152 protein-coding genes, 2 tRNA genes and 6 pseudogenes are annotated in these 183,007 nt (G+C 70.5%); 67 read left to right on the forward strand and 93 right to left on the reverse strand.

Going from position 1 to position 183,007, the window contains the following annotated elements:
• Positions 1-88: 88 nt before the first annotated feature.
• Positions 89-1,813, forward strand: a complete 1,725-nt coding sequence (locus OF819_RS14755) for a dolichyl-phosphate-mannose--protein mannosyltransferase (protein WP_267243970.1) — start codon at positions 89-91, stop codon at positions 1,811-1,813.
• Between the two features lie 143 nt (positions 1,814-1,956).
• The gene (locus OF819_RS14760; RefSeq protein WP_267243971.1) at positions 1,957-3,603 is read left to right on the forward strand and encodes a penicillin-binding transpeptidase domain-containing protein; all 1,647 of its coding nucleotides are present in this window, start codon (positions 1,957-1,959) and stop codon (positions 3,601-3,603) included.
• A 34-nt stretch (positions 3,604-3,637) separates the two neighbouring features.
• Here OF819_RS14760 and OF819_RS14765 read toward each other — a convergent pair whose 3' ends face one another.
• Both OF819_RS14765 and OF819_RS14770 read right to left on the reverse strand, forming a co-directional pair.
• Positions 3,638-4,024, reverse strand: coding sequence for a hypothetical protein (locus OF819_RS14765; RefSeq protein WP_267243972.1), 387 nt, complete (start codon positions 4,022-4,024; stop codon positions 3,638-3,640).
• Positions 4,021-4,608, reverse strand: a complete 588-nt coding sequence (locus OF819_RS14770; RefSeq protein WP_267243973.1) for a TetR/AcrR family transcriptional regulator — start codon at positions 4,606-4,608, stop codon at positions 4,021-4,023. The genes OF819_RS14765 and OF819_RS14770 overlap by 4 nt, the downstream gene beginning before the upstream one ends.
• 103 nt (positions 4,609-4,711) lie before the next feature.
• Between OF819_RS14770 and OF819_RS14775 the strand changes: the two genes are divergently transcribed.
• Together OF819_RS14775 and OF819_RS14780 are read left to right on the forward strand one after the other, a co-directional pair.
• Complete coding sequence (locus OF819_RS14775; protein ID WP_267243974.1) at positions 4,712-5,206, forward strand: YbaK/EbsC family protein; 495 nt, start codon at positions 4,712-4,714, stop codon at positions 5,204-5,206.
• Positions 5,203-6,060: a DMT family transporter gene (locus OF819_RS14780; protein ID WP_267243975.1), complete on the forward strand. Its 858-nt coding sequence runs from the start codon at positions 5,203-5,205 to the stop codon at positions 6,058-6,060. Before OF819_RS14775 ends, OF819_RS14780 begins: the two co-directional genes overlap by 4 nt.
• Positions 6,061-6,067: 7 nt before the next feature.
• Here the strand turns inward: OF819_RS14780 and OF819_RS14785 are convergent, their stop codons facing one another.
• Positions 6,068-7,174, reverse strand: coding sequence for a GDSL-type esterase/lipase family protein (locus OF819_RS14785; RefSeq protein WP_267243976.1), 1,107 nt, complete (start codon positions 7,172-7,174; stop codon positions 6,068-6,070).
• 331 nt (positions 7,175-7,505) lie between these two features.
• Here OF819_RS14785 and OF819_RS14790 point away from each other — a divergent pair, with 331 nt between their 5' ends.
• The 3 genes and pseudogenes from OF819_RS14790 to OF819_RS14800 all read left to right on the forward strand — a co-directional run bounded on the left by OF819_RS14790 (position 7,506) and on the right by OF819_RS14800 (position 9,035).
• Positions 7,506-7,739, forward strand: coding sequence for a hypothetical protein (locus OF819_RS14790; RefSeq protein WP_267243977.1), 234 nt, complete (start codon positions 7,506-7,508; stop codon positions 7,737-7,739).
• Between the two features lie 176 nt (positions 7,740-7,915).
• A pseudogene (locus OF819_RS14795) lies at positions 7,916-8,164 on the forward strand (esterase-like activity of phytase family protein); the annotation flags it as partial.
• 88 nt (positions 8,165-8,252) lie between these two features.
• Positions 8,253-9,035 (forward strand): DUF817 domain-containing protein, encoded by a 783-nt coding sequence (locus OF819_RS14800; protein WP_267243978.1) that lies wholly within the window; start codon positions 8,253-8,255, stop codon positions 9,033-9,035.
• 48 nt (positions 9,036-9,083) lie between these two features.
• Here OF819_RS14800 and OF819_RS14805 read toward each other — a convergent pair whose 3' ends face one another.
• The 4 genes from OF819_RS14805 to OF819_RS14820 are packed head-to-tail and all read right to left on the reverse strand — an operon-like array spanning position 9,084 to position 13,068.
• Entirely contained in the window at positions 9,084-10,286 is a 1,203-nt protein-coding gene (locus tag OF819_RS14805; protein WP_267243979.1) for a serine hydrolase domain-containing protein, read from the reverse strand.
• 56 nt (positions 10,287-10,342) lie between these two features.
• Entirely contained in the window at positions 10,343-11,113 is a 771-nt protein-coding gene (locus tag OF819_RS14810; RefSeq protein ID WP_267243980.1) for an energy-coupling factor ABC transporter ATP-binding protein, read from the reverse strand.
• Positions 11,110-11,874: a cobalt ECF transporter T component CbiQ gene (gene cbiQ, locus OF819_RS14815; protein ID WP_267243981.1), complete on the reverse strand. Its 765-nt coding sequence runs from the start codon at positions 11,872-11,874 to the stop codon at positions 11,110-11,112. The genes OF819_RS14810 and cbiQ overlap by 4 nt, the downstream gene beginning before the upstream one ends.
• 9 nt (positions 11,875-11,883) lie before the next feature.
• Positions 11,884-13,068 (reverse strand): energy-coupling factor ABC transporter permease, encoded by a 1,185-nt coding sequence (locus OF819_RS14820; RefSeq protein WP_267243982.1) that lies wholly within the window; start codon positions 13,066-13,068, stop codon positions 11,884-11,886.
• Between the two features lie 247 nt (positions 13,069-13,315).
• Here OF819_RS14820 and OF819_RS14825 point away from each other — a divergent pair, with 247 nt between their 5' ends.
• Positions 13,316-13,663, forward strand: a complete 348-nt coding sequence (locus OF819_RS14825; RefSeq protein ID WP_267243983.1) for an SsgA family sporulation/cell division regulator — start codon at positions 13,316-13,318, stop codon at positions 13,661-13,663.
• 33 nt (positions 13,664-13,696) lie between these two features.
• Here OF819_RS14825 and OF819_RS14830 read toward each other — a convergent pair whose 3' ends face one another.
• Positions 13,697-15,928, reverse strand: a complete 2,232-nt coding sequence (locus tag OF819_RS14830; protein ID WP_267243984.1) for an MMPL family transporter — start codon at positions 15,926-15,928, stop codon at positions 13,697-13,699.
• 121 nt (positions 15,929-16,049) lie between these two features.
• Positions 16,050-16,625: a TetR/AcrR family transcriptional regulator gene (locus tag OF819_RS14835; protein ID WP_267243985.1), complete on the reverse strand. Its 576-nt coding sequence runs from the start codon at positions 16,623-16,625 to the stop codon at positions 16,050-16,052.
• A gap of 204 nt (positions 16,626-16,829) precedes the next feature.
• Between OF819_RS14835 and OF819_RS14840 the strand changes: the two genes are divergently transcribed.
• Positions 16,830-20,195, forward strand: coding sequence for a S41 family peptidase (locus OF819_RS14840; protein ID WP_267243986.1), 3,366 nt, complete (start codon positions 16,830-16,832; stop codon positions 20,193-20,195).
• Positions 20,196-20,315: 120 nt separating this feature from the next.
• Here the strand turns inward: OF819_RS14840 and OF819_RS14845 are convergent, their stop codons facing one another.
• From OF819_RS14845 to OF819_RS14860, 4 genes are all read right to left on the reverse strand, one after another.
• Complete coding sequence (locus OF819_RS14845; protein ID WP_267243987.1) at positions 20,316-20,534, reverse strand: hypothetical protein; 219 nt, start codon at positions 20,532-20,534, stop codon at positions 20,316-20,318.
• A gap of 96 nt (positions 20,535-20,630) precedes the next feature.
• Positions 20,631-21,533 (reverse strand): SDR family oxidoreductase, encoded by a 903-nt coding sequence (locus OF819_RS14850; protein ID WP_267243988.1) that lies wholly within the window; start codon positions 21,531-21,533, stop codon positions 20,631-20,633.
• A complete protein-coding gene (locus OF819_RS14855; RefSeq protein WP_267243989.1) occupies positions 21,530-22,480 on the reverse strand; it encodes an alpha/beta fold hydrolase in 951 nt (316 codons plus the stop codon). Before OF819_RS14855 ends, OF819_RS14850 begins: the two co-directional genes overlap by 4 nt.
• Positions 22,477-24,027, reverse strand: a complete 1,551-nt coding sequence (locus OF819_RS14860) for a flavin-containing monooxygenase (RefSeq protein ID WP_267243990.1) — start codon at positions 24,025-24,027, stop codon at positions 22,477-22,479. The genes OF819_RS14855 and OF819_RS14860 overlap by 4 nt, the downstream gene beginning before the upstream one ends.
• A 211-nt stretch (positions 24,028-24,238) precedes the next feature.
• Here OF819_RS14860 and OF819_RS14865 point away from each other — a divergent pair, with 211 nt between their 5' ends.
• Positions 24,239-24,865 (forward strand): MerR family transcriptional regulator, encoded by a 627-nt coding sequence (locus OF819_RS14865; protein WP_267244109.1) that lies wholly within the window; start codon positions 24,239-24,241, stop codon positions 24,863-24,865.
• Positions 24,866-24,908: 43 nt separating this feature from the next.
• On the opposite strand, the gene OF819_RS14870 is transcribed toward OF819_RS14865, so the two are convergent.
• From OF819_RS14870 to OF819_RS14890, 5 genes and pseudogenes are all read right to left on the reverse strand, one after another.
• Positions 24,909-25,475 (reverse strand): DUF4291 domain-containing protein, encoded by a 567-nt coding sequence (locus OF819_RS14870; RefSeq protein WP_267243991.1) that lies wholly within the window; start codon positions 25,473-25,475, stop codon positions 24,909-24,911.
• 58 nt (positions 25,476-25,533) lie between these two features.
• Positions 25,534-26,397, reverse strand: a complete 864-nt coding sequence (locus OF819_RS14875) for an alpha/beta fold hydrolase (RefSeq protein ID WP_267243992.1) — start codon at positions 26,395-26,397, stop codon at positions 25,534-25,536.
• Positions 26,398-26,481: 84 nt separating this feature from the next.
• Entirely contained in the window at positions 26,482-26,946 is a 465-nt protein-coding gene (locus tag OF819_RS14880) for a hypothetical protein (RefSeq protein ID WP_267243993.1), read from the reverse strand.
• 111 nt (positions 26,947-27,057) lie between these two features.
• A pseudogene (locus OF819_RS14885) lies at positions 27,058-27,294 on the reverse strand (XRE family transcriptional regulator); the annotation flags it as partial.
• A 441-nt stretch (positions 27,295-27,735) separates the two neighbouring features.
• Positions 27,736-28,533, reverse strand: a complete 798-nt coding sequence (locus OF819_RS14890; RefSeq protein WP_267243994.1) for an exodeoxyribonuclease III — start codon at positions 28,531-28,533, stop codon at positions 27,736-27,738.
• 63 nt (positions 28,534-28,596) lie between these two features.
• On the opposite strand from OF819_RS14890, the gene OF819_RS14895 reads away from it, so the two are divergent.
• Both OF819_RS14895 and OF819_RS14900 read left to right on the forward strand, forming a co-directional pair.
• Positions 28,597-29,082 carry a GNAT family N-acetyltransferase gene (locus OF819_RS14895; RefSeq protein WP_267243995.1) on the forward strand — a complete coding sequence of 162 codons (486 nt, stop codon included), beginning with the start codon at positions 28,597-28,599 and terminating at the stop codon, positions 29,080-29,082.
• A gap of 142 nt (positions 29,083-29,224) precedes the next feature.
• A complete protein-coding gene (locus OF819_RS14900) occupies positions 29,225-30,247 on the forward strand; it encodes a trypsin-like serine peptidase (RefSeq protein ID WP_267243996.1) in 1,023 nt (340 codons plus the stop codon).
• A gap of 66 nt (positions 30,248-30,313) precedes the next feature.
• Here the strand turns inward: OF819_RS14900 and OF819_RS14905 are convergent, their stop codons facing one another.
• Positions 30,314-30,502 carry a hypothetical protein gene (locus OF819_RS14905; protein ID WP_267243997.1) on the reverse strand — a complete coding sequence of 63 codons (189 nt, stop codon included), beginning with the start codon at positions 30,500-30,502 and terminating at the stop codon, positions 30,314-30,316.
• 49 nt (positions 30,503-30,551) lie between these two features.
• On the opposite strand from OF819_RS14905, the gene OF819_RS14910 reads away from it, so the two are divergent.
• The gene (locus tag OF819_RS14910; protein ID WP_267243998.1) at positions 30,552-31,700 is read left to right on the forward strand and encodes an FAD-dependent monooxygenase; all 1,149 of its coding nucleotides are present in this window, start codon (positions 30,552-30,554) and stop codon (positions 31,698-31,700) included.
• 532 nt (positions 31,701-32,232) lie between these two features.
• Positions 32,233-33,600 (forward strand): hypothetical protein, encoded by a 1,368-nt coding sequence (locus OF819_RS14915; protein ID WP_323748928.1) that lies wholly within the window; start codon positions 32,233-32,235, stop codon positions 33,598-33,600.
• 163 nt (positions 33,601-33,763) lie between these two features.
• Here OF819_RS14915 and OF819_RS14920 read toward each other — a convergent pair whose 3' ends face one another.
• Positions 33,764-36,199: an ATP-binding protein gene (locus OF819_RS14920; RefSeq protein WP_267243999.1), complete on the reverse strand. Its 2,436-nt coding sequence runs from the start codon at positions 36,197-36,199 to the stop codon at positions 33,764-33,766.
• Between the two features lie 45 nt (positions 36,200-36,244).
• A complete protein-coding gene (locus OF819_RS14925) occupies positions 36,245-38,476 on the reverse strand; it encodes an MMPL family transporter (RefSeq protein WP_267244000.1) in 2,232 nt (743 codons plus the stop codon).
• A 202-nt stretch (positions 38,477-38,678) separates the two neighbouring features.
• Here OF819_RS14925 and OF819_RS14930 point away from each other — a divergent pair, with 202 nt between their 5' ends.
• A complete protein-coding gene (locus tag OF819_RS14930) occupies positions 38,679-41,300 on the forward strand; it encodes a heavy metal translocating P-type ATPase (RefSeq protein WP_267244001.1) in 2,622 nt (873 codons plus the stop codon).
• 203 nt (positions 41,301-41,503) lie between these two features.
• Here the strand turns inward: OF819_RS14930 and OF819_RS14935 are convergent.
• Together OF819_RS14935 and OF819_RS14940 are read right to left on the reverse strand one after the other, a co-directional pair.
• Positions 41,504-42,341 (reverse strand): annotated as a pseudogene (locus OF819_RS14935) (HipA domain-containing protein).
• A gap of 176 nt (positions 42,342-42,517) precedes the next feature.
• On the reverse strand, positions 42,518-43,126 hold the full coding sequence (locus OF819_RS14940; protein WP_267244002.1) for a DUF2867 domain-containing protein: 609 nt from the start codon (positions 43,124-43,126) through the stop codon (positions 42,518-42,520).
• Positions 43,127-43,224: 98 nt separating this feature from the next.
• Between OF819_RS14940 and OF819_RS14945 the strand changes: the two genes are divergently transcribed.
• Entirely contained in the window at positions 43,225-43,782 is a 558-nt protein-coding gene (locus OF819_RS14945; RefSeq protein WP_267244003.1) for a TetR/AcrR family transcriptional regulator, read from the forward strand.
• A gap of 365 nt (positions 43,783-44,147) precedes the next feature.
• On the opposite strand, the gene OF819_RS14950 is transcribed toward OF819_RS14945, so the two are convergent.
• From OF819_RS14950 to galU, 7 genes are all read right to left on the reverse strand, one after another.
• Positions 44,148-44,221, reverse strand: a tRNA-Ala gene (locus tag OF819_RS14950).
• A 99-nt stretch (positions 44,222-44,320) separates the two neighbouring features.
• A complete protein-coding gene (glpR, locus tag OF819_RS14955) occupies positions 44,321-45,394 on the reverse strand; it encodes a gephyrin-like molybdotransferase receptor GlpR (RefSeq protein WP_267244004.1) in 1,074 nt (357 codons plus the stop codon).
• A gap of 136 nt (positions 45,395-45,530) precedes the next feature.
• A complete protein-coding gene (locus OF819_RS14960) occupies positions 45,531-46,163 on the reverse strand; it encodes a GNAT family N-acetyltransferase (protein ID WP_267244110.1) in 633 nt (210 codons plus the stop codon).
• Positions 46,160-46,843 (reverse strand): MogA/MoaB family molybdenum cofactor biosynthesis protein, encoded by a 684-nt coding sequence (locus OF819_RS14965; RefSeq protein WP_267244005.1) that lies wholly within the window; start codon positions 46,841-46,843, stop codon positions 46,160-46,162. The genes OF819_RS14960 and OF819_RS14965 overlap by 4 nt, the downstream gene beginning before the upstream one ends.
• Positions 46,840-47,319: a cyclic pyranopterin monophosphate synthase MoaC gene (gene moaC / locus OF819_RS14970; RefSeq protein WP_267244006.1), complete on the reverse strand. Its 480-nt coding sequence runs from the start codon at positions 47,317-47,319 to the stop codon at positions 46,840-46,842. The genes OF819_RS14965 and moaC overlap by 4 nt, the downstream gene beginning before the upstream one ends.
• Before the next feature lie 329 nt (positions 47,320-47,648).
• A complete protein-coding gene (glp, locus tag OF819_RS14975; RefSeq protein WP_267244007.1) occupies positions 47,649-48,953 on the reverse strand; it encodes a gephyrin-like molybdotransferase Glp in 1,305 nt (434 codons plus the stop codon).
• Entirely contained in the window at positions 48,950-49,957 is a 1,008-nt protein-coding gene (galU, locus tag OF819_RS14980) for a UTP--glucose-1-phosphate uridylyltransferase GalU (protein ID WP_267244008.1), read from the reverse strand. Before galU ends, glp begins: the two co-directional genes overlap by 4 nt.
• A 134-nt stretch (positions 49,958-50,091) precedes the next feature.
• On the opposite strand from galU, the gene OF819_RS14985 reads away from it, so the two are divergent.
• Positions 50,092-50,694: a 5-formyltetrahydrofolate cyclo-ligase gene (locus OF819_RS14985; RefSeq protein WP_267244009.1), complete on the forward strand. Its 603-nt coding sequence runs from the start codon at positions 50,092-50,094 to the stop codon at positions 50,692-50,694.
• Positions 50,695-50,755: 61 nt separating this feature from the next.
• Here the strand turns inward: OF819_RS14985 and OF819_RS14990 are convergent, their stop codons facing one another.
• Positions 50,756-53,620 (reverse strand): penicillin acylase family protein, encoded by a 2,865-nt coding sequence (locus OF819_RS14990; protein ID WP_267244010.1) that lies wholly within the window; start codon positions 53,618-53,620, stop codon positions 50,756-50,758.
• Positions 53,621-53,890: 270 nt separating this feature from the next.
• Here OF819_RS14990 and OF819_RS14995 point away from each other — a divergent pair, with 270 nt between their 5' ends.
• The 6 genes from OF819_RS14995 to mscL all read left to right on the forward strand — a co-directional run bounded on the left by OF819_RS14995 (position 53,891) and on the right by mscL (position 59,887).
• Positions 53,891-55,351 (forward strand): potassium/proton antiporter, encoded by a 1,461-nt coding sequence (locus OF819_RS14995; RefSeq protein ID WP_267244111.1) that lies wholly within the window; start codon positions 53,891-53,893, stop codon positions 55,349-55,351.
• Positions 55,352-55,684: 333 nt separating this feature from the next.
• Positions 55,685-56,953 carry an MFS transporter gene (locus OF819_RS15000; RefSeq protein ID WP_267244011.1) on the forward strand — a complete coding sequence of 423 codons (1,269 nt, stop codon included), beginning with the start codon at positions 55,685-55,687 and terminating at the stop codon, positions 56,951-56,953.
• 68 nt (positions 56,954-57,021) lie between these two features.
• Positions 57,022-57,345: an FmdB family zinc ribbon protein gene (locus tag OF819_RS15005; protein WP_267244012.1), complete on the forward strand. Its 324-nt coding sequence runs from the start codon at positions 57,022-57,024 to the stop codon at positions 57,343-57,345.
• A 122-nt stretch (positions 57,346-57,467) separates the two neighbouring features.
• Positions 57,468-58,391, forward strand: a complete 924-nt coding sequence (locus OF819_RS15010) for an S-methyl-5'-thioadenosine phosphorylase (RefSeq protein WP_267244013.1) — start codon at positions 57,468-57,470, stop codon at positions 58,389-58,391.
• A 308-nt stretch (positions 58,392-58,699) separates the two neighbouring features.
• Positions 58,700-59,242, forward strand: a complete 543-nt coding sequence (locus tag OF819_RS15015; protein ID WP_323748929.1) for an RcpC/CpaB family pilus assembly protein — start codon at positions 58,700-58,702, stop codon at positions 59,240-59,242.
• A gap of 147 nt (positions 59,243-59,389) precedes the next feature.
• Positions 59,390-59,887 carry a large conductance mechanosensitive channel protein MscL gene (gene mscL / locus OF819_RS15020; protein WP_267244014.1) on the forward strand — a complete coding sequence of 166 codons (498 nt, stop codon included), beginning with the start codon at positions 59,390-59,392 and terminating at the stop codon, positions 59,885-59,887.
• A 4-nt stretch (positions 59,888-59,891) separates the two neighbouring features.
• Here the strand turns inward: mscL and OF819_RS15025 are convergent, their stop codons facing one another.
• Positions 59,892-60,113 (reverse strand): hypothetical protein, encoded by a 222-nt coding sequence (locus OF819_RS15025; RefSeq protein WP_267244015.1) that lies wholly within the window; start codon positions 60,111-60,113, stop codon positions 59,892-59,894.
• A 194-nt stretch (positions 60,114-60,307) separates the two neighbouring features.
• Between OF819_RS15025 and OF819_RS15030 the strand changes: the two genes are divergently transcribed.
• The 3 genes from OF819_RS15030 (at position 60,308) to OF819_RS15040 (ending at position 63,579) form a co-directional block, all read left to right on the forward strand.
• Positions 60,308-61,462, forward strand: coding sequence for a low temperature requirement protein A (locus OF819_RS15030; protein ID WP_267244016.1), 1,155 nt, complete (start codon positions 60,308-60,310; stop codon positions 61,460-61,462).
• Between the two features lie 150 nt (positions 61,463-61,612).
• Positions 61,613-62,677: a P1 family peptidase gene (locus tag OF819_RS15035; protein ID WP_267244113.1), complete on the forward strand. Its 1,065-nt coding sequence runs from the start codon at positions 61,613-61,615 to the stop codon at positions 62,675-62,677.
• Between the two features lie 146 nt (positions 62,678-62,823).
• A complete protein-coding gene (locus tag OF819_RS15040; RefSeq protein ID WP_267244017.1) occupies positions 62,824-63,579 on the forward strand; it encodes a DUF6227 family protein in 756 nt (251 codons plus the stop codon).
• A gap of 201 nt (positions 63,580-63,780) precedes the next feature.
• Here OF819_RS15040 and OF819_RS15045 read toward each other — a convergent pair whose 3' ends face one another.
• Complete coding sequence (locus OF819_RS15045) at positions 63,781-65,244, reverse strand: MFS transporter (RefSeq protein WP_416370544.1); 1,464 nt, start codon at positions 65,242-65,244, stop codon at positions 63,781-63,783.
• Between the two features lie 237 nt (positions 65,245-65,481).
• On the opposite strand from OF819_RS15045, the gene OF819_RS15050 reads away from it, so the two are divergent.
• A complete protein-coding gene (locus tag OF819_RS15050; RefSeq protein WP_267244019.1) occupies positions 65,482-66,477 on the forward strand; it encodes a helix-turn-helix transcriptional regulator in 996 nt (331 codons plus the stop codon).
• Positions 66,478-66,594: 117 nt separating this feature from the next.
• On the opposite strand, the gene OF819_RS15055 is transcribed toward OF819_RS15050, so the two are convergent.
• Entirely contained in the window at positions 66,595-67,599 is a 1,005-nt protein-coding gene (locus OF819_RS15055; protein ID WP_267244020.1) for a sigma-70 family RNA polymerase sigma factor, read from the reverse strand.
• A gap of 147 nt (positions 67,600-67,746) precedes the next feature.
• Here OF819_RS15055 and OF819_RS15060 point away from each other — a divergent pair, with 147 nt between their 5' ends.
• Complete coding sequence (locus tag OF819_RS15060; protein ID WP_267244021.1) at positions 67,747-68,325, forward strand: GNAT family N-acetyltransferase; 579 nt, start codon at positions 67,747-67,749, stop codon at positions 68,323-68,325.
• 84 nt (positions 68,326-68,409) lie between these two features.
• Positions 68,410-68,901 (forward strand): MarR family winged helix-turn-helix transcriptional regulator, encoded by a 492-nt coding sequence (locus OF819_RS15065; protein ID WP_267244022.1) that lies wholly within the window; start codon positions 68,410-68,412, stop codon positions 68,899-68,901.
• 115 nt (positions 68,902-69,016) lie between these two features.
• On the opposite strand, the gene OF819_RS15070 is transcribed toward OF819_RS15065, so the two are convergent.
• Both OF819_RS15070 and OF819_RS15075 read right to left on the reverse strand, forming a co-directional pair.
• Positions 69,017-70,561: an MFS transporter gene (locus tag OF819_RS15070; protein ID WP_267244023.1), complete on the reverse strand. Its 1,545-nt coding sequence runs from the start codon at positions 70,559-70,561 to the stop codon at positions 69,017-69,019.
• A gap of 160 nt (positions 70,562-70,721) precedes the next feature.
• Positions 70,722-71,399 carry a TetR/AcrR family transcriptional regulator gene (locus OF819_RS15075; protein WP_267244114.1) on the reverse strand — a complete coding sequence of 226 codons (678 nt, stop codon included), beginning with the start codon at positions 71,397-71,399 and terminating at the stop codon, positions 70,722-70,724.
• A gap of 393 nt (positions 71,400-71,792) precedes the next feature.
• Here OF819_RS15075 and OF819_RS15080 point away from each other — a divergent pair, with 393 nt between their 5' ends.
• Positions 71,793-73,166, forward strand: coding sequence for a M6 family metalloprotease domain-containing protein (locus OF819_RS15080; RefSeq protein ID WP_267244024.1), 1,374 nt, complete (start codon positions 71,793-71,795; stop codon positions 73,164-73,166).
• Here OF819_RS15080 and OF819_RS15085 read toward each other — a convergent pair.
• Positions 73,153-74,871, reverse strand: coding sequence for a class I adenylate-forming enzyme family protein (locus OF819_RS15085; protein ID WP_416370540.1), 1,719 nt, complete (start codon positions 74,869-74,871; stop codon positions 73,153-73,155). The two genes, OF819_RS15080 and OF819_RS15085, sit on opposite strands and share 14 nt — an antisense overlap.
• Before the next feature lie 169 nt (positions 74,872-75,040).
• On the opposite strand from OF819_RS15085, the gene OF819_RS15090 reads away from it, so the two are divergent.
• Positions 75,041-75,116: transfer RNA gene (locus OF819_RS15090), tRNA-Arg, on the forward strand.
• A 94-nt stretch (positions 75,117-75,210) separates the two neighbouring features.
• Positions 75,211-75,741, forward strand: a complete 531-nt coding sequence (locus tag OF819_RS15095; RefSeq protein ID WP_267244025.1) for a hypothetical protein — start codon at positions 75,211-75,213, stop codon at positions 75,739-75,741.
• 33 nt (positions 75,742-75,774) lie between these two features.
• Here the strand turns inward: OF819_RS15095 and OF819_RS29250 are convergent.
• From OF819_RS29250 to OF819_RS15155, 12 genes and pseudogenes are all read right to left on the reverse strand, one after another.
• A pseudogene (locus OF819_RS29250) lies at positions 75,775-76,845 on the reverse strand (recombinase family protein); the annotation flags it as partial.
• Between the two features lie 51 nt (positions 76,846-76,896).
• The gene (locus OF819_RS15105; protein WP_267244027.1) at positions 76,897-77,247 is read right to left on the reverse strand and encodes a helix-turn-helix domain-containing protein; all 351 of its coding nucleotides are present in this window, start codon (positions 77,245-77,247) and stop codon (positions 76,897-76,899) included.
• 141 nt (positions 77,248-77,388) lie between these two features.
• Positions 77,389-78,231, reverse strand: a complete 843-nt coding sequence (locus tag OF819_RS15110) for a replication-relaxation family protein (RefSeq protein ID WP_267244028.1) — start codon at positions 78,229-78,231, stop codon at positions 77,389-77,391.
• A gap of 195 nt (positions 78,232-78,426) precedes the next feature.
• A complete protein-coding gene (locus OF819_RS15115) occupies positions 78,427-80,598 on the reverse strand; it encodes a type IV secretory system conjugative DNA transfer family protein (protein ID WP_267244029.1) in 2,172 nt (723 codons plus the stop codon).
• Complete coding sequence (locus OF819_RS15120) at positions 80,579-80,878, reverse strand: hypothetical protein (RefSeq protein WP_267244030.1); 300 nt, start codon at positions 80,876-80,878, stop codon at positions 80,579-80,581. Before OF819_RS15120 ends, OF819_RS15115 begins: the two co-directional genes overlap by 20 nt.
• A gap of 96 nt (positions 80,879-80,974) precedes the next feature.
• Positions 80,975-81,181 (reverse strand): hypothetical protein, encoded by a 207-nt coding sequence (locus tag OF819_RS15125; RefSeq protein ID WP_267244031.1) that lies wholly within the window; start codon positions 81,179-81,181, stop codon positions 80,975-80,977.
• A 6-nt stretch (positions 81,182-81,187) separates the two neighbouring features.
• The gene (locus tag OF819_RS15130; protein ID WP_267244032.1) at positions 81,188-81,781 is read right to left on the reverse strand and encodes an MT-A70 family methyltransferase; all 594 of its coding nucleotides are present in this window, start codon (positions 81,779-81,781) and stop codon (positions 81,188-81,190) included.
• A 223-nt stretch (positions 81,782-82,004) separates the two neighbouring features.
• Complete coding sequence (locus OF819_RS15135) at positions 82,005-82,709, reverse strand: hypothetical protein (RefSeq protein ID WP_267244033.1); 705 nt, start codon at positions 82,707-82,709, stop codon at positions 82,005-82,007.
• On the reverse strand, positions 82,706-83,800 hold the full coding sequence (locus tag OF819_RS15140; RefSeq protein ID WP_267244034.1) for a hypothetical protein: 1,095 nt from the start codon (positions 83,798-83,800) through the stop codon (positions 82,706-82,708). The genes OF819_RS15135 and OF819_RS15140 overlap by 4 nt, the downstream gene beginning before the upstream one ends.
• Positions 83,801-83,802: 2 nt before the next feature.
• On the reverse strand, positions 83,803-84,624 hold the full coding sequence (locus tag OF819_RS15145; RefSeq protein ID WP_267244035.1) for a hypothetical protein: 822 nt from the start codon (positions 84,622-84,624) through the stop codon (positions 83,803-83,805).
• Positions 84,625-84,698: 74 nt separating this feature from the next.
• Positions 84,699-84,878, reverse strand: a complete 180-nt coding sequence (locus OF819_RS15150; protein WP_267244036.1) for a hypothetical protein — start codon at positions 84,876-84,878, stop codon at positions 84,699-84,701.
• Positions 84,878-85,036 carry a hypothetical protein gene (locus OF819_RS15155; protein WP_267244037.1) on the reverse strand — a complete coding sequence of 53 codons (159 nt, stop codon included), beginning with the start codon at positions 85,034-85,036 and terminating at the stop codon, positions 84,878-84,880. Before OF819_RS15155 ends, OF819_RS15150 begins: the two co-directional genes overlap by 1 nt.
• 264 nt (positions 85,037-85,300) lie before the next feature.
• Between OF819_RS15155 and OF819_RS15160 the strand changes: the two genes are divergently transcribed.
• Entirely contained in the window at positions 85,301-85,891 is a 591-nt protein-coding gene (locus OF819_RS15160) for a hypothetical protein (RefSeq protein WP_267244038.1), read from the forward strand.
• A 33-nt stretch (positions 85,892-85,924) separates the two neighbouring features.
• A complete protein-coding gene (locus OF819_RS15165; RefSeq protein WP_267244039.1) occupies positions 85,925-87,406 on the forward strand; it encodes a hypothetical protein in 1,482 nt (493 codons plus the stop codon).
• 25 nt (positions 87,407-87,431) lie between these two features.
• On the opposite strand, the gene OF819_RS15170 is transcribed toward OF819_RS15165, so the two are convergent.
• Positions 87,432-88,058, reverse strand: coding sequence for an ATP-binding protein (locus tag OF819_RS15170; RefSeq protein ID WP_267244040.1), 627 nt, complete (start codon positions 88,056-88,058; stop codon positions 87,432-87,434).
• Positions 88,051-88,416, reverse strand: coding sequence for a hypothetical protein (locus OF819_RS15175; RefSeq protein WP_267244041.1), 366 nt, complete (start codon positions 88,414-88,416; stop codon positions 88,051-88,053). The genes OF819_RS15170 and OF819_RS15175 overlap by 8 nt, the downstream gene beginning before the upstream one ends.
• Before the next feature lie 349 nt (positions 88,417-88,765).
• Here OF819_RS15175 and OF819_RS15180 point away from each other — a divergent pair, with 349 nt between their 5' ends.
• Positions 88,766-90,217, forward strand: coding sequence for a helix-turn-helix domain-containing protein (locus OF819_RS15180; protein WP_267244042.1), 1,452 nt, complete (start codon positions 88,766-88,768; stop codon positions 90,215-90,217).
• A gap of 17 nt (positions 90,218-90,234) precedes the next feature.
• On the opposite strand, the gene OF819_RS15185 is transcribed toward OF819_RS15180, so the two are convergent.
• Together OF819_RS15185 and OF819_RS15190 are read right to left on the reverse strand one after the other, a co-directional pair.
• Positions 90,235-90,930 carry a hypothetical protein gene (locus OF819_RS15185; RefSeq protein WP_267244043.1) on the reverse strand — a complete coding sequence of 232 codons (696 nt, stop codon included), beginning with the start codon at positions 90,928-90,930 and terminating at the stop codon, positions 90,235-90,237.
• A 46-nt stretch (positions 90,931-90,976) separates the two neighbouring features.
• Entirely contained in the window at positions 90,977-91,789 is an 813-nt protein-coding gene (locus tag OF819_RS15190) for an alpha/beta hydrolase (RefSeq protein ID WP_267244044.1), read from the reverse strand.
• Positions 91,790-91,937: 148 nt separating this feature from the next.
• On the opposite strand from OF819_RS15190, the gene OF819_RS15195 reads away from it, so the two are divergent.
• Positions 91,938-93,617: a HEPN domain-containing protein gene (locus OF819_RS15195; RefSeq protein WP_267244045.1), complete on the forward strand. Its 1,680-nt coding sequence runs from the start codon at positions 91,938-91,940 to the stop codon at positions 93,615-93,617.
• Positions 93,618-93,686: 69 nt separating this feature from the next.
• On the opposite strand, the gene OF819_RS15200 is transcribed toward OF819_RS15195, so the two are convergent.
• Positions 93,687-93,929 (reverse strand): helix-turn-helix domain-containing protein, encoded by a 243-nt coding sequence (locus OF819_RS15200; RefSeq protein ID WP_267244046.1) that lies wholly within the window; start codon positions 93,927-93,929, stop codon positions 93,687-93,689.
• A gap of 284 nt (positions 93,930-94,213) precedes the next feature.
• Here OF819_RS15200 and OF819_RS15205 point away from each other — a divergent pair, with 284 nt between their 5' ends.
• A complete protein-coding gene (locus OF819_RS15205) occupies positions 94,214-95,368 on the forward strand; it encodes a hypothetical protein (protein ID WP_267244047.1) in 1,155 nt (384 codons plus the stop codon).
• 878 nt (positions 95,369-96,246) lie between these two features.
• On the opposite strand, the gene OF819_RS15210 is transcribed toward OF819_RS15205, so the two are convergent.
• From OF819_RS15210 to OF819_RS15220, 3 genes are all read right to left on the reverse strand, one after another.
• Positions 96,247-96,615 carry a hypothetical protein gene (locus OF819_RS15210; RefSeq protein ID WP_267244048.1) on the reverse strand — a complete coding sequence of 123 codons (369 nt, stop codon included), beginning with the start codon at positions 96,613-96,615 and terminating at the stop codon, positions 96,247-96,249.
• A gap of 80 nt (positions 96,616-96,695) precedes the next feature.
• Positions 96,696-97,661, reverse strand: coding sequence for a hypothetical protein (locus OF819_RS15215; protein ID WP_267244049.1), 966 nt, complete (start codon positions 97,659-97,661; stop codon positions 96,696-96,698).
• Between the two features lie 229 nt (positions 97,662-97,890).
• Positions 97,891-98,346 (reverse strand): helix-turn-helix domain-containing protein, encoded by a 456-nt coding sequence (locus OF819_RS15220; protein ID WP_267244050.1) that lies wholly within the window; start codon positions 98,344-98,346, stop codon positions 97,891-97,893.
• Positions 98,347-98,420: 74 nt separating this feature from the next.
• Between OF819_RS15220 and OF819_RS15225 the strand changes: the two genes are divergently transcribed.
• Positions 98,421-98,891 carry a hypothetical protein gene (locus OF819_RS15225; protein ID WP_267244051.1) on the forward strand — a complete coding sequence of 157 codons (471 nt, stop codon included), beginning with the start codon at positions 98,421-98,423 and terminating at the stop codon, positions 98,889-98,891.
• 132 nt (positions 98,892-99,023) lie between these two features.
• On the opposite strand, the gene OF819_RS15230 is transcribed toward OF819_RS15225, so the two are convergent.
• Positions 99,024-101,954 carry an AAA family ATPase gene (locus OF819_RS15230; RefSeq protein ID WP_267244052.1) on the reverse strand — a complete coding sequence of 977 codons (2,931 nt, stop codon included), beginning with the start codon at positions 101,952-101,954 and terminating at the stop codon, positions 99,024-99,026.
• A 58-nt stretch (positions 101,955-102,012) separates the two neighbouring features.
• Positions 102,013-102,666, reverse strand: coding sequence for a TetR/AcrR family transcriptional regulator (locus OF819_RS15235; protein ID WP_267244053.1), 654 nt, complete (start codon positions 102,664-102,666; stop codon positions 102,013-102,015).
• A 68-nt stretch (positions 102,667-102,734) separates the two neighbouring features.
• Here OF819_RS15235 and OF819_RS15240 point away from each other — a divergent pair, with 68 nt between their 5' ends.
• Both OF819_RS15240 and OF819_RS15245 read left to right on the forward strand, forming a co-directional pair.
• Positions 102,735-104,216 (forward strand): MFS transporter, encoded by a 1,482-nt coding sequence (locus OF819_RS15240; RefSeq protein ID WP_267244054.1) that lies wholly within the window; start codon positions 102,735-102,737, stop codon positions 104,214-104,216.
• Between the two features lie 60 nt (positions 104,217-104,276).
• The gene (locus OF819_RS15245) at positions 104,277-104,879 is read left to right on the forward strand and encodes an NAD(P)H-dependent oxidoreductase (protein WP_267244055.1); all 603 of its coding nucleotides are present in this window, start codon (positions 104,277-104,279) and stop codon (positions 104,877-104,879) included.
• Positions 104,880-105,134: 255 nt separating this feature from the next.
• Here OF819_RS15245 and OF819_RS15250 read toward each other — a convergent pair whose 3' ends face one another.
• The 11 genes from OF819_RS15250 to OF819_RS15300 form a co-directional block, all read right to left on the reverse strand.
• Positions 105,135-105,875, reverse strand: a complete 741-nt coding sequence (locus OF819_RS15250) for a class I SAM-dependent methyltransferase (RefSeq protein ID WP_267244056.1) — start codon at positions 105,873-105,875, stop codon at positions 105,135-105,137.
• On the reverse strand, positions 105,856-107,175 hold the full coding sequence (locus OF819_RS15255; RefSeq protein WP_267244057.1) for a flavodoxin family protein: 1,320 nt from the start codon (positions 107,173-107,175) through the stop codon (positions 105,856-105,858). The genes OF819_RS15250 and OF819_RS15255 overlap by 20 nt, the downstream gene beginning before the upstream one ends.
• Positions 107,172-108,326 (reverse strand): bifunctional diaminohydroxyphosphoribosylaminopyrimidine deaminase/5-amino-6-(5-phosphoribosylamino)uracil reductase RibD, encoded by a 1,155-nt coding sequence (gene ribD, locus OF819_RS15260; protein ID WP_267244058.1) that lies wholly within the window; start codon positions 108,324-108,326, stop codon positions 107,172-107,174. The genes OF819_RS15255 and ribD overlap by 4 nt, the downstream gene beginning before the upstream one ends.
• Positions 108,323-109,288 carry a formylglycine-generating enzyme family protein gene (locus OF819_RS15265; RefSeq protein ID WP_267244116.1) on the reverse strand — a complete coding sequence of 322 codons (966 nt, stop codon included), beginning with the start codon at positions 109,286-109,288 and terminating at the stop codon, positions 108,323-108,325. Before OF819_RS15265 ends, ribD begins: the two co-directional genes overlap by 4 nt.
• A 101-nt stretch (positions 109,289-109,389) precedes the next feature.
• Positions 109,390-110,766 carry an SGNH/GDSL hydrolase family protein gene (locus tag OF819_RS15270; protein ID WP_267244059.1) on the reverse strand — a complete coding sequence of 459 codons (1,377 nt, stop codon included), beginning with the start codon at positions 110,764-110,766 and terminating at the stop codon, positions 109,390-109,392.
• The gene (locus tag OF819_RS15275; protein WP_267244060.1) at positions 110,763-111,479 is read right to left on the reverse strand and encodes an SAM-dependent methyltransferase; all 717 of its coding nucleotides are present in this window, start codon (positions 111,477-111,479) and stop codon (positions 110,763-110,765) included. Before OF819_RS15275 ends, OF819_RS15270 begins: the two co-directional genes overlap by 4 nt.
• A 169-nt stretch (positions 111,480-111,648) precedes the next feature.
• A complete protein-coding gene (locus OF819_RS15280) occupies positions 111,649-113,334 on the reverse strand; it encodes a WD40 repeat domain-containing protein (RefSeq protein ID WP_267244061.1) in 1,686 nt (561 codons plus the stop codon).
• Positions 113,331-113,996, reverse strand: coding sequence for a GTP cyclohydrolase II (locus OF819_RS15285; RefSeq protein ID WP_267244062.1), 666 nt, complete (start codon positions 113,994-113,996; stop codon positions 113,331-113,333). The genes OF819_RS15280 and OF819_RS15285 overlap by 4 nt, the downstream gene beginning before the upstream one ends.
• 256 nt (positions 113,997-114,252) lie before the next feature.
• Entirely contained in the window at positions 114,253-115,242 is a 990-nt protein-coding gene (locus OF819_RS15290) for an adhesin (protein WP_267244063.1), read from the reverse strand.
• Between the two features lie 152 nt (positions 115,243-115,394).
• Positions 115,395-117,200 (reverse strand): MFS transporter, encoded by a 1,806-nt coding sequence (locus OF819_RS15295; protein WP_416370541.1) that lies wholly within the window; start codon positions 117,198-117,200, stop codon positions 115,395-115,397.
• A 167-nt stretch (positions 117,201-117,367) separates the two neighbouring features.
• A complete protein-coding gene (locus OF819_RS15300; protein ID WP_267244064.1) occupies positions 117,368-119,506 on the reverse strand; it encodes a D-alanyl-D-alanine carboxypeptidase in 2,139 nt (712 codons plus the stop codon).
• A 221-nt stretch (positions 119,507-119,727) separates the two neighbouring features.
• Here OF819_RS15300 and OF819_RS15305 point away from each other — a divergent pair, with 221 nt between their 5' ends.
• The 3 genes from OF819_RS15305 (at position 119,728) to OF819_RS15315 (ending at position 122,083) form a co-directional block, all read left to right on the forward strand.
• The gene (locus tag OF819_RS15305) at positions 119,728-120,444 is read left to right on the forward strand and encodes a GOLPH3/VPS74 family protein (RefSeq protein WP_267244065.1); all 717 of its coding nucleotides are present in this window, start codon (positions 119,728-119,730) and stop codon (positions 120,442-120,444) included.
• A 343-nt stretch (positions 120,445-120,787) separates the two neighbouring features.
• On the forward strand, positions 120,788-121,645 hold the full coding sequence (locus tag OF819_RS15310) for a helix-turn-helix domain-containing protein (protein WP_267244066.1): 858 nt from the start codon (positions 120,788-120,790) through the stop codon (positions 121,643-121,645).
• Between the two features lie 228 nt (positions 121,646-121,873).
• On the forward strand, positions 121,874-122,083 hold the full coding sequence (locus OF819_RS15315) for a DUF397 domain-containing protein (protein ID WP_267244067.1): 210 nt from the start codon (positions 121,874-121,876) through the stop codon (positions 122,081-122,083).
• Between the two features lie 136 nt (positions 122,084-122,219).
• On the opposite strand, the gene OF819_RS15320 is transcribed toward OF819_RS15315, so the two are convergent.
• A complete protein-coding gene (locus OF819_RS15320; protein ID WP_267244068.1) occupies positions 122,220-123,068 on the reverse strand; it encodes a hypothetical protein in 849 nt (282 codons plus the stop codon).
• Positions 123,069-123,153: 85 nt separating this feature from the next.
• Between OF819_RS15320 and OF819_RS15325 the strand changes: the two genes are divergently transcribed.
• On the forward strand, positions 123,154-123,948 hold the full coding sequence (locus tag OF819_RS15325) for an SDR family oxidoreductase (protein WP_267244069.1): 795 nt from the start codon (positions 123,154-123,156) through the stop codon (positions 123,946-123,948).
• Positions 123,949-124,026: 78 nt separating this feature from the next.
• Positions 124,027-125,706 (forward strand): serine/threonine-protein kinase, encoded by a 1,680-nt coding sequence (locus OF819_RS15330; RefSeq protein ID WP_267244070.1) that lies wholly within the window; start codon positions 124,027-124,029, stop codon positions 125,704-125,706.
• Position 125,707: 1 nt separating this feature from the next.
• Here the strand turns inward: OF819_RS15330 and OF819_RS15335 are convergent, their stop codons facing one another.
• From OF819_RS15335 to OF819_RS15345, 3 genes are all read right to left on the reverse strand, one after another.
• Positions 125,708-126,823, reverse strand: coding sequence for an ADP-ribosylglycohydrolase family protein (locus OF819_RS15335; RefSeq protein ID WP_267244071.1), 1,116 nt, complete (start codon positions 126,821-126,823; stop codon positions 125,708-125,710).
• Positions 126,824-127,162: 339 nt separating this feature from the next.
• Positions 127,163-129,778, reverse strand: a complete 2,616-nt coding sequence (locus OF819_RS15340; protein ID WP_267244072.1) for a bifunctional FO biosynthesis protein CofGH — start codon at positions 129,776-129,778, stop codon at positions 127,163-127,165.
• Between the two features lie 129 nt (positions 129,779-129,907).
• Positions 129,908-130,735, reverse strand: coding sequence for an LLM class F420-dependent oxidoreductase (locus tag OF819_RS15345; protein WP_267244073.1), 828 nt, complete (start codon positions 130,733-130,735; stop codon positions 129,908-129,910).
• 223 nt (positions 130,736-130,958) lie between these two features.
• On the opposite strand from OF819_RS15345, the gene OF819_RS15350 reads away from it, so the two are divergent.
• From OF819_RS15350 to OF819_RS15375, 6 genes are all read left to right on the forward strand, one after another.
• A complete protein-coding gene (locus OF819_RS15350; protein WP_323748930.1) occupies positions 130,959-131,297 on the forward strand; it encodes a helix-turn-helix domain-containing protein in 339 nt (112 codons plus the stop codon).
• Between the two features lie 66 nt (positions 131,298-131,363).
• On the forward strand, positions 131,364-131,834 hold the full coding sequence (locus tag OF819_RS15355) for a hypothetical protein (protein WP_267244074.1): 471 nt from the start codon (positions 131,364-131,366) through the stop codon (positions 131,832-131,834).
• Positions 131,835-131,975: 141 nt separating this feature from the next.
• A complete protein-coding gene (locus OF819_RS15360) occupies positions 131,976-132,737 on the forward strand; it encodes a hypothetical protein (RefSeq protein WP_267244075.1) in 762 nt (253 codons plus the stop codon).
• Complete coding sequence (locus tag OF819_RS15365) at positions 132,698-133,375, forward strand: ABC transporter ATP-binding protein (RefSeq protein ID WP_267244076.1); 678 nt, start codon at positions 132,698-132,700, stop codon at positions 133,373-133,375. The genes OF819_RS15360 and OF819_RS15365 overlap by 40 nt, the downstream gene beginning before the upstream one ends.
• The gene (locus tag OF819_RS15370; RefSeq protein ID WP_267244077.1) at positions 133,372-134,586 is read left to right on the forward strand and encodes an ABC transporter permease; all 1,215 of its coding nucleotides are present in this window, start codon (positions 133,372-133,374) and stop codon (positions 134,584-134,586) included. Before OF819_RS15365 ends, OF819_RS15370 begins: the two co-directional genes overlap by 4 nt.
• Before the next feature lie 95 nt (positions 134,587-134,681).
• Positions 134,682-136,199 (forward strand): CehA/McbA family metallohydrolase, encoded by a 1,518-nt coding sequence (locus OF819_RS15375; RefSeq protein WP_267244078.1) that lies wholly within the window; start codon positions 134,682-134,684, stop codon positions 136,197-136,199.
• A 43-nt stretch (positions 136,200-136,242) separates the two neighbouring features.
• Here OF819_RS15375 and OF819_RS15380 read toward each other — a convergent pair whose 3' ends face one another.
• Together OF819_RS15380 and OF819_RS15385 are read right to left on the reverse strand one after the other, a co-directional pair.
• Positions 136,243-136,629 carry a hypothetical protein gene (locus OF819_RS15380; protein WP_267244079.1) on the reverse strand — a complete coding sequence of 129 codons (387 nt, stop codon included), beginning with the start codon at positions 136,627-136,629 and terminating at the stop codon, positions 136,243-136,245.
• Positions 136,630-136,723: 94 nt separating this feature from the next.
• On the reverse strand, positions 136,724-136,891 hold the full coding sequence (locus tag OF819_RS15385; protein ID WP_267244080.1) for a hypothetical protein: 168 nt from the start codon (positions 136,889-136,891) through the stop codon (positions 136,724-136,726).
• A 145-nt stretch (positions 136,892-137,036) separates the two neighbouring features.
• On the opposite strand from OF819_RS15385, the gene OF819_RS15390 reads away from it, so the two are divergent.
• The gene (locus OF819_RS15390) at positions 137,037-137,462 is read left to right on the forward strand and encodes a PadR family transcriptional regulator (RefSeq protein WP_267244081.1); all 426 of its coding nucleotides are present in this window, start codon (positions 137,037-137,039) and stop codon (positions 137,460-137,462) included.
• Positions 137,446-138,024 (forward strand): hypothetical protein, encoded by a 579-nt coding sequence (locus tag OF819_RS15395; RefSeq protein ID WP_267244082.1) that lies wholly within the window; start codon positions 137,446-137,448, stop codon positions 138,022-138,024. The genes OF819_RS15390 and OF819_RS15395 overlap by 17 nt, the downstream gene beginning before the upstream one ends.
• Here the strand turns inward: OF819_RS15395 and OF819_RS15400 are convergent.
• A complete protein-coding gene (locus tag OF819_RS15400; RefSeq protein ID WP_267244083.1) occupies positions 137,999-138,778 on the reverse strand; it encodes a hypothetical protein in 780 nt (259 codons plus the stop codon). The two genes, OF819_RS15395 and OF819_RS15400, sit on opposite strands and share 26 nt — an antisense overlap.
• A gap of 192 nt (positions 138,779-138,970) precedes the next feature.
• Here OF819_RS15400 and OF819_RS15405 point away from each other — a divergent pair.
• Together OF819_RS15405 and OF819_RS15410 are read left to right on the forward strand one after the other, a co-directional pair.
• Positions 138,971-140,049: pseudogene (locus OF819_RS15405) on the forward strand (glycosyltransferase family 39 protein).
• 118 nt (positions 140,050-140,167) lie between these two features.
• On the forward strand, positions 140,168-140,794 hold the full coding sequence (locus OF819_RS15410; protein WP_267244084.1) for an excalibur calcium-binding domain-containing protein: 627 nt from the start codon (positions 140,168-140,170) through the stop codon (positions 140,792-140,794).
• 92 nt (positions 140,795-140,886) lie between these two features.
• Here OF819_RS15410 and OF819_RS15415 read toward each other — a convergent pair whose 3' ends face one another.
• Both OF819_RS15415 and OF819_RS15420 read right to left on the reverse strand, forming a co-directional pair.
• Positions 140,887-141,375, reverse strand: coding sequence for an MmpS family transport accessory protein (locus OF819_RS15415; RefSeq protein ID WP_267244085.1), 489 nt, complete (start codon positions 141,373-141,375; stop codon positions 140,887-140,889).
• 91 nt (positions 141,376-141,466) lie between these two features.
• Positions 141,467-142,081 carry a TetR/AcrR family transcriptional regulator gene (locus tag OF819_RS15420; RefSeq protein WP_267244086.1) on the reverse strand — a complete coding sequence of 205 codons (615 nt, stop codon included), beginning with the start codon at positions 142,079-142,081 and terminating at the stop codon, positions 141,467-141,469.
• Between the two features lie 148 nt (positions 142,082-142,229).
• Here OF819_RS15420 and OF819_RS15425 point away from each other — a divergent pair, with 148 nt between their 5' ends.
• On the forward strand, positions 142,230-143,195 hold the full coding sequence (locus tag OF819_RS15425; RefSeq protein WP_267244087.1) for an alpha/beta hydrolase family protein: 966 nt from the start codon (positions 142,230-142,232) through the stop codon (positions 143,193-143,195).
• Between the two features lie 10 nt (positions 143,196-143,205).
• Here the strand turns inward: OF819_RS15425 and OF819_RS15430 are convergent, their stop codons facing one another.
• The 8 genes and pseudogenes from OF819_RS15430 to OF819_RS15465 form a co-directional block, all read right to left on the reverse strand.
• Entirely contained in the window at positions 143,206-143,397 is a 192-nt protein-coding gene (locus OF819_RS15430) for a DUF397 domain-containing protein (protein WP_267244088.1), read from the reverse strand.
• On the reverse strand, positions 143,394-144,257 hold the full coding sequence (locus OF819_RS15435) for a helix-turn-helix domain-containing protein (protein ID WP_267244089.1): 864 nt from the start codon (positions 144,255-144,257) through the stop codon (positions 143,394-143,396). The genes OF819_RS15430 and OF819_RS15435 overlap by 4 nt, the downstream gene beginning before the upstream one ends.
• A 100-nt stretch (positions 144,258-144,357) precedes the next feature.
• Positions 144,358-144,961 (reverse strand): annotated as a pseudogene (locus tag OF819_RS15440) (hypothetical protein); the annotation flags it as partial.
• A gap of 124 nt (positions 144,962-145,085) precedes the next feature.
• On the reverse strand, positions 145,086-146,723 hold the full coding sequence (locus OF819_RS15445; protein WP_267244090.1) for an AMP-binding protein: 1,638 nt from the start codon (positions 146,721-146,723) through the stop codon (positions 145,086-145,088).
• A gap of 366 nt (positions 146,724-147,089) precedes the next feature.
• Positions 147,090-148,700, reverse strand: a complete 1,611-nt coding sequence (locus OF819_RS15450) for an APC family permease (RefSeq protein WP_267244091.1) — start codon at positions 148,698-148,700, stop codon at positions 147,090-147,092.
• A gap of 240 nt (positions 148,701-148,940) precedes the next feature.
• Positions 148,941-150,404: an aldehyde dehydrogenase family protein gene (locus OF819_RS15455; RefSeq protein ID WP_267244092.1), complete on the reverse strand. Its 1,464-nt coding sequence runs from the start codon at positions 150,402-150,404 to the stop codon at positions 148,941-148,943.
• On the reverse strand, positions 150,401-152,146 hold the full coding sequence (locus OF819_RS15460) for an N-acyl-D-amino-acid deacylase family protein (protein WP_267244093.1): 1,746 nt from the start codon (positions 152,144-152,146) through the stop codon (positions 150,401-150,403). The genes OF819_RS15455 and OF819_RS15460 overlap by 4 nt, the downstream gene beginning before the upstream one ends.
• Positions 152,147-152,598: 452 nt before the next feature.
• A complete protein-coding gene (locus tag OF819_RS15465) occupies positions 152,599-153,726 on the reverse strand; it encodes an LLM class flavin-dependent oxidoreductase (protein WP_267244094.1) in 1,128 nt (375 codons plus the stop codon).
• 237 nt (positions 153,727-153,963) lie between these two features.
• Between OF819_RS15465 and OF819_RS15470 the strand changes: the two genes are divergently transcribed.
• The 3 genes from OF819_RS15470 to OF819_RS15480 all read left to right on the forward strand — a co-directional run bounded on the left by OF819_RS15470 (position 153,964) and on the right by OF819_RS15480 (position 166,264).
• Complete coding sequence (locus OF819_RS15470; protein WP_267244095.1) at positions 153,964-154,584, forward strand: BMP family ABC transporter substrate-binding protein; 621 nt, start codon at positions 153,964-153,966, stop codon at positions 154,582-154,584.
• Between the two features lie 201 nt (positions 154,585-154,785).
• On the forward strand, positions 154,786-165,519 hold the full coding sequence (locus OF819_RS15475) for a LamG-like jellyroll fold domain-containing protein (protein ID WP_267244096.1): 10,734 nt from the start codon (positions 154,786-154,788) through the stop codon (positions 165,517-165,519).
• A gap of 22 nt (positions 165,520-165,541) precedes the next feature.
• A complete protein-coding gene (locus tag OF819_RS15480) occupies positions 165,542-166,264 on the forward strand; it encodes a hypothetical protein (protein ID WP_267244097.1) in 723 nt (240 codons plus the stop codon).
• 615 nt (positions 166,265-166,879) lie between these two features.
• Here the strand turns inward: OF819_RS15480 and OF819_RS15485 are convergent.
• From OF819_RS15485 to OF819_RS15500, 4 genes are all read right to left on the reverse strand, one after another.
• Positions 166,880-167,641 (reverse strand): SDR family NAD(P)-dependent oxidoreductase, encoded by a 762-nt coding sequence (locus OF819_RS15485; RefSeq protein WP_267244098.1) that lies wholly within the window; start codon positions 167,639-167,641, stop codon positions 166,880-166,882.
• Between the two features lie 50 nt (positions 167,642-167,691).
• The gene (locus tag OF819_RS15490) at positions 167,692-168,615 is read right to left on the reverse strand and encodes a TIGR03619 family F420-dependent LLM class oxidoreductase (RefSeq protein ID WP_267244099.1); all 924 of its coding nucleotides are present in this window, start codon (positions 168,613-168,615) and stop codon (positions 167,692-167,694) included.
• 160 nt (positions 168,616-168,775) lie between these two features.
• Positions 168,776-169,264 carry a PaaI family thioesterase gene (locus tag OF819_RS15495; protein ID WP_267244100.1) on the reverse strand — a complete coding sequence of 163 codons (489 nt, stop codon included), beginning with the start codon at positions 169,262-169,264 and terminating at the stop codon, positions 168,776-168,778.
• 480 nt (positions 169,265-169,744) lie between these two features.
• Entirely contained in the window at positions 169,745-170,977 is a 1,233-nt protein-coding gene (locus OF819_RS15500; protein WP_267244119.1) for an amidohydrolase family protein, read from the reverse strand.
• Positions 170,978-171,118: 141 nt separating this feature from the next.
• On the opposite strand from OF819_RS15500, the gene OF819_RS15505 reads away from it, so the two are divergent.
• The 3 genes from OF819_RS15505 to OF819_RS15515 all read left to right on the forward strand — a co-directional run bounded on the left by OF819_RS15505 (position 171,119) and on the right by OF819_RS15515 (position 175,737).
• Positions 171,119-171,925 carry a polysaccharide deacetylase family protein gene (locus OF819_RS15505; protein ID WP_416370542.1) on the forward strand — a complete coding sequence of 269 codons (807 nt, stop codon included), beginning with the start codon at positions 171,119-171,121 and terminating at the stop codon, positions 171,923-171,925.
• Between the two features lie 255 nt (positions 171,926-172,180).
• Positions 172,181-175,150 carry an AfsR/SARP family transcriptional regulator gene (locus tag OF819_RS15510; protein ID WP_267244101.1) on the forward strand — a complete coding sequence of 990 codons (2,970 nt, stop codon included), beginning with the start codon at positions 172,181-172,183 and terminating at the stop codon, positions 175,148-175,150.
• Between the two features lie 311 nt (positions 175,151-175,461).
• Positions 175,462-175,737, forward strand: coding sequence for a hypothetical protein (locus tag OF819_RS15515; RefSeq protein ID WP_267244102.1), 276 nt, complete (start codon positions 175,462-175,464; stop codon positions 175,735-175,737).
• A gap of 184 nt (positions 175,738-175,921) precedes the next feature.
• On the opposite strand, the gene OF819_RS15520 is transcribed toward OF819_RS15515, so the two are convergent.
• Positions 175,922-177,484, reverse strand: coding sequence for a FadD3 family acyl-CoA ligase (locus OF819_RS15520; RefSeq protein WP_267244103.1), 1,563 nt, complete (start codon positions 177,482-177,484; stop codon positions 175,922-175,924).
• 280 nt (positions 177,485-177,764) lie between these two features.
• On the opposite strand from OF819_RS15520, the gene OF819_RS15525 reads away from it, so the two are divergent.
• The 5 genes from OF819_RS15525 (at position 177,765) to OF819_RS15545 (ending at position 181,363) form a co-directional block, all read left to right on the forward strand.
• The gene (locus OF819_RS15525; protein WP_267244104.1) at positions 177,765-178,916 is read left to right on the forward strand and encodes a lipid-transfer protein; all 1,152 of its coding nucleotides are present in this window, start codon (positions 177,765-177,767) and stop codon (positions 178,914-178,916) included.
• Between the two features lie 6 nt (positions 178,917-178,922).
• Positions 178,923-179,372, forward strand: a complete 450-nt coding sequence (locus OF819_RS15530) for a Zn-ribbon domain-containing OB-fold protein (RefSeq protein WP_267244105.1) — start codon at positions 178,923-178,925, stop codon at positions 179,370-179,372.
• Complete coding sequence (locus tag OF819_RS15535) at positions 179,369-180,157, forward strand: enoyl-CoA hydratase/isomerase family protein (protein ID WP_267244106.1); 789 nt, start codon at positions 179,369-179,371, stop codon at positions 180,155-180,157. Before OF819_RS15530 ends, OF819_RS15535 begins: the two co-directional genes overlap by 4 nt.
• Positions 180,158-180,219: 62 nt before the next feature.
• Complete coding sequence (locus OF819_RS15540; RefSeq protein WP_267244107.1) at positions 180,220-181,011, forward strand: DUF2785 domain-containing protein; 792 nt, start codon at positions 180,220-180,222, stop codon at positions 181,009-181,011.
• A 139-nt stretch (positions 181,012-181,150) separates the two neighbouring features.
• Positions 181,151-181,363, forward strand: coding sequence for a GNAT family N-acetyltransferase (locus tag OF819_RS15545; RefSeq protein WP_416370543.1), 213 nt, complete (start codon positions 181,151-181,153; stop codon positions 181,361-181,363).
• A 167-nt stretch (positions 181,364-181,530) separates the two neighbouring features.
• Here OF819_RS15545 and OF819_RS15550 read toward each other — a convergent pair.
• A partial coding sequence (locus OF819_RS15550) for a PQQ-binding-like beta-propeller repeat protein (RefSeq protein ID WP_267244108.1) occupies positions 181,531-183,007 on the reverse strand: 1,477 nt, incomplete at its 5' end.

Genomic DNA, 183,007 nt, shown 5'->3' on the forward strand with positions numbered 1-183,007 from the left:
CCCGCCGCAGCGCGGCCGCGGCGACCGCGGGGCGGCTGCGCCACCGCCGCGGCGCTCCTCACACAGCCGCGTTCCCTACGATGGCGCGGTGACCAGTACCGCGCCACCGACCCTCAAGGGCATGGACGCCGGGCCCCCGCCGCCCGGCTGGCAGCAGCGGCTGCGCCGATTCGGCTACGCGCCCCGGCCCGTGATCGGCCTCAGGGAACGGCTGACGCCCCCGTACGCCCGCCCGTCCGAGCGGCTGTGGCCGGTGTTCGGCATCCCCCCGGCGGTCGCGGACCGGCTGGTGCGGGCGTCCGCGTGGGGCGGGCCGCTGCTGGTGGCGCTGGTCGCGGGGCTGCTGCGGTTCTGGAACCTGGGCAGCCCCAAGGCGGTGATATTCGACGAGACGTACTACGCCAAGGACGCCTGGGCCCTGATCAACCAGGGGTACGAGGGCAGCTGGCCGAAGGACGTCGACAAGGCGATCCTCGGCGATCCCTCAAGCGTGGAGATCCCGGCCGACCCCGGCTATGTGGTGCATCCGCCGGTCGGCAAATGGGTCATTGGCATCGGGGAGCAGCTCTTCGGCTTCACGCCGTTCGGCTGGCGTTTCATGGTCGCGCTGCTCGGCACCCTGTCGGTGCTGATGCTGTGCCGCATCGGCCGCCGGCTGTTCCGCTCCACCTTCCTCGGCTGTCTGGCGGGCGCGCTGCTGGCGGTGGACGGGCTGCACTTTGTGATGAGCCGCACGGCGCTGCTCGACCTGGTGCTGATGTTCTTCGTGCTGGCGGCGTTCGGCGCGCTGCTGATCGACCGCGACCGGGCCCGCGCCCGGCTGGCGGCGGCGCTGCCGGCGGACGCGGAGGGGGTGCTGCGCCCCGACGCCTCGGTGGCGCAGGGCCTGCGCCTGGGCTGGCGGCCGTGGCGGCTGGCCGCGGGCGTGCTGCTGGGCCTGGCGGCGGGCACCAAGTGGAACGGCCTCTACATCATGGCCGCGTTCTGTGTGATGTCCGTCCTGTGGGACGTCGGCGCGCGCCGCACGGCGGGTGCGGTGCGGCCGTACAAAGCGGTGCTGGTCAAGGACCTCACCCCCGCGTTCCTCGCCACGGTGCCGGTCGCGATCGCCACGTATGTCGCCTCCTGGACCGGCTGGATCGTCACCGACAGGGGGTACTACCGCGACTGGGCGGCCACGGAAGGCAGGGACAGCAGCTGGAGCTGGCTGTTCCCGGACTGGTGGCGCAGCCTGTGGCACTACGAGGTCAAGGTCTTCGACTTCCATGTCGGGCTCACCTCGGGCCATACGTACGAGTCGAACCCGTGGAGCTGGCTGGTGCTCGGCCGCCCCGTCTCCTACTTCTACGAGGACCCGGTCGCGGGCACGGACGGCTGCCCTGCGGACGTTGCCGACAAGTGCGCCCGCGAGGTGCTGGCGCTGGGCACCCCGCTGCTGTGGTGGACGGCGTGCTTCGCGATCTGCTTCGTCCTGTGGCGCTGGCTGTTCCGCCGCGACTGGCGCGCGGGCGCGATCGCCTGCGCCATCGCGGCGGGCTGGGCGCCCTGGCTGCACTACCAGGAACGCACCATCTTCCTCTTCTACGCCGTGGTGTTCGTGCCCTTCCTGTGTCTGGCGGTCGCGATGCTGATCGGCGCCCTGCTGGGCCCGGCGGGCTCCGACGACCGCCGCCGGGCGATCGGGGCGATCGGCTCGGGTGTGCTGGTGCTGCTGATCATCTGGAACTTCATTTACTTCTGGCCGCTGTATACGGGGACGCCGATTCCGATAGAGGAATGGCGCAACCGGATGTGGCTCGATACGTGGGTGTGATGCCTCACTCGCCGGTCCCGGTCCGGTAACACCCGTCTCATTCCTTCCTGCTGTCCCGTAGAGTTCCCGGGGTTCATTTGCTTGAACGTGTTCAAGTTATGCAACGGGGTTGAGAAAAGCTCAAGCGGAGGGGGAACTGCGCGATGCGTGACGGAGCGAAAATCGCCATCATCGGGGGCGTGTTCGCGGTCGCGACCGTGGGGGTCGGATACGGCGCGTACGCCACACTCCTGGACGGCGGTTCGAACGACGGCGGGAGCGACGGGGCGAGGACCACGTCCCAGTCAGGTCCCAGAGCGTCCGGGCCGCCCACGGCCGACGAGATCGAGAAGACCGCCGCGGACTTCCTTGCGGCCTGGGCGGACGGCGAGGCGGCGAAGGCCGCGCAGCTGACTGACAACGCGGCGGACGCCCAGCCGCTGCTGGCCGGCTACCAGAACCGGGCGCATGTCTCCAAGGCCGTGATCACACCGGGGAAGCCGAGCGGGGCGAAGGTGCCGTTCACGGTCGAGGCGACCGTTTCGTACGACGGCAAGAGCAAGCCCTGGTCGTACGCGTCCGAACTGACCGTGGTGCGCGGGGTGACGACCGGCAGGCCGCTGGTCGACTGGCAGCCGACGGTGATCCACCCGAAGCTCGCCAAGGGCGCGCAGCTGACGACGTCGGAGGCCAAGGCCCCGCCGATCAGGGCCGTGGACCACGCGGGCGTGGAGCTGACGAAGGAGCAGTACCCCTCGCTGGGCCCGGTCCTGGACCAGCTCCGCAAGAAGTACGGGGAGCAGGCGGGCGGCACGCCGGGCGTCGAGCTGGCCGTCACGTCGTCCGATCCGAACTCCGCCGACCAGACGCTGCTGACGCTGACGGAGGGCAGGGCGGGCACGCTCCAGACGACGCTGGACGCGGGGGTGCAGGCGGCTGCGGAGCAGGCGGTGAAGCGGTACGGCGGGGCGTCGGTCGTGGCCGTCAAACCGAGCACCGGTGAGATACGGGCCGTCGCCAACAGCAGTCCGGACGGCTTCAACACGGCGCTGCAGGGCGGACAGGCCCCCGGCTCGACGATGAAGATCGTGACCGCGGCGATGATGATGGACCGGGGGCTGGTGAACGGTCCGGGGTCGACGGTGGAGTGCCCGGCGACGGTGTCCTGGGAAGGCGTCGTCTTTCATAACCTGAACGACTTCGCGTACCCGACGACGTCCTTTCGGAACGCCTTCGCCCAGTCCTGCAACAGCACCTTCATCAAGCCGATCAAGCCGCTCGGAGCGAGCGCCCACAGCGCACTGGGCGAGACCGCGCGCAAGTACTTCGGCATCGGCGAGGTCTGGAACACCGGAGTCGTCACCTTCGACGGCGACGTCCCGGTCTCCGCGGGCGCCGAGACAGCCGCCTCGTACATCGGCCAGGGCAAGATCCGGATGAACGCCCTCAATGTGGCGTCCATCGCGGCGACCGCGAAGAGCGGCTGGTTCAAGCAGCCGGTCATCGTGCCGAAGTCGCTCGACAACCGCGACATCGCCACCGCTCAGCCGCTGCCGGGCTCGATCGCGCAGTCGCTGCGGACGATGATGAAGGCCACGGCCGTCTCCGGGACGGGCAAGGGAGCGATGAGCGGCGTGTCCGGCGACAAGGGCGCGAAGACCGGCTCCGCGGAGATTGACGGACAGGGCTCGTCCAACAGCTGGTTTGCCGCGTACGCCGGCGACCTCGCCGCCGCCGCGGTCGTCCAGGCCGGCGGGCACGGCGGGGACGCGGCGGGCCCGGTGGTGGCCTCCGTGCTCAACGCCCGCTGAGGCGCCGGGGGACGGCGGGACGCGGCCCGGGCATTCAGGCCGCGCCCGCCGCCGTCAGCCCTGCCACCGGCAGCAGCAGCATCCACTGCGGCAGCCGCAGCAGCGGCTTCGACCAGCCGGCCGCCAGCGTCACCGCCAGGAAGGCGGCCGCGTAGACGGCGAAGTGAGCGGCTATCAGCCAGGCCATGGCGTCGCCGCCGGGCCGGTCCGACAGTGCCAGCCAGATCAGCGCGGCGGCGGCCAGCGCCAGGTCGGCGCTGACCATATGCCAAACGGCGTGCAGGGTCCGGCGCGGCTCGGCGCTGATCGCGCCGGCCAGGAGCGGCCGGACCACGTCACGTCCGCCTGCGACGATGTGCACCGCCGCGACTCCCGCGGCGATGACGCCCGCGGTCAGATACCAGCCGTTCGTCACCATCATCGTGCCTCGATTCCCCGGCCGACGAGGGCGGCCAGTCGGTCGGCGAGCTGCGGGCCGGCGGGTTCGCCGACGAGCCCGGTGTGGAAGAAGACGGCCCCCGCGAGCGTGTCGAGCACCAGGTCGACCGGGAGGTCGGGGGCTGCCTCTCCGCGCTGCGCCGCCCGCTCGAACACCTCGACCAGGCGCTCCTTGGCAGGGGCCAGGAAGTGCGAGCGGATACGGGCCCGCAGCTCGGGTCGGGCGGCGAAGTCGGCCAGCAGGCCGGGCAGGGCGGCTGCCGCGGCCGGAGCGGTGAACTCCTGGACCAGGGCGTCCACAAGCACGGTGAGGTCACCCCTCAGCGTGCCGGTGTCCGGCACGGGGACGGTCTCCGTCTGGGTGAACACCGCCTCGTACACCAGCTCCGCTTTGCCGGACCACCGGCGGTAGACGGTGTCCTTGCCGACGCCGGCCCGGGCCGCCACCGCGCCGATGGAGGTCGCGGCATAGCCTGCCTCGGCCAGCAGATCGGCCGTGGCGGTCAGGATCGCTTGATGGGCGCGGCTGTCGCGCGGGCGTCCGCGCGGTGCGTCAGGGGTTGCCATGGGCATAACCATACAGGTCGACCCGTATGGCTACCAGCCCCGGGCCCCCGGGCGGCGGGAAAGCGGGTCGCGTGCCCACTGCAACGACCGCTAGCGTGCGCCCATGAGCGACGCGGAGCCCCTGCCCCATGCCCACCCCCGGTTCGCCGCCGCCCTGCGCGAGCTGAACCTGGTCGTCGAGGTACGGCGTTTCCCGGACGCCACCCGGACCGCCGCACAGGCCGCGGCGGCCATCGGCTGCACGGTCGGCGAGATCGTCAAGTCGCTGATCTTCGAGGCGGACGGCGCACCGGTGCTGGTGCTGATGGACGGGGCGTCACGGGTGGACGTCGAGCTGGTGCGGCGGGAGCTCGGCGCGGACTCGGTGCGGCGGGCGGGCGCGGAGCTCGTGCGGGAGGCCACGGGGTACGCGATCGGGGGCGTGCCGCCCTTCGGGCACCGCACCAGGACCCGGGTGCTGGCCGACCGCCGTCTGCTGGACCACGAGGTGGTGTGGGCGGCGGCCGGAACGCCGCACACCGTGTTCCCCCTCGACCCCAAGACGCTGATCGCCCACGCGGGCGGGACTCTCGTGGACGTGCGCGAGCGTACGGCGTGACGCCCCTCGTCGCGGCTGCGGTGCTGCTCGCGGCGTTCACACACGCCGCGTGGAACGCCGTCGCCCACCACATCAAGGACCAACTGGTCGCCTTCACGCTGATATCCGGCGGCGCGGCGGCGCTGGGGCTGGTGCTCGCGTGCTTCACCCCGCTGCCGGCCGCCGCCTCCTGGCCGTATCTGGTCGCGTCGGCGCTGCTGCACGTCGGCTATCAGTCGCTGCTGATGCGGTCGTTCAGCCTCGGCGACTTCGGGCAGATGTATCCGATCGCCCGCGGCACCGCCCCGCTGGTCGTCACCGTCCTCGCGGCGGTCTTCGTCGGCGAGACGCTGCACGGCTGGCAGCTGGCGGGCGTCGCGGTCGCCTCGGCCGGTCTGGTGGGCCTCGCGCTGTGGGGCATCCGGGGCCGTGCGGGCGCGGCCCGCCCGCACGGCCCCGCCGTACTCGCCGCGCTGGCGACCGGCCTGATGATCGCCGCGTGCACGGTCGTCGACGGCGTGGGGGTGCGCGCCTCCGGCACCCCGCTGGGGTTCATCGCCTGGCTGATGGTCCTGCAGGGCCCGCTGATCCCGGGGTACGCCGTGTTCGTCCACCGCGGCGCGCTCCCGCGCCTGCTGCGCCCGCACGCGGGCCGCGGCCTTCTCTGCGCGGCCCTGGCGATCGCCGCGTACGGGCTGGTGCTGTGGGCCCAGACGCGCGCCCCGCTGGCCCCGATCGCGGCCCTGCGCGAGTGCTCCATCATCGTCGGCGCGGCGATCGGGGCGGTGTTCTTCAAGGAGCGGTTCGGGGTCCACCGGATCGCGGCGGCGGGCGTGATGGCGGCGGGCATCGGCCTGATGCTGCGCTCCGGCTGACGCCAGCTCAGTACAGCCCGGTGAGATACATCCCGGAGGCTCCGTAACCCGTCGTGTTGTGACAGGCGTAGTCCCCGTTCGCCTGGCCGTGGATGAGCGCCAGGCACCGCTGCTGGGCGAGCTGGCCGTAGTGGTTGGGGTGCATGGACTCCTGGATGGGCCCCTGGGTCTCGTCGCTGTCGATCCACCGGGCCCATTCACTGGTGACGGACGACGGCGGCTGGCTCGCGCTCACCAGACGGCTGGCCCCGGCGCACACCTCACGCCCCTGGAGCATGTCCCGCAGATCCAGGAACTGCGCGCCCTTGGCCGCGGCCACCGCCTTCAGCCGGTCGGCGAGCTGCGGAACGAGCCCGTCGCGCGCCCAGTCGGCGTCCTTGTCCCAGAACGGGCAGCCGCCGCTGTGGACTCTGGACCAGCCGCTCTCCGAGTAGCGGTTCTCCGCGCCGCGCGGGATCGGGGACGGGTACGACTGGAGGACGATCCGGTACGCGGAGGAGCTGTAGCCCGCGCCCGACATCACCGCCCGGATCTCGTCGACGGCCTTGCCGACGTCCGCCATCACCGCGTCGATCTTCGAGTCGACCACGGCCTGCTGGTCGTCGTGGCAGTACGAGTACCAGATGATGTAGTCCTTGGCGCACTTCTCGATGATCGAGGCGAAGCCCAGGTCATTGCCGCCGATGGACAGCGCGATCGTCCTGACGTCGTACGAGGCGGCGATGCCCGCGAGCTGATCGGCCTGCGGGGCCTCGCCCTTGTACCACTGGCCGCCGTTCGACGCCCGGAAGACATTGCGCGTGGCCGCGCCCGAGCAGGCGATGTTGACGACCGTGTCCGCCGCGCCCGCGACGCCGTGCACCTCGGCGGAGTCGGAGCGGTGGCATCCGTTGGCCGCGGTCTCGCCGTACACCAGACTCGGGTCGTATCCGCTCCCGGTCCACGCCCGGTCTGTGCCGTCCCGGCTGCCGCTGTTGGTCAGGCTGTTGCCCTGCCAGCGGCCCGCCTCGCCGGAGACATAGCTGTCCCCCATCGACACGACGGCGGTGGGCCCATAGCCGGGGCTGGCCGCGGCCGCCCCCACCAGACCCTGACCGAGGGCCGCGAGCCCCACCCCGGCCGCGAGAACCGCCCGGACCCAGGCCCGTCTCCGGCGCGAAACCGATCTGCTGACAGTGCGAAATCCGGACACGGCAGAACCCCATCGTTCGACCACGCCAGAGGTCGCGAACAGGACACCTCTGACGTCAGGCATACGGATATGACGAGGCCGCCGGCCGGTGGCATGCGGGAATCTCGCACGCCATGGCTTGTTACCGCTAGGTACGGTCAGGTCTCTTTTCGGTCACGCGGACCGTCGTACCCTGGCCGATGGACGCGTCCTACCGTGCGCAAACGCGCATGTGAAAGGGTTTCGACAAGGCTCGACTGCAAGGAGGCCACAGGTGGCAGGTTTTTTGGACCGGGCTAAGGAACAAGCCCAACAAGCCCTGAACCAGGGCAAACAGAAAGTCGACGAAGTCCAGGCGCAGCGGGCCGGAAACGACCTGCTGAAGAAGCTCGGGGCCGCCTACTACGCGGAGCGCAGGGGCAGCGGCTCCACGGACGCCACACAGCAGGCGCTGAGCGCCCTTGAGGCCCACATCTCCGCCCACGGGGACGGCTTCCTGCGCGGCTGACCCGCCCCACACCCGCCCGGCCGGCGAAGCAACCGCCGCCCGGCATGGGCAGGCCCTCACAGCCTCATGGCCGTGAGGGCCTGCCTGCCGGCTGCCTCAAAGGCGAACAGACCGGGCCATGGCAACCAGCGGCGGCGATCCCGGAGAAGGGGTTTGCCGGTTGAACGGTCCGCCTCTTCGAGGCCACCACCCGCGGCGCGACCCGGGTGCAGGACATGGAGTCGCTGGCCGGGCGGGACGTCGTGCCGATGAGCAAGAGACTGGTCGTGGACTTCGACGACCTGGGCCTGTCCACCGTCGACAACACGGAGGGCATGACCTGGGGACCGGTCCTGCCGGACGGTGAACGCACCCTGCTCCTGGTCAGCGACGACAACTTCGCCGAGGAGGAGGTCACCCAGCTCGTCGCGCTGGGCATCCGCTGACCACCCCGCGACGGCACGGCCCCGCACCCGCGCCCCCCGGCAGACGGGGAGTGAACCGCGGACCGGCCGTCGCGCGTCCCTGCACAGCATGGGGACGGTCTGGTACGGGATGCGGCAGCTGTTGCGCTTCGGGTGGACGCAGGCGCGGTGCTGTGCGTTTGCCGTGGCGCTGGTCGGGGGGATCGCCGTGTCCGGGATGCTGCCCGAGATGCCGGTGGCGCGCTACGACCTTGTCCTGGTGTACGGGATCGGGCTGAGCGTGCTGGCGTGGAAGGTCGGGTGGGATGAGGCGCGCGATCTCGCCGTCATCGGCGGGTGCCATCTGATCGGACTGCTCTTTGAGCTGGTCAAGGTGCAGATGGGGTCGTGGAGTTATCCCGAGGAGGCGTGGACCAAGGTCGCCGGGGTGCCGCTGTACGGCGGGTTTCTGTATGCGGCCGTGGGGAGTTACGTCTGCCGGGCGTGGCGGCTGTTCGGGCTGCGGGTCGACGGGTACCGGCCGCGGGTGATGACGGTGCTGGCCGCCGCCGTGTATCTGAACTTCTTCACGCATCACTGGCTGCCGGACGTCCGCTGGGCGCTCGCCGTGCTGCTGCTGGCCGCGGCCGCCGGGACGTGGGTGCGGTTCACGGTGGGGGCGCGGGAGTACCGGATGCCGCTGGCGCTGTCGTTCGTGCTGATCGGGTTCTTCCTGTGGGTGGCGGAGAACGCCGCGACGTTCGTGGGCGCGTGGAGCTATCCGCACCAGCTCGGCGGCTGGCAGCCGGTGTCGGCGGCGAAGTTCGGGGCGTGGGCGCTGCTGATCAGTGTGACGTTTGTGCTGGCGGCGGGGTCGGGGGCGCGGCGGCTGCCTCGGCGGAGCCCGTGCTGACGGCGGGCGGGCCGCCGTCAACGCGGAGCGTGGCGCGGCCGAAACGTCTCACAGGGCCGACCGTACCGCCCTGATCAGCGCCTGCGCACGGGGATCGGCCGTGACCGACGTGCGCATGCCGTTGGTTGTGTAGCCGAAGGCGATGCCGGACTCGGGGTCGGCGAAGCCGAGGGGGCCGCCGCGGCCGGGGTGGCCGAAGGAACCGGGGCCGAGCAGCGGGGAGGCCGGGCTGTGGAGCATATAGCCGAGGCCGAAGCGGGTGGGGACGACCAGCACCCGGTCCGGTCCCGCGGATTCCTCCGCGCGGGCGAGGGCGAGGGTCGCCGGGGCGAACAGCCGGGGTCCGCCGTCCGCCTCGCCGATCGTGGCGGCGTAGAAGTGGGCGAGGGCGCGGGCGGTGGAGATGCCGTTGGAGGCGGGGAGTTCGGCGGCGCGGTAGGCGGGGGTGTTCTCGTCGGGGAGCGGTTCGACGGCGGCGAAGGCGCGCCGGGTGAGGGAGCCGGGGTCGCGGTAGGCGTCGGCGACGGAGCGCTTGGGGCGCAGCCGCAGTCCGCCGCCGTCCGCGGCGGCGGGCTCGGCGACGGGGCCGATGCGGCCGACGCGGTGCGCCTCGGCGTCCGGCAGGCCGATCCAGAAATCGAGGCCGAGGGGGTCGGCGATCTCCTCGGCGACCCAGGCGCCCAGGGTGCGTCCGGTGATCCGCCGCACGAGTTCCCCGAGCAGCCAGCTGAAGGTGTGGGCGTGGTAGCCGTGTGCCGTGCCGGGCTCCCAGGCGGGCGGCTGTGCGGCGAGCGCGGCCGGGCCGCTCTCTCCGTCGAGCGCCTCGGCCACGGTGAGCGGGCGGTCCAGGGCGGGCAGTCCGGCGCGGTGGGTGAGCAGATGCCGGACGAGGACCCGTTCCTTGCCCGCGGCCTTGAATTCCGGCCAGTACGTGCCCACCGGCGCGTCCAGGTCGATCTGGCCGCGCTGGTGGAGCAGGAGGAGCACGGCGGCGGCGACGCCCTTGGTGGCGGAGTGGACGATATGAGCGGTGTCGGCGGTCCACGGCTCGGCGCCGTCGGCGTCGCGTGTGCCGGCCCACAGGTCGACGACCTTGCGGCCGTGCCGGTAGACGGCGACGGCCGCGCCGCGTTCGCCGCGCTGGAGGAAGTTGCGGAGGAATGCCTCGCGGACGGCCTCGTAGCCGTCCGCGACGCTGCCGCGTATGTCCGATATATCCGTGATGTCCGTAGCTGCTGCCGTACCGCTCATCAGACCATGGTGCATGCCGCCGCCGACCGCCCCTCGCGGGGGGCTCAGCGGAGGGCTCAGCGTACGGCCGTCCTCGGGTCGAAGCCGAACGGCAGCTCCAGCCGGTGCGCGCGCATCAGCTCCTCGTCGGCGAGCAGCTCCCCGGTCCGGCCGTCCGCCGCGATCACGCCGTCGCTGAGGATCGCCGCGCGCGGGCACAGCTCAAGCGCGTACGGCAGATCGTGGGTGACCATCAGCACGGTGACGTCCAGAGACCGCAGGATCTCGGCGAGTTCGCGGCGCGAGGCGGGGTCGAGATTGGAGGAGGGCTCGTCGAGTACGAGGATCTCCGGCTCCATGGCGAGCACAGTCGCCACCGCGACCCGGCGGCGCTGTCCGAACGACAGATGGTGCGGGGGCCGGTCCGCGTACGCGTCCATGCCGACCCGGCGCAGCGCGGTCGTCACGCGCTCGTCCAGCGCCGCGCCGCGCAGTCCGGCGGTCGCGGGCCCGAAGGCCACGTCCTCCCGGACGGTCGGCATGAAGAGCTGGTCGTCCGGGTCCTGGAAGACGATCCCGACGCGCCGGCGGATCTCGGCGAGATGGGCCTTGGCGACGGGCAGCCCTGCGACGGTGACCGTGCCGACGCCTCCGCCCAGGATGCCGTTGAGGTGCAGGACGAGGGTGGTCTTGCCCGCGCCGTTGGGGCCGAGCAGGGCGACCCGCTCCCCGCGCCCGATGGTCAGATCCACGCCGAACAGCGCCTGATGGCCGTCGGGGTAGGCGTAGGCGAGCCCCTTGACCTCAAGGGACGGCGGGGTCGGTGAGTCGGCGGCGGCGGTTGTCATAGTGTCGTCCAGCCCAGCAGACAGACCGCGAGCGCGGTCAGCGGAAGCGCCGCGGCCCCGGCCCACTGGGCCCGGCTCACGGCGGTGTCGTCGGTCAGCGGCATGGTCCCGGTGTAGCCCCGGCTGACCATCGCCAGATGCACCCGCTCGCCGCGTTCGTAGGAGCGGATGAAGAGCGCGCCGGCCGTCTTGGCGAGCACGCCCCAGTGCCGTACGCCGCGCGCCTCGAACCCGCGCGAGCGGCGGGCGATCGACATCCGGCGCAGCTCGTCGGCGATCACATCGCCGTAGCGGACCATGAAGGAGGCGATCTGTACGAGCGCCGGCGGCAGCCGCAGCCGCTGCAGGCCGAGCAGCAGCTCGCGCAGTTCGGTCGTGGAGGCGAGGACGACGGACGCGGCGACGCCGAGGGTGCCCTTGGCGAGGATGTTCCACGCGCCCCACAGGCCGGGCACGCTGAGCGAGGTCCCCAGAGTCTGCGTCTGTTCGCCCGGCACGACGAACGGCATCAGCAGCGCGAAGGCGACGAACGGGATTTCGATCAGCATCCGGCGCAGCAGAAAGCCGGGCGGGATGCGGGCCGCGGCCGCGACCGCGCCGAGCAGCGCCGCGTACGCCCCGAACGCCCACACCGCCTCGCGCGGCGTGGAGACGACGACCAGGACGAAGCAGAGGACGGCGACGAGCTTGCAGTGCGCGGGCAGCCGGTGCACGGGCGAGTGCCCGTGCCGGTAGAGCTTGTGGGCGTGGCCCGCGCCCATGTCAGGACGTCACCGCGCTTCCGGTACGCGGACGTCGGCGGGCCCGGCCTCGGCCGAGCGGCGACGGCGCACAGCCCAGAAGATCCCGGTGCCGGCGGCGACGGTCAGGCCGACGCCGACGGTTCCGGCGAGCGCGCCGGAGAGCCGGGCGTCGTCGATGTCCTTGACGCCGTAGTCGGCGAGCGGGGAGTCCGCAGCGGCATGCTCCTCGACCGAGGCGTCGAAGCCCTTGTCGGAGGCGACCTTCTCCAGGCCGTCGGGGTCGCCGGAGGCGTAGAAGGAGACGACCCCGGCGAGGACGAGCGAGGCGGCGAGGCCCGACAGCCAGAACGTACGGGTACGGGCGCGGGTCCGTGCGGGGGCGGGCGCCGCCGTCCCGGCCCCATGGGCCGTGCCCGCGGCGGCGTCTGCGCCGTCCGCGGCTGAGCCGGGGCGGACACCAGGCCCGGCCGGGGCGGCCGGGTCGCCGGACGCCGGGCGCGCGCGGTCCGCGTCCGCGTCGATCAGCTCGCCGCCCACGCGCAGCTTCAGCGGGGCCGCCAGATCCCGTGCCCCGTACACCAGGTCGGGCCGCACCGCGAGCACCGCGCCGACCGTGGCCATGGTGATCAGGGCTTCGCCGATGCCGATCAGCACATGGACCCCGACCATCGCGGTCAGCACGGAGCCGATCGGCACCTCGGTGACCCCGCCGATCGCGTACAGCAGGGTGAACGCCGCGGCGGAGGCCGGTACGGACACCAGGGCGGCGGCGAAGGAGGCGGCGGTCACCGAGCGGCGGGTGCGCGGCAGGACCCTGACCAGCGCGCGGAAGAGCCCGTACGCCACGACGACCGTGACCACGCCCATGACGGTGATGTTCACGCCGAGGGCGGTCAGCCCGCCGTCCGCGAAGAGGAGGCCCTGCATCAGCAGGACGACGGCGAGGCACAGCACGCCCGTATACGGCCCGACGAGGATCGCGGCGAGCGCCCCGCCGAGCAGATGGCCGCTGGTGCCGGCCGCGACGGGGAAGTTCAGCATCTGCACGGCGAAGATGAACGCGGCGACGAGGCCGGCGAGCGGGGCGAGCCGGTCGTCGGCGCCGCCCAGCTCACGGCGGGCGCCGCGCAGGCTGACCGCCACCGCGCCGGCGGCGACGACTCCGGCGGCCGCGGACACGGGGGCGTTGATGAATCCGTCGGGTACATGCATGGCGGGCTCCGCTGTGGTGGGACAGGCGGCCGGGCGAACCGTTCGATGATGAGGCCACCTGCAAACGGTTTGCAATAGCGGAGTGGTTACGAATAGGCCCTCAGCCGAGCCGTCCGGGCCGGAAGACGGACCCTCCGGGCCGGGGGCCGGGCCGTCCGGACCGGGAAGGCAGCCGTTCAGCCCAGGAGCAGAGGCGTCGAAACGGGGAACACTGGGGATGAGCAAGGTGAGCGTGAGGAGCTGATCCATGTCCCCCACCGTCGAAGAACACGCCAGGGCCCGGATCGTCACCGACGCTCCCCAGCACCGCTCGGTACGCGTCACCCTCGGCTACGACCCGGCCGGCCACCCGTCCGAGGTGCGCTTCTCCTTCCCCTCCGGCCGCGCCTGGGAGTTCCCGCGCGATGTGCTGGAGCAGGGGCTCCGCGGGCCGGCCCGCAGCGGCGACGTCGAGGTCTGGCCGTGCGGCCGGGTGCAGACCGTGGTCGAGTTCCACACCCCGGACGGAGTAGCGGTGGTGCAGTTCGACTCCTCGGAGCTGAAGCGCTTTCTGCGCCATACGCGCGAGGCGGCCGGGCCCGCCACCCGAGGGTGACGGACCCGGCCGCCGGGCGCGGGACCGTCGGGCTCAGACCCGTGCCAGCTCGCGCTCCTCGTCCGGGTCGTCCTGCTGACGGCCGGAGTCCGCCAGCTCCTTGTGCAGCTTCTCGCCCTCGACGTCCACATTGGGCAGCGCCCGGTCCAGCCAGCGCGGCAGCCACCACGCCTTGTGGCCCAGCAGCGCCAGCACCGCGGGCACAATCGCCATCCGCACGATGAACGCGTCGAAGACGACCGCGATCGCGAGTCCAAAGCCGATCATCTTCACCATCTGCTCGCTGGAGCCGATGAAGCCCGCGAAGACGGAGATCATGATGACGGCCGCGGCGCTGACCACCCGCGCCCCGTGCTTGAAGCCGGTGACGACCGCCTCGCCGGGCCCCTGCCCGTGGACATACGCCTCCCGCATCCGGGTGACCAGAAAGACCTCGTAGTCCATGGCCAGACCGAAGACGACGCCCACCATGAAGATCGGCATCATCGACATGATCGGGCCGGTCTGCTCCACGCCGAACAGCGAGCCGAGCCAGCCCCACTGGAAGACGGCGACGACCGCGCCCAGCGCCGCGACGACGGAGAGCAGGAAGCCGAGCGCCGCCTTGAGGGGCACCAGCACCGAGCGGAAGACGACCGTCAGAAGGAGGAAGGCGAGTCCGACGACGAGCGCCAGATAGGGCATGAGCGCGTCGTTCATCTTCTGCGAGAAGTCGATGTTCATCGCGGTGGCGCCGGTGACCAGCACATCGTCGCCGTTGGCGTCCCGGATGGAGTGGACGAGCTCCTCGGTCTGGGCGGACGACGGCCGGTCCTTGGGCACGACCGTGATCATCGCGGTGTCACCGGCCTCGTTCGGCGTCGGCGGGGTGACGGCGGCGACGCCGTCCAGCTTCCGGATCTCCTCGGCGGTGCGGTCGGCCGCGGCCTGGTCACCGTCGACGACAACCATCAGCGGACCGTTGAAGCCGGGGCCGAAGCCCTCGGACAGCAGGTCGTACGCCCGGCGCTGGGTGGTGCTGGTCGGCTGCGAGCCGTCGTCGGGCAGGCCCATCTCCAGCGAGGAGACCGGCACGGCGGCCGCGCCGAGGCCGACGACGGCCACCAGCAGCACGGCGACCGGACGGCGCAGCACGAACCGGGCCCAGCGGGTGCCTAGATTCGGCTTCCCTGCCGGCTCCGGAGAGGCCTTCTGAAGCGAGGGCTTGTCCCCCGCCTGCGCGGCCTGCGCCGCCTCCGCCGCCTTGCGGGCCTTGCGCCCCACGACGCGCTTGCCCGCGAAGCCGAGCAGCGCCGGGATGAGGGTGAGCGCGATCAGCACGGCGATCACGACCGTGCCGGCCGCCGCCACACCCATCTTGGTGAGCATCGGGATATTGACGACCGCGAGGCCGACCAGGGCGATGACGACGGTCAGCCCGGCGAAGACGACCGCGGAGCCCGCGGTGCCGACCGCCCGGCCCGCCGCCTCCTCCCGCTCCCGGCCCTCGGCCAGCTCGGCGCGGTAGCGGGAGACGATGAAGAGGGCGTAGTCGATGCCGACCGCCAGGCCGATCATCATCGCGAGCGTCGAGGTGGTGGAGCCCAGGTCGAGGACGCTCGCCAGCGCCGTGATCGTGGAGACGCCGATGCCCACGCCGATGATCGCGGTGAGCAGCGGCAGACCGGCCGCGACCAGCGAGCCGAAGGTGATGACGAGGACGACCGCCGCCACCAGCACACCGATGATCTCGCCCGCCCCGTTCTCCGGGACGGTCTGCAGCGCATCGCCGCCGATCTCCACGGTCAGCCCGGCGTCACGCGCCTCGGCGCCGGTCTCCTTGAGGGCCTCGCGCGTATCGTCGGTCAGCTCCATCGAGTTGACCTTGTAGGTGACCGACACATAGGCCGTGGAACCGTCCTGTGAGACGGCCTTGGCGGCGTACGGGTCGGCGACGGAGGCGATCTGGTCGGAGCCGGACTTCAGCTCCTCGACCGCCTTGTTCACCTCGGCCTTGTGGCCGGGTTCCGTCATCTTCTCGCCGTCGGGGGCCTTGAAGACGACCCGTGCGGTCGCGCCGTCGGCGCTTGCGGCCGGGAAACGCTCTTCCAGCAGGTCGAAGGCCTTTTGGGCCTCCGTGCCGGGTATCGAGAAGGAGGCCGAGGTCGCGGTGGGCGCGGTGGCCGCGCCGACTCCGGCGAGTACGAGGAGCGCCACCCACAGCAGGGCGACGAGTCGGCGCCGCCGGAAGGCGGTCCGTCCGAGTCTGTAGAGGAACGTGGCCACGAGGGCTTACTCCCGGGTGTGAGACGAACAAGGACATGGGGAGCCGGCCCGACGACGAGAGCGGCGCGCGTCAGGTGCTGTGCGTGTACGGGGAGGTGCGGGTGAGGCGGATGGTGCGGGGTCACGCGCCGAGGGCGGGGAGGACCACGGCGTCCAGATAGTCGCTGACGAATGCTTGGTCGGGGTTGCGGTCTTCGATGAGCTGCCGGGCGATGAACGCGCCGACGAGCATGTGCGGCACGAAATCCAGGGCCCGGTTGTCCGCGCGGACCTCGCCCCGCTCCACGGCCCGTCTGAGCATCGCGTCGAGTCCGGTGATCTCGGGCGCGATCAGCAACTCCCGCAGGGCCTTGTGGAGGTCGGGATTCTGGTGGATGGCCTGGGCCAGACCCCGCATCAGCGCGGAGTCCTTCTCCAGCTGGCAGTCGTCGGTGCGGGCGAGCATCGCACGGAAGTCGCCGCGCAGGGTGCCGGTGTCGATGTCGTGCATGTTCACCGGCTTGTTGTGCCGCAGCGCCGTGGCGACCAGCTCCGGCTTGCTCCGCCACTGGCGGTAGAGCGTGGCCTTGCTGGAGCGGGTACGGGCCGCGACGGCGTCCATCGTCAGCGCGTCGTACCCCACTTCGCGGAGCAGATCGAGCACAGCCTCGTACAGCTCTGCCTCGCGTTCGGGAGTGAGCCGGCTTCTGGCGGTCATATCGGCCCCTCCTCTCCTGCCTGTGTGCCGCGGTTGACAAACGAAACAGCACCGAACGAAACGGTTTCGTACACCGGCAACTGTACTCCGGGGGCACCCGCGAAACGAAATCGTTTCGCTTGTGGCGTCGGTCACCAGATCAGGGGCACGGCGGGTGGACGTGCCCGAGTTGCCGTGCCCCGCGGGCGTGGAAAGCATTGACGAGTGAGCCATGACGTCGCGTATCTCCGCTTTCCGCATCTGCACGGCGACATGCTGTGCTTCGCAGCCGAGGACGACCTCTGGATCGCTCCCCTGGCGGCCGAGGGCACAACTCCCGGCCGCGCCTGGCGGCTCACCGTCGACCGGACGCGGATCGGCCATCCCCGCTTCTCCCCCGACGGCCGCCATATCGCCTTCACCACCTGGCGCAGCCTCGACCCCGAGGTGCATCTCGCGCCGGTCGACGGCGGCCCGGCGCGGCGGCTGAGCTACTGGGGCTCGACGGACACCCGGGTGTGCGGCTGGACCCCCGACGGCCATGTCCTCGCCGTCTCCTCGCACGGCCAGCCGTTCTCGTACTTCTCCTGGGCGTACACCGTCCCGCTGGACGGCTCGCCCGGCGGACAGCTGCCGTGGGGGCCGTGCTCCGACATCGCGGTGGCCGACGTCGACGGCGTACGCAAGACCCTGCTGCTGACCGGGAAGCCGCCGCACGAACCGGCCTCCTGGAAGCGATACCGGGGCGGGGCGACGGGCCGGCTGTGGCTGCACGGAGAGCGGCTGCTGCCGGATCTGGACGGCCATCTGGACTGCGCGATGTTCGTCTCCGGCGCGCGGGCCGGGCTGCGGATCGCGTTCCTCTCCGACCACGAGGGCGTCGGCAACCTCTACTCCTGCCTCCCCGACGGCAGCGATCTGCGACGCCACACCGACCATGACGCCTTCTATGCCCGCCATGCCTCAAGCGACGGTCGCAGGGTCGTGTACCAGTGCGCGGGCGATCTGTGGCTGGTGGACGATCTGACCGTCCCGGACGCCGCCCCGCGCAAGCTTGAGGTGCGGCTCGGCGGGCCGCGCGCCGGACGCCGCCGCTACCAGGTGCCCGCCGCCGGCCATGTGAACGCCCTCTCCGTCGACACGACCGGACGCGCCAGCGCCGTCTGCGTACGCGGCAGCCTGTACTGGCTCACCCATCGCGACGGCCCCTCCCGCACCATCGCCGACACACCGGGGGTGCGGGTCCGGCTGCCGGAAATGCTGGGCGCCGGCGGGCAGGTGGCCTATGTGACGGACGCGGAGGGCGAGGACGCCATCGAGATCGCCTATCTGCCGCGGGCCAGCGGGCACCGGCCGCCGCGGCGGCTGGCCTCCGGGGAGCTGGGCCGGGTGCGGGAGCTGGTGGCCGACCCGGACGGGGAGCGGCTGGCGATCGCCTCGCATGACGGCCGGCTGCTGCTTCTCGACGCCGCGGAGGACTCCGCCGGGGAGGTGACGGAGCTGATCCGGTCCGTCAACGGGCCGGTGCGGGATCTGGCGTTCTCGCCGGACGGGGGCTGGCTGGCCTGGTCGCAGCCGGGCGTCGGACGCTCGCTGCGCCAGATCAAGCTGGCCCGGATCGCCGACCGTACGATCGTGGACGTCACGAACGGCCGCTTCGAGGACGAGAACCCGGTCTTCACGCGCGACGGGCGGTATCTGGCGTTTCTGTCCTGGCGCGGCTTCGACCCGGTGTACGACGTGCACACCGGCGATCTGTCCTTCCCGCTCGGCTGCCGCCCGTATCTGGTGCCGCTGTCGTCGGCGACGCCCTCGCCGTTCGCGCTCTCGCCGGAAGGGCGGCCTGCGGCCGGCGGCCTCGATCCGCTGGGCGCGCCGGGCGAGGGGACGGTGACGGTGGAAACCGAGGGGCTGGAGAGCCGGGTGACGCCGTTTCCGGTGGCCGCCTCCAAATACTCGTCGCTGCGGCCGGTGGCCGGGGGCGGCCTCGTCTGGCTGCGCTGGCCGATCTCCGGCGCGCTGGGCGAGACCTTCGTCAATCCGGCGGACACCTCCGGCCGCCCCACCCTGGAGCACTTCGACATCAGCAAGGCGCGGCGCACCGAACTCGTCGGGCATCTCGACTCGTTCGCCGTCAGCGGCGACGGGACGCGGCTGGTCGTCGTGGACGAAGGCGATCTGCGGGCCGTTCCGGCGACGGAGCTGGGCGACGCGGACTCCACCGTCTATCTGGACCTGCGGCGGATCATGCACGAGGTGGATCCGGGGGCCGAGTGGCGACAGGCGTACGAGGAGGCGGGGCGGGTCATCCGCGCGTACTTCTGGGACCCGGGGATGTGCGGGATCGACTGGGACGAGATCCTCGACCAGTACCGGCCGCTGGTCGAACGGGTCGCCTCACCTGACGAGTTCGCGGATCTGCTCCGCGAAGTGCTGGGCGAGCTGGGCACCTCGCACGCGTACGTCACTCCCGCGCGGCGCAACGAGGGGCCGCCGCACTACCAGCGGGCGATTGGGCTGCTGGGCACGAACCTGGTGTGCCGGGACGGCCGGTGGACGGTCAAGCGGATTCTGCCCGGCGAGTCCTCCGACTCCAAGGCGCGGTCGCCGCTGGCGGGCATGGGGGTGCGGGAGGGCGCGGTCCTCACCCATGTGGACGGCCGTCCGGTCGATCCGGTGACCGGCCCGTATCCGCTGCTGGCGGGCGCGGGCGGCACGACCGTGGAACTCACCTTCCAGGCGGCGCAGGACGGGGAAGCCGCGGAGGGCGGGGCTGGTTCGGAGCGCGGGGCTGGCACGGAGGGCGGGGAGGCCGCGGCTGCCGCTGAGAGCGGGGGGCGCGGGGAGCGCGTGGGGCGCGCCCGGCGGGTGGCGGTGGTGCCGCTGGTGGACGAACGGCCGCTGCGGTACCAGGACTGGGTGGCCAAGCGGCGCGCCGTGGTGCGGGAGCTGAGCGGCGGCAAGTGCGGCTATCTGCACATCCCCGACATGGGCGGCTCGGGGTGGGCGCAGTTCAATCGCGATCTGCGGCTGGAGGTCTCCCGGCCCGCGCTCATCGTGGACGTCCGCGGCAATGCGGGCGGGCACATCAGCGAGCTGGTCATCGAGAAGCTCACCCGGAAGATCCTCGGCTGGGACCTCACCCGCGACGCCCAGCCCGTCTCATACACCTCGAACGCACCGCGCGGACCGGTGGTCGCCCTCGCCGACGAGGCCACGTCCTCCGACGGCGACATGATCACGGCCGCCTTCAAGCTGCTGGGCCTGGGGCCGGTGGTGGGCAGCCGCACCTGGGGCGGGGTGGTGGGGATGACGGGGCGGCACCGGCTGGGGGACGGGACGGTGATCACGGTGCCGATGAACGCGGCGTGGTTCGACGCGTACGGGTGGTCGGTCGAGAACCGGGGCGTGGAGCCGGACGTCGAGGCGCTGAGGACGCCGCTGGACTGGGCGGAGGGCCGGTATCCGGTCCTGGACGAGGCGGTGCGGATCGCGCTCGGCCTGCTGGCGGAGCGCCCCGCGGCCGAGCCGCCGGGCTATGACGCGCTGCCGGACCGCCGCCGCCCGAAGCTCCCGGGCCGCGAGCGCTAGCTCCTCAGTCGCCGGAGGGGCCCCATTGGGGCCCCTCCGGCGACTGAGGAGCGGGGGCCTGGGGGCGCGGAGCCCCGGGAGTTACGGGAGGCGGGGCCCACGCCCCCGCCGACACCCGCGTCAGGCGTCGTAGTCCATGTTCAGCCGGTCCAGCTCCTCCTGCATCGCCCGCCGCGTCTCATCGTTCTCCGTCTGCTGCGGCTTCCTCTGCCGCTGCTGTTCCTGCTCCCGCGCGCCGCCCTTCGCCTTCCGCGAGCCGCGTTCGGCCGGCTTCGGCTCTTGTGCCTGCTCCTTGCCGCGGGTCCGGGGCTGGGGCTCGGGCTGGTCCTTCATGCCCATGGGGGTTCACTTCCTACACGAGTGGGGGGAAGCCGCAGGGCGTATCACCCCGTGGCGGGACCAGCCTGGCATGTGCCGGCATACCCCGCATTTCGATCATTCGCGGAGGGTACGGGCGCCTTGCGCGGCCCCCCGGGCCGCCTCGTCCGCCGCGCCGCCCGCTCCCACGAGCCCGGTCCGCACCGCCCCCAGCCGCGGCTCGACGCGCCGCATCTCGCGCTGGCCGGCCAGACCCACGAGCGTGGGCAGATATCCGCGCAGGGACTGCATACCGCGCAGCCACCCCTGCCCGTACACATGCGCGGAGCGGCGCTCGATCCCGGCGACGAGCCGGTCGACGGCCGGGCCCAGGGGATAGGTGCGGTTCGCCGGCCACGGCAGCCGCTGCCGCAGTTCGCGCATCACCTCGTTCTGGTCCGCGCCGCGCACCATGTCGGTGTCGGTCCAGGACAGATAGCCGACCCCGACGCGGACGCCCTTGTAGCCGGCCTCCGCGCGCAGGCTGTGCGCGAACGCCTCGACGCCCGACTTGGAGGCGCAGTACGCGGTCATCATCGGCGCGGGCGTGATCGCCGCCAGTGAGGCGATCTGCAGGAAGTAGCCGCGGCTGGCCGTCAGCGCGGGCAGGAAGGCGCGCGCCGTGACCGCGCTCCCGATCAGATTGACCTCGATGACCCGCCGCCACGCCTCCGGGTCGGAGTCGGCGAACGGCCCTCCCGCGGCGACGCCCGCGTTCGCCACGACGATGTCGACCTTGCCGAAGCGTTCCTTGACCTCTGCCGCGACCCGCGCCATCGCCTCATGGTCGGTGACGTCCGCGAACCAGTGCTCGCTGTCGGTGTGCAGCCGCTCCGAGACCCTCTTGAGCTCCTCCGGCTCCAGACCGACGAGCGCCACCGTCGCGCCGCGCGCGGAGAGCTTGCGGGCCAGCAGCTCGCCCACGCCCCGTGCCGCGCCCGTGACGACGGCGACCTGACCCTCCAGGGACACCCTGCTCATATGACCCGCTCCCCCTCTGTTTCTGCCGCTTCTTCCACTGCTACCGCTGCTTCCGCTCCGGACACATCGATGCGCGTGACATACGCGCGGACGAGATCACGGAGCCTGTTCGTGATCACCTCGGGGGCCTCCACCGGAGTCATATGGCCCACTCCCGTCAGCTCGACCAGCTCCCGGCACTGCGGCAGCGCGGCGGCCAGCCGCCGGGCGTGGACGGGCGGGGTGAGCCGGTCGGCCGTGCCCGCGACCACCACGGCGGGCGCGGTCAGCTCCCGTACGCCCGCGTCCAGGTCGAGCCCGGCGAGCACCGCGGACCAGGCGACACGGGTGGCGCGCGGGCAGGCGTGCACGATGCGGGCGCACGTCTCGACCCGCTCCGGCGCGGAGCCGGGGCTCATGGTGGCGTACTTGAGGATCCGCCGGGAGACGGGGGTGACCGGGCCCATCGGGACGCGCGCGCCGAGGACGACTCCGGTGAGCCGGGTCCGCAGCCGTCCGGGCCGCAGCGGCAGCACCCGTGACTCGTCGACGAGGCGCGAGCTGCCGGTGCTGCACAGGAGCACCGCGGCGGCGTGCTCGGCGAAGGCGGGCCGCCCGGCCGCGGCCATCAGCGTCATGCCGCCCATGGAGTGCCCGCCGAGTACGGCCTTCTCACCGGGCGCGAGGGTGGTGCGCAGCACGGCTTCCAGATCGTCGGCGAGGACCCCGGTCCCGGTGGCGGACAGCGCCGTACGGCCGTGTCCCCGCTGGTCGTAGGCGATGACCCGGCGGCCGTCCGCGGCCAGGTCCCGTATCTGCGCGGCCCAGAACCGTGTCGAGCAGGTCCAGCCGTGGGCCAGCACGACGGCCGGCGCGCCCTCGGGGCCGTACACCTCGACGTGTATCCGCGACCCGTCGGCGGAGCGGGCGGTCAGCTCCCGGCACTCCGGCGGCGGTGCGGCGGTCATGCGACCACCGCGCGGGCGCCGGCCTGCTCGGCCTGCCCGGCCTCGTCGGATTGCTTCGGCGCGCGCAGCACCTCGTACTCCGTGAGGTCCACGCGCCGGGTGGCGTTGCGGAACTCGGTCGTCGTGCCCGGCCAGAGGGTGGTGTTGCGGCCGTTGGCGTCCAGGTACCAGCTCTTGCAGCCGGTGTTCCAGACGGTGCGTTCCATCCGCCGCTGGACGGTGCGGTTCCAGGCGTGCACGGCGGAGGGGCGGGGGGCGAGCGCCGCGCGGCCGCCGAGGACGGTCAACTGCCGCATGAAGTCCGCCAGATAGTTCAACTGGGACTCGATCATCAGGATCATGGAGGAGTTGCCGAGGCCGGTGTTGGGGCCGATGACGGTCATCCAGTTGGGGAACCCGGCGGCGGTCGCGCCGCGCAGCGATTCCATGCCGTCCTTCCACGCCTCCGCGAGCGTGTTCCCGTCCGCGCCGACGACCCGTTCCGCGATCGGCAGTTCGGTGACATGGAACCCGGTGGAGAAGACGATCGCGTCCGCCTCCGTCTGTGTGCCGTCCGAGGCGACGAGCGTGCTGCCGCGCACCTCGGCGAGGCCGGATGCCACCAGATCCACATTGGGGCGGGTGAGCGCCGGGTAGTAGTCGCTGGAGAGCAGGATGCGCTTGCAGCCGATGCGGTACGACGGCGTCAGCTTGGCCCGCAGGGCCGGGTCCTTGACCGCCCTGTTGAGATGGGACTTGGCGAGCGCCTCGATCAGGCCGAGCTGGTTGGGCCGCTTGGTGAAGGCCTGGACCTGGAGTTCGCGGATGCCCCACAGCAGTCCGCGCCGGGCGGCCGCGGTGAAGGGCAGCTGCCGGTGCAGCGCCCGCTCGGCGCGGCTGATCGCCCGGTCCTGCTTGGGCAGCACCCAGGCCGGGGTGCGCTGAAAGAGGGTCAGCCGCCCGGCCTGCGGCTGAATCGACGGCACGATCTGGATCGCGGAGGCGCCGGTGCCGATCACGGCGACGCGCTTGCCGCTCAGGTCGTAGTCATGGTCCCAGCGGGCGGAGTGGAAGACCTTGCCGGGGAAGCCGTCGAGGCCGGGGACGTCCGGGAGTCTGGGGTCCGACAGCGGCCCGGTGGCGGAGACGACGACGTCGGCCGTCAGCTCCCCGCGCGAGGTCTCGATCTCCCAGCGCAGTGCGTCCCCGTCCCAGCGCATCATCAGCACCTCGTGGCCGAGCCGCAGATGCGGGCGCAGCCCGAAGGTGTCCGTGACGTGCTCCAGATAGGCCCGGATGTGCTCCTGGCCGGAGAAGGTGCGGGGCCAGTCCGGGTTGGGCGCGAAGGAGAAGGAGTACAGATGCGACGGCACATCACAGGCGCAGCCGGGGTAGCTGTTGTCACGCCAGGTGCCGCCGACGGAGTCCGCGCGCTCCAGTACGACGAAGTCGGTGATGCCTTCGCGGCGCAGCCGGACCGCGGCGCCCAGCCCGCCGAACCCCGACCCGATCACCGCGACACGCACATGCTCCCGTTCGCTCGACCGCCCACTCCCGTGCTGACTCATTCCGCCTCCCCATACCCGCGCCCATGCGCACGCCCACGATGCCAGCAATCACTGGCACTATTCATGGCCAGGAGACTAGAGCAGCGCCATACCGAGCGGTAGGGGTACGACAGCCGAAGTTACCGGCGGTACGTCAGCACGGCATAGGCTGGCCGCCGTGACGGACGAACAGCCAGGCGAGCCAGACGACCGGGCAGGCCGCGAGTACCGCATGGAGGAGCTGGCCAGAAAGGCCGGCATCACGGTGCGCACCCTGCGCTTCTACCGTGAGCGCGGGCTGATTCCGCCGCCGCGCCGGCAGGGCCGTATCGCCTGGTACGACGAGCACCATCTGGCCCGGCTCCGTACGATCGCCGCGCTGCTGGAGCGCGGGCACACGCTCAACGGCATCGCGGACCTGGCCGCCGCGTTCGAGAGCGGCCGGGATGTGGGGGAGGTGCTCGGCCTTGGCGAGCCCACCGAGGAAACGCCCGTACGGCTGACCCCGGAGGCACTCGCCGACCACTTCGAGGGCGAGGTCACCCCGGAGAACCTCGCCCTGGCGCTGGATCTGGGCTATCTCGCCACCGACGGCGACGAGATAGTCCACATCAGCCGCCGGCTGCTGGACGTCTCGGCCGCGCTGGTGCGCGAGGGCGTGCCGCTGGCGGCGGTCCTGGCGGCCGGCCGCGAGGTCCGCGCTCACGCGGAAGCGCTCGCGGAGCTGTTCACCGAAATGCTGCGCACCCACACCGCCGAGGCGGACGCGACCCGGCTGCGCCCGCTGGCCAAAAGCGTCGTGGACGCGGAACTCTCCCTGGCCCTGGACCGCCGCCTGCGCCGCGACGCCTCACCCTGAGGGCGACGGACCTCACCCTGAGGGCGGCGGCCCCCGCAGTCCCTCACCTGTCCGGGGAAAGGGCGACTTCCAGCGCCTTGGGCAGCGGGTAGACCCGCTCCGCGGGGAGCAGCCGCTGCGCCTGGGCGGCGCGCCCGGTGCGCACCAGGTCCGCGGCCTTGCGGACCGTGGGGGTGAGGTCGGCGAGGCCGACGGTCCAGTCGTCCGCGAAGGCGCGGATCAGCTCGCGGCCGATGCCGACCTGGATGCTGTAGTGGTTCAGCGCCGCTCCCCGCGGCGAGCGCTCCGGGTCCCACTGGACATGTACGGCCGCCTGCGCCACGTCCGCCGGGTCGGCGGTCGTCAGCACGGCCCGGGACAGCGCGTCCTCCCAGCCCTCCCGGGTCATCCGCACCGCGAGGACGCGTTCCTGCCCGGGCTTGCGGGCCCAGTTGCTGCGGTGCATCAGCCACAGGAACGACGGCTTGATCCATGTCATGCGGCGGAACGAGAACGGCGCGACGAAGCGGCCCGCCCGCAGCGCCGCATCGGCGACGGCGGGCGCGTAGGCCTGGTAGACCGTGATTGTGTGGGCGTCGTAGTCGGCACGTATCTGGTACTGGGGGGCCATGTTCCGGCACCCTGCCACCCGCCGCGCCCGCGCCGCGAGCCATTTTCGAGGACGCCCGTCAGGGGCGTGCCGTCCCGCCCCCGGCGCCCAGGAAGTCCGCCAGCACCCGGTTGAGTTCGGCGGGCCGCTCTGTGGGGATCGAGTGGTGGGAAGCGTCCGGCAGCGTGACGACCCGCGCATGGGGCATCAGCCGAAGGGCGTTCGCGGCGGCGCGCCGCGGGTCATGGGCCCGGCTGCGCCCGGCCAGGAGTACGAGGGCGGGCACGGCGCAGTCCGTCAGCTCCTCGGCCTTGGGCCGGCGCATGGCGACCACCTTGGACGCCCGCACCCCCGCGGTGCTGTCCAGGAACGCCCGCCACGCCGGGTTCTCCGTCTCCTGCCCCGTCTCCCACCGGTGAAAGGCCCGCACCCGCCGGGCAGTCGGCCTCAGCAGCGAGGGCAGCGCCCGCAGCAGATACCGCGGGCTCATCCCGGCGAAGCAGCCGACCGGGTCGAGCAGCGCGAGCCCCTTGACCCGCCGGGGTGCGGCGAGCGCGTACCTCAGGGCGATCCACGCGCCGTACGAGTGCCCGCACAGCCGCGCCTCGCCCAGCTCCAGCCCGTCGAGCACCGCACCCAGCCAGGCCGTCAGATCCGCCGCCCCGCGCAACGGCGCGCCGTCGTTCACACTGCGCCCGACATCGCCCATCAGATCCACGGCGTACACCCGGCAGTCACGGGCGAGCGCCTCCACATTGGCGAACCACACCGCCGACGTCACCCCACCACCGGGCAGCAGCACGATCGGCTCCCCGCCCTGCCGCCCGCAGACCTGCACGCGGGTGCTCCCGTACGGCGTCGCCACCTCGACGCCCCGCACCTGACCGGGCCACGCGCGCAACACCGCGTCATACGCCCCAAAGAACGCCGCCTCGCCGCCCATGGCTCCCCCTGCCGGTGCCCGACCGTCCGTCAGAACATCATCGCGGACGGTGCCGCCCCGCGACATGCATGCGACAGCAGGCGCTCAAGAGTGTTCCTCGGCGTAGCGGATGAGTGCCCATGCGCTTGCCGCCCACAAATGAACGCATGCGACACCCGTCTCGTCCGGGCTCTGGCCGGTGCCACGGATGACGTGATGCACCGGTCCTGCGATGTTCGTCGTGACGGTGACGTCCCCCCAGTCGCCGCCGAGGGCCGCCATCGCGGTTCTCAACACGGCTCCTGGGTTGTCGGCGTCCCCGTTGACCGGCCCCAGCACCGCGTCTGCGCCGTCGTTCTCCCCCTGGATGCGGCAATCCGGCTGGTCGAGTCCTGCGCGGATTCGCTCGGCGAGCCGCACGGCCGCCCCTGCCACGGGCGTCTCCGCCTCGACCTTCACCGAAACCATCAGCCCCATCAGGTCCCCCAGCAATCTGGAGAGCTCGCCGGCCTCCTCGGCGGAAAGTCCGTTCCCGTCCACCGTCTCTTCTTCCTCGTTTTCTTTCTGCACAAGGACCACTCTCGCGGGATCTCTGAATGGCAGCGCGAACGCCATGCTTCTGGACCGACCGCAGCCGTCGCCTCCAGACGGATCTGCGCTTTCAGGGTCGCCGAGCTGGGCTCAGGATTGCTCCACCTCAGCCATGAGAAGCCGCAACGTCAGAGAGTGCTTCTCGAGCGGCAGCGCATCAAGGGCACCCCGCGCGTACGCCACTCCGTTGGACACGTCGCCGGATCGGGCAAGCATGGGGCCCCGATGCATCTCAAGGTGCGTAGCGAACCGGGGAAGCTCTGTGGGCAGCTCACGCCGTGCCGCATCCTGGGCAGCTACCGCTGTGTTCTCGTCTCCTAGGCGGGCTTCGTGCGCAGGTCTCTGATCAGTTCCCCGATGGCCATGGGCCCATCTTGCCCCTGCGCCTGCCCCTGGACAGCGCAAGTCGTGCCACGGACGGCCCACTTGCCCCTACGGATGCCCCTACTCCGCGCGCGTTGGACGGCCGAAGGTGCGTGGTACTGGCCAATGGCGGAGGGACAGCAATGACCGACCCGACCCGATACAGCATCGCCCCCGCGACGACGGAAGCGCCCCAGCGGACGATGGACGGCCGTTACTGACGCTCCGGGCGGACATGGGGCGCTGAGACGGTCGTCCGCAGCACGGAGGACCTGACTCCGCTGCTGTCCTCCGCGTGGCCGCTCTGCGAGTGCCCGAAGTGCGGCAAGCACCCGCAGGGCCTGCCAGCGGCCCCGTCCGGCGACGGCGAGCAACACAGCCGGGCGGGGCTCTCCGCTGCCGCCGCTACAGGTTGAACACCGCCGTCACGGGCGCGTGGTCGCTCCACCGCTCCGCGTGGCTGGCGGGCCGTTCCACGTATGCCTTCACGCACCGCTCCGCCAAGCCGGGCGAACTGACGATAAGGTCAATGCGCCAGCCGGAGTCGTTGTCGAAGGCGCGGCCGCGGTAGGACCACCAGGAGTAGGGGCCCTCCTGGTCCGGGTGCAGGGCGCGGACCACGTCCGTGTACTCCGCCTCGTCGAAGACGCGGGTCAGCCACTCGCGCTCCTCCGGCAGGAAGCCGGAGTTCTTCTTGTTGCCCTTCCAGTTCTTGAGGTCGGCCTCCTGGTGCGCGATGTTCCAGTCGCCGCAGACCACGACCTCGCGGCCGTCCGCCGCCGCCCGCGCCTTCAGCTCCTTGAGGTACGGCAGGAACTCGCCCATGAAGCGCATCTTCTCGTCCTGCCGCTCCGTGCCGACCTCGCCCGAGGGGAGGTAGAGGCTGGCGACCGTGACGCCGGGCAGGTCCGCCTCCAGGTAGCGGCCGCTGCCGTCGAACTCGCTCGACCCGAAGCCCGTCCGCACCCGGTCCGGCTCACGGCGCGTGTAGAGGGCGACGCCCGCGCGCCCCTTCGCGGCGGCCGGGGCGTACGCCGTGAACCAGCCGTCCGGCTGCCGGACCGCGTCGGGCAGCTGATGGGCTTCGGCCCGCACCTCCTGCAGGCACACCACATCGGCGGGGGTCCCGGCGAGCCACTCCACGAAACCCTTCTTGGCGGCTGCGCGGATGCCGTTTACATTCACGGTCGTCACGGTGAGCATTCCGGCACCATACGACACCTTTTTCAGACCCCGACCACAACGCATAGATGTACGATACCCAGCATGATTATACGCCCTATGCCCTTCGATCACCCCGACGCCGTCAAACTCAATGACCAGGTGCAGCTCGAATACGCCGAGCGGTACGAGTCCGACGGCGACGCCACCCCCCTCGACCCCTCGATGTTCACGCCGCCGCGCGGCCTGTATCTGCTGGCGTACGACGAGCAGGGGCGTCCGGTCGCGACGGGCGGCTGGCGCGCCCAGGACGCGAACCCCGAGGGCTACTCGGACGGCGACGCCGAGCTGAAGCGCATGTATGTGATCCCCGAGGCGCGCGGCCTCGGCCTGGCGCGCCGCATCCTGGCGGCGCTGGAGGACGACGCACGGGCGGCCGGCCGCGTCCGGATGGTGCTGGAGACCGGCGACAAGCAGCCGGAGGCGATCGCCCTCTATCTGTCGAGCGGCTATGAGCCATGCGCGAAATTCGGCCACTACCGCGAGTACGAGGAAAGCCGCTGCTTTGCCAAGATGCTCCCCCGGTTTTGACGCGCCCCTGACATAATCGCGCCTTCCGTGGCACCCTGCCTCACGCACGCCGATCCGCACCGCCGCCTTATCCCCCACCCATGCCCGCGCGCAGCCGGCGCACGGCCCACGCACGGGTATGGCACGGCAGAAGGAGACATGCGTGAGACGCCATCGCACTGCCGCCGCCGGAGCCGCCGCCGCGGCCGGCGCCCTGCTCGCCGGCGCACTCTCGGCCACCGCCGCCACCGCCGCCACACCCTCCGCCCCTCCCGCCTCCACAATCGCGTCCTTCACCCAGCAGCAGACGCAGCGGCAGGCACAGGACTTCTGGACCCCGGAGCGGATGCGCAGCGCCACCCCGCTCGACGCGCTTCCGCTGGACGGCGGCGCGCTCAAAGCCCTGAAGGCCCCCAAGACGCTCAAGGCCCCCGGCGCGCAGGCCGAGACGACCGTCGTGCCGCCCACCGCCCCCGCTTCCTCCAGCACCCTCGGCCCCGCCGCCTTTCCGCAGGCCGGCGGCGCCTGGAACGACGGCGGCGCGGTCGTGAAGACCTCCGGCCGGGTGTTCTTCACCTTCCAGGGCCGTACCGCATCCTGCTCCGGCAACTCCGTCACCAGCGCCAACGGCAGCACCGTGATCACCGCCGGGCACTGTGTGAAGTACCAGGGCAGCTGGCACACCGACTGGATCTTCGTGCCCGCGTACGACAACGGCCAGGCCCCGTACGGGCAGTGGACCGCCACCCAGACGATGGCCATCGACCAGTGGGCGTCCAGCGAGAACATCAACTACGACGTGGGCGCGGCGGTCGTCGCACCGCTGAACGGCAAGACGCTGACAGAGACGGTGGGCGCACAGGGACTGGAGTTCAACGCCGGCTACAACAAGCGCATGTACGCCTTCGGCTTCCCGGCCGCCGACCCGTACGACGGCTCAAAGCTGATCTACTGCAGCGGAAACAGCAGCAAGGACTGGCTGTTCTCGCAGGATCACAGCCTGGGCTGCAATATGACGGGCGGCTCCAGCGGCGGCCCCTGGTTCACCTCGTTCGACGAGGCGACGGGCACCGGGCTGCAGACCTCAGTGAACAGCTTCGGCTATGTCTTCCTGCCGAACCGGATGTTCGGGCCGTACTTCGGCAATGAAGCCAAGGCCCTGTACGACAAGGCCCAGGTTTCGTAAAAGGCACCCTCGAATCCGCCGGGCCCGGCGGGGGCGTCCCCTCAGCCCTCGCCGGGCTCGCGCAGCTCAGCCCTCGCCGGGCTCGCCCAGCGCGATCGCGAGCAACGCCCGCACCTCCGGCAACAGTTCACGGGAGCCGCCCCGGTCGTCCACCAGCCGGCCGAAGACCAACCCGTCGACGCAGTGCAGAAAGGTCACGGTCCGCCCGGCCGCCTCCGCCCGCGGCACCCCGTGCGCGACGAGGAACGCCTCCACGCCCGCGCGCCGCGTTCTCGCGCGGGCGCAGGATCTCGCGCAGCTCGGCGTGGTGCACGCTCTCCACGACGCAGGCGTAGCGGGCCAGCGCCCGCCGCCGTCCGGGGCCGAGCTGGTCACGGCAGAACGCGGCGATGAGCGCGGCCAGTTCGTCGGGGTCGCCGGGGGGCGACGCGCCCGCTCCGGCGGCCTCCAGCTCCGCCTGGTCCAGCTGGACGAGCCGCGCCACGACGGCGGAGAGCAACGCCGCCGGCTCTCCCGTATGGACGGGGCCGCGCTCGAACGCGCCCTGGGCGCCTCGATCATCGGCATAGCGCGCTCCGCGCTGCACGCCGCGCTGCGCGACGCCCTCCCGCCGGGCGCGCTCCGCACGGGCGTCGAGGTCACCGGGGTCGATCCGCACCCCGCGCCCCGGGTGACGTACAGGGAGTGCGGGGAGTGCGGAGAGGACGGAGAGCGCGAGGAGGGCGCAGCCGTCGCGGAGGCCGATCTGGTGGTCGCCGCCGACGGGGTGCGCAGCGCGCTGCGCTCCCGGCTCCTCCCCGGCGCGCCGGGCCCGGTGCACAGCGGCGCGACCGTGCTGCGTGCCATCACGGCACGGCCGGCCGGGGTGACGGAGGACTTCGAGCTCACCTGGGGCCGGGGGTCGGAGTTCGGCCATATGCGGCTGCCCGGCGGGGCGGCCGAATGGCATGCGGTCCTCCGCGCCCCCGCGGGTGTGCGCTACCCGGACCCGCTGGCCGAGATGCGCCGGCGTTTCGGCCGCTGGCATGACCCGGCCCCCGCGCTGGACGCCACCGACCCCGCGTCCGTGCTCCACCACGACATCGCCGAACTGGCCGTGCCGCTCCCCTCCTTCACGGCGGGGCGCACCGCGCTGCTCGGCGACGCCGCCCACGCCATGACCCCGCATCTGGGCCAGGGCGCCTGCCAGGCGCTGGAGGACGCGGTGACCCTGGCCGCCGCCGTCGCCGACGAGCCGTCCCTCGACACGGCCCTGGCCCGGTACGACGCGGAGCGCCGCCCCCGCGCCCGGGCGATCGCCCGGGCCGCCCGGCTGGCGGGGCGGTTGGGCCCCCATCTGAGCAACCCCCTCGCCGTAGCCCTGCGCAACACGGCGCTGCGGCTGACCCCTTCGCGGGCCATGGTGGCGGGGGTGCTGCGGCACGCCGACTGGACCCCGCCGGCCCGCCGGTAGCATCGGCGGACACAGGGGGCCCAGGGGGCACAGGGGCGGCAGGGGAGGCGGATACGGCTGTGGCGCGGCTGAGGGTTCCGGTGGGTGCGGACGCGGAACGGTGGGTCACGCGCGCCGGATGCCGCCGGGTGCTGCTCGTCGTCCACAATGTGACCTCCGCGTCCCGGCTGCTGGATGTACTCCCGCTCCTCGGCGGTGATCTGCGGCTCCAGCTGCTGGCCACCTGCACGGGGTCCTCGCCCTTCCTGGCGGGCGTGCCGGAGCTGCTGGCAGAGGCGGGGCTTCCGGTCCTGCCGTGGGAGCAGGCGAAGCGGACTCCGGTGGATCTGGCGGTGTCGGCCAGTTACGGGGGCGAACTGGGTCTGCTGCAGGGCAAGTTGGCCGTACTGTCACATGGGGTCGGTTACAATAAGAGACTGGCGCGACCGGCGACCGGCGACCGGCGACCGGCGACCGGCGACCGGCGACCGGCGACCGGCGACCGGCGAGCCCCCTTCATGGCCCTCCCTCCACGCCTCCGCCCGTTTTCGGGATGTCGCCCGACTGGCTGCTGCACCACGGCCGCCCGCTCGCGACCGCCACGGTCCTCTCCCACCCCGAGCAGCTCGAACGCCTCGCCTCCGCGTGTCCGGAGGCCGCCCCCACGGCCGTACTCGCCGGAGACCCCTGCTACGACCGCATCCTCGACGCCCTCCCCCACCGGGAGCGGTTCCGCCGCGCCCTCGGCGTCTCGCCGCACCAGCGGCTGGTCCTCGTCAACTCCACCTGGTCGCCGCGCTCGCTCTTCGGCAGTGAGCACGGCGAGAAGGAGGGGGACGAGCTGCTGCCCTGGCTGCTGCCGCGCCTGGCGGCGGAGCTGCCGGCCGACGAGTACCGGAGCGCCGCCGTGCTCCACCCGAACATCTGGTACGGGCATGGCCCCGGCCAGCTGCGGGCCTGGCTGGACCGGGCCCGCCGGGCCGGGCTCACCCTGGTCCCGCCGCTCGACGGCTGGCGGCAGGCGCTGATCGCGGCGGACTGCGTCATCGGCGACCACGGCAGCGTCACGTACTACGCGGCCGCGATCGGCGTCCCCGTCGTGCTGGGCGCGTTTCCGCACGACGACCTCGACCCCGGCTCGCCCGTCGCGGCCCTCGGCCGTACGGCCCCGAGGCTGCGCCGCGACACCGCGCTGCGCCCGCAGCTCGACGCCCTGGTCGCGACCCATCGGCCCGACCGCTACACGGACCTGGCCGGTCAGGTCAGCTCGTCGCCGGGAGACTCGGCCCGACTGCTGCGCCGGCTGTTCTACGAGCTGATCGGCATCCCGGAGCCCACCGCCCGCGCGGCGCTGCTCGACCGGCTCCCCCTCCCCTCGTACGAACCCGCCGAACGCACCGCGCCCGTACGGGTCCTCACCCGCGTGCTCACCGCCGGGCCGCCGCCCGAGGTGGCCGTCACCCGCTATGCCGACGTGGACGGCGAACCCGAAGGCCCGGACGACGCGGCCGTGCACACGGCGGTCCACGAGGACACCCAGGACCCCGGCCGGCTCCACCTCGCCGATGTGATCGTGCGCCACGGCGCCCCGGACGACCCGCGCCTCGGCCCGCCCGCCGCCTGGGCCGCGGAGGTGCTCGCCCGCCACCCGTACTGCGGGCTCGCGGCCTACGTCGACGGCCCCGACCGCTGCACCGTCCGCACGCGGGACGGCGCGCTGGTCCGCCTCACCGCCCGCCCCGACCCATCCGGCCGCCCGAACCTGTGCGACCCCGCGGCGTACGCCTCCGCCCTGCATGCGTGGCTCGCCTCCGGCAAGTCCCTGGCGGAGGCGGCGCCGGAGCTGGTCGTGGTCACGGGGGCGGGGAGGCACGGGGTGAGGCTGGAGGCTTCTGTTTCCCCTCCCCGCCCCTTCCCGTAACTGGGGGCAAGCCCCCAGCCCCCCGTACGGCCTTCGGCCGTGTCCTCAAGCTCCCCCAGACTTCGTCCGGGAGGTGCCCCTGGGGGCACCTCCGTGGGGGCACCGCCCAGGGGTAGCTGGGGGAGATTGAGGCGCGGGGGCCCGGGGGCGGAGCCCCCGGGGACTACGACGCCCCCAGCTCCGCCAGCCTCCCCCGCACCCGCGCCGCCGACACCCCGTCCCCCGCCCGCCCGTACAGCTCCTCCGCCACCCGCAGATCCGCCGCCTCCTCCGCCCTCCGGCCCAGCCGCCGCGCGCAGCGCGCCCGCAGCTCCGCCGCGTCGGCGTGCTGGAGCTCGGCGCCTTCCCTGCCCATGGTGGAGATGGCCTCGTCGAGGCAGACGCGGGCGAGCTCCGGGTCGCCCGCGTCGAGATGGGTCTCGCCCAGACTCATATAGACGCGGCCCTCGTTGTAGCGGTCGCCGCCGCTCTCCAGCGCGCGGAACTGCGCCAGTGCTTCGTGCAGCAGCCGCACGGCGTCCTCATAGCGCTCCTGTCCGCGCAGGGCGCGGCCGATGTGATGGGCCAGCAGCGCCCGCGCACGCGGCACGTCCCGCTCACCGTCGTCACCGGGGCGGATGCGCTCCAGGGTGCGCCGGGCTTCCCGGAAGCAGGCTTCGGCGTCCCGGTGCCGCCACTGCTTCAGCCTCAGCAGCCCGAGCGCCTCGACGGCGCTCGCCCGCCCGCGATGGTGGCCCGCCGCCCCGTCCACCTCGGCGGCTTCGGTCAGCGCCGTCTCCGCCTCGCTCACCCGTCCGACGCCCATGTGCGCGAAGGCGAGCTGGACGAGGACCCTGGCCACGGCGCGCGGATCGCCGAACTCGTCCTTGGCGCAGCGGCGTGCCGCGGCCACCCCGCGCCGGTGGGTGTCGGTCCACTGTTCATGGAAGCCGAGGCGCAGATGCAAGCCCCACATGGCCTCGCACAGCTGCCACGCCAGCGCGTCACAGCCGTACTGCTCGGCCGCCCTGACGGCCGCGGCCAGGTTCTCCCGCTCGCGGCGGAGTTCGGCGAGGGCGGCGCGCCCGTCCTCGGGGTCGCGGCTCCCGGCGGCCGTCAGCCCGGTGTACGCGGGGCCGAGCCGCCAGCGGCCGGGGATGACGCGGACGTCGGCGGCCGCGGCCGACCGCAGCTGTACGGCGACGGTGCGGCGGATCGCGGCGGCGATCGCACGCTGCCCGTCCACCGCCTCCGCCTTGCGGCGGGCGTGCGCGCGGACGACGTCATGGAAGCGGTACCGCTCCTCGGCGACCTCCTCGATCAGATGGACGTCGGCGAGCTCTTCCAGCAGCGCCCGCGCGCGGGCCTCGCCGACGTCCGCCGCCTTCGCCGCCATCGGCACGGTGACGGCGGGCCACGCCCAGACACCCGCCAGCCGGTACAGCCGCGCGCAGTCGTCGCTCAGCTCCGCGTACGCCTCGTCATGCACACTCTCCACCGGCGTGCCCGGCACCGGCACAGGCACAGGCACACCGGGATCGGGGGAGGCCGCCTCGGACAACTGCCGTTCCACCGCCTCCCAGGTGAGATGCCGGCGTACGGCGACCCGCGCGCCGGTCGTGCACAGCGCCAGCGGAATCCCGGCGCACCGCGCGGCGACCCTGGCCACCGCCCCCAGCTCCTCCCGCGGCTCCTCCCCCTCCTCCTGCGCGCCGCCCGCGATACGCGTGAGCAGCCGTACGGAGTCGTCGTCGGACAGCGGCCCGAGCGGAATGTGCCGCGCGCCGAAGTGGGCCACGAGCGGGTCGAGGCGACGGCGGCTGGTGACGATGACCAGGCAGTGGGCGGACGCCGGCAGCAGCGGCCCGACCTGCGGCGCGGAGGCCGCGTCGTCGAGGACGACCAGCAGCCGGCGGCCGGCCGTGCAGTCGCGGTACAGCTCCGCCTGCCGCTCCTGCCCTGCGGGCATTCTGCCGGGCGGCACACCGAGCCGGTCCAGGAACCGTACGAGCACCTCGGAGGGGGCCAGCGCGGTCGCCTCGGACGCCCCGGCGAGATCCGCGTACAACTGGCCGTCGGGGAAGCGTTCCTTGAGCAGATGCGCGGTGTGCGCGGCGGTGGCGCTCTTGCCGATCCCGCCGGGGCCGGTGAGCAGGACGACGGCGGGGGCGCCGTCGGCGCGGTCCTCGCCGGCCGCCGCCTGTGCGATCCGGCCGGCCACGTCGGCGCGATCGGTGAAGGAGGCCGTGGCGGGCAGCAGCATCCGCGGCCGGGAGACGGCATGCGTGCCATGGACGACGGCTGGAATGGCGCGCGGGCCGAGCAGTTCGGCCTCACGCGCCCAGTCCGCCACCTCGCGGGCGCGGTCCGGCGAGCTGCGGGCGTACCGCACCAAGCGCTCCGCCAGCGCGCGCCGTTCAGCCTCGGTGACGGGCAGCTCAGGCTCGCCCTCCCGGCCCTCCTGGCCGTCGTCGCCTCCCTCGTCTCCGCGGTGGGCTCTGCGCACCAGCCCTAACAGCGCCTCGGAGCTGCGCCGTCCCATCTCGCCGGTCGCGCCGTCCAGGGCGCCTGCGCTGACGGCGCCCAGCGCCGACAGCACCACCGTGAGCAACGCTTCCACGGGTCATCCCCCCAACTCGCCGCCGTCCCCACCGTATCGGGAAGATCAGCCCTTTCGCTCTCCTTCGGCGTCGATGTGCGGCAGGATCCGGTCGAGCCAATGGGGCGTCTGCCATGCGGCCTTGCCCAGCAGGGTCATCACGGCGGGCACCAGCAGCAGCCGCACCACGGTGGCGTCGATCAGCACGCTGACGGCGAGGCCAAGGCCGAGCATCTTCACCACGATGTTGTCATTGATGACGAAGGCCGCGAACACGCTGAACATGATCAGCGCGGCGCAGGTGATGACCCGTGCGGTGATCTCCAGGGCGTGCGCCACGCTCGCCTTGGGGTCGCCGGTGCGCAGCCATGCCTCGTGGACGCGCGAGACGAGAAAGATCTCGTAGTCCATGCTCAGCCCGAAGATGATGGCGAACATCATCATCGGCACATAGCTCTCGATGGGCACGGTGCCGGAGACGCCGAGCGCGGGCCCGCCCCAGCCCCACTGGAAGACGGCGACGACGACTCCGTACGAGGCGCCGATCGACAGCACGTTCAGCACGGCCGCCTTGACGGCGATCAGCACGCCCCGGAAGACGATCAGGATGATCAGGAAGGCGAGGGCGACGACGACGGCGATGATGTACGGCAGCTTGCTGGAGACGATCTCCAGAAAGTCGACCTGGGCCGCGGTCGTGCCGGTGACATATCCCTTCGCGGCGGTGCCGGAGACGGCCTGCGGCAGGGTGTCGCCGACGAGCCGGTTGACCAGGTCGGCAGTGACCTCGCTCTGCGGCCGCTCGGCTGAGTAGGCGGTGGCGATCAGCACATCGCCGTCCTGTGTCGGCTGCAGCGGGGTGATGACGGCGGCCCCGGGCACGTCGGCAAGCGCCTGCTGGGCCTGGGAGGCCAGGTCCGAGCGGTCGGCCGCGGGCACGGACGACTGGTCGATGACGACGGTCAGCGGTCCGTTCGAGCCCGGTCCGAAGGCGTCGGTCAGCAGATCGAAGGCGCGCCGGTCGGTGAAGCTCGTGGGGTCCGCGCCGTCGTCGATGTGCCCCAGCTGAATGGAGAACAGCGGGATGGCGAGCACGGCGATGACGGCCACCCCGCCGGCCAGGAAGTGCCAGGGCCGGCGCTCGACCCGCTGGGCGTACCGGTGCCACGCGCCCGACTCGACGCCGGCTTCCTCCTGCACTTCGGCGATCGGCTTGCGCACATGGAACCGGTCGATGTTCCGGCCGATGAGACCGAGCAGGGCGGGCACGAGCGTCAGGGCGCCGAGGACGGCGGAGACGACGGTGACGGCGGCGGCCACACCGAGTTTGGCGATGAAGCCGATGCCGGAGACCGAAAGACCGGTCAGCGCGATGATCACGGTGCAGCCGGAGACGAGGACCGCGCGCCCGCTGGTGGCCGCCGCCCGCCCGGCCGCGCGGACGGGGTCGACGCCGTCCATCAGGGCCTGACGGTGGCGGGTGAGCAGGAAGAGCGCGTAGTCGATGCCCACCCCCAGGCCGATCATGGTGGCCAGGGTCGGGGAGACGGTGGCGAAGGTGAAGGCCGCGGCGAGCAGGCCCAGCCCCGCCAGTCCGACGATCACGCTGATCAGCGCGGTCAGCAGGGGAACCCCGGCGGCGATGACACTGCCGAAGCCGACCAGCAGCACCAGGATCGCCACCCCGAAGCCGATCGCCTCGCTGAGCCGGTCGTCGGCCTCGGGGCGCGCCAGGTCGCCGAGCGGACCTCCGTACTCCACCTCCACCCCGGCGGAGCGCAGCGGCTCCACGGCCTCGTCGACACCGTCCAGATAGGAGCTGCCCAGCGTCGAGGGCGGTACGTCGAACCGCACGGTGATGTACGCGGTGGCCGCGTCCTGGGACAGCGGCCCGACGTCCTGCTCCGACTGCCCGTCCTGCCCGTCCTGTTCGTCCTGCGGGGGCGGTGCCTGCTGCGTCAGCGGGTTTTGCGCGGAGAGCACATGGGGCAGCTGCTGCAGACCACCGACGGTGTCGGACATCTGCGGTCCGAAGTCCGTCAGGGGCCGCTCGGCGTCATGCAGCACGATCTGACTGCTGTATCCGCCGGCCGCGGGCTCATGCTCCTTCAGCACCTGCAGCCCCTGATAGGACTGCGTATCCGTGAGCGTGAAGTTGTCGGAGTAGTCGCCGCCGTAGATCCGGTCCAGCGCCTGTACGCCGCCGACGGCGGCCAGCCACGCCACGATGACCACGACCCAGTGCCGCGCACACCACTCCCCCAGCCCTCGCAGCGCTCCCGCGCGACCCGACGCCATGTCATCACTAAAGCCGCGGGCGTGGCGGACGGCCAGCACACCGGAGCCGAACCAGTGAAGCGCCGCCGCAGCGCCCCGCCGCGCCTGCCTGCGGCGGGTCCGGGGCCGGACGGTCCAGGGCCTGTGGGCCGTTCCGCCCCCTGCGGGCGGGGGCGCTTCGTCGCAGAGTGGAGGAAGGAGCGACAAGGGAGGCGAGCGGCTCATGGGCGCCCTCGACGTCGTGGTGGTCCTGGCCGCCGCGCTGCTGATAGCCGGGCTGGGCTGGTTCTTCTTCGGACCGCGCCGGGCCGGCGCCGCCAGGGTCGAGGGCGGGGTGCAGCGGGTGCAGATCACGGTGCGGGGCGGCTACAGCCCCGACCTGATCAAGGTCCGCCAGGGGGCGCCGGTGGAGCTGGTGTTCGACCGGCGGGAGGCGGGTGAGTGCACCTCCCGCGTCGTCTTCCCCGACCTCAAAGTCGGCGCCGGGCTGCCGGCCCACACACGTACCACCGTGCGGCTGTCCCCGGACCGGCCCGGCTCCTATGGCTTCGCCTGCGGCATGAACATGATCCATGGCACGCTCCTCGTCGAACCCGCCGACGGCTCCACGGGCGCGCCGTCTGCCCCCGACGGCCATGGCCGCGTCGCCGAGCCTGAGGGGCCGGCGGCCGGAGGGCCTCCCGGAGAAGAAGTGCCTCCCGGAGGAGCAGGGCCTCCCGGAGGAGCAGGGCCTCCCGGAGGAGAGGAGCGGACGGCCGCCGAGGCGGAGGCGGCGGACGCCGCGGAGCGGCAAGCGGAGATCGCGGATCTGACCCGCAGGGTGCTGGTGGGCGCGGTGCTGACCGCCCCGGTGCTGTTCGCGGTGATGGCGCATGAGCTCTTCGGCGTCGGCTGGGTTCCCGGCTGGATGCTCAACCACTGGCTGCAGCTGGCGCTGATCACTCCGGTGATGTTTTACACCGGCCGGCCGATCCATGTGACGGGCTGGCTGACCCTGCGCCACCGCTCCGCGGACATGAACAGCCTGATCACTCTGGGCACGAGTGCGGCGTACGGCTACAGCCTGCTGGTCACCCTCGCCCCCGGCCTGCTGCCTGAAGACGTACGCGAGGTCTACTTCGAGGCCGTCGGCGTCATCCTGACCCTGATTCTGCTCGGCCGGCTGCTGGAGGCGCGTGCGAAGGCGGGCACCGGCGAGGCGATCCGTACGCTGCTGGGCTTTCAGGCCCGTACCGCGCGTGTCGTACGGGACGGCACGGAGAAGGAGATCCCCGTCGAGGACGTGATCGTCGGGGACGAGATCGTCGTCCGACCCGGAGAGAAGATCCCCGTCGACGCCGAGGTTCTCTCCGGCTCGTCCGCCGTGGACGAGTCGATGGTCACCGGTGAGCCGATGCCCGTCACCAAGCGCGCCGGGGACGCCGTCGTGGGAGCGACCGTCAACGGCACCGGCTCCCTGCGGGTCCGCGCGGCCAGGGTCGGCGCGGACACGATGCTGGCCCAGATCATCCAGCTGGTTCAGCAGGCCCAGGCGTCCAAGGCCCCGGTCCAGCGGCTCGCCGACGCGGTCTCCGCCTACTTCGTCCCGGCGGTCATCGCCATCGCGATCGGCGCCTTCGCCCTGTGGTTCACGATCGGTCCGGCGCCCGCGCTGACCCTTGCCCTGGTCTCCGCGGTGGCCGTGCTGATCATCGCGTGCCCGTGCGCGCTGGGCCTGGCCACACCGCTGTCGGTGATGGTCGGCACCGGCAAGGGGGCGCAGGCCGGCATCCTGATCCGCTCCGCCGAAGCACTGGAGACGGCTCACAAACTGGACACCGTCGTACTGGACAAGACCGGCACCGTCACCGAGGGCACACCGGTCCTGACCGACGTCCACCCGGCCGACGGCGTCGACGGGACCAAGCTGCTGCGCCTGGCAGCGGCTGCCGAGGCCGACAGCGAGCACCCGCTCGCCCAGGCCATCGTGGCCGGTGTCCGCGAGCGCGGGCTGTCCTGGCCGGCCGCGACCGGCTTCGACTCGGTCACCGGCAAGGGCGTCCAGGCCGCCGTCGACGGGCACACGGTGCTGGTCGGCACGGCCCGGCTGCTGGGCGACTCCGGGATCGACGCCACCGCACTCGCCCGCGTGGCGGCGGACTTCTCGGCCGAGGGCAAGACGCCCGTCCTCGCGGCCGTCGACGGCCGCCCCTCCGGCGTGCTCGCGGTGGCGGACACGGTCAAGGGCGACTCCGCCGCCGCCGTCGCCGCCCTGCGGCGCCTGGGCGTCGATGTCGTGATGCTCACCGGGGACGACGCCCGCACCGCCGCCGCCATCGCCGCCCAGGTCGGCATCGGCCGGGTGCTGGCCGAGGTGCTGCCCGAGCACAAGGCCGACGAGATACGCCGACTGCACGCCGAGGGCCGCACGGTCGGCATGGTCGGCGACGGCATCAACGACGCGCCCGCCCTGGCCGCCGCCGATGTCGGCCTCGCCATCGGCACCGGCGCCGACGTGGCCATCGAGGCCGCGGACATCACCCTCATCTCCGGCTCCCTGAGCGGTGTGGTCACGGCGATCCGGCTGTCGCGGGCCACCATGCGCAACATCCGGCAGAACCTGTTCTTCGCCCTGATCTACAATGCCGTCGGCGTCCCCCTCGCCGCAGGCGCGCTGTACCCGCTGTGGGGCATCCGCCTCAGCCCGATCATCGCCGCCGCCGCCATGGCGCTCAGCTCGCTGTCGGTGGTCGCCAACTCCTCCCGCCTGCGCCGCTGGCACACCTCCGCACTGCCGGACACCCGGCCCCCGCGCGTCCGGCCTCACGTGGAGTCGCACGCCGACACCAGCGGCGAACACCGGTGACCGCCGCCCCGCCGCCCACGAGGCCGCTTCCTCACCAGCGGCCACCCGGCTTCCGGCTCCGACGGCCCGGCCCAGTTCCCTGCGGCCAGGCCCAGGGCGCGGTCCACCAGGTGAGCCGCAGAGCGATCGGACGGGATCTCGTCAACCAATCCTGAGCGAACTCAAGAACGCTCCGTCAGTGGGGTGTTCACGAGTGAGTCGGATCAGGGACGACCCAGCAGTCTAAAGATCGCCTCCCAGGAGGCGGTGATCGTTCCCCGCCAGACAGTCAGCGACTGCGGAGTCCCAGCCATCGAAGCCGCGAAAGTCCTGGGCCAGGCAGCGGCGATGTTTTGAGGTACGGCCTGACCGTCAGGGCCTGGCCACCAGCGAGCCTTGAGTACCGCGAGTGGCAGCTGAGCAGTACGCGCATCGGCTCTCGACGAGGGCCGAGCTGTCCGGTCATCGTCAGGGGCTGTTGAGCAAACGCCGCGCGGAATCGGTGATCCATGTCCCGATCGTGGTACGCAGGCTCTGGTTGTCCGCGAGGTGTTCCTCGAACTGCGGCCAGTGGACGCGGGTCCGCTCGATGGTCTGCGCAGCCTCCTCTCGCAGCCGGGCATCGCTCGTACCGAGACGACGGTCCAGGGCACGTTCAAGCCGGTCGAGTGCGGCGAGCCGTACCCGTTCGGGACGCGGCGGTCACGACAGATCAGGGACCGGTTCTTCAAGTGGGCATCTCCATTGCCCACCACCACGGAAAACGCGATACGACGGGAAGCCTCGCGCAGCGAATCCACATCGTGGCCGCGATAGGCGATGGCCGCGACCGTCTCAAACGACGACTGGTACTTGTCCTGCGGATACTTGTCCCCTGACCTGAGCGAAGTCCTCAACGTGGACGGGTGTGCGGTGCTCATCTCCGGTCCGGTCGAAACGGCGGACGGCGCAGGCCCAATGTTCGCCGTTCGGCCACATGCGGTCGGGCAGACCTTCGAGCTCGTCGCGGTGCATGAGGCGAACGTCCGGGATGTCCAGGCCTGCGGCCCGGGCCAGAGACATGATCGTGAACTCGTTGCGCGGGACATCTGGGTAGCGGTGGTCGGGAGCCCCTGCCGGATCTCTCCGACAGGGGCTCTGACGTCTGTCGGGTGTTCACGAGCGCTCGCCACCTGCGATGCCGCGCCGCCCTGAAGATCCTTCCCCGTCCGCCGAGTGATCGTTCTCCGGAAGCAGGCTCAGCGTGCCGTTCGCCGCGTCGCGTTCTCTCGCCACTCCCGGCCGATCGATCGCATCAGGGCCGGGTACACCCCCAGGTGCCTGAAAGGTTTGATGGCGAGCATGTACAGGGAGCCGAGGCGACCGTTGGGCTTCACCAGGACGGCCATCTGGCCGCGATAGCCGCCTTCCCCGTCCGAGACCCAGCCGATGTGCATGACCCCATGCACGGTCTTGTTGGCGTACTCGGCGGCCCACTCGTCATGCGTCTGGAAGACCGATGTGAAGGGCGCCGCGCTGAGGTCGGGCCCCCGCGGACCCTCGCGCAGATCGTCCGGCAGCCGGTCGCGGAGCGTCGCCACCCTGCCGCCGACGCCCGAGTCCGGCTTGTCCCAGCCGAGCAGCGCGCCGAGCTTCCAGCGCACCGCGAAAAGGAAACGGCCCACGCGGTTGTCGCCGTCCGGACCGTCCTTGCCGTCCGCCATCTGCTGGACCAGGTGGTGCAGGTCGTCCGGGCCGCCCGGCGTCGGCAGCGCCCACACATCCTCGAGCCGGAAGTCGCCCGCTATCTCGTGGATCCGCCAGGGGCGGGACGTGTGGTCGGTTGAGGGAAGACGCAGTTCGCTCATGGGCTGACCCCTGTCTATACGGCGACGTATAGATCGAGCATAGACCCGCCTATACGGCTCCGTATACTTGGCAGGAGCAATGTGAGGGGAGACACGGTATGGGCGCGATCCGTACGCCGCGGGACAAGTGGATCGAGGAGGGGCTGCGGGCGCTCGCCGTCGGCGGCCCAGAGGCCGTCCGGGTCGAGGTCCTTGCCCAGGCGCTCGGCGTCAGCAAAGGCGGTTTCTACGGCTACTTCCGCAACCGCGCCGCCCTGCTGGAGGAGATGCTCGACACCTGGGAGCGCGGGGTCACCGAGGATGTCATCGAACGGATCGAGCACGACGGAGGCGACGCCCGCGAGCGGCTCGGGCGTCTCTTCGACTTCGTGGAGTCCGGCGAGGCTCCCGTGACCAGCGCCGGGGTCGAGCTCGCGATCCGCGACTGGGCCCGGCGCGACGAAGGCGCCGCACGTTGCCTCCGCCGTGCCGACAACCGGCGCATGGACTATCTGCGCGAGCTCTACGGGGCTTTCTGTCCCGATGAGGACGATGTCGAGGCCCGCTGCCTGATCACCTTCTCACTGCGCATAGGCGACCCTCTCATCGCAGCCGACGACGGCCCGCGCAGCCGGACGGAAGTCCTCGCCGCAGTGAGGAAGCGGTTGTTGGGCTAAGCGGAACAAGCCCAGACCGCAACCAGTCCTGCTTTTGCCGCACTTCAGCGGCGAGTGGTGTCGGGTCGCCCGCCGTTCCACAGGAGGCCTACCGACCCGAGCGAGCGAACATCGAGGGACGCTCTGCGATCTTGTTGCGGCTCACCCTACGTTTGGCTTGGGCTTCAACTGCCGTTGGGGCCGTGGTGCCGGCAGGGAGAGGGCGGACCGCGAGGGCCGACGACCGTCAGGCAACCGCTCCCGGCACCGAACGCGTTCGGACAACACCTCGAACAGACCCCGGAAACGCCGAGATCCCGTCCGATCAATCAGATCGGACGGGATCTCGTGAACTCTTCCTGAGCGAACTCAAGAACAGTCGTCTGTGGACCTGAGGGGATTTGAACCCCTGACCCCCTCGATGCGAACGAGGTGCGCTACCAGTCTGCGCCACAGGCCCTTGCGACGTGAGAAACCTTAGCACCCCATCCGGGATGCTTGGAAATCCGTTCCCCGCTGGTCATCGGGCGGGCGGTCCGCAGGGCGGAGCGTGTGGGGGTCACTCGTTGGCCGCGCGGGGGCGGTCGTCGTCGGCGTACTGGTCGAAGAGGGGGGTGCGGCTGCGGTCCGGGCGGGGGCGGCGTGGGGGGGCCGGGGTGGGGTCCGCGGGGGAGGAGCGGGCCGCGCTCCAGGTTTCGGGGTCGCCCACCTCGACGCCGCTCGTGGCGCGTGGGGCCACGGGGGCGGTGACATAGGTGGGGAGCGGGACCGGGACCGGTTCCCAGCTGTCGCCGCGGGCGGGGCCGCGGTCGCGCTGCTGGTCGAGCCATTCGGCGTGGTCGGTCTGCTCGACGAGCGCGCGGCGGCCAGCCTCCTGCGGGGAGAGCGCGGGGGCGGGCTCGGGCGCGGGGTGCGGCTCTGGGTCCTCGTCCGGCGGGGCTGCGGTCTGCGCGGCCGCTTCCTGCTGGCGGCGGGGGCGGCGGCTCTCGCGCAGGCGCTGCGCCGCCGCCTCGGCGCGGCGGCGGTCCATCGTGAACTCGAAGCGGCGGCGCTCCTGGGCGCGCAGATGCACGATGTACGTGCTGAGCAGCACGGCCGGGATGCCCGGGGCCCACAGGAAGCCGACCCCGCCGACCGCGGCGACGATCGCGCCGAGTGAGAAGGCGAGGAAGAGGATCACGGTGGTGCGGCGGCGTCGCGCCAGGACCTTGCTGCGGCGGGCACGCTCGGCGGCGGCCCCGTTCAGCCGCGGTCGGGCGCGCGGGCCGGGCGGGCGCCCCGGGCGGCGCTCCGGGAGGCCGTTGCGGGCTTGGGCACGGCCTTCCGTACGGCCCTCGGCACGGCCTTCAGGCGCGGCGAAGGCCCGGACGTCCACGGAGCCCTGGGCTTCCGTGAGTGCGTCCGGGTCCGCGTCGGGTGTCTCGCGCCCTTCCGGCTCCGCCGTGCGTCCCCGCAGCTCCTTGGCATACCGGCGCTCCATCGCCGCGCGTCCGGACAGCAGCCGGATGGCGGTGGAGAAGCGTTCCGTCGGACGTGCCTCATTGAGCTCGTCCTGCCTGCGGAGCCACATCGGCACCAAGTAGGCGGCCCAGGCCCCGACGATGACTGCGTAAATGAGGCCGCTGCTGCTCACGCATCACACGGTAGAGGGGTTGGCGCAAGCGCATCGGCCAATTGGCGCGGTGTGTCGCACGATCTGGCTGATATCACGGAACTTTTTTGTGATTGTTCGGATCAGACGATGGTCAAGGCCAATCAATTTCGAACACTTATTTTATTTCTGGTCTGGTCCCAGGTCGTGCCTGGTGCCAGCGGTGCAGCAGCCCCCGCGGGATCTCCTCGGCCGTCAGCGCGAAGACCAGATGGTCCCGCCATGCACCGTCGATGTGCAGATAGCGCGGACGCATCCCCTCCTCCCGGAATCCGAGTTTCTCCACGACCCGGCGGCTGGGGAGGTTCTCCGGGCGAATGCAGACCTCGATGCGGTGCAGTCCGACCGACTGGAAGCAGTGGTCGACGGCGAGCGCCACGGCGGTCGGCATGACGCCGCGGCCCGCGACGGCCCGGTCCACCCAGTAGCCGATATGGCCCGAGCACATCGAGCCCCAGGTGATCCCGGCGACGGTGAGCTGGCCGACGAGCTCTCCCCGGTACTCGATCACGAAGGGGAGCATGCGCCCGGCGTTGGCCTCCGCCCGCAGATGGCGGACCATCTGCCGGTAGGTGGGGCGCTGGGTCACCGGGCCGCCGGGGGCGGGCGGCGGCACGGTCGCCTCCCAGGGGCGCAGCCAATCGCGGTTGCGCTGGTTGACCTCCCGCCAGTTCCGCTGGTCGCGCAGCTTTATGGGGCGGAGGACGACATCGCCGTCCGCCAGCACCGCCGGCCAGGGGGGCGCGTTCAGCTCGTACTCCCCTCAGTACTCGTACTCCCCTCAGTACCCGTACCTGTGTCGGAACCCGTGCTCGTGCTCGCCCCGGGGCGGGGGTGGTCTCCGCCGTGGATCTGGTCGACCGCATGGCGCAGCACCATGCGCAGCACCGCGAGGCCGTCGCGCACCCCGCCCGTCGAGCCGGGCAGGTTGACGATCAGCGTGCGGCCCGCGACGCCGGCGAGCCCACGCGAGAGCGCCGCCGTCGGGACCTTCCGAGTGCCATGGGCGCGGATCGCCTCGGGGATGCCCGGGATCTCGTAGTCCACGACGGCGCGGGTGACGTCCGGGGTGCGGTCGGTGGGCGAGACGCCGGTGCCGCCCGTGGTGAGGATCACGTCGTACCCCTGGCCGACGCCCTCGCGCAGGGCCTGTTCCACGGGTGCGCCGTCAGGGACCACCCGCGGGCCGTCCACCGTGAAGCCCATCGAGGCGAGGCCCTCGGCGAGGACCGGGCCGCCCTTGTCCTCGTAGACGCCCGCGGAGGCACGGTTGGACGCGGTGACGACGAGGGCCCGGTACGGGCGGTCCGCGCCCTCGGCGGGTACGGAGGCCGGAGCGGGAGCACCGGCGGTTGCGGAGGCCGAGGCGGAGGCCGGGGCGGGGCCGTGGCTGTGGACCCGCACTTCGCCCGCGCGCGCCGCCCGGCTCATGACCGGCTCCAGTCGCCCGACTTGCCGCCCGTCTTCTCCTCCACCCGCACGTCCGTGATCACCGCGCCCTTGTCGACCGCCTTGACCATGTCGACGACGGTGAGGGCGGCCACGGAGACGGCGGTGAGCGCCTCCATCTCGACGCCCGTCCGGTCCGTCGTCCGGACGGTGGCCGTGATCTCCACGGCGTCGTCCGCGACGGCCAGATCGACCGTGACGCCCGAGACCGCCAGCGGATGGCAGAGCGGGATCAGATCGGGGGTGCGCTTGACGCCCATGATCCCGGCGATGCGCGCGGTGGCGAGCGCGTCGCCCTTGGGCATGCCCTCGCCCCGCAGCAGTTCCACCACGCGGGGCGCGACCAGCACCCGGCCGCTGGCGCGGGCGGTGCGGGCGGTGACGTCTTTGCCGGAGACATCCACCATGCGGGCCGCACCCGCGTCGTCGATGTGCGTCAGCCTGCCTTGCGTACTCATCTGCTGTGGCGCTCCCGGTCGGGCCTTGTCAGGCGTGGCCTGGCGGCCGCCCGGCGTGCTGCCGGCGCGGCCTCGCGGCCTGCGGGTGTGCGGGGCCGCGGGCCTGTGTGGTCAGACACCGTACCGCCACCGTATGCCCGTCACCCGGTCAGTACCGCCGCTGCCGCGCCTGCGCCCGCCGTTCCCGTCCGCAGGACCCCGCTCACAGGAACCGTCCGCCGGTCCGCCCGCGGGTACCCGCCCGCTGGTCCCACCCGCCGTACCCGCCCGCAGGGCCCCGCCCGCCGGTCCCGCCGCAGGAACCCGTCCACCGGACCCCGCCCGTCTTGTCACCCGAGCAGGACGACGTCCACTTCCGCGCCAGGCTCGGCGGACGCCTGGGACTCCGGGATCACGATCAGGCAGTCGGCGTGCGCGAGGGCGGCGATCAGATGGGAGCCCGAGCCGCCCACCGGGGAGACCGTGCCGTCCTGACGGTCGTACGTCCCCCGCAGGAACTGGCGCTTGCCCTCCGGCGACGTCAGCGCCTTGTCGGCCTTGAGCACCGCCCGCGCCCGCGGCCGGTGCAGCTCCTTCAGGCCCATCAGGGCGCGGATCGCGGGCCGTACGAACAGCTCGAACGACACATACGACGAGACCGGGTTCCCGGGCAGGGCGAGCAGCGGGGTGTGCTCCGGGCCGATCGAGCCGAAGCCCTGCGGCTTGCCCGGCTGCATGGCGAGCTTGCGGAACTCCACGCCGCTGCCCGGCTCGTCCTCGTCGCCGGCGGAGGAGAGGGCCTCCTTGACCACGTCATACGCCCCGACGCTTACGCCGCCCGTGGTGACCAGCAGATCGGCGCGGATCAGCTGGTCCTCGATGGCGGCGCGCAGCTCGTCCGCGTCGTCGGTGACCGCGCCGACGCGGTAGGCGAGGGCGCCCGCGTCGCGCGCGGCGGCGGTGAGCGCATAGCTGTTGGAGTCGTAGATCTGGCCCTCGCCCAGCGCCTCGCCCGGCTGGACCAGCTCGCTGCCGGTGGACAGCACCACGACGCGCGGCCGCGGCCTGACCCGTACGGTCGCCCGGCCGATGGCCGCGAGCAGGCCGATCTGGGGAGGTCCGAGGACGGTGCCCGCCGCCAGCGCCACCTCGCCCGCCTGGACGTCACTGCCGCGTGCGCGCACATGCGCGCGTGCCTCGACCGGGCGGTGGACCCTGACCTCGCCGCCCGCGGCCTCGGGGGCCCGGCCTGCCGGGAGCATCGTCGAGGCCGCGCCGCCGCCCGCGCCGCCGTCGGTCCACTCGACCGGGACGACCGCCTCCGCACCGGGCGGCAGCGGCGCGCCGGTCATGATCCGGGCGGCTTGTCCGGGACCGACCGCCGGCAGGCCTCCGCTGCCGGCGGCCACATCGCCGATGACGGTGAGGACCGCGGGATACTCCTCGCTCGCCCCGGCGACATCGGCGGTGCGGACGGCGTAGCCGTCCATGGAGCTGTTGTCGAAGGGGGGCAGGGCGACCGGCACGGTGACGTCCTCGACGAGGACGCATCCCTGGGCGTCGGGGAGCTGGAGCTCGATCGGATCCAGCGGGCGGATCGCGCCGAGGATGTCCTCCAGATGGTCGTCCACCGACCAGATCGCACCGCTGCTCACGCTTCCTGCATCTCCCCGGTCATGTCCTTCGCCGTGTCCTTCGCCGTGTCCTTCACCGTGTCCTTCTTCATGTCCTGCTCCATGCCCTCCTTCATGTCCTTGGTCATCTCCTCGGTCACAAAGCCGCGCAGCCAGGTCCGGAACTCCGGTCCCAGGTCTTCACGTTCGCATGCGAGTCTGACAATGGCCCGCAGATAGTCGCCGCGGTCGCCGGTGTCATACCGGCGGCCCTTGAAGACGACGCCGTGGACGGGCCCGCCCAGGGACTCGTTCTCCGCGAGCTTCTGCAGTGCGTCGGTGAGCTGGATCTCATTGCCGCGGCCGGGCTCGGTCTTGCGCAGTATGTCGAAGACGGCCGGGTCCAGGACATAGCGGCCGATGATCGCGAGATTGCTCGGGGCCTCCGCCGGGTCCGGCTTCTCTACGAGGTCGGTGACCCGGACGACGTCGGCCTCGCCGGTCGCCGTCACGGCGGCGCAGCCGTACAGATGGATCTGCGCGGGGTCGACCTCCATCAGCGCGATGACGCTGCCGCCCTTCTGCTCCTGGATCTCGACCATGCGGGCGAGCAGCGGGTCGCGGGGGTCGATCAGATCGTCGCCGAGGAGGACCGCGAAGGGCTGGTCGCCGACGTGCGGGGCGGCGCACAGCACGGCGTGGCCGAGGCCGCGCGGGTCGCCCTGGCGCACATAGTGCATGGTGGCCAGGTCGCTGGACTCCTGGACCTTCGCCAGCCGGTTGGCATCACCCTTGCGGGTGAGCGCCTCCTCCAGCTCGTAGTTGCGGTCGAAGTGGTCCTCAAGGGGGCGCTTGTTGCGGCCGGTGATCATCAGTACGTCGGCGAGGCCGGCCGCCACCGCCTCCTCGACCACGTACTGGATGGCGGGTTTGTCGACCACAGGGAGCATCTCTTTGGGGGTGGCTTTGGTGGCCGGCAGGAACCGGGTGCCGAGGCCCGCGGCCGGGATGACAGCCTTGCTGATCCTGGGGTGCGACTGAGTCATGCGGGCACTTTAGCCGGTGGCTATGGGCCGAAGATGAGCTTCCGGTTAACTTCCAACTCATAAAGCTTCATAAAGCTGGATACGAGAGGTTTGAGGGACGAGTGATAGACCCAGACATGGCGGGTACGCACGGAATGCCCGATCCTTCCGCCAAGGCAGCCTTGCGGCGTGAACTCCTCGACGCGCGGGGGCGGCTGTCCCCCGATGAGGCGCGGGCCGCCTCCGCGGATCTCTCCCGCCATGCGCTCGCCCTGCCGGAGCTGGCCGACGCGGGCACGGTCGCAGCATACGTCTCGGTGGGGCGCGAGCCCGGCACCCGGGTGCTGCTCGATGCGCTGCGCGACCGCGGCGTACGGGTCCTGCTGCCGGTGCTGCGGGAGGACAACGACCTCGACTGGGCGGTGTACGAGGGGCGGCAGCGGCTGGCGCGCGCCCGCCTCGGACTGCTGGAGCCGGCCGGCGAACGGCTCGGCGTGCAGGCCGTGCTGGAGGCCGGCGCCGTGCTGCTGCCGGGTCTCGCCGTAGATATGCGGGGCATGCGGCTGGGGCGGGGCGGCGGCTCGTACGACCGGGTGCTGGCCCGGCTCGCCGCGGCGGGCGCGGACCCCGCCCTGGTGGTGCTGCTGTACGCGAACGAGGTGGTCGGACGGGTCCCGGAGGAGCCGCACGACCACCCCGTGCACGCGGTGGTGACGCCCGAGTCGGTCAGGCGCTTCCCTGACGGGCGGCGCGCTTAGTCACCTCTGGCCATCTCTCTGGCCTCCCCGTCGGCCGCCCCTCTGTCCGGCCCTGTTCGCCTCACCCCTTCGGGGTGAGGGTGAGCGTGTCGACGGTCGCCGCGTCGACCGCCTGCTTCCCGAAGGCCCAGTCGAGCAGCTCGCCCTTGGCCCACTTGTCGGTCTGGTCGGTGTAGTGGGCGTGGTACGCGTGCCCCGACGCGCCGGCCAGATTGATCCAGCGGGACTTGTCCCAGTCGCCGACGGTGACAACCATCCGCATCGACGGCACCCAGACGACGTCGTATCCGGCGGCCGCGTTCCAGCCGGTGGCGTTGACGGCCGCCTCGCCGCCGCCCAGGTTCCACGGGCCGCGGTTGAGGATGTGCTGCAGGAAGCCGGGCCCCTCGGCGCCGAGGGTCTGGTTCTTCAGGGTCAGCTGGTGCAGCCGTCCCCAGGTCCAGGTGGAGGCGTCCTTGCCGAGCTTGGCGGTCAGCTCCCAGCGGGCGTCCTTCATGGCCCGCGCCAGCAGCTCGTCACGGGTGGCGGTCGCCTTGTCCGTACGGCTGCCAGCGGAGCGCCACCACTGGCTGTTCTCGTCCTTCAGCAGCCGGCGCACCACCTCGTACCAGCGGTCGCCGCCGTCGGGCTGGGCGGAGTCGCCGTCGCGCTCGCCGCACTCGCGCACCCACTCGCCCAGGTCGTCGTCGGGAGCGGTGTCATCGGCCGGGCGGACGTTCAGGCACTCGCCCTCGACGCGGACCTCCTTGGGCAGCTTGTTGCCGAAGGACAGCTTGAGGACATTGCGCCAGACGGCGTTGAAGTACGCGGCCGCGCCCGAGTCGGGCTCCTGGGTGTAGTCCCAGCCCTCCAGCAGCTTCTGTGCCTCGCGCACATATGGGTCGGAGACGTCGATCTTCAGCAGATAGGGAGTCAGCAGCTTGGCGATCTCGCTGCTGTTGTCCATCTGCATGGTGCGCATGTCCTCGGTGGACACCTTGCCGCCGCCCTGGATCTTCGACTCGATCAGATCGTTGATCCGCTGGCTGCGCGCGCCGTAGCCATAATCCTCGGTGATCAGATACGGGTACTTCCCGGCGTCGACCACCGCCTGGTTGGCGGTCACGATGTAGCCGCGCTCCGGGTTGTACTCGTACGGCAGCTCGTCGAAGGGGATATAGCCCTTCCAGCGGTACGCGGGGTCCCAGCCGGGCGCCGGGGTCCTGCCGTCGCCCTTGGCTCGCTGGGGGATCTTGCCGGGGGCCTGGTAGCCGATGTTGCCCTTGGCGTCGGCGTAGATCAGGTTCTGGGAGGGGACCTCGAACTGCTTGGCGGCGGCCCGGAAGTCCTTGAAGTCCTTGGCGCGGTTCAGGCTGAAGACCGCGTCCATGGAGGTGCCGGGCTGGAGCGCGGTCCACTGGAGGGCGACGCCGTAGCCGGTGGCGCGGTCGGGGGCGGAGTTGGCGACGGGGGCGCGCTGGCCGACCGACTCCAGCTGGGTGCTGCGGTCGGAGACCAGCGGGCCGTGCTCGGTCGAGCGGACCGTGATCTTCTTGTCCGCGCCGCCCGCGACCTTGATGACCTCGTCGCGGACGGTGAGCTTCTTCCACTTGTCGCCCACGAGGTAGTCCTCGCCGTCGAGCTTCTCCAGATAGAGGTCGGTGACGTCCGCGCCGAGGTTGGTGAAGCCCCAGGCGATGTCCTGGTTATGGCCGATGATCACACCGGGCATGCCGGAGAAGGTGTAGCCGGCGGTGTCGTACGTGCAGGAGTCCGAGGCCTTACGGCAGTGCAGGCCCATCTGGTACCAGAGAGAGGGCAGCTGCGGGGCGAGGTGCGGATCGTTGGCCAGCAGCGGCTTGCCGGTGGTCGTGTACGTGCCGGAGACGACCCAGGAGTTGGAGCCGATGCCGCTGCCGTTGGGGCCGAGGAGCTCCGGGATGGCGTCGAGGGTGTCGGAGAGCGCGGCGAGCTGGGAGGAGAAGCCCCCGGTTCCCGCGCCGCTGCCGGCGCCTGAGCCGGACCCGACGCCCGTGCCCGTACCGGAGCCCGTGCCGGAGCCCGTTCCCGTACCGCTGCCGGAGGATGAGCCGTCGTCCGATGATGAGCCGTCACCCGAGGGCGAGCCGTCGTCCGAGGACGACCCCTCTCCGCCCGAGTCGTCGGAGGGCTTGGCGTCCGGGTCGTACTTCTCCGTGACGGGGTCGATCCCGCCCTCCTCGACGATCGGCTTGTTCCGGTTGTACGGATACGGCGGGTACAGCTCCTTGATCTGCTTCTCGTCCAGCCTGCTGGTCAGCAGCGAGCGGTCGATCTCGTCCTGCATATTGCCGCGCAGGTCCCACGCCATCGCCTTGAGCCAGGCCACGGAGTCCACCGGGGTCCACGGCTCGGGCGTGTAGTCGTTGGAAAACGCGAGCGCCGCGTACTCGACCGAGATGTCCCTGCCCTCGCGCCCCTCCAGGTAGGCGTTGACGCCGTCCGCGTACGCCTGGAGGTTCTTCTTGGCCTCGGCGGACAGCTTGGTGTCGTACTCCTGCTGCGCCACCCGCCGCCAGCCGAGCGTCCGCAGGAAGGCGTCGGTCTCGACCTGCCCCGAGCCGAACATCTCCGAGAGCCTGCCCGCGGTCATATGGCGGCGTACGTCCATCTCCCAGAAGCGGTCCTGCGCATGGACGAACCCCTGGGCGCGGAAGAGGTCTTCGTCGCTGTCCGCGTAGATCTGCGGAATGCCGTAGTCGTCGCGCTTGACCTCGACCGGGCCGCTCAGACCCGCGATCTCTATGGTCCCGGTGGTCTGCGGGAAGGACGCGCGCACGGCGCCGACGCTCCAGTACGCCCCATACCCGATGCCCGCGATAAGCGCCAGCACCAGGACGACGACTAGCAGTCGGGCGCGTCGCCCCTTCTTCTTCTTGGGGGAAGAGGCGGTTGTGTTGGAGGGCATCGCTGTCCTTCGAGGGGCAGGGTGGTCCTGGAGTGCTGGAGCAACTGTAGGCGCAGCGCCCGGCCCGCCCCCACGGCGGTGTCCGTAAGACCGGCTGATCCGCCCCTCGCGCCCCGTACACCCGTTCGGACGCATCAGGGAAACGTTAATGATTAGGTAAGGTAACAAAACGAAATACGACAACGCATGTGCGTCGGACATGTGCCGAGCAGCGCACCTGACAGGAAGGACCGGCCGCTGACTGTCCACCAGCTCAACGAACTCCTGCTGATGTGCTCGCTCGTGCTGCTCATCGCGGTCGCCGCGGTGCGCGTCTCCTCCCGGAGCGGGCTGCCCAGCCTGCTGCTCTACCTGGGGATCGGCATCGCGATCGGCCAGGACGGAATCTTCAACGTCCGCTTCGACAACGCCGAACTGACCCAGGTGATCGGCTATGCGGCCCTTGTGGTGATTCTGGCCGAGGGCGGTCTGGGCACCAAGTGGAAGGAGATCAGACCCGCGCTGCCGATGGCGGCCGTGCTGGCGACCGTCGGCGTCGCGGTGAGCGTGGGCGTCACCGCGGCGGGCGCGCACTATCTCGTGGGGCTGGAGTGGCGGCAATCCCTGATCATCGGAGCGGTCGTCTCCTCGACGGACGCCGCCGCCGTCTTCTCCGTACTGCGCAAGGTGCCGCTGCCCTCCCGGGTGACGGGCGTGCTGGAGGCGGAGTCCGGTTTCAACGACGCCCCCGTGGTGATCCTGGTCGTGGCCTTCTCCACGACCGGCCCCGTCGACGCGTGGTATCTGCTCATCGGCAAGATCGCGCTGGAGCTGGCCATCGGCGCCGGGGTCGGCGTCGCGGTCGGCTGGCTGGGCGCGTACGGGCTGCGCCGGGTGGCGCTGCCCGCGTCCGGCCTCTACCCCATCGCCGTCATGGCGATCGCGGTGGCGGCGTACGCGGCCGGGGCCATGGCCCACGGCAGCGGCTTCCTCGCCGTCTATCTGGCCTCGGTGGTCCTCGGGAACTCACGGCTGCCGCACGCTCCGGCGACCCGCGGTTTCGCCGAGGGAGTGGGCTGGATCGCCCAGATCGGGATGTTCGTGCTGCTCGGCCTGCTGGTCACCCCGCATGAGCTGGTCGACGACTTCTGGCCCGCGGTGGCGGTGGGGCTGGTGCTGACGATGGTGGCGCGGCCGCTGTCCGTGTTCGGCGGCCTGCTGCCGTTCCGCGTCCCGTGGCAGGAGATGACGCTGATGTCCTGGGCCGGGCTGCGCGGCGCGGTGCCGATCATCCTGGCGACGATCCCGATGGTGTCCGGCATCCGGGGCAGCGACCGGGTCTTCAACATCGTCTTTGTGCTGGTCGTCGTGTACACGCTGGTGCAGGGGCCGACGCTGCCCTGGCTGGCGAGGGCCCTGCGGCTCGGCCCCTCGGACACGGCCGCCGATCTGGGCATCGAGTCCGCCCCGCTGGAGCGGCTGCGCGGACATCTGCTGTCGTTGTCCATCCCGGACGGGTCGAAGATGCACGGCGTGGAGGTCGCGGAGCTGCGGCTGCCTGCCGGGGCGGCCGTCACCCTGGTCGTACGGGACGGCAAGAGCTTTGTGCCGCTGCCGACGACCGCACTGCGGCAGGGCGACGAGCTGCTGGTGGTGGCGACCGATCCGGTGCGGGACGCGGCAGAGCGGCGGCTGCGGGCCGTGGGGCAGGGCGGCAAGCTGGCGTACTGGCTGGGGACGCGTCCCGGCTGACGAGCGGCTAGGGAGCGGCTGTGGTGACCTGCCAGGAGGATCCGGGCCGGGCCGGGCCGGGCAGAACGGAACAGGAAGGTTATGTTCCGGTTAATCGCAGGCGGAGATTGATCCATGTCGCCGGTTTCACAGGCGGAACCGCCATGATCCCTGTACCATGAAGGCACACTGATCGACCAACTCTGCCTGATGCAGAGCTGGCGCGACCGTATGGCGGCCGCGGAGCCCTCTTGAGCGGGCCCCGGTATCTACCGCAGTTCCGCGCAAGAGGACAGCTCTCGGCTGCTCCCGTCACCCCGGGGAGCGCTACCAGGCGGCAGAAAGGCCAGGGCCGTGGCATCCACGGTCGCCACTGAGAAGCGCCCCGGATACGGGCAGCTGCTGCGCACCCCCGGAGCGTGGACCTTCCTGCTCCCCGGCTTCTTCGCACGGCAGCCCTTCGCGATGCTGACCATCGGCATCGTGCTGCTGGTGCAGCACACCACCGGCTCCTACGGCACCGCGGGCGCCGTCGCCGCCGCCACCGGCGTCTCCATGGCGCTGTTCGCGCCGCAGAGCGGCAAGCTCGCGGACCGCTTCGGGCAGCGCGCGGTGCTGATGCCGGGCGTACTGGTGCACGCGGCGTCGGGCGGCGCCCTGACCGCGCTGGCGCTCGCCGACGCACCCCTGTGGGCGCTGTTCGCCGCCGCCGTGCCGACCGGCGCTTCGGTGCCCCAGGTCGGCCCCATGGTGCGGGCCCGCTGGGCGGCCAGGCTGGAGGGCTCTCCGCTGATGTCGACGGCGGCGGCCTTCGAGTCGGTGACGGACGAGTTCACCTTTGTCGTGGGGCCGGTCCTCGCGACCGCCCTGTGCACCGGCGTGCACCCGGCCGCCGGACTGATCGCGGAAGCCGGGCTGACCGTCGTCGGCGGTCTCCTCTTCGCGTCCCAGCGCCGTACCCAGCCCGCCCCGCGCCCCGCCGCCACCGCGTCCGCGCCGCACGCCTCCGCCCTCTCCGTGCCGGGCGTGCGGGTGCTGGCCGTCGCCTTCCTCGGCATCGGCTCGGTCTTCGGCGGCATGCAGGTCTCGCTCACCGCCTTCTCCGAGGAGATCGGCAACCCCGGCGTCAACGGCCTGCTGTACGGGACCTTCGCGGCCGGCAATATGCTCGCCGGCATCGCCTGCGGGGCCATCGCCTGGAAGAGCGGCCCGCGGCGGCGGCTGATCCTGGGCTACGCCGCGCTGACCCTCGCCGCCTCCGGGCTGTGGGCGGTCCACTCGGCGGCGCTGCTCGCCGCGCTCGGCCTGCTGGTCGGACTGTGCATCGCGCCGGCCCTGATCACCGGCTACACGCTCGTCGAGACCCTGGTGCCCGCCTCCGCCCGGACCGAGGCGTTCACCTGGCTGACGGGCGCGGTCGCCCTGGGGCAGGCCTCGGCGGTGACGGTGGCCGGACAGCTCACCGACGCCCATGGCTCCGCGGCCGGGTTCACCGTGCCGCTGATGGGCACAGCCCTCGCTCTGGCCACTCTCGTCACCCTGCGCTCGCGGCTGTCGCCGAAGGCGCGGGGACGGATCGCGGCACGTGGCGTCGGTCACCGCGTGCCCGTGACGGTGGACTGAAGCAGCGGAATAGGTCACTATGGAGTGTCGTTAGCACTCAATGAGTCAGAGTGCCAGGAGGAAGACAAGTGCCGACCTACCAGTACCAGTGCACCGAGTGCGGCGAGGGCCTCGAGGCGGTGCAGAAGTTCACCGATGACGCCCTGACCGTATGCCCCAGCTGCGACGGACGCCTGAAGAAGGTGTTCTCGGCAGTCGGCATCGTCTTCAAGGGCTCCGGCTTCTACCGCAACGACAGCCGCGGCGCTTCGTCCGGCAGCTCCCCCGCCGCGTCGTCGAAGACCGCGTCCGCGTCCTCGTCCTCGTCGGACTCCTCCTCCGCGGGCTCGTCGGCGGCGAAGTCCTCCGACGCGAAGCCGGCCGCGGCGGCGGGCTCCGGCGCCGCCGCCTGACTCACGGCCCTACAGGACCTCCAGGGGCCGCAGGCTCTTCAGGGCCCCGTCGTACACCCTGTACGGCGGGGCCCTCGCCATGTGCGCACAGGCGTGCGGAACGTGCGGCTACTGTGACCGCCATGGCGACGACCAAGACGACCGAGACGGCCGGGGCGACCAACGCGGCCGCGAGCGCGAACACGACCACGGCAGCGGCGGCAGCAGCAGCGGCAGAGACGGCCGAGATCGGTGTGATCGGCGGCTCCGGGTTCTACTCGTTCCTGGACGACGTCACCGAGATCCAGGTGGAGACCCCGTACGGCAGCCCAAGCGACTCCCTCTTCCTCGGCGAGATCGCCGGACGCCGGGTCGCCTTCCTGCCCCGGCACGGGCGGGGCCACCATCTGCCGCCGCACCGCATCAACTACCGGGCCAATCTGTGGGCGCTGCGGTCCGTGGGCGTGCGCCAGGTGCTGGGGCCCTGTGCCGTGGGCGGGCTGCGGCCGGAGTACGGGCCCGGCACACTGCTCGTGCCCGACCAGCTGGTGGACCGCACCAAGGCGCGCGCGCAGACGTACTACGACGGGCTGCCGCTGCCGGACGGCGTCATCCCCAACGTGGTGCATGTGTCGCCTGCCGACCCGTACTGCCCCGAGGGGCGCAGGGCCGCCCTGACGGCGGCACGCGAACAGGACTGGGAGGCCGTCGACGGCGGAACGCTGGTGGTGGTCGAGGGTCCGCGCTTCTCGACGCGGGCCGAATCGCGCTGGCATGCGGCCATGGGCTGGTCGGTGGTGGGCATGACCGGCCACCCCGAGGCGGTGCTCGCCCGGGAGCTGGAGCTCTGCTACACGTCGATCACACTGGTGACGGACCTGGACGCGGGCGCGGAGGCCGGGGAGGGCGTCTCCCACGAGGAGGTGCTGAAGGTGTTCGCCTCCAATGTGGACCGGCTGCGCAAGGTGCTGTTCGAGACGGTGTCCCTGCTGCCGGAGACCGACACCCGGCGGTGCCTGTGCACGCATGCGCTGGACGGGGTGGATCCGGGGATCGCGCTGCCCTGATCCCGTCCCGCGCCCCTCTTGTGGGTGAGGGAGTTATCCACAAGGCCCCGCCTGTCCACAGGCCGCTGCGGGCTTTCGGCGGATGGCGGATCGTGAGGGGCGTTCGGTTCGACGCGCTTCTCACGACGGGCGGTACGGCGATGTCCTTCTCTCCTGCTTCCTCCACTCCTGCTTCCCCCACTCCTGCTTCCTCTGCCTCCTCTATCTCCTCTGCCTCTGCTTCTGCTTCTGCTTCTGCCGGTCCCAATTCGCCTTCCTCGTGTTCGGCGGCGCACCGGCTGCCGCAGTCGGTGCCGGATCCGGTCAGGGTGCCGCTGTTCGCCCCTCTGCGGGTACGGGGCGGGAGGCAGCGGCTGCGCAGGGCGCTGCTCCGCCGCCGGAGGGCGCTGGCAGCCGGGCTCGCGGTGACGGCCGCGGCGCTGGCGGCTTCGAGCGCGCACGGCCTGGAGGGTACGCGGGGCCCGGCCGGGTCGGGCGCGGACGCCAAGGCTGCGGCAGCGGCGGCAGCAGCGGCGCATCCGGCCCGGTCGCCAGTGGAGATGGTGTCGGCGCCGGTGCGGATCGCGGATGCGGCGACGGTCAGGCTGCTGCGGCCGGGCGACCGCGTGGATGTGATCGCCTCGGCGCTCTCCTCCGTGGGGGAGGCGAGCGAGGCGCACATCGTGGCCACGGGGGTCCGGGTGGCCGAGGTGCCACGGCCGCCGGAGCCTTCCACTGCCTCGGCGGCCTCGGCCGCTCTGCCCCCTTCGTCCGACGGCGGCGCGCTCGTCGTGCTGACGGCGCCGCGCCAGGTCGCCGCCAAGCTCGCGGGTGCGGGCGCGACGTCCCGGCTGGCGGTGATCGTGTGCTGACGTCCGCGACGGCCGGGACGCCCAGAACTCGTACTGGCGTATCGTCAGGTCACCTGATCGCGGGGGCCGAGTGGACAGCGCCGCCCCGCACTGCCGTAGGTTTCGCTTTCGCCGGATGCCACCTTGAACACGAAGAAGGGCCCACGCGTGAGCGACAGCAAGAAGAAGCCGAGCGTCCTGGAAGGCTTCAAGGCGTTCCTGATGCGCGGCAATGTGATCGACCTCGCGGTCGCGGTCGTCATCGGCGCCGCGTTCACCAACATCGTGAACACGTTGGTGAAGGGCGTCATCAACCCAGTGGTGGGAGCGCTCGGCACCAAGGATCTGGAGTCCTACAGCTCCTGCCTCAAGGGCCCCTGCGCGGTGGCGGAGGACGGCACGGAGATCGGCATCCGGATCATGTGGGGTTCGGTGCTCGGGGCCACCCTGAGCTTCGTGATCACCGCGGCGGTCGTCTACTTCCTGATGGTGCTGCCGATGGCCAGGTATCTGGCGCGCCGGGCAGAGGCGCAGAAGGCGCGGGAAGGGGTGAAGGAGACCCTGGAGGTGACCGAGCTGGAGGTGCTCAAGGAGATCCGCGACACCCTGGTCGCACAGCGCGGCCCCGGGCAGAGCGTCCCGAGCGGGTCGTCTCCCCAGGGCTGATCGCTCAGAGGTGGTGGGGCGGCTTCTCGTCGAGGAAGCGCGCCAGATCCGCGGCGCTGTCGCCGCTTCCCGGAGTCCGCTCGCCCCACCCACGGTCCGTATCGTCCGCGGACTGCTGGTCCAGCGGATCGTCGAAGATCAGCTTCGGTGTGGAATGGGGATCGGGACTGGTCTTCTGCCGAAGCCGCTCCGCTGCTCGCGGTCCGGGGGCGGGGGCGGTGCTCATACTGCAAGGGTACGGCGAATCGGGCAGTTCAGCCGCCCTTCGGGTGTCCCGGGGCCGCTCACCGCGCCAAAGCGAAGCCGCTCTGCTGTGCTGGACGCATGACGTCCACACCACCCACGGGCGGGCCGTCCGAGCCCGGGGAGCCTTCTGGGCCGTCGCCGTCCGCCTCTGCTCCGCGCGGGCCTTGGCGGAGGATGACAGCCCGCGACCGCGACGAGGCGCACCGCAGCGCGACCCCGCTGGAGCTCTTCTTCGATCTGTGCTTCGTGGTCGCCGTGGCGCAGGCGGGGGTGCAGCTCGTCCACTCCCTGGCCGAGAACCACGCCGGCACGGGCGTCACCGGGTATCTCTTCGTCTTCTTCGGCGTGTGGTGGGCATGGATGAACTTCACCTGGTTCGCCTCTGCCTACGACTGCGACGACGTGCCGTACCGGCTGGCGACGCTGGTCCAGATCTGCGGCGTGCTGATCTACGCGGCGGGTGTGCCGCGCGCCTTCAACGACAACGACTGGACGGTCGCGATCGTCGGATATCTGGTGATGCGCGTCGCGCTGACCGGTCAGTGGCTGCGGGCGGCCGCCTCGGAGCCGCCGGGTCCGGCCCGGCGCACCAATCTGCGGTACGCGATCGGCCTTGTCATCTGCCAGGCGTCCTGGGTGGGGCTGCTGGCGGCGCCGGACGATATGAAGCGCTGGCTGTTCCTGGTGCTGGTGGCGGCCGAGCTGATGGTGCCGGTGATCGCCGAGCGGGACCATGAGACGCCCTGGCACGCCCATCACATCGTCGAGCGCTACGGCCTGTTCACGATCATCGTACTCGGCGAGACGATCACGGCGGCGACGATCGGCGTCCAGTCGGCGCTGGATGAGCATGCCGCCTTCGACGAGCTGCTGCCGATCGCCGCCGGGGGTGTCCTGCTCGTCTTCTCCGCCTGGTGGATCTACTTCGCGGTGCCGGCGCATGAGCGGCTCGTCTCCAACCGTGAGGCGATCCCCTGGGGCTACGGCCACTATCTGATCTTCGCGTCGGCCGCGGCGATCGGCGCGGGGCTGGAGGTGACGGTGGAGCATGCCGTCGGGAAGGCGCATATCTCGGACATGGCGGCGGCCGCGGCCGTCACGATCCCGGCGGCGCTGTTCATGGTGACCGTATGGCTGCTGCACGCACGGCACTTCAAGCGCGGGGCGGCCCAGCAGCTGACGCTGCCGGCGGGCGGACTGGGCGTCCTCGCCTGCACTCTCGCCGGGGAATGGGCGGTGCTGGCGGCGGGGCTGGTCGCGGCGGCGACGGTGGCGGTCGGGGTGACGCTCACCCATCGGGCGGGCAGCAGAGAGATCCTGCGGTTCTGAGCTCCGCAGGCCGTCAGCCGCCACCCGGTCAACCGCCACCCGGTTGCCGCCGCCCGGTCAAGCGCCGTCCCGTCAGGCGCCGCCAGGTCAACCCGCGTGGTACCCATGGGGGTTGTGACGGAGAAGGCTCGGCAGGACGGGGACGAGACGGTGCGGCGTGATGCGCTGACGGATGTGGCGGGGCTGCGGGTCGGTCATGCACGGGTGCCGGGCGAGCGGGCGCTCAGCGGCACGACCGTCGTCCTCGCGCCGGAGGGCGGCGCGGTCGCGGCCGTGGATGTGCGCGGCGGCGGGCCCGGCACCAGGGAGACCGACGCCCTGGACCCCCGCAACCTGGTGCAGCGGGTGGAGGCGGTCGTGCTGACCGGGGGCAGCGCGTTCGGCCTGGATTCCGCCGGCGGGGTGATGGCGTGGCTGGAGGAGCAGGGGCGCGGCGTCCGGGTCGGGCCCGGTCCGGGGCAGGTGGTTCCGGTGGTGCCGGCGGCCTGTGTGTTCGACCTGGGGCGCGGCGGCGACTGGCGGGCGCGCCCGGACGCGGCCACCGGGCGGGCCGCGGTGCGTGCGGCGGCGGCGACGCCGGAGGGGGCAGCGGTCGAGGAGGGGTGCGTGGGCGCCGGGACGGGCGCGCTGGTGGGCCCGCTCAAAGGCGGCGTCGGCACGGCGAGCACCCGGCTGGATTCGGGGGTCACCGTCGCCGCGCTGGTCGTCGCCAATGCTGCGGGGTCGGTGGTCGATCCGGGTACGGGAGCGCTGTACGGACGGCTGGAGGACTATGTCGCGGGCCGCGTCGCGGCGCCCTCCCCCGAGACGCGCGCGGCCGCCGAGCGGACACTCGCAGAGCTGCGGGAGAAGATGGGCCCGCCGCCGCTCAACACCACACTCGCGGTGGTGGCCACGGACGCGGAGCTCACCCGCGCCCAGGCTCAGAAGCTTGCGGGCACGGCGCACGACGGCATCGCGCGCGCCGTGCGCCCCGTGCATCTGCTCCATGACGGCGACACCGTCTTCACTCTGGCGACGGGCGGCGCGGGTCCCCTGGACGCCTCGGACCCGCTGGCGCTCAACGCGCTGCTGGCGGCCGGTGCGTCCTTGGTGACCAGGGCGATCGTACGGGCGGTCCTGGCCGCGGAGTCCGTCGAGGGGCCCGGCGGGACCTTCCCCTCGTACCGCGCGCTGTACGGTCTCGGGCCGCACTCCCCCGGCTCCTCCGACTGACCGGAAAGGTGTGGCAGTTGGCCGGGGGCGCACGGGAACCTCATATGCGCCCCCTTCGTTTTGCCGAACCACAGACGCGTTGTCAGAGCGAGGGGCTACGTTTAGCAATCATCAAGTGACATGTGGCGACGGCCTGGAGACCGACCTTGAACGATCCGCACGAGACAACCGAGAGCCATCTTGAGCGACTTCTGGGTCGGGCGCTCAACTCCTTCGAGCTGCCCGACGCGACCGTCGAGCGGCTTGATTCGGCGCTGGCGCACGCCAGTTCGCTGCACTCCTCGCACCACAGCGCGGCGCTGCACCGCTCGCTGTACCGGCATGCGTATCTCCTCAGCGACGGCAGCTCGCTCACCCTCTGGGAGCTGGTGCACAACACCGGCCGGGATGGCGAGGAGCAGCACGAGCTGTACGAGGTCGAGGCGGAGGCCCGGCTGGCCGCGTCCCGGCTGTCGCCCGCCTCCCCGGCGGACGGGGACCGCGGCCCGCTGGGCGGGTTCGAGGACGACTTCGACGCGGACTTCGAGCTGCTCGCCTCACTGATGGCCACCCCGCCGGCCCCGATGCCCCGGATGTACGTCCCGGACGACTCGGCCGACCATGCGCGCCGGGTCCTGCGCCGCGCGGAGAACGCGGACCGCCCGGGCGAGGAGACGGCCCGGCGGCTGCGGGCGGCCTTCGCCCACCACATCACCCAGGTGTTCGGCCGCCAGTGCCGGGTGGAGGGCAAAGACGCCGGCTTCACGCTCTACGAGCACGGGTTTCTGCTGCTCGACGGCAGCGAGACAAGCCTGTGGGAGGTCGAGCACACGGCGACGCCCGACGGCCGCCATATGTGCGAGGTGTACGGGGACGAGGACAGCGCCCGCGCGGCGATGGAGCACCGCGCGCAGGTGCGCTGACTCTCCCTGGCCTTCGGGGCCAGAAACCCAGCCCCGCCTGGGGCCACCTCCGTGGAGGTACCCCCGGGGGCACCTCCGTGGGGGTACCCCCGGACGGAGTCTGGGGGAGGTAGCTGGGGGAGATTGAGGCGCGGGGGTCCGGGGGCGGAGTCCCGTGGAACGGGGTCTGGGGCGGAGCCCCGGACCCGCCGCGCAGGCGTCTCAGTGCACCAGCGCGGGCGTCTCCTCCCGCTGCTCGCCCAGGCGCTCAGACTGGGCGTCGTCGTCCAGCGCCCCGCCCTCCACATGCTGCTTCGGCCGCGCCGGAAGAGCGAACATCAGCAGGAAGATGGCGGCGAGCACGGCGAGCACCCACCACAGGGAGTTCTGGAACGCCTCCGCGAAGGCCGTGCCGATCTGCCCCGGCAGCAGCCGCTCTTCGTCGATCACCCCGAAGAAGACCACGGAGACCAGCCCGAGGCCCAGCGCATTGCCCATCTGCATAGTGGTGTTGATCAGCCCGGACGCCGAGCCCGAGTGCTCACGCGGCACCTCCGACAGGACCGCGTCCGTCAGCGGGGCGACGATCAGGCCCATGCCCGCGCCCATGACCGTCAGCGGCAGGATCATCTGCCAGGAGTGGATGCCGGTGCCGTACCGTCCGGCTTCCCAGATGTAGAGCAGCAGGCCGGTCGCCATGATGATCGCGCCCGCCTGGAGGACCTTGCGCCCGAAGCGCGGCACCAGCTTCTGCACCGAGACACCGGCGGCCGTGGAGACCGCGAGGGAGAAGGGCACCCCGGTCAGTCCCGCCCGCAGCGGAGTCCAGCCGAGGCCGATCTGCATATACAGCGTCCACACCAGGAAGAAGATCCCGCAGACGATGCCGAAGGTCAGCTGGACGGCGATGCCCGCGGCGAAGCTCTTGACGCGGAACAGCGACAGCTCGACGAGCGGCGAGCCGTCTCGCTTCGTCTTGTACTTCTCGTACACGGCGAACACCGCGAACACCAACAGGCTGCCTGCCATGCACATATGGCCCCACAGCGGCCAGTCCAGCTCCCGCCCGCGCGTCAGCGGGTAGATCAGCATCAGCAGGGCGAGCGTGACCAGGGCGACTCCGATCAGATCGAGCCGCAGCGCCTTGGGGGCGCGGGACTCGCTGATGAACTTGCGGCCCAGGATGATTCCGGCGATGCCCACCGGCAGATTGATCAGGAAGATCGGCCGCCACTCAAGCCCGAAGAGATTCCACTGGGTCAGCAGCGCACCGAGCAGCGGCCCGGAGACCGCGCCAAGGCCGATGATCGCGCCGAACATGCCGAAGACCTTGCCGCGCTCATGCGCCGGGAAGGTCACATGGATGATCGCCAGCACCTGCGGCACCATCATGGCCGCGGTGGCGCCCTGCAGCAGTCTGGAGGCGACGAGCATCTCCGGGTTCGCGGCGAAGCCGCAGAGCGCGGAGGCGAGGGTGAAGCCGGTGATGCCGAGCAGGAAGAGCCGCTTGCGGCCGTAGATGTCACCGAGGCGGCCGCCGGTGATCAGCCCTGCGGCGAAGGCGAGCGCATACCCGGCGGTGATCCACTGGATCGCGCCGAACGACGCGCCGAGATCCCGTTCGATGCTGGGGATCGCGATATTGACGATGGTGACGTCGACCAGGTCCATAAAGGCCGCGGTCATGACGACGGCGAGAGCGATCCAGCGTCGCCGGTCCGCCGCGGAGGACCCAGAAGACCCAGCGGACGCGGAGGACCCAGCGGATGCGGAGGACTCAGCGGATGCGGAGGACTCAGCGGATATGGAGTCCGCGGCTGGGCCTTGAGCTGCTGCTGTGGAGGAGGGCTGTGAACTCATGGTCATGAAGATAGAAGGGATATAGGTCAGATCGCGGCCTATATATCGGGCATTCTCAGAGCCATGACGGACACACCGGCACGACTGCTCAATCTGCTGTCTCTCCTCCAGACCCCGCGCGAGTGGCCCGGCAGCGAGCTTGCCGAGCGGCTGGGCGTCAGCCCGCGCACCATCCGGCGGGACATCGACCGGCTGCGCGACCTCGGCTATCCCGTCGAGGCGACGAAGGGCGCGGTCGGCGGCTACCGGCTGGTGGCCGGCGCCGCCATGCCGCCCCTCCTCCTCGACGACGAGGAGGCGGTCGCCATCGCGGTGGGCCTGCGGGCGGGCGCGGGGCACGCCATCGAGGGCATCGAGGAAGCCTCCGTACGTGCGCTGGCCAAACTGGAGCAGGTGCTCCCGTCGCGGCTGCGCCACCGGGTCGCCACGCTCCAGGCCGCGACGATCCCGCTCACCCGCGGCGACGGCGCGACCGTCGACCCGCATACCCTCACCGTCATCGCGGGCACGGTCACCGCGCGCGAGCGGCTGCGCTTCGGCTACCGGGCCGGCGACGGCGCGCAGACCAAACGCCAGGTCGAGCCGTACCGGCTGGTGTCGACGGGGAGGCGCTGGTACCTGGTCGCCTACGACCTCGGCCGGGACGACTGGCGGGCCTTCCGGGTCGACCGGGTCTTCGAGCCGTTCGCCACCGGGGCCCGCTTCACCCCGCGCGAGGCCCCCGTGGGCGACGCGGCGGAGCTGCTGAGCCACAGCATGTCCCGGATGCAGCCGGAGCACGAGATCGATGTGACCTTCCGGGCCCCGGCCGCGTATGTGGCGGCACGGCTGCCGGACAGTCTGGGCCGGCCCGAGGACGCGACCGGCGACGGCGGAACCGGGGCCGGAACCGGCGGGCAGAGCTGCCGGTTGCGCGCCCGGTCGGCGGACTCGCTGGAGTGGGTGGCGCTTCGCCTCGCCATGACCGACTGCGAGTTCACCGTCCACGGCCCGGAACGTCTGGCGGAGTACGCGCGCCGGCTGGGCGGGCGGCTCACGCGGGCGGGGGCGGCCGCGTAGGGCGGTGCGCAGCGGAAACACCGCCCCGCTGCGCACCGAGGGCATAAAGGACCCCGGCACGGGGGGGGAAGGTGCCGGGGTCCGCTCAGGTGGGTCCGCAGGGGCGGACGCCAGACGTCACGCCGCCGCGTCAAACCCCGTGTCCCGCGCCAGCTTCTTCAGCTCCAGCAGCGCGTGCTTCTCGATCTGGCGGATCCTCTCCCGCGTCAGACCATGCTCCTTGCCGACCTCCGTCAGCGTCCGCTCACGGCCGTCCTCGATGCCGTACCGCATACGGATGATCGAGGCCGTCCGGTGGTCGAGCCGGCCGATCAGGTCCTCCAGCCCCTCGCTGCGCAGCAGCGACAGCACGGACTGCTCCGGCGAGATCGCCGAGGTGTCCTCCAGCAGATCGCCGAACTGCGTCTCGCCCGCGTCGTCCACCGACATATTGAGGCTGACCGGATCGCGGGCCCAGTCCAGCACATCGGTGATCCGCTCGGCGGTGGAGCCCAGCTCGTCCGCTATCTCCACGGCTTCCGGTTCCCGGCCGTGCTCCCGGTTGAACTCCCGCTGGACACGGCGGATACGGCCGAGCTCCTCCACCAGATGGACGGGGAGCCGGATCGTGCGGGACTGGTCCGCGATGGAGCGGGTGATCGCCTGGCGGATCCACCAGGTGGCATACGTGGAGAACTTGAAGCCCTTGGTGTAGTCGAACTTCTCCACCGCGCGGACCAGACCGGCGTTGCCCTCCTGGATCAGGTCGAGCAGCGGCAGCCCGCTGCGCGGATAGCGGCGGGCGACCGCCACCACCAGACGGAGGTTGGACCGGATGAAGACGTCCTTGGCACGCTCGCCCTCGGCAACCAGCGCCTGAAGCTCTTCGCGCGTCGCGCCGCCGGCGTCGGACTCGACCTCTCCGTCGAGGATCTGCCGGGCATACACACCGGCTTCGATGATCTGGGAAAGCTCGACCTCTTTGGCGGCGTCGAGCAACGGCGTACGCGCGATCTCGTCGAGGTACATGCCGACCAGGTCGCGGTCGGCGATCTCCCCGCCCACTGCGCGAACGCTGCTTGCCCGGTCGGCCCCGGCCTCGGCGGACTCGGACTGACGGCGGGCGACGGCACGGGTTGCCATGCGTGCTCCCTTGCTCTGTAGGTCGCGACACCCTTCGGGTGCCCTGCATCCGATGGAAACAACGACTGGAATCCGGACAGAATTCCCATGCGATGCATTGATTTTCGCGATCATGCAGTACCCTGTGCCGCCACCAGGGGAGGACACATGGCGCAGGACCGCGCGGAAGTGCAGGTCAGGGCGGGCACGGAGACCGACCTCGAAGCACTCGTCGAGCTCTACAACCACTACGTGAGCGAGACGGCCGTCACATTCGACACGGTCCCTCTCACCCCCGAGCAGCGCCGCCCGTGGCTGCACTCCCACCCTGAAGACGGCCCGCACCGCCTTCTGGTTGCTCAGGATGTCCGGTCTGGGCGGATTCTCGGCTATGCCGCCAGCAGCCCGCTGAGCCCCAAGCCCGCCTACGCCACCTCCGTGGAGGTCTCCGTCTACTGCGCGCCCGACACGGCAGGCCGGGGTGTGGGCACGCGGCTGTACGAGGCGCTGTTCCAGGCTCTGGAGGGCGAGGACGTCCATCGCGCCTACGCCGGGATCGCCCAGCCGAACGAGGCGTCGACCCGGCTGCACACCCGCTTCGGGTTCAAGGAGGCCGGGCGGTACGGCGAGGTGGGGCGGAAGTTCGGCGCGTACTGGGATGTCGTCTGGTACGAGAAGGAGCTCCGCCCCCGCGAGCCGGGCGGGCCCGGCTCGCCCAGCGCCCCGGCACCCGACCGGGGACTCTGACCCGGGACGTCGGCCCCGGACTCCGACCCCAGACTTTGACTCCGCATTGTTAAACCTTCAAGAACAGCCTCGTACAGTGGGCATATGAACACCGCACCCCGCTGGCTGAGCGATGAAGAGCAGCGCGTCTGGCGCGCGTACCTCCATGCCACCACCCTTCTCGAGGACCATCTCGACCGTCAGCTCCAGCGTGATGCGGGCATGCCGCATATCTACTACGGACTGCTGGTCCAGCTCTCCGAGGCGCCGCGCCGCAGGCGTCGGATGACCGAGCTGGCCATCGAGGCCAAGATCACCCGGTCCCGGCTCTCGCATGCGATCGCCCGGCTGGAGAAGAACGGCTGGGTACGGCGTGAGGACTGCCCCTCCGACAAGCGCGGCCAGTACGCCCTGCTGACGGACGAGGGCATGGAGGTCCTGGAGCGTGCCGCTCCCGGGCATGTGGACGCGGTGCGGCAGGCGATGTTCGACCGGCTCACCCCCGAGCAGACGGCCCAGCTCGGCGAGATCATGCGGGTGCTGGCGGAGGGCCTGCAGCCGCAGGACCCGACGGCCGATCTGCCCTGGCTGCGCTGACGGACGCCGAAGGGAAGCCTGAGGACGCGGGCGGGGGCCCCGCCCGGTCACACCCGGGCGGGGCCCCGCCGCATTCCGTATGCGCCTCAGCATGCGCCTCAGCGCACAATGCGCCTCAGTGCGCGGCGACCGGCACCGGGACCTCGTCCTGCTCGACGCCGTCCGCGGCCGCTGCGCCCTCCCCGCCCTGCCGTCCGGTGTTGATCAGCGCGAAGGCGATGGCCGCGGAGAGCACCAGAATGCCCACGGCCCACCAGATGGCGGTTGAGAAGCCGTGCACCATGCCCTGGAGCTCCAGCAGCCGCGCGTCCGTCGCCCCCGCCGCGTGCGAGGCGATATACGAGGTCGTGGCCGAGGCGGCGATGGTGTTCAGCAGCGCCGTGCCGATGGCCCCGCCCACCTGCTGCGAGGTGTTCACCATCGCGGAGGCGACGCCTGCGTCCGACGGCTTGACTCCATGTGTGGCCAGCGACATCGCCGGCATGAAGGCCGTACCCATGCCCAGGCCGAGGAGCAGCTGCGCGGGCAGGATCAGCCCGGCGTACGAGGAGCCGATCTCCAGCTGGGTCAGCATCAGCATGCCGAGGGACGCGGCCAGGAAGCCGGGCCCCATGAGCAGCCGCGGCGGGACGCGGGTCATCAGCCGGGCGCCGATCTGCGTCGAGCCCACGATCATGCCCGCGATCATCGGCAGGAAGGCGAAGCCCGTCGCCACCGGGGAGTAGCCCTTCACGACCTGGAGGTAGAAGGTCAGGAAGAGGAAGAGCCCGAACATCGCGATGATGGCGAGGCCCAGCGACAGATAGACGCCGCCGCGGTTGCGTTCGGCCAGCACGCGCAGCGGCAGCAGCGGCGACTTGACCACGGCCTCGGTGGCGACGAAGCCGGCGAGCAGCACGACGGAGGCGATGAACATCGCGATGGTCACGCCGTCCGTCCAGCCAGAGGATTCGGCGCGGGTGAAGCCGTACACCAGGGCCACCAGGCCGAGGGTGGACAGCACGACGCCGGGGATGTCGAGGGACGAGCGGTTACGCGCCCCGGCGGGCTCACGGATGACGAAGTACGCGCCGACGGCCGCGACCACCGCGAAGGGGATGTTGACGAAGAAAGTCCAGCGCCAGTTCAGATACTCGGTGAGGAAGCCGCCGAGAATCAGACCGACGGCCCCGCCGCCGCCCGCGATCGCACCGTAGATGCCGAAGGCCTTGGCGCGCTCCTTGGCGTCGGTGAACGTCACCGCGAGCAGGGAGAGCGCGGCAGGCGCGAGCAGCGCGCCGAAAACGCCCTGGAGGGCTCGGGCCCCGAGCATCATCGCCTCGCCGGTGGCCGCGCCGCCGAGCGCCGAGGCGGCGGCGAAGCCGAGCAAGCCCACGACGAAGGTGCGCTTACGGCCCCACAGGTCGGCGACGCGGCCGCCGAAGAGCAGCAGACCGCCGAAGGCGAGGGCGTAGGCGGTGATGACCCACTGGCGGTTGGCGTCGGAGATGCCCAGGTCATGCTGGGCGGTGGGGAGCGCGATGTTCACGATCGTCGCGTCGAGCACCACCATCAGCTGGGCGAGCGCGATGAAGACCAGTGCCTTCCACCGGCTGGGATCGGGAAGAGAAACGTCGGGCCGGGATATGTCGGGGCGGGATATGTCGGGCGCTTTCGGCATGAGTGTGGCCACCTAGGGATCGGAAAGGACACAAAAAGGGTGCTAACCCTGTGACAGATAAGGAAGTTGGGAAGTTTGAGGAAGGTCAGGCACTAGGGGTCCTGAGTTACACGATGGCTCCCTGACGCCGCACAGGAAAGCGAATAAAAGGGTCAGTGGCTCACGAGGTGCTCCGCAGATCGGCCAACGTCGCGGCGACGCCGGGAAGTTCGGAGCGGGCGGGCGCTTCGAGGCCGTCCACGAAGAGCTGGAGATGGCGGTGGACGAAGCGGTCCATGTTCGGGCAGGCGGTGCCCGGCAGGGGCCTGGTGAGCTGGGACAGCGCCACCATCAGATCGCCGACGGCGACGTCGCCGCGCATCCGGCCCGCGGACTGGGCGCGTTCGACGAGGCTCTGTACGGCCGCTTCAAGCCGCTCCCGCCCGGCGTCCAGATCGGGGTGAGCGGTGTCGAAGGCCCCGGAGAGCATCGGACAGAGCGCGCCGATGCGCTCGTCGGCCGCCGTGTGCACAAAGCGCCGTACGGCGGCGAAGGGGTCGGCCTCCTCCGCTGTCGCCGCCTCCGCCTGCCGGGAGACGCGGTCCAGCACGGCGACGACGACGTCGAGGATGAGGGCGGCGCGGTCGGGGAAGTGCCGGTAGAGGGTGGCGTTGCCGACTCCGGCGCGGCGGGCGATCTCATCGAGCGGCACGTCGGGACCGTGTTCGACGAACATCTCGCGTGCGGCGGCGACGATCCGCTCCCGGTTGCGCAGGGCGTCGGCCCGTGGGCGGGGGATGCGACGCGCGGACGTCTGGCCTCCGGACTCCCGGCGCCCGGACGCGCCGCCGGCGGACATGCCGCCGGCCCCCGCGGACCCGGCGACCCCGGCGGCCCCCGCGGCCTCGGCGGACCCTGCGGACCCCGCAACCCCCGCGACCCCGGCGGACCCCGCAACCCCGGCGGACCCGGCCGCCGTGCCGGACTTCACGGCTCCCATGCGTTCCCACGCCCCTCGCTGCGATACGAACCGGGGACCAGCTCCCCGCTTCTTGCGGACACGGGTGTAAACGGGGAAACGATCCCCGGTTATTTCCCGCGATTGATGTGACCTGAGTCACTCGACTGGCGGAGCCCGCTCCGAACCCCACGATCGGCCCACCCGGCGCGCGCCCCGCCGTCCCCCCGCCGAGGCTGAGCCCACGGAGCGCAGCCAGGGCCGGCCGGCTGCCGCGGACCCGAAGGCGGACGTATGCAGCACAGACGCCACCGGATACGCAGATCCCACAGCAGCCCCGCTGCCCGCGGCAGCCACACAGCTCGCCGCAGCCCCGCAGACCGCCACAGCCCCGCAGACCGCCGCCGCACCAGGCGGCACCGCGCACTCGCCGGCCTCGCCGCCCTCACCCTGGCCGCCCTCACCACGGCGAGCGCCACCCTCCCCGCCACCACCCGCGGCGTCTCCGCCGGTCCGGTCGCCGACCGGGACGCCGCAGGTCTCGGACCGTGCCGCCTCCCGTCCGCGATCGGGGTGCAGATGTCGGAAGGGCTGCCCACCCCACCCGGCTACTCCCGCTCCACAGGCGAGGTCCGCGCCCTCAATCTGATGATCGACTTCCCGGACGCGGTCGGCGTGGGCAGCGCGCTCGACCGGCTCGCGGAATTCTTCCCGCAGACCTCCGACTGGTTCTCCACCAGCTCATACGGGCGGCTCAGCTATCGGCCGGACGCCCCGGTCGCAGACTGGCTGCGGATGCCCGCGCCGTTCGCGTCGTACGGGATAGAGCGCGGCTCCCCCTACGAGCCGGGGTACCGCAGGCTGGTCGAGGACATCGTCGCCACGGCCGACCGCCATGTGGACTTCAGCGTATACGACCTGGTCAACATACTGGTGACCCCGAACGCCGGCCCCTCGGCGCTGGACACCGTGCTGTCCGTGACCTTCTCCGGCAACCACGAGGCCCCGACCGCCGACGGGGTGCCGCTCGCCAACACGTCCTTCGTCTACAGCCGCCAGGACGACGGCTCGGGGTCGTACGCGGAGACCGGCTACCGGGTTCTGCCCCATGAGAACGGGCATGTCTTCGGCCTGCCCGACCTCTACACCGCGGAGGGCGGGGGCGCGGTCGGCCACTGGGACATCATGTCCGAGGACTGGGGGGCCAACAACGATCTGCTGGGCTGGCACAAGTGGAAGCTGGGCTGGCTGGACAGCGACCAGATCAGCTGTGCGGCCGCCCCCGGCTCCACCGAGCACACGCTGACGCCGCTTGCCCTCGCGGGCGGGCCCAAGCTGGCGGTCGTGCCGCTGGACGAGACCTCGGGGTACGCGGTGGAGGTGCGCACCCGGGCGGGAAACGACGAGGCGGTGTGCGAGCCGGGGGTGCTGATCTACCGCGTACGGTCCGATGTGGACACCGGGCAGGGGCCGGTGACGGTGTCCGACAGCAGGCGCGACAGCGGAGGCTGCACCCGGCGGCCCAATGTGCACGCGGAGCTGTCCGACGCCCCGTACCGGCCGGGCGAGTTCTTCCTGGACGAGGAGCACGGGGTGCGGATCTCCGTGCTGGAGGAGCTCGAAGGGGACCGGGCCGGGGCCTACCGGGTGCGCATCACCCGCTCCTGACCTCCAGAGCCTCTCCGATCTCCGGAGCCTCTCCGGCCGCGGCGAACAGCCCGCGCAGCTCCCCCTTGAGGACCTTCCCCGTCGGATTGCGCGGCAGCTCCGCCCGCTGCATCCGCACATGGACGGGCACCTTGAAGGCGGCGAGACCCCGGGCGGCATGCGCCCGCAGATCATCGGCGGTGACCGCGGCGGCCTCCGGCCGCAGCCGGACGACGGCGGCGACCTCCTCGCCGAGGACCGGGTGCGGCACGCCGAGGACGGCGGCGTCGAGGACAGCGGGGTGGTCGTGAAGGGCGGACTCGACCTCGGCGCAGTACACGTTCTCGCCGCCGCGCACCACCATGTCCTTGATCCGGTCGACGACGGTGACCCGGCCCTCCCGCAGCACGGCGAGGTCCCCGGTCCTGAACCAGCCGTCCGGCGTGAACGCCCGGGCCGTCGCCTCCTCGTCACGCCAGTAGCCGCGCACCAGCGACTGGCCGCGCAGATGCAGTTCGCCGGTCTCGCCGTCGGGCAGTTCGCGGCCGTCCCGCCCGACGATCCGCGCCTCGACTGCGGGCGCGGGGCGTCCGGCCCCGGCCGGGTCGGATCGGTAGGCGTCGCCGAAGTTCGCCAGGACGCCCCCGCCGGTCTCGGTCAGCCCGTAGCCGTTGCGGGGTTCGACGCGGCGGCCGTGGCGCTCGGTCAGCCGCCCTACGAGCGTGGCGGGCGGCGCGGCCCCGCCGGTGCCGAGGTTGGTGAGCGTGTCCAGCCCGTGACCGGCCCGCTCGGCGGCGTCCAGCAGCTGGAGCGCGGTGGTGGGGACGCCCGCGTAGTGGGTCACCCGGCAGCGGTCGATCAGTGCGAGGGCCTGCTCGGCGTCCCACTTGCGCATGAGCACCAGGCTGCCGCCGGCCGCCATCGTCGAATACAGCGTGGTGAAGGCGGCCGCATGGAAGAACGGGAACGTCATCAGCACCACCGGCGCGGGCCCCTGCCCCGGGACCGCGCCCCGGGCGAGCGCGGACGCGGCGGCGAAGTACCGCGGATGGACGGCGGCCCCGGCCTGGGCGAACTGGGTGGCGACGGCGCCCTTGGGCCGCCCGGTGGTCCCGGAGGTGTACATGATCGTGGCGTCATCCTCGGGCCGCACCTCGACGGCGGGCGGGGCGACGGGCAGCTCCGGGCACGGCTCCGCATACAGTTCCACGCCCTCGCCCCCGTACTCCTTCCCGTACTCCTCTCCGGGACCTTCCGGGTGGAACACGACGACCAGCGTCCCCCGCCTCCGGCTCCAGGCGGCGATCCGCGGATACCGCTCCCCGTCCACGAGCAGCACCCCCGGCTCGCAGTCGTCCAGGGCGTACGCCATCTCGTCCTCGGTCCACCACGCGTTGAGCGGCACGGCGACGAGCCCCGCCAACTGGGCGGCCCAGAAGGCGATCTGCCACTCGGGGTGATTGCGCATCGCGACGACGGCCCGCTCACCTGGCCGCAGCCCGTGCACCTCGACGAGCCGCCGCGCAAGCGCGGAGGCGGCCGTGAAGAACTCCCGGTAGCCATAGCTCCGCCCGGCCCCGACCAGAAACGGCCGCTCCCCGAAGGCCCACACCCCCTCGACGAACTCCCGCAGCGTCCGCGGCCCCGCGGCGTACTCCAGCGCGCCGCTCTCCCCACGCACCACGGCGAACGGCGCCCCGTCCGCCACCAGCCCCTCCTCGCCCACGGCCGCCTGCTCCCTCCACCCCGGCGCTAAGCGCCCGCTCACATCCCGGCGACGCTATGCGGACCCCACCCCTCCGTCAAGCGCCGCCGAAAACGGATAAGCCGACAGCCCCCACCACCCCACCCGCTACACTGTCCGCGGCGGATCAGCCCATGGGCGACGCCGCCCCGCCTCCGTAGCTCAGGGGATAGAGCACGGCTCTCCTAAAGCCGGTGTCGCAGGTTCGAATCCTGCCGGGGGCACCAAAGCAGACACATTCGAACCCTCGGCACCCCGCAAGGGGGCCGAGGGTACAGACGACAAGCCTCCAGCGGCGTTCAACGCCCTGGGGGCTTTCTCATGGGCGCGGGCTTTGAGCGCCCGCTCCAGGGCCTCTGTCAGCGCAGCCCCGCCGCCCTCTGGGTCCTGCCGGATCGCTTGCCCGGCGCTACGTACACCCTCGTCCAGCAGCACCGCGAACGGCTCGGCGTAGGCATGCTGCACCTCGCCCTCCTCATCGATCATGAGGTGCGTGAAGAACGCCTGGTTGAAGAGCCGTCGCACCTGCGGCGGAGCTGTCAGGTACGCCGTTTGGCAGTCCCGGGTCAGGTCGAGCGCCGCAGCCAGGTTCGCTTCGATCTTCTCGGTCTCGGCCATGGACGCATTGAGCCGTTCCTCCACAGTCGCCAGTCGGCTCCCGAGCCGCTGCTGTTCGGTAGCGATGAGCTCCATCGGCACGGCGCCGCTGTAGATCGCCTCGACCAGCTTCTGCCGTTGTGCGGTGAGCTTGAACTTCTCACTCTTCAGCAGACGACGCTCTCGCTCGGCGTCCTCGCGACGAGAGGCGAGCGCCTGACGTACGCCTTCCTCCAGCGCATCGCGCAGCCCTGACTCAAGCTGCACAGTTGCCCAGTAGTTCTCGACCAACCTCTCGACCTTGCCGACGAGCAGTGCCTTGCGTGTGCAGGCGGTGATCTTCTGGTGGCGCCCCAGACACACGAAGTACGGGTAGGTCGTGCCGTGACGGTTCTTGGCCATGGTGATGATCAGCCGGCTGCCGCAGGTACCGCAGAACACACTCGACTTGAGGTAGTGCCGGTGTTCGCGCTGCTTCTCGCCGACCAGGTGGGAGGCGAGGACGTCCTGCACCTTCTGCCAGGTGACCGGGTCAATGAGCGGCTGGTGCCTGCCCTGGTGGGCAACGCCCCGGTAGACGACCTCGCCCTTGTAGTAGGGGTTGGTCAGGATGTTGTGCAGGATGTTCGGCCGCACCGGTCGAGCGGCGAGCTTGGGTGTCCGCCTGGTGGTGAGTCCCCGTAGCTCCAGCTCTTCGGCCATGGACCGCAGCGTCCACTCGCCGGTAGCGAAGGCCACGAAGGCCCACGTGATCAGCTCGGCCCGTTCCGGGTCGGGCTCGACAGTGCGCTCCTCGCGCCCCTCAAGCGTGAAACGTCCAATGTTGCGGTAGCCGAGCGGCGCCCGTCCGGGCGTACCGCCGCCCTTGGCCTTCTGCGACATGCCCTTGTGTACTTCGGTGGCCAGGTTGCGGGAGTAGAACTCGGCGATGGACGACATGATGCCGTGCAGCAGCATGCCCGATGGCGTCTCGTCGATGTTCTCGGTCGCCGACACCAGGGTCGCCCCGGCCTTCTTGATGGCCATGGTGATCTCGATGTCGTCGACCCGATTCCTTGCCAACCGGTCGATCTTGTGGACGAGGACGTAGTCGACTTGGTTTTCTGCCAGATACTTCAGCATCCGCTGAAGGTCGGGACGGTCAGCGGACTTGGCCGACTCCCCGGCGTCCACGAACTCGGTGACGATAACCGCACCGAGACTTTCCGCCTTGCGGCGCAGCGCCTCACGCTGCGCAGGGATAGAGAATCCCTCGGCCTGGCCACCCTTTTGCGCCTGTTCTTTGGTCGAGACGCGAAGATAGGCAACGGCCGTCTTCGCTGGGTCGGCACTGGCTGTCATTGTGTAGTTCCTGTCCATGCTGCCCCTTTCTCTTGCTCTTGGTTATGTTTGTTGTGGGGGTAGGTCTTGTTAGGCGCCGTCGTTTTCTGACGCCGCTCGATGCACACGTTCCTCCACCTCCCGAATCACCGATTCAGGCAGATGGCCGTAGCACTTCCGCAGATGAGCCCGGATGCACGGCACGCCACATGCTGTGGTCTGTCCGGCCTCGGCAAGCATGTCCACAAGGGGTATCTCCAGGGCGCTGGCCAGGGACGACAGTGTGCCGATCTCGGGCTGGCGGGCATGGCCCGACTCCAGGCGCAACACCACTGCCGGATCAATCCCGGCCCGTCGCGCCAATTCGCGAACACCCCACTCCTTGCTCTTACGAAGTCGCTTTACATATTCCCCTAAACCCCTTGCCTGCTCTTCCGTCATTATTCTCGGCCTCCGTTAATTTGCCGTCCTATTTTACCTCCGTTACCCCTAAATTCCCAGGGTAATTCCATGACTACACTCCGGAGTTCCCATGTTTCGGCGATAGCAACAGCAAGGAATTAAAGATGTCCTCCTCCTGATTCACGCCCCGCCTTGCGATCCATCGTTGCCAGCGTTCGTGATCGTGTCCCGAAACTGCTCCTCGGTAATCGCCCGGAAAAGTTCACGTTGCAAGCCCCGCTCACCATCCAACGCCGCAGCAATGACCCGCTTCCGCCGCTCATCCGGCACCACCCACAGCACCGCCGGAAACAAACCAAACTCCGCTTGATGCGCCCCGCTCATCGCGTACCGCTGGTACACCCCGGCTTTCCGCACCACTACGCCCGGATGTTCGGTCGCACGGTCCACCTCAATAAACCAGTGATCCTCAAAATCTCCGCTCGCGGTGATGGCGAATAGATCCGGCTTCAGCCACGACCGGGCACCATGCGGGGCAAGGAACGAGCGCCAGCAGGCCGGTTCCGGCTCCAAGGTCATCAGCTCCACCGCGCCCCGACGGTCAAGCTCTCGGAGCTGGACAGCCGCCTCGGCCACGGCCAACGTGTGATCCACGAACAACGCCGAAGGCTCGATGTATCGTCGCCGCTTCTCCTCGCCATGTAGCACTCTCAGCAGCCGCTCACCCGTGGCGCCGAGCTGCCAGACGATCCCCGACGATCCAGCGCGTACACCTCCGATGCGCCGCTTCAGCCGGGCCACCAAGCCGCGCGCCTCCAATCGGCTGAGCACGCGCATCGTCGCCACGCTCGCGGCGGCCTCGGTCGCGTGTCGCTTGCCCTCAAATGTTGGTTGGTCGTGGGTGAAGTGCAGTCGCCTCAGTAGCTCGGTGGTCAACAGTCGAAGTTCGCGCAGCGAATCCAGCACGGCCCGGTCACGGTCGGACAGGTGTGTCAGCAGGTCGGCGACTCGTTCCCTAGGCATGACGGCCTCCGACCAGGTGGCCGCCGTCCGGGATGCGGGATGGACAACCAGACGGGCAGTCAGTCCCATCCCGAACAACCGATGAAGGCCGGTATGACCTGGGGGAACCGTTGCGCTCGCTCGACGCGAAGACATGGGCGAGGAGTCGGCCGAAGACACGGGGAGGTATTGGCGGATGCGTGCAGACCGGACGCCTCATGACCGCCCTCCTCGGCGTCGCCGCCTACGGCCGATCTGTGGCGTCGGTGTGGGCGTTGGCGATGTTGGCGTTGGTGCTGGGGTGTTCACGGGTCGGGTCGGGGTCGCGTGGTTGCGGTGTACCGCAGCCCGCATCGCCGCTACATCGGCCGTGGCGGGTGGTGGCGGCAGTGTCTTGACCAACGCCCAGCCGGAGGGTGCACCGTCGGCTACGAGGTTGGCGTAGGCGTAGAAGCGCGGCAGAGCCATGAAGTCCTCGGGCTCCAGCTCCGGCGCCAGCCTGGCCGTGTCGCGCGCGTCGTCGTACTCGGTGGCGAACACGAGCTTGGAACGGGCGTTGCTGTCCACGGCACTGCGCAGCGCGGGCGGGAACTGTTCCCGGAACTGCGCGGCCAGGAACCACCCCACGCCCAGCGAGCGCGACACCGCCAGCGCATCGGCAAGTGACACCGGCAAGTTGAGGAACCGCGGCGCCTCATCGACGTAGACCACGCCCGGCCGCCGCACAGAACCGGGCTCGTTTGCCCGCTCCTGAGTGGCCTGCCAGACCTCCGCGATGACGAGGCTGCCGAGCAGCCCGGCCGTTCCTGGGCCGATGAGTCCCTCATTGAGCGGGCAAAGAACGACCTTGTTGTCCCTGAAGACGTTGCGCAGTCGGAAGCCCGCGCCACGCTGATCGAGCATCCGCACCACCGCCGGCCGCAGCAAGAATTGCCGCAATTTGTTCATTCCCGGAGCGATTGCCGCAGCCTGCGCGCCGGGGGACTGTCCCTCGTACCAGGCCCAGAACCCGGCCAGGGCAACGTCGCCGCGTACCTGGCCAATGCGCGAGCGTCGGAACTCGGTGTCGCTGAACAGCCGGGGCAGATCCACCAAGGTCGCGGGCGCGTCCGGGCTGCTGGTGCGCGCCAGCGTGCGCAAGCCTGCCGAGAAAATGTCTGCCGTACGAGCGCCCCACCCTTGGGCGAACACCGCCTCGAAGACGGCCAGGATGCCGTCGACCACCACATCGGGGTCTCGGCCGACGTCCAGGGGGTTGAAGCCGACCGGGTGTTCATCGGCGGCGTTCAGCTCCACCACGTCGCGCACCCGGTACTCGGGCAGGCGGGCGAGGATGTCGTCGATGAGTTGCTGTTTTGGATCAAGCACCACGACCGGCCGACGGGCCTCGATGTCCGCCAAGATGAGATGCAGCAGCGCCGTGGTCTTCCCAGAACCTGACGGCCCGTACGCGACTCCGTGGTAAGTCTGGTCCTTCGGCGAGATACCCAAGCGGCGGTCGTCACCAGGCGCGGCACTGCGTGCGAAGACACGGGGTCCGTCGTGGACATTGGCCGCTGCCCGCAGCGGAAGGGGATGCAGCGGCGGCAGTCCGGGAAGGTCATCCTCGCCGAGCGGCCAGCCCAGGAGGCCCACGAGCTCGGACACTCCAAGGCCGAACGGCCACCGCCACGGGCGACGACCCACGTTCAGCCGGGCAACCGAGTCACGTACCAACTCCAGCCGCACGCCGGTTCCTTGGGCTATCTTCAACGAGGTGAGCAGCGAGGTCATGAACCAGCTCCGCCGCTCCCGTTCCGGGCTGGCAACGCCGAGCCTGATGGTCAACGCCCGTCCGGGCTGTTCGGCGCGCTCGCGCAGCCGGTTGCGAATCTCCATGCTGGCCGGGCGTACTCCCGAGGTCAGCAGGTGCAGCAGAGGTGTCTCCGGATCGGCGACCTCCTTGGGCACACTGCGCGGCCTACGGCGAGGGCCGAGTACGAACTGCACGGCCATCGCCTCGCCGTTGCCCAGCGGGGCGGCCAAGGCCGACAGCAGTGCGCGCGTCGTCACCTCGGCTGCATCGGTACGCAGCGGCAGAGAAGGGGGCCGCAACCGCACGCGTGCGGCCATGGTGACCGTGACACGTTGTTCAGCCGCGCCCAGCGGCGTCAACACGGTGCCCGGCAGCAGATCCGTGAACAGCCGGCCTACTCGTGGCAGGTCGACGGGACGAGCGCCGAGCAGGTGGCGCACCCCGTGCGCGTCAGCCCGCACCTCCAGCACGACCGGCGCCCGCATGGGCTCCACTACCAGCCGTGTCACGAAAGCTGCGACCGCCGCCTCGGTAAGCGGACGGCGAAAATGCAGCCGGGCGAACGCCACTACCTCATTCGCGTTGTTCGCCACCCGTGCCACCTCCTTGCGTATCCGGCTCTTGCGCGTTCGGCTGGTCAACCTCCTGGCCGGCGTTGTGCTGCTCCTGGGCCTGACGCTCGGCCTCGGCCTGAGCCAAACTCAGGAGTGCACGACCCAATTTGTTTAGGTCAGGGGGGTCTCTGCGTATCCCGCGCACCACCAAACGCCGTTCGCGCTTGTCGCGCGGGCTCTTGTTGTTCCTCTTTCGTTTTCCCATGTACTCGCCTCCTTCCTGTTTCGGTTGCTGCTGGGTGTTGACGATCGTCAACACCTCGCTTTTTCCACTAATTAGATATTTCCCACCACTCGTCAAGCGAAGTTGTCCATTCCACAACGCTCTACCTCTGGTGTTCGAGCGAGCGGTGGATCACCAGCGGGAGCGCCGCCAGCGGACAAACTCCACCGCACCCCAGGTGATTCCTGCAATCCCGAATGCCGCAATAATCCAGGGCAGAATGGTCCGCAGCAGATCGACCGCTACGGTCAGCGCCAGCGCCGTTCCGAGTACCAGCAAGCCGACTTGGAACAACCACTGGAACGGATTCTTGAACGGGCTCATACCGCCGTTGTTCATGGCGCGTCACCTCGCTTGCTGGTCGCTGGGGACCGGATAGCCCGGGATGCTGATGTCGGCCTCGACCTCGTTGCCCCAGATGCACCACTGCCGGTTACTCGGCGGACGACGCCGGGCAAACAGCTCCAGGTAGGGGCCGGCGGAGATCCGCTCTATGACCGCGTACTGCTCGTCGGGCTTCCTTGAGTGTTCCTGCACGGGCGCATTGATCCACGTCGGCTGGCTGCGGAACCGTACCGGCGCGTTACCCCGAGTAGCGAACAGCAGGTGCTCAGTCGCGTTGCGGAGCGTGTGCCCTAGGCCCAGCCGGAACTTGATCCAGGTCAGCGGCGCCCGCACGGTGAAACCCCACGCTTCGGCTACTTCGTAGCCGTCACGCAGCGTGTTGTTGGTCACCCACAACCACAGGTGTGCGTCGTCCTCGGCCAAGTCCCGTACGGGCAAGGCTTCGATCCCCTCCCGGGACATGAGCGAGTAGTGCCGCTCGGCGCCTTTTCCGCCAGTTTGGTTCGTCGACCACGGAGGGTCGGCCAGGATGGTCCGGAACTTCTTCGGAACATCACCCGACGTCCGATACCGTTCCTCTTCGTTGTTATTCACGTACTTCTTTCTCCTTTCTGTTACCGGCTCACTTGTCTTTGGGTTGAGCCGGGATACGCGCTTGACTGTGACAAAGCGCGCAAGTCTTGGAAACCGTTGGTTCGCTTGAAGGTTCGGGCGAACATTCGCCCGAAGACACGGGCGCCGTCCTCCGTCGGCATCTCTGGTCGGCACCCACAGCACGCAGCGAAGAAATGCGTTGTGGAATGAGCAACGAGCCGGGCTAGCGCTGTTCCTTATGCACGTAGCTGCCGGGTCGGTGCGTCACCAGGCTGGCGAACAGAGCACGCGCCACCGCGCCCGGAGGGTCGTCGCGCTGGATAGGCGTCACGGTGATGGATTCCGCGAAGGCGTCTTCCGCGACGTAGCCACCGAGCACTACGGCATGAACCGCGCCGGGGAATTCGGCCAGTTCGGTCAATGCGGCAGACGGATGGGCGTCCAAAAGCATGAAGTCCGACAGCACCACGACCGTGGCCTCGTGCTTGGGATGCGCCTCGGCCAGCGCGACCGCCTGGCGCAGGCTGGGAAGGAGGCAACTGCTCCCCGCGCCGTCCGGCGGGATCTGCAACCCGGCCCGCAACCGCTCCATGTTCCCGTTGCTGATCGTCAGCGGCGGCACATCGCCACTCGTCGGGGAGTCGAAGTGCAGTACCGCCCCCAGTTCGTGAGGCGCGACCTTCTTACGGGCCACGGCAGCGAAGGCGTACTCCACCTCCCCATACCGGGCTGACACAGGGTCGGAACCCACCGCCGGGCCAACCACCGACCCGGAGTTGTCGAAGATAGAGATGAGCAGTGTCGGGACGGGCGATGGACGTCCGGCAGCCCCGAGCCGAAACTCCTTCGACGACGGCCGATACTGCGTGCGGGCCGGCGCGCGGCCGAGCAGTGACACCGGAACCATCCGAGACGGCAACAGGATCACCGCACATCACCGTTGACATGCTCGAAGTGCTGCCGGTCGCGCCGACCGACCACGTGGCCCTCGGCGGGGAAGCCGTGTCCGAGTACCTGGGGGTTATTGCGTTGGACGCGCCAGTTCAGGGCCTCCATCCGCCAGGCCGCCGCCTGTCCGCGCAGCACCGACTCCGTCTGTACCGACCGGGCCGCTTCCTCGGCCTCGGCCCGCTGCTTCACGGCCGACGAGGCGGCAAGCTTCTGGTACCGCGCCTCGGCCCGCCGGGCACGCCTTTCCTTGGCGTACACCAGGTCGCTTACCTCGTCCCCGGCTGAGAAGCCGAGCAGGAAGGAACCGGCGGCTGTCGCTGCTGCCAGACACCCGAACGTCAGCCCAGCCGCGGCGCCTTCGGTAATTCCTCGCAGGACGTACACCCCCGAGGCCGCCAGCAGCACCACGCCCAGCGATACGACCCCGACCAGCCCCACCAGCCCGAGGCCCTTGTCCGTGTCGCCGGAGAACAACCGGATGTAGCGGCGCTCGTCGTCACTCAGCGAGTTCGCGTCGCGCTGCCGCATCCGGGCCATTCGCAGGTACTTGATTTCGAGCCCCACCAGGCCCGCGCAACCGGCAGCGACGCCGGACGCCAGCGCCTGACCAAAGGCGATGTAGGGAACATCGCCCCAGCTCACCGCCGAGGCCCATACGCCGGCCATGTCCCCGAGCACCAAGATCAGCCAGCACACCCAGTACCGGAGTTTTCCTCCCGGTTCGCGCCGTGTGTGGGGCGAAAGCACCCGCGCGGCGTGCAGGTAGTCCTCACGCGCCTGCCGAAGCTCTTCCTCCTGGCCGACGAGCAGGATTTGAACCCCAGCAGCCGCACCGTCCAGGCCACGAGCCTGCGTGCGCAGCGGACGGCCCTGTTCCTCGCCCTCGGCTGACCACAACACCTCTTGCTCGCGTGCCAGCGCCGCGTACTCGCGCTCGCTGTACGCTTCGCCGATGTTGCCCGGCCTGGCCAGTGCCGCGATCTCATCCAGCCGGGGCAGAGAGATCGCGTCCGCTTCTTCCGTCCACGTCTCGGCAGGCTCACCCGAGGCAGCCAACTCCTTCGCCACGCCTACCGCCCCACCGCATAGTCGGTGACTGACGTGCACTCGTCAGCCTTCGTACGCTTACACAGGGAGTCGAAGTAGGCGACCAGGCCCTCGACCACCGCCGACTTGGGCGGCTTACCGGCCACGTTGCCCAGGCCCGCGAAGATCACGGACGCACCGGATAGCTTCGGCACCGAGGCCTTCTCGGCCAGGGCAGCGGCCTTCTCCGGGCTCAGCGGCTCCTTGTAGAAGTTGACACCGCCAACCGTCTGGAAGCCGTCCGTGAAGATGACCACGTGGAGCCGGTAGTCCTCACCGAGCTGGTCGTGCCACTCACCGGCAAGACGGAGCTGCGAGGTGATATCCGAGCCGCCGCTCGGCAGTTCGGCGACAGCGGCGTCGTAGCCGCCCCGGATCTGCGTCATCGTCTTGTCGACCAGCTCCGGCACGCGCCGCAGGCGGCTGTTGGTTGTCGCACCATGTGGCTTGAGCGTGTCGTCGAACAGTTCGACCGCCCCAGCGCTCGACGGGCCGAAGATCTCCACCCGCAGCCGACCGCCACACACCGCGGTTTCTCTGGCGATTTCCTCGACGCCATCCAGCCGCTTCGACTTGATGGCTTCACTGTCGCTTGAACCGGTGCCGTCGAGCCGCACCATGGTCGCGGGCGGCTTCGCCTCGCACGTAGACGCGATGCGCCGAAGCTCGTCCAGTCCGCCGGGCGGCGGGGCGTCGTTGATGAGCCCGCAGCCGGTGACCGTCGCCGCCACAGCAGTCGCAACCGTCAAGGCCAGCGAGCCGGGAACGGGCCAACGCACCTGCGCCGGCCCCTTCTTGGATTCCATGAAGTACCTCCTCAAGAGGATTGGTTGAGGGATTGAGAAGCGGCCGGGCACGAGCGCCCGGCCGCAGAGGGAAGTCACCAGCGCCGGTTTTCGGGGCTGGTCAGAGGGATGAGATCGACCGCATCCAGCTCGGCGTGTAGTCGTGCACGGCTACGTTCCTGAGCCGCCTTACGGCCGGCCTCGGTTCGCTCGATGAATGCCACCAGCGACATGTAGGTCATGGCGAGGTGGTAGGTCAGGTTCGACGTCTCCATTACCGCTCACCGCCCTTGCCATCGCGCTGCTCGTGATCCCGAATGGCCTTGTACGCCTCGCCCAAGTGGTGACCCACCGGGTTGTCCCGGCGGTTCAGTTGCCACTGACGAATGCGGCCGAGGTAGTAGACCGCTATTACGGCGATGATGAGTTCCATCGTCTTTGCGTCCTTCTTGCTTGCGTTCGGCCGTGAGCATGAGTCTCCGGCCTACAGGTGTTTACATAGCGCCTATCTGCGACACGGCTCGCCATGCGTGGCGATTGAGGAACCGTGCTGCTTTGCGGCGATGAGGCAAGCCAATCGGAGGAGGCCATGTCCGTACCAGGGCGTTGTGCATACAGGTTTGCGGATGCCCCTGTCCGTAGACCCTCGTACACGGACAAACGATCTTGACGGCAAGATCGTTTTGCGTTTTAATAAATGTCAAACATGCCAGAAGGAGCGCCACGTCCAGAAATTGAAAGAACGCCCGAAGGGCGCTTCTTCAACGTGGATGCCATGAGTAATGAGCAGATCGTGATCCTGTGGCGGAGCCTTGCTGGGGCTGCCTATGAGTTAGCCGACAAATTGCATTATGGGGAGACGCACAGCCAGGGGCTATCACAGGCCAATTTAGATGCGTGCGATGATTTATGGCAGACGCTCGTCAGGGAGATGCATTACGTAGCTGAACGTGACCCCGAGCGTATTAGGGCGCTTGTAGAGAGCTCCGTCCAGAGCCAGGAAAGCCTAGATAGGGAACTAGTAGCACGAGTTTCTCCAAGTCTAATCAATCATGACTACGAGTTCACACGAGACGTCATGGTGTTCTTGAACACCACCGGTGATCGCGCTCCTGAGGGTCCCGCAACTGGTGTCTGGTCTGAAATTGCTGGGCACTGCACGGGAATACTCATGCGTGATCACCTGGCACCAGAGCAGATCGCAGACTTCAACGCTCACCTCACTGCTCACGGGGAGTGGCACGAGATCGATCCAGCCCCGCCCGGCGTGGAGTACTGGGCCTGCTAGCGAGGCGCCGCCGATCTGGGCCATACTGCGTACGTGAGCGTGATCGATGGGCGTGATGAGGAAGCAGTAAAAAAGGATCTTGCATGGGAGCTGGGCGACATCGCCGAGCGACGCCGCCATGAAACATTTAATGACCCCAATAGGCGGGACGACGACGGAAGGTCGGATGTCAAGAGACTCTCCATTACCGCAGAAATCGTAGAAAGGCTAGAGACTGAGAAATGGAGGAAGGACCCATCAGGCGCACTAAGTCTGGTCGTGAGCAAAGCAATCGACTTGCTGCCGGGTAATCCTGATGATCCGGATGATGTAGTACCCGCCTCCTCAATTACCTATCGCAGAGCAGCGGAGATTCTGTTTGGATTCGTTGAGGTGCAACCCAAAGACGGGAGCGACCGTCGTGCTGTATATAAAGATTATGTAGCCGCAGTTAAAATTGAGGCAGATTTCGACGGAAAGAACTTCACGCGGGACTTCTCTAGGGTTGTACGAGTCGAACTCGCGGCTACGATGCTGAAGATGTGGGACGCGTCGTTGACGCGAACAGAAGAGGAAGAATCCTCAGATAAAATCGCAGGCGCCAGCACTACTGATCACCGATCTATCCCCGTGAAGCGGCACTATTTGACATACGAGGAGTTTAGTGCGAACCCGCAATTGTCACCGCCCGTCCACGATCTGATTGATAAAGCCGAAGCGGCTTACGGATACGGAGACTGGTACGGCTCCTACCGCTTCTACGTTGATGCCCATCAGATCTTGAAGGCAGCGCCCCAAGACAAGGAAATTCTCCTTCGCGTTCTCTCTGGTCGCTATAAGGCGGCACTCTTCGCGGGCTCACATAGCCTGCGGGATGACATGGGAATACCCAGTCTCTTTGACCTTAACAGCGAGATGGAGATGGAGCTGGGGTTCGGGTTTCGCAGCCTGCCCTCCGATCCGTTGTTGATGGCTCGTCTCTTGCATGCCCGTATGCGCCATCGCCTTCATCCCCTCCGGAATAATCAAGAACAACTCGAAGGCTTCAACGAAATCTGGGAGCATGTTCTGCATTGCTACGCCCAATCCGGAGCGCGGCAAGAGCACGATGAAGCATCGTTCGAGTTCGCCTGCTTTTACGCGTTGACGGATCGCCAACAGTCGACGCAGATGATGGCTACCTTGGCCAAAAGAACTGAGGACGAAGCCGTCCGGTGGCGATGTCATCTGACCAGTGTGAAGCTGCTATTGATGAACGAGGCTAACCCTGTGCCAGACGTAAACAAGGTGTTTGCCCTCGCTGATCACTTCTTCTCTCATGGGTACCATTTTTGGGCAGCGGAATCTTTCGCGTTTGCGTGGGTTATGGGCTCAATGGTGCAGGTTCCTGCGTATAGGATGGATGCAGCACTTGAGTCCGCCATGCAGGGGTTTCGCGCCATCCGTAGAGAAGGGCGTCTGTCTGACCTGCAGACGATTCCCTGGCGTAGACACAAAGAACCGATGCAAGTGACATCGGCTCTCTTGGGTTATTGATTCTTTACGGAAGGAGGTAGTGACACTACAGAACCCTTAACCCCTCCAACACTCTCTCAAGCAATGCGGTGCTCGCAGCTTCGAACACCACACCCCGAGGAGGCCGCGTCCCCTGCGGAACCCGCCGCTCAAGACGCGGCCTATCGCCAAAAGGGCCACGCGGAGCAGGCGCCTTCCCGATGACCAACTCCGCCCATACGACCTTGCCTCCCGCCGGCGGATGAGCGACGCCCCATCGCTGGGCCAACGCCTCGACGAGCACCAGGCCCCGGCCGCCCTCGGCGTCGTCACCCGCGTCCTTCCTGACCGGCTCCTCCACGCTGCGATCCCACACCTCGATGAACAGCCGCGTGTCCACGACGCGGAGTTGCAGCGCGACCAGGTGTTCCGCCTGGATGTCGTGCAGCTTCACCGCCGGATCAGCAATGCCCGTTGCCTCCACGGCGTTGGTGACCAGCTCGCTCACCACCAGCTCACCATCTGCAACGTGCTCCGACAGGCCGAGGTACGTCAAGTGATGACGTACGAACATCCGTGCAACCCCGGCGGCGGTGCCCACCGCTGCCAGGCGGAGCGAGGAGACATACAGCCAACCCGGTGCAGGCCTTCGCCGCTCGTGTGAGCCGTTGCTGTTGAAGTGCTCGCTACTCACGGCCCGCCTCCTGCTCAGAAGCGGTCGTCTCGTCGAGCGGCTCGACCAACCAGAGCTGGCCGCCAATCTCGCGTTCGACCTCGTCCTTCATGATCTCCGCCAAGACCGGGATCTGGTGGAGGTGCTCCGGCGAGGGCATGACCACGTGGACCACGTTCTTCGCGCGGCTGTGAGCCACAACCTCCGCCCAGGCTTTCAGCTGCTGCCACTGGGCTTCGACGAACACATCTGCGAGAACAAATCCGTTCTCCTGTGCGAAGCTCGCCATGTCGCGCTGAAGACGCAGCACATCGTCGATCCCCATGCCGGGCAGTACGCGAAGATAGCCGTAGGCAAGCCGGGCTGAAGTGGGTGGCATAACATCGGCTCCTTGCCCCGTCGGCCAGACGGGTAGAAAAGCGGGGGCAATTGAGCCTGTTGGCCGCCGGTAGGCGGGCCAACTACAGCCACGCATACGCCGGTATACGTCCGGCGTATTGCCACCCACCGGCCCCATATGGCAATACGCTGGGTAGCGCACAAGCAGGGGCAACCAGGGCGGGAGTACCGGCGGTATGGCACCACAGCAACCAGGCCGCTACTGTCAGTGCGGTACGCGGCTGGCCAGGGACAACGCCGGAGATCGCTGCGGGGCCTGCGCCCGCCAGGAGCGGAAGTCAGCCGGCCAACCGCCCGATCTCCCCGCCGAGTTCTGGCAGCACCCCCGGATGCGCGAGGCCCTGGACAGCTGGCACTTCGGCCAAGTGCTCTACGCCTACCGCACCCACCCTCACCACGAGCGCCCCATCTCCCAAGGAGCCGTTGCCAACTGGCTCGGCGTGACCCAGGCGCAGCTCAGCCGCATCGAGAACGGCCCAGCCCCGCAAGACCTCTCCAAGCTCATGCAGTGGGCGCATAGTCTCCGAATCCCGGCCGACCTACTGTGGTTCAAGCTGCCGGGCAGCCAGCACCAGTTCGCCGTTCCCGCGAATCCGCAGGAAGAGCCCGATCACCAGAAAGCAGAGCAGTCGCCCCAGACCCAGGGTTCGACGCTGCTTCCGGTCGTCGTCAACGGACAACCCGTCTTCGTACCGCTCGACGCCTCCACGCTGGCGACCAGCGGCCTCGGCAGCCTGTCGGCGATCCCAGCCGACAGCACCACGAGCGCAGAACGCGAGGCCATGAGTCCGCTCCACCGTAGAACCCTGCTCAGCGGCATCGCCGCTGCAGCCCTGCCCGGTCTAGGCTTGGAAGAGCTCCAGCGCGTCGCCAGCGCCCTGGAAGATTCCCGCCGCTACCTCGATGGCCCCGTCGTCGACTATTTCCGCGCCCAGCTCGAGAACGCCAAGCGCGACGACGGCGCCCTCGGGCCCAAGAAGACCTTGCCGGTCGTCCTCGGGCTGCTCGGCGCCATCGAACAGAACGCCCGCGACGTGAAGCCCAAGGCTCGCCGCGAGCTGCTGTCCGTCGGTGCCGACGGAGCCGAGTTCGCCGGATGGCTGTACCGCGATATCCACCAGCCCGGACAGGCCGGCTTCTGGTACGACCGCGCCATGGAGTGGGCTCAAGAAGCCGACGACAGTGCCATGCAGGGATATGTCCTGCTCAAGAAGTCCCAGATGGCCTACGACGACCGCGACGCCCTTCGGGTGCTCACCCTGGCCCAAGCAGCTCGTCACGAGCGGTGGCAGCTCCCGCAGCGCGTCCACGCCGAGGTCACTCAGCAAGAAGCCCTCGGCCTGGCCATGACCGGCGAACCCCTGGACGCCGTCAAGCAGAAGCTCGACGAGTCGCGCAGCCTGCTGATCAACGTGCCCAGTGACGACCCGAACCCGCTGGGCGCCTACTTCGCCGAGGACACCCTCATGCTCCGCAACGCTGTCACGTACACCGAGGCGGGCAAGCCGGGCATGGCCGTGGAGCTGTTCGGCGAGGCGATCACCTCCGGAACGCTGTCACGGCGTGATAAGGGGTTCTTCAATGCGCGGCGAGCTGCTGCCGTGGCGCTCTGCGGCGAGCCCGACGAGGCCGCCCAGCTTGGCCAGGCCTCCGCCGAAGTAGCCCACACCATGAAGTCGGAGCGGACCCTGCGTGTCCTCTCCGAGGTGCTGCACACCTTGGATCGCTGGAGTAGCCGGCCTGCGGTACGAGACTTCCGCGAAGCTCTGCGAGCTTCGTGACGTGCAGGGCGACATCGTTAGCCTTCCGGCGACTGCCCCTCCTGGTTCTCGACGATCACGCGCATGGGGCGATTTGGATTGGGGAGCTTCTTCTCAATCTTCTCAATCGCCTTGCGGACGTAGTGAAGGTTGCCCTCGGGAGCGTCACGGGTCTCCCTGAAGTCGGAGAGGTCAATCTCGTAGGTCATCGGGGGGAGCGGTCCGTGCGGCCCCTCCGCTTCTACCGTGATGGTGTGGAGTTGAGAGATGTCGTCCTTGACGATCTGGTGACCGACGCCGATGAACCAGACGAGCTTGTGGCCGGGACCAAGAGACTTGATGCCGTTGCGAAGGCGTCGTTGGGCAGCGTCTCCCTTCGAGGAGGGATCGCTCGGAAGTGGAGGCTCGATCGTGGCGCGGATGTTGTTCGCGAAGGTCGGCCCGGAGTTGCCGAGGATGAGGTTGAACGCTGTCCCCTGCGCAGCGTCGGCGCGTACGTCCAGCCAGACGTACGGTTGGGCCGCATCTTCTGCGATCTTGCGTTGGAGGTCGGTCTGCGCCACCGCCGCATCGGCCGCCCTCTGTTGGAGCCTCGTCTGATCCCTCTGAATCGCCGTTTGATCCTTGGCGGCGTTGGCGGCCCGCCTGGTGTAAAAGGTGGAGACCAAGGAGACGATGGCTGCGGCAACAGCGGCTCCTGCGGCAGCGATCGCGGCGAGCGTTTCGGGCTTCATGCCCTCATGATCTCAGTGGGTTCAGGTAGAGCCCACCTGTTTAGCGTTACTTCGTCACCCACTCCGCCACCGTCCGAATCACGAACGCCTGCCACTCTTGGCTCTGGGGGTTGAGGTACTGCGGGTCATCGTGGAGGGCGAAACCGTGCTGTGCTCCCTCGATCTCAACCAGTTGGCATGGCGCCCGGAACCGGGAGACGGCCGACTTCGACGACTCGAACGGCACGAGTGTGTCCCCGGTGCCGTGCACGATGAGCGTCGGAGCCTCGACATTGCCGAGCGATTCATGGGGCCGCAGCCAGAACACCTCGTTGAAGATGGGTCGCCCGTGCTTGAGGGTCGGCGTGAACTGGATGAAGCCCTCCGACGCCAACTGCTGTGCTGCCTCGTCCTGGAGGTAGTCGTTCTCCCAGAAGGGCCGGCTGTCGATGGTGCGCTTCTTGTAGTCGAGCTGGGGGTTGAAGAGCACCAAGCGCGAGACCTCGTCCGGGCGTTGGGCTGCGTAGTACGCACAGATCCCGCCGCCGAAGCTGGCCCCGAGCAACGTGACCTCCGCGGCCCTGGTTACCTCGCGGACGTACGCCAGCATGACCCGAATGTCGTTGAGGATGGCCGACAGGGTGAGTTCTTCCTGACGACCCTCGCTCTGGCCGTGCCCGCGGAGGTCGAAGCGCAGTGAAGCCACACCAGCCTCAGCCAACCCGGCAGCCAACCGCGTGAAGAAGCCGCCTTCCTCGCGGGTGACGCCTCCACCGTGGACGAGCACCACAGCTCGGGAAGTTGGTTGCTCCGGCGTGACCAAGGTGCCCGCCAGGTGGAGACCGTCGAGGGTGCGGACTGTCACGTCAGTTGTCGGCATGCTATGAGAGTAGTGACTAGATGCAGCCGCCGACAGATGACGACCACGGTGCGAGAAGAGAATAGTCCAGCCTGAAGGCGAAGCGTCTCTTACCTTGCTCTATTAGAGGCATACGTTCATAATCTGCCAGAAAGGTAGGAGTTACCACATGGTTGATGAGTCCCAAGTTTCGCCGAAGAACGCTCAATCTCAAGGTGCTGAGCTTGACCTGGATCTGTCTGTCTTGACGTGGATGGAAGAAGTGGCTGGCACCAATCTATTGGCCTACCTTATGAATTCCGATGCAGACTCCATCCGCAGGCTCATCTCGGGCACCTTCGCTCTATCCCAACCGCAGGGTCAAAATGTGCGAGAGTTTGAAGGGCTACGTAATCTAGTTTCGCAACAATTTGGCCAGCATCCTCCTGAAAGCGTGATGGGTGCGGTCCTGACTCAAGTACGCGATGACGGGAGGTCAGTTGCCCATTCTTTGCATCTCCAGGCTGCTGGCTCTGAGGAGATCCCTGCTAGTGAAGACGAGATTGAACGAGCCTTGGTTGCCCTAGCGCTCGATATATACCCCGCCTTCTTGTTGCCTCCTGAACCCGATCCATTGCCGATGATGCCATTTCACACTCCTTTTGTTGTAGCGGGGCTGCTGCATCGCCACCCTCAAACCAAAAGCTTCCTGAACGCAGCACTGCAAGATTCTGTGCTGAAGAAGGTGTTCACGAGCGAGAATGAGGGTACTGGTCGTGTGGCTTATGTGTACACGAATGCTGGGCGCGGCGTTACCGTACAGTTGGTGATGCTGCCTGACATGTTGCTTAACGCAGCCTGGCGGCACGTTCAGGGCGCTGAGATTGATCCGGTATCTTTCGCCAAGGCAGCTCTCGAGGAGTTGCGTCTCGTCAGGGCTGTATTCGCGGGCAAGACTTGTACCATTACAGCCCGAGTGGCGTTCACAGGTGTCTTGCTGCCGGAAGGTGAGAAGTTCGAGATCGACAAGGGAGTTGTCCGCGCTGCAACCGACTTGGATCGGCAATACGCACCAGAATCCCTGCGAGCGAAACTTAGTGGCACCGACGCGTCAGGTACTTCCACAGTTATCAACTATGACGGTGACGTACTGCTGGAGTACAAGTACCCGTACAAGGTCAAAGCGCAAGCGCTCTCGACAGAAGATGTGGACTCCCAATGGCCGAGCGAAATGTTGCCGTCCAGGGACTTTCAGACCGTGGCAACTCGACTGCGTTTTAGTCTCATGCTCGCGGTGGACCGTGATTCAAGAGCGCAGCTCGTACAGACATGGACCCACTTTGACGACCCACTAGGCTATAGCGTTTCCTGGAATGATCCTCGCCAAGGAACCGCCATTATGCCGATTCAACTAACAAGTGAAGAAGTGGCAAGTTGGTGCGACTGGTACGGTCGTCTCAATGCTGAGCCCGTGGCAAAGATCGACCTTGCTCTCACTCGTATCCTGCGGGCTATTGCCGAGCGCCGTGAACCGTCCGATGTTCTCATTGATTCTGTGATTGCATGGGAGAGTCTATTTGGCACGAAAGAGGGAGAGCCGACATTCCGAGTAACCTCATGCATAGCGAAGTTGCTGGCTGACTCCGTCGAGGAACGTATCGCTCTTCGGACTCGACTCGGAAAGATCTATGCCCTTCGTAGCAAAGTAGTCCACGGCAATAGCAATCTCAAGACTGAAGATTACCCACTCTGTCAAGAAGCATTGGATTTCGGTATCCGTGTCGTCAAGATCCTTGTGGCTGATCGGACGGATATTCTTGAACTCCCAGACGGTGCCGCACGAAGCGCAAGGCTACTACTCGGGGATTAACGGTTAATATTGCCATTTCGGGGAAAGCTTGCGAGGAGTCCTGCATTCTCGTGCCACTGCTTTTACGGACTAAGATTCCGGTGCCTTCAAGCCCCGTACTAGCTCGCCTGGATCGACACCCAACGCCTCGGCCAACTTCAGAATGTTGTGAAGACTGACGTTGCGCTGCCCCCGCTCGACCTGCCCGATGAACGTCCAGTGCATACCACTGTCGTCGGCAAGGCGCTCCTGGCTCTTGCCGAGCTCGTTCCTGCGGGCGCGCACCCGGGCCCCAAAGGTCTGGGCAGCGTCTGAGATGGGCTGTTTTGCCATGACAGGCCCAACTACATATGTCCCATGCCTCAAGATCCAGAGACGATGTATCCCAACTATCTACGTCCCATGACTATGTGTCCTATGCTGCCTCTCAAGCAGCCCCCAGGACGCGGAGGAGGTGAGGGTCATGCTGTTCGTCAACGGCAGCGGCGGCAGTGGCGGCACGGGCCGCTAAGCCCGTACTGCACAGCCCAGAAGACCCCGATTCGCACCAGCGCGGCTCGGGGTCTTCGCATGCGCAGCATTGCCCTGAGCTGCATGTTTGTTACAATTGATCTTGTATGTCGAGCACGCTCACGCGCCTCTACCAAACCAAACTCGCACTTCTCGCGACCGTCGTCACGGTGGTTGGTATCGCGCTGATGCTTCTCGCCCACTGGGCGAGCGGCAGTACCGCCGGCGCCTGGCTTGAGAACCTCCCCGTGATGGAGGTCGGCTCGGCCCTCTTCACGACCGGCCTCATCGCCATCTTCTTCGAGTACATCGACCAGGCCGACGCCGAAGCCCGAGCCAACCAGCGCCTCCGCAAGGTGCTGTCCGAGGAAGCGCCTGCCATCCGCGACGCCGTGGTCGACGGCTTCGCCTTCGCGCCCGAGTCCCTGACCAACGTGGCCTCCAAGCAGACCCTCGACCGCATCGTCGAGAACACCTTGAGCATCCGGCTCGGTGACAAGGAGCTGGCCGCCGATGCGTACCAAGACCTCCGGGAACAGATCATCGGCGCCCGGCAACGTTGGGAAGACGCCCACGTGGCCGTAGCGCTCACGCCCTGGGCCAAGGGGCCGGCGGAAGGCCGAGGCGCGATGTTCGTCGCCACCATCCGTTGGGAGTACCGCTTCCTACCTTCGAGCCCGGTGCTCCGCTTCTCCTGTGTCTCCGACCTGGATGTGTACCGGGAGCTACTTGCCGACCCAACCTCCGCAGCAGAGTGGTACTTCCCACCCGTCGACGACCTCGACGCCACGTCGCCCGAAGTCTTCGAACTCGTGGAGCTGACCGTCAACGGCAAGCAGCAGAAGATCCGGCGCAGCGTCCGCAAGGAAGGCCAGGTCTTCACCTGCAACCTGGGCAGCGAGGTGAAGACCGACGAGGTCGTCACCGTCTCGTACACCTACCGCGTGTTGGTACAGCAGCACGGGCACGTCCTACACCTTGACCTCGCCCAGCCGACCAAGGACTTCCGAGCTGAACTCTGGTACGGCGATTGCGGTATCCGCTACATGAACGTCTTGGACTACCTCTCCGGTCCACGCCAACCGCGGCACACCCACCTCTCAGCGTCGGACCCATCACCGAGCGTCGAAGTCGCTTACGAGGGCTGGACGTTCCCCAAGGGCGGTGTGGCGTTCGTGTGGGTGCTGGAGCGGGAGATGCAGGAGGGAAGTGCGTCGAGCAGACAGAAGAAACCGGTAGTTCGCAAGGCTCGAGAGCGTTAGGTTCTTGGACCAGCAGAGAAGGGTGTGATGATGGACTTCACGGACCAACTGGCCAGGGTCGATAGAGCCGAGTGCTTGGGGGCAGGCTTGGCTTCTGCGATACAAAGCTGGTCAGCGTCCGGCCCATGGAGCGGGGAGGCCAGCATTGCTCCTGATCGACTGAGTTGGGAGCTACGGCTTCGAGTCCACCAAGAGCCACCCCTGGGCGCCTGGAGTCTTCAGTTCGGTGAAGCAGCCCACCACCTGCGAGCAGCCCTCGACAACCTCGCCGTAGCTATCGCCGTTCAGTCTGGGGTTACACGGAGAGCAACACTCAAGAACATTTACTTCCCCATCTGTCGTACGGAAGCTGAGTGGGCGAATACTCAGAGCAAGATCGCGTCACTGCCGCAGGAATATCGGGATGCCATCGAGCAAATACAGCCTTTCCAGCGTCTCGAATCCGGTCAGACCATTAATGACGATCCATTGCCGATCCTCAGTTCACTGGACAATCACGACAAGCACCACCTGCAAGTTAAGCCTGTGATGCAGCCTCGTTCTCTTAGCCACGCACCGGCTGTTGAGTTTGAGACTGAAGAGGGGGCTGCGGCAAGCGTTCCTCCCGACATCGAAATATCCGCTCCCTCGTTTATGGACGGAGAGGTACTGCTTCGGCAACGCACTAAGGGAAGAATTTCAAAAGTGAGAGGTGGGTACAGCTTTCATGCTGTCGTTCAGGTCTCTCTCACTGATGGGCGCGAGTTTGGGGTCACGCAGATTCTAGCTGAGGTGTGTCGATACACGCGGCTCGTGATAAGTTACATCGCAGCTGTTGAGTAGTATTTGCGGGACCATGCGCGTTTACCGTAGGGCAACGTATGCCCCAACAGGCAGTTCTATTCGCTGACGGATTTGCCTCGACGGCCACCCCGGCCGGCGCCACCACCCTCCGGCTTCTCTTCCGCGGCGCTGGCCGTAGCTCCCAAGACCTTCTGAATGGCACTACGTCGCTCCTGGAGTCGGCGTTCCTCTTCCTCGATGCCGGCCATGGCCTTTTCGCGGACCTCTTCATCGGCAAGCTTGTTGTCGACCCAGGCTGTGAGAGCTTCCACACCAACCTCGTTAACCGATTGCTCGGTAATTCCTCGGAGTCCCTCAACCTGTTCCCGTAAAGCTGGATCAATGCGAACCGCGAAAACTACTGGCTTACGTTCTTCCTCCCCTCCCGGTACCTGCGGCTGCATGCCTGGTTGTTGTTCGCCCATGTTTGATTCCCTCCCTGTCGTGCGGTAACTAATAATGGTTCTATTTATAACGCAACTGGCAGGGGGATTCAATGCACACGTCAGAAGGGGGGATCGTAAGTGACGTCCGTCTCCGGCCATGCCGCACTCGGTAGCGGAAGATTAGTGACCACGAACAGGTTCAGGATGTCCTCACGATCCATGAACATGATCTGGCTGCGCTTCGAGGCATCAAGCTTGTTGCCCAGCCAGTTGCGCGCCGCCTTCGTAATCTCACCGCCAGCGACAATGAATGCATGGTCCACGAGGACGCGCTTGCCGATCTCGGGATCGAAAATCTCGTGACCAAGCATCATGAGCGCCTGGTTAAGAATCTCAGCTACATTGGCATTACTCGTCTTCGTCACTCCCGACGAGTCGAGCTTGCCTTTCTTCGCCTGAATGCCGAAGTACAAGACATGTTGCGTCGGCAAGGTGTATCGCATCCATACGTCCTTGCCGTACTCCAACGCCTTGTCTTTGTGGCCAGCGGCCGTGATTCGGTGGAACCCAAGTTGCCGGAAGAGCGGAAGCAGGACTTCCTCGATCAGCTCGTCCTCGGAACAAGTATCCAGGTATGCGAGAAGCTGCTCGCGTCGTTCAAGCTCAGCCGCCGAGAAGGGGCGGTGTGGATTGGGCGCAGGCGTGGCGACGGTGTTCGTAGCAACATGGCGCAGATAGCACTTCTTGTCTGGCGCGTAGAACGCCTCGAAGCCTTCCCGGGCCAGCGATGCATTGAGCTGACCCAACGCACCTTGTCGTTTTTCGTCCTCGTTGCGTGCGTCAGCCGGATCCATGAGCCTGTCGACGACGCGAGCGAACGTGTCGGGCGGGGTGTTGGCGTTTGGTTGCGGCTCCGAGAGGATCTTCTCCAGGGTGTCAGCTACCCAGTACTGACGGGTTGAGCCGTCGTGCGCATAGTCAGTCTCGATGTCGGAGAAGAACTCAGTCAGAAAACTGCTACTGCGGTAGACGAAGAAGCTTTCCTCGGCAAGGAAGTTACCGCAGATCATATCTGCGATCTGCATTACTGTGCGCCTTTTGAACTTCATTGCCCCTTCTCTGCCGCCTCGCCATAATTTGTGAACATATTATCCACCTAAAAGCATCAATCATCAAACCCTTTCGCGACAACACCTTTGGCCAAGAAGGATGTGGCACACCCGGACGTGAGTGCACCGCTCGCCAGCCTACGAGCGGCGAGCGGTGCACGTAGAGCAACAGCCCTGCCGGGCAGGAACTGTGCTCAGGATTGGCTCACCTTGGTGCCACAGGCGGTCGCATCCGAACCCCCGCACGCTTGAGCGCCTTGCACACAGCGCTGGCGCTGACGTGGAGTTCGCGCCCGATCCGTGGCGTGCTCCAGCCCTGCTCGTAGAGTTCCGTCGCCCTGGTCACTCGGTCCGGGGTCATCTTCGTCTGTGACCGCTTCACCACACCCGCCCGCTTCAAGTGCTCATCGACAGTGGTTCGGTGTACGCCGTAGCGGCGGGACAGCTCCAACATGCTCGCGCCTCTCCGGTACGCATCCACCAGTTCAGCCACCTCATCCGGCGACAGAATGCGGTTCTCGCGGATTTCTGTCGCGACCACCGGGCTGTCCTGGCCGAGTTCCGGCAGACACTCCAGCTCCGTCTCGGCACCCTCCAGTGCCTTGAGCAGCCTCAACAGGGGTGCCCCAGGGTTCGAAAGGGAGTCGGCCAGGCGCACCACGACGCCAGGCTCCCCGGATCGATCAGTGCACCCAGCGCCGATCTGACCACGGGAGGGCTCATGCCGCAGGAACGTTGGGACCGCCGGAGTCTGCTGCGCGCGGGCGGCGGGATCGCTCGCCGCTCTCGGCCTGGGGTACGGAGCGGGAGCGGCGTCCGCGGCGGTGGGGTGGGTTCGGCGTGGAGCCGCGCGGCAGTGAGAGCTGGCTGTGGACCGAGGTCGATGCGAACGGAGCCGTGGAGTACGCCTGCTCCATCGACCCGGTCCACGACAACATGGCGGTCCGTCACCACAAGGACGGCGGGAAAACGGGCGCGATCACGCAGGGGCCGGTCCTGACCAAGGCGGGCGGCACCCTTGAGTTCCGTGAGCCGGAGGGCCTGGCCATCTATCGCAGGGCGGGCCGGTCCACGGACGTGGATACGCGGTCGCCCAGCGGACGGCGTGGGCATCTCGGTCCGCATGGACGTCAACCCGAGCGGCTCGTGGCGCACCGACCGCGTCGCCAGCACTCGCGGCCACAAGTGGCCTACACCAAGGCGTGAGCCTGCGGCGGCGTCATACGCCGTGACACCGTCGGCGCGGCTCCGGACGCATGGTCTGTCCGGGGCCGCGCCGTCGTCGTGTAGCCGCCTCCCGCCGTCGGCGCGGGTGTGCGCGCCCGTGGCTCGGGGCGGTCAGGCGCATGTCTTGGTCCGTTCGGGGGGAGGCGGGGGTGCGGGTGCGGGCGGCGGGGGGAAGGGCTGTTCGGCGCCGACGGCCGTGCCGAGGTGGCGGCGGTCCGAGATGGACAACTTCCGGTAGACCCGGCTGAGATGCATTTCCACGGTTCGCCGGGTGACGTACAGCCGGTGTGCGATCTCCTTGTTGGTCAGGCCCTCGGCGGCGAGCAGCGCGGCGCGGCGTTCGGCCGGGGTGAGGGCCTCCGGGCCGATCTCGGTCTCGCGGCGTGGCTTCGCGCCCGCCTCTGTGAGGTCCCGGCGCAGTTCCTCGACGAGCAGGCCGGCTCCGCTCCGCTCGGCGAGTGCCAGGGCCGAGCGGAGCTGCTCGCGGGCCTCCCGGGTCCTGCGGGTGCGCATCAGCTCCCGCCCCAGGTCGCGCAGGGCGCGTGCCTCCTCGACCGTGGCTCCCGACTCCTTCAGGGCCGCAGCCGCCTCGGTGAGCAGCTTGAGCCGTGCCTTTCCCGGTGTGAGCAGGCCCAGGACGCGCAGGGCGCCGCCGACGGCGTGGGCCGCTCCCCACCGCCGGGCCATGGCGAGCTCCTCCCGTACGAGCTGCTCGGCCACGGCGGGGCTGCCCAGGTCCGCGTAGACGAGCGCGGCCGCGGAGCGCCAGGGGTAGCGGGGGCACTCTGCCCAGCCGAGGGCCTGGAGCCGGCGGCCGCACTCCTCCAGATCCGCCAGGCCCGCCTTGCGGCGTCCCTCGGCGATATGCAGCCGCCCCCGGTGGAACAGCATGGCGGGCAGTGTCACTTCGGGGGTGCGTTCGGACGGAGCGGCGTCGAGGAGCAGCCGCCTGGCCCCTTCGAGATCCCCGAGGTCGAGCAGGGCGCCGCCCAGCCACCAGCGTGCCCGCAGGGAGCCGAGCCACTCCTGGTCAATGCCGTGCTGGAGGGCTTCCCACGACACATCGGCGGCTTCCTGCAGGTGACCGGCCTGGTAGGCGCATTCGGCCCATACGGCGCCGACCAGCGCGGCCATGGCGTGCGCCCCTTCGGGCAGTTCGCTCCGCAGTGTCCGGCAGGCCTCTCGTGCCTCGGCGTGCTCACCGGCGTGGGACAGGACGAGGGCGAGCAGGAGGCGCGGGGCGATCAGCGGATTGGCCGCGTCCAGGGGTTCGGCGAGCCCGAGGCGCGCGCAGTGCACGGCTTCCTTGCGGCGGGCGCCGCTCTGCTGGGCGCGCAGGGCCTGAAGAGCCGACTCGGCGAGCCGTATCCAGCAGGGCCGGTCGTCCTCTCCGGGGGCGGGCCGGGGCAGGGCGCGTACGACTCCGCCGGCGAGCAGTGAGAGCAGGTCCCGTATGACGCACACGCCGAAGCGCAGCTCCTCCGCGCCCTCGGCGTGTTCCAGTTCGGCGGCCGTACGGTGGGCCGTCCGCAGCGCCTCGGGGAGCTCGCCGGCCAGCGCGAGGGCCTGGACCAGATCAGCGAGGACCGGGCCCCGGGCCGGGTCGTCCTCGCGCATCAGCCGCAGGGCGCCGCGGAAGCGGTCGGCGGCGGCGACGGGATCGTCGGCGAGTGCGACCCGGCCGAGCCGCCGCAGCACTCCCGGCTCCGGCCCGGCCTCCTCCAACGCGCGTGTCAGACAGTCACCGGCCCCGGCGAAGTCGCCGCTCGCCAGGGCCGCGTCGGCCGCCTCGGCGAGTAACCGGTGGGCCCATGGCTCTCCCAGCGGGGCGGACCGCAGCAGATGCGCGGTGATCTGTGCGGCGGGGGCGGCGCGGGCGTGCAGCGCGGCGGCGCTCGCGGTGTGCAGGCGGGTCCGGTCGCTGGGCAGCATGGCCGTGAGGAAGGACTGGCGGACCACGGGCTGTGCGAAGCCGACGCCCGCGGGGCAGTCGTGCAGGACGCCCCAGCGGGTGAGCTTCTGGAGCGTGTCGGCGGCCTCCGCCCGGGTTGTCTCCGCGATGTCGGCGATGAGCCGGGCGTCCGCGCCGCGGTCGAGCACGGCCAGGGCGTCGAGCACCCGGCCCGCGCCGGGGATCCAGGCGCACCGGGCGGCGAGGGTCTCGGCGATCTCGGCCGAGCCGAGATCGCCGATGGCGGCGGCGGTCAGGCGCGCCGCTTCCACGCCGCTGTGGGAGATCTCGCGCAGGACGGCGTGGACGAGGAGCGGATTGCCCGCGGTCGACCGGCACAGGGCCATGGCGGCTTCGGAGTCGACCGGTTCACCGAAGGCGGAGCTCATCAGGTAGGCGACGCTGTCGGCGTCGAGGTTGCGGACCACCATGCGGCGGTGGAAGTCGGAGGCGACCCCGGCCAGGGTCGTCGCGCCGGGGTGGTGGGGCGTGCAGGTCTTCGGCTCGGTGTGGCCATGGGCCAGGGTGGCGACCAGGGCGACGGGCAGCCCGTCGAGCCGTGCCATGAGGTGGGCGAGCCACTGGAGCGAGTCCCGGTCCGCCCAGTGCAGGTCGTCGACGGTGATCAGGAGCGGCCGGCGGGGGGCGAGAGCGGTCACCAGACGGTGCATACGGTGCGCCTGGGCCGAGGCGTCGCAGGCGTCTTCGGCGGACCCGGCAGGCCCGGCGGACCCGGCGGACCCGGCGGACCCGGCAGGCCCGGCAGGCCCGGCAGGCCCTTCGGATGCCCATTCCGGCATATCCCAGGCCGCCGCACCGAGGTGCTCACGTCCCGGCGAGGCGGCCGCGGACGCCCGGAGTTGGTCGATTAACTGGGACAACAGGCTGCCGGGCAGGGTCTGTTCCGCCTGGCGGGCGCGCGCGGAGACCACCTCGAACCCGGCGCCGCGCGCGAATCGCAACGCGGCGCGCACCAAGACGGACTTGCCGCTGCCTATGCCTCCCTCCAGGAGCAGACTCGCGCCAAGGCCGGACACGGCGGATGCCAGCACCCGCTTCAGTGCGGACACTTCGGAATCTCGGCTCAGCATTGAACTCCTTGTCGTACTCGCGGAGCCCGCGGCGCGGTCGCGCCCGTCGGCTCTCCCCTCAGAAGTCGTCCCGGTGCTCCCGGTGCCACTGGCTGGTGGCCACACCCCCGAGGACGACCATGACCACGTCCTCCGCCAGCGCGTTGGTGACGGGCAGGTGGTTGAAGAGCACCCGGTAGTACGTGGTCGAGGCCAGCATGTCCAGAAGCAGGTCGATGTCCGCGTCCGCGCGGATGTCGCCGCGGCGGATGCCGCGCCGCAGCGCTTCGGCCGTCGACGCCCTGCGCGGGTGGAAGAACTTGCTGAGGAACTCCGACTCCAGCTCCGGGTCGCTGGCCAGGTCGGCGACGAGGGCGGGCAGTGCGCGCCGCCCCACGGCGGTGGTGAAGGAGCGGCTGAGCGTGCCGATCCCCGCGATCAGGTCGCAGTGCGTGCAGCCGGTGTCGGGCGTGGGCGTGGTGCCCATGGTGGTGGCGAGCACATCCACCACGAGGTGCTGCCGCGAGCGCCATCGGCGGCGCAGCGCCGGCTTGCTCGTCCCCGCGAGTGTGGCGACCGCCTCCATGGTGAGGCCGGAGTAGCCGACCTCGTTGAGGATCCGCAGCACCGCTTCGGGCACGGCCGCGTCGATGCGCTCGTCGCGGGGCCGGCCGGCGCGCTGCCGTCCGGCCGAGGGGTCGGCGTTCCCGGAGTCCGTCGGGGTGTTCAGCATGCGGCCAGTATAAGTATAGTTGCGTTCCGTTCCGACTCGGAACGATATTTTTGACTCAAGGAGTGGCAATGTCTCAGCACGTCACCCAGCAGGAAGAGGAATCGGGCGAACCGGCCGCGCCCCCGACCGCGACCACCGGGGGGCAACGGTCCGAGAGCGTGTTCTCCGGCCCCTACCGGGCCCTCACCCTGGGCATCCTTCTCTCGGTCGGCATGGTCGCCTTTGAATCGCTCGGCGTGGCCACCGTGCTGCCCGCGATCGCCGGCAAGCTGGACGGCCTCGGCGCCTATGGCTGGGGCCTGTCCGCGCTGATGCTCGCCAACATCGTCGGCACCGTGCTCGCCGGCCGGGCGGCGGACCGGCGCGGGCCCTGGGCGCCGGTGGCGCTCGGGGTCGCCGTCTTCGCCCTCGGATGCCTGATCGCGGGCGCGGCCGTGTCCTGGCCGCTGTTCCTGCTCGGCCGGTTCGTCCAGGGGCTCGGCGTGGGCGCCGTGATGTCCATGGCGTACGCGGTGATCGGCCTCGCCTACCCGGAGCATCTGCGGGCCCGGATGTTCGCCCTGCTCTCCTCGGCGTGGACCATCCCCTCGCTCGTCGGCCCGGTGATCGCCGGGGCGCTGACGGACCTCACCAGCTGGCGCGCCGTCTTCCTGCTGATGCTGCCGCTGATCCTGGCCGCCGCCGCGCTCACCCTGCCCGGTCTGCGCAGGCTCGACCGGCCCGAGACCGCCCCGGACGGCCCCGCACAGCCCTGGTGGAAGAGCCCGCTGGCCAACGCCGTCTATCTCACCGTCGGCACCGCGATCCTGCTGCAGGCCCTGCTGCTGAAGAACCTGGTCCTGCTGGCGGTCTTCACCGTGGTCGGCCTGGCCGTCGCGATCCCCTCGCTGCGGCGCGTCACCCCGGAGGGCACCCTGTCCGCCCGTGCGGGCATCGGCGCCGGCATCGCCATCCGCGGCCTGCTGTGCGGTGTCTACTTCGGCAGCGAGGCGTTCCTGCCGCTCGGGCTCCAGGAGCTGCGCGGCATGGGCGTCACCCTGGCGGGCCTCGGCCTCTCCGCGGGCGCGATCACCTGGGTGGCCGGCTCGCTCATCCAGGCCAAGCGGGACGGCGGCGGACGGGCCTCGCGTTCCGGCAGCGTCGCCCTCGGCTTCGGGATCCTCCTGGCCGGCGTCGCGGTGATCGCCCTGTCCGTGCTCACCGAGGCCGTCCCGTCCTGGCTCGCCATCGTCGGCTGGGGCATCGGCGGAATCGGCATGGGCATCGCGTTCAACGCCTCCACCACCGACACCCTGGAACAGACGCCCGGGGAGCGGCAGGGCGAGGTCAGCGGCGCACTGCAGCTCGCCCAGACCCTCGCCACGGCGCTCATCGCCGGTCTCGGCGGCGCGGCCATCGCCATCTTCCGGCACTACGACGGCTCGACCCGCTCCGCGCTGCTCGTGGTCTTCGCGCTCACCGCCGTGCTCTCGCTGCTCGGCGCGCTGCTGGCGCCGCGGCTGCGCGCCACGTCGGCCACCAGGTCCGGCGCCGCGCCCGCGAGCGCCTGACGGGCAGGCAGGCGGGCCGGACCCACCGGGTCAGACCGAGGACGAGGAGACGTGACGGCTGTGACCGACGTACACATCATGGGGCTCTGCGCCCCCGCGGAAACCGACCCCTACGGAGAACTGCTGCTGCGGGCGCTCGCGACACCCGGCTGCGAAGGCGTCCGCCTGGACGTCCGCCCGGTGCCGCCCGACCTGCCGCCGCACCGCGAACTGCCGCCGGACCGGCTGCCCCCGGCCGTACGGGCCTTACGGCAGGAGGCGGAGCGGGCACACGCGCTGCTGCTCGCCGTGCCGGAGCACCCGGACACCCCGCCCGGTCCCCTGCTCACCGCACTGCAGTGGCTGGCCAGACCCACGGCCGGGGCCCCGCTCGCCGGCAAGCCGGCCGCCGTGCTGACCACGGCGGCCGGGAACGCCTCGGACCCGGAGCCGTTCACCAGCGCCGAGCACATCCTGCTCGCCGCCGACAGCGAGATCGTCGGACCGCGCTCGATCGTGCCGAACGCGGCGCGGATTCTGCACGACCAGGGCGGACCGGACGGCTGGGTGTTCATCAGCGACCCCTCGGTCACCATCCGGCTGCTCCTGCACATCCGCCGCCTGGACGCGGAGGCCCGCGCCACGGCGAGCCTCGGCCCGGCGCCGGGACCGCCCTGGGTATAGGCCGGTAGGCCGCCGCCCGCCCCTCCGGGGCAAGACAATCCCCCTCCGGGCAGGGCAGTCCCCCTCCCGGGCATGGCATTCCGCCCCATCCGGTCCGGGCATGCCGCCCCGGCGCGGGCGGTCCGCCCGGGAGGTGGACCAGGGGGGTGGACCGGGGGCCCGGAACGCGGACCGGGCGGCGGCCCGGCAGACGGCCGGTGGCCCGGCCCCCGTTCACCAGGGGCCGGGCCACCGGCTCGCGCGCTCGACCTGCCGTCAGGCGCGGCAGCGCAGCATCTCCAGCGGCGGGTTGGCCAGGAAGTCGGCCCAGAAAGCGGCCCCGAACTTCCGCACACCCTCTTCGGGCACCTGAAGCGGGACCCAGGTCACCTCGCCGAAGCCGGCGGCCCGCAGACAGGTCTCGTAGACCTCGCGGCGCGGATAGACGGTCACAAACTCGATCGGCGGGTCGAGCAGCGCCGTGATCCTCACCCGCGGCCCGGTCCCGGCCTCCTCCCCGGTCGGCTCGTAGAGGAAGCCGTACTTGCCCGTGGGCGGCCCGTCGAAACGGTAGTCGGGGGCCTGGGTGAGCACGAAGAACTCGCCGCCGGGGACCAGGCTCCGGTGGATTCCCCGGCACATCCGCTCCATGGTGGCGGCGTCCTCCGCGTAGTTGAGCAGATAGACCGCCGTGGCAAGGTCGAAGCGCCGCCCGAGCGGCGGCAGTTCGGAGACGTCGCCCACCTCGTAGCGCACCCCGAGCGGATCGCGCTCCTCCAGCTGCCGTGCGGCCGCCACCATCTCACGGGAGATGTCGATCCCGAGCACCTCGGCCGCGCCGCGCCGCTTGAACTGCCGCGTGTAGAAGCCGGTGCCGGAGGCCAGGTCGAGGACCGACTTGCCGCGTACGTCCCCGAGCATGGCCAGGAAGCTGCCCACCTCCGGGTAGCGGGCCAGCGGCAGGGACTTGAATCCCTCGTACGCCTCACCGATCTCGTCATACTGCTGCACGCTCACCGTGCTGTCCTCCCCTGCGTTCCGTCATGTCCTCGCCCTGGTCCCGCCCGGCGCCGTCGCCATAGCCGTAGCCGTCGCCGTCGCCGCCGGGGCCGTACGGTGCGTACGGCGTCGTCCGGCGCAGCAGCCGCCCCGCCGTCGCCGCGCGCCGTCCCTGGTGCGCCGCGGCCGCCAGGGCCGCCGCGGACGGCGCCGCACCGGCGTCCCCCGCATACACCGCGCCGTACGGATTGCCGCCCGCCGCCGCGACCTCCGGGGCGGTGAAGCCCGGCGGCACGATCACCCCGCCGCTGTGCAGCAGCACATGGTGGAAGGCCAGAAGCGCGGACTCGCTGCCCGCGTGGGTGCGCGGCGTCACGGTGAACGCGCTCACGGGCTTGCCGGACAACAGCCCGGCCCCGTACTCCAGGGACTGCACAAAGCCGACCAGTTCCGCGGCCATCGCCCCGAGCCGCGCCGGCGCCCCGAACACCACCGCGTCCGCCCAGGCGAGATCCTCGGCGGCGGCGACGGCCGCGGCTCCCGGCAGCCAGGATGTCCGAGCCGCCTCCGCTCCGGGGACCCGGCGCAGCCGCACCCGCGCACCGGCCGACCGGGCGCCCGCGGCGCACTCCTGCGCCAGCAGGCGCGCGGCGGCGTCGTCGGCGCAGTGCACCACCGTCACCCTGACCGGCCCGCCGGACCCGGACCCCGAACCGGCGCCTTCACCGGCCCCGGTCCCGGCCCCAACTCCGGCCTCCGGACGGGCGCGAGCGGTGATGCCGGCGAGCCGCCGCCCCTGCGCACGGGCCGCCTCCGCCTCGTGGGCGCTCGCGCCGCCGCCCGGCCTTGCCGTGGCGGAGACGCCGTACGCGTTGCCGCCGGCGCGCCGCACGGCGGGGTCGGCCGGGTCGGCGCCGACGATCCAGGACCCCCAGTGGCAGACGGTCTGGTGCAGTGCGAGCAGCGTCGCCTCGCGGCCGCCGTGGGTGCTGGTCGACGCGGTCATGGCGGTCACCGCCCGGTCCGCGAGCCTGCCCTCGCGCCACAGCGGGCTCGTCGTCTCCAGAAACCGCTTGAACGGGGATGACACATTCCCGAAGTAGGTGGGGGCCGCCAGGACCAGCCCGTCCGCCCACAGCACGTCCCCGGCCGCGGCGACGGGCTCCGGCCACCGCGCGCCGCCCCGGCCCTCCTCCTCGGCCACCTGGAGCAGCCGCACTTCGGCGCCCCGGTCCCGGGCCCCCTCGGCGGCCCGGGCGGCCAGGGCCCGCACCGTTCCGTGGCGGCTGTGATGGACCACCGCGATACGGGGCCTCACGACGGCTCCCCCGGCGAGGACTCCCCCGGCAGCGGGCTGGTGCGCAGCGTGAGGCGGACGTCCTCGCCGACGCGCCGCGCCTCGTCCCAGTGGAGCCGCATCCCGTCGCCGAGCGTTCCGGCTCCGAAGTCGTCGAGCACCGGGCGCGACCGGGAGCCGAGCAGCAGCGGCGCCACATACCCGACGATCCGGTCGAGCAGCCCGTGTGCGGCGAACGACGCCGCGAGCCTGGCCCCGCCCTCCAGCAGGACGGAGCGCAGACCGCGCCGGTAGAGCTCGCCGTTCAGGGCCCCGAGGTCCAGCGCCCCGTCGATCACGGGCAGTTCCAGCACCTCGTGCCTGCCGGGGACGCAGGGCGGGACCGCGCCCTTGCCGATCGCGACGAGGGTGGGCGCGGCGTCGTCGAGCACCCGCGCGTCGTGCCGGATCGAGCCGGTCCGGTCCAGCACCACCCGCAGCGGCGCCCGCCCTTCCACCTCGTGCCGCAGTCCCAGGTGCGGGTCGTCGGCGTCAAGCGTCCCCGAGCCGACCAGGACCGCGTCATGCGCGGCGCGCAAGGCGTGCGCGTCCCGGCGGGCCGCCGGCCCCGTGATCCACCGCGAGGTGCCGTCGGGCGCGGCCGATCTGCCGTCCAGGCTGCCGCCGAACTTCCAGGTGACGCAGGGGCGTCCCCGGCGCACCGCGGTGAGCCAGAGCTCGTTGCCCCGCTCGGCCTCCGCTCGCAGCACGCCTCCCTGTACGGACACGCCGGCCGCGCGCAGCCGGTCCGCGCCGCCCGCCGCGTCGGGGTCCGGGTCGGGCACCGCGTACACGACCCGCCCGATGCCCGCCGCGAGCAGCGCGTCGGCGCAGGGGCCGGTGCGCCCCTGGTGCGCACAGGGCTCCAGGGTGACCACGGCGGTCGCGCCGCGCGCCCGCACCCCCGCGTTGGCGAGCGCCTCGATCTCGGCGTGCATATGCCCGGCCCCCCGGTGGAACCCCTCGCTGATCGGGACGCCGCCGGGGTCGAGGAGGACGCAGCCGACCACGGGGTTGGGGCTGGTGCGGCCGAGCGCCGTTCCGGCGAGGGAGATCGCGCGCCGCATGGCGGCCTCTTCGGCCGCGGACGCGGGTACGGATGCGGATGCGGATGCGGATGCGGCGGCCGTCATGGCGTCTCCGCGAGGCGGAAGCCCATGGCGTAGATCTCCCGCGCGTACCAGCCGTGCCGGCGGCGGCAGCGGGCCAGGTCGCCGAAGCGGGTGAAGCTGCCGCCGCGGGCGATCCGGTACTCGCCGCGGCTGACGGCGAGGTCGTCCGCGATGTCCGTGCCTCCGGGGTACGGACGGTAGCTGTCCGCCGTGTACTCCTCGACGTTGCCCGCCATGTCGTGCACGCCGAACGGCGAACGGCCGGCGGGGAACACGCCGATGGGCGTGGTGGCCAGCGGCCCGTGCTCCACCGTGTTGGCGTGGTCGGCCGCGAAGTCCTCACCCCACGGGAACTCCCGGCCCCCGGCGCCCGCCGCGGCGTACTCCCACTCCGCCTCGGCCGGCAGCCGGAAGGCCCGCCCGGTGCGCTCCGCGAGCCAGGCGGCATAGCGGTCGGCGGCTTCGGGGGACACCGTCCACACCGGATGGTTGCCCAGGTGTTCGGGGTACCCGCCGAACCGCCAGGACGACGGCAGCTCGGCATCTGAAGTCTCCTCCAGGAACCGGCGGTACTCGATGTTGGTGACCGGGTGGAGCGCGATGCGGAAGGCCGGGATGTCCTTCTCGTATGCCGGGCACTCCTTGGCGATCCACTCCGCCTCCACCCCGGCGTGCCGCCACCGTGCGGTCACCTCGGCGACCGCCGCGCGGGGAAGCCCGAGCCGCACCCGGGCGGCCGGGACGTCGGCCATCGGCGGGTCGTCCGGTCTGATCCGCGGATCGCCGACCAGGCCGAGGACAGTGCCTGCGGCGTACCGGCGGGCGAAGGACAGGCCCGGGTCCTCGGCGACCGCCACCAGGGTCTCGGCCGGGGCCGCGAGCAGATCGCGATGAGCCGCGAGCGGCCACGGTTCGGTGCGGGCGGCGAAGGCGTCGGGCAGTCCCATGGCCGCGCGGTCGGACAGGGTGTTGGGGTTGGCCATGACGACGGGTGTGCCGGCCGCGGCTGCTGCGGCTGCCGTGCCGGCGGGTTCGGTGCGCGAAGTGCCGGGCCCGTGCGCCTCGGCGGACAGCGGGGTGCGGGTCACGGGTGCCTCCGATCGGACGTCGGGACGGGTTCGCCGGCCGGCGCGTCCGAGGGGACGGCCGCGGTCAACGGGACAGCCGCGGCCAGGGCCCGGTAGCCGGCGTCGTTCAGATGGATGTGGTCGCCGCCGTCGTACTCCGGGCGGACCCGCGAGGGTGCGGCGGGGTCGCGGACGGCCGCGTCGAAGTCGACGACGGCGTCGAAGTCGGCGCTGGCGCGCAGCGCGTCGTTCAGCTCGGCACGCTCCCGTTCGGCGTCCGCGCTCCACAGCGGCGAGCCCTCGAACGGGGTCAGGGTGGCCACGACCACCCGGATGCCCCGCTCGCGCAGCCTGCCGGCCATGGCGCGCAGGCCCCGCAGCACCTCGCCGGCCGTGGCGCGGGGCTCTATCTGCAGATCGTTGACGCCCTCGTAGAGCACGGCCGTGCGCACCCCGGACTGGCTGAGGACATCCCGTTCGAGCCTGCTGAGCGCGCTGTCGCCGCGCTGGGGCCGGTCGGTCTCTGTGCCGTCGCGCAGTACGCGGTTGCCGCCGATGCCCTTGTTGAGCACGCCGGTTCCGCGGGTCGCGGGGTCCGCGGCCAGACGGCGGGCCAGTGCGTCGGTCCAGCGGGCGTTTGCGTCGAGGGTGGAGCCGACGCCGTCGGTCTGCGAGTCGCCGAGGGCGACGACCGTGCCGCGCAGGCCCTGTCCGCGCACATCCACACCGGTGAGGAAGAACCAGGAGGTCTCGGTCCGGGTGAAGGCCGCCGCGCCCTCCGCCGCCGCGTGGTCGCCGGGCTCGGAGACATACGAGCGCTGCTGTGCGAGCCAGTGCCAGGTGGCGGGCCCGGTCGGCCGCGGCAGATACAGGCTGACGACCAGATCCGCGTCCGCGGGCACATCGAATTCCACGGGGTCGGTGACCGTCTCGGCGCCCGCGGCGAGCGTCGTGCCCGCCATGCCGCCGAAGGCGACCTGACGGACGCTGCCGGGTTCGGCGGCGCCGGGCGAGCCGGGCCGGGACAGGGCGACGGCCGCCCGGCCGATGCGGAGCGGTTGGACGCCGTACGCGTTGGAGAGCCGCAGCCGCAGCTCGTCGCCGCCGACGGAGGTGTGCACGATCATCCGGACGGTCCGGTTGTCCAGACCTTCCTGGGAGATGCCGTCGGGGGCGGCGGGAGCCGGTGCGGCGCCCCATGTGCCGTACCAGGGAGCGGGGGCGGGGGCGGTCCCTGTGGCGGGGGCGGGCTCCGCGACGGCGCGTGCGGGCTGGGCGAGGGCGGGCTGGGCGAGGAGCAGGCCGCCCGCGGCGGCGAGGCCGAGCGCGGACGCGGCCAGTCTCCGGGCCGCCTTGCAAAGGCGTGCCCGCGGGGAGCGCGGTCCGGCGCTCATCGGGCCGCCCCCTGGCCCTGGGCTGTGCCGCGGCGGGCGCGGTAGACGCCCACCAGATAGGCGAGCCCCGCGGCGTCCCGCGGCACCCGGTGTGCGGTGAGGGCCTCGAAACCGTGCGCGGTGACCAGGGAGTTCAGCTCATCGGCGGTGAATTCGCGGTACAGGCGCTCGCCGCCGTTGGTGTAGAGGCGTCCGGCGGGCCCGGCGGCCTCGAAGACGGACACCGTGAACACGCCATCAGGGCGCAGCAGTTCATGCACGCGCCGCAGATAGCGGGCGTAGCCGTCCGGATGCTGGTGGTGTAGACAGCCGTTGTCCAGGACGGCGTCGTACGCCCCGTCTTCCGTCAGCTCACTCGCCGCGACGGCGAGAAACCGGGCGCGGCCCGGATGACGCCCGCTGATGGCCGTCCACTCGGGAGCGGCGACGAGGTCGATGCCGGTGACGCGGCAGCCGGCGTCCAGAAGGATTCCGGCGTCGCGGCCGCGGCCGGTTCCCACGTCCAGGATGTGGGCGTCCGCGACGCCGTCGAGCGCCTTCAGGAGCAGTCGGGGCGCCTCCCGCATGGCCTGCTCGCCGGTCCATACGTCGCGCCCGTCGGCATAGTGCCGCTGGAAGTCGGAGCGGATGACGGCTTCGTAGGCCGCCTCGTCGACCTTCGGCTCCACGGCGGGGACAATGGTGTATTCGCTGGCTATTCGGTGGGATTCCATGGAGTGCTGCAGTCCTGCCTGTCGTGTCGGGGTGCGACCCGGTCGTTCCGGGGCGCGACGGCGGCCGGGGCGGGGACGCGGAGCCGGAGACGCGGCCGGCGGGCGCCGGAGGGCGTGACGGCACGCCCGGCGGCGGAAGGGGTGCGCCGCCGGGCGCTGCGGACCGCGCTCAGCCGCCGATCCGGTAGACCTCGCCGTCGTAGGAGGAGGCGGCGAACAGCTTGCGCTCCGGGTCGTACGCCAGCGCGGAGATGCCGGCCGTGGTGGGCCGCTCGACCGTGGTCCAGGCCCTCTCGGCACGGTCGTAGACCGCGACTTTGCCGTTGTAGCTTCCGGTGGCGACGAGCCGTCCGTCCCCGGACGCCGCGACGCACTTGACGGAGTGGGTGTGCGGTGTGTTCAGCACCTCGGCGCGCCGCTCCGGGCTCCAGAGCCTGAGCTTCAGATCGCGGCTGACGCTGGCGAACCAGCCGTCGCCGAGCCCGGCGCAGCCGTTGGCGATCCGGTCGTGTGCGTCCTCGACCGTGGCGACCTTGGTCAGATCGGAGATCCGGTACCAGGTGGCGGAGGCGTCAGCGGCCACGGAGAAGAGGAGATCGCCGGAGACCGCGACGCCCTTGACGGCGTTGCCATGCAGATCGAGGTCGCCGAGGTGCACAGCCCCGCCGCCGTCGAGCCGCATCAGCAGCCCTTCGCCGGTGTACGCGCCCACGACCGCGTACTGCTCGCCGTCCCGCTCGAAGGCGGCCGCGCAGTTGAGGGGCGAGCGGTGCTGGTGCAGTTCGCGGCCGGTCAGCGCGTCGAAGACCTTGCCGAGCTGGCCGCCGGTGAGCACGAGCGGCCCCAGCGGGGTGAGGAAGTTGCACAGGCTGCCGGTCGCGGCCACCTGCTTCCCGTCGCGGTGCACCAGGCCCGAGTCTCCGACGGTGAGGGTGGCGCCGGACGCCTCGGGCAGCACGGCGTTGACGCCGGGGGTGGCCGGCACAGCAGAGGAGTCCCAGGTCCGCGCCTCGTAGTCATACGTCCGGTACGTCGCGCCGAAGGTGGCGTACACCAGACGCGAACCGCCGGCGAACGCACAGGAGCGCGGCCAGACGTCGGCGGGCAGGGCCGTGGTGTCCCGCAGTTCGGGGACGCCGGACGCCACATTCCACAGCCGCATCGTGCGGTCGTAGCTCAGGCTCACCAGCAGGCCGCGGGCGTCGTCGAGGACGAGCCGCTTGATCCCCGCCTCGTGGGCGGAGACCAGATTCCGGCCGGACGGCCCGACGACGATGATCTGGCCCTCGTCGTTGCCCGCGAAGATGGTTCCGTCACAGGAGATGGCGACGGTGTCGGTCTCCACGCCGTCCATGTCGAGGTCGTCGATCATCCCGCCGGACGCCAGGGACCAGCGCTTGATGGTGCCGTCGTCGCTGGAGGAGATCAGCTCGTCGGCGTCCCGCGCCCATTCGACCGAGATGACGTCGGCGGTGTGCCCGGTGAAGGTGGCGAGCAGCCGGCCCGTGAAGTCGTACACCCTCACCCGGTGGTCGCGGGAGGCGGTCGCGACCAGGTCGCGGGTCGGATGGAAGACCGACATCTCCACATCGTCCTCCTGCCCCGCGAAGACGGCGACCAGGCGCAGGTCTGGCACGGACCACAGGCGGGCGGTGTAGTCGCTGGAGGAGGTCAGCAGATGCCTGCCGTCCGGCGAGAACTGGACCTGGTTGGCGAGGTGGTCATGGAAGGAGCGGGACACCGCCCGCCCGGAGCGCTGCTCCCAGCAGATGACCTGGTTGTCGTAGCCGGCGGTGGCGACGTACGCGTCCCGCCAGGCCGCGATGCCGCTGATGGGGCCCTTGTGCTGGATCATATGAGCTCCTCCACGAGTTCGATGGTGTGCCCGCCGTGGACGGCCTTGGCATGCAGGTACTTCGCGTTGCGGCTGTTCTGGAAGATGCCGGTCGGCACGGCTTCGTCGATGACGATGCCGTGGGAACTCAACTGCGCCGCCTTGTCCGGGTTGTTGGTGTGCAGCCGGATGCGGGGCCGGCCCAGGGCCCGGAGGATCTGCGCGGCAGCGCCGTAGTCGCGCAGATCGTCCGGGAAGTTGAGCTTGCGGTTGGCCGCGAAGGTGTCCAGCCCCTCGTCCTGGAGCCGGTACGCGTCGAGCTTGTTGTAGAGGCCGATGCCCCGGCCCTCCTGGCGGAGGTAGAGCAGGATGCCGCCCTCAGCCGCGAGCAGTTGCAGCGACTCGGCGAGCTGGGGTCCGCAGTCGCAGCGAGCGGACCCGAAGACATCGCCGGTCAGACACTCCGAATGCAGCCGCACCAGCGGAACCGTCGCGATGGGCTCAAAGGCCAGCGCAATGTGCTCCTGCGCGTCGCCGAGCCCGTGAAACGTCACCATCTTGGCCGTGTGCCAGGATCCGTCGGCCAGATGCACCGGCACTTCCACCACGGCCCTGATCTCCGCCGACTCCGCAACGGAATCGGTCCCGTCCTCTGGGTACTTGCCCTTGCCCGAGTGCAGCATTGGGGTGTGTTCCTCCCGTTGAGACAGTGCGCAGCACCGTTTCGGCACAGCGCCGCGCCGGCCTCAACAGTTCCAGCAGTGATCCATCCGCCACAGCACGGACGGACCGGTATCGGCACCGAACTGTTTTGCGGAACCCACCGAAATCCGGAGATCTCGGTTCGGTCCCCGGACGCCGTCCCATGCGGACGGCCGCGCCCCCGAGCCGGGACGCGGCCGTCTTCATCGCTCACTGTGCGGCCGCCCGCGCCGCTCGCTATGCGGCCGTGCAGTCCGCGCGCATCTGGGCCGCCGCGTGGTGGGCGCCGGTGCGGTCGTCCGAGCCCCAGTCGACGCCGCGGTCGACCAACTGGACGGTCACCTGGCGGCCGGTGACCGGCACCCTGGCGACGATCACGCCGCTGCCGCGCACTTCGGTCTGGTCGATCCGGAAGGACTTGACGGCGCTGCGGGGGTCGTCGGGGTCGGCCAGGACGTGGTACGTGGTGGGCTGGCCCGCCACGTCCTGGGGGCGGCGGGGGTTGGGGACGGTGACGGCGATCGAGCAGTGGGTGTGGCCGCTGCCGACATACCAGGTCCAGGTCGCCGTGTTCCCGTAGTCGCGCGTCGCGCTGCCCGACATGGGGACGGCGGTGAACCGGCCGTCACAGCCGTCGCCCCGGTGGCCGCCCGCGGGGACCGTGTACCAGCCGTCGTCGCCGTCGGCATAGCGGCCGTGCTCGCGGTAGTGGCCGCCGCCCGTGCAGCCGGGGCCCGCCCAGGCGGAGTACGAAGACCGGGGGACGGACGGCGAGGGGGGCGGCGGGGGCGGGGCCTTCGAGGGCGACGCGGGCGCGGGCGGTCTGGGCGCCGGGGTCGGAGCCGGGTCCGGGCCCGGACGCCCGCCCGGGCTGCGGCTCGGGGACGGCGAGGGCTCAGGCAGTGCGGTGGGGAGTATCCGCTGCGGAGCGCCTCCGCGACCGCCCGGACCCGGCGGCTCGCCGCCCGCCGCGCCCGCCGCCGACGCCGTCGGCTCTTCCTCGCCCCCGTAGAGGACGGACACCGACAGGACCAGGGCGCAGGCCGTCACCAGGACCCCCGCGACGACCAGCGTCTTCCCCGCCCTCGACAGCAGGGAGAAGCGCCCCGCCAGCGTCTCCTTGGCGATCCACCCACCGCCGCCCGGCGTCCGGCCGCCCAACTCACACTCCGGGCAGCGCATCCCCGGCAGCGCGCATCCGCCGCCGTCGCATCGTCCGCAAGCCATGTCGCACCCGTACCAGTAGACCCCGACCGACTGCCCAGTATGCGGGCGGCTCCACTATGCATCAGCGGGGCCCGACGAGGTAGAGCGGATGCGGAGTTGTCCCGGCGGGGCGCTGGGCGGCGTCCGGTGGGAGAGACCCACCGGACACCCGCTTAGCGGAGTTCGTCCGGGCACGGCGTGCCACGCGGTATCTGGTACGGCGACGCCAGCCGGTAGACCCCCGGCTCGGGGGCGAGCAACTCGGTCCACTCGTCCCCCACCTCGTCCTCCTCCGCCTTCAGCAGACACCCGTGCAGATTGACGTACTCCTTCGGCCCGCCCTCCCGCTCCCGCGACTCCCGCGTCTCCTGCGGCGGTTCGACGCCCTTGCCGTGCTCGTCGACCAGGCTCAGCCACGGCGAGTAGGGGACGCGGATCAGCAGCCGACCCGCGCTTTGCACCGTGATCCGCAGCTCGCCCGCGCCCGCGTGGTCCACCGTGGCCGGCGGGTCGGCCAGCGGTCTGGGGTCCTCGACCGCGAACAGCTGCCAGTTGGCGTCGCTCCAGATCTTCTTCAGATACGGCTGCCCGGCGCTGACCAGCTCCGCCTCCCGCTCCGCCCCGCTGGAGTCGGGCGCGCCCTTGGGCAGCACCACATAGTGCACCGCCCAGCGGTTCAGCCAGGCGCGGTAGTCGGCGGAGGTGAGGGGCTTGTCCTTGTCGTAGAAGAGGGGATTGCGCTCCATGTCGGCCTGCCGGTTCCAGCCGCGGGCGAGATTGACGTACGGCGCGAGCGCGGACGCCTCGCGGTGGCTGCTGGCGGGCACGACCTCGACCCGGCCGCGTTCGGCCTGCACCTTCTGCAGCTGGTGGACCAGCGGCGCGACCTCGCGGTTCCAGGACGCGGCAGGGGCCGTGCGCACCATGTCGTCGACGCCCTTGAAGCCGATCCAGACGTTCAGAGCGGCGAAGGCGATGACGAGGGCGTACCACTTGCGGGAGCGCGGCACGGCGTACGGCAGCGCCGCCAGCAGCACCACGCCGGCGAACAGCATCGCGAGCCGGGTCACGTTCGAGCCGATCTGGGAGTCGATCGCCCAGGTCAGCAGAGTGCCGAAGGCGTAGACGGCCGCGCCCGCGCGCACCGTGCGCCATTCGGCGGGCACGAGCAGGACGATGAGGACGCCGAAGAGGACGGGCAGCGAGGCGGTCCCCAGCGACATCGGCTGGGTGCCGGAGAAGGGGAACAGCCAGGCGGACAGGGCCACCACCGCGACCGGGGCGAGGCCGATGGCGTATGCGCCGGGGCGGCGCTTGTTCAGGAACAGCGCGGCCGCGACGACACCGAGGAAGAGCCCGGCGACCGGACTGGCCGCGGTGGCGAGACCGGCGAAGACCGCCGCCGTACCCGCCTTGGCCCAGCGCCTGCGCCGCCAGCGGTACGGCCAGCAGAAGAACGCGGCGACGGCGGCGAGCGCGAACATCAGGCCGAGACCGAACGTCACCCGGCCCGACAGGGCGTTGCAGAAGAAGGCGAAAACTCCGGCGAGCGAGCAGGCCACCGGGTTGCGCACGGCCCGCTCGCGCCCGCGCAGCCGCACCAGGATCAGCGCGGTCAGGGCCGCGGAGACGGTCCCGGCGGCCATCATGGTGGTCCGGACGCCGAGGACGGACATGACGTACGGCGAGACGACGCTGTACGAGACCGGGTGCATCCCGCCGTACCAGGCGAGGTTGTACGCGGAGTCGGGGTGGCGGCCGGCGAACTCCGCCCACGCGTCCTGGGCCGCGATGTCACCGCCGCTGTTGGCGAGGAAGACGTACCACAGCAGATGGACGAGGGCCGCGACCGCCGCCGTCAGGGCGACGGGGTGGCGGGCGAGCCTCTCGCGCAGCCCCGGCGGCCGCCGCCCGTCGGCCGGGCGGGCGGGCGCGGGGGCCGCGGTGGATATTCGCGGGCCCTCGTCAACGCTGGTCAATTGCGGCTCTCCCCGGATCGCCGGTCGCGGTGGTCACTTCGAAGACGCCTGTGCGACATCTGTGAGTTGCCTTGAGTGGTTTCGAGCGGCTTCGGACGCCCCGGCGGGCCGGGACGTCCGAAGCGGCGGGCGGTGCCATTTCAGCGGTGGCGGCTCTGGCTGCGGCCTCAGCCGAGACGGGTGAGCTTGGCGCCGAGACCCGGTTCCGCCAGGTCCCGCTGGAGCTCCACCGGCACACTGGCCTTCCCGGTTCCCGACCCGACGGAGAGCTCGCCGACCTCCGTGCCCGCCGGGGCGGAGCCGGGGATGCCCTTGCCGCCGTGGACGAGGTCGAGCTCCGTCTGCAGACCGGGCCAGCCGACAGCCTTGAGGTCCTCGGCGGCCACCACCGGCGTACGGCCGCCCAGCCCGTCGTCCACATAGCCGACGACCTCGCCCTTCTTGACGAGGGTCTCGGACGTCACGCCCTTCTGGGCGGCCTTGATGAGGGCGATGCTGTAGTCGATGGCCAGCTCCAGCTTCTGCTTGAGCTGCGCGGCCTTCTGGGTGCCCATCGTCACGCCGAGGATGCGGCGCTTCTCGCCGTCGACCTCGGTGTAGGCGGCCCAGAGCAGATTGCCGCCGGCCGGGGTGGACGAGCCGGTCTTGATGCCGTGGACGCCCGGCTGGAGGAGCGCCCTGTCGGCGCTGTTGTAGATCTTCCCGTCGATGCCCGGCACCTCAAGGATCGTCATGTCCACGATCTCTCGGAGCACATCGAACTCCATGACCGCCTCGGCCAGCTTGAGCTGGTCCTGAGGCGTCGAGACCGTCGACTTCTTGAAGCCGCTGGGGTCCGTGTAGACGGAGTCCTTCATCCCGAGGTCCTTGGCGGCGTCGTTCATCTTCTTGATGAACGCCTCCTCCGACCCGGCGTCCCAGCGCGCCAGCAGCCGCGCCACATTGTTCGCGGAGGGGATCATCAGCAGCTGGAGCAGCTGCTTCTGGGTGTACTTCTGCCCCTTCTTGACGGCGGCCCGCGACTCGTCGACATTGTCGGCCTCGTCCTCGGCCTGCTGGTCGATCTCGATCTCCGGGCCCGTCTCATCGCCGGTGATCGGGTGGTCCCTGAGGATCACATAGGCCGTCATCGTCTTGGTGACGCTGGCGAGCGGCGCGGGCTTCTGCGCCCCGTACGTCCCGATGCGGCCGACGCCCTCGACCTCCACCGCGCCCTGGCCCTCGTCCGGCCACGGCATGTCGAGCTGACCGCCCGCGAAGGTGTGCTCACGGTCGGCGGAGAGACCGAGGGCGGGCTCGGGGAGCGGCCGTACGAGCTGTACGACCGCAAACACGATCAGCAGCAACAGCACCAGCGGGGACCAGATCTTGATCCGGCGGGCGAAGGTGCGCAGCGGGGTCGGGGCCGGCGGCGGGGTGTTCGTCAGCTCGGCGAGCAGGTCGAGCGGGGGGCGGGGCGGCAGGGGCTGCTGCTTGGTCCGCTCGGGCTCCGTGAGCGAGGCGGGGGCGGTGGGGGCGGCGGGCTTGCTCGCTGGCGCGGCCGCCTCCGGCCCGGCAGCAGGCTCGTCCGGCGCCGCGGGCTTGTCTGCGGGCTCGTCTGCGGGCTTGTCGGGCTTGTCTGCGGGCTTGTCTGCGGGCTTGCTCGCGGGGGCGGCCGTCTCCCGCAGCGGAACGAATCTGCTCGCCCTGCCGACGGCGGGCGCCGGTCCGGCTTCCCGGTCCGGCCCGGCCGCGGGCTTCGGCTCAGGCGTCGGCGCGGGCTTCGCGTCCGGCTTCGGTGTGGCCGGGGGCATCGTGAGCGCGGCAGTGGGCTGGTCCACGGCCGGCGCGCGGGGCGCCTTGAAGACGGCGGTGGGCTGGTCCTTGGGCGGATCCGTGGGCTGGCCCTTGTTTGCTTCCGCAGACACGGGCTTGTCGGCTACCGACTTTCCGTCGACCGCCTTGTCGTCGGCGGCATCCTCGGGCTCCACCGGAGCGGAGCCTTCCCCGCCGTCCTCGCCGACCCCCTTGTCGCCGTCCTCGCCCGAGACCCAGGCCGCCACGGCGGCCCGCAGCCGCTCGTCGTTCCCGCCCGTCTTCCCGTCCGTCTTCCCGTCCGCGGCCGGTTCCTCCGACGCTCCGGCCGCATCACGCTCATCGGCTTCGTCCGGCGTCTCGCGGCAGACGGCAAGACGCGGGTCACGTGCGGCGTCCCGCTCCGGGGCGCGCTCCGGGCGCTCCGGGCCACGCTCCGGGCGGCGCTCGCCTGACGCCGTCTCCCCCGACGGCTTGTGCTGCTCCGACTTGTCGGGGGACTCGCCCGCCACCGTGCCTCCTCAATGAGTCATGCATAAGTCATACGCAGTCGTCATACGCCCTGTGCGATGCGTATGTCCGAACCATCTCTCAGTGTCCTGTGTGAGCACATGGCTCCCGTGCCAAGACGAGAACGACATACCTGCCGGTTCCCGTACGAACCACCCAGGCACTCTCGACAGACCAATGTGAGAGGCGTCACCCTGTCATTCATCCACGCGGGGAGGCATGGATGGGCAGGAGCCGCAGAACACTTCCGGAAGAGCTTCTGCTGCTCGCTCTGGACCCGGCCACGGGCACCACAGCGCAGCCGCAGTCGCTCGACCTCGGTCTCGCCGGGGCGCAGCTAGTAGAGCTGGCCTTGGCGGGACGGATAGCCCCTGACGGGGATCGTATCGCCGTGGTGATGCCACGGCCGACAGGAGATCCGACCCTGGACTCCGCACTGGAGCTGTTGCGCAGGCGCGGCAGTCCGGTCCGGGCGGTCCACTGGATCGGCGGGCCCCGGCTGGGGCTGCGCCAGGTGTACCTCTCGCATCTGGAGCGCTGCGGCATGGTGCATGCCGTGGAGGGCCAGATGTGCGGAGTGCTGCCGACGACTCGCTATCAGGCGACCGACACGGCGATCAGCCGGGACATCAGAGCCCGGCTCGACAGCGCGATCCGCACCGGTGTGCCGCCGGACCCGCGGACCGCGGCGCTCGCCGCGCTGGCGCACGCGGTCGGCCTCGGCAAGCATTTGTACCCGGGGAACGAAGGGCGTTCCTCAAGGTCCCGTCTGCGGGATCTCATCAGGCACGACCCGATGGGCGGCCTCGTGGCGCACGCCGTGATGGACGTCCAGAACGGCGTGCCGGCCCAGCCGCGCCGGGCGGGCCCCGGCCGTCAGCCGGCAGGCGTGCCCGTCCAGCCGCGCCGCCGGGGCATGGCCCGCGTCGCGGCGCACTAGCACCGCACACCGCACACCGCGCAACACCGCACCACATGCACAACGCAGCACCGCATGACAACGCAGCGCCACAGCACAACACCGCACCGCAACACGACAGCGCACCGCAGCACCACGCGCACCAGGCGCCCCCGCGCGAGATCGCGCACGGGTGCGAACGCCGCGCCGACGTCCCCATGACCCGGTACGGGAGCCGCAAAACGCGCGGGGCAGCACGCTCGCTGCCCCGCGCGTCGGCGTGTCTATGGATGTGTCTGGCCATTTAGCAGCGCGGACGCGACCATTGGTGGCAATCTGCTGAGCACTAGATACGCACAGCTACGCAGCCGGAGGTGCAGTCCCCGTGGCGTCCAACGTCAACCCCACCGTCAGGAGACGCCGATTGGGTCAGGAGCTGCGTCGGCTCCGGGAACTCAAAGGCATGACGGCAGAGGAGGTGGCGGAGCGCCTGCTCGTCTCCCAGTCCAAGATCAGCCGCCTCGAGAACGGCCGCCGCTCCATCAGTCAGCGCGACGTCCGCGACCTGTGCGGAGTGTACGAGGTCGAAGATCACCGGATCGTCGACTCGCTGATGCAGATGGCCAAGGATTCCCGCCAGCAGGGCTGGTGGCATGCCTTCGGCGACATCCCGTACAGCGTGTACATCGGCCTGGAGACCGACGCGGCGAGTCTTCGCGTGTACGAACCCCAGATCATGCCCGGCCTGCTCCAGACCCGTGAGTACGCCGAGGCGCTGATCACCGGCGCGATGCCGGAGAGCGGCCCCAGCGACATCGAGAAGCGCGTCAACGTCCGGATGCGCCGCCAGGAGCGGGTCAAGGAACCCGAGCATCCGCTGCGGCTGTGGGCCGTCGTCGACGAGGCGGCGCTGCGCCGTGTCGTGGGCGATAAGCGGATGATGCGCGAGCAGCTCGAATATCTTGTGGAGATGTCCCAGCAGCCGCATGTCACGGTGCAGGTGCTGCCCTTTGACATGGGCGCCCACCCGGGCATCAACGGCCAGTACGCGATCCTGGAGTTCCCGGACGCGTCAGACTCCAGCGTCGTCTATATCGAGGGTGTCACCAGCGACCTGTATCTGGAGAAGCCCAACGACGTGCAGAAGTACACGGTGATGTACGAGCATCTGCGCGCCCAGGCGCTGAATGTGGACCAGTCACGGCAGTTCATCGCCGACACGGCCAAGGAGTACGCCCGCTGACGGCGCGCCCGGGCCGCCGCGCCGCCAGCGGAAACGGTCACCCAAGTGACAGTGGTGGCGAGGGGGGCCGCACGGTACACCCCCGCCACCACTGGACGGAAGACCACGCCGGTATATGCCATCCGGTCGAGTGAACGCATGTCCCACGCACAGCCCCCGTCAAGTAGCTTCGATCACGCCAGCAAGAACGTTGGCGCGAACACATCTGCTGCCGAAGGGGAGTTAGACATGGCAATCATTCAGGGTGCCACGGACACCTGGACGAAGTCCTCGTACTCCGGCGGGAACGGCGCGTGCGTCGAGGTCAAGTCACCGCTGACGCAGGCCCTCCTGGTCCGCGACTCCAAGGTGCCGGCCGGCCCGTCGATCACCTTCGTCCCCGACGCGTGGAGCGCGTTCGTCAACGAGGTGGGACAGGGCGCGTTCGACCTCGGCTGAGCCTTGCGCCGAGGAGAGCGCAAACACTCAGCAGTGACACGTACGACAGAAACACGACAGGGGCCCTCTCGACTGGTTCGCCGTCCCGGCCGAGGGGGCTCGGCCGTGCCGCCCCCGCTCTGTCGCTCACCGTCGCTCACCGCAGCTCATCCACATAGCGGTCGGTTCCGGGGACCGTGGGGATGAAGGGAGCCACCAGCTCCATCCGTCCGAGCCCCGTGTCCGCGACCGCCGTCTCCAGCCCCGCATCCGGCGAGAAGCAAGCCTCCCAGCACTCCCTCGGATCCGCCTCAAGAAACCAGAGCAGGGTGAGTCGGGTGTCCACCCCCTCCACCTGCTTCACATAGCTCATCCGGTCCCCCGGCAGCGGCGTCGGCCGGAAGACCGTCACCATGGCTGCGGGCGAGCCCGCCAGCCGGCGGGGCAGCTCCCTCGCCCGCAGCCACTCCAGCAGCTCCGCCCGCTGCCCGGGCCCCTCGGCGTCCAGCACCTCGACGACCAGACCCGCGTACGGATGGTCCAGCGCATGACAGTCCCGCGGACCGGCGGCGCCGTCGCGGTAGACCGTCGCCGCATGGTCCTGGAACGACGTGAAGACATGGGTGCGGTCCCGGTAGACCCGTCCGTCGCGGTTCAGCCGCTTGTTGATGGCGACCGTCCACGTCATATGGTCGTCATAGCGCCCGTCGGTGATCCAGTACACGGAGAGATAGCAGCCCGCGGTGACCGGCTGCGCGACCGCGGACTTCTCCGGGCGGCGCAGCAGCTGCAGCTCCCTGGTGGCAACCCAGCGCCGCCCCGCGTACATCCACGGCATGGCCATCGCGCCCGCGTAGTAATGGTCGTCCTCGTACCAGCGGTTGTACGCGTACTCATGGCCGGGATGCGGCTCGACCATCGTGATCAGCGCATGGCCGGGACGGACCCCGTACGGACCCACCGCCGCCAGCTCCGCGTACACCGCACTGCGCGTGTCCTCGCCCATGGCCGCCTCTCCCCTTCCGTCCTCGGCTGCGGAGACCTACTCTGACGGCCCGTCAGGTGATTGGCCAGACAGCGGAGGCGTCCGGATGACGGCAGAACTGCTGCTCCAGGGGAAGACCGTGATCGTCTCCGGCGTCGGACCGGGCCTCGGCCATCGGGTCGCCGCCGCCGTCGTACGCGACGGAGGCAATGCGGTACTGGGCGCACGCACCCACGCCACCCTCGCCAAGACCGCCGGACAGATCGACCCGGACGGCCGCCACAGCGCCTTCCGCACCGCCGACATCACCGACGAGACCCAGTGCGAGGCACTGGCCGCACTCGCCGTGGAGCGCTTCGGCCGAATCGACGCGGTGGTGCATGTGGCCGCCTGGGACAGTTCCTTCGGCGGCCTGGAAGACGCCGACTTCGCCGTCTGGCAGCAGGTGATCGACGTCAATCTGCTGGGCGCCCTGCGGATGACGCGGGCCTGTCTGCCCGCGCTGAAACAGCGCGGCGGCTCCGTCGTCATCATCGGCGCCCAGTCCGCCGTCGCCGCCCCCTCCCAGGTCAGACAGACGGCATACGCGGCCTCCAAAGGGGCTCTCACCTCCGCCATGTACTCCCTGGCACGCGAACTGGGCCCGCACCGGATACGGGTGAACACCGTGCTGCCTGGCTGGATGTGGGGCCCGCCCGTCCAGGCGTACGTACGCCTCACCGCGCACACCGAGGGTGTGCCGGAATCCGAGGTGCTCGGACGCCTCACCGAGCGGACGGCCCTTCCGGAGCTGGCCTCCGACGCCGACGTCGCAGAAGCCGCGGCCTTCCTCGCCTCCGACCGGGCGCGGTCCATCACGGGCCAGTCGCTGCTGGTCAACGCGGGTGAAGTGATGCGCTGACCAAGAATCTCCCGACCGCGGATCTATACTCCACATGCTCGACCGACATGGGGGGCACTGGGGAAGCGCGGGGGAAGCATGGCGGAGCAGACGGGGGCGGTGTCGTTTCTCGATGTCGTGGGCGCCCTGGACATAGGGGGGCTGGCCGTGATCGGGGCGGCGCTGGTGCTGCGCCTCGCGTCGCTGCCGCTGCTGTCGCGCGCTCAGGAGTGGACCCGTCGAAGGGCGTTGGCGGTCCCGGGCGCGGACGCGACGCCGCGAGGGATTCCGGCGGTCGTCTTCGGAGAGGCTGCCGTGTGGCTCCTCGGCGGCGCCGGCCTGTGGCTCCTCATGGCCTCGGACGCCCTCCTCGGCTTCGACCTCCTCATACAGCCGGTCGCGTCGCCGGATGTGCTCCCCCTGTCCGTCGCGTTGGGCATCCCCATCGCGGAGGCGCACACGCAGTTCCTCATCGCGGCGGCCCCGGCCCTGGTCCTCTGGCCGCTGCTGTACCTCCTGACCCAGCGCAACCTGCTGACCGGCGGTGTGCCCGCGAGGGCGGGAGCATCGTCCCCGACGGGACTCCGACTGGCCGGCCTGTTCGCGCTGCGTGTTGTGCTGGCGGCGTTTCTGCCGGTCGGACTGGTCCTGGCCGCCCTGCTGTTCGAGGCCGTCGCCGCCATCACCAGCTGGCGGCTCCGGTCCGCCGACGGCCGGCGACACTCCGCGGGCGGCTCCCTGCCGCCCGCCGCCCCCGCGCAGCCGGTCCCGGCAGCCGCACCGCAGATGCCGCCGGTTCCCTCCTTTCCACCCGCACAGGCGGTCGCCTACGTGCCGACGCAGGCCGATCCAGGCGCCGCGCCGCAGGTCGCCCACCGGCCACTCCACCCGAACGAGCCCCGGACGATCGGCGGCTACCAGCTCCTCGGCCGGATCGGGGCCGGCGGCATGGGCACGGTGTACCTCGCGCGGCGCGAGGGGGCGGCGACACAGGTGGCGCTGAAGACCATCAACCCCGAGCTCCTGGACCACGCCGAGCTGTTGCGCCGGTTCGAGCGCGAGGCGGAGGTGCTCGCCCTGGTCTCCGGCGCCTACACCGCCCGGGTGCTCGACGCCGGGGTGGACGCGGGACGGCCGTACCTGGTCATGGAGTTGCTGGACGGGCGGCCCCTCGATGCCCATCTGCACGAGAAGGGGCCGATCCGCACGCCCGAGGCGCTGCGGTCCCTGGCCCTGGCGCTTGCCGTGGCCCTGTCCGGGGTGCATCGGCTCGGCTTGGTCCACCGGGACCTCAAGCCCGCCAACATCATGCTGACCACGGCCGGGCCGCGCCTGCTCGACTTCGGCATCGCGGCGATCGTGGACGGCACCCGGCTCACTCGCACCGGCGGCGGACCGGGGACCCTGACGTATATGGCGCCGGAGCAGTTCGGCGAGGAGCGTATCGGCCCCGCCGCCGACGTATGGGCATGGGCGTGCTGCGTGGTGTGCGCGGCGCACGGCGACAGTCCGTTCACGGCGACCAGTACGGGAGCGGTGATCCGCCGGATCGTGGAGACCGGCCCCGAGCCGGCCTCGCTGGAGGCGGTGCGGGCACTCGACCCGGCTCTCGCGGCCGCGGTCGGGCAGGCGCTGGCCATCGATCCGGAGGGGCGGCCGGCGGATGGCGCGGCCCTGGTGAGTCTGCTGACAGCCCATCATGGGCCGACCCCCACGCTGGCGGATGCGAACTCCGTCCGGGAACAGATCACCCACGGCTGGCGCACACTGGCGCTCTGATTCACGCACGCGGGTAGCGGGCCAGCCAGCCGGGGGCGCTGAGTGCCGGGCCGTGCAGCGCCGGCCCCTGGGTCATCTCCATCGCGAAGTCGTCCGCCAGCTCCAGCAGGGTGCCGCGGCCCTCAAGTTCGGCGAGCCAGGCGGGGGGCAGCGCGGTCTCGCCATGGAGCGCGCCGAGCAGGGAGCCGCACAGGGTGCCTGTGGTGTGTGAGGGGCCGCTGTGGTTGACGGCGAGGCGCAGGCCGTGGCGGACGTCCTCGCCGACGAGGGCGCAGTAGACGGCGATGGCCAGCGCGTCCTCCGCGTGGTGGCCCTCGCCGAGGGCGGCGACCCGGGACGGGCCCGGAATGCCCTGCCGTACCGCGCCCAGCGCGTGTCTGAGCGCGTCCGTGACCGGCTGGTGGCCGGGGCGGGCGGCGAGCTGCGCGAGTGCGCGCTGCACCGAGCCGTCAAGGGACTCGCCGCGGGCCAGCCCGTGCACGATGACCGCGAACGCGCCCGCCGAGAGATACGCCGTGGGGTGCCCGTGCGTCTGCGCCGCGCACTCCACCGCGAGCTGGCACACCAGCTGCGGCTCCCAGCCCACCAGCAGCCCGAACGGCGCGGAGCGGACCAGCGCCCCCGCGCCGCGGGCCGTCGGGTTCTTGGGCGACTCCAGAGTGCCCATCGTCTCGTCGCCGAGGCCCGTCAGACAGTCCCGGGACGGGTCGCGGCGGCTGTAGAGCCACTCCTCGCGGGCCAGCCAGCCGTTGTCCTTGCGGCGTTCGTCCGGCCCCCAGTCGCGCTGGGTCGCCGCCCACCGCAGATAGGCGCGGTGGACGTCGGAGGGCGGGTGCCAGGCGCCGGTGTCCCGGCGCACCTGGGCGCGGATCAGCCCGTCGACGGTGAACAGCGTCATCTGCGTGGCGGCGGTGACCGCCCCGCGACGGCCGTACACGGATACGTAATCCCCGACGCCGTCCGGCCCGTGGGCGGCCCGGATCTCCTCCAGGCCGAGGTCGGCCACCCCCGCGCCGAGCGCGTCGCCGATGACGCCGCCCAGCAGCGCGCCGCGCACCCGGGCGCGGAAGTCCTGCTGTTCGACGCGTCCCCATACGGCTGTCGCTGCTGCGCTCACGGCGTCCCTCCCCGGACGTCGACCGTCGACCGCGCGCCGGGGGGCCGGGGGCCGGGGCCGGCCAGCGGTCGAACGTATGCCTGGCGCAGCACTGTAATCGACCGTGGTGCTGACCGGTGCGGATGCCTGGGCGGTAACTGGGGGCTCCGCCCCCAGACCCCCTGTACGGCCTTCGGCCGTGTCCTCAAACTCCCCCAGACTCCGTCCGGGAGGTGCCCCCAACGGGCTGGATTTGGCTGCGCCAAATCCCAGCCCCGCCGGCGCTTGAGGCGCAAGGACCCGCACAACCCAGCCCCGCCGGCGATTGAGGCGCGGGGGCCGGGGGCGGGGCCCCAGGGGTCAGGTCGGCAGGACCGGCAGCAGCCGCGGCAGATGCCCGTCCGACGCCTCCGCCGCCCGCACGCGCTCCTCGGGGACCCCCCCGTACAGGGTCGTCCGGGGACGCACCGGGCGGCCGGCCGACTCCGCGATGGCGGTCAGGTCCCGGATGGAGCGGTACGACCCGTAGCTGGAGCCCGCCATCCGGGAGATGGTCTCCTCCATCAGGGTGCCGCCCAGGTCGTTCGCGCCGGAGCGGAGCATCTCGGCCGCGCCATCCGCGCCCAGTTTCACCCAGCTCGTCTGGATATTGGTGATGTGCGGGTGGAGCAGCAGCCGGGCCATGGCCGTCACCGCGCGGTTGTCGCGGACGGTCGGGCCGGGGCGGGCGATGCCCGCGAGATAGACGGGCGCGTTGGTGTGGATGAAGGGGAGGGTGACGAACTCGGTGAATCCGCCGGTCTCCTGCTGGATGCGCGCCAGGGTGCGCAGATGGCCCAGCCAGTGGCGCGGCTGGTCCACATGTCCGTACATCATCGTGGAGCTGGAGCGGATGCCGAGCTGATGCGCGGTGCGGATCACCTCGATCCAGGTGGCGGCGGGCAGTTTGCCCTTGGTGAGGATCCAGCGGACCTCGTCGTCGAGGATCTCGGCGGCCGTGCCGGGGATGGAGTCCAGACCGGCCTCCTTGGCGGCGGTCAGCCAGTCGCGGATGGACATCCCGGTGCGGGTCGCGCCGTTGACGACCTCCATCGGGGAGAAGGCGTGCACATGCATGCCGGGGACGCGCTTCTTGACGGCGCGGGCGATGTCGAAGTAGGCGGTGCCCGGCAGGTCGGGGTGGATGCCGCCCTGCATGCACACCTCGACCGCGCCGACGTCCCAGGCCTGCTGTGCGCGGTCGGCGATCTGCTCCAGCGACAGCGTGTAGGCGTCGGCGTCGGTGCGCCGCTGGGCGAAGGCGCAGAAGCGGCAGCCGGTGTAGCAGACGTTGGTGAAGTTGATGTTGCGGGTGACGATATAGGTGACGTGCTCGCCCGCCACGTCCCGGCGGAGTTCGTCGGCGATCCGGGCCAGGGCGTCAAGCGCCGGTCCTTCGGCGTGCAGCAGCGCGAGGGCCGCGTCGTCGTCGAGCTTCGCCGGGTCGTCGGCGGCCTGTGAGAGGGCCGCGCGCACATCGGCGTCGATGCGCTGCGGGGCCATGCCGGGCACGGCGGCCTCGCGCAGCGCCTCCCAGTCCCCGTACACCTCGTCGAAGTCGTCCCGCCGGTCGCCGGTGCGGCCCTCCGTGTCGATGGTGCGGTGCAGATCGGTGCGGCCTGTTCCCGACCCGGTCGCGGTGAACGTCTCGTCCGGCTCCTGCCAGGGCAGGCCCCGTACGACGGCGTCCTCGCGCGCCAGCCCGGTCTCCGGGTCGGCGAGCGCCTCGACGTGCGGCCGCAGCCGCGGGTCGAGCCAGGGCTCTCCGCGCCGTACGAACTCCGGGTATACGCAGAGACGTTCCCGCAGGGTGAAGCCCGCTTCCGCGGAGCGCCGCGCGAGGACGTCGATCTGCGGCCAGGGCCGCTCGGGGTTGACATGGTCGGGGGTGAGCGGCGAGACGCCGCCCCAGTCGTCGATTCCGGCGTCGATGAGCCGCCCGTACTCCCCGTCCACCAGATTGGGCGGGGCCTGGAGGCAGCCGGAGGGGCCCATGATGTGCCGGGCGACGGCGACGGCGGCGACCAGGTCGTCCAGTTCGGCGTCCGGCATCCCGCGCATCGCCGTGTCCGGTTTGGCGCGGAAGTTCTGAATGATCAGCTCCTGGATGCCGTGGTACGCGCGGGAGACGCGGCGCAGCGCGAACAGCGACTCGGCCCGCTCCTCATAGGTCTCCCCGATGCCGATGAGCAGCCCGCTGGTGAACGGCACCGATGAGCGCCCGGCGTCGTCCAGCACCCGCAGCCGGACGGCAGGCTCCTTGTCGGGTGAGCCGTGGTGCGGGCCGCCGGGCTCGCTCCACAGCCGCCGCGCCGTGGTCTCCAGCATCATGCCCATCGACGGGGCCACCGGCTTCAGCCTCTGGAAGTCGGTCCAGCTCATGACGCCGGGGTTGAGGTGCGGCAGCAGCCCGGTCTCCTCCAGGATGCGGATCGCGATGGCGCGGACATAGGCGAGGGTGTCGTCGTAGCCGTGCGCGTCGAGCCACTCCCGGGCCTCGGGCCAGCGGTCCTCCGGTTTGTCGCCCAGGGTGATCAGGGCTTCCTTGCAGCCCAGTTCGGCGCCGCGCCGGGCGATGTCCAGCACCTCGTCCGGGGACATAAACATGCCGTGTCCCGCGCGCCGCAGTTTGCCGGGGACGGTGACGAAGGTGCAGTAGTGGCACTTGTCCCGGCACAGCCGGGTGAGCGGGATGAACACGCTCTTGGAGTACGTGATGACGCCGGGTCTGCCCGCGGCCTCAAGCCCCGAGTCCCGCACCCGCGCGGCCGAGGCGCACAGGTCGTCGAGGTCCTCGCCGCGCGCCTGAAGCAGCACGGCGGCTTCGGCGGCATCGAGCGCCACGCCCTCTCTGGCGCGCTTGAGGGCCCTGCGCATGGCGTTGGAGGTGGGACGTCCTGGCTCGCTGCGCGACGCATTCGCGGCACTCGTGGTCATGCGTCCGAGCATACGAGCGAACCCACCGCGGGCCGAGGCCGCGCCCTGTTCAGCCCCGCGGCCCGGCCGGCTGACGGCGGCGGCGTCGCCCCGCGCGTTGACCCGCCCGCAGCCCCGTACGGACGACCGTCACAGATACCGCGCGTAGTCGTCCAGCGTGCGCAGCACCTCCCGCTCCCCCGCGGGCGGCAGTTGCAGCACGACCTCCGTCACGCCCAGGTCGGCGTAGTGCGCCAGCTTGCCGGGGCTCGGCAGGACGGCATACGGCACCACCTGAAGCTCCTCCGGCTTGCGCCCCGCGGACTCCCACGCGGCGCGCAGCACGGGCAGGGACTCGGTCAGCCCGCGCCCGCCGATGGGCAGCCAGCCGTCCGCGAACTGGGCGAGGTCGGCGAAGAGCCGGGGCCCGGCGGCGCCGCCGAGGAGGGTCCGCGGCGCGCCTCCGGCGGGTTTGGGGTGTGCGTACGAGGGCCGTACGGAGCAGTGCTCGCCCTGGTACCCGGTCGGTTCCGCCGCCCACAGGGCCCGCATCAGGCCCATCCGGTCGCGGACGACGTCCCGCCGCGTGGACCAGATGACGCCGTGGTCCGCCGCCTCCTCCTTGTTCCAGCCGTAGCCGAGGCCGAGCGTGAACCGGCCGCCCGACAGCTGGTCCAGGCTCGCGATCTGCTTGGCCAGGGCGATCGGGTCGTGCTGGGCGAGCAGGGCGACGCCGGTGCCGATGCCGAGGCGTTCGGTGACGGCGGCCGCCTGGGCGAGCGCGACGAAGGGGTCGAGGGTGCGGCCGTACTCCCTCGGCAGTTCGCCGCCCGCCGGGTAGGGGGAGGCGCGCTCGACGGGGATGTGGGTGTGCTCCGGCAGATAGAGCCCCGCGAAGCCGCGCTGCTCCAGTTCCCGCGCCAGCCGCACCGGGGTGATCGTCTCATCGGTCAGGAAGATCGTGGTCGCGATGCGCATCGGGGGCCTCCATCGTCTCCTGGTCGATACGCAGAGTGGCGTGGCCAACGTATGCCGTGCCGCGTGAAGTGCCCAGCCCCGGGCCGCTTTTCGTCGTGCTGTTTCCTGCGAGTGCCCGGCCGGGTTGAAGCAGGCCGACCGCTGTCGATCACCGATGTAATTACCCCTGGTAGGGTGCCCGACATCACCGTGACTGGTGAGTAACACAGAGGGGATGCCCGTAATGACCACGCGGGATGCAAGTGACCTGTCCGCAGCAGGGCTGCATAATGCGCTGTACAGGGGGGCGCAGCCGGTTGCTCCAGGTAACCCCAACGGCGTCGCGTCGCTGACGGATCGGGAGAAACAAGTACTTGTGCTCCTCGGGTCCGCTGCCGGAAACCGGAGCATCGCACGGACGCTGGGGATAGCGGAACGGACAGTCAAGGCACATCTGACAAACCTCATGAGCAAGATCGGTGTCGCGTCTCGAATTGAGGCTGCCATCTTCGCTTTTGCACACCACGAGCTCCTGCGCTCTGCGGACCTATGCCCTTGCGGGCCATACCCAAAAGTCCAATAGCGATCGGGGCTGCCGAGAGGGAGACTCCTCCTCGCCAGATGTGCAATAGACCTGAGGGGTAGTCAAATGAGAATTGATGGAAACCGTGCACGCCTCGTCTCCGGCGGGACTGCCATTCTTGCGGCCAGCACCCTCCTGCTGACGGCTGCACCGCTCGCACACGCAGGTGGAAAGCCTCGGTCCACGAGCCTCCCCGGGGGCGCAAAGCTGACATCCAACATTTGGTACAGCAACAGCCTCAGCTTCAGGGGTTGCGGCGACTACCAGGTCTCAGCCGTGATATCGGGAGGCAAGGCGCCCCGTTCCGGAAAGGACAACGTCAAGACACGCGTCACCGCCACCGGCTACGGCGTCGCTTGGAACGGCAGCCCCCTTACGAGCGGAACCCTGGACAAGTCCGTGACGAACAACAAGGGCCAGCGCGGCGCCTACCTCAAAGGCAGCAAGTGCTACGGGATGACCACCGTGTACGTCACTTACAACAACACAGCCAGCACCTTCTACTACGGCACGCACCGAAACGTGTCTGCAAGCTGAAGAGGAGAAAGGGTGACCCGCAGAGGGGCACTGTCGGTTGGGCGCTTCGGCGCCCGACCGGGCCGTTTCACAGCTGTATTCGCCATGGCAGCCGCCTTGTCCGTCAGCGGGTGCGCCGGGCCGTCCGGCATGGATCGCGTGGTGGACGAACTCAATAGCTTCCGCGTCGGGGACGGAGCTTACTCGCCCGTCACTCCCACTGGCCGGAACGAAGGCGACGATCCGGTCCATGACATGTCTGCCCTCTACTTCGCCGCCGCACTCGCGGACTCGAGCGGGCGGGGCAGCGAGGTCGTCTCGGTCGAAAAGGTACGCGAGTACGTTGCCACGCAGCCGGGCTGTGATGGTGCACTCTTCGCCGCATCGCTCCTCCACATCGCCCAGGAGCGCGACAAGGCGCTGGAGAAGAATGCCGCCTCGTGCAGTATCAAGCGGCTCACCTCGGACGGCGTCACACAAATGAACGCGGAAGGCACAGGGCTCACCATTCAGATGCTGGAACGCCTCGGCTACGCCGATGACATCCCGCCTCTGAAGGCGGAGCTCTTCGACGTGGACGACAGAACCGACCGTTACCACGCCTGGCAGACCCTCGCCCTCGCCCCATACTTGGCCAACAAGACCGAAGCCCTCCAGCACTTTGACAGCCAGGTCGCGGAGTCCAGCGAGTTCCTCGAGTCTCCGGACAGCAAAGCCCTCGTCGGTGAGATAGTCGCGGCCTACCAGGTTCCCGGGAACGGGATCGGGGAGGCCGGCCTGCCTGACACTCTCGAATCCTGGCTCGACAAAGCCCGTGGGTGCGAGGGTGCCGAACAGTTCTACCGGCCTTTCCAATCGGCTGACGTATGCACACTCAAGGAGACGTGGGCGGCTTTCTCAAGCGGGCTGGTGAACCCGAAGTGACGCTGCTGGAGCTCGACTCCGTGAGCAAGGAGTTTCCCGGTCCGCTCACCGTGCTGAGGGACATCTCACTCGCCATGAGGTCGCACGAGTTGGTGTGGCTGCGCGGTCCGTCCGGCACGGGCAAAACCACCCTGCTGTCGATCACCGGCCTGTTGGCAGCCCCAACCCGCGGCACCGTACTGGTATGCGGCGCCAGCGGGCTGTCGGGTGGCCAAGCCGCACGCACCCGGCGCGAACACATCGGATTCGTCTTCCAGAAGCCGGTGTTCCTTCCCTCCCTGAACACCGTGGAGAACGTGGCACTGCCCTCGCTGGGTCACCGAACCGAAGCCTTCTCCACCGCCGCCAAGCTGCTGGACCAGTTCGGAGTGGGCAACAGGGCGTCGCACCGCACCACGCTCCTGTCGGGCGGTGAAGCCCAGCGCGTCGCCCTGGCCCGGGCACTGGTCAACGACCCCGCACTGGTCCTTGCCGACGAGCCCACGGCCGGGCTCGATGACGATGCAAGCGCCCTTGTACGCGGGCATCTCTCGCGACTGGCCGCCGAGGGGCGAGGCGTCCTCGTCGCCTCTCACGACCCTGCCTTCGCACAGATCGCGACACGCACCATCAGTCTGCGGGAAGGGAAGCTGTCGTGACCGAGACCCCTCTGGTCCGCGGTGAGGTGCTGCGCTCCCTGCGCCGTCACTGGGCGATGCCACTGTTCCTCGCCCTCCTGATCGGTTTCGTCGTCGTGGCGCGCGGCCCCGTACAAGAGGCCCGTGCGACTGCCGTCGAGCTCGACTCCGGCGACGGCAGACTCCGCACGATCAGCGTGTGGGCCACCACTCCCGACGACCGCACACCACTCACACAAGAGCGCATCGACGAGATCGCCGCTGTCCCCGGCGTCACCGCGGTCACCCCTTACGATGGGGACGGTGCCGAGGTCTATCTGGCGGAGGACCAGTCACGGCAGAACCCGCGCATGCTCGCTTTGCGGCCCTGGACTGCTGCCCACCCGCCCCTGGCCGCGCAGAAGGAGCCGGACCGGTCATTCGCCGTGGCTCCCGGCGAGATCGTGCTGCCGGACGGGTTCGCCGGCCTGTCCGCCGACCAGCTCATCGGACGCGACATCGTCGTCATGCATACCCCCATCGACCGTGTCGAGACCGGTAAGGACGGCAGTGAGTCCCTGCACGGCGGCGAGCCCGAAGAACTCCGCTTCACCGTCACCGGCGTGCACGACGACTCCACGGGGAACCTGGACGGCCCAGGCAGCGCCTATGTTCACCCTGACATCGCCGTAAAGCTGTATGCGGCGTCTCAAGCCAAGACCGTCGAAGAGCTGTACGCCACAGAGGGCTTCGAGAACATCCAGGTCGAGGTCGCCTCGGCCAGCCAGGTGGGCACGGTCCAGCGGCATCTGCGCCAGGAGGGGCTCTACGCGGCGAGCATCACCGCCCAGATGCAGGCCCTGTCTCCCGCACTGTCCTTCCTCGACACCGCTTCCACCACCGCGCTGTGGGCCATCGCCGTGCTGGCCGCCCTGTTCGGACTTGTGATGGGCACACAGCGGGTACGCGCCCGCATGAGCGAGATCGGCCTGCTCAAGGCGCTCGGATTCACCGAGAACCGGATCTTCTGCCTGGTCGCCATCGAGTTGTTCGTCATTGGCACCGTCACCGCCGTCATCGGCGTCGTGATCGGTGCAGCCGCCGTCGGAATGCTGAGCGGACCGGGTGCCATTCACTTGCCCACCGCCGCCGTGCTCCTTCCGGTGCCGGGTGTGGCGCTGGTAGCGGGCGCTCTGCTCCCCCTGTACTACGCCAGACGCCTCCCGCCCGACACAGTCCTACGCGACACGTAGTCCAGTACCGTCGGCCCCCTTCCCTTGCACGGGCGTTCACGTCTCAATGCCACCGTCCGTGTGTACGCGCACCTCCTCTCTCGGGACGGGGAACCATGGCGACGCGACGCACTCTGCTCGTGACGGGAGCCACGAGCGCGTTTACGTTGAGCGGTGTGAGGTTCGCGCAATCTGCCGACGCCGGCGCGGGCGGCAGCGGCGGCGACGGCGTTCAGACCCGGGTGGTGGGCGGCACCCTGCCACCCGGCTCGCCCGACTATGTCTATCTGCCCGTCGAGGTCCCGCCCGGGGTGCGCGAGATCCATGTCAGCTACGCCTATGAACGGGTCCCCGTCCCCTCCGGCACCCAGGGCAACGCCCTGGACATCGGCATCTTCGACGAACGCGGCACCGCGCTCGGCGGCCGCGGCTTCCGCGGCTGGTCGGGCGGGGCCCGCACGGAGTTCTTCATCCGCGCGGACGCGGCGACGCCCGGCTACATCCCGGGGCCGGTGCACCCGGGCACCTGGCATATCGCCCTCGGCCCGTACACGGTCGCCCCGCAGGGACTGCCGTACGAGGTGACCATCACGCTCCGCTTCGGCGCGCCCGCCCCCGCGCCGAGGCCGGTCTACCCTCCGGAGCGTGCCGCGGGGCGCGGCCGGTCCTGGTACCGGGGCGACTGCCATCTGCACACCGTCTTCTCGGACGGCAAGCGCACCCCCGAGGAGGTCGCGGCGGGTGCGCGGGCGGCCGGGCTGGACTTCATCAACACCTCGGAGCACAACACCCATGCGGCGCACGGGGCCTGGGAGGGCCTGTGGGGTGATGACCTGCTGATCCTCACGGGCGAGGAGGTCACCACCCGCAACGGCCACGCCCTCGCCCTGGGCACCGATCCGGGCGTCTTCGTCGACTGGCGCTACCGGGCCCGTGACAACCGCTTCGGCCATATCGCCCGCGGCATCAGACGCGCGGGCGGCCTGGTCGTGCCCGCCCATCCGCACGCCGCCTGCATCGGCTGCGGCTGGAAGTTCGGCTTCGGCGAGGCGGACGCGGTGGAGGTGTGGAACGGCCCGTACACCCCGGACGACGAGGTCGCCCTCGCCGCCTGGGACAGCACGCTGGCCGCCGCGGCCCGTTCCCGGCGCGCCTGGCTCCCGGCGATGGGCAGCAGCGACGCCCACCGGGAGCCGCAGGCCATCGGGGTTCCGCAGACGGTCGTCCTCGCCGACGAGCTGTCCCGCGGGGCGATCCTCGCGGGCATCCGCGCCGGCCGCTCGTATGTCGCCGAGTCCTGTGGGGTCTCCCTGGCCTTCTCCGCCGCGGGCGGCCGGGGCCGGCACGCGGGCATCGGCGAGCGGCTGCGCGTCGCGGACGACACCCCGGTGACGGTCCGCCTCGACGTCACAGGCGCCCCCGGCTGCACGGCGGCCTTCGTCACCGACCAGGGCACGCTGCATACGGAGGCGCTGCCCGCGTCCGGGACGGGCACGGTGGAGTGGACTGCCACCCCGCAGTACGCCACATATGTACGGGCGGAGGTGCGCCACGCCCCGGTGACGCCGGGTGTGCCGGGTCTGCCGGGTCCGCTGGCGGCGATGACGAACCCGGTTTTCCTGGGCGGCCGGTGAGCCCGGGTCAGCCCGTCCGCATCACGCCCGTCTCACAGCGATCTCACAACGCCGACGAACCCGACGACCACACGGACACGACGGTCATCAGCATGACGAACCCGGAGCCGAAGATCCACCACAGGGAAGGCGCGTGCGCCTTCACTTTGATGTCCGGATTGTTCTCCTGTTTCGCGATGTCCGCGCCGACCCATTTCCTCACCGGCGCGATCATGACCACGAACATGACCAGCACGGCGCTGTAGAGATAGAGAATTTCAGCGACCATGTAGCTTTTCGCGGCCGCGAAAGCCAGGGCGGAGACAGCCACCGGCAGCGGCACAAAGGACACCGACCGCTTGGCCTTCGGCGTGGGCATGGACCAGCGCATCAGAGCGATATGCGCCGGAGTGACGGCGACGGCTATCACGGCCCAGGCAAGGGTGGACAAGGAGAGAAACATAGAATGCCAGCCTTTCCGGGCCGGAGGGCAAGTCGCCGGAATACATACGGCATTGTCCTCCGGCCCGGATCGTATCACTCGACTACCAGGGGGTAATGGCGTCCCAGGCGTCCTTGGCGGTGTCCAGCGCGCCGCCCCAGTCGGTGGTGAACACACCGACGACGGGCGAGATGATCTCCTGCTCGAACCGCGCGGCGAGGACGGACGCGGAACGGACCCCCTCGGCACCCCACTTGATCACACCGGACACGCCGCAGCAAGGATGTATTGGCCACCCATGTGGTGGCGATCAAGCCACGAGAAGGGCCGCAACGCCTCGGGGCAGCGCTACGGTCGGGAACCGCGCCCTCAACTGCCTTGCATCGCAAAAGAGTCCCTCACTATGCATGCACCGCATGACAATTGCGCCGGCCGACACGGAAACGGCAGCGGCGGCGAAAGCGGCAGTGGCGGCGGACCAGCGGCGTTCTCAACTGCTGCGCGGAGTCCTGGACCTGTGCCTGCTGGCGCTGATCGCCGAGCGCCCGCGCTACGGCTTTGAGATCGCCGCGAGCCTTGCGGAGAACGGACTGGAGCTGGTCAGCGAGGGCAGCATCTATCCGCTGCTGGCCCGCCTGCAGAAGAGCGGTCTCATCGACGCGTACCGGGCGTCGTCACCGGCGGGCGGCGCACCGCGCAAGTACTACCGGCTGACCGACGCGGGCCGCGCCGCGCTGGCCGCGGGCCGCACGACCTGGCGGGGCTTCGCCGCCGCCGTCGACCGCACACTGTCCGACGGACAACCGGGGGAAACGGATGACACCCATGACACCAACCGCTGACGACACCGCTGACGACATCCTCGACCGGTGCCGCACCGAGTGGCTGTTCCGCGATCTGCCGGAGGCCGAGCTCGACGACATGCTCGCGGAGCTGCGCGACCACCTCGCCGACGCGGGCCGACCGGCGGCCGCGGTCGTGGGCGACGACCTCAACGCCTTCGCCGCCTCCTGGGCCGCCGAACGCCGCGCGCGGCAGCCGCGCTTCCATACGCTGCGCCAGTTCGTCCTCCACGCGTATGCCGGCGCGGCGGCCCTGCTGCTGGCGCATCACCTCATCGGCTGGTCCGCCCGCGTCGACATCGTCCCCGGCTCGGTCGCGGCGGTCGGCCTCTTCGCCGCGCTGATGTCCTGCACCCCGTACTGGCGCGCCGTGTTCCACTGGCCTCTGGGCCGCTGGGTGGCGCTCAGCACCGGCTGCTCCACGCTGCTGCTCGCCCTGTTCCTGCTCGGCCGCGCCCCGGTCCTGATCAGCGTCCCGCTGTGGGGCACAGCGCTGTTCTGCCTTCCGGCACTCGCCGTCGCCGCCGTCTCCCGGCTCAGAGCTGCACCGGGTACACGATGAGCAGACCCGCCGAGCCCAGCAGAGCGATCAGGCTGAGGCCGAACAGCACCCACCGGGCGGGCCCCGCGCGCATCCGGCTGGTGAGGGCGGCGAAGAACAGCACCAGCGCGAACAGCACCGCCGTCAGGACGTAGTTGTCGGAGCGCTGGTTGGCCTGCCGCGCCTTGGCCGCGAGGCCCTCGGCCTCGTCCAGCTGCTTCACCGCTTTCTGAAGGGTGGCGAGCTGGTACTCGGGCATGGCGAAGGGCGTGCTGGGAGCGTCGGGGTTCTGGAGCGGGCGTGTGGCCAGCCAGGCGTCCATCGCCGGTTTGAACTCGCTGCGGAACCTCTCGAACAGCGCGCCCGAGGCACGCTCCGGGTCGGGGACGTACCGGCCGTCCGGCCGCTCCGCCCCGCCTTCGAGGATCTCCTCGTTCAGCAGGGAGAGCCACTGCGTGAACATGATGACGTCGATCGTGACGAACTGGCCGGCCTCGGTGGAGTTCCGGGTGGACTCGGTGCGGGTGGCGGACGCGGAGGCGTACGAATTGGCCTGGACGCCGCTCCACTTCTGGCTCTGGAAACCCGCCCAGGCGGTCGCGACGGCGGCCAGCGCGATCACCACGGTCAGCGTGAGTTCCAGCCACTCCGGGAACTGCTTCTTCTCCCCGGCCGCGGCCTCCGGCCCCTTCGGTTCTCCCGGTTCTCCCGGTTCTCCCGGTTCTCCCGGCTTTCCCGGCTTTCCCGGCTTTCCCTGCTCCTCCTTGCCCTCCACCCGGCCAGCGTAGGAAGGTCCGCGGACGCCGTCCTGCCGAGAGAGCCGGGGCTAGGCCGTCCGGGTGGCGGCCCGGCGGATAACATGCACCGTTCTGGGCGGTTGGCTAGGGAGTGCGGGGTGCGGGCAGGTTCGTCACGATGGGACCTGCGTTCCCTCGCCCCGGCCGTCTCCCTCTATCTGGCCATACGGATGCTCGGCCTGACCGTCCTCGCGCTCTGGTCCGCGGCGGGCGGCGCCAGCGCGCATACGCTCCTCAGCCACCGCTGGGACTCCCTGTGGTACGCCCGGGTCGCGGAGCACGGCTACGGGTTCACACTCCACGCGCCCGACGGCCGGCCCCTCTCCAGCATGGCCTTCTTCCCGCTGCTGCCCTGGCTGGAAGCCGCCGGATCGGCACTCTCGCCGCTGGCTCCCTCCGATGTCGGCCTGCTGGTCAGCGCCGTCGCCTCGGCGGCGGCCGCGGCCAGCCTCTTCGCGCTGGGCCGCCGGGTCCACAGCGACCGGGCGGGGCTGATCCTCGCGGGCCTGTGGGCCGCGCTGCCCGTCGCCGTCGTGCAGTCCATGGCGTACAGCGAGTCGCTGTTCACCGCCCTCGCCGCCTGGTCGCTGTACGCGCTGCTCCGCGACCGCTGGCTCACGGCCGGGGCCCTCGCCTGTCTCGCCGGGCTGGCCCGCCCCGTCGGCGTCGCGCTGAGCGCCGCGCTGATCGTCGCCGCCGTCCTGGCCAGCCGCTCCCGCCCCGGCCCCGGCCCCGGCCGCCGCTCCCGCGACCGCCGCGTCCGCATGGTCGCGGGCTGCGCCCGCGCCCCGCTCGGCGCGGCCGCCTAACATCCTGTGGACAGGACACCGGCGCGGCCGGCTGCTCGGCTATCTCGACGTCCAGGCGGAGTGGGGCAACGGCTTCGACACGGGGCTCGGCTTCGCCCGCTTCCTGGCGACGCCGCTGTGGGACTCGCCCCTCGCCACCACTCTCGTCCTGGCGGCGCTGCCGGCATTCGCGGCCTGGCCGCACTGGGCGGCCTGGAGACAGCGTCTGCCGATCGCTCTGATCGTCTACTCCGCCGTGGTGACCGCCCTGGCCCTCGGAGCCTCCGGCTACTTCGGTTCCAAGCCCCGGCTCCTCATTCCGGCCTTCCCCGTCCTGCTGCCGCTGGCCGTCCCCCTGGCCCGCTCCCGCCCTGCGTACACCTATGCCACGCTTCACGGCCCTGGCGGCGGCCAGCGCGGTCTACGGCGCGCACTGGCTCAACGGCTCGGGCCCGCCGTAGACCGGCTTCCGGGGGCTTCGCCCCGGAGGGGGCTGCTGCGGTCCGGCGAGCGGCCTGCGGCGGCGGGCCGCACAGTGGGAGAGTACGGAAGGGTGCCCGCCACCACGAGGTGATCGTGATGAACCGGCTGCTCTGGCTCGCCCCCGCCCTGCTCATCGCACTGATCGTGGGCGTCACGGGGTGCGGCGACGGCGACCCGGACCGCCCCGCGGACTCCCCCGCGGACACACCGGCCGCGACCCCGGCACCCACTGTGACGGCCACGGTCACGGTCCCCGCCTCTCCCCCGGCTTCTCCCCCGACCCCGCCTCCGGAGGAGAGCGAGAGCCCCGCCGACACGGTCCGGCGCTACTACGCCGCGATCAACGCCCGGGACTACCGGCAGGCCTGGGAGCTGGGCGGCAAGAACCTCTCACCCTCGTACGAGACCTTCGTCGCCGGCTTCGCGACCACCGCGCGCGACACGCTGCATGTTCAGGAGGTGACCGGCGACGTCGTGCGCATCCTGCTCGAAGCCGTCCAGACGGACGGCTCGCTGCGTCTCTTCGAGGGCACGTACACCGTCCGCGACGGTGTGATCGTCAGCGCTTCCGTACGGGAGCTCACCGTTCCCTCGCCGTACTACGAGAACTGCGACGCCGCCCGCGCCGCCGGAGCCGCTCCGCTGTACCGCGGCGAGCCGGGCTATGGCCCCCACCTCGACGCGGACGACGACGGGGTCGCCTGCGAGCCGTACGTGCCGTGACGCGGAGGCGCGCCCCCCGGCCCCCGCCGGGCCGAGCCGCAACCGCGGCGAGCGGGAGGTGCTCCACACGGAGCGGCGGTGAGCGCCCGGCCTCAGTTCCGCGAGGGCTCACCCGTCTCGCTCGGCCAGTGCTCAGGCTCCTCGCTGGTCTTCACCTCGCATACGGCCGGCTCGCCCGGCGCGGGCGACGTCGCGGAAGCGACCTCGCGGACGCCGTCGAGCATGATCCGGCAGGTCGCCGTGCGCCCGTCCTGGGGCGTGATCTCCACTCGGGCGATGGCCCCGGTGTTCACCACGGACTCCTCGCTCCACGGCAGCGCCGCCCCGCTGACCCGCTCCGTGTCGAGGCCGTCCTCGAACCGGTCCGGGCTGACCGTGTACGCGATCTCCCCCGTCCCCGGCCCGCCCTCTCCGTGCGCGGATGCCTCGTATGTCAGATACCAGCCGTTTCCGCCACGCAGCTCCTTGAGCCAGGTGAAGCCGGGACGGCCGACGAGTACGGCCACTGCGAGCCCGGCGACCGCTGCCACAGCGAGAACGATCCCGAGCACCATCGGCGTGTTCCGGGTGCGCTTTTCCATGCCTGCCACGCTACGGCGGCCTGCCGGGGCCTTTCGCCAGACCGCAGACCGGCTTCCGCGTCCTACCTGAGGCTGACGCCGGGCGGGGGCGTCAGACCTGAGGCGAGGGTCCCCGGCCGTCCGGTCGCCGCAGTCCCTGGAGGAGCAGCTCGACCAGCCGGCGGGGGTCATAGCGGGGATCGCTGTCCCGCCCGATGCAGAGATTGCCGATGCCGCGCATCAGTTCGTAGGGCTGCGTACCGGGCCTGATCTCGCCGGCGTCGGCCGCGGCGTCGAGCAGCTGCGTGCAGACGGGCAGCAAACGGTCGAGGAAGTAGGTGTGGAGCGCGGCGAAGCCGCTGCTGTCCGATTGCAGCGCGCCCGCGAGCCCGTGCTTGGTGACCAGGAAGTCGACGAAGAGGTCAATCCACTGGCGGAGCGCCGCGAACGGCGAGTCGGCGCTGGCCAGCAATCTGGGACCGGCTTCGGCGCAGGCCTCGACCTGGTGGCGGTAGACGGCGACGACGAGATCCGCCCGAGTCGGGAAGTTCCGGTAGATCGTCCCCATCCCGACGCCCGCTTTGGCCGCGATCTGGCGGATGGGCGCATCGACGCCGGAGGCGACGAACACCTCGGCTGCGGCGGCGACCAGCGTCTGCTGGTTGCGCTGCGCGTCGGCCCGCTTGCTTCGGGGCGGCAGCTCCCCGGACTGGCCTGCAGTGGGCACGACGCTCTCCTTTCCCGTAGCCCTCCAGCAAACCGGAACGATACTCCGCTTGCTAACCGGAACACCGTTCCGTATGTTAAGCGGAACAACGCTCCGGTTCTGCCCGCGACGCTGAAGCCGGCACGCGAGGCCATCGAAGGGACTCATCGTGACTGCACCGACCCACACATCCGACGCCCTCAGCTCACCCGCCCCCGTCCTCTCGGTCAGCCCGGTCGCGCTGCCCGCACCCGGCCGAGCCGTGGACCTGGAGATACGCGTCTCCGCACCCATGACCGGCAGCGACCTGCCGGTCATCCTCCTGTCGCACGGCCAGGGCTACTCAAACCACCTCTCCTCGCTGAACGGCTACGCCCCCCTGGCCAACTTCTGGGCGGCACACGGCTTCGCGGTGATCCAGCCCACCCATCTCAGCTCCAGCACACTGAGCAAGACCCTTGACCCCGACACCCCCGGCGCGCCCCTCTTCTGGCGCTCGCGGGCAGAGGACATGCAGCACATCCTCGACCGGCTCGACGCGATCGAGGCCGCCGTCCCGCACCTCGACGGACGCCTGGACCACAGCAAGGTCGCCGTGGTCGGCCACTCGATGGGCGGGCACACCGCGAGCCTGCTGCTGGGGGCGCGGCTCATCGATCCGGACGACGGCGCGGAGGTCAACCTGACCGAGCCCCGGATCACGGCGGGCGTCCTGCTCGCCGCGCCCGGCAGGGGCGGCGACGCCCTCACCGAGTCCGTGGCCGAGAACTGGCCCTTCTTCTCGACCACGGACTTCTCCCAGATGGCGACGCCCACGCTCGTGGTCGCCGGCGACAAGGACGACTCCGCCCATCTGACGGTCATGGGCCCCGACTGGCACGCCGACCCGTACCACCTCGCGCCCGGCCCCAAGTCCCTGCTCACGCTGTTCGGGGCGGAGCACGGGCTCGGCGGGGTCTCCGGATACGACGTCGCCGAGACCACGGACGAGAACCCCGGGCGAGTGTCCGCGGTCCAGCGGCTCACCTGGGCGTATCTCCGCACCCAGCTCTACCCCGGGGATTCCGCCTGGCAGGGAGCTTGTGACGCGCTGACGGCCGGTCCCGACCCGGCCGGACAGGTCGAATCGAAGTGAGCCGCAGGGCTCACGGGCGGGCGAGCTCCGAGGCGATGAAGTCGGCCCACTGGGTCTCGGGGAACGCGAGCTGCGGGCCGCCCGGGACGTTCTTGGAGTCACGGACACGGACGAGACCGGGGGTGGCGGCGACCTCGACGCAGTTGGGTTCCTCGTTGCTGCTGTAGCTGCTCTTGGTCCATATGGACGGCTCGAGTGTCATGTCTCTCCCAGCAGTTTCTCGATGAAAGCGAGTGACTCCCGTGGCGTGAGAGCCTGCGCCCGGATGGTCCCATACTGCAGTTCAAGGACCTGTACGTGCTTGGGATCAGCGCTCACCCGACTGGTGTTATGGCCTCCCGAGTAACCGAGCACCGCCCCGTCCTTGAGCTTCAGCAGCTGGATCTCACCGCCCATGCCGGCGTGCTCCTCGGTCTCCGTCGGCATGACTTGCAGCTGAACATGGCGCAACTGGCCAATCGTGAGCAAGCGTTCGAGCTGACGGCGCAGCACCATTTTGCCGCCGAGCGGACGCCTGAGCGTCGCCTCTTCCTGGACAAAGAGCAGGGCGGGGGCGGGCTTGCGCTCGAAGATCGCCTGCCGTGCCATTCGACCGGCCACATGACCCTCGATCTCGTCCTCGGTGAAGGTCGGCCGCCTCATCCCGTACAGCGCCCGTGCGTACTCCTCCGTCTGCAACAGGCCATGGAGGTTGTGACTGCCGTACCAGTCCAGCTCGACGGCCCCCGCCTCCAGCTTCGCCAGGTTTCGCGTCTTCGGCGGATACCGGGTCTCCGCCACGTCCTCCTTGAACTGCGCGATCTTGCCGCCCGCGCCCAGCACCTCGTCCGCCTTCTCCAGGAACCGGTCGCTCGGAGTGCGGCGGCCGCACTCCACCGACGAGACCTGCTCGTCGCTGTAGCCGATCGCCCGAGCCAGCTCCGCCTGACGCATCTTCGCCGTTTCGCGCCACAGCCGGATCTGCTTGCCGACCGTCTTGAGGACCGCGCCGGAGTCGTCCTCCAGGCCCATCGGGTTCGCCGGGTCTGTCGGGTCTGTCGGGTCCGTCGTCGAATGGTCCATGACGACCACGCCTTTCGCTCACGCTCCGCACCGAGCCAACTACCCATCAGCATATGCATGCACGGCCACACTGAGTGACGCAAACGTCAGAAAGCGACCGGGGGAAGCGCACGGGCAGAGCGGTGAGCGCCCGGTGGAAGGGGCCCTGCCGCCAGCGCAGATCCGTTACGGGGACGGCCCGTTCGATGTCGGGCAGCCGGTCGAGGAGCTTCTCCAGGGCGGTCGCGGCGATCAACCGGGCGGGGCCCTTCGCCGGGCAGACGTGCGGGCCCGCGAGGTCGCCCGCGAAGCGGTCGTCGGACAGCAGCAGCCGCAGCCCGTTGCAGATCAGATTCTGCTGCGGCTCGGTTCCCCGCGCCCATGAGGAGCACCAGCTGCTGCATCATCTCCTCGTCCGTGAGCCGGGCCGGATGCGCCATCAGCCAGGACGACAGGTCCGGCCCCGGCTGTCTCCGCTTGAGGGCGACCAGTTCGGCGACGCCCTCGGTCAGGACGGCGTTCGCCTTCTCGGAGTCGGCGTCGGCGTCGGCGTCGAAGATCCCGGACATGCCGTCGACCAGCTTGTCCCCGATGTCCGGCGGGCAGCCGAAGAGCCGGTTGAAGACCAGCAGGGGCAGGACGGCGGCGCACTCGGAGAGCAGATCCGCCCGTCCGCTGGGCGCGATCCGGTCGATGAGCGTGTCGGCGATCTGCTCCACGTATCCCCCCTGCGTAACAAATCGAACACAAGGGGCCCGACGGGCTCCGGTACCGGTCCTCGGTTCCGTACGTGTTCGGGGACACCGTGCCCGCCGGGCGGTGGACGTTCAACACCAGTGGGCTGGTCCGCTACCGCTGATGGCCGGCCGTGTCGGCGGAGGCCAGAGCGCGCAGGCGCTTCTTGTCCGGCTTGCCCGCGTCCGTGAGGGGTAGGGCGTCGAGGAACACGATGTGTGCGGGCTCGTACATCGGGCCGCGGCGGGCGCGGACCAGGGCGGTGAGGTCCGCGGCGGTCGGCGAGGCGTCCGGGGTGGGGACCACGGCGGCGTGGACGCGTTCCATGCGGTCGGCGTCGGGGACGCCGAAGACCGCGCTCTGGCGCACCTGGGGGTGGGAGTTGAGCAGGTCTTCCAGTTCGCTGGTGTAGACATGGCCGCCGACCACGACGATCAGGTCCTTGAGGCGGTCGGCGATGGTGAGATAGCCCGCGTCGTCGAGGTGGCCCAGGTCGCCGGTGTGCAGCCAGCCGTCGCGCAGCACGTCGGCTGTGAGGGCGGGCTGCTTCCAGTAGCCCTGCATCACGCTGTCGGAACGTACGCAGATCTCGCCGGTCTCGCCGGCGGGCAGTTCGCGGCCGGTCTCGGGGTCGCGGACCGTGACCTCGACCCAGGGCAGCACCTTGCCCGCGGTGCGCAGCAGTTCCGGGCGGTGGTCGGGGTCATGGTCCTCGGGGGCGAGGACGCTGATGCCGCCCGCCTCGTTCTGGCCGTAGAACTGCATCAGCACCGGGCCGAGCCGGCGTACGGCGTCGGCGAGGCGGGCGGGGGACGCGGCGCAGCCGCCGTACGTGAGGCAGCGGAGGCTGGAGAGGTCGGTGCGGGTCGCGTCCGGATGGTCGAGGAGCTGGTACAGCAGCGGGGGCAGCAGAAAGAGATGGGTGATGCGCTCGCGTTCGATCGCGGCGAGGACGGCTGCGGGGTCGAAGCCGTCGTGCAGTACGGCCGAGCCGCCCTCGCGCAGGAGGGAGTCGGCGACCATGCCCGCCGCGTGGGCCAGGGTGGTGCAGACGAGGAGCCGGGCCGGGGGCGCGTCCGGCGTTTCGGATGACTCGGAGAAGACCCCGCGTGCGCCGTCCATCTGCCCGAAGGTGGAGCAGATGCCCTTGGGGTGGCCGGTGGTGCCGCCGGTGTGGCGGATGGTGCAGATGTCGTCGGGGCGGGCCTGGCTGGGGAAGGGGGCGGCGGACTGTTCCGCCGCGAGCGCGAGCAGGTCCTCGGCCGCGGTGGAGCGAGTGGCGTCGGTGGAGCCGGTGAAGTCGGCGAAGTGGGTGGAGTCGGTGAAGTGGGTGGAGTCGGTCGGGCCGAGTGCGAAGACGGAATCGACGGGCGCCTGCGCCGTCACCTCGGCCGCGCGGGCGGCAAGAGCCGGGGCGACGACCAGCGCCGCCGTCTCGACGTCGCGCACGATCGCGGCCTGTGCCTCGGCCGACAGCCCGTTGTAGAGGTGGTTGACGCGGCAGCCGAGCAGATTGGCGGCGTAGCGGGCGGCGAGCGTCTCGGGCTGGTTGCCGCTGAGCAGGGTGACGGTCTGGCCGCGCCGTACTCCGCGGGCCGCGAGGGCCCGGGCCATCCGGCGCACCAGGGCGGCCAGTTCGCCCGCGGTCAGCTGCTGTGGGCCGTAGGTCAGGACGGAGCGGTCGGGAGCGGCGTCAAGGGTGTCGAGGTTCTTCTCGACGTAACTGCGGAACGGGGACGCGACTGCGGTCATGGCGGTACCTCCTGCCCCGGGCGCACATCGCCGTACGCCGGGGGTGGTGCGAGCGGTCTTCGACTGCGGCCCCCTGTCGTCGCTGGACGGCGCCCAACTAATTGGTTGCCACAGTCAACTTTAGGAGCGTATCCCCCGCGCCCCCTCCGCCCCAAAAGGCACCCGCCGGATTCGGCCATGCGCGCCCGCGCGTTCATGGAGGAGGCCGTCTATCCGGCGGCAACGGAACTGGGAGCCCCGCCCTCCGGCACCGTGGTGACCGAAGTGCGGAACTCCCTGATTCCGTAGCCCGTCAGGCCCGATGGGCCCGATGGACGCGTTGGGCCCGATGGACGCGTTGGGCCCGCTGCACAGCGCGGCGGCGGCTCAGTCCGCGACCGTCAGCGCCGGGGTCTCCTTGGTGAGCACCTCACCCCGGAAGAACGCCGGGCTCCGCCTCTGCATCACCAGCATCAGCGCCACGCCCAGGAGCAGCAGCCCGACGCCGATGACGAAGACGCTGCCCATGCCGAGGACCGAGCTGCCGCTGCCGTACGCCGGGTCCCACATGTCCTTGAGGGTCTGGACGAAGACGGCCGCGAGCATCAGTCCGCCGAGGCCCGGCAGAATGCCCTTGACGAAGAGGTCGCGGGCGGAGGCGCGCAGTTCGCGGCGGAAGTACCAGACGCAGGCGAAGGCCGTGATCGAGTAGTAGAAGCAGATCATCAGGCCGAGGGCGTAGATGGTGTCGACGAGGACGTTCTCGCTGAGCAGCGTCATGACCGTGTAGAAGACGCCGGTGGCGACGCCGGCGGTGACGGTGGCGAGGCCGGGGGTCTTGAAGCGCGGGTGGATCCGGGCGAAGGAGGCGGGCATGGCCTCATAGGTGCTCATCGCCAGGGCGGTGCGGGCGACGGGGATGAAGGTCGTCTGCAGGCTCGCCGCCGCGGAGGCGAGGACCGCGACGAAGAGCAGGACGCCGAGGCCGGAGCCCATGATCGGGCCCGCGAGGACGGCGAAGACGTTGTCGGCGGTGTCCGGGTTGCCAAGGCCCAGGCCGCTCTCGCCGATGCCCGCGTACATCTGGACCGCGATGGCGACCAGCAGATACGAGGCGACGATCACGACGATGGCGAGCAGGGCGGCGCGGCCGGGGGTGCGGTCGCTGCCGACGCTCTCCTCGTTGACGGACAGACAGGTGTCCCAGCCCCAGTAGATGAAGATCGAGAGGGAGAGTCCGGCGGTGAAGGCGGCGAAGGACTCGACGCCGAAGGGGTTCATCCAGGACAGGGAGAAGTCGAGGGCGCCGGCGACCTCGCCGGACTTGGCGATCGCCATGGCGGCGAAGAGGGCGATGACGGTGAGCTGCAGGCCGACCAGGGCGTACTGGACCCACTTGGTGGCGGTGATCCCGCGATAGCTGATCGCCGTGGCGATGGCGATGAAGACCAGGGTGGTGAGGATATGGACGGCCTTGTTGCCGTCGAGCGCGGCGATGCCCGCACTGCCGGTGATCTCACCCGCGGTGAGCCAGAAGAAGGAGGTGGCCACTCCGGCGAGGTTGGACAGCACCACGACGGTGGCGACCAGCAGCCCCCAGCCGCAGAGCCAGCCCACGCGCGGGCCGAACGCCTTCACCGACCAGGTGAAGGAGGTGCCGCAGTCCGGGATGGCCTTGTTCAGCTCGCGGTAGGCGAAGGCGACGAGCAGCATCGGCAGAAAGCCGGCCAGGAAGATCGCGGGCATCTGGAGCCCGACCTCGCCGACCGTGGGGCCGAGGGTGGAGGTCAGACAGTAGACGGGCGCGACGGTGGAGACGCCGATGACGGCGCCGCCCATCAGGCCTACGGAGTTGCCTCCGAGGCCCTTCTCGCGGACGCCTTCGCGGGCTCCCTCGCGGGCTCCTTCGCGCACACCGCCCTCGGCGGCGGCCGGGGCGGCTCCCGCGACGCCCCTTGCCGTGTCTCCGGCCAGGGGCCGTGCCTGCAGCTCAGTCATGGGCAGGACGGTAGGCGCTGCGATTTCCACATTCGGAGGCTTAGAGTCCTTTTACTTGATCCTTGAAATTCACGGAGATTTTCGGAGTGGAGCTGTGAATGATGGGACGTTCCGCCGATGAGAGTCGATATTCGGAAGGCGACGCAGCCACTTTTCCACGATGCGAGAATCGCAGCACTCGGCCGAAATGTCGGTTTTCGGATTTCCTTGTGATGTGCGTCACCTGGCGATCGGCGAGAGTCAGCCCGGCCAGACCAGGGCCTGCAGTTCGCTGTACGCGTGGAGCGCGTACGAGCCCACGTCCCGGCCCACCCCGCTCCGCTTGAACCCACCGAACGGAGCCTCCATGTTCCGGCCCACCGTGTTCACCCCCACCCCGCCGGACCGCAGCCGGCCCGCCACCCGGAAGGCGCGCGCCGCATCGCCCGACCAGACATAGTCGATCAGGCCGTAGTCGGTGTCGTTCGCGAGGGCGATGCCCTCCTCCTCGTCCCCGAAGGGCAGCACCGCGACGACCGGGCCGAAGATCTCCTCCCGTACCACCCGCATCCCGCTCGTACAGTCCGCGAAGAGCGCCGGGGCCGTATAGAAGCCCCGCTCCGGGCAGCCTGGCGGCCGCTCGCCGCCCGCGGCCAGCCGCGCGCCCTCCTTCTTCCCCAGCTCGACATACGACTCCACGCGCTCGCGGTGGGCCGCGGAAATCAGCGGACCGACGACCGTGTCCGGCTCCGCCGGGTCCCCGACCTTCAGCCGGGACGCATAGGCGGCAAGGCGCTCCACCAGCCGCCCGTACACGGCGCGGTGGGCGATGACCCGCGTCGGGGCCGTACAGATCTGACCGCTGTAGAAGGAGAAGGTCGTGCCGATGCCGCGCACCGCCGCGTCCAGGTCGGCGTCGTCGAAGACCAGCGCCGCCCCCTTGCCGCCCAGCTCCATCAGCTGCCGCTTCATCGTCCGGCCGCAGACCTCGCCGATGCGCTGTCCGACCGCCGTGGAGCCGGTGAAGCTGACCATGTCGACGTCCGGGCAGTCGACGGCCGCCTCCCCCGCGGCGGGACCTGAGCCGGTGACCACGTTCACCACACCGGGCGGGGCCCCGGCCTCCGCCAGCGCGCGGGCCATCGCATAGACGGACAGCGGGTCCTGCGGGGCGGGTTTGACCACGACCGTATTGCCCATGGCCAGGGCCGGGGCGATCTTGCCCGCCGGGTTGGCCCAGGGGTTGTTGTACGAGGTGATGCAGGCGACCACGCCTGCCGGGCGGCGCACCGCCAGCGCGCCGAGCACACCCGCCTTCCCCATCGGCCCCGCCGCGCTGATCTGCGGCGGCAGCGGCTGCTCCACGGGCTCCAGCGCGCCCTTGGCGTACCGGCGGAAGCGGGCCGCGGCGACCGCCACCTGCATGGCGCGCGCCGTCGCGGTCGTCGCGCCGGACTCCGCGCGGGCGAGCCGGGCGTACGTCTCCGACTCCCGCTGGATGAGGTCCGCCGCCCGGTCGAGGACCGCGGCCCGTTCCTCGGGGCGGGTGCGGGACCAGACGGCGAAGGCGTCCTTCGCGGCGGCCGCGGCCGCGTGGACCTGGGCGCGGCTCGCCTCGGGGGCGAAGCCGACGACCTCCTCGGTGGCCGGGTTGACCACCTCGTACCAGCCGTCGTCGGGCGTCACCCACTCGCCGCCGATGAACAGCTTCTCTGTCAGGGTCATCGGGTGGACACCGTCCTGGTGTCACGGCCGGAGCGCAGCACCCTGCCGGGGATCGCGCCCGTCACCCGGTCGTTCCGCACGGTCTCCACGCCGTTGACGCGGACGGAGGCGATGCCGGCGGCGCGGGCGTCCAAGCGCGGGCTGTCGCCGGGAAGGTCGTGGACGAGCGTGGCCGGGCCGGCGTCGACGCGCTCCGGGTCGAACAGCACCAGGTCGGCGTGGAAGCCCTCCTGGATGCGGCCGCGTTCGCGCAGCCCGAAGAGCCGGGCCGGGTCGTCGGTGAGCATCCGCACCGCCTCCTCCAGACCGACCAGCCTGCGGCCGCGCAGACAGTCCCCGAGGAAGCGGGTGGTGTACGGGGCGCCGCACATCCGGTCCAGATGCGCGCCCGCGTCGGAGCCGCCGAGCAGCACGTCCTCGTGCTGCCAGGTCCGGCGGCGCAGCTCCCAGGAATCGGGGTCGTTGTCGGCGGGCATCGGCCACAGCACGGTCCGCAGTTCGTCGTGGGCGCAGATCTCCACGAGGGCGTGGAAGGGGTCCTGGCCTCGTTCTGCGGCGATGTCGCCGACGACCCGGCCGGTCAGGCCCTCGTTCTCCGCGCTGTAGGTGTCGCCGATGACATACCGGCCGAAGTGCGCGAGACGGCGGAAGACGCCCGCCTCCTCGGAGTCGGCCCGCTTGAGCATCCCGGCGCGCACGGCCGGGTCGCGGAGCTTGGCGATCCGCTCCGGGACGGGCAGTGAGAGGATTTCGCCCCAGCCGGGGATCAGGTTGAGCGCGCAGAACGTGCCAAGCGACATGTTCATGGGCGTGAGGATCGGCATCGTCAGCGCGACGATGCGGCCGCCGGCCTTGCGGGCGCGTTCGGAAGGGACCAGCTGACGCGGTACGCGGTCGGGCACGGCGGCGTCGATGGTCAGCACGTTCCAGTTGAGGGGCCGTCCGGCGGCGGCGCTCATCTCCACGAAGAGGTCGATCTCGTCGTCCGAGAACCGGTCAAGGCAGCCCCCGACGATCGCCTCCAGCTGGGTGCCCTCGTGGTCGGCGACGGCCCGCGACAGCGCGAGGAGTTCGTCCGGGCGGGCGTGGCGCGAGGCGACGGGCCGGCCGTCGCCGTCGGAGTGGGTGGACGACTGAGTCGTCGACAAGCCCCAGGCGCCGGCGTCCATCGCCTCATGCAGCAGGCGGACCATCGCCTCCAGCTGCGCGGGTGTGGGCCGCCCGCCGATCGCGTCCGGGCCCATGACATGGCGGCGCAGCGCGCAGTGGCCCACCATGAAGCCCGCGTTGACGGCGGTGCGGCCGTCGAGGGCGTCGAGGTACTCGCCGAACGTGTGCCAGGTCCAGGGCGCGCCCTGTTCAAGGGCGACGAGGGACATGCCCTCGACCTTGGCCATCATGCGGCGCGTGTAATCGGCGTCCTCCGGGCGCTCCGGGTTGAGCGGGGCGAGCGTGAAGCCGCAGTTGCCGCCGACGACGGTGGTGACGCCGTGGCTCATGGACGGGGTGGCGTACGGGTCCCAGAACAGCTGGGCGTCGTAGTGGGTGTGCGGGTCCACGAAACCGGGGGCGAGGACCAGGCCGTCGGCGTCCTGGTACGTGCGGGCCGGGTGCGCGGCGGCCGCCTTGCCGGGCTCCGCTATGACCGCGATCCGGCCGTCGCGGATGCCGACGTCGGCGCGGTAGGAGGGGGCGCCGGTGCCGTCGACGACGGTGGCGGCCTGGATGAGGTGGTCGAGCATGCGGGGCGCTTCCTTTCGGAGCGGGAGGTGGCGGGTTGCGCTGCGCGCGCGGGCTGGTGGACGGGTGGGTGACCTGCGCTGCGCACAGACGGCGGGTGTGCGGGTGCGTGGCCTGCGCTACACACAGACGGGCGATGCGGTGGTGCGGTGCGGTCGCGGCGCCCGGCGGTAGGCCGCGCCTCGGCTGGCCGCAGCCGAGACGGGCTTCCCGCCGGGCGGTACGGGGCGACGGTCCGGGATGCCGTGCCCCGCAACCGGGGGCGGTTCCGCCCCCGGGGCCCCTCGCGCGGGCGCGGGCCCTTCCCCGCCCACCCGCGCCTGACGAGGTGCCGGAAACGGGCGGGAGGGTGGGAAAGGCACGCGCCCCGGCCGCGGGCAACCCGCACGGGCAGGTAGCCGCGCCCCGGAGAGCGCCCCGCCCCGCGCCCCGCACCCCCGCCGGACGGCGACCGTCACCCATCCGCCGCCGAGTCGCGAAAGCGGCTCGTGCGGTGCACCGGATCCGTGTCGATGTGGGGGATCACATGCTCCCCGATCAACTTGATCGTGGTCATCGTGTCCTCGTAGGAGATGCCGATCGGGAGACCAAACGACAGCTGGTCCGCCCCCGCCTGCTCCCACCGCTTGCACTGTTGCCGGACCTCGTCCGGATCGCCGCAGATCATCAGTTCCTCGGCGATGAGGAGTTCGACGATCTCGGGGGTGTAGTCGGGGAGGAGTTCGGGCCACTCGGGGATGCCTTCGGGCCGCGGGAAGGTGTCGTGGTAGCGGAAGAGGAGTGACTGGAGATAGTTCAGCCCGCCGCCCACCGCGATCTCGACCGCCTTGTCGTGCGTCTCGGCGCAGATGGCGGTGGAGGTGACCATGACGTTGTCGTTGACGTAGTCGCCGACTGGCCGCGCCTCCTTGACGGCGGTCTTGTAGGAGTCGACGACCCACTCCATGTCGGCGACCTTCTGCACGCTGAAGCCGAGGACGCCCAGCCCCTTCCGCCCGGCCATGGCGTACGAGGACGGGGAGCCCGCCGCGTACCACATGGGCGGGTGGGAGGGGCCGTACGGCTTGGGCAGCACCTTGCGCGGCGGCAGCGACCAGTGCTTGCCCTGGAAGCCGGGGTACTCGTCCTGGAGCCACATCCGGGGGAACTCGGCGATGGTCTCTTCCCAGATCTCCTTGGTGTGGTTCATGTCGGTGATGCCGGGAAGGAAGCCGAGGATCTCGTGCGAGCCCGCCCCGCGGCCCGTGCCGAACTCGAAGCGGCCCTCGCTCAGGTGGTCGAGCATGGCGGCCTTCTCGGCGACCTTGACGGGGTGGTTGACGGGGGCGAGGGGGTTGAAGATGCCGGAGCCGAGATGGATGCGGTCGGTGGCATGGGCCAGATAGCCGAGGTAGACGTCGTTGGCCGAGAGGTGCGAGTACTCCTCAAGGAAGTGATGCTCGGAGGCCCAGGCGTATTTGAAGCCGGACTTGTCGGCCTGGATGACGTACTCCGTCTCCTCCATCAGCGCCTTGTGCTCGGCGAGCGGGTCGGTCTCGCCGCGCCTGCCCACGTATCCCTGTACAAAGAGCCCGAATTCCAAGGGGGTTCACCACCCGTTCCAGATTTCTGACGCATCGTCAGATTCACCGGGTCGACTCTCGCACCGCCCGCCGGAGCCGTCAATAGCCGACGACCGGCGAGCTGACCGAGCAGATGACTTCCCCGCCACCTTGGCGGTTGCGGTCCGGACCCTCCCGCCGGATTGCCTCCTCGGGGGAGTTACCGTACGTCGGCCCCGTGCCTGGTCGCACGGGTGGACGAAAGGAGTCAAGGCGGCATGAAAACCCGTCGTACCTGGCGCAATGCGCCCAAGAAGTCACAGGAGAGCGGGCAGATGGCCGCCGGGGCGGCCCGGGCGCTGAGCTCCTCGCCCGGGGCGTTCCGGGGGCGGTGGGCGTGGGTGGCCGGGAGTGTCGCCGTGCTGGTGGCCGGGCTGGTGGGGGCGTGGCTATGGCTGGGCGGGGAGGAGGAGTCCACGCCGCCGGATCCGCGGGCGCGGCAGTACAAGGACTTCAACGCCTGCCTTCTGACGGACGACAAGGGGATCACCTCCGGTACGACCGCCGCGACGGTGTGGGAGGGCATGCAGGAGGCGTCCGGGGACACCCGGGTGCGGGTCACGTATGTGCCGGTGACGGGAGAGCAGACGGCCGGGAACGCCCTGCCGTTCATGAACGGGCTGCTCCAGCGCAAGTGCTCGGTCGTCCTCGCGGTGGGCGAGGCGCAGGTGAAAGCGGCGGAGCAGCGGGCGGACGACCACAAGGACATACGGTTCGTCACCGTCGACGGAACGAAGAAGGGCGCGAACATCACCCCCGCGCGGTCCGGGGATGGTGACGGGCTGAGGAACACTGTGGCGGACACGATCCGGGGTGTCGTCGAGGTGTCCGGCGTCTGACGGCTGAGCAGCAGGTTCCCGCGCCAGGGTAAAGATCACGTAATCCCTCCCCGCTCAGCTGGAACTGACGTGCGCTCATCAGGCAGGCTCGCGAGGCTCATGTAAGCAACGCGTAAAGTTAAGGCCTGACCCATGCATCGTCGAAGGGTCCCCGGTCCGCGCCTGTTTCCGCCAGGTCGTTCTGGCAGACGCAGAGCGCGGGTGACCGCGGTCACCGCACTCATATCCCTCTCACTCCTGGTCAGCACGGAACAGGCGGTGGCCCAGGGAACCACCCTGCCCTCGCTGTCCATGCCCAAGTTGTCCCTGTCGGGGCTGTGGCAGTGGATGGACACCTCGCCGCTGGACACACCCGACCAGAAGGGCGGCTCCGCCAAGGGCAAGAGCCACAAGGCGTCATCGGACGACACCAGCGCCGATGGCGGCGTCGGCCGCAAGCCCGGTAAGGGCAAGGGCGAACTCGACCCGTACAAGCGGCCGGTCGACAAGGTCGAGAAGGCGAAGACGGGCAAGGCGCCCGGCGACGCCGACAGCTTTGACCCGAAGTCCAGCAAGCGGGACGCGAAGAAGTCCACAGCCACCTCGGACTACTTCGTCAACGCCGACGGCTCCACCACCGTCAAGCACTACGCCTCGCCCGCCAACTTCAAGGCGGACGACGGCACCTGGAAGCCCATTGACACCACTCTGGTGGAGGACGCGAACGGGCGGCTCGGCCAGCGGGCCAACTCCCTGGACGTCGAGTTCGCGCCGGACGCCGCCGACCAGCGGCTCGCGTCCGTGGACTTCGGCGACGGGCTCAGCCTGGCGTACTCCCTGCGCGGCACGGCGAAGGCCGAGCCGGAGGTGGACGACCGGAAGATCGTCACCTACCCCGGGGTGCTTCCGGACACGGACCTGCGGCTGGTTCCGCTGGCCGAGGGCTTCAAGGAGCACCTCGTCCTGCACTCGCCGGACGCCCCGAACTCCTGGCTGTTCCCGATGGAGCTGAAGGGGCTCACCCCGCGTCTCACGGACGACGGCGATGTGGAGTTCACCGCCCGCGAGGGCGAGAAGGACAAGGTCGTCGCGCGAATCCCCCATGCCTTCATGGAGGACTCGAAGATCGACCCGCGTTCCGGTGACGCCACCCGCTCCCAGGCCGTGACGTACGAGCTGGTGGAGGAGGACGGCAAGCCGGCGCTGCGGATGACGGCCGACGAGGAGTGGCTGAAGGACCCCGAGCGGGTCTACCCGGTCACCGTCGACCCGACCGTCGCCGCGAGCAACAGCACGTATGTCCAGTCCAACTACAGCGCCGACCGCTCCACCGAGAAGGTCATCAAGGTCGGTTCGTACGACAGCGGCACCAATGCCGCCATCTCGTTCCTGCAGTTCTCGTCGCTGAGCACCACGCTGAAGGGCCAGCGCGTCTCGTCGGCCAAGCTGAACGTGTACGCCTCCTGGTCCTCCACGTGCACCCCTCAGGTGTTCTACGCCCAGCCGATCACCGAGTCCTGGTCGCCTTCCACGACGAAGACCTTCCCGGGCCCGAAGTTCGGGCCCGCGATCGGCTCGGCCACGCCCAACCCGGGCGCGTCCTGCACCAACACCAGCGGTTCCCTGGGCGTCGGTGTGAAGATGCCGGTCACGCTGGACACCGGGTGGTTCGACTGGGTGGCCACCGGCGGAGCCAACTACGGCCTCGCCCTGACCGCGCCGGTCAACGACAGCCTGCACTGGAAGAAGTTCCACTCGGACAACTCCACGACCTCCGGCTGGCGCCCGGCGCTGGAGCTGACCTACACGGCGAACACCAAGCCGCAGATCACCGCGCAGTACCCGCCGGTGAACTTCCAGGCCAACACGCTCCAGCCGGAGCTGCTGGTGTACGCGCACGACTCCGACAAGTGGCCGGCCGCGCTGTCGTACACCTTCGAGGTCTACGACGCGGACAGCGGCAGCACCACGCCGGTCGCCACCTCGGGCTCCCTGAGCCGCGGGGCGTGGCGGGTCCCGGCGGACAAGCTGAAGTGGAGCAAGAACTACGTCTGGTACGTCGGAGTCTCCGACGGCTACGCAGAAACGGTTCAGTCCGGCCGGTTCACCACGGCTGTTCCGCAGCCGCCGGTGACGTCGGGTCTGGCGCAGAACACCGGCGGGCACGAGTTCGACCCGTCGGACGGCAACTACACCACCGAGGAGACCGACGCGCAGGTGTCGGTCGTCGGCCCGTCACTGGAGATCGACCGGTCGTACAACAGTCTCGACCCGCGCCTGGACAACGCCTTCGGCGCCGGCTGGTCCACGGTCGTGGACATGAAGGCGGCCGAGCACAAGGACCCGTCGGGGAAGGTCACCCACGTCGAGATCACCTACCCGGGCGGTGAGCAGGTCGCCTTCGGCCGCAACTCCGACGGCACGTTCGTGCCGCCGCTGGGCCGCTACGCGCGCCTCCAGGCGGCCACCGGCGGCTACACGCTGACGGACAAGGACTTCACCGAGTACGGCTTCACCCAGGCGGTCACCGGGAAGACCGGCACCTACGCGATCAGCTCGATCAAGGACTTCGCGGGCCGCACGGAGACGTTCACCTACACCTCCGGCAGCCTGACAAAGATCACGAACGAGACGTCGAAGCGGTCCCTGCACCTGACCTGGACCACCCCGGCGGGCGCCAAGGCCGCGCATGTGGCGACGGTCGCCACCGACCCGGCCACGGCTGGTGACGCGACCACGGCGCAGACGTGGACGTACGGCTACGCGGGTGACCAGCTCACCAAGGTCTGCACCCCGGCCGACCCGCTGAAGTGCACCACCTACGGCTACACCACCGGCAACCACTACCGGACCACCGTCCTGGACGCGGACCCGTTCGCGTACTGGCGGCTCGGTGAGACGGCCGGCGAGACGGTCGCCAAGGACAGCATCGTCACCAACCAGGGCAGGTACAACGGTCTGTTCCACGATGTGGCGCTGGGCGCGGCGGGTCCGCTGGCGGGCTCCACACAGACGGCCGCGTCGTTCAACGGCACCACGTCGTATGTGGAGATGCCGAGCGCGCCGGGTGCGACCCCCTCGTACATGTCGGTGTCGCTGTGGTTCAAGACCACGACGGCGGGCGGTGTGCTGTTCTACTACGGCACCCATCCGCTCAGCGACCCCGACCCGGTGAACAACACCAAGTACAACACCCCGGCGGTGTACGTCGGCACGGACGGCAAGCTGCGCGGCTGCCTGGCCATGTCGCCCAGCTGCAGCCCGAACATCGTCTCCGGCCCCACCGTCACCGACGGCAAGTGGCACCAGGCGGTTCTGACCGGTCAGGCCAACAGCCAGACGCTGTACCTGGACGGTGCGAAGGTCGGGTCCCTCACGGGCACGATCAACGACTGGGACCAGCCTTACATCAGCCTGGGTGCGGGTGTGAACAACCAGGGCTGGCCCGCGATGAACCCGGACGACAAGCTCGGGCACTACACCGGTGACCTCGCCGAGGTCGCCGTCTACTCCGAGCCGCTCACCCCGGCCGTGATCACCGCGCAGTACCAGGCAGCGAAGAACGCGGCGGGGCTGCTCAACAAGATCACCACTCCGGAGGGCAAGGTCCGCTCCGAGGTCGCCTACGGCACCACGGACGACCAGGTCCTCCAGGCCACGGACGCCAACGGCGGCACCTGGAAGCTCAACCCGCCCACCGTCACCGGCTCGTCGCAGGTCTACCGGTCCGCCGTCATGGGCTCCGCCCCGGCCGGCTACTGGCGCCTGGACGACACGGCGGCTGCCCCGCAGGCCGCGAACCAGGTCAACACCGGTTTCGGCACGTACAACACCGCCACCCAGGGCGTGACCGGGCCGTTCGGCGCCGGCGACGCCACGGCGGCCTCGTTCGACGGGGTCTCGTCGTACGCGGAGATCCCGTTCGCCCCGTGGCACGGCTCCGGTGAGCGGGCGGTCGAACTGTGGTTCAAGACCGGCTCGCCGGGTGTGATCCTGTCCGACCAGTCGAAGGACCCGACGCTCGCGAGCCCGTCGGGCTCCTGGACCCCGGTGCTGTACGCGGGCTCCGACGGCAAGCTGCACGGTCACTGGTGGAGCGTGTCGGGCTCGGGCAGCACGGCCTTCGGCTCGACGAAGACGGTCACCGACGACAAGTGGCACCACGCGGTCCTGTCCGCCTCGGGCACGAAGCAGACGCTGTACCTGGACGGCGTGAAGCAGGGCGAGTACAGCGGCGCGGCGAAGGACCAGTCCAACACCAGGACCTTCGTCGGCGCGGGCTTCGCCAAGTACTGGTACCAGTCCCCCGGTGACGTGAGCTTCTTCAACGGCTCCATCGCCGAGGTCGCCGCCTACGGTCACCCGTTGAGCGCGGCGGACGTCGAGGCGCACTGGAAGGCGTACAAGTCGTCCTCCGGCGTGGCCCCGGTCAAGACGGTCAAGCTGACCGACCCGACCGACAAGACGCTGACGTACGTGTACGACGCGGAGATGGGCAACCGTCTGCTGGCCGCGATCGACACCAAGGGCAAGCGGACCACGTACGGCTACGACACGGGCGGCTTCCTGCACACCGTGACGGACGCCAACGGCAACCGGAGCATCAACGGCCACGACGTGCGCGGCAACACGGTCTCCACGACCACCTGCCAGGACACGGCCGCCGACAAGTGCTCGACGGAGTACTACACGTACTTCCCGGACGCCACCACCGCGTTTCCCCCGATGGACCTGCGCAACGACCTGCTGCTCACCGAGCGGGACGGACGTTCCTCGGGCCCCACGGACGACCGGTATCTCACCACGTACACATACGACACGGCCGGCAAGCTCACCTCGGTGACCACCCCGCCCGTGGCCGGGCACCCCAACGGGCGCACCGCGACCACGACGTACACCACGTCGTCGACGCCGGCGGCCGAGGGCGGCACGGCCACGGTCCCGGCGGGGCTGCTGGACACGGTGACCACGCCGGGCGGCAAGAAGACCCGGCAGGTCTACCACGCCAACGGTGACCTCGCGGAGGTCACGGACGCCAACGGCGCCCGGGTGACGTACACGTACGACAACCTGGGCCGGCAGCTGTCGAAGACCGAGTACTCCGACGGCACCCCCGCCGGTCTGACCACCACGTTCACGTACGACAAGAACGACCAGGTGGTCACCGAGACCGGCCCGGAGGTCACCAACCGGGTGACCGGCGCCGTCCACCAGGCCAGGACCACGACCGGCTACGACGCGGACGGCAACGTCCTGTCGCAGACGGTCTCCGACCTGACCGGCGGGGATGCGGCGCGGACCGTGTCCATGACGTACGACGCGTGGGGCCGTATGGACTCCCGCACGGACGCGGGCGGCGACACCACGTCGTTCACGTACGACGTGTACGGCAACAAGGTGAAGGAGACCGACCCGGACGGGACGGTCATGACCTTCACCTACGACGCCGAGGGCCGGGCGCTCACCACCAACGTGCTGGACTTCGTGGGCGACCCGAACAACCCGTCCGCCCCCAGCACCCTGGTGACGGAGTCGCGGGCGTACGACCCGGCGGGCCGGCTCGCGTCCATCACCGACGCGATGGGCTGGGTGACCGAGTACACGTACACGGACGACGGCCTGTCGGCCTCGGTGGTCCGCAAGGACCCGCAGACCGGCGAGTCGTTCACCGAGCAGGCGAACACGTACGACGCGGCCGGGAACCTGATCAAGCAGGTCACCAACGACGGGCAGACGACGCACACCTTCACGGTGGACGCGTCCGACCGCGTGATCTCCTCGGTCCTGGACCCGGGCGGCCTCGGCCGCACCACCACCGTGTCGTACGACCCGGACGACAACGTCGTGACGGAGAGCGAGTACGACCCGGCGACGGGCGAGAAGAGCACGCTCGACCGGCTCTACGACAACCTCGGCAACGTCACCGGCACCACGGTCCACGACGGCACGGTGGCGCCGGTCGCCCGCTACAAGCTGGACGAGACGACCGGCTACGACGTCGGCGACTCCTCCGGTGCGAACCACACCGCCGCGCACGGCGCCGGCATGCACTGGAACACCGACCGGGGCGGCAGCGCCGTCTTCGACGGCGACGCCGAGTCGTACGCGCAGACGGACGGGCCGGTGGTCAACACCAGCGGCAGCTTCACCGTCTCCACGTGGGCCAAGCTGACCGACACATCGGTCAACCACACCCTGGTCTCGCAGGACGGCGAGCAGGTCTACCGCCTCGTGCTCTACTACTCCACGGCGGGCGGCTGGTCCTTCGGCGGCCGGGCCGCGGACAGCAAGAGCGCCCCCTTGGTCAGGGCCTACTCCGGCACCGACGCGGTGACCGCGAACACCTGGACGCACCTGACGGGTGTCTACGACGCCGAGGCGGCGAAGATCCGTCTGTATGTCAACGGATCGCTTGAGATGGAGACCGCGTGGACTTCCCCGTGGGAGGCGAAGGGTCCGCTGCAGCTCGGCCGACACAAGTACGGCACCGGCTACAACAACAACCACAAGGGCGGTCTGGACGACGTCCAGGTCTACGGTGAGGCGCTGACCGGGTCGCAGGTGTCGTCGCTGTACGGCGGCACGCTGCCGGCCGCAGGCAGCTCGGTCCAGTCCACGACGTGGAAGCTGGACCAGCGCGGTCTGCCGGTGTCGATGACCGACCCGAACGGCATCACCACCGACTACGGCTACGACGAGGGCGGCCAGCAGACCACGGTCACGGAGCCCGCCGTCAACGCCGAGCAGCAGGGCGGCACGCCGGTCACGGTCCGGCCGGTCACCATGATCGGCTACAACACCTTCGGTGAGCGGACCGAGGTGTCGGACCCGCTCGGCAACGTGACGGTGACGACCTACGACGCCGAGGGCCAGGAGACCTCGGTGAAGCTGCCGAACTACACCCCGCCGGGTTCCGCGACCCCGATCGAGGCCATGGCCTGGACGGAGTACAACAGCCTGGGCCAGGTCACGGCCGAGGTGGACCCGCTGGGCAACCGCACCACGTACACGTACACCCAGCTCGGCGCGGTGGCCTCGGTCACGGAAGCGGGCGGCGGTACGACGAAGTACACGTACGCCAACAGCGGCGAGCAGCTGTCCGTGACCCGGCCGAACGGCGCGCGTGAGGAGATGACCTGGGACTACCTGGGCCGCCCCCTCACCAGCACCACGGTCGTGCGGCAGCCGACGCAGCGCGCGTACACGGCGATCAACGAGTTCGACGCTCCGGGCGGCGAGCTGTCCCGGAGGGTGAGCCCGACGGGCGTCGCCGAGTCGTACGCGTACAACGCGGTGGGCGAGGTCACCGAGGTGACCGACGCCGCCGGTCAGACGACCAAGGTCACCTACAACATCGACGGAGGGATCCTCACCGCCACCGAGCCGGACGGCACCAGCACGAAGATCGACTACGACGGCTTCGGCCGGCCGGTCGCCACGCACGACCTGGCGGCGGACGGCACGGTCATCCGCACGGCGCGTACCACGTACGACCGCGCGGGCAACCCGGTCGAGGCGACCGACTACCGCGGCCACACCACCAAGCTCACCCTGGACCCGACGGGTCTGGTGACGAAGGCGGTGCAGCCGGTCTCGGAGACCGAGTCGATCACCACGACCTTCGGCTACGACGTGGCGGGCAACCGCACACGCTTCACCGACGGCCGCGGCAACAAGTTCCTGACCACCTACAACAGCTGGGGCCTGCCGGAGTCGCTCATCGAGCCTCCGACACCCAGCCACCCGGACCTCGCGGACCGCACGTTCACCACGGTGTACGACAAGAACGGACGCGTGGCCGAGCAGCGCTCCCCGGGCGATGTGGTGATCAGCAACGTCTACGACGCGAAGAGCCGGCTGGTCCGCCAGACCGGCACGGGCGCCGAGGCGGAGACGGTCGACCACACCTACGCATACGACTCCGACGACCGGCTGGTCGCGGTGGCGGGCGTCGGTGAGGACACCAACACCTTCACCTACGACGACCGCGGCCTGCTGCTGTCGACGACGGGCCCGTCGGGCGCCTCGTCCTTCGCCTACAACGGCGACGGCGCGATGACCTCCCGCACGGACGCCTCCGGCACGTCGACCTTCGGGTACGACACCGCCGGACGTCTGAAGACGGTCAACGACGGGACCACCGGCTCCACCGCGACCTACGGGTACGACGTCAACAGCAATGTCACGTCCATCGACTACGGCACCGGCAAGGCGAAGCGTTCCTTCGGGTACGACGCCCTGCAGCGTCTGACGAGCGACAAGCTGACAGCGCCGTCCGGCACGGTCATATCGCAGATCACCTACGGCTACGACAAGAACAGCAACGAGACGTCGAAGACCACGGCCGGCGTCGCCGGAGCGTCCACGAACACATACACATACGACTGGGCGAACCGCATCACGTCCTGGAACAACGGCACGAGCACGGAGGTGTACGGCTACGACGCGTCGGGCAACCGCACCCGCGTCGGCGGCGACACATACACGTACGACGAGCGGAACCGTCTGACCTCAGACGGCCACAGCACCTACAGCTACACGCCGCGCGGCACGATGAGCTCCACCGTGGACGAGGGCGGCGTGGTGACGCAGATGAAGGCGGACGCCTTCAACCGCGTGATCAACGAAGGTGACCGCACCTACCAGTACGACGGCCTGGACCGGCTCCTGTCCGCCACGACCAGTGGCGGCGGCTCGCTGTACGACTTCCAGTACAGCGGCATGGGCAACGACGTGGCCTCCGATGGCGCGGCGTCCTACAGCCGCAACGTCGACGGATCGCTGCTGGGCGTGAAGACGCCGGTCTCGTCGGCTCTCTACCTGACGGACCTGCACACCGATGTGGTGGCGCAGTTCACCGACACGGGCGAGACGCTGACGGGTTCGGCGACGTACACGCCGTTCGGCAAGGTCGTCCAGTCCACCGGCATGATGGGCAACCTGGGCTACCAGTCCGGCTGGACCGACCCGGCCACCGCCAAGGTCAACATGGCCGCCCGCTGGTACTCGCCGGAGACCGGCCAGTTCAACAGCCGCGACACAGTCGGGCTGAGCCCCCTGCCGACCTCGGTGCGGGCGAACCGGTACGCGTACGCGGACCAGAACCCGATGACGATGACCGACCCGACCGGCCACTGGTCGATCGGCGGCTTCATCAAGAAGGGTGTCGACAAGGTCAAGAAGGTCGCCAAGAAGGTCAAGAAGACCGTCAAGTCGGCCTACAAGAAAACCAAGAAGGCAGTCAAGAAGGTCGCGAAGCAAGTCAAGAAGGCCGCCAAGAAGATCAAGAAAGCGGCCAAGCGGGTCGTCAAGCGGGCCAAGCGAGCTGTCCGCAAGACGGTGCGCTACGTCAAGGACAGCGTCAAGAAGGTCAAGAGATACGTCAAACGCACCTATAAGAAGGTTAAGAAGTACGCCCACAAGGTCGTCAAAAAGGTCAAGAAGACCGTAAGAAAGGTCGCCAAGGCAGCGAAGAGCGTCGCCAAGAAGGTGGTCAAGGCAGCCAGAAAGGTCGGCAGAGCCGTCAAGAAGGCCGCCAAGGCAACCGCCAACTTCGTCAAGAAGCACGCCGCCACCATCGCGGCGATCGGCGTCGGCATCGCGGTCTTCGCGGGCTGCACGGCCCTGACCGCCGGAGTCGGAGCCATCGGCTGCGCCGCCCTCGCGGGCGCGGCGGCCAACGGCGTCGGCTACATGATGTCCGACGGCCCGAAGTCCGTCGGCGGATTCCTCGGAGCCGTGGTCGTCGGCGCGGCAACCGGCGCGATCGGCGGCGCCATCGGCGGTGCGGTCAGCGGCGCCGCCTCCCAGGCGGTCGGCCGCCTGCTCAGCAACGTCGGCAGCCGGGTCGTGCAGGGCACGGCCAGGGAGGCGGCCGGCGGTGCGGCGGAAGGCGCGGTCGAGTACGGCGTGTCCTGCGCGACCAGCCCCCAGGGCTGCAGCGCCGCCGGCGCGGCCACGGCCACGGCGCTGGGCGCGGCCACGGGCGGCGTCTTCGGCGCGGCGGGCAGCCGCCTCGGCCCGAAGTCCAAGCCCAACGCGGAGACGAGCTCGTCGTCCCCCCGCCAGTCGGCGACCTGCCCCGTGCGGACGCCGCACAGCTTCACCGGCAAGACCGGTGTGCTGATGGCCGACGGCACGACCAGTCCCATATCCGAGGTGAAGGCCGGGGACTACGTCCTCACAGCCGAGCCCGGCAAGAAGAAGAAGGAGAAGCACAAGGTCAAGAAGGTGATCGTCACCCTGGACGACCGTGACTACGTCGACGTTGTCGTAGCCACGAAGTCCGGCCCGAAGACGATCCAGACCACCAAGCACCACCAGTTCTACGAAGCCACCCGCAACTCCTGGACCCAGGCCACCGACCTGAAGGCCGGCCAGAAGCTCCAGAACGCGGAGGGCGGACACTCCTGGATCGTCGAGGTCACGTCGTACACCGCGGAGCGGATCACCTACGACCTGAGCGTCGAGGGCCTGCACACGTACCATGTGCTGGCGGGGGCCGAGGGCGTTCTCGTACACAACTGCGGTGGCAGCAATCCGGCTCATTCAGCCACATGCACGTGTGCGGCGGGAGGGCAGCCGCGTCTCCTCAATGGAACGATGGGAAGCAACCCCAATGCTCCGGTCAACCGTCTTGACCGTAGTAATCAGTATCCCAGCGGATACCGGGCTTCCACGCACCAGGAAATGGAGAGGCGATGGACGGATTCCAGCGGTAACTGGCTGGATGAGCAAGGTAGCATCATTCCTCGGAATGAGCTGACCTACGACCATGTTCCCCCTGTCGTCGACCACTGGAACACGACGGGCTTCAACACCAGTCGAGCGGCAAGGAATGACTACTTCAACGATCCGAACAACCTCGTGCCCATGCGTAGGGGGCCGAACTCCGCTGCAGGTGGCAGAATGACGGCAAGGTACCGGCAGGACACGGGGCCGAATTACTCACCGTAAGCGAAGGGGATGTGTGGTAGCTGTGGATATCGAGCGCGCTGTGCTGGAGAACGTGAATGTCGAGGACTTTCCCGGCCTCCCCATGGCGTGGCGATGGTCGCCCATGCCGAGGTTCGTCTTCTCCCTGGCGATGGATCGTGACGGCGACTGGGCTTACCAGGTGAACTCCATCGACGGTTTCGATGAGGACCTGGTGAGGGCAGTGCTCGGCTTCGCCCGGGAGCATCGCCTCGGGCGAGGCGAGATGCAGTCGTTCGCAGTGGCTTCCGGATTCGCGTCCGATCCCTATGGGTTCGACGTCGTTGCGGCGGTCCCTCCTGATGTCCACGGCTATCACGTCGGCCGGAATGATGCGCTGAACGAGGTTGTGAGCGCAGTATTCCCCGCATATCAGTGCGAGTTCTCAGGGAATGAGACGCTCGAGGAGACCAGATATCGGTTCAAGCGCATGCTGAGGCCGACGGTCATGCCTCGCCCGCCTGTTCCCTACCTGCGGATGCGGTATGAGAACACGAGAACAGACAGCGGGAGCATCGGGTCGTCGCGCGGGTTCACAACACATGACGTGCTCCTCAGAGAGGTGGAACTCCTGGAAGGTGCCACCGGAAGTTTCGTCGAGTTCGAGAACTCCCGCGGCCAGGTCTGGCGCATCGAATGGGATGGCTCCTGGGTCCTCAACGGGGAACCCCAGGAAGCACCAGTGTCCAGTGCGTGGGTGATGGCCGAGTTGGGTCTCCCCTCCTGAGGGGAGATGCCTGAGATACGCAGCCGCCTTGAGGGGTGAGCCGGGAACGGCTCACCCCTCTGTCTTGTGTGCGGCCAGTCGGCAGGACGTGGTCGTGCGCACTCTCCTCGACGGCTATGACGACCGCGCTGCGTCGGCGCATGCGTACGTCAGACCGTGCACAACACCCTCGGAGGCCCTGGAGACGCACCGGACGAACTGGGCGGTTGCGGCGTCGGTCGTGATGTGCCGGTGAACAGGACCCACATCGTTCATGACGACCCTGCGATCATCACTGATCGGCAGCGCATCGCCATGGCTGATCTTGAGTCCAATTTCCCCGCGGTTTCGGCCCGGATTATCGGAATCTGGTAACAGTGCGATGGAGCCCTCATCGACAGTGATGTCGATGAGGGCTCCGTGCTGTTTGACGGCACCCACCGCAGCCGCCGGCCCAACGCGTCGATGGCTTGGCGTTGCAGGCGAAATCGTACGTGTAATGGTGACGTCGGGTTGATACGCGACCCGCTCAGCCGGATCTGATCGGGAGCCGACGTCGATTCATGAGAACGGCGGCGGCTGAGTCCGCCTCCGTGCCGCCTTCAGCGCGGAGGCGTCGTCGGTTCGGCCGTTGTCTCAGAAGAGGCGGACGCCCGCCAGCCATCCGCCGTCGATGACGAACGGCTGCCCGGTGATGTACGAGGAGTCCTCGCCGGTGAGGAAGAGCGCGAGGTGCGCCACCTCCTCCGGGCGGCCCACCCGGCCCAGGGGGACGTGCCTGCGGTAGAGCTGGGAGAGCGTGTCCGGGTCCACCTCCGCGGGGTTGCTCATCGGGGTGTCGATGGCCCCGGGGCAGATCGCGTTGACGCGGATCTTCTTCCGGGACAGCTCGATCGCCGCGACCCGGGTCAGACCGAGAATGGCGTGTTTGCTCGCCACATATGAGCCGATCGAGTCCATGCCGGCGAGCGCCGCATAGGAGGCGATGTTGAGGATCGTGCCGCCGTCCGCCGCGGCGATCTGAGGGGCGGCGGTCTTGATGCCCAGGAACACGCCGGTCTGATTGACCCGGACGACCTCCTGGAACTCCTCCAGCGGGGTGTCCACCAGCTCGTTGAAGCGGAGTATGCCGGCGTTGTTGATCAGACCGTCGAGCTTTCCGAAGGCGGACTTGGCCGCGGCGACGGCGGCCGTCCAGTCGGCTTCCCGGCCCACGTCCAGATGGACGTAGCGGGCGGCCTCCTTGCCCAGTTCCTTGGCGAGCGCCTCGCCCTGGTCGTCGAGCACATCGGCGAGCACCACCCGCGCTCCCTCGGCGGCGAAGAGGCGCGCCTCGTGTTCGCCCTGGCCGCGTGCGGCGCCGGTGATGAGCACGACCCGGCCGTCCAGCTTTCCCATGACGTCCTCCCCTGATCCCCTGTTCCCCTGTGTGCCGTGCTTGCCGTGTGTCAGATGAGCAGCGGGGCCACCTCGGCGGCGAAGGCCTCCAGCTGCTCGGTCAGCTCACCGCGCGACCGGGAGCGGAACCGCACCTGGAGCTGGTCCACGCCCATCGCGCGGTAGGCGCTCAGCGATTCGGCCAGGCGCTCCGGCTTCCCGGTGAGCGTGCGGCGGCCGGCCTCCCAGTCGGGTTCGCCGACATACAGCGGCTCGGCGATCGCCCCCACCGTGAAGGGGCGGTCTGCGATGCCCGCCTGCTCGCGCAGCTGCCCGATCCGGGCGATCCGGGCGGGCAGCCGGTCGCGCGGGTCGCCCTGCGGCAGCCAGCCGTCCCCCTTGAGCGCGGCCCGGCGCACCGCGGCCGGGGAGGAGCCGCCGACCCACAGGGGCACCCGCGCCTGGGCGGGCCGGGGGCGCTGCCCGAGTCCCCGGAAGGTGAACCGTTTCCCTGTGAACTCCGGGAACTCCTCGGGCCCCAGGGCTGCCCTGAGCGCGTCCATGCTCTCGTCCAGCACGGCGCCCCGCTGCTCGAAGTCCGCCCCGAGCGCCTCGAACTCCTCCCGTACATGCCCGGCCCCGACCCCGAGCACCAGCCGCCCGCCGGAGAGGTGGTCGAGGGTGGCGTACTGCTTGGCGGTCAGCAGCGGATGCCGCAGGCCGACGACGGCCACATGGCTGAGCAGCCGTACGCGCTCGGTGGCGGCGGCGAGGAAGGCGAGGGTGGCGACCGGGTCGTACCACACGGTGGACATGGCGGCGGCGAGCCGCTGTGGAATCGCCACATGGTCGCAGCAGGCGATATAGCCGAAGCCGCAGCGGTCGGCCGTCCTGGCCACCTCCGCCAGGTCGTCCGGGCCCGCGGCCGCCTCCCATGACTCCGCGTAGAGGGCCGACTGGGACTGGACCGGGAGCTGTATTCCGTACGTGAGCATGGCCCCTCCTGGCGTGGAACCGCCAAACTGACGGTCCGTCACATATCGCGGGCGCAGCCATCGTCATGCCTGATGGTTCATCAGGCAAGAGCGGGAGCGCCTTCGATGCCGGGCGCGGTGCGGACGCGGCCCGGGCGCGGCCCGGACGCGGCGCGCGGGCTCAGCCGAGCAGCGCGTAGACCGTCGAGGCGCGCGCCGCGGGCCCGTCCGCACCCGCCGGGCCCTCCGGGGTCATCGTGATGTCCACGAAGGCCATCCGCTTGCCCAGCTTGCCGATGCGGGCGTCGAGCAGCACATCGGCGCCCTGCACCGCGCGCAGGAAGGAGGTGGACTGCTGCACCGTGGTCATCGGCGTGAACCCGCCGCGCGCCGACGCCACCGCGATCACGGTCGCCGTGTCCGCGGCCGCCATCAGCGCCTGCCCGGAGAGCCCGCCGCCCTCCCGCGCCAGCCGCTCGGACCACGGCAGCCGCAGCACGGCATGGCGCTCTGAAGTCTCGACGACGGCAAGGCCCAGGTCGAGCACCCAGGGCGCGAAGTTGCCGGCGAGGACCTTCTGGGCGTCTTCCGGTGTCAGCGCGGATGCGGGACCGGGTGCGGACGTGGATGCGGAACCGGGCGCGGACGTGGGCACGGGTGTCGACGTCATGCCCCGATGGTGACCTCCCAGCGGGCCCATGACAACAGCGCCGCGCAACGCCGCCGACCCCTGTCGGCGGCACACGCCCGCCAGATTCCGCCAAAGGCCGGCGCCAGGCGCACGGGAGCGCATGCCCTCCGCGGCGGCGCAGGCCGGACCGGCCACGCCGCCACGGTCTGCGCTGAAGCCGCGCGCCGCGCGGCCCGGGGCGGCGTGCGCCCGGGCCCTGGCGGGCAGGGGTACCAGCCCCTGGGCTCCGGCCCGAGCAGGCAGAGACCCGGCGGGCCCCTGCCCCCGGCTGACGGCTGCCGGCTGTGGGCTGCCTGGCAGTGGGCCCGCAGCGCAGCCCGCACACCGCCTCAAGCCGACGACCGCGGCCACACAAAGCCGCGCTCACGGCGCACGGTCCGGCCCGGGCGGCCCCCCTGCGATGCGGGCGGGGGCGCAAGGCTCGCGAGCCGTCAGGCGCGAGCGGTTGCGCCCGAGCCGTCAGGCGCGGGCCGGTGCGCCCGGCCAGAGGCCCTCGGGGGTCAGGCCCAGGAGGTCGATCGCGTTGCCGCGGACGACGCGCTCCACGACGTCCGGCGGCAGATGGCCCATCTGCGCCTCACCGACCTCGCGGGACTTGGGCCAGGTGGAGTCGGAGTGCGGGTAGTCGGTCTCGTACAGGACGTTGCCGACCCCGATCGCGTCCAGGTTCCGCAGCCCGAACGCGTCGTCGAAGAAGCAGCCGTACACATGGTCGGCGAACAGCTCCGACGGCGGGCGGGTGACCTTGTCCGCGACGCCGCCCCAGGCCCGGTTCTCCTCCCACACCACGTCGGCGCGTTCGAGGATGTACGGAATCCAGCCGATCTGGCCCTCCGCGTACATGATCCGCAGCCGGGGGAAGCGCTCGAACGCGCCGCTCAGCAGCCAGTCGACCATGGAGAAGCAGCAGTTGGCGAAGGTGATCGTGGAGCCGACGGCGGGCGGGGCGTCCGCGGAGGTGGACGGCATCTTCGAGGAGGAGCCGATGTGCATGGCGATGACGGTGCCGGTCTCGTCGCAGGCGGCGAGGAAGGGGTCCCAGGCGTCGGTGTGGATGGACGGCAGCCCGAGGTTCGGCGGGATCTCGCTGAAGCAGACCGCCCGCACGCCCCGCTCGGCGTTGCGCCGCACTTCGGCGGCGGCCAGTTCGGCGTCCCACAGGGGTATCAGGGTGAGCGGGATGAGCCGGCCGTGCGCCTCGGGGCCGCACCACTCCTCCACCATCCAGTCGTTGTAGGCGCGCACGCCCAGCAGGCCCAGCTCGCGGTCCTTGGCCTCGGTGAAGGTCTGGCCGCAGAAGCGGGGGAAGGTGGGGAAGCAGAGGGCGGACTGGACGTGGTTGACGTCCATGTCGGCGAGCCGGTCGGGGACGCTGTAGGAGCCCGGGCGCATCTGCTCATAGGTGATCACTTCAAGCCTGATCTCGTCGCGGTCATAGCCGACGGCGGTGTCGAGACGGGTGAGCGGCCGGTGCAGCTCCTCGTACACCCACCAGTCGCCGACCGGACCCTCGTCGCCGGGGGCGCCCATCACCGGGGCGAATTTCCCGCCCGTGAAGCTCATGTGCTTCAGGGGGGCGCGGACGATGCGCGGGCCCGTGTCCCGGTACTTCGACGGAAGCCTGTCCCGCCAGACGCCGGGAGGCTCCACCGTGTGGTCGTCCACCGAGATGATCTTCGGGAAGGTCTCCATGGATTCCATGGATGCACGGTAGCGCCGATCTGACGATCCGTCAGCTTCCGAGGACCGAAACCCTGCTCCACCCCCCGCCGCACAGCACCCCTATACACCCCGCTTATAGTGCAGCGATCGACCACGACCAAAGGGCTGACCATGCAGAAAAACGGGGCAATAGGGGAGATATCCATACGTAAGCGGCGCGAGGGCCGCCGTTTCCGAGCGGTCGCGGCCGCCGCGCTCGGCACGGCCGCACTCGCCCTCACGCTCACCGGCTGCAGCATGGACACCACCACCCCCGCCGACGCCCGTGACAGCGCCGCCTCCGACGCCAAGCCGCCGAGCGAGGCCGTCGGCTGCGCCAAGGCCAAATGCATCGCCCTGACCTTTGACGCGGGCCCCGGCAAGGACACCCCGAAGCTGCTGGACCTCCTGAAGAAGGAGAAGGTGCCCGCGACCTTCTTCCTCCTCGGCAAGAACCATGTCCTCAAGCACCCCGACGTGGTGCGCCGGATCGCGGACGAGGGCCATGAGGTGGCGAATCACACCTGGTCACACCGCCGGCTCGACCAGCTCAAGCCGGACGAGATCCGCGAGGAGCTCGCCCTCACCCAGGACGCCATCGAGAAGATCACCGGCAAGAAGCCGACGCTGATGCGTCCGCCCCAGGGCCGTATCAATGACGACGTCACCAAGGTCAGCAAGGAACTTGGCCTGGCGCAGATCCTGTGGTCCACCACCGCCAAGGACTTCTCCACCACCGACTCCGGCCTGATCGCCAAGCGGACCCTCGACCAGGCCGACCGTGACGGCATCATCCTGCTGCACGACATCTACGACGGGACCGTGCCCGCCGTGCCGGAGATCATCTCCGAGCTGAAGAAGCGCGGTTACACGTTTGTCACGGTCCCGCAGCTGCTCGCCCCCGGCAAGGCGGAGCCGGGCGCCGTCTACCGGCCCTGAGCAGCCGCCGCCGGGCTGCCGGCCGATCGCCGCGGGCCGACCGTCCGGCCGGTGGCCGACCGCCGTCCGGCCGCCGTCCGGCCACCGCCCGCACGGTGGCCGGCCGCCGCGTTCGGTGACCGGCCGCCGTCCGACTGTGAGCGTGACTGCAAGCCCCGCTGCTGACGCGCCCGCCCCCTACAAGGCAGACTGTCGACCGGCTACTTGGGCGATACGCAGCAAACGCAGCACACGCAGTACCGGCAGGGGGCAGCTATGGACCGTGACAGCGGGCCACGCGTACCGGAGCAGCGCCGCGCTCCGGTACGCGGCCACAGCAGCAACAGCGCCGCCGAAGGCGGCGACGACCTGCTCTTCAGCGTGCTCGGGCCGGTGCGCGCCTGGCGCGGCGGCGAAGCCCTGCCCACCGGCTCGCCGCAGCAGCGCGCCCTGCTGGCCGCGCTGCTGCTGCGCGACGGCCGCACCGCCACCGCGGGCGAGCTGATCGACGCGCTCTGGGGCGACGCCCCTCCGTCGCAGGCGCTCGCCGCGGTGCGCACCTACGCCTCCCGGCTGCGGAAGGTTCTCTCCGCCGACGCGCTGGTCAGCGAGGCGGGCGGCTATGCGCTGCGCTTCCGGGACGACGCTCTCGACCTCGCGGTGGCGCAGGAGCTGGCCGCCGCCGCGGAGAAGGCGCGCTCGGCGGGCGACCGCTGCCACGCCCGGGAGCTGATCGACAAGTCGCTGGGGCTGTGGGACGGCGAGCCGCTCGCCAATGTGCCCGGCCCGTACGCCGAGAGCCAGCGCGCCCGGCTGGAGGAGTGGCGGCTCCAGCTCCAGGAGAACCGGCTCGACCTGGATCTGGAGACCGGCTGCCATGCCGAGGCCGTCTCCGAGCTGACCGCGCTCACCGCCGCCCATCCGCTGCGCGAGCGGCTGCGGGAGCTGCTGATGCTGGCGCTGTACCGCAGCGGACGGCAGGCGGAGGCGCTGGCCGTGTACGCGGACACTCGCCGGCTGCTCGCGGAGGAGCTGGGCGTCGACCCGCGCCCCGAGCTGTCCCGGCTGCAGCAGCGCATCCTCCAGGCCGACGCGGAACTGGCCAGGCCGGTCGAGGCACAGCCCGCGCCCGCCCCCCGGGTCGCCCGGCCCCATCAACTGCCGGCCACGGTGACGGACTTCACCGGCCGCGCCGCCTTCGTCTCCGAACTGGGCGAGCTGCTCGCCTCCGCCGAGGGCTCGGTGATGGCGGTCTCCGCCCTGGCCGGCATCGGCGGCGTCGGCAAGACCACGCTCGCCGTGCATGTGGCGCACCAGGTCAGGCCGCAGTTCCCGGACGGACAGCTGTATGTCGACCTGCAGGGCGCGGGCAGCCGGCCGGCCGAGCCGGAGACGGTCCTCGGGGCGTTTCTGCGGGCGCTCGGCGTCCCGGACGACTCGATCCCGGACACGCTTGAGGAGCGGGCCGGTCTGTTCCGCACCACGCTCGACGGCCGCCGTCTGCTGGTGCTGCTGGACAATGCGCGCGACGCGGCGCAGGTGCGGCCGCTGCTGCCGGGCACTGCGGGCTGTGCGGCGCTGATCACCAGCCGGATCAGGATGGTCGATCTGGCCGGGGCGCATCTGGTCGACCTCGATGTGATGTCGCCCGACGAGGCGCTGCAGCTGTTCACCCGGATCGTGGGCGAGGAGCGGGTGTCCGCCGAGCGCGAGGCCGCCCTCGATGTCGTGGCCGCCTGCGGGTTCCTGCCGCTGGCGATCCGGATCGCCGCGTCCCGGCTGGCCGCGCGGCGCACCTGGACGGTGTCGGTGCTGGCCGCGAAGCTGGCGGACGAGCGCCGCCGCCTCGATGAGCTCCAGGCGGGCGACCTCGCGGTGAAGGCGACCTTCGAGCTGGGCTATGGGCAGCTGGAGCCCGCCCAGGCGCGCGCCTTCAGGCTGCTCGGCCTCGCCGACGGACCCGACATCTCGCTGGCGGCTGCCGCGGCCGTGCTCGATCTGCCGCAGCAGGAGACGGAGGATCTGCTGGAGGCGCTGGTCGACACCTCGCTGGTGGAGTCGGCGGCGCCCGGCCGGTACCGCTACCACGATCTCGTACGGCTCTACGCGCGTGCCTGCGCCGAGCGGGACGAGCCCGGGGAGCGCGAGGCGGCGCTGTCGCGGCTGCTGGACTTCTATCTGGCGACGGCGGCGCGGGTGTACGCGACCGAGCGCCCCGGCGACCGCACGGTCGCGCATCTGGAGCCGACCGCCTACCCGGGGCGGGAGTTCGCCTCCGACGCCGAGGCGCTGGACTGGCTGCACTCCGAGGCCTCCAGTCTGCTCGCCTGCGTACAGCAGTCGCTGGGGCCCGGCACGCTGCGCCGGGCCGTGGATCTGCTGCTGGCGAGCAAGGATCTGGCCGAGTCCGGGGCGAGTTCGAGGCGCTATGAGATCGCGACGGTCGCGGCGCGGGACGCGGCGGCCGTCGCGGGCGACGCACGCGCGGAGGGCCGGGCCCGTACGACGCTGACGCAGGTCCACCGTACGGCCGGGCGCTTCGAGGAGGCGCAGACGGAGGCGGAGCGGGCCGAGGTGCTGGGGCGGGCGGCCGCCGATCCGTGGATCTGCAGCAACGCCCCGAACGAGCTGGGCATCATCGCCATCTGCCGCAATGAGCACGAGGACGGCGAGGCGTTCCTGCTCACGGCGATCGACGCGTTCCGCGCCGACGGCAACCGGCCGGGCGAGGCCAGCGCGCTGTGCAATCTGTCCCGGATCCTGGTGTCCATGGGGCGCACCGAGAGCGCGGTGGAGCTGGCCCAGCGGGGCATCGCCATCTATGACGAGCTGGGGCTCACCCTGCGTCTCGCCAACGCCAAGTACGCCCTGGGGATCGCACTCTCGCACGCGGGGCGGCGCACCGAGGCGCTGGAGGAGCTGCTCCAGGCGCAGGAGGTGTTCGCGGAGAACCGGCAGCGGCTGTGGGAGGGCACGACCTGTTACCGGATCGCCGAGGTCCATCTCGGCTCGCGGCGCAGCGCGCGGGCCGCGCAGTACGCAGAGCAGGCGCTGGCGATCGGCTGCATCGGCGGCGACTGGATGCGGGCCAATGTGCTGACCGTGCTGGGCAAGGCGCTGAACCAGCTGGGCCAGACGGGCCGTGCGCAGGCCTGCTGGCGTGAGGCGCTGGCCATCCACGAGCAGTCCGGCGCGGCGGAGGCGGACGAGCTGCGGACCCTGCTCGCCCCGCTCGCCGCGGCGTGACGGTCGCGTGGCCGCAGCCGTGACGGGGCCGGTCGCCGCGGCCTGCCCCTGGCCGGACCCTGGCCTGACGGGTCGGCTCCCGAGGGCTGTTGCACGGCCGTGCGGTCCTGCAGCAGGACGTTCATCGAACGTTTATGGGGAGCTGACATGCTTATTGCATCGATTCACCGCAACGGGGGGCAGGTGGATCGGCTGGGCTTCGCACGCCACGGTGAGCGGCCCGAAGACGCCCGTTCGGCAACCCACGGGGGAGTGGCCGAACGGGCGTCCGCCTCCCACCGACGCACGATCATTTCCGCAGGAGTAGCACCATGAGCGAAGTCGGGCAGAACGAGAACCTCAACCTCACCACCATGGACAGCCACGCTCCCGCCCCGCCGAAGGGCGGCTTCAAGCCGGCCGACGGCGCCAAGACGATGGACAGCCATGCCCCGGCCCCTCCGCCGGACGGCCTGCTCGACGCGGAACTCGAGAACATCGTCTCGATGGACAGCCACGCCCCCGCCCCGCCCGCGGACGGCGGCGGCGGTACCTCCGCCCCGGAGCCGGACGACAGCCACGCACCGGCCCCGCCGGCGAAGGACTGACCACAGCAAGCCCGGGGACGCCGGGGGGAACGGCAACTGGGGGGTTGCCGTCGAGGGCGTACCCGAGTGGCGCACCTGGGGGGCGGGTGCGCCACGTTGAGGGGGGAACGGGGGATGCCCGCGGCTGCGACGGCCCGGAGGGGGAGCCTTCGCAGCCGCGGGCCTGTCGTACCGGGGGCTCTCCTCACCCCCACGCCCTGAGTTCCGTCTTCAGGACCTTGCCACTCGCGTTCCGCGGCAACGCGGCCACGAACTCCACCTGCCTCGGCACCTTGTAGTTGGCCATCTCCCGACGGGCCCAGGCGATCAGGTCGTCCGCGGTGAGCGCCGCGCCCGGGCGGCGGACCGCATAGGCCTTGGCCACTTCGCCGAGGCGGGGGTCGGGGACGCCGATGACCGCGACGTCGGCGATGCCGGGGTGGAGTCCGAGGAGGCGTTCGATCTCGGCGGGGTAGGCGTTGAAGCCGCCGACGATGAACATGTCCTTGATGCGGTCGGTGATGCGGAGGTTGCCCGCCGCGTCGAGGACGCCGATGTCGCCGGTGCGGAGCCAGCCGTCGGAGGTGAGGGCCTTGGCCGTCTCGTCCGGGTCCTCGAAGTAGCCCTGCATGACGTTGTGTCCGCGGACGAGGATCTCCCCCGGCTCGCCCGGGGCGGAGGCGCCCGCGATGCGGACCTCGGCGTCCGGGATGGCGCGTCCTGAGGTGGCGGCGATGACGTCGGGGGCGTCGCCGCGGCGGCACATGGTGACAATGCCGCTCGCCTCGGAGAGGCCGTACGCGGTCAGCACGGTGGACACGCCCAGCTCGGTGCGGAGCCGCTCCACGAGCGGGAGGGGGACGACCGCCGCGCCGGTGACCACGAGCCGCAGGGCCGAGATGTCGTGGGCGTCACGCCGGGGGTGATCCAGCAGCGACTGGTGGAGGGTCGGCGGGCCGGGCAGTACGGAGATCCGTTCGGCGGCGATGTTGGCCAGGACCGTGTCCACGTTGAAGACCGGCTGCGGCACCATCGTCGCGCCCCGCATCAGACAGGCGATCACTCCGGCCTTGTAACCGAAGGTGTGGAAGAAGGGGTTCACGATCAGATAGCGGTCGCCCTCGCGCAGCCCGGCCAGTTCGCACCAGATGTCATAGCAGCGCAGCGTCTGGGCATGGGTGATGACCGCGCCCTTGGGGCGGCCGGTGGTGCCGGAGGTGAAGACGATGTCGGAGGGCGCGGACGGGGCGACGGCGTCGGCCCGCGCCCGTACCTCGCGTGCGCCGACCCTGTCGCCGCCCGCCAGGAAGTCCTTCCATGTGCGGTAGTCGTCCGGTGCAAAGTCGCCGAGGACCACCGTCTGTTCGAGGTGGGGCAGTTCGGCGGCGGCGCGGCGCAGGGACGCCACATACGAGGTGCCGAGGAAGGCGCCGGTGATGAAGAGCATCCGGGCGCGGGAGCGGTTGAGGACGTCGGCGGCCTCCGCGCCCTTGTAGCGGGTGTTGAGCGGCACCAGCACCGCTCCCGCGCCGACCGCCCCGAGCGAGGCGACGATCCAGTCCAGGGTGTTGGGGGCCCAGACGGCGACCCGGTCGCCGGGCTCGACCCCGGCGGCGATGGCGGCCGCGGCGGACCGTTCCACACGCTCGCCCAGCTCCGCGTACGAGACGCGGGTGCGGCCCTCGACGACGGCCTCCCGCTCCCCGTACCGCTGTGCGGCGTCGCGCACCAGCCCCGGAACGCTGCCCCACTGAAGGTCGCCGCGCATACACAAGCCCCTCTCCCGAGACCCGAACACCGTTTTCCCACCCCTCTCCCCGTGACTGGGGCTCCGCCCCAGACCCCGCTCCTCAGGGGCAGCACAATCAAGCCCCGTGGGAGTACCCCCGGACGGAGTCTGGGGGAGTTTGAGGCGCGGGGGTCCGGGGGCGGAGCCCCAGGTTCGGGAAGGGGCGGGGTGGGGGAGAAACAACTAGCTGACTACCCGTCAGATTAGCGGTACGCTTCCCCGCTGTCAGCAGTGCGCCACCGCCCACGGGGAGGCCCGCATGACCGCCACGCTCAAGGACGCGACCGCGATCGTCGGCATAGGGCAGACCCCCTTCGCCCGCCGGCTCCCCGAGCCGGAGAAAACCCTGGCCTGCCGTGCCGTCCTTGACGCCCTCGCCGACGCCGGCATCGACCCCTCGGAGGTCGACGCCTTCGCCTCGTACACCATGGAGGCGACCGACGAGGTGGAGATCGCGAAGTCCATCGGCGCGGGCGATGTCACCTTCTTCTCCCGGGTCGGCTACGGAGGCGGCGGCTCCTGCGCCACCGTCGCCCACCTCGCCGCCGCGATCGCCACCGGCCAGGCGAACGTCGGCGTCGCCTGGCGGTCCCGCAAGCGCGGTTCAGGGCCCCGCCCCTGGACGAACACCGCCGTCCAGCTCCCCACCCCCGCCCAGTGGACCCGCCCCTTCGGCCTGCTGCGGCCCGCGGACGAGATCGGCATCCTGGCCCGCCGCTATATGCACGAGTACGGGGCGACCCGCGACCACTTCTTCAATGTCGCCCTCGCCTGCCGCAACCGCGCCAACCAGAACCCGGCCGCGGTGATGTACGAGCGGCCGCTCACCCGCGAGATGTATATGACCGCCCGCTGGATCAGCGAGCCGCTCTGCCTCTTCGACAACTGCCTGGAGACGGACGGCGCGCTGGCCTGTGTGCTCGTCGGCGCCGAACGCGCCCGCGACTGCCGCCGCCGGCCGGTGTACATCCACTCCGCGGCGCAGGGGCTGCCCGCCCAGCACCACGGGATGGTCAACTACTGGACCGACGACCCGCTTTCCGGACCCGCCTGGACCGCCGCCCGACAGCTGTGGAAACAGGCGGACTTCGGACCGCAGGACGTCGACGTGGCCCAGATCTACGACGCCTTCACCCCGCTCATCCCGCTGTCGCTGGAGGGCTACGGCTTCTGCGGACGCGGCGAAGGGGCCGCCTTCACCGAGGGCGGCGCGCTGGAGACCGGCGGACGGCTGCCGCTGAACACCTCCGGCGGCGGCCTCTCGGAGGCGTACGTCCACGGCTTCAACCTGATCACCGAGGGCGTGAAGCAGCTGCGCGGCTGCTCCACCGCCCAGGTGCCCGGCGCGGCCACCTGCCTCGTCACGGCGGGCGAGGGCGTGCCCACATCCGCGATCCTGCTGAGGAGTTGAGCCGCCATGCCCGGGGACACCCTGCTGCCGCCCGTGATCGACCAGGACGGCGCGCCCTTCTGGGAGTACGCGGCCCAAGGCCAACTGCGCATCCAGGCCTGCGCCCGGCCCGGCTGCGGCGAGCTGCGCTTCCCGCCGCGCCCCTGCTGCCCGCACTGCCGCTCCTTCGACGCCGAGTGGCGGCCGATGTCCGGCCGCGGCCGGATCTGGTCGTACGTGGTGCCGCATCCGCCGCTGCTCGACGCCTACGCCGCCGTGGCCCCGTATAACGCGGCCGTCGTCGAACTCGCCGACGCGCCCCGCATCCGGCTGGCGGGCCATGTGGTCGCGGCCCCGGACGCGCCGCTCGACTCCGTCGACCCGGCGCGGCTGCGCATCGGCGCGCCGGTGCGGGTCGCGTTCACCGAGCAGGCGGGCGTCACCGTGCCGCGCTGGCTGCTGCTGGAGCGGGTGTGAGCGGGCCCCCGGCGGTACGGGTGGAGAAGGACGACGCGACAGGCGTCGCGCTCGTCACACTCGACCGGCCCGGCCGGCACAACGCCGTCGACCTCACGATGGCCGCCGAACTGGCCGCCGTCTGGAAGGGCTTCCGCTACGACGACACGGTGCGCGCCGCGGTGCTCACCGGCGCGGGCGGACGGGCCTTCACCACGGGTGTCGACCGCTCGGCCGAGGTGCCCCAGCCCTCCTCCCCGTACGCGATCGACGACCCCCTGCTGACCATCGGCCCCAAGGCCAACGACCTGTGGAAGCCGGTGATCGCGGCCGTGGAGGGGATGGCCTGCGGCGGCGCGTTCTATCTGCTGGGCGAGGCGGAGTTCCTGGTGGCGGGCGAGGGGGCGGTCTTCTTCGACCCGCATACGACATACGGCATGGTCAGCGCGTACGAGGCGATCCTGATGGCCCAGCGGATGCCGTACGGGGAGGCCGCCCGGATGTGTCTGACGGGCACGGCCGAGCGGCTGACGGCCCGCCGGGCCTACGAGATCGGCCTGGTCTCCGAGCTGACGCCCGCGGGCGAGGCCGTGCCCGCCGCCCTGCGCACGGCCGCCGCGATCGCCGCCTCCCCCACGGAGGCGGTCCAGGGCACGGTCCGCGCCCTGTGGTCCGCCACGGAGGCCGCCCGCACCCAGGCGATGGCCCATGCGGCCCCGCTGATCGCCCTGGGCAGTCTGCCGCCGGAGCGCCAGGCGGAGCTGTTCCGCGGCCGCCGGGGCGGCGGGGACTTCCGCGAGCGGTAAGCATGTCGTCGTACGCCGTTTATTCACGGCGCGCCACGGCGGGGTGCGTCTATCCTCCCGCCATGATCGACTGGACCAGGATCGAAGCCGCCGACTGCGCCGTGCCCGCCGACCGCACCATGGAAGAGCTGGTGCGTGAACTCTCCCGCGCCCTGGCGGACCCCGATCCGCTCATCCGGGACGGAGCGGCCTACTCCGTCCTCGCGACCTGGATAGCACGCGGGGTGATCGACGCGCCCCGGCGGCTGGCGCTGGGGGACGAGATGGCCGACCGCTTCCGTGACCCGGAGATCCAGGCCCGCACCTTCGCTCCCCTCGTCCTCGACATGCTCGTCGCCAAGGGGGACTTCAAGGCGCGCTGGGTGGACGCCTTCGCGGACTGGTACCCGAACGAGAAGGACCTGCGCGGCCACGACGAGAAGCTTGGCTGGCTGCACGCCGTCGCGCACGGCGCGGATCTGCTGGGCAGCTTCGGCCAGCATCCCGAGGTGGCGCCGGTGCGGATGCTGCACCTGGCCGCCGCGCGGCTGACCGCGCCCACCGTCCATGTGTACGAGCAGCTGGAGGACGACCGGCTGGCGCGGGCGGTCGCCCGCGTCCTCACCCGGCAGGACCTGAGCGAGCATGACGCGACCGCGTGGCTGGACCCGATCGGCGTCTGCTTCGGAACGGACCACATCGGCGTCCCGGTCCCCGCGCACCTCTCCAATTGCCTGCGCACGCTCCGCCTGCTCTACATCCTCGCGGACCGCGGCGTGCGACCGGGCCCCGACGCGGCCCCGGAGGCGCTTCGCCACCGTGAAGCGGTCAAGGCCCGGCTCGCCTCGGTCCTCGACCTGATCGTCAAACGCTGAGCCCGCCCCCCGCCCGCGGTGGCGCGGACCAACAGCCCCGCGCCGGTCGGCGCAGACGCCCTCCGGAAGGGGGACGCCCGACTGCGGGGGCACGTTCCGTGAAGTTCCGGCCCACGCTTCCGGCTCCACGCTCCGTGCGATGCACCTCAGCGCCCTGCTGACCTTTCCCGCCCTCGCGGTTGCATGCTGGGGCGCCAGGTCGCCCATAAACGACGCGTCTGCCAGGACGATGGCGCGGGCGGGGATGGTGGAAGAAGGCCGCATCCGGGAACACGTCCGCAAGGGCGGGGTGTGGCGCGACTCCGTCGTCCACGCGATGCTCGACCGCGAGTGGGCGGCTCAGCAGGGCTGACCAGGCGTGCCGCCCGCGCGCTGCACGGCTGTCCCCGAAGACGGCCGTCGTACCGCTCACGGAAGGGGCTCCGTACGGCGGCCGCCGCTTCTGGGCCTCCCCCCGCGGTCCTGACGCTACGCCGCACCGGGCCCGGCCGCCACCAGGGGCGGCCGGGGGCGCACGGCTCAGCGCGGGGCGGGGCGGCCCGTGGCCGTGCCCTTGGCGGCGTCGAGGGCGTAGACGCAGCGGTCCTTGCTGCATGCGTACACGACGCCGCCCTGGACGACCGGCGAGCCGGTGATCTCCCCGCCGGTGGCGAGCTTCCATCGCAGCTGGCCGCCGCTCGCGTCCAGGGTGTACAGGACATGGTCGGCGGAGCCGAAGTGGACCCGGCCGTCGGCGGCCACCGGGGCGCCGACGACCCCTCCGCCCGCCGCGAAGCGCCATTTCGGCGTGCCGGTGACCGCGTCGAGGGTGTAGAGCGCGCTGCCGCTGCCCACATGGACGTGGCCGCCCGCCACCAGCGGCGGCTCGATCGACTGCCGGGACTCGGTGGCGATGCGCCAGCGGTCCTTGCCGGTCGTGGCGTCCAGGGCGTACACCGTGCCGAGGTAGTCGGCCAGATACACGCCGCCGCCGGTGACGGCCGGCCCGGGGGCGAACGCCGGCGGGGAGAGGAAGACCGCGGGGGCCTCGAAGTGCCAGCGCACCAGCCCGCTCGCGCTGTCGATCGCCAGGACGCGGGTGCCGGCCGCCGCGTAGACATAGCCGTCCGACGCCGGATGGACCCGTACGGGCACATTGCCGCAGGAGGCGGCGTCGCCGACCGGGTAGGACCAGCGCTCGACGCCGGTGCGGGCGTCCAGGGCGCGCAGTCGTGCGTCCTTCCACACGTACACCGTGCCGTCGCAGATCGCGGGGCCCGCCTCGGGGGTCTCGAACTCCGTCTGCGCCCCGGCCGTCTCCCACAGCTTCTCGCCGCTGGAGGCCTCCCACGCCTGGACGCCGCCGCCGCGTGTCCCGGTCAGGACCGTGCCGTGGTCGGCCTTGAGGGAGTACACCCAGGCGTCGGTCTGGCAGCGCCAGCGCTCCTGCCCGTTCGCCGCGTCCAGCGCGTAGAGGGTGGGGCCGTCCGAGGCGTGGATACGGCCCTGGGACACGGCCATGGACCAGGCGACGTCCCGTGTCTTGAACTGGCGGCGGCCGCTGGCCACGTCCAGGGCGTGCACTTCGAACGAGGTGACGTACAGCAGCGCGCCGGACACGACCGGGGTGCCCCATACGTCGTTCGACATGCGGAAACGCCAGGGCCGCCAGTGGGCGGGCGCGGCGTCCCGGGGCGGCGCGGGGGCCGGCACCCCGGGCGCGGCGCCGGGCGGTGGCGACGGGGCGGCGGGGGCGGCGAGCGGACTGGTCGGGAGGTCCGCGGCCAGTCCCGCGGGCGGCCGCACCCAGCCGGTCGCCGGTCCCGCGCCGACGTCGGCTCCGCGGGCCGCGGCCTCGGCGGCGCGCGGCCCCGGCCCGATGGGCACCTTGGAGCCCGCCAGCCGTACGGGAGCGGCGTCGGCGACGGCCGAGCCCGCGGTGCGCGGGTCCTCCGCGTGCCGGCGGGACCGGGGCGCTGCGGACGCGGCCCAGTCGGGTGTGGCGTGGGGCCTCGGC

Source organism: Streptomyces sp. PR69, assembly GCF_026420845.1.
Taxonomy (GTDB): Bacteria; Actinomycetota; Actinomycetes; order Streptomycetales; family Streptomycetaceae; genus Streptomyces.

What these genes read in the sequence shown, in the direction of transcription:
- OF819_RS14895 (WP_267243995.1), top strand. Translation starts at nt 28,597, where the DNA reads ATGATTATACGCCCTATGCCCTTCGATCACCCCGACGCCGTCAAACTC.
- OF819_RS15500 (WP_267244119.1), bottom strand. Translation starts at nt 170,977, where the DNA reads ATGGAGACCTTCCCGAAGATCATCTCGGTGGACGACCACACGGTGGAG.
- OF819_RS14835 (WP_267243985.1), bottom strand. Translation starts at nt 16,625, where the DNA reads ATGACCGCCAGAAGCCGGCTCACTCCCGAACGCGAGGCAGAGCTGTAC.
- OF819_RS15435 (WP_267244089.1), bottom strand. Translation starts at nt 144,257, where the DNA reads ATGGACCATTCGACGACGGACCCGACAGACCCGACAGACCCGGCGAAC.
- OF819_RS15070 (WP_267244023.1), bottom strand. Translation starts at nt 70,561, where the DNA reads ATGCCGAAAGCGCCCGACATATCCCGCCCCGACATATCCCGGCCCGAC.
- OF819_RS15490 (WP_267244099.1), bottom strand. Translation starts at nt 168,615, where the DNA reads ATGCTCACGTACGGAATACAGCTCCCGGTCCAGTCCCAGTCGGCCCTC.
- OF819_RS14760 (WP_267243971.1), top strand. Translation starts at nt 1,957, where the DNA reads ATGCGTGACGGAGCGAAAATCGCCATCATCGGGGGCGTGTTCGCGGTC.
- OF819_RS15060 (WP_267244021.1), top strand. Translation starts at nt 67,747, where the DNA reads ATGGCGCAGGACCGCGCGGAAGTGCAGGTCAGGGCGGGCACGGAGACC.
- OF819_RS15325 (WP_267244069.1), top strand. Translation starts at nt 123,154, where the DNA reads ATGACGGCAGAACTGCTGCTCCAGGGGAAGACCGTGATCGTCTCCGGC.
- OF819_RS14940 (WP_267244002.1), bottom strand. Translation starts at nt 43,126, where the DNA reads ATGAGCGAACTGCGTCTTCCCTCAACCGACCACACGTCCCGCCCCTGG.
- OF819_RS15200 (WP_267244046.1), bottom strand. Translation starts at nt 93,929, where the DNA reads ATGGCAAAACAGCCCATCTCAGACGCTGCCCAGACCTTTGGGGCCCGG.
- OF819_RS15545 (WP_416370543.1), top strand. Translation starts at nt 181,151, where the DNA reads ATGCACCTCAGCGCCCTGCTGACCTTTCCCGCCCTCGCGGTTGCATGC.
- galU (WP_267244008.1), bottom strand. Translation starts at nt 49,957, where the DNA reads ATGACTCAGTCGCACCCCAGGATCAGCAAGGCTGTCATCCCGGCCGCG.
- OF819_RS15045 (WP_416370544.1), bottom strand. Translation starts at nt 65,244, where the DNA reads ATGACCGCGGCCTTTATGGACCTGGTCGACGTCACCATCGTCAATATC.
- OF819_RS15320 (WP_267244068.1), bottom strand. Translation starts at nt 123,068, where the DNA reads ATGGGCGAGGACACGCGCAGTGCGGTGTACGCGGAGCTGGCGGCGGTG.
- OF819_RS15105 (WP_267244027.1), bottom strand. Translation starts at nt 77,247, where the DNA reads ATGACGGAAGAGCAGGCAAGGGGTTTAGGGGAATATGTAAAGCGACTT.
- OF819_RS15075 (WP_267244114.1), bottom strand. Translation starts at nt 71,399, where the DNA reads ATGTCCGCCGGCGGCGCGTCCGGGCGCCGGGAGTCCGGAGGCCAGACG.
- OF819_RS15345 (WP_267244073.1), bottom strand. Translation starts at nt 130,735, where the DNA reads ATGCGCATCGCGACCACGATCTTCCTGACCGATGAGACGATCACCCCG.
- OF819_RS15145 (WP_267244035.1), bottom strand. Translation starts at nt 84,624, where the DNA reads ATGGAATCCAAGAAGGGGCCGGCGCAGGTGCGTTGGCCCGTTCCCGGC.
- OF819_RS15160 (WP_267244038.1), top strand. Translation starts at nt 85,301, where the DNA reads ATGTCAAACATGCCAGAAGGAGCGCCACGTCCAGAAATTGAAAGAACG.
- OF819_RS15055 (WP_267244020.1), bottom strand. Translation starts at nt 67,599, where the DNA reads ATGGCAACCCGTGCCGTCGCCCGCCGTCAGTCCGAGTCCGCCGAGGCC.
- OF819_RS14800 (WP_267243978.1), top strand. Translation starts at nt 8,253, where the DNA reads ATGGGGACGGTCTGGTACGGGATGCGGCAGCTGTTGCGCTTCGGGTGG.
- OF819_RS15215 (WP_267244049.1), bottom strand. Translation starts at nt 97,661, where the DNA reads ATGCAGATCGCAGATATGATCTGCGGTAACTTCCTTGCCGAGGAAAGC.
- OF819_RS15470 (WP_267244095.1), top strand. Translation starts at nt 153,964, where the DNA reads ATGAAAACCCGTCGTACCTGGCGCAATGCGCCCAAGAAGTCACAGGAG.
- OF819_RS15540 (WP_267244107.1), top strand. Translation starts at nt 180,220, where the DNA reads ATGATCGACTGGACCAGGATCGAAGCCGCCGACTGCGCCGTGCCCGCC.
- OF819_RS15080 (WP_267244024.1), top strand. Translation starts at nt 71,793, where the DNA reads ATGCAGCACAGACGCCACCGGATACGCAGATCCCACAGCAGCCCCGCT.
- cbiQ (WP_267243981.1), bottom strand. Translation starts at nt 11,874, where the DNA reads ATGGGCGCGGGCCACGCCCACAAGCTCTACCGGCACGGGCACTCGCCC.
- OF819_RS15460 (WP_267244093.1), bottom strand. Translation starts at nt 152,146, where the DNA reads ATGCTCGACCACCTCATCCAGGCCGCCACCGTCGTCGACGGCACCGGC.
- OF819_RS15125 (WP_267244031.1), bottom strand. Translation starts at nt 81,181, where the DNA reads ATGAACAACGGCGGTATGAGCCCGTTCAAGAATCCGTTCCAGTGGTTG.
- OF819_RS15350 (WP_323748930.1), top strand. Translation starts at nt 130,959, where the DNA reads ATGACCACGCGGGATGCAAGTGACCTGTCCGCAGCAGGGCTGCATAAT.
- OF819_RS15240 (WP_267244054.1), top strand. Translation starts at nt 102,735, where the DNA reads ATGTCTCAGCACGTCACCCAGCAGGAAGAGGAATCGGGCGAACCGGCC.
- OF819_RS15230 (WP_267244052.1), bottom strand. Translation starts at nt 101,954, where the DNA reads ATGCTGAGCCGAGATTCCGAAGTGTCCGCACTGAAGCGGGTGCTGGCA.
- OF819_RS14820 (WP_267243982.1), bottom strand. Translation starts at nt 13,068, where the DNA reads ATGCATGTACCCGACGGATTCATCAACGCCCCCGTGTCCGCGGCCGCC.
- OF819_RS15050 (WP_267244019.1), top strand. Translation starts at nt 65,482, where the DNA reads ATGACGGACACACCGGCACGACTGCTCAATCTGCTGTCTCTCCTCCAG.
- OF819_RS15065 (WP_267244022.1), top strand. Translation starts at nt 68,410, where the DNA reads ATGAACACCGCACCCCGCTGGCTGAGCGATGAAGAGCAGCGCGTCTGG.
- OF819_RS14990 (WP_267244010.1), bottom strand. Translation starts at nt 53,620, where the DNA reads ATGCCCTCCAACACAACCGCCTCTTCCCCCAAGAAGAAGAAGGGGCGA.
- OF819_RS14860 (WP_267243990.1), bottom strand. Translation starts at nt 24,027, where the DNA reads ATGAGTCAGCACGGGAGTGGGCGGTCGAGCGAACGGGAGCATGTGCGT.
- OF819_RS15415 (WP_267244085.1), bottom strand. Translation starts at nt 141,375, where the DNA reads ATGGAAAAGCGCACCCGGAACACGCCGATGGTGCTCGGGATCGTTCTC.
- OF819_RS14845 (WP_267243987.1), bottom strand. Translation starts at nt 20,534, where the DNA reads ATGGGCATGAAGGACCAGCCCGAGCCCCAGCCCCGGACCCGCGGCAAG.
- OF819_RS15285 (WP_267244062.1), bottom strand. Translation starts at nt 113,996, where the DNA reads ATGCTGCACTCGGGCAAGGGCAAGTACCCAGAGGACGGGACCGATTCC.
- OF819_RS15150 (WP_267244036.1), bottom strand. Translation starts at nt 84,878, where the DNA reads ATGGAGACGTCGAACCTGACCTACCACCTCGCCATGACCTACATGTCG.
- OF819_RS14805 (WP_267243979.1), bottom strand. Translation starts at nt 10,286, where the DNA reads ATGAGCGGTACGGCAGCAGCTACGGACATCACGGATATATCGGACATA.
- OF819_RS15445 (WP_267244090.1), bottom strand. Translation starts at nt 146,723, where the DNA reads ATGACCGCAGTCGCGTCCCCGTTCCGCAGTTACGTCGAGAAGAACCTC.
- OF819_RS14855 (WP_267243989.1), bottom strand. Translation starts at nt 22,480, where the DNA reads ATGACCGCCGCACCGCCGCCGGAGTGCCGGGAGCTGACCGCCCGCTCC.
- OF819_RS14945 (WP_267244003.1), top strand. Translation starts at nt 43,225, where the DNA reads ATGGGCGCGATCCGTACGCCGCGGGACAAGTGGATCGAGGAGGGGCTG.
- OF819_RS14925 (WP_267244000.1), bottom strand. Translation starts at nt 38,476, where the DNA reads ATGGCGTCGGGTCGCGCGGGAGCGCTGCGAGGGCTGGGGGAGTGGTGT.
- OF819_RS15175 (WP_267244041.1), bottom strand. Translation starts at nt 88,416, where the DNA reads ATGCCACCCACTTCAGCCCGGCTTGCCTACGGCTATCTTCGCGTACTG.
- OF819_RS15505 (WP_416370542.1), top strand. Translation starts at nt 171,119, where the DNA reads ATGCAGAAAAACGGGGCAATAGGGGAGATATCCATACGTAAGCGGCGC.
- OF819_RS14825 (WP_267243983.1), top strand. Translation starts at nt 13,316, where the DNA reads ATGTCCCCCACCGTCGAAGAACACGCCAGGGCCCGGATCGTCACCGAC.
- OF819_RS14890 (WP_267243994.1), bottom strand. Translation starts at nt 28,533, where the DNA reads ATGCTCACCGTGACGACCGTGAATGTAAACGGCATCCGCGCAGCCGCC.
- OF819_RS15030 (WP_267244016.1), top strand. Translation starts at nt 60,308, where the DNA reads ATGACAGCCCGCGACCGCGACGAGGCGCACCGCAGCGCGACCCCGCTG.
- OF819_RS15155 (WP_267244037.1), bottom strand. Translation starts at nt 85,036, where the DNA reads ATGGAACTCATCATCGCCGTAATAGCGGTCTACTACCTCGGCCGCATT.
- OF819_RS14850 (WP_267243988.1), bottom strand. Translation starts at nt 21,533, where the DNA reads ATGAGCAGGGTGTCCCTGGAGGGTCAGGTCGCCGTCGTCACGGGCGCG.
- OF819_RS15410 (WP_267244084.1), top strand. Translation starts at nt 140,168, where the DNA reads ATGAACCGGCTGCTCTGGCTCGCCCCCGCCCTGCTCATCGCACTGATC.
- OF819_RS15280 (WP_267244061.1), bottom strand. Translation starts at nt 113,334, where the DNA reads ATGATCCAGCACAAGGGCCCCATCAGCGGCATCGCGGCCTGGCGGGAC.
- OF819_RS15450 (WP_267244091.1), bottom strand. Translation starts at nt 148,700, where the DNA reads ATGACTGAGCTGCAGGCACGGCCCCTGGCCGGAGACACGGCAAGGGGC.
- OF819_RS15525 (WP_267244104.1), top strand. Translation starts at nt 177,765, where the DNA reads ATGACCGCCACGCTCAAGGACGCGACCGCGATCGTCGGCATAGGGCAG.
- moaC (WP_267244006.1), bottom strand. Translation starts at nt 47,319, where the DNA reads ATGAGTACGCAAGGCAGGCTGACGCACATCGACGACGCGGGTGCGGCC.
- ribD (WP_267244058.1), bottom strand. Translation starts at nt 108,326, where the DNA reads ATGACGGCCGCCGCATCCGCATCCGCATCCGCATCCGTACCCGCGTCC.
- OF819_RS15210 (WP_267244048.1), bottom strand. Translation starts at nt 96,615, where the DNA reads ATGGGCGAACAACAACCAGGCATGCAGCCGCAGGTACCGGGAGGGGAG.
- OF819_RS14765 (WP_267243972.1), bottom strand. Translation starts at nt 4,024, where the DNA reads ATGATGGTGACGAACGGCTGGTATCTGACCGCGGGCGTCATCGCCGCG.
- OF819_RS15265 (WP_267244116.1), bottom strand. Translation starts at nt 109,288, where the DNA reads ATGGCCAACCCCAACACCCTGTCCGACCGCGCGGCCATGGGACTGCCC.
- OF819_RS15355 (WP_267244074.1), top strand. Translation starts at nt 131,364, where the DNA reads ATGAGAATTGATGGAAACCGTGCACGCCTCGTCTCCGGCGGGACTGCC.
- OF819_RS15180 (WP_267244042.1), top strand. Translation starts at nt 88,766, where the DNA reads ATGCGCGAGGCCCTGGACAGCTGGCACTTCGGCCAAGTGCTCTACGCC.
- OF819_RS14875 (WP_267243992.1), bottom strand. Translation starts at nt 26,397, where the DNA reads ATGGGCGGCGAGGCGGCGTTCTTTGGGGCGTATGACGCGGTGTTGCGC.
- OF819_RS14770 (WP_267243973.1), bottom strand. Translation starts at nt 4,608, where the DNA reads ATGGCAACCCCTGACGCACCGCGCGGACGCCCGCGCGACAGCCGCGCC.
- OF819_RS15430 (WP_267244088.1), bottom strand. Translation starts at nt 143,397, where the DNA reads ATGACACTCGAGCCGTCCATATGGACCAAGAGCAGCTACAGCAGCAAC.
- OF819_RS15390 (WP_267244081.1), top strand. Translation starts at nt 137,037, where the DNA reads ATGACAATTGCGCCGGCCGACACGGAAACGGCAGCGGCGGCGAAAGCG.
- OF819_RS14930 (WP_267244001.1), top strand. Translation starts at nt 38,679, where the DNA reads ATGGGCGCCCTCGACGTCGTGGTGGTCCTGGCCGCCGCGCTGCTGATA.
- OF819_RS14870 (WP_267243991.1), bottom strand. Translation starts at nt 25,475, where the DNA reads ATGGCCCCCCAGTACCAGATACGTGCCGACTACGACGCCCACACAATC.
- OF819_RS15290 (WP_267244063.1), bottom strand. Translation starts at nt 115,242, where the DNA reads ATGGCTTGCGGACGATGCGACGGCGGCGGATGCGCGCTGCCGGGGATG.
- OF819_RS14810 (WP_267243980.1), bottom strand. Translation starts at nt 11,113, where the DNA reads ATGACAACCGCCGCCGCCGACTCACCGACCCCGCCGTCCCTTGAGGTC.
- OF819_RS14965 (WP_267244005.1), bottom strand. Translation starts at nt 46,843, where the DNA reads ATGAGCCGGGCGGCGCGCGCGGGCGAAGTGCGGGTCCACAGCCACGGC.
- OF819_RS15515 (WP_267244102.1), top strand. Translation starts at nt 175,462, where the DNA reads ATGAGCGAAGTCGGGCAGAACGAGAACCTCAACCTCACCACCATGGAC.
- OF819_RS15190 (WP_267244044.1), bottom strand. Translation starts at nt 91,789, where the DNA reads ATGCCGACAACTGACGTGACAGTCCGCACCCTCGACGGTCTCCACCTG.
- OF819_RS14985 (WP_267244009.1), top strand. Translation starts at nt 50,092, where the DNA reads ATGCCCGATCCTTCCGCCAAGGCAGCCTTGCGGCGTGAACTCCTCGAC.
- OF819_RS14865 (WP_267244109.1), top strand. Translation starts at nt 24,239, where the DNA reads ATGGAGGAGCTGGCCAGAAAGGCCGGCATCACGGTGCGCACCCTGCGC.
- OF819_RS15275 (WP_267244060.1), bottom strand. Translation starts at nt 111,479, where the DNA reads ATGGAATCCCACCGAATAGCCAGCGAATACACCATTGTCCCCGCCGTG.
- OF819_RS15455 (WP_267244092.1), bottom strand. Translation starts at nt 150,404, where the DNA reads ATGACCCTGACAGAGAAGCTGTTCATCGGCGGCGAGTGGGTGACGCCC.
- OF819_RS15305 (WP_267244065.1), top strand. Translation starts at nt 119,728, where the DNA reads ATGGGCAGGAGCCGCAGAACACTTCCGGAAGAGCTTCTGCTGCTCGCT.
- OF819_RS15195 (WP_267244045.1), top strand. Translation starts at nt 91,938, where the DNA reads ATGGTTGATGAGTCCCAAGTTTCGCCGAAGAACGCTCAATCTCAAGGT.
- OF819_RS15205 (WP_267244047.1), top strand. Translation starts at nt 94,214, where the DNA reads ATGTCGAGCACGCTCACGCGCCTCTACCAAACCAAACTCGCACTTCTC.
- OF819_RS14775 (WP_267243974.1), top strand. Translation starts at nt 4,712, where the DNA reads ATGAGCGACGCGGAGCCCCTGCCCCATGCCCACCCCCGGTTCGCCGCC.
- OF819_RS15375 (WP_267244078.1), top strand. Translation starts at nt 134,682, where the DNA reads ATGGCGACGCGACGCACTCTGCTCGTGACGGGAGCCACGAGCGCGTTT.
- OF819_RS15010 (WP_267244013.1), top strand. Translation starts at nt 57,468, where the DNA reads ATGGCGACGACCAAGACGACCGAGACGGCCGGGGCGACCAACGCGGCC.
- OF819_RS15110 (WP_267244028.1), bottom strand. Translation starts at nt 78,231, where the DNA reads ATGCCTAGGGAACGAGTCGCCGACCTGCTGACACACCTGTCCGACCGT.
- OF819_RS15495 (WP_267244100.1), bottom strand. Translation starts at nt 169,264, where the DNA reads ATGACGTCGACACCCGTGCCCACGTCCGCGCCCGGTTCCGCATCCACG.
- OF819_RS15235 (WP_267244053.1), bottom strand. Translation starts at nt 102,666, where the DNA reads ATGCTGAACACCCCGACGGACTCCGGGAACGCCGACCCCTCGGCCGGA.
- OF819_RS15315 (WP_267244067.1), top strand. Translation starts at nt 121,874, where the DNA reads ATGGCAATCATTCAGGGTGCCACGGACACCTGGACGAAGTCCTCGTAC.
- OF819_RS14915 (WP_323748928.1), top strand. Translation starts at nt 32,233, where the DNA reads ATGTCGCCCGACTGGCTGCTGCACCACGGCCGCCCGCTCGCGACCGCC.
- OF819_RS15485 (WP_267244098.1), bottom strand. Translation starts at nt 167,641, where the DNA reads ATGGGAAAGCTGGACGGCCGGGTCGTGCTCATCACCGGCGCCGCACGC.
- OF819_RS15520 (WP_267244103.1), bottom strand. Translation starts at nt 177,484, where the DNA reads ATGCGCGGCGACCTTCAGTGGGGCAGCGTTCCGGGGCTGGTGCGCGAC.
- OF819_RS15025 (WP_267244015.1), bottom strand. Translation starts at nt 60,113, where the DNA reads ATGAGCACCGCCCCCGCCCCCGGACCGCGAGCAGCGGAGCGGCTTCGG.
- OF819_RS15510 (WP_267244101.1), top strand. Translation starts at nt 172,181, where the DNA reads ATGGACCGTGACAGCGGGCCACGCGTACCGGAGCAGCGCCGCGCTCCG.
- OF819_RS15330 (WP_267244070.1), top strand. Translation starts at nt 124,027, where the DNA reads ATGGCGGAGCAGACGGGGGCGGTGTCGTTTCTCGATGTCGTGGGCGCC.
- OF819_RS15270 (WP_267244059.1), bottom strand. Translation starts at nt 110,766, where the DNA reads ATGAGCGCCGGACCGCGCTCCCCGCGGGCACGCCTTTGCAAGGCGGCC.
- OF819_RS15340 (WP_267244072.1), bottom strand. Translation starts at nt 129,778, where the DNA reads ATGACCACGAGTGCCGCGAATGCGTCGCGCAGCGAGCCAGGACGTCCC.
- OF819_RS15095 (WP_267244025.1), top strand. Translation starts at nt 75,211, where the DNA reads ATGGGCGCGGGCTTTGAGCGCCCGCTCCAGGGCCTCTGTCAGCGCAGC.
- OF819_RS14995 (WP_267244111.1), top strand. Translation starts at nt 53,891, where the DNA reads ATGTGCTCGCTCGTGCTGCTCATCGCGGTCGCCGCGGTGCGCGTCTCC.
- OF819_RS15530 (WP_267244105.1), top strand. Translation starts at nt 178,923, where the DNA reads ATGCCCGGGGACACCCTGCTGCCGCCCGTGATCGACCAGGACGGCGCG.
- OF819_RS15395 (WP_267244082.1), top strand. Translation starts at nt 137,446, where the DNA reads ATGACACCAACCGCTGACGACACCGCTGACGACATCCTCGACCGGTGC.
- OF819_RS15185 (WP_267244043.1), bottom strand. Translation starts at nt 90,930, where the DNA reads ATGAAGCCCGAAACGCTCGCCGCGATCGCTGCCGCAGGAGCCGCTGTT.